The sequence below is a fragment of the Streptomyces sp. NBC_01264 genome (genome assembly GCF_026340675.1).
Lineage (GTDB): Bacteria > Actinomycetota > Actinomycetes > Streptomycetales > Streptomycetaceae > Streptomyces.
In genome coordinates, this window is sequence record NZ_JAPEOX010000001.1 from 4,553,281 (window position 1) to 4,780,675 (window position 227,395).

The window sequence follows — 227,395 nt, forward strand, 5'->3', positions numbered from 1 at the left end:
CGCCCTCGCCGGGACCGCGCTCCAGGGCATCACCCGCAACCCGATCGCCGACCCCGGCATCCTCGGCATCAGCCAGGGAGCCGGGGTCGCGGTCGTCTGCGCCATCGCCTTCGCGGGGGTGCACACGCTCAGCGGCTACGTCTGGTTCGCCTTCGCGGGCGCCGCCGTCGCCTCGGTGGCCGTGTACGCCGTCGCCTCCGGCGGGCGCGGCGGGGCGACCCCCGTCAAACTGGCGCTGGCCGGGGCCGCGATCAACGCCCTGCTGGTGTCGGTCACCATGGGCGTCCTCACGACGAAGGCCTCGGCGCTGGACGAGTTCCGCTTCTGGCAGGTCGGCTCGATCGCCGGCCGCGACGCCTCCGTCGTCCACCAGATCTGGCCGTTCCTCCTCATCGGCGCCGTCCTGGTGGTGTCGGTGGCCCGCGGCCTGGACGCGCTCGCGCTGGGCGAGGACCTCGCGAAGGGACTCGGGCAGAACGTCGCGGCCGTACGGATCGTCGGCGGCCTCGGCGCCACCGTCCTCACCGGCGCCGGGGTCGCGGCGGCCGGGCCGATCGCCTTCGTCGGACTGGCCGTACCCCACCTCGCACGGGCCGCGGTCGGCAGCGACCACCGCTGGGTGCTGCCGATGGCGGCCCTGATCGGCCCGGTGATGCTGCTCGTCGCGGACGTGCTCGGGCGGATCGTGGTGCCGCCCGGCGAGGTCCCGGCCGGGGTGATGACCGCGCTGATCGGGGTCCCGTTCCTGGTCGCGCTGATCCGCCGGAAGGCGGCGGTGGCATGACCCCCGGTACCCGGGTCCGCCCGGCCGGCTATGCCCTGGTCCGCCCCCGTTCCGGCCGCGGCTCCTTCCTCCTGCACCGCCGGGCGGCGGTCACGGCGCTCTGCCTGGCCGTACTCCTGGCGGCGGTGTGCGTCGCGTACCTCTCCCTCGGCGAGTCCTTCGTGGCCCCCGGCGAGGTGGTCAAGGTCCTGCTCGGGCAGCCCTCCCCCGACGACCTGATCGTCGGCACCCTGCGGCTGCCCCGGATGACTGTGGGCCTGCTCGTCGGCCTGGCCTTCGGGGTGGCCGGCGCGCTGATCCAGACCGTCGCCCGCAACCCGCTCGCCTCCCCCGACATCATCGGCATCAGCCAGGGCGCGAGCGCCGTCACGGTGGCGGCGCTGACCTTCGGCGTCACCTCGTGCACGGTCCTGCCGTACCTCTCGGTCCTCGGCGGGATGACCGCCGCCGCCCTCGTGTACGTCTTCGCCTGGCGCGGCGGCCTGCACGCCACCCGCTTCGTCCTCATCGGCATCGGCTTCGCGATCGCCCTGCGCTCGGTGACCACCCTCCTGATGACCAAGGGCGACTACCTGGTCGCGCAGCAGGCGCAGATCTGGATGACGGGCTCCCTCAACGGCCGTGGCTGGGACGTGGCGACCCCTCTCTCCTGGGTCCTGCTCGCCCTCCTCCCCGGCGTCCTGTGGGCGGCCCGCGCGCAGCGCACGGTCTCCCTCGACGACGACACGGCCACCGCGCTGGGCATCCGGCTGGGCCGGGTCCGCCTCGGCCTCGTCGCCCTCGGCGTGATCCTCGCCTCCGTGGCGACGGGCGCGGCCGGCCCGGTGGACTTCGTGGCCCTGCTGGCCCCGCAGATCGCCCGCCGGATGACCCGTACCGCCCAGATCCCCCTGCTCTGCTCCGCCCTGACGGGTGCGGTGATCGTCGTCCTGGGCGACCTGCTCGCCCGCAAGCTCCTGTCCCCGACCGAACTCCCGGTGGGCGTGCTGACGGCCGCCGTAGGAGCCCCGTACCTGATCTGGCTGATCATGCGCAGCCGTAGTGGAGGCAAGCCGTGAGCCGTCTGTCCGCGCGGGAACTGACCCTCGCGTACGAGGACCGGGTCGTCGTGGAGGACCTGGACCTTGCCGTCCCGGACGGCAAGGTCACGGTGATCGTCGGCCCGAACGCCTGCGGCAAGTCGACGACGCTACGGGCCCTGGGCCGGCTGCTCCGTCCCCGGTCGGGCTCGGTGGTCCTGGACGGCGAGGCCCTGTCCTCCCTCCCCACCCGGCGGATCGCCCGGGCCGTCGGGCTCCTCCCGCAGTCCCCCTCCGCCCCGGAGGCGATCACGGTCGCGGACCTGGTGGCGCGGGGACGGCAGCCGCACCAGCACTGGTGGCAGCAGTGGTCGGAGGCGGACGAGCGGGCGGTCGTCGACGCGATGGCCAGGACCTCGGTGGCGGACCTGGCGGACCGGCCGGTGGACGCGCTGTCGGGCGGGCAGCGGCAGCGGGTCTGGATCGCGATGGCTCTCGCCCAGGACACGGACATCCTGCTCCTGGACGAGCCGACGACCTTCCTGGACATCGCCCACCAGGTGGAGGTGCTGGACCTGGTCCGGCGCCTGAACCACGAACGGGGCCGCACGGTCGTCGCCGTCCTCCACGACCTCAACCAGGCCGCGCGGTACGCGGACCACCTGGTGGCGATGAAATCGGGCCGGGTGGTCGCGGAGGGCCCACCGGCGCTGGTCGTCACGGCCGACCTGGTCCGCGAGGTCTTCGGCCTCGACTCGATCGTCATCCCGGACCCGGTGACGGGCTCCCCCCTGATCGTCCCGACATCACCGTGGACGGCGCCGGTGCCTTCCGTCTGAGGGCTCCGCCGGCCGCCCGGCGACGGGGTCAGCGGCGGCGGGAGCGCCAGGCGAGGTACAGCGCCGAGGACAGCGCCGCGGCTCGCGCCAGCCAGGGCAGGAGGTCATGGAAGGTGCCGCTCAGGGCCTCGTCCGCCAGGGGAGCGCCCCAGCGGCCGTTCAGGCGGCCCCACAGCCACAGCACCGCCCCCGCGAAGACCACCCCGGGCAGCCCGAAGACCACCCACTTCCGCTCCGCGGGACCCAGCACGCGCGAGGCGTACGCGAGCAGCCAGCCCGCGGCGAGCAGCAGCCAGTACCCGGAGACGGCTCCCGCGACCAGCGCCACCGCCGCGAGCAGCAGGAAGGCGTACGGCTTCTGCCGCGGCGCGGCCACCGGCGCGGCAGGGGCCGCCTTCTCCTCCTTCGCCCGGCGCCGCCGCTCGCGCAGGAAGCCCATGAGGGTGGGGCGGCCCTCGGCAGCGGCGCCCTTGGAATCGTCGGGATCGGGATCGGGATCGAGATCGGGATCGGGATCGGGATCCGTGACCGGCCTCTTCAGGAGCTCCGGGATCTCGATCCCGCCCGCGAAGCCCTCCACCGTCGATCCGGGCCCGACCGTCCACCAGTCGGGCTCCCGCTCGCCCGCGCCCAGTTCGTCGCGCCCCGCGAGATGCGGCGGCGCAGCTCCCCGCTGGACCGGCACCGCCGGAGCGGCGGGAGCGGAGGGACCAGCGGCAGCGGCGGGAGCGGCCAGCCGCGTGTCCAGGACCTCCTCCGGCGTCCCGATCCGATCCAGGATGCGCCGTACCGCCGCCGTCGTCTCCGGTTCGTACTTCGCCCGGCTCCGGTCGATCTCGTCCCGCAGCCCCGCCACCAGCCGCATCCGGTCCCCGGACGACAGCTGCCTGCGCTGCGCCAAGTCCCCGACCCGGCTCAGATATTCGTAGACCAGATGGTCGCTCTCGATCCCCACGCCCCGGCTCCTCCCGTGCCACCTCAGGCGAAGGTAGCGCGTGCGCCCGTGGAGCGGCCGGGGGCGCAGCGGATACCGTTGGCCGGATGGGGACCGGCCGACTGACCGGCCGACGCGACCAGGAGGCGACGACCGTGCCTGACCCGAGCACCGCGGGAAGCGCTCCGCGCTCCCTCGCCGAAGCGCTGCGCGCCCGTGACGACCTCGGGCTCGGCGCCCTGCTGCGCGCCCGGCCGGACCTGCTGAGCCCGGTGCCCGGGGACGTGACGCAGCTCGCCACGCGGGCCGGGACGCGGGCTTCGGTGGTGCGCGCGCTGGACCGCCTGGACCGGTTCGCCCTGCAGACGGCCGAGGCGCTCGCGGTGGGCCCGGAGCCCTGCCCGTACGCGGTACTGGAGTCCCTGCTCAGCGGTGACACCGGCACCACCTCGGGCGCCGACAACGGGGCCCGCGCCGAACTCCCCCGGGCCCTGGCCACCCTGCGCGAGCAGGCCCTGGTCTGGGGCGACGACGAACGGCTGCGCCTGGTCCGCACCGCCCGCGAACTGCTCGCCCCCTCCGCCACCCGCCCCTCCCCGACCGGGCTCGGCCCCACCGTCGCCGAGGCCACCGCCGGCATGTCGCCGACCCGGATCCAGGAGATCGTGGCGGCCGTCGGGCTGCCCGCGACGCACGACCCGGTGTCGGCGGTGACCGCGCTGACGGGCCTGTTCACCGACCCGGTACGGATGTCGGCGCTGCTCGACGAGGCTCCGGCCGAGGCCCACCAGGTGCTGGGCCGGCTCGTGTGGGGTCCGCCGTACGGGGAAGTGACGCCCCATCCGACGCCTCCGGTGCGCTGGCTGCGCGACCGGGGCCTGCTGCTTCCGGCCACGGCGCGCACGGTGCTGCTGCCGCGCGAGGTGGCCCTGTACCTGCGCGGCGGGCTCGCGCACCGGGCGACGGAGCCGCTGCCCCCGGAGGTCCCCGCGCACCGCGAGCACCGTCCACAGCTTGTGGACGCGAACGCGGCCGGCCAGGCACTGGCGGCGCTGTCGACGGTCGAGGAGCTGGTGAAGTCCTGGGAGCACGCCGGTCCGGCCGTGCTGCGCGCGGGCGGACTCTCCGTACGCGATCTGAAGCGGGCGGCGGCGTCCCTCGACACCGACGAGCCGTCGGCGGCGTTCTGGATCGAACTGTCCTACGCGGCCGGCCTGCTGGCCAGTGACGGCGAGGCCGACGAGCGGTACGCCCCGACCCCCGCCTTCGACGGCTGGCTCGAACTGCCGCCCGCCGAGCGCTGGTCGGTGCTGGCCGCGGCCTGGCTGACCGCCACCCGGACCCCGGGCCTGGTCGGCGAGCAGGACGCGAAGGGCCGTACGCTCTCCGCGCTCGGCGCCGAACTGGACCGCTCCGCCGCCCCCGAGGTGCGCCGCCGCATCCTGGGCCTGCTCGCCGCGCTCCCCGAGGGCGGCTCCCCCGACCCGGCCACGCTCCTCGCCCGCCTGGAGTGGGAGCGGCCGGTGCGCGGGACGAGCGAACTGCGCGCCCGCCTCGCACGCTGGACGCTGACCGAGGCGGAGGTCCTTGGGGTCACCGGCCGGGGCGCGCTCGCCGCGCCCGGCCGGGCCCTGCTGGAGGGGCGCGACCCGGCGCCACTGCTCGCGCCGCTGCTGCCCGAGCCCGTGGACCACGTACTGCTCCAGGCGGATCTGACGGCGGTGGCTCCGGGGCCGCTGCGGCGGGCGCTCGCGGAGGTGCTGGCCGTGCTGGCGGAGGTGGAGTCCAAGGGCGGGGCCACCGTGTACCGCTTCACGCCCGGCTCGGTCCGCCGCGCCCTGGACGCCGGACACACCGCCGTCGACCTGCAGTCCTTCCTCACCGAGCACAGCCGCACCCCGGTGCCGCAGCCGTTGTCGTACCTCATCGACGACGTGGCCCGGCGGCACGGACACCTCCGGGTCGGCGCGGCCTCCTCGTACGTGCGCTGCGACGACGACGGCATGCTGAACGAGATCCTCGCCGACAAGCGCTCCGCGGGCCTCGGGCTGCGCCGCCTCGCGCCGACCGTACTGGCCGCGCAGGCCGAACCGACCTCGCTGCTCGACGGGTTGCGGGCCATGGGGTACGCCCCGGCCGCGGAATCCCGTACGGGTGACGTCCTGGTCTCCCGCGCCGACGCCCACCGCACCCCGGCGCGCGCCCTGCCCGTACCGGTCCCGGACGGGCCGCCGGTACCGGACTCGACGCTTCTGGGGGCGGCCGTACGGGCCATCCGCGCGGGCGACCTGGCGGCGACGGCGGTCCGCAAGGAGCCGGCGGGGGCGGCCGGGTCCGCGGCGGGAGGCTCAGCCGCCCCGGGCGAACTCCCGCGCACCAGCGCGGCGGAGACCCTGGCGACCGTGCAGGCGGCGGCGCTGACCGGGTCGGCGGTGTGGATCGGCTACGTCAACGCCGACGGTGCGGCGAGCCAGCGGGTCATCGCCCCGGTGCGCGTGGAGGGCGGGTTCGTCACCGGCTACGACCACACGGCGGACGAGGTACGGACCTTCGCGCTGCACCGGATCACGGGGGTCGCGGAGCTGGAGGAGGACCAGATCTAGAGATCCGGGCCGTCCGCGTCGGCCCGGAGTCCGCGTCGGCCCGGAGTCCGCATCGGCCCGGAGTCCGGATCGGCCCGGTCTCCGCGTCGCGCGGCGAAATCCCCTGGCCCGGGCGGTGCTCGGGCCCGCACCCTGGGGTCATGTCCGAAGTCACCGCCCACCCCGTCCCCCGCCACCGGATCCGCGCCGCGCACACGGCCGACACCCTCACCGTGTACCAGGCGTACCACCCCCGGATCGGGGTGCCCGCCGCCCGCGAAGGCCGCTTCCCGCCCGCCTGGAAGCGGGAGCGGATGACCTGGGTCAAGCCGTCGTTCCTGTGGATGATGTACCGCTGCGGCTGGGCCACCAAGGCCGACCAGGAGACGGTCCTGGCCGTCGAGATCACCCGCGCCGGCTTCGACCGGGCCCTGAGCGGCGCCTGCCTGTCGCACTACGTCCCCGGCGTGCACGCCGACCGCGAGGCCTGGACCCGGGCCCTGCGCACGGCTCCCGCCCGCGTGCAGTGGGACCCGGAGCGCGACCTGCACCTGAACCCGCTGCCGTACCGCTCGCTCCAACTCGGCCTGTCCGGACCGATGTCACGCGCCTACGCCGACGAGTGGACCGTCTCCATCCGCGATGTCACCCCGCTGGCCCGGGAGATCCACGCCCTGCTCCGCTCCGGCGAACCGGAGGCGGCGCGGGCCCTGCTCCCGGTGGAGTCCCCCTATCCGGCGGGGCCGCTGGAGCACTTGGGCGCGTAGGGGGGCGCAGGGGGCACAGGTGCGCTATCTTGAACATGTTCAGTTGAACGCGTTCAAGACCGAGGGGGGCGTCATGGGGGAATCCCAGAAGGTGGCCGGCCGGCAGTGGGCCTGGGGCGTGGCGGGGGTCGCGGCGGCGGGAGCCGCGGCGGTCCTGGGGATCGCCATGTCCCAGCTCCTGGGCGGGTTCTTCTTCACCACCGCGATCGTGACCGCCGCGCCGCTCCTGATGCGCGGGGGCCCGAAGGCGTTCGCGCGGACCTGCCTCCTCATCGGGTCGGGCCTGATCGCCTGGTCGGTGATCGGCGCCCTCATCGGCATGTTCTTCTTCCTCCCGGCCGCCGTGCTGCTGCTGATCGCGGCCTTCGTGGACCCCCAGAACCGCCCGGGCACCAGGTTCTCAGTGGCGGCGCCCCTGATGGCCGCCGCATCCTTCGCCCTGATCGCCCTCCCCCTCTTCTTCCCGTCGGCCCACGATTCGGAGGCGAACGAGCCGCCCCCGCACTTCTCCGCGAAGCTGGACGGCGAGAACGACCGGGACCGCAGCCAGGAGGTGGACGGCTACAAGGAACGGTTGCGGCCGTTCGGGGCGACCCAGGTGGAGGTGGGCGAGTACGCCGGGGAGCTCAAGCTCCACGTGGGCATGCCCAAGCACTTCCCCGAGGAAGGGGGCCGGGAGGCGCTCAAAGCGGAGATCTCCCGAATCCCGGGCGTGAGCGCGGTCCGCTTCTGCACCTTCCACACCTGCGACGACTGACGATCGGGGGATCGGGGGATCGGTGGACCGGGGTGACCGGGGCGACCGGGGCGACCGGGCGATCACCTGGGCGCGTAGTCGATCCGGTCCGCCGGGAAGGGCCAGGCCTCGGCGAGCCAGCGCGTGACGGTCCCGTACACCGCCTTGTCGTACGCGGCCCGGTCCCCGCGCACCCAGGAAGTCACGTGCACGCGCTCCGGGTCCACCTTCCCGGGGTAGATGTAGAGGCAGCCGATGACCTCCCCCTCCCCGTCCCGCTCGCCGTCCAGCACGCTGTACGTGAACCCCCGCCGTTCGGCGAAGTCGCGTGCGTGGCGCACCAGGTCGGCGAGGTTCGCCTCCGCGCTCATGCCCTCCTCCGGAGGCCAGTCCCCCAGGAAGCCGGGCGTCGCGCGCACGTGATCGATGCTTCCGCTCCAGGCGGCGAGGTCGCCCTCGTTGTGCTCGGGCCCGAGGGGCTCCAGCCGGAAGCCCTCCCCCACGAGCCGGACGGGCACCTCGAACACCTCGGCCGGCGGTACGAAGCTCTGCGGTTCAGTAGTCACACCGCGACCCTACGAGGCTCCTTCCCCGGCGCCCACCGGATAAAGGGCGGCCGCCAGCCCGAGCAACTCGTCGACGGACCACTGGTCGTAGACGTGCTCCCCGTACTTGGCGGCCAGCACCCGGCCGTCCGGCCCGATCAGCAGGTCGGCGGGCAGCCCGAGCCGTCCGTTCGGCTGGCGGCGGGCCGGAAGCCGCTCCCGGCCCCGCGCCACCTCGGCGGCCGAGCGGGCGATCCCCCACAGCACCGGCCCCCAGGCGCGGGGGTCCAGCAGGGAGCGCGGGGAGGACTCGACGCCGAACTCCCGGTACAGCAGCTGCCGCGGATCGGCGATCACGGCGAAGGGGAAGTCGGCGGTGTGCGGGCGAAGTTCCTCCGCGGAGGAGTGGAAGAGCACGACCTCCCGGATGCCGGCGGCCTCGATCTCCGCGTGCCGCCGGACGACGGAGCGCAGGTGGAGGTGGCAGACGGGACAGCCGGCGAAGCGCCGGAACTGCAGGTGGACGAGGCGCTCCGGGTCCGGCAGGGGGACGGGCCCTCCGGTGACGGACGTGACGGGTGTGGCGGATGTGACGGGCACGGCGGACGCGACGGGCGTGACGGGCGTGACGGGCGTGACGGGCGTGAGCAGGCGTGCGGGTACCACTGAACCGGGTTCGAGCATGGGAAACCCTCCCTCGAGAGGCGTAGGCGTATGCCGTACGCCTACCCCCCCAGCGTAGGCGTATGCCGTACGCTGTCAACCGTCATGCCGCGCCCCCGCTCGCACACCCCGGACCAACTGGCCGCCGCCGCCCTCGCCGTCATCGACCGCGATGGGCTCCCCGGCCTCTCCATGCGCGCCGTCGCCACCGAGCTCGGCATCAGCCCCATGGCCCTGTACCGCTACGTCCCGGGCCGCGAGGAACTCGAAGCGCTCGTCGTGGAACTCGTCCTCAGCGGCGTCGACACCACCCCGCCGCCCCCGGGCCCCTGGCAGGGCCGGGTCACGGACCTGGCCCGGCGCCTGCGCGCCACCCTGTGCGCCCACCCGGCGACCCTGCCGCTCTCCCTGACGCACCGGCACCGCTCGCCGAGCGGGCTGCGCTGGTCGGAAACCGTGCTCGGCGTCCTCACCGAGGCCGGCATCGAGGCCGAGGAACGGGTGATCGCGCTGCGCGCCCTCATCTCGTACGTGATCGGCGCCACGCAGCTGGAACACCTCGGTCCGCTGGCCGGACCCGGAACCACCGCCATCGCGGCTCTCCCCGCGCAGGAGTTCCCGTACATGTCGGCCACCGCGCGCGACGCACGCTCGGTCACCCCGGACCGGGAGTTCGAGGGCGGCCTGAAGCTGCTCCTGCGCGGCCTGTCATGATCCGCCGGTGACCCACGAAGCCGCTGCTCCCGCCGGCCCCGCCGCTCCCGCCGCCCCCGCCCGGTACGTCCTGTTCGACGTCGACGGCACCCTCGTCGACGCCGTCGCCAACCAGCGCCGGGTGTGGGCCACCTGGGCGGCCCGCCACGAGCTGGACCCGGACGCGGTGTACGCCGTGGCCCTGCGGACCCGCCCGATGGAGACCTTCGCGGCCGTCGCCCCGGACCTGGACCCGCACGCGTGCCTGGCCGCGCTGCACGAGCTGGAGGACGAGGACGTCCGCTCCGGCACCTACGCCGCCTTCGACGGCGTGGCCGAGCTGCTGACCGCCCTGCCCCCGGGGAGCTGGGGCCTGGTCACCTCGAACTACGCACACCGGGTGCGCGGCCGCTTCGACCGCACCGGCCTGCCCGTGCCGCCGGTGCTCGTGGACGCCGCCGCCGTCGCGGAGGGCAAGCCCTCACCGGTCCCGTACCTGCGGGGCGCGGCCCTCCTGGGCGCCGACTCCGCCCGCTGCCTGGTCGTCGAGGACGCTCCCTCGGGCGTCCGGTCGGGCCTCGCGGCCGGCATGACGGTCTGGACGGTCAACACCCCCGAAGCCCACTCCGGGGCCCACCGCCACTTCCCGACGCTCCGCGAGGCCGCCCCCGCCATCCTCGCCTTCGCCACCGGGGGAGCCTGACCGCGCGCACCCCGGCAACGCCGCCGCACCGGCCGGCGGAGCTGCGCACAGCTCAGAACCACCCGGCCCGCGGAGCGATACGGCAGACTGGAGGTTTGGCCGCCCGCGTCCGGGCGGTCCTCCCACGCCGAAAGGGACGTGCGTGAACGGGCCCCTCATCGTCCATGCGATCAAGCTCGATGCACATACTTAGCACGCCAGGGGTTACAGCGGAAAGCCCCGCCCGGCAGTCATGCTCGCCGTCGCCGGACGAGGCCGCTCGTGAGCGCTACTCGACGCGCGTGACCAGGGCCACGTCCTCGTACTTCCTCGCGAACGTGGGATGACCCGTGCGGCCCGTGTGGGACATGCACGCCACGTCCACGGCGGCCACGTCGGCGGACGGAAGGGCAGACCATCCACAGTCAGCGGCAAGGCACTGCGCCGAGACCGTGACTTCGCCCTCCGGATGGCTCACGATCCGATGCGGGACGAACCGCAGCACCGTACTCATCGGCCACCACCGCACGGCACATCGGCCCACACGGTCTTGCCTACGTCACGCCGGTCCACTCCCCAGGCAGTGGACAACGACGCCACGAGCCGCATTCCATGACCGCCCTCCCCCTCGCTGGCCGGCTGCGCGCAGGGCTGACGATCTCCACGAGCATCTGACACAGCCACACGCACCACCTCGGGCATACAAATGAGCTGCACTTCGAACTGCCGCCCCCTGACGTTTCCGTGCCGGACTGCGTTGGACGCCAGTTCCGCAACGACCAAGGCGACGGCATCAATTTCTTCGTCTCGCTCAAGGCGCCCCGAGTCGAACAGTTCGACGGTCGCGAAGTGTCTGGCCAGCCGGGCCCCTTTCGCGGTAGCGGTGAACCGCCGGACGAAGGTGGGTAGCCCGGTCGAGTCCGCCTCCTGCTGCGTGGTCACGGTCATACCGCCTCCCCTTCACGGTCGTCGTGTTGGCGACGCTAGAAGTCCGCCCGTCCGAGGTGCCACGAACTTGCATAAGCTTGCACACCAATTCGCTTGTCTTGATGTGGCATTGACGTCCAAGGCGCAGTTCAGAGAAGGTCGTGCAAGCCCGAGCAAGCACCTAGACCAGGGAGCCCGCCATGGCCGTAGAGTTCGTCGGAATCGACCCGAACACCGACCGGGACCACTGCCCCACCGTGTGGGCCGACACCGACGCCCAGGAGATCCTGTTGCAGGGCTGGAAGCCGAGCCAGGACACTCAGGCGGAATGCGAGGCGAGCAGCCCCGCGAACGGCCCGGTGCCCGAGACCGAAGCCATCGTCAGGATTCCCGCCCGGATGATTCCGCTGATCAGGGAGGCGTGCGATGCCGTCGAGCGTGCCCAGCTTCGCTGAGCTCCTTGGCCGGTGCCGCCGGTCCGCCGTCCACCTGGAACTGCGTGATTCCTACGCTCCGACCGATCGGTTCGCGGCATGGCAGCGCGGCGAACGGATCGAGTGGGACGACCGGGCCTCCTGGTGGCACCCGTACGACCAGTTGATCTCGGACACCGTGGCCCGGGGCGTGGCGATCCGCAGAGTGCGCGTCGTCTCCGAGCCCGTTTCGGAGTACATCCGGTGGGAGCACTACGTCACCCACGCCAACGTCACGGCAGGTGAGCAAGTCCGGTGGCTCCCCCGGCGCCGAGCCACGGACATCCCCCTCCCGGGGAACGACTTCTGGCTCTTCGACGGGACGTTGCTCCGAGTGCACCACTTCTCCGGTGACGGTGTCGTGGTGGAGGACGAGATCACCGACGACCCGAAGACCATGAAGCTGTGCTCCAGCGCCTTCCAGGAGGTCTGGGAGCGCGCCGTCCCGCATCACCTGTACGAGATCTGACGAAGGCCGGCTCCTTGCCCCCACACCCCTCTTCCAGCGTCCAGAAGGCCCGCGAGAACTTGGCGGGCCGTCTGCGCGACATCCGGAAGGACGCGGGGATCAGCGGGCGGGAGCTGGCCGTCAGGTGCGCTTGGTCCGAGTCGAAGTCATCACGCATCGAGAACGCCAAGACGCCTCCCTCGGACGCGGACATCAAGGCCTGGTGCCGGGCCTGTGACGCCAGCGATCAGACACCCGACCTGATCGCGGCAAACCGGCAGTCGGCAGACGCACACGTCCAATGGAGACGCCTCCAACGGACCGGCCTCCGCCGCCTCCAGGAATCCGCAGGAGACCTGTACCAGCAGACCCGCGTGTTCCGCGTTTATGTCTCCGACGTGATCCCGGGGTTCCTCCAGACGCCCGGGTATGCCGCCGCGCTGCTCGCCTCCATCGCGACCTTCCGGGGAACCCCGGACGATGTGACCGAGGCAGTGGCGGCACGGATGAGGCGCAATGCGGTACTCAGCAGCGGGGCGCACCAGTTCTCGTTCGTCCTGGAGGAGTCGGTGTTGCGGTACCGGCAGTGCAGTGCCGAAACCATGGCGGCGCAGCTCGGCCACCTGCTCGGTGTCATGGACCTTCCGAATGTCGCCGTCGGCATCGTGCCCTTCTCGGAGCGCCGGACCGTGTGGCCCATGCCGACGTTCACGATCTTCGACGGGGTCAGAGTGCACGCGGACACCCTTGACGCGGCCTCCACCCTCACCCAGCCCAGCCAGGTCGAGCTGTACACCCGAGCATTCGAAGGGCTTTCGCAGGGAGCCGTCCGGGGAGCTCCGGCCCGTTCCCTGGTGGCGACAGCTCTGGCGTCCCTGGGCTAACGGCCACATCAGCGCCGGAGTCATTCGCCGACTGAGATCCGAGCGACTCTGGAACCCGTACCTGGAACGGCCTGCCATCACGTTGCGGTCCCGTATCCACCCACCAAGAGGGCACTCCCCACCCCTTAACTGGGTCGTTCTCACCCCGCCGCACAAGCATTCCCGCAGGTCAGCGACCCATGGGGGCAGGGAAACGGGCTTGCACCCAGCGTGCGCGTTCCGAGCTTGAGCCGGGATCGCCGACCCACGTTCCGCCCGAACTTTGCTCGCGCCCTCCCTCCCGGCCGGACATGCGAGAGACCGCCTACCAGCGAGGGCAGACGGTCTCTCGGAACGGAGCGGACTACTCGGCGTCAGACAGCGCCCGGTACAGCGTCGCGCGGGACACCTTGAGCGCCTTCGCAATGGCCGTGACGCTCTCGCCCTGAGCCTTACGAGCCTTAGCCGCAGCGAGCTTGTCAGCGTCCATCACCGCCGGACGGCCCCCCACGCGCCCCTGAGCCCTGGCAGCGTCCAGACCCGCACGCGTCCGGTCCTTGATCAAGCTGCGTTCGAACTCCGCCATGGCGCCCACCACCTGAAGCATGAGCCGCCCGTCAGGGGTGTTCGGGTCGATCGACGCCAGCGCACCCGTCAGCACCTTGAAGCCAACTCCACGGGCAGCGAGAGCATCCACCATGTTCACCAGGTCGATCAGCGAGCGAGCGAACCGGTCCAGCTTCCACACGCACAGGATGTCCCCGGGGCGCACGTAGTCGAGAACGGCGGCAAGCTCCGGGCGGTCGGTGTTCTTCCCGCTCGCCTTGTCCGTGAAGACCCGCGTGCAACCGGCTGCCGCAAGCGCGTCGTGCTGGAGCTGAGCTTCCTGGTCGTCCGTGCTGACCCGCGCATATCCGATGAGGTGTCCCGTGTTCGTATTCATGACCACATCGTCTCAGAACTCGTCTCACAACACCATGGGTTTCAGGTAGGTTTTGAGACGGGTTTTGAACGTCATTCGGAGCCCCCAGGGGCGTCGGCGCGACCGTCTCACAAACCATCGTTTGATGGACGGGCCATCGGCGGTCACACACGGCAACCCCCGCGCAAACGAAGGCAGTCGCGAGAGCGTGACCGCTCCCTTCGGGCGCGCATCCACCGAAACACGTAGATGAGCCATGCAAGCATTTTTTCTCGCTGCCGATCAGCCGGTCCACCCTTGGGGGCACCCCCCTGCCCCTCCTGTCGCCCTGCCAGAACAGTCAGGTACATCAAAGGTTGAGACGTACCGTCAATCAACGGTCATACTGCCGCAATGGACAGGCGTGAGCGCTGGTTCAACGAAGGTGCCCCCAAGCTGCGTGATGCGCTTGCCGCCCTGGCAATCGAGAGCAAGCTGCCCGAGGGTGACTTCTACATGTGCCCATGCTGTTTGGTCGCCTACCCGAAGGAAGCCCTGGCAGTCGAAATACTGACTGAAGAGCATGTACCTCGCCGCCTGGGCGGATCGGGGATCGTGTTGACCTGCAAGCCATGCAATAACTCCGCCGGCCACCACTTCGATATCCATGCTCTCACCCGGCATCGCTTGCACGGATTCATCAGCGGCGTGCAGGTAGGGCGCCCTCTTCCCGCAACCATGTACTCAGATGGAGCACCTTTGCGCGGAGAGGTCACTCGCGTAGGTGAATCACTGTTCATTCAAGGCATTACCAAGCAGAACCACCCGGACGCCGTTAAGGCCTATGAGGACGCACTAGCCACAACCGGTGGAAGCACAAGGATTCAACTGCGAGAGAAATTCACCCCCCATCTCGCAGATATCTCTTGGGTACGATCCGCATACTTGGCAGCGTTTGCCGCCCTAGGCTTTCGCTACATAATGCAATCCACCCTTGACCCGATTCGAGCACAGCTCGCAACTCCAGCCTCCAAGTCCCTCCCCAAGCTTGTTGCCATACACCCAGAGACGACACCCGGCACCCGCCAGATCCTTGTAGTTGAGAAGCCCGCAGGGCTGGAGTCAGTACTAGTACGCATGGATCAATACTCGATACTAATCCCGGACCCTTTTGGCACCAATTCATGTGACGATTTGTCTGCTAATTTGACGCGACTCGCAGGAGACGACGGGAAATTCCGGCTGACCTGCCGAGGAAAGGTACTCGATTGGCCCAAGAAGGCCAGATATTTGCTCGACTAATGGAGCTACACCTCGGCAAATTTGAGCCTACTTACCCGGACGGACTCAGGATAGCCCGCCAGGGACATTGCGCAACGAGCGCTGCGGAGACCACTCGTCCATTAGTTGATCCTTCTTGGACGAGTTGCACAGCACGCAGACCACACGCATATTGGCCACCTGCGACAGGCCACCCCGCGATATCGGCCTCACGTGGTCAATCACCCCACCCTCAGGCAGCGGAGCCGCGCAGTGGAAGCACCCCGCACCCCCGTGAGCAGCACGCACCTTGCGCTGGAGCGTCACCCGACGAGCCACCGTGCGCTGCACGTTCTGGCATGACCGGCACACCCCGTCACGGAACTTGAGGACCACCGGCGTGCCACAGCGCCGACAGGGGACCGGATCAGGCTTGGTCCGGGCGCGCTTACGGATGTACTCAGCTGCCCGACTACACGCATCCGAGCAGTACAGCCGGGCGGGACCCCGAGACACACCCACCAGGTGCGAGCACTTCGGCCCCCGACACGGCCTGCGCCCCTCCAGCTCCCTTCGCGCCTCCGCCTCCTTCTTGCGGTCAGCACGTCGCGACTCCTCCACTTCCTCGGCACACCACTCGCAATACCGCGCCCACGCCTCACGGCCGTGCGGCTGATCGCAGCGATAGCACCGTGGAGGGCCCACAGCAGCGCGCACCGCTTCACGGGCCCTGCGAGCGGCCGTCTGCAACCGTGCCGACTCCACACACAGCGGCGCGCCGCACGTGGCACGGGCGTCACGGGGGCGCTCCCCAAGACACTCCGAACACGTCGCGCGCGTCTCCTCCAGCGCAGACACAACCCCACCCCTAGTCATTTTTGTTGATCATGAAAGCCCACGGACATCCCTCCGCAGGCCAGCAACCGCAAGGGGTAGAGCCCACAGCGGAACCGACAGCAAAGAAGCAAAGGAGGCGCACATGAACCACACCCCGGCAACGTCAGTTCGTCATCCCCCCGACGAAAACGCCACCGAATCCGGACGCCCGACTGTATGCACGCGGGCTGACGCCCTCCACCGGATTCCCTGGAACGCCACGGGACCCCAGGAACGCCGAACGGCCCGCCCCCAGGTTTCCCCAGCGACGAGCCGTGAACGGCGCCCAGGCGGGTCTAGAACAGCTCCAGGTCCCGCGCCACGGCCTGTTGGATGACAGCCTCAACGTCCTTGCCATCGGCGTCCGCACGGCGGATCTCGCCGTCCTCACCGAAGTGGACCGCCAGGCGGGACGTGTCGAGCCTCGGGCCGCCCTTACGAGACATGCCGACTTCGACGTAGGCGCCGGCGTTCAGCAGCAGGTCACGCTTGCCCGCCGTGTCCGCGTCCTTCCACAGTTCGCCGTGCGTACGGCCCGTCGGGATCTCCTCAACGCCCGCAGGCTTGGCGGTGCGTTGCTTCTCGTTGAGCGACGCCAACCGCTCTTCCAGCTTGGCGTACTGCACCGCGTACCGTGCCGATCCTTCCTCGCCCTTGAAGAGGCCACGGTCGTAGCGGTCCTTCTCCAGCTCTTCCAGCGCTTCGCGCGCCTGCCTGATCTGCGGGCGGAAGTCCTCCCCGGCGTGCTCCACCATGCGCACCACGGGGAACGCACCGAACGCCGCGAGGAACCTGTCCGTGACGTACTGCTCCATGCCCTCACCGGCGATGCTCACGCCGTAGCAGCCGTTCTCCACACCGGACTGCCGTGCCTTCAACCGGCCGATGCACCGGTACCGGGTCCGCCCCTTCGCGATGTACGTATACATGCGGTTCTGGCACACCGCGCAGTAGACGATCCCGCGCAGCAGCGACGTGCCTTCCCTCCGCCGGTCACCGGGGTTCGCCCGCCGGCTCAACTCGTCCTGCAACGCCTGCCAGGTGTCCATGTCCAGGATCGGCGTGCGGTTGACCAGCGGAAGGCCGTCCGTCATGAGGATCGGCTTGCCGTCCTCGATCACCTGCCCCAGCAACTGCGGGTTGGTCAGCAGACTGCGCAGTGAGGACGTGTACCACTGCTTCGAGTCGCTGCGCTTTCCCGTGGTCTGGCGGGACGAGTGGCCGGGCGACGGCTTGTCCGACGCGGTGAGGTCCGATGCGATCTTCAGGAGTGAGTCCTTGTTGAGCACACGTTCCACGATCCCGTGAATCGTCTCGGCTTCCTCAGGGTTGATCTCCAGGACCTTCCCCGCCCCGTCGGGGTTCGGGACCACCCGGTAGCCGTACGGCACTCTGCCGCCCGTGTAGCGCCCTTCCCGGCGCAGGTGCTCATGGGCGCTGGAGACGCGCATGCCTATGGTGTCCGACTCCAGTTCCGCGAAGACCGCGATCACCTTCGCCATGGCACGCCCCATGGACGACGTGAGGTCCAGCGGTTCGCTCGCCGACGCCAGGGCCACGCTCGCACTCTGCGTGATCTTCATGATCTCGGCGAAGTCCACGGTGGACCGGGCCAGTCGGTCGATCTTGAAGAACACGATCACGTCGAACTCAGCGAGACGGGAAAGGACCCGTTGCAGCCCCGGGCGGTCCAGCCCACGGGAATATCCGGACACGTCGATGTCTTCTTCTACTGCAACGACGTTCCAGCCTCTGGCCTGGCACAACGCCTCGCAGGCAGCCCGCTGACGCTCGGGCGATGTAGACTCTTCAGTTTCGCGTGAAAGTCGTACGTAGATGGCAGCGCGCATTCCCGGCGCACTTGCCGAGACGCCCTTAGAGCGTCTGGCACGGGGCAAAGCCCGAGCCATGGCGGGTGTGCTGTCTGTCACGGGATGATCCTAACCTCGGAGGTATGCGTGTCCTGCCTGATCGTCCAGAGCGACAAGACCCTCCTCCTGGAGATCGACCACGAGCTCTCCGCGGCCGCGCGGCGCGCCATCGCGCCCTTCGCCGAGCTGGAGCGCGCTCCCGAGCACATCCACACGTACCGGATCACGCCGCTGGGGCTGTGGAACGCGCGGGCCGCCGGGCACGACGCCGAGCAGGTCGTGGACGCGCTCGTGGAGTTCTCCCGCTACCCCGTCCCGCACGCGCTGCTCGTCGACGTCGCCGAGACCATGGCCCGCTACGGCCGGCTGACCCTCTCCAAGCACCCCGTCCACGGACTGGTCCTGACCAGCACCGACCGGCCGGTGCTGGAGGAGATCCTGCGGTCGAAGCGGATCGCCCCGCTGGTCGGCGCGCGCCTCGACGCCGACACCGTGGCCGTGCACCCCTCCGAGCGCGGGCAGATCAAGCAGACCCTGCTCAAGCTGGGCTGGCCCGCCGAGGACCTCGCCGGGTACGTGGACGGCGAAGCGCACCCGATCGAGCTGGACGAGACCGGCTGGGCACTGCGCCCCTACCAGCAGCAGGCCGTCGAGGGCTTCTGGCACGGCGGCTCCGGCGTGGTCGTGCTGCCCTGCGGCGCCGGGAAGACGCTGGTCGGCGCCGGTGCGATGGCCAAGGCCAAGGCGACCACGCTGATCCTGGTCACGAACACCGTCTCCGCCCGCCAGTGGAAGAGCGAGCTGATCAAGCGGACCTCGCTGACGGAGGAGGAGATCGGCGAGTACTCCGGCACGCGCAAGGAGATCCGGCCCGTCACGATCGCCACGTACCAGGTCCTGACGACGAAGCGGAAGGGCATCTACCCGCACCTGGAGCTCTTCGACTCCCGGGACTGGGGCCTGATCCTCTACGACGAGGTGCACCTGCTGCCGGCCCCGGTGTTCAAGTTCACCGCCGACCTCCAGGCGCGCCGCCGCCTCGGCCTGACCGCGACGCTGGTGCGCGAGGACGGCCGCGAGTCGGACGTGTTCTCGCTGATCGGGCCCAAGCGGTTCGACGCCCCGTGGAAGGAGATCGAGGCGCAGGGCTACATCGCCCCGGCCGACTGCGTCGAGGTCCGCGTGAACCTCACCGACTCGGAGCGCCTCGCCTACGCGACCGCCGAGACGGAGGAGAAGTACCGCTTCTGCGCGACCACCGCCACCAAGCGGAAGGTCACCGAGGCGCTGGTGCGCAAGCACGCGGGTGAGCAGACGCTGGTCATCGGGCAGTACATCGACCAGCTCGACGAGCTCGGCGAGCACCTCGACGCGCCCGTCATCAAGGGCGAGACCTCCAACGCGCAGCGCGAGAAGCTCTTCAACGCCTTCCGCGAGGGCGAGATCAGCGTGCTGGTCGTCTCGAAGGTCGCGAACTTCTCCATCGACCTGCCCGAGGCCACGGTCGCCATCCAGGTGTCCGGCACCTTCGGCTCCCGCCAGGAGGAGGCACAGCGCCTGGGCCGCGTCCTGCGCCCGAAGGCGGACGGCCACGAGGCGCGCTTCTACTCGGTCGTGGCGCGCGACACCATCGACCAGGACTTCGCCGCGCACCGCCAGCGCTTCCTGGCCGAACAGGGCTACGCCTACCGGATCATGGACGCGGACGAGCTGCTGGCCGACGGCTGACGGGCGGCGCGGCCGGCTGCCGCTCGTGGTGCTGCGGGTCTTCGACGGCGCGGACAGCCTGCTGCCGGACGCGTGAGCGCCGGCGCAGGGCGGCGGCGAGCAGGGCCGTGAGCAGCGGGACCGTCCAGACCCACAGGTGGGGCCGGTCCAGCAGGAGCGAGCGGCCGCCCGTGGGCGGGTGCCGGGACCAGAACTCGGCGGAGGCACCCGGAAGGACCAGCCGGCCGAGCAGGCCGGCGCCCGCGAAGGCGCCCAGCGCGGTCAGCCCGGCCCTGACCTGGCCGGTCAGCAGGAGGTACGGGATCAGCAGCGCCGGGGTCAGGGTGATCCCGGCGGCCGCGCCCAGCGCGAAGCCCCTGCCGAGGGCGCCGCGCGGCCGGTGCAGGTCCCACAGGACGAGGCAGGCCGCCGCCAGGGCGATCTGGCCGGACAGCGGGGTCTGGAACAGCGGCTCCAGCCACAGCCCGGCCACGGTGGCGGCCAGCACGGCGCCCGGCCGGGCCCGCAGCCCCGCCAGCCGGCACGACAGCAGGACCAGCAGGGCGAACAGCCCGGCGCTGCCCCACACCAGGACGGCCTTCAGTACGCCGGTCGGCAGCCAGGCGGCCGGGGCGAAGAGGATGGCCGCGAAGGGCGGATACGCGGCGGGCGGGCTCCACTCGGCGGCGGAGAGCCCAGGGGCGAGGGCTTCGGCCACCGGGATGCGCAGGGCGACGCAGAGCACGCCGAGCACGAGGAGCAGGCCCGCGAGCACCTCTCCGGCGCGGGGCGACGCAGAGCGACTGGGCTCGGAACTCCGGATCACGGCGCGACCCTAGTGGATCAACGCCCCGGGACCCGCGCGAAGCCGTCGGGCCGACCGCGGGCGGCCGGGCCTCAGCGGCGTATGACGCCCGCGTCCTCGGCGTATTCACCGAGGACGACGACGCTCACGGCGGTCGCCGCGAAGACCTTGGCGGCGCGCAGGACGCTGCCGGCGCTGTGGCGGGGGCGGCGGGAGTCGGAGGTGGCGGTGGCGCCGCGAGGGCGGCGACCCTGGACCGGAGTGAAGGTTGCGGTGCTCATGTATCCATGGTCCGCTTTCGACCGGCTCGTCACATCGCCCTGAGGGCTGAACCTCCAGGTCCCCGGCATCCTCCTCCCGGCCCATGCCTCCCCCTACGGGCTCTGCCCGAAGGAGGACACGGACCGAACACCCCCCGTACGGGGTCACCGCCCCGAAGGACTTTCGACCCCCTTCAATCCATTCGCGCAGCGCCCTCGCGAGGACTAGAATCTCCGCTCTTGCCGCCTCCCGCCGCGCCATCGGGAGCGCCGCCCGCCGCTCGGAAACCGGCGGGCCCGTCCGCCCGCATCACGCAGGTCCTCAGCAGATGGAGGCAGTTCCGTGCCCGCGCACGCCCACGTCACAGACCCCGACGCCGCATCAGCATCCGGCGAGGCCGCCACCGACCCCCTGGGCCGCGAGCGCGCCCACCTCGCCGCCTCCCGGTCCGCACTCCGCGCGATGCGCGAGGACGTCGAGAACCTCGACATCCGCGACGTCACCGCGAACTGGGTCAACGCGATCGTCCTCCAGGCCCAGATCGACGACCGGATCAAGGCGCTGGCCGACCTCGCCCACACCCCGCTCTTCTTCGGCCGCCTCAACTACCTGCATGCGCCCGGCGCGGAGCTCGCCGAGGGCGCGGAGGGCGAGCAGTTCTACATCGGCCGCCGCCACGTCCACGACGCCGGCGGCGATCCGATGGTGATCGACTGGCGCGCACCGGTCTCCCAGCCCTTCTACCGCGCCTCCAAGAACGACCCGCAGGACATCGGGCTGCGCCGCCGCTTCGGTTACACGGGCGGCGAGCTGACGGCGTACGAGGACGAGCACCTCTCCGACCCCGCCGAGGCGGCGGCCGTCAGCAAGCTGCTCCAGCAGGAGATCGAGCGCCCGCGCGTCGGCCCCATGCGCGACATCGTGGCGACGATCCAGCCCGAGCAGGACGAGATCGTCCGCTCCGGCCTGTCGGGCTCCGTCTGCGTGCAGGGCGGCCCCGGCACCGGCAAGACGGCCGTCGGCCTGCACCGTGTCGCGTACCTCCTCTACGCGCACCGCGACCGCCTCGCCCGTACCGGCACCCTGGTCATCGGGCCGAACCGTTCCTTCCTGCACTACATCGAGCAGGTCCTGCCCGCCCTCGGCGAGCTCGAGGTGAAGCAGGCCACGGTCGAGGATCTGGTCACCCGCGCGGACCTGGAGGTACGCGGAGCGGACGCCGCCGAAACCGCCGTGGTCAAGGGCGACGCCCGGATGGCGGAGGTACTGCGCCGCGCGGTCCACTCGCACGTGTCGGAGCCCGTCGAACCCCTGATGGTGGTCCGCGGATCGCGCCGCTGGCGGGTGCCCGCGTACGAGATCGCCGAGATCGTCGCCGAACTCCAGAACCGCGACATCCGCTACGGCGCCGCCCGCGACGCCCTCCCGCAGCGGATCGCACACGCGGTCCTCGTCCGCATGGAGCAGGCGGGCGAGGCGCCGGACGACCGGGTCCAGGACGCGGTGGCGCGCAATCCCGCCGTGAAGGCCGTGGTCAAGGCGGTGTGGCCGCTGGTGGAACCGGCGAAGCTGGTACTGCGCCTCCTCTCCGACGCGGAATTCCTCGCGGAGCACGCGGACGGAATCCTCTCTCCGCACGAGCAGTCGCTGCTCCTCTGGGCGAAGCCGGCGCGCAGCGTGAAATCGGTGAAGTGGTCCGCGGCGGACCTGGTCCTCATCGACGAGACGACCGACCTGGTGGAGCGCACGCACTCGCTCGGCCATGTCGTCATCGACGAGGCGCAGGACCTGTCCCCGATGCAGTACCGGGCGGTGGGCCGGCGCTGCACGACCGGCTCCGCGACGGTGCTCGGGGACCTCGCGCAGGGCACGACCCCGTGGGCGACGCGCAGCTGGGACGAGGCGCTGGGGCACCTGGGCAAGCCGGGCGCGGTGCTGGAGGAACTGACGGCGGGCTTCCGCGTGCCGCGCGAGGTGATCGCCTACGCCTCGCGGCTGCTGCCGACGATCTCACCGGGCCTGTCACCGGTCTCCTCGGTCCGCGAGACCCCGGGCTCGCTGATCGTCTCGGAGGTTCCCTCCGACCTCCCGGCGGCGGTGATCGCGGCCTGCCGGGCCTCTCTCGTGCACGAGGGGTCGATCGGGCTGATCGCGGCGGACGCGCGGATCCCGGAGCTGGCGGAGGCCCTGCTCGCGGCGGGCCTGCCCTACCTCTCGCCGGGCCAGGAGACGACTGCGGAGTCCCGCCTGACGCTGGTGCCGGCGTCCCTCGCGAAGGGTCTGGAGTACGACTACGTGGTCCTCCACGAGCCGGCGGAGGTCGTCGCGGGCGAACCCGACGAACGCACGGGCCTGCGCCGCCTCTACGTCTGCCTGACCCGAGCCGTCTCTGGCCTCACGGTCCTCCACACAAGCCCTCTCCCGCAGCCCCTGACCACCACCGCCCCCTGACGCCAGCCGCTGCGCGGGGCACGGCCGGCTCGGCCCTGCGGGGCGAAGCCCCCGCTGCGCCCCTTGCCGCTGCGCGGGGCGCGGCTGGGTCGGCCCTGCGGGGCTTGTCCCCTACCCGCCCTTCCACCGTTCCCCGGGCCAGCCCGGACCCGGTCCTCAAACGCCGGACGGCTGAAAAACCCAAACCCCGGCCGGGACTGAACTGTCCCCCGGGCAGGGTCGGGGGCTGCGGGGCCAGGGCCGGGGACGGGGGCGGGGTGGGGTGTCGGCCGGGACGTAAAGCGTGATTTGTGGCGCACAAGAAAGCCACAACTGTCGAACGTCGGGGACAGGGCGCCTAAATCATGCAGTCCAGGCCGACACCCCACCCCGCCCCCGGCACCGGCCCCCCAACGCAGCCAACCCGCCGCGCAGGTAACCCCCCAGCCCCGCCACCGCAGGGGCCCCGCCGCGGGCTAGCTCAGGGACGTCCGCCAGGACGTCACCGCCGCCGCGGACACCGGCCGGTCCCACCCGGAGGGCCTCGCCGCGCTGCCGATGTGGAAGGCGTCGATGCCCGCCTCGCGCAGCACCGGGAGGTGGGCGAGCGTAAGCCCGCCGCCGACCAGGATCCGCGGCTCGTACCCGGCGGTGCCGGACTTCGCCGCCTCCTCCAGCAGCGTCGGCAGGCCCTCGTCGACCCCGCCCGCCGCCCCCGCGGTCAGGTAGGTGTCGAGCCCGGGCAGATCCGAGACCGCCTTGCGGAGCTGGTCCCGGTCCGCCGCGCGGTCGATCGCGCGGTGGAAGGTCCACCCGCAGCCGCCGAGTTCCGCCACGACCGCCTCCACGGCGGTCAGGTCGGGACTGCCGTCGGGGTTCAGGAAGCCCAGCACGAACTCCTCCGCCCCCTCCGCACGCAGCGCCCGCGCCTCCTCCACCAGGCGTTCCACGTCCTGCGCGGAGCCCGCCGAGAAGCCGTCGGCCTTCCGGAGCATCACGCGCAGCCGGATGTCGACCGCCGCCCGGATCGCCGCGAAGGTCTCGCGCGGCGGGGTGAGCCCGTCGGCGGCCATGTCGGTGACCAGTTCGAGTCGGTCCGCCCCACCGGCCTGGGCCGCGACCGCGTCCTCCACGTCGAGGGCGATCACCTCCAGGAGCGCACGGTTGCTCATGTAATCCCATCCTTCGTCCCGCATTGGAAAATAGGTCTAGTCCAATATCCAGGGTACGGGCCTCCGCCCACCCTCCACCAGCACAATCACGCCACCACCACAATGTGCGCATGACATCCGCCATGACTTCCGACACGCAGCGCGAGCAGGACCTCCGCGCGCGCTGGCACGCCACCACCGCCGCCGCCGGAGCCGCCCCCGACCGCGACCCCGCCCCCTACGCCGACCGCCTCCTCACCGCCTGGGCGGAGCCGCAGCGCAGGTACCACACCACCGCGCACCTGGCCGACGTACTCGCACGCATCGACGTACTGGCGGCGGAGGCGGAAGGAGCGGACGAGGAAGCAACCGACCGCCCCTCCGTGGACCTCGCCGCCTGGTTCCACGACGCCGTCTACCGCCCCGACCGCTCCGAGAACGAGGAGCGCAGCGCCGCCCTCGCCGAGCGGGCCCTGCCCGAGCTCGGCATCGACGGGGCCCGCACCGCCGAGGTGGCCCGCCTCGTCCGGCTCACGATCACCCACGACCCCGCCCCCGGCGACGCCAACGGCGAGCTGCTCTGCGACGCCGACCTGGGCGTCCTCGCGGGCACGCCGCACGAGTACGCCGCCTACGCGGCCGCCGTGCGCGCCGAGTACGGCTTCGTCCCCGACGAGGCCTTCCGCGAGGGCCGCGCCGCCGTACTGCGCCAGCTGCTGGAGCTGCCCCGCCTCTTCCGCACCGCGTACGGGGCCGCGCACTGGGAGGCCCCGGCCCGCGCCAACCTGGCCGCCGAGCTCGCGGAACTGAGCTCGCGGAACTGAGTTCGCAGAACTGAGCTCACGGAACGAGTTCACGTACCTGACACGATTCGCGGGAATGTGAGCCCCTTCGCTCCGGTTGTTGTAGTTCATGCCCGCAGCCTCAGCCGAACGCACCCGTATGCCCGTCGCCGTCTACATCCTCGGCCTCTCCGTCTTCGCACTCGGCACCAGCGAGTTCATGCTCTCCGGGCTGCTGCCACCCATCGCCGAGGACATGGGCGTCACCATCCCCCAGGCGGGCCTGCTCATATCCGCCTTCGCGATCGGCATGGTCGTCGGTGCGCCGCTGCTCGCCGTCGCCACGCTGCGGCTGCCCCGGCGCACCACGCTGCTCTCGCTGATCAGCCTCTTCGGCCTCGGGCAGGTCGCGGGCGCGCTGGCCCCCTCCTACGAGCTGCTCTTCGCCTCCCGCATCGTCTCCGCGCTCGCCTGCGCCGGCTTCTGGGCGGTCGGCGCCGCCGTGGCCATCGCCATGGTCGAGCAGCACCAGCGGGCCCGCGCGATGGCCGTCATGATCGGCGGCCTCTCCATCGCCAACGTCCTCGGCGTCCCGGCCGGCGCGTTCCTCGGTGAGCACCTCGGCTGGCGCTCCGCGTTCTGGGCGGTGGGCGCGGCCTCCGCCGTCGCGCTGGTCGGCATCCTCGCGCTGATCCCCCGGATCCCGCTGCCCGCCGAGAAGCCGACGCTCGCGCGCGAGCTGCGCATCTACCGCGACCGGCAGGTGTGGCTGTCGATCGGCGTCACCGCGCTCGCCGCGGGCGGCGTCTTCTGCGCCTTCAGCTACCTGTCCCCGCTGCTCACGGACGTGGCCGGGCTCGACTCGCAGTGGGTCCCCTGGATCCTCGGCCTCTTCGGCATCGGCGCGCTGGTGGGCACCGTGCTGGGCGGGCGGATCGCCGACGCGCACCTGTTCGGGGTGATGCTGTGGGGCATCACCGCCTCCACCGTCTTCCTGGCGGTGCTGGCCCTGCTGGCCTCCACGGCGGCGGCCGCGATCGCCCTCTCCTTCCTGATCGGCTTCTCGGCGTTCTTCACCGCGCCGGCGCTCAACGCCCGCATGTTCAACGTCGCGGGCGCCGCCCCCACCCTGGCCGGCGCGACCACCACGGCCGCGTTCAACCTGGGCAACACCGGCGGCCCCTGGCTCGGCGGCACCGTCATCGACGCCGGGTACGGCTACTCCGCCACCGCCTGGGCGGGCGGCGCGATGACCGTCACCGCGATCGCCCTGGGCCTCGCAGCCCTCCGCCTGGACCGGCGTACGGGGTCCCGCGCGGCCCGCCCGACGCGCGTGGTGGCCACCTCGACCCCGTCCCCGGTTCCGACCCCGTCGGACGTGACCGAGAAGGTCTGACGGCCGCCGCTCAGCGGCAGAGCGCGAAGAGGTCGTCCTCGAAGGTCGGGAACTCCGCCCGCGCCTCGGCGAGGATCTCGCGGGCGGGCCTGTGCGGGGTCGCCGCGTGCCGCAGGGCGAGCTCGGACAGGGCGGCGTCCGGGCGGGCTTCCCGGTCCGGGTACAGGGCCGCTTCGAGCGGCCCGAGGCCGTCCGCCAGCACCCACAGGAAGTCGGACAGGTTCCCGGCCACCACACCGACCTCGCCCTCGGAGCCCATGAACACCACGGGCTGCCCGGCGAGCGGCAACCCCGGCCGGACGCACCAGAGCGCGGCGAGACCGCCGGTCCCGTCCTGGCCGAAGACCCGGTAGTCGAAGGCGACCCGGGACACGTCGGCCAGGGCGGGCGGGAAGCGGCGGTCGCCGATGATCGTCTCTGTCACCGCCGCAGGCTACCCAGCGCCACTGACAGCGCTCCCGGCCGACCCGCTACGCCGCCGGCCGCCCCTTGGGCCGGCGCAGCCCGGCGGCCGTGATCCTGCGGACCAGCTCCTTGCTGCCGATCTCCACCGCGCCTGCGGCCACCGCGTCCGCGTAGCGCTGCTCCGGGACGTCGTAGTGGTCGCGTTCGAAGGCCTTGGGCGGGCAGCCGATCGACTCCGCGAAGGCGTGCAGTTCCTCGAACGAGGCGTCGCTGACCAGGTGCGACCACATGCGGCCGTGCCCCGGCCAGTCGGGCGGGTCGATGTACACCGTCACCGGCGGCTCATTCGCCGAAGCCAGGGCCGCTGCCGGGGCCGCCGAGGACCGGTCCGAGGCCGCCCACCGGCGCCACCCGCACGCCGGCCTCCGAGCACACCCACATCGGGTCCGGGCCGAGCTCGGGCTCCACGTCCAGCGCGTGCGGCTCGCCGTGGTTGCAGACCGGGCACAGCGGCCAGCGCCCGTGCTTCTCCAGCAGCGCGTCCTTCACGTCCTGGGCGACGAGTCCGGCGAGGTAGTCGACGCCCTCCGGCCACTGCTCCACCCACCACCGGCGGTGCGTGACCGCGTCCTCGACGAGGGAGACGACATAGGCCTCGGCGACATCGCCCGCGACGAGATCGGCGAGTACCAGGGCGCGTGCGGCGTGCAGCGCCTGCTCAAGAGGGGGTGGGGGGGTCGCGTGGTCCATGGACACATTGTGGACCCGGACCGGCCCGGTGGCGAAGGTCCTCTTTCTTCGGTGACTTGTGGTGCCTTGACGTTCCCACCCCTCTGAAAATAAGTTTCAAGGGTGAGCGAGAACGTGAAAGAAACCTTCAGCGGCGGGGCGGGCGCAAGCGCACCCGCCCCCGTCCCCGCCCCCGCCGCCCTGCGGGCCCGCGTCCGCAGTCTCGGCCCCTCGATGACCCGCTCCATGCAGGCCGTCGCCGAGACCGTCGCCGAGGACCCCGCCGGATGCGCCGCGCTCACCGTCACCGACCTCGCCGCCCGCACCGGCACCAGTGAGGCCACCGTCGTCCGCACCGCCCGCCTCCTCGGCTACGCCGGCTACCGCGACCTGCGCCTCGCGCTCGCCGCGCTCGCCGCCCAGCAGGAATCCGGCGCGGCCCCCGCCGTCACCGTGGACATAGCCGTCGACGACTCCCTCGCCGACGTGGTCGCCAAACTGGCCCAGGAGGAGGCGCAGACCCTCGCCGACACCGCCGCCGGACTCGACGTCGCCGCCCTCGGCTCGGCCGTCGCCGCCCTCGCGGCCGCCCGCCGCATCGAGATCTACGGCGTCGGCGCCTCCGGCCTCGTCGCCCAGGACCTCGCGCAGAAGCTGTCGCGCATCGGCCTGATCGCCCACGCCCACAACGACCCGCACCTGGCCGTCACCACCGCCGTGCTGCTGCGCCCCGGCGACGTCGCCGTCGCCGTCACGCACTCCGGCGGCACCGGCGACGTCATCGAGCCGCTGCGGACCGCCTTCGAGCGCGGGGCCACCACCATCGCGCTCACGGCCCGCGCGGGCTCCCCCGTCGTCCACTACGCCGACCTCGTGCTGGCCACCTCCGCCGCCCGCGAGACCCAGCTGCGCCCGGCGGCCATGTCGAGCCGGACCAGCCAGCTCCTCGTCGTCGACTGCCTGTTCGTGGGCGTCGCCCAGCAGACCTACGAGACCGCGGCACCCGCGCTCGCGGCCTCGTACGAGGCGCTCGCGCCCCGCCACCACACCCCCGTACCCACCACCCAGCGGGGCAGCACCGCCCGCTAGCCGCAGCAGCCAGTAGCAAGCAGCCAGTACCTCAGGAGCCGAAGCCCATGACCGCGTACGCCGAACTCCGCGCCCAGCTCGCCACCTTGACCACCGAGGCCTTCCGCCCCGAACTGGCCGAGATCGACCGGCTGCCCACCCTGGAGATCGCCCGCCTGATGAACGCCGAGGACGCCACCGTCCCGGCCGCCGTCGCCGGCGAGCTGGAGACGATCGCCGCCGCCATCGACGGGATCGCCGAGCGGATGGCCCGCGGCGGGCGCCTGATCTACGCGGGCGCCGGTACCGCCGGGCGGATGGGCGTACTGGACGCCAGCGAGTGCCCGCCCACCTTCAACACCGACCCCTCCGAGGTCGTCGGCCTGATCGCGGGCGGCCCCTCCGCCATGGTCAAGGCCGTCGAAGGCGCCGAGGACTCCAGGGAACTGGCCGCCGAGGACCTGACCGCGCTGGCCCTGACCGCCGACGACACCGTCATCGGGATCTCCGCCTCCGGCCGCACCCCGTACGCGATCGGCGCCGTCGAGTTCGCCCGGGAGCGCGGCGCGCTCACCGTCGGCCTGTCCTGCAACGCCGGCTCCGCGCTCGCCGCGGCCGCCGACCACGGCATCGAGGTCGTCGTCGGCCCCGAACTCCTCACCGGCTCCACCCGCTTGAAGGCCGGCACCGCGCAGAAGCTCGTACTCAACCTCATCTCGACCCTCACGATGATCCGGCTCGGCAAGACGTACGGAAACCTGATGGTCGACATGCGCTCCTCCAACGAGAAGCTGCGCGCCCGCGCCCGCCGCATCGTCTCGCTGGCCACCGGCGCCCCCGACGCCGAGATCGAGGCCGCGCTCACCGCGTCCGACGGCGAGGTCAAGCAGGCCATCCTCGTCATCCTCGGCGGGGTCGACGGCTCCACGGCCGGCGAACTGCTCACCGCCTCCAAGGGGCACCTCCGGGACGCCCTCGCGCAGACCCCCACCCGCTAGCCCCCCGCCCGCCAGCTCCCCCGCTGACCCCCAACCAGCAAGGCGAACACCAACATGTCCACTGACAAGAACCGCGCCACAGCCGCCGCGATCCTTCCTCTGGTCGGCGGTCCGGACAACGTCGTATCCATCGCGCACTGCATGACCCGCCTGCGGATCACCCTGCGCGACCGCTCCCTGGTCCAGGACGAGGCCCTCAAGGCCCTCCCCGCCGTGATGGGCGTCGTCGAGGACGACACGTACCAGATCGTGCTGGGACCGGGCACCGTCGCCCGCGTCACCCCCGAGTTCGAGGCCCTGGTCGCGGAGGGCCGCTCGGCCGCGCCGGCGGCCGACGCCCCGGCCCCCGCCGGCACCGGTCACACCGCCGACGAACTCGCGGCCCAGGGCGCGGCCATCAAGAACGCCCAGAAGGCGAAGAACTCCACCCCCTTCAAACTGTTCCTGCGCCGCATCGCGAACATCTTCGTCCCGCTGATCCCCGCCCTGATCGGCTGCGGCATCATCGCCGGACTGAACGGGTTCCTCACCAACATGGGCTGGGTGCCGGCCGTGGTCCCGGCGCTCGCCGCGATGGCGAGCGGGTTCATGTCCCTGATCGCGGTCTTCGTCGGCTACAACACGGCCAAGGAGTTCGGCGGCACCGCCATCCTCGGCGGTGCGGTCGCCGCGATCATCGTCTTCCCCGGCGTCGCGAAGATCGACGCCTTCGGCCAGCAGCTCTCCCCAGGCCAGGGCGGCGTACTCGGCGCACTGGCGGCCGCGCTGCTCGCCGTCCAGGTGGAGAAGTGGTGCCGCAAGTGGGTCCCGGAGGCGCTGGACGTCCTGGTCACCCCCACCCTGACCGTCCTGATCACCGGCCTCGTCACCATCTTCGGCCTGATGTTCGTCGCCGGTGAGGTCTCCTCCGCCATCGGCACCTTCGCCACCTGGCTGCTCGCCACCGGCGGCGCCTTCGCGGGCCTGGTCCTCGGCGGACTCTTCCTCCCGCTGGTCATGCTGGGCCTGCACCAGGCCCTGATCCCCATCCACACCACCCTGATCGAGCAGACGGGCTATACGGTCCTGCTCCCCATCCTCGCCATGGCGGGCGCGGGCCAGGTCGGCGCGGCCATCGCCGTCTACTACAAGCTCCCCCGCAACCGCTCGATCCGCGCCACCATCAAGTCCGCCCTCCCGGCCGGCTTCCTGGGCGTGGGCGAACCCCTCATCTACGGCGTCTCCCTCCCCCTGGGCCGCCCCTTCGTCACCGCCTGCATCGGCGGCGCCGCGGGCGGAGCCTTCGTGGGCCTCTTCAACCAGCTCGGCACCGCCTTCGGCTCCACCGCGATCGGCCCCTCGGGCTGGGCCCTCTTCCCCCTCCTCGACGGCAAGTCGGGCATGGGGATGACCATCGCGATCTACGCGGGCGGCCTGGCCGTCGGCTACCTCGTGGGCTTCGCCGCCACCTACTTCTTCGGCTTCACCCGGCAGATGCTGACCGAGTTCAACTCGGACCCGGACACGCGGACGGCCCCCGAGGCCGCACCGGCGGCGCCCGCCGGGCCCGTGGCGGACGCGGCGCCCGTCCCCGTGGGCCGCTGAGGACCGGCCTCCACGTACGAAGGCTCCCGGCCGGTGTGGTCCACCGGCCGGGAGCCTTCATTCAGTGCTCGACGCCGCTGCCCGTCAGGCGCAGTTGGACGGTGCCGGGCGGCCCGCGAAGCGGTCCGCGATCCAGCTCAGGTACTCCGGCTCCGCGACGTTGGGGATCGTCTGGTGCGTCGCCCCCTGGTACTTCGTGTACTCGACCGGCTTGCCGAAGCGGCAGGCCCGCTTCACGTACTCGTCGGTGGAGTACGGGTTGATGACCGTGTCGGCCGTGCCCTGCATCACCAGGATCGGCGCCACCGAGGTCACGTAGCCCGGGGTGTTCTCGTGGAAGCGCTCGTGCCAGACCTCCGGCACCACCGTCAGCGGCTGGAACAGCGTGTCCAGCTGCCCCGCGTTGCCCACGTTCTCCTGGATCACGTCGGCGAGGTGCTCGATGCACATCACCCCGTCACCGCGCAGCGCCTCCAGCCCGGCCGGCTTCAGCACGTCCTCGGCCTTCAGCGAGGGGTAGGCCGCGAGGAAGCCCCGGTAGACGTTGACGCGCAGCGCCGCGTTGTGGGAGGGCGCGGTCGGGGACGTCGGGCCGGACCGCACCAGGCCGCGGAAGTCCGGGCCCAGGTTGGCGGCCGGCGCCAGCGCCGCGATGCCGACCAGGTCGGTCTCCGGGGTGTACGCCTTGTAGTTCTGGGCGATGAACGCCGCCGCGCCGCCACCCTGCGACCAGCCCAGGACGGCCGCCTTGCTGTTCGCGTGGGCGTCGCGGATCTGGCGGGCCGCGCGGACCGAGTCCAGGACGTTGTTCGTCTCCGTGACGGCGACCGTGTACTGGTGCACGCCCGGGGTGCCGAGACCCTGGTAGTCCGTACCGACCACGACGTCGCCCGAATCGAGGAACTGCGTCAGCGCCGGCACGCCGACGTCGATGCCCCACGGGCTGTCGTAGGTGTAGTAGCCGACGAGGTCGGTCGCCGGGTTCGGCACCGCGGAGGGCGCGCACTGGCGCGGGCCGCCCACGGTCCCGTGCGCCCAGGCCACCACGTTGCGTCCGCTGCGCGGCGCGGGGGCGTCGGGCCAGGCCACGATGCCCGAGACGGCGACGCGGGTGCCGGTCTGCAGGGTTGAGAGGTACAGGATCCGGCAGGCGCGGGCACCGTCGGGGGCGTCGACGCGGCGGGCCCAGATCAGGTCACCGTGCTCCCCCTCGGGCAGCGGCGACGGCGGGTCGTAGAACTTCTCGCCCTCCGGCCCGACCGGAACGCCCGGCGCGCACAGCCCCTTGCCGCCCTTGCCGCCGTCCGGGTTCGTGGCCCCGGTAGCGGTCCCGGTCGCGGTCGCGGTCGTCCCGCCGCCCAGCGCGAGGATCGCGGCCACACCGGCCGCGGCGATCGCGGAAAGCCGTCGTCTCATCTCATCGTCCATTTCGTTCGGTCACTCGGTACCGGGACGTGAGACTAGGAAGAAAGGGACGAAATGTCGCTTACCGTGATGAAGTGTTCGCCGGTTGTTACGGCCGCCGGGGTGCTCGCCCCCCAATGGCCGCACCGGCCCGGCGATCACCGGATCGGATGATCACCTGATGATGACCCGATGACCGACTCGACACCGCCCGCGACGCCGCCCGCGATCCCACCCGTGGTCCCACCCGTGATCCCGCCCGTGGTCCCGCCCGGCCGGCTGGCCTCCCTCGCCCAGCCCTCGTACGACCTCCTCTGCGGGCTGCGCCTGCGCCCCTGGGAGCCCTACGACACCCCCGCGCTCGTGGCCGCGTACGCCGATCCGGACATCCGGCACTGGAACCGCCCGGACCTCCTCACCGAGGAGCAGGCCGTCACCCGCATCGCCCGCTGGCGCGAGCGCTGGCACGCCGAACGCGCGGCGGTCTGGGCCCTGGCGCCTGCGGACGGCGGCTGCGCCGTCGGCCTGATCGGCCTCGCCGACATCGACCTGCGCGGCGGCAGCGGGGAGTTCATGTACTGGCTCCTCCCCGCCGGCCGCGGCGCCGGGGCCACCACCGAAGGCCTGACCGTCCTGACCCGCTGGGCCTTCGGGGAACTCGGCCTGCACCGCTTGCGCATCACCCACTCCACGGCCAACCCGGCCTCCTGCCAGGTCGCCCTGAAATCCGGCTACCCCCTGGAGGGCACCATGCGCGGCGCCCTCCTCCACGCGGACGGCTGGCACGACGAACACCTCCACGCCCGCCTGAGCACGGACTGACGCACGAACCATCACCTCATCGTGCGAACCGGCACGCAAAAGCCTCCCCAACCCCTGCATATGCCGAGAGCCTATGCGCATGTACGTCTACGCCGAACACGGCGGTAGCATCAGAAGTAGCATGAGTGGCATGAGTGATGCCACCCAGAAGTACTCCATCTCGATGCCCCGCGACATCGCCGAGGCCGCTCGCGCCCGCAGCGGCCCCTCCGGCCTCTCCGCCTACGTCACCGCCGCCGTGGCCCGCCAGATCGAACGGGACAACCTGGCAGAGCTCATCGCCGTGGCGGAGGCGGAGCACGGACCGATCACCGCGGAGGAGATCGACGCGACCCGGGAAGAATTCCGCCGCACCCACGGAGGGCAGTCCGAAAGCGACACCGAGCAGAAGGACGTGGCATGACGCCGAAGCCGACCAAGCCCGGGGGCACCCTCGTGCTGGACAGCGAGGGACTCGCAAAGGCCGTGCTGCGGGACCGCACGATCACCCGCTGGCTCGCCCTCGCCCTCGCGGACGACATGCGCGTCATCACCAGCACCGCCACCCTCGTCGAGGTGATCCACCCGAAGATCAACATGCCGGCCCTCATGTGGGCGCTCTCCCGGGTGGTGGTCGAACCCGTCACGGAGGAGATCGCCCACGCCGCCACCACCCTGCTCCACGAGGCCGGCCTGCACGGGCACAAGTACGCCATCGACGCGATGCTGGCCGCCACCGCACTCGCGGCGCCGGGCCCGGTCACCGTCCTCACCTCCGACCCCGAGGACCTCACCGCGCTCTGCGGCACGCGCCTCGCTGCCGTGAAGGTCTAGAGGGCTCCGGCAGCCGGGCTCACGGCGTCTCGGACGCGCCCGGGGGCCGGTACCGGATCCGTTCGGCCTTGCGCAGGGCGGCCAGCGTGTCGTCGACGCTCAGGAGGACGGTCGTCTCGAACGAGCTGAGCGCGCCGCCCCCGCTGATCGCCAGGGCCACCGCCGCCATGGACACGTCGTCCGGGGCCTCCCAGAGGTTGTAGCCGTCGTGCGTGCCGAAGGCGTACCAGAAGCCGTGCAGCTTCCCGCCGACGGACTCGATGTACGACCTGGCCGCCTGTGAGCGGTCCTCGGGGTGGGCCGTCAGCCTCGCCCAGGTCTCCGGTGTGTAGCTGAACCTCGACAGGTACAGCGGCATCGCGTCCACCTTCTTTCGTCGCGTCGACGATGACCACGCCGGGCCGAAGGGGCGGACCGGATCGCCGCCGTTCCCCCGAACGGCCGGGGACGGCCACCGCCACGGCCCAACGCGGCTCAGGCCACCGGCGCCGGGGTGTGGACCCCGGTGGCGCCCGCCGTGAGGGCCCGATGGGCGGCGGCCAGGCGGCGGACGGCCTCCGTGAGGCGGGGGGCCGGGAGCGTGTACGGCAGGCGGACGTGGCGCTCGAACGCACCGCCGACCCCGAACCGCGGACCCGCCGCGATCGTCACCCCGTGGTCCGGCGCGATCGCCGCCAGCCGCGAGGCGACCGGCTCCGGGAACCGCGCCCACAGCGTCACACCGCCGGCCGCCCGCGGCGCGTGGACCTCCGGCAGATGCTCGGCCAGCGCCCCCAGCAAGGCGTCCTGCTGCGCCCGCAGTTGGTGCAGCGCCTCGGGGCGCCGCGTCTGACCGCCGTTCAGGAGCACGGCCGTGGCCAGCTGTTCCACCACCGGGGTACCGAGATCCGTCGCCGGGCGGGCCCGCGCGACGCGCTCCAGCAGCGCGGGGACGGCGCGGATCCAGCCGATGCGCAGGCCGCCCCAGATGCTCTTGGACACCGAGCCGATGCTGATGGCGGCGGGGTGCGTCGCGGCGAAGGGCTCCGCCTCCCGGCCCCCGTCCCCGTCCAGCCCCAGGTCGGCCAGGGTCTCGTCGATGATCGTGGGGCAGGCCGGCCGCAGGCTCCGGCGTACGTCCGCGGGCATGTACATCCCCGTCGGGTTGTGGAAATCCGGGATCAGGTACGCCACTTGCGCGGACCGCGCCGCCGCGAGGAGCTGCGGCACGTCCCAGCCCGACGGCCCCACCGCCACCGGCAGGAGCCGGGCGCGCGCCTCGGCGAACGAGCGGATCGCGTGCGGATAGGTGGGGTGGTCGATCACCACCTTGTCGCGCGGCGACAGCAGCGTGCGCGCCAGCAGGCCGATCGCGTGCTGCGCACCGCTGGTGATCATGACGTGATCGGGCGAGGTGGGCAGCCCCCTGCGCCCGTACCAGCCCGCGACCGCCTCGCGCAGCTCCGCGGTGCCGTACCGGTCGTACCCGTGCCGCTCGAAGTGGAGCGGCAGCCACTCCAGGGCCGCCGCGAAAGCGGCGTGCAGGACCTCCGGGGGCGCGGGCGGCGCGGCGAAGGAGAGGTCGACGGCCTCCGCCTCCGCGTCCGTACCGGCCCTGCGCCGCTCGGCGGGCGCCTCCTCGTGCGGGAGCCGTACGGTCGCCCTCGCACGCTCCCGCGTCTCCAGGTAGCCGTGGTCCACCAGCGTGCGGTACGCGGCTCCGACCGTGGCCCTGCTCGTACCGAGCGCGGTGGCCAGGTCCCGTTCGCCCGGCAGCGCCGCCCCCAGGCAGAGCCGCCCGTCCAGGATCAGCAGCCGCAGCCGGTCGGAGAGCCGCTGGTGCGCCGGCCCGGGCCCCTCCTGCCAGGTCCCGACCATGCGCCCGACGGCGTGCGCGCTGATCTTCATCCGGCCAGCGTATGCGATCTGGCTATGGAATCGGGGTCCAGATCTCCCTGAGGCTGGCCCCATGCCCCAGCCCCGGCCCGCTCCCACCGCCACCCACCCGCCCCGCATGAACGCCCTCACCCAGCTCCGGGCGGGCCGCACCGCCCGCCGCGTCCCCCAACTCCTGCTCGGCCTGGCGGGCTACGGGGCCGCCGTCATGATGCTCGTCGAGTCCGGCCTCGGCACGGCGAGCTGGAGCGTGCTCACCGACGGCGCGGCGAAGAGCCTCGGCATCTCCTTCGGCTGGGCCACCAACCTGATCTCGCTCCTGGTGCTCCTCGCCTGGATCCCGCTGCGCGAGCTCCCCGGACTCGGCACCGTCCTCAACGTCGCGATCGTGGGCTTCGCCGCCGACGCGACCGCCGCCGTACTCCCCACCCCCGAGGGGACGCCCGCCGCGCTCGCGTACCTGACCCTCGGCCTGGTCGCCCTCGGCTTCTTCGACGCGCTCTACCTCGGCGCGCAGTACGGCTCGGGCCCGCGCGACGGCATCATGACCGGACTGGTCCGGATCACCCGGCTGCCCGTCGCGACCGTGCGCACCGGCATCGAGGTGTCCGTGGCCGGCCTCGGCTGGCTGCTCGGCGGCACCCTCGGCCTCGGCACCGTGCTCGTCGCCCTGGGCACGGGCCCGCTGGTCGGCTGGTTCCTGCCGCGACTGACGGTCCGCCTCGGCGATCCCTCAGGGGTGGGCCCGCTCGTGCAGGACGGCGGCCAGCCGTAGCGCGGTGTCCAGGTTGCAGCGCCCCAGATCGACCAGCGGCAGCCCGTACGACCCGGCCGCCGACACCCCGTCCACGCCGAGCGAGGGGAACACGACCCCCACGTCCGTCAGCGCGGCCTTCAACTGCCCGACGGCCTCCTCGACCGCCAGCATCCGTTCCCTCGGCGTGAGCACCATTTGCAATGTCACCTTTCGCTCTGAGTAGTCGAGTTCAGCACTCAGAGTGGCGACGGGCTGGCTAGCCTTCAAGGGCCAGACTCCAACACCCGCACCTGTTGTCAGGGGAGTTGCCGTGCCCGATTCCGGAGACGTCGACCCGTTCTCCTCACCCCGCACCATGCTCGGCTCCGAACTGCGCGTCGCCCGCAAAAGGGCCGGCCTCAGCCAGGACAAACTCGGCGAGCCCCTCTTCGTCAGCGGCTCCTTCATCGGCCAACTCGAAGCGGGTACGCGGCGGATGACACCGGAGCTCGCCCGGGAGATAGACAAGACCCTCGGCACGGGCGACTTCTTCACCCGCAATTGCGAGGCCGTCACGAAGTTCAAGTACCCCGACCACTTCACGGAGGCCGCCGAGGCCGAGGGCCTCGCGAAGGCCATCCGGGAGTACGCGCCCCTGCTGATCCCGGGCCTGCTCCAGAAGGAGGCGTACGCCCGAGCCGTCTTCCGCGCCTACCAGCCGACGGCGACGGAGGCGGCCATCGACGAACTCGTCGATGCCAGGCTGGCCCGTGCAGCCCTGCTTGCAGAGCCAACAACCCCGTTGTTGTGGTGCGTGCTCGACGAGGCGGTACTGCGTCGAGTCGTCGGCAGCCGGTCCGTGATGGTCGAGGCGCTGCGGCATCTCGCGGACCTGATCCGGTCCCACCGGATCATCCTTCAGGTGCTGCCATTCAGCGCGGGTGCGCACGCAGCCTTGGAGGGGTCCCTCAAGCTGATGGCCTTCTCAGATGCTCCCCCACTCGCGTACGTCCAAGGCATCGAAACAGGGCTGTTGTTGGACGATCCGGCCGACGTCGCACGGCATTCACTGACCTACGATCTACTGACGGCCAACGCGCTCTCACCAGACAAGTCGCTGGCCTTGATCGAGTCCGTGGCGGAGGATTACTCACATGACGAGCAGGCCTGAGTACGACATCTCGACTGCCACGTGGCACAAGTCCAGCTACAGCGGCGGAAGCGGCGGCGACTGCCTGGAAATGGCCACCTGGCGCAAGTCCACCTACAGCGACGGCACGGGCGGCGACTGCCTCGAAGTCGCCGACGGTCACCCCGACCTCGTCCCCGTCCGTGACTCCAAGGTCCCCGACGGCCCCCACCTCACCTTCGGCGCCCCCGCCTGGTCCGCCTTCGTCGCCGGCCTCGGCTAGGAGCCGTCCGGTCCACGCCCTTTCCGGAAGGACGTCCCGAGGCGGCCCTTACCGATCACACTGTTGTCATGCCCGAGACATCATGGCCGGACTCCCGCCGGATAGGCCCGTACCTCCTGCTGAAACGACTGGGCGGCGGGGGCATGGGGGACGTGTACCTGGGGCGCTCGCGGGGCGGGCGGCTGGTCGCCGTCAAGGTCGTACGGCCGCATCTGGCAAACGCTCCGGAGTTCCGGCGCCGGTTCGCCGTCGAGGTGGCGGCAGCGCGGCAGGTCGGCGGCTTCTACACGGCGATGGTGGTCGATGCCGATGTGACGACCGACGTGCCGTGGCTGGCGACGGCGTACGTGCCCGGACCGTCCTTACAAGAGGCGGTGGACACCCACGGGCCGTTGCCGGCCGGAGCGGTGACCGCGCTCGGCGCCGGACTCGCCGAGGGGCTCACCGCGATCCACTCCCACGGCCTGATCCACCGCGACCTCAAGCCCGGAAACGTCATCCTCGCCGAGGACGGCCCCCGCATCATCGACTTCGGCATCGCCCGCGCCCTGGACGCCGCCACCCGCCTCACCGCGCACGGGGTGATCGGCACCCCCGCCTTCATGTCGCCGGAACAGGCCACCGACGGAGAAGTCGGCCCACCGTCCGATGTGTTCGGCCTGGCCGGCCTCCTGGTGCACGCCGTCACCGGACGCACCCCGTTCGGAGGCGTCGGAACGTTCTCGGTCCTGCACCGCATCGTTCACGAGGAACCCGACCTGACCGGCGTCCCGCCCGAGCTCGCCCGCCTGCTCCTGCCGTGCCTCCACAAAGACCCGGCGCAACGACCCGCGGCCGCAAAGCTGTTGGAGTGGTTCGCGGCGGCGGCGGAGTCGTACGCGCCCACCGCGCGCCAGAACCCCGACCAGATCGCCACGATGATCGTGGAACGGGGTGCGCTGGCCGCGACCTGGGTCATGGAAGAGCCGGGCGGAGGCCCGGTCCCGGCGGACGAGCGCCTGCGCGGGGCGCTGCTGGGGGAGATCGCCGACGCGATGGGCACCCTGTACGCGAGGAGAGCGAGCGCGGACCGGACCGTTCCGGTGGTTCTGCCGTCACTGCCCGGGGAAATGGCGGGGGCGGACCGGGTGACGGTGACCCGCTGGCACAAACGGCCCGGAGAGACGGTCGCGAGGGGAGAGACGCTCTTCTCGGTGACCGACGGGCGGCTGCGCGCGGTGGTCGTCTCCCCGGCAGCGGGCGAACTCCGGGAGGCCGGCCCGGCGGCCGGAGAGACCGTACGGGTCGGCGACCTGGTGGGGGTGGTGAGACGACCGAAGGCTGCCAGGCCCGCCGCCAAGAGCGCGAAGGCACCGGCGAAGCCCAAGCCAAGGGTGGGACCGATGCCGACCTCCATGCCCGGGCTGGGAATGCCCCCGAGGCCGGCCTTGAGGTTTGAGCCGACGCCGACCCCGAAGCCGAAGAACAACAACGCGTTGTCGTACCTCGGCGTCGGGGCCGTTCTCCTCTTCCTGTTCCTCTACTTCCTCTACTCGACGGTCTACTCGCAGGACATCTTCGAGGCCGAGGTGGGCGACTGCGTCCGTATCGAGGGCGGCGGAAAGGGCAGTGCGTACGTGGAACCCTGCGAATACCAACTCCCGTGGGGCACCGAGTACAAGGTCATGTCGGTCAACGGGAGCAGCTGCCTTGGCGGCCCGGTGCGGTCCTGGACAACCGACGACAAGAAGAAGTCGATCACGCTGTGCCTCCAGGAGCTCAACAGCTTGACCGGCGAGCCCCTCACCTGATCTGCCGCTGTCGGGGCGCTCGGCGAACCGGCCCCGCGCACGCGGATCGACCCCCTCACCGGACAGTGGCCTCATCCCGTTCCACCGGCGGAGCCATCCGCGCGAAGTGGCGGGCCGTCGGGACCATCGCGGCCGCCGCCGGTACGAGGAAGCACGCGGCCGCGCAGACTCCGAGGACCGGTGTGACGCCGAAGGCGTCGATGGCCGGGGCGATCAGGGCGAGGCCGAGGAGACGCGGGCCAGCCGGTCCGGGGCGGTACTGGAGCGCGCGCAGGCCGTCGTCGCCACCGGCATGACCCTGAGCAACGGCACCTTCGACACCATCCTGGAGCGCTGCCGGTCCCGGGGCGTCCCGCTGGTCGTCTACGCGCAGACCGGCAGCGCCGTGGCCCGCGCCTTCCTCGGCTCCGGGGTGACCGCCCTGTCCGCGGAGCCCTTCCCCTTCTCCCAGTTCAGCGCCGAGGAGACGGTCCTGTACCGCTACCGGACGGCGGGCGGCGCGTGATTCCCCGTGCCGCCGCAGCCACCACCACCCCCGGCACCATCACCGGCACCGGGCAGGCCCCCTGCCACCACGGCGAGATCCTCCAGGGCGTCTTCCTCGACGCCGCCGGGCGCCGGTGCGCCGGACTGGTCACGCTCCCCATGGCGGGCCCCGGCAGCAGCGCCGCCTTCGTCCGCCGTCCCGGCGCGGGTCCCGGGGCGCTGACCGTCGTACCCGCCGACCGCACGAAGGCGGCGCGGGCCGCGGCCCTCACGGCCGCGGAGTGCGCGCGGCGGACCGGTCAGCCGCCCTGCGGCGGGGAGTTGAGGCTCAGCGGCGAGATACCGGTGGGCCTGGGCATGGGCAGCTCCAGCAGCGACGTGATCGCAGCCGTGCGCGCGGTCGCGGACTCGTACGGACTGCGGCTCGACCCCCCGACGGTCGCCGCGCTCGCCGTACGCGCCGAGCACGCCTGCGATCCGCTGATGCTGGGCGGCCGCCCGGTGCTGTTCGCCCAGCGGGAGGGCCGGGTCCTGGAGGTGCTCGGCCCGGCCCTGCCGCCGCTGGTCGTGGTGGGCTGCGCCCTCGGCGGGGGCGCCCCCGTCGACACCCTGTCCCTGCCGGCGGCCGACGTCGGCCGGAGCGACGTACGGGCCTACGAGCGGCTGCGCGCCCTGCTGCGCCGGGCCGTGGCCACCGGCAGCGCGGAGCTGCTCGGCGCGGTCGCCACCGCCAGCGCCCGGCGCGGCCAACGGGTGCTCGGCCACCCGGAGTTCGACGCGCTGACCGCCCTCGCCCGCCGGGTCGGGGCGGTCGGCGTGCAGATCGCGCACAGCGGCGCGGTGGCGGGCGTGCTCTTCGACCCGACCGCCCCGGGGCTGCGCCGCCGCGTCCGCGGCTGCCTGCACGCCCTGGACGCCCACGGCATCCCCGCCACCCGCACCTTCACGACCGGCACCACCCCTGCGCATGCCAAGGAGATCCCCCACCATGGACCAGCACATCGCGGAGTCGATCGGCCGGCCGGACCTGGTACGCCTCGACGACCGGCTCGTCTGCCTGCGCTTTGAAACGATGAAGGTGGTCTCCGCCCTCGCGGCGGTGCGCCACCTGCTCGACACCGGAGTCGTGCGCCGCGGGGACACCCTGCTGGACAGCTCCAGCGGGATCTACGCGTACGCCCTGGCCCTGACCTGTCACCGCTACGGCCTGCGCTGCCACATCGTCGGCTCGGCCACGGTGGACCACACGCTGCGCACCCAACTGGCCGTCCTCGGGGCGACGCTGGAGCAGATGGAGCCGTGCAGCGACCTCGAACTCGACCAGAAGCGGCGCGTCGAGCGGATCCACGAGATCCTCGCCGAACACCCCGAGTACCACTGGATGCGCCAGTACCACGACGAGGTCCACTACCTCGGCTACCGCGCGATCGCCGACCGGATCCGCGAGGCCACCGGCACGGCGGACGGGCTCACCGTCGTCGGCGGGGTCGGCTCGGGCGCCTCCACCGGCGCCCTCACCCGCTACCTCCGCGAGGACGCCGCCGACGCTTCGGATGTCGAACTCGTCGGCGTCCAGCCGTACGGCAGCGTCACCTTCGGCTCCGAACACGTCACCGACACCGAGATGATCATCGCCGGGATCGGCAGCTCCATCCTCTTCGGGAACGTCGCCCACGCGCTGTACGACACCCTGCACTGGGTCTCCTTCGACGCCGCCCTCGCCGGCAGCGTCGACCTGCTGCGCCGGCACGCGGTCTTCGCCGGTCTGTCGACCGGCGCCGCGTACCTCGCCGCACGCCACGAACGCGAGCGCTCACCCCACCGCACGGTCCTCTTCATCGCCCCCGACACCGGCCACCGCTACGTGGACACCGTCTACGCGAGGCACCGCGAGGCCGCCCCGATCGCGGACCTCGCCCCGCGCGAGGTGACGGACCGGAGCGAGCTGGCCCTGCCGTGGTCGCGGATGCGCTGGAACCGGGCGGCGGTGTGAGCGGCGGCGTGAGTGTCGGCGTGTGTGTCGGTGCACGAACGAGCAGTGAAGGGGCGGCGGTTCGGGCAGAGAAGCGCCTTCCCCCGTGCCGTACCGGACGCCGTCGATATGTACTGAACGGCGAGTCCGCCGCAGCCGGCCGCCCCTCTCCCGCGTCACGCTCCGGGCCGGCGCCCCCGCGAACCCTCTGGAGAGCCCGTGACAACGAGTGAGCGCATCGTCATCGACCCGTTCGGCGCCGACATTCCCGGTGAGGCCGCTCGGCTTCGAGCCATGGGCCCCATCGTCCCCGTGGAACTGCCCGGTGGTCTCCCCGCGTGGGCACCCACGGGACACGACACCCTCAAGGATCTGATCCTCGACCCGAACGTCAGCAGGGACGCCCGGCCCACCGGCGCACCGAGGCGCTGCGCTCCCGGGTCGAAGCGATCTCCGGCACGCTGCTCGACCGGCTCGCGGCCCGCGAGGAGGAAGTGGTCGACCTGATCGAGGGGCTCGCGTATCCGCTGCCCCTGCGGGTGATCTGCGAATTGGCGGGCGTTCCGGACGTGTTGCTGGACGCGGTCCGCCGTCTCATGAACGCCGTCGTGTCCACACCGGAGACACCGGAACACGGCGAGCTCATCCAGCAGCAGGTCCTGGAGGTTTCGGCCGCCCTGATCGCCTACCGGGAGGAACACCCGGGCGAGGACCTGACCAGTGACATGATCCGGGCCGAGGAAGCGGGGGACGGCTCCACCAGCGACGAGATGAGCAAAACACTGCTGCTCGTCATCGGCGCGGGATTCGAGACGACGGTCAACCTGATCGGCAACGCCGTCGTGGCCCTGCTGCGCGACCCCCGGCAACTCGCCGCGGTCCGGGCGGGCGCCGTCGGCTGGGACGATGTGATCGAGGAGACGCTGCGCGTCCACCCGCCCCTGGCCGCGGTGCCGCTGCGCTTCGCGGTGAAGGATCTTCAGGTCGGCGGCGTCACCGTCCCGGCCGGCGACGCCATCATCACGACGTACGGCGCCGCCGGGTGGGACCCCGACCGCCACGGTCCGGACGCGCACGCGTTCGACGCGGCGCGCGACGGCGAGGAGCACATGGCCTTCGGGATCGGCGTTCACCGCTGCATCGGCGCCCCGCTGGCGCGGATGGAGGCCCGGACCGTGCTCCCCGCCCTGTTCGAGCGCTTCCCCGACATGAGCCTCGCCGCGGACCCCGACGAGCTGCGCCAGGTGGACTCCTTCATCGCGCTCGGCTGGCGGGAGATACCGGTACGACTGCACGGCCGCGGCTGAGCGGGCACGCGGCCCTCCGAGAGGGCGGGCCAAGAGGACCCGCCCGTCAGCCGCCCGTCAGCTGCCCGTCAGCCGCCCGTCAGCCGCTCAGAGGCCGTTGGTGAACAGCAGCCGGTTCGGGGAGGACTTGCTGACGCTGCTCAGGACGTCCTTCGTGGACTCGTTGTCCAGGTATTCGGCGATGTCCTGCGGGGTCGCGTTCGGGTTCGCCTGCTTGTAGAGGACGGCCACGCCCGCGACGTGCGGCGCGGCCATGGACGTGCCGTTCAGGGCCACGCTGCCGCCGCCCAGCTTCGCGGAGACGACCGCCTCTCCGGGCGCGTACAGGCTCACGCAGCTGCCCCAGTTGGAGAAGCTGGTCTCCTCGTCCCACTGGTTGCTCGCCGCGACCGTGACCACCTTCCCCGCCGACGCGGGCGAGACGCCGCAGGCGTCCTTCGCGGAGTTGCCCGCCGCGATGACCGGCAGGACGCCCGCGTCCGTTACGGCGTCGGCCGCCGTGTTCACGGCCTCGGACTTGTCGCCGCCCAGGGAGGCGTTGAGGACGGCGGGCTGCTTGGCGTTCTTGGCCACCCAGTCCAGGCCGGCGATGATCCCGGAGTAGTCGCCCGTGCCCTCGCAGTTGAGGACCCGGACGCTGACCAGGGAGGCCTTGCGCGCCACCCCGTACGTCTTGCCGGCGACCGTGCCCGCGACGTGCGTGCCGTGGCCGTTGCAGTCCAGGCCGTCGCGGCCGTCCTTGATGGCGTCGAAGCCGAAGGTGGCCCGGCCGCCGAACTCCTCGTGCGTGTAGTCGATGCCCGTGTCGAGGATGTAGGCGGTCACCCCCGCGCCGTTGCCCTGGGTGGTGAAGGTGTTGTCGAGCGGCAGTTCCTTCTGGTCGATCCGGTCCAGGCCCCAGGAGGCGGACGGCCCGCGCAGGGCGGTGGCCGTCGCCGGCACCCCCGAGGGGGCCGAGACCTTCGCGTCCGTCTCCACCGACTTCACGCCCAGGGCGACGCGGGCGAGCTCCAGCTGGAGCTTGGTCATGGGGACGGCGAAGCCGCTCATGGCCTTGGTGTAGAGGAACTTCGGCTTGAGGCTCAGCCGCTCCGCCACCTTGGCCGGGTCGTAGCCCGGCTCCAGCGTCACGATGTACTGGCCGGGGATGGCGTTGGCCGAGATGGTCAGCGGCACCGGGGTGGGCTCGGGCGCGGCGTCCGCGGACGCGGAACCGACTGCCACGGGGGTGACGGCGAGCAGGGCGGCGGTGGCGGCGCGGGCGAGCAGGCGCATGGACATCGAGGGAACTCCCGAAGGGTGGAGGGGCATGCGGAAGCCGCCTCCGTTCGACGGGAACACCGATGCGGCACCCGTCCCGGAGTGCGACCCTCCCCTTCATCGGCGGCCCCGCCGCGGGTCTTGACCGGACCGGACCGGCCGTCCGGCCGCGCCACGGGCCCGTGCAGCCCGCCGCGGGCTGATTCTCGTACCGACTGAAGAAAGGATTCCGTCCACTGTTCTCCCGGCCCTCCCGGCCCTCCCGGCCCTCCCGGCCCTCCCGGCCTGCGCGGCCGGCCTCGCGCCGGTGCGGCGCCGACCGGCAGGTTCACCCGTACGGAAGGCACCGCGCGCGCATCCGGGGAGGGGCGCATCCGCGATCTCTCCCTTCACCCCCGCGCGCGACCGCCGCGCCGCCCGGGGTCGTTGACCGCGCCGGCCGTACGTGGTGGCCTCGCCGTCATGCGTACCCGTACGAGCTGGACCCTGCCGACGACCCTCGCCGCCCTCGCCCTGGCGGCCTCGGCCGCCCTGCCCGCGCACGCCGCCATCCCCGCCCCCGCCCCCGGCCCGGCGGCTCCCGCGTCCCGTACGGCCCCGGCCGAGTGGCCGACGTACATCGTCACCGTGCACCGCGGCCTGGACCCGGCCGCCGTCGCGGACGCCTACGGGATCACCCCGGTCCACGTCTACCGCCACGCCCTGAACGGCTTCAGCGCCCGCCTCTCCCCCGACCAGGTCGAGTCGCTGCGCTCGACGGCGGTCGTGACCTCGGTCGAACAGGACGGCCCGGTCGCGGTCTCCGGCCCGGCGTTCTAGCCGTGGATCAGTCAGCCCTGGATCAGTGCGGGAAGCTCCCCGTGTCCAGCGTCAGCGCGAAGGGCTCGGGGAGCCGCAGCTCGTCGCCGAAGGGGACGCGGGCGGCGTGCTTGTAGGCGCCGCTGTGCGGTGCGGTGAACAGGGTGGCCGTGGGGCCGTGCTCGTCGAAGCGGTCGACGAGGAGGTAGACCGGGACGGGGGCGTGGGCGTAGGCCCAGAGCTTCTTCTTCCGGTCGTCCTCGGCGTTGCTCTGGGAGGTGATCTCCACGACGAGCAGCGCCTCGGCCGCGTCGACGGGGTCGGAGACCTCGGCTGCCACGTCGTCGACCAGGGCGGCGGGGACCACCACCAAGTCCGGCATGTAGAGCTTGCCCAGCGCGGCAATGTGGATGCCGAGCGTCTGGTAGACACCCCACTCGGGCGGCACGACCCCGTACAGGGCGCGCTGCACCCTTTCGGCGATTCCGTTGCGGTGGCGGTGGGGCGGTGGCACCAAGGCGATCTGTCCTCCGTCGATCTCGGCGCGCCAGCCCTCCGGCACGTCCAGATCACGCCAGCTCTGCAGCAGGTACTCCCACGTGCGGCCGTCGGCGTTCCGGTCGGGCTCGACCATGGCTGCGGTCATCGCGGGTCTCCTCTCCTGTGGCATATGCCAGCGAGCGTAGACAGACGGGTTCACGGCGTGTGGCCGCTTCGTTCAGCGTCCCACGATCGGGTGGCGCACGCCGTAACCTCCGCGCACGGGCAACCCGCTACACCCGTTCCGGCGCCTGCGCCGACGGGACCACCGTGCGGACCGGGTCCCAGCACTGGACGCCCTTCAGGTCCGGCATGCGGTCCCGGGTGAAGACCGGCTCCAGGCCCGCCCGGCGCTGGGCGAGGTAGTCGTCCAGGAGGCGGAAGGCGATGCCCGACAGCGGGATGATCGCGGCGAGGTTGATCAGCGCCATGAGGCCCATGAACACGTCCGCCAGGTTCCAGACCACCGACACCGAGCCGAGCGAGCCCAGGACGACCGCCGACAGGACCAGCGCCCGGTACCCCGGCAGGACCCACCGCTTGCGGGTGATGAACTGGATGTTGGTCTCGCCGTAGTAGTAGTTCCCGATCATGCTGCTGAAGGCGAGCATGAAGACCACCACGGTCAGCAGGTGTCCGGCCCACCCGCCCAGCGTGTCGCTGAGCGCCGTCTGCGTCAGGTCCGCGCCCTGGCGGCCCGACAGCTCCGGGTTGGTGACCAGGACGATGAAGGCCGTCATCGTGCACACGAGCAGCGTGTCGAAGAAGACGCCGAGGGACTGTACGAGGCCCTGCTTGACCGGGTGCGAGACCTCGGCGGCGGCGCCCGCGTTCGGGGCGGAGCCCAGGCCCGCCTCGTTGGAGAACATGCCGCGCCGGATGCCCTGCTGGATCGCCGCACCGATGCCGCCGGCCGCCAGCTCGCGGAAGCCGAAGGCGCCGCCGACGATGTCGGCGATGACCCGGGGGAACTCGGTGATGTTGAGGAGGACCACCGCCGCGCCGAGGAGGAGGTACACGATCGCCATCACCGGGACCAGGACGGTGGTGATGGACGAGATCCGCTTGACCCCGCCGAAGACGGCCAGGCCCAGCAGGGCGGCCAGCAGCACGCCGAGGGAGGGGCCGAACCAGTTCGACCCGTCCGCGTCGGCGAGGGAGCCTGAGGCGACGGCGGTGATGGTGTTGGCCTGCACGGCGTTGAAGACGAAGCCGAAGGTGAGAGTGATCGTCACGGCGAAGAGCACCCCGAGCCAGCGTTTACCGAGCGCCCGCTGCATGTAGTACGCGGGACCGCCCCGGTAGGCGCCTCCTGCGTTGCGCACCTTGTAGAGCTGGGCGAGGGCCGATTCCACGAAGGCGGAGGCCGCGCCGATCAGCGCCATCATCCACATCCAGAAGACGGCGCCCGCGCCGCCCAGGGTGATCGCGGCGGCGACACCGGCGATGTTGCCCGTACCGACGCGCGCGGCGGCCGAGATCGTGAAGGCGCCGAAGGACGAGACCTGCTTGCGGCCGTCGGCGCGCGGCGGGGTCTTCTCCTTCACCACCCGGAACATCTCGGGAAGCAGGCGCAGCTGCACACCCCGGGAGCGGACCGTGAAGTACAGGCCCGCACCGACCACCAGCGGAATCAGCAGGTAGGTCCAGAGATGATCGTTGACGTTGACGATCACCGAATCCAGAGTGTCCATGATGCGAAGTCTCCCCGGGGCGGAAGGCCCACCGACAGGGACCTACGTCCGCCGCCGAAGGGTCCGAAGACCCTCGCCGCGCGCCCTTCGCCCCCTTCTCGCCGGGAGGACAACCGGCATCCGGCATCCGGCATCCGGCAACCAGCCCCCCGGGCTGCTACCGCCACAGCCCGTGCCGCTCCGCCCAGTCCGCCACCGCCGCCGCGACCAGCAGCGGGTGGTCCTCGGGGGTGTGATGCCCGGCGGGCACGTCGTCGTGCCGGGCGAGTTCCAGGCCCGCGATGTTCGCCGCGCACCACTCGACGGTCTCCGGTCCCGTCATCGCCCCGGGCCACGGAGCGAAGGTCAGCAGCAGCTTGGGCGTCGCGGGGCTCGCCGCGAGCCACTCCCCGTACGCCGCCACACGCGCCACCACCTCGGCGGGTTCCCCGCCCAGCGGCATCGACCGGGCCCACTGGAGCAGCGGGCGCCGGCTCTCCCGCGTCGGGTACGGGGCCCGGTACACGTCCAGGTCGCGCGGGTCCATCGGGCGGACGCCGCTGCCGGCCAGCCCCTCGACGAACCCGTTCGCGTCGAGGAGCATGGCCTCCCCCACCCCCGGGGTCTTGATCGCCCGGAACAGCTCGCGGCCGCCCTCCGGGAACTCCTCCCAGCTCATGGGCTTGACGATGGTCTCGGTGAAGGCGATCCCGCGCACCCGCCCCGGAAGCCGCGCGGCCCGGTCGAAGGCGAGCGCGCCACCCCAGTCGTGCCCGACCAGCACCGCCTGCTCCAGCCCGAGCGCGTCGAACCAGGCGTCGAGGTAGCGTGCGTGATCAGCGAAGGTGTAGTCGAGGGCGGGCTTGCCCGATTCCCCCATCCCGACCAGATCCGGCGCGAGCAGCCGGGCCGGACCGCTGCCGAGAGCGGACAGGACCCCCCGCCAGAGGTAGGAGGAGGTCGGGTTCCCGTGCAGCAACACCACCGGCACACCAGCCGGGTCACCGGCCTCCCGATAGTGGACCGTCGAGTCGAGTACGGGCTGTACGGGCATGGGTACGGGTCCTCCGGGGGGGCTAACGGGGCAGGCGGGCCGACCGGGGTCAGGCCGGCAGGCCGAGCAGGCCACTGGGGCAGGTCCGGGCCGTCAGCGGAAGGCCGGTGCCATGCGGGTCGCCCAGGTGGTGAAGGGGTGCGGGGGGCGGCCGAGGATTTGCTCGACGGCCGGGCTGACGGCCCGTTCGGCGGCGATCGGAGTGCCCAGGATCGACAGGGTGCCCTCCACCGCCGGCTCCGGCATGAAGGTCAGCATCTGGGCCCGGGCCTCCTCGGGGCTCTGTTCCACGAACCGCACCGGCTCGCCGATCGCCCCGGCGATCGCCGCGGCCCGCTCGCGCGGGGTGACGAGGGCCGGGCCGGTCAGCTCGTACGTGCGGCCCGCGTGCCCGGAGCCGCGCAGGACGGCCGCGGCGACCTCGGCCACGTCGGCCGGGTCGACCGTCGGCAGGCCGACGTCCCCGAAGGGCGCGGCCGCCGTGCGGTGCGTACGGATCGACTCGGCCCAGGCGAAGGCGTTCGAGTCGAGCCCGCCCGAGCGCAGGACCGTCCACTCCAGTCCCGACCGGCGGACGGCCTCCTCGAAGGCGGCCGGGTGCGCGTACTGCTCGGGCCGGGTCCCGACCCCCTGCGAGGACAGCAGCACGACCCTGCGTACGCCGGCCTCCGCGGCCAGATCGAGGACCGCCCGCGGATCCTCGCCCGCGACGAGCAGGAACAGGGCCCCGCCCGTCGCCCCGGCGAGGGCGGGCCGCAGGCTCTGCGGTTCGGCGAGGTCGGCCCGGTGGTGGCGGACGCCCTCGGGCAGGGCTGCCTCCGGCGCCCGGCGGGAGACGGCGGTGGCCCGCTCCCCCGCCCCCTCCGCCGCGAGGATCCGTACCAGTTCGCTGCCGACGTTTCCGGTCGCACCCGTGATGACGAACATGAAAGGCTCCCGCCCGAGAAGTGAAGTGAGTTAGTTGACTGACTTACTCGCGAGCCCGACCATAGCCCCTCGCGCGGCGCCCGTCTACACTTAGTCAGGTGACTTACTCAGATGCTGCTGCCGCCGAAACGGCCCCGGAACCCCCTGCGGACCGCCCGAAGGCCAAGCCGGGCGGCAAGCGCGGAGGCAAGCGCGAACGCCTCGCCGCGGCCGCGGCCCAGGTCCTGCACGAACAGGGCATGGAGAAGACGACGATCGCCGACATCGCGCGCGCGGCCGACGTCCCGCTCGGCAACGTCTACTACTACTTCAAGACCAAGGACCAGCTCGTCGAAGCGGCCATCGACGCCCACGCGCAGCACCTGGCCGGCCTGATCACCGCCCTGGACGCGCTCCCCACCCCCCAGGACCGGCTGAAGGCCCTCATCTCCGGCTGGGTCGAACAGCGCGACCTCACCGCCCGCTACGGCTGCCCCACCGGCTCGCTCGCCTCCGAGCTCGACAAGCGCGACGACGGCCTCGACCAGACGCTCGCCAAGGTCATGCGGGTGCTGCTGGACTGGGCGGAGCGGCAGTTCCTCGCGATGGGGCGCGCGGCGGACGCCCGTGAGCTCGCGGTCGCCCTGATCGCCTCGTACCAGGGCATCTCCCTGCTCACGAACACCTTCCGCGATCCGCAGCTGATGGCTTCGGAGGGGCGGCGGCTGGAACGCTGGATCGACTCGCTGGCCTGAGCGGGCGGTGCGGCTGCGCGGGCGAAGTCCCCCTTACCGCTGCGCGGGGCCGGGCCGCGGCTGCGACGCCTCTGCCGCTGCGCGGAGCTTGTCCCCTACCCGCCCTTCCACCGTTCCCCGGGCCAGCCCGGACCCGCGCCTCAAACGCCGGCGGGGCTGGGAGGGCCCCGGGCTGCGCCCGGACCCCCTGGGGCTCCGCCCCAGACCCCGGTCCTCAAACGCCGGACGGCTGGAAAACCAAACCCCGGCCGGAGCTGAAGTGTCCCCAGGCCGGGACTGAGCTGTCCCCCGGCCGGGGTCGGGGGCTGCGGGGCCAGGGCCGGGGACGGGGGCGGGGTGGGGTGTTGGCCGGGACGTAAAGCGTGATTTGTGGCGCACAAAGAAGCCACAACTATCGAACGTCGGGGACAAGGCGCCTAAATCATGCAGTCCAGGCCAACACCCCACCCCGCCCCCGGCACCGGCCCCCCACCGCAGCCAACCCGCCGCACCGGCCAACCCCAGCCCCGCCGGCGTTTGAGGCGCAGGGGTCCGGGGACTGGTCCCCGGCAACGGCGCCGCCGCACCAAGACAGCCGCGGCGGCTCAGCCCACCCCTCGCGCCGCCGCGATGAAGGCCCGGATGAGATCCGGGGACTTAACCCCCCGCTCGCTCTCCACACCGCTGGAGACGTCCACACCCCAGGCACCGGTGACCGCAACGGCCTCCCCCACGTTGCCCGGGGTCAGCCCGCCCGCCAGCAGCCAGCGGCCCTCGGGGGCCGTGAACTCCGCCGAGCCCCAGTTCCACGGCTTGCCGGAGCCGGGGTCCGGGGCGTCGAGGAGCAGCAGGTCCTCCCCGTACTCCCCGCAGCGCGACACGGGCCGCGCCGTCGCCCGCAGCAGGGTGCGTCCCTCCGCGCGCAGCGCCGCGAAGTCCTCCGGGCCCTCCTCGCCGTGCAGCTGCACGCCCCGTACGCCGCTCTCCTCGGCGAAGCGCCGCACCTCGGCGACGGACTGCCCCCGGAACACCCCCACGGTGAGCACCCCGTCGGGCACGTGCCCGATGAGCTCCCGCGCCGTCCCGGCGTCGACCGTACGCGGGCTGCCGGGCGCGAACACGAACCCGACGGCGTCGGCCCCGGCGGCCACGGCCACCTCGACGTCCCGGGCGGTCTTCAGACCGCAGATCTTCACAAAGGGATCGCTCATGTCGCCAGTCAACCAAAGGCCCCCGATCGGTGGTGATCCGTCTCGGCACCCGGGCGCGACCGCCCACGCGCCGCTAGCCTGGAACCAGGCTCACGCCCAGTACACGGCACGCCACGCCACGCGGAGGACGACGGTGACGATCATGATCGACCGGGCCACACCCATAGAGGCGACGTATCCACCGTCATTCGAGACTCTCCTGCACACGGTCGCGGAGATGGACACACCAGTCGGCTTCAAGGCCGAGCTCATCCGGGGGAAGATCGTCGTGTCGCCGTTCTCCACGCTGCGCTACCTGCGCAGCATGCGTGCGCTTCGTGAGCAGCTCAAGGCCCATGCTCCCGAGGGGTACATCACCGAGACCTCGCCCATCCTCTTCCGGTTCCCCGCCGCAGAGCGAGCCTACGGACCCGACCTGTTCGTCGCAGACGAGGCTGCCTTCGACGAGGAGGGCCGTCACGCGGACAGTGCGGCCCTGTCCCTGGTCGCCGAGTTCACTTCCGTATCCACCACGGACGCGGACTGGAACGAAAAGCTGGAAGTGTACGGCCGGCTGGTCCCCGTGTATCTGGTCGTCGACATGCAGGAGAAGGAGATCACCTGCTTCTCGGACCCCTCGCCGCACGGTTACCGCTTCCGTAAGACGGTGTCTTTCGGCAAGGACCTGCACGTGCCCGAGCCCTTCGACTGCACCGTCGACACCTCCACGTTCTGAAACGCCCGAGGGCGACCCCCCCTCCGTCAGGAGAGGATGCCGCCCTCGGTACGTACTACGTGGTGCGAACAGCCGATCTACCTACGGGCCGGAGCCCGGGGGTGGATCAGAAGTCCATGTCGCCGCCCGGCATGCCGCCACCGGCAGCCGCGCCGGCCTTCTCGGGCTTGTCGGCGATGACGGCCTCGGTGGTGAGGAAGAGGGCCGCGATGGACGCCGCGTTCTGCAGGGCGGAGCGGGTGACCTTCGCCGGGTCGATGATGCCCTCGGCGATCATGTCGACGTACTCGCCGGTCGCGGCGTTCAGGCCCCAACCGATCTGCAGGTTGCGGACCTTCTCCACGACGACGCCACCCTCGAGACCACCGTTGACGGCGATCTGCTTGAGCGGGGCCTCCAGCGCGAGCTTGACGGCGTTGGCGCCGGTCGCCTCGTCGCCGGTGAGCTCCAGCTTGTCGAAGACCGAGGAGGCCTGCAGCAGGGCCACGCCGCCACCGGCGACGATGCCCTCTTCGACGGCCGCCTTCGCGTTGCGAACGGCGTCCTCGATGCGGTGCTTGCGCTCCTTGAGCTCGACCTCGGTCGCGGCGCCGGCCTTGATGACCGCGACACCGCCGGCGAGCTTCGCCAGGCGCTCCTGCAGCTTCTCGCGGTCGTAGTCCGAGTCGGAGTTCTCGATCTCGGCGCGGATCTGGTTGACGCGGCCCTGGACCTGGTCGCTGTCACCGGAGCCGTCGACGATGGTCGTCTCGTCCTTGGTGATGACGACCTTGCGGGCGCGGCCGAGCAGGTCGAGACCGGCGTTCTCGAGCTTGAGGCCGACCTCCTCGGAGATGACCGTGCCGCCCGTGAGGATGGCGATGTCGCCGAGCATGGCCTTGCGACGGTCACCGAAGCCCGGGGCCTTGACGGCGACGGACTTGAAGGTGCCGCGGATCTTGTTGACGACGAGGGTGGAGAGCGCCTCGCCCTCGACGTCCTCGGCGATGATCAGCAGCGGCTTGCCGGACTGCATGACCTTCTCCAGGAGCGGCAGCAGGTCCTTGACCGAGCCGATCTTGGAGTTGACGATCAGGATGTACGGGTCGTCGAGGGACGACTCCATGCGCTCCATATCGGTGGCGAAGTACGCCGAGATGTAGCCCTTGTCGAAGCGCATGCCCTCGGTGAGCTCGAGCTCCAGGCCGAAGGTCTGCGACTCCTCGACCGTGATGACGCCTTCCTTGCCGACCTTGTCCATGGCCTCGGCGATGAGCTCGCCGATCTGGGTGTCGGCGGCGGAGATGGAGGCCGTCGAAGCGATCTGCTCCTTGGTCTCGACATCCTTGGCCTGCGCCAGCAGGGCGGCGGAGACGGCCTCGACGGCCTTCTCGATACCGCGCTTGAGGGCCATCGGGTTCGCACCGGCGGCCACGTTGCGCAGGCCCTCGCGGACGAGCGCCTGGGCGAGAACGGTGGCGGTGGTCGTACCGTCGCCGGCGACGTCGTCCGTCTTCTTGGCGACTTCCTTGACCAGCTCGGCGCCGATCTTCTCGTACGGGTCCTCGAGCTCGATCTCCTTGGCGATGGAGACACCATCGTTGGTGATCGTGGGGGCGCCCCACTTCTTCTCAAGGACGACGTTGCGACCCTTGGGGCCAAGGGTGACCTTGACGGCGTCGGCGAGCTGGTTCATCCCACGCTCGAGGCCGCGGCGGGCCTCCTCGTCGAACGCAATGATCTTGGCCATCTGAAGTGGTCCTCCCGGACAGCGGTGGATTGCTCCCGGACCGCGCCCGCGCCCGCGACGGACGGCCTGCGTGCCCGGCGGTTCCTGCCCACCGGACCCTGCGGGCCTCACCGACCCGGTCCTCGAATATCAGCACTCTCACCCGGAGAGTGCTAACGCCAATGATTAGCACTCGACCCCCCCGAGTGCAAGCGGCTTCGGGCAACCCGGGATGAACACCCGGACGCCGCAAGGGCCCGGGAGCCGCCACGCACGAGGGGCCCCCATCCCGTGTCCAGGATGTGGGCCCCTCGTACATATGCCGTTGTGCCGTTGTGCCGTCGTGCGCGGCCGCTGTGCGTGACCGCGTACGTGTCGGTGGTCGATCGCGGTCGGACTAGCCGGCGGCGAGCTTGACCATATCCGCCTGCGGACCCTTCTGGCCCTGCGAGATCTCGAACTCGACCCGCTGACCCTCTTCAAGGGTGCGGTACCCGTCCATCTGGATGGCGCTGTAGTGGACGAACACATCCGCACCACCGTCGACCGCGATGAAGCCGTAGCCCTTCTCCGCGTTGAACCACTTGACGGTGCCCTGAGCCATGCCTAACTCCCCTATTACTGGCCCTTGCGCGGGACCGCACTTCGCGATCCCGGGTCAGAACTTGCGCCGGAACGCCTCGACCGGGGCTGAATGTATCCGCACGGCTGCTGTCTGCAACAGGTCATTCCGACGAGAATTCTGGACACGGCAAAAGATTGAAATAGGGTGAAAACCCGGAATATTCCTGGGCAACTCGGGCCGGACAAACCACACCAAGGGCCCATAGCGCACTTGCATGTTGACTCAATGTCAACCCTCCCGCGGCCCGCTCATATGCGGCGGGCAAGAACAGCGGAGGGGACTTCCCCAACTCTACCGCGCCCAACCCAGCAGAATTGCCCCCTCCGTTTGGTAACGGAGGGGGCAATTCAGTTACTGCGAGGTCTTACGAAGGCCGCACGACGGCCGTACGAGGGCTGCCGGAAGGTTCAGCAGCCGCCCGCGACGGCGGGGATGATCGAGATGCCGGCGCCGTCCGGGGTGGACGTCTGCAGTCCGCCCTCGAAGCGCACGTCGTCGTCGTTGACGTAGACGTTGACGAAGCGGCGCAGCTTGCCCTGGTCGTCCAGGACGCGCGCGGCGATGCCGGGGTGGTTGGCCTCCAGCGACTGGATGACCTCTTCGAGGGTCGCGCCCTCGGCGGCGACCTCGGCCTGGCCGCCGGTGTAGGTGCGCAGGATGGTGGGGATGCGGACGTTGACGCTCATGGCGCTACTGCCTTTCCGGTGTGCAGGGAGAAAGAGATCAGGCCAGGTTGGCGGCGCGGAACGCGTCCAGGCTGGGGCGGATGGTGGCGGTCTGGCCACCACCTTCGGCCACCGCCTCCAGGGTCTTGAGGCCGTCACCGGTGTTCAGGATCACGGTGGTCAGCGTGGGGTCGAGCTGCCCGTTCTCGACGAGCTTCTTCGTCACTCCGACGGTCACGCCGCCCGCGGTCTCGGCGAAGATGCCCTCGGTCTGGGCGAGGAGCTTGATGGCCTCGACGACCTGCTCGTCGTTGACGTCCTCGACGAACCCGCCGGTGCGGCGCGCGATGTCCAGGACGTACGGGCCGTCCGCCGGGTTGCCGATGGCCAGCGACTTGGCGATGGTGTTCGGCTTCTGCGGGCGCACCACCTCGTGACCGGCCTTGAAGGCGGTCGAGACGGGCGAGCAGCCCTCGGCCTGGGCACCGAAGATCTTGTACGGCTTGTCCTCGACGAGGCCGAGCTTGATCAGCTCCTGCAGACCCTTGTCGATCTTCGTGAGCTGCGAGCCGGACGCGATCGGGATGACGATCTGGTCGGGCAGCTGCCAGCCGAGCTGCTCGCAGATCTCGTATGCCAGGGTCTTGGAGCCCTCGCCGTAGTACGGGCGCAGGTTGACGTTGACGAAGCCCCAGCCCTCGCCCAGCGGGTCGCCGATGAGCTCGGAGCAGAAGCGGTTGACGTCGTCGTAGTTGCCCTCGATGCCGACCAGGTCGCCACCGTAGACACCGGCCATGACGACCTTGCCCTGCTCCAGGTCGTGCGGGATGAACACGCAGGAGCGGAAGCCGGCACGGGCGGCCGCGGCGCCGACGGCGCCGGCCAGGTTGCCGGTGGAGGAGCAGGACAGGGTGGTGAAGCCGAAGGCGCGGGCGGCCTCGACGGCGATGGCCACGACGCGGTCCTTGAAGGAGTGCGTCGGGTTGCCGGAGTCGTCCTTGACGTACAGCTTGCCGGTGACGCCGAGCTCCTTGGCCAGGTTGGCCGCGTCCACGAGCTTGGTGAAGCCGGGGTTCAGGCTCGGCTTGGAGGCCACGTCCGCCGGGACGGGCAGCAGCGGCGCGTAGCGCCAGATGTTGTTCGGGCCGGCCTCGATGGCGGCGCGCAGGGCTTCCGGGTCACCGAGGGGCAGCTCGTAGGCGACTTCGAGCGGTCCGAAGCACTCGGCGCAGGCGAAGATCGGGCCGAGCTCGAAGCGGGTACCGCACTCACGACAGGAAAGGCCGGTGGCGGGACCGAGATCGACAGAGGTGCTCGAAACAGTGGTTTCGGCAGAGGTTGCGACAGACTGTGCAGCCATGATGGCGAGGCCCTTTCTCCTCATCTTCCCCATGGCGCACTTCGCCATGAGACGGAATTGGCACCTTCCCTAGCCGGGGACCTCGCTGCGGCGCTGGAATGCGCGATCGCGAGACCGACTGGAGGGTTGCCGGGGCTTCAACGGGCCGTGTCCCTCTGCCCCTCTGGATGAGCGGTATGGCACCGGCACACGCGCTCTATGGCGCGCCGGTGCGTTTGTACGCGGGCCCCCCGGCATGCGGTGGGCCATCGCGTTGTTCAAGACTGTAACCGAAGGTCCGGGGGGTTGAGACAGCCGTCCGAACCGCGAGATGGATCACAATTCGGTCCAAACCAGTGAACGATCAGTGAAGAACCAGGGAGTGCTGAAGGTGCTGGAAGAGGTGGAGCGCTGGTTGGCAGACCGCTCCTGGTCCGCCGCCGACCGACCGCTCGGCCAGCTGCTTTCCGCCAAGCGGGCAGCGGGGAACACGGTGAGCGTGGTGTTGCCGGCGCTGAACGAGGAGGCGACGGTCGGCGCGATCGTCGAGGTGATCCGGCGCGATCTGATCGAGGGCCTGCCGGTGCCGCTGGTGGACGAGCTCGTCGTGATCGACTCGGGCTCCACGGACCGCACTGCGGAGGTCGCCGCCAAGGCCGGGGCCCGGGTGGTGCACCGCGACGAGGTCCTCCCGCGGATCCCGGCGCTCCCCGGCAAGGGCGAGGTGCTGTGGCGCTCGCTGCTGGCCACCACCGGGGACATCGTCTGCTTCGTGGACGCCGACCTGCGCGATTTCTCGGCCGCCTTCGTCTCGGGGATCGTCGGCCCGCTGCTGACCGATCCGGACGTGCGGTTCGTCAAGGCGATGTACGACCGCCCCCTGGGCCAGGAGTTTGAGGGCCTCTCCTCCGCCAAGGCCCACGGCCAGGGCGGCCGGGTCACGGAGCTGGTGGCCCGTCCCCTGCTCAACCTGCACTGGCCGCAGCTGGCCGGCTTCGTCCAGCCGCTGGGCGGCGAGTACGCCGTACGCCGCGAGCTGCTGGAGCGGCTGCCGTTCCCCGTGGGCTACGGGGTCGAGCTGGGGCTGCTGGTGGACGCGCTGCACACGGCCGGGCTGGACGCACTGGCCCAGGTGGACGTGGGCGTCCGGCTGCACCGCCACCAGGACGGCCAGGCCCTGGGCCGGATGGCCGCGGCGATCTACCGCACGGCGCAGGTCCGGCTCTCGCGCGGACACCTCGTACGCCCCGAGCTGACGCAGTTCGAGCGCGGCCCGGAGGGGTTCGTACCGCACACCTACGCGGTGGACACCGAGGAGCGGCCTCCGATGCGGGACATCGAGGAGTACGCGCGCCGTCGCGTGGCGTAACGTCCGATCCATCCCCTATCGGGCTAATTTCCCCCTCATGGGGTTCATACGTTTCAGACATGCCAGAACTGCCAGACATGTATCCAGACATGTCTGGGGATCCGCCCTCGCGGTGGCCGGCGGCGCGGCGCTGCTGCTCGGCTCGCTGAGCGGACCGGCCGCCGCGGAGGTGGTCTCCCCCTTCGAGAAGGCTACGACGAGGCGCTCTACGGGGACTTCGTCACGGTCGGCAACACGGTGATGGGGTGCCCCCAGGCACCGCCCGCCGAGGCCGCCGAGTGCGCCGAGTGCGCCGAGTGCGCCGAGGTCCAGCGCGGCGGGGGCACGAAGAACAACAACGACTTCGTCGCCCGCCCGGTGGACGCGGCCGGACTGGGGACCCCCACGGGCACCTCCGGCAGTGCCCGGCTCACCGTGCCCCCGGGCGCGCAGGTGGCGTACGCGCGGCTCTTCTGGGGCGGCAACAACGGCACCTACAAGCTCGGCTCGAACCTCATCAAGCGCTGCGACGTCTCCGGCGGGGACGCGGTCCCCGGTCCCGGCGAGCCGCTGACCACCCGCCCGGTCATCAAGGTCGGCTCGGCCGCCGCCCGCCCGGCGACCCTGTCGAACATGGTCGAGGACCCGCCGCGGACGGGCGGCCCGCACTACTACACGGGCGAGTCCGACGTCACCGCCGCCTTCGCGGACGTGGCCATCGGCTCCCCGGTGACCGTCGCCGTGGGCAACGTCTGGGCCCCGCGCGGGCGAGGCTGCGTGGCCGGCTGGTCCCTGACGGTCGTGTACGCGTACCCCGGACCGAACGAGCACGCGCCCGAACGGCGCAACGTCTACGTCTACGGCGGCCACGCGCTCCAGCGCTCGGCCGACCCCGACACCACGGTCCGTGTCAAGGGCTTCTACCGCACCGGCGACGGCCCGGTCCGGGCGAGCGCGACGGCGTACGAGGGCGACCGGAGCACCAAGGGCGACCAGTTCCGGGTGAACGGCGCGAACATCGCCGACCCCGCCAACGGGGCGACCGACAACTTCTTCACCAGCTCGGCCGACGGCTCGCTGGAGCCGAAGCACGCCAACAACCTGAGCATCGACGCGAAGTCCTTCGACGTCCCGGCGACGGCGCTGCCGCCCGGGGCCACCGCCGCCGACCTGACGTTCCGCACGCGCGGGGACACGTACGTCATCTCGCAGTTCGCGCTGGCCGTGCCGGTGCCGGACCTGGAGGTGAGGAAGACCGCCTCGCCCGCGAAGGCGGTCGCGCCCGGTGACACGGTGACCTACACGATCACCGCGAAGAACATCAGCAGCCTGGACTACCCGGACGCGAAGCTGACGGACGACCTCACCGAGCTGCTGGACGACGCCGCCTTCGACGGGGTGGTGACGGCGGACCTCGGCTCGGCCGCGTACACGGCGCCGAAGCTGACCTGGACGGGCGACGTCCCGAAGGGGAAGACCGCGACGATCACCTACGAGGTGAAGGTCAACGACCCGCTGACCGGCGACGGCAAGCTGACGAACCACGTGGTCGCGCAGAGCGGCCGCACCAACTGCGAGGACGACTCGAAGGACCCGGCCTGCGCACCGGCCCCGCCGGTGATCACACCCCCGGACCCGTCACCGTCACCGTCACCGTCGACCTCGCCGTCGCCGTCGCCCTCGACCAGCCCGTCACCGTCGCCGAGCACGTCGCCGTCCCCATCCACCTCACCCACCACACCCACATCCCCCACCACTCAGCAGCCGCGACCGCTGCCGGAGAACCCGGTGGACCCGGGGGCGGGCTCTACGGTCTCCCCGGGCGGGAACCTGGCCACCACCGGCTCCGACGGGCGGCAGCTGTGGCTGATGGGCACGGCGGCCGCCACGCTCACGGCACTCGGCGGTGTGGTCTTCCTCTCGGTACGGCGGACGCGCAGGCGCTGACGTTTGACCGGAGGCGAGGCGGGCTAGGTTCGCCGCATGGCTTCCCAGGTGCTCGTCGCCGCGAATCGCGGCCCTCTCTCCTACGCCCTCGCCGCGGACGGCACGCTCAGTGCCCGCCGCGGCGGGGGCGGACTCGTCTCCGGCCTCTCCGCCGCCCTCGCGGAGCAGCCGGACGCGCTGTGGATCTGCGCGGCGCTGTCGGACGCGGACCGGGAGGCGGTCCGGCGGGGGGTCTCCGAGCCGGGCGTACGGATGCTGCCGATCGACCCGGAGATCTACGACGGCGCGTACAACGGCATCGCGAACTCGGTGCTGTGGTTCCTCCACCACCACCTGTACGAGATCCCGCGCGAGCCGGTCTTCGACGCGGAGTTCCGGCGGCGCTGGGCGTCGTACGTCACGTACAACGAGGCCTTCGCGGCGGCCCTCGCGGAGGAGGCGGCCGAGGGGGCGGCGGTCCTGATCCAGGACTACCACCTGGCCCTGGCCCCCGGAATGCTCCGGGAGCTCCGCCCGGACCTGCGGATCGGGCACTTCACGCACACTCCGTGGGCCTCGCGGGAGTTCCTGCTGATGCTCCCGGAGGACATCCGGAGCCAGTTGGTGTGGGGGATGCTCGGGGCGGACCGGCTGGGGTTCCACACGGGGGAGTGGGCCGACAACTTCATCACCGGCGCGCACCTCGACGACGCGACCGGCATCGCGGAGCCCTTCTGGCCCCGGGACGGGCAGTCCGGGGTGTGGCACCGCAAGGCGCCCGCGGGCAACGGCGGGAAATACGGGGAGAAGCGCTTCGCCTCGGTGACCCCGTACCCCCTCGGCGTGGACGGGGACGAGCTGCGCGCGCTCGCGCACCGGCCGGAGGTGGACGACAAGCTGGCGGCGCTGCGGGCGGAGGTCGGCGATCTGAAGACGATCGTGCGGGTGGACCGGACGGAGCTGTCGAAGAACATCCTGCGGGGGCTGCTGGCGTACCGGGAGCTGCTGATCACGCACCCCGAGTGGCGGGAGCGGGTCGTCCACCTGGCCTCCGCCTACCCCTCCCGGCAGGACCTGACCGTCTACCGGGAGTACACCGAGTCGGTGCGGGAGCTGGCGGCCTCGATCAACGAGGAGTTCGGCACGGACGGCTGGCAGCCGGTGCTGGTCTCCGTCGAGGACGACTTCGCGCGGTCCCTGGCGGCGTACCGGCTGGCCGACGTGGCGCTGGTCAATCCCGTGCGGGACGGCATGAACCTCGTCGCGAAGGAGATCCCGGTGGTCTCGGAGGCGGGGTGCGTGCTGGTGCTGTCCACCGGGGCGGGGGCGTACGAGGAGCTGGGCGCGGATGCGCTGACGGTGAACCCGTACGACGTGACGGCCACGGCGGATGCCTTGCACGCGGCCCTCTCCATGCCGGCGGCGGAGCGCGCGGACCGCACGAAGCGCCTCGCGGTGGCGGCCACGGCCCTCCCCCCGGCCCAGTGGCTCACGTCCCAGCTGGACGCGCTCCGCGCGCCCGCTCCTCCTTCTTAACGCGCCCCTCGCACCGCTGCGCGGGCTTCGCACCGCTGCGCCAGCCTCCGGCCGGCGGTGGCCGGGCGGGGCTGCCGCCAGCGCCGACCCGCCACCGCCGGACGGAGTCCGGCGCAGCGGTGCGGGCGGTGCGTCAAGAAGTTGCGGGCTAGGCCGCCAGCGCCGCCGCCAGGGCTGCGAGGAAGGTGACGACCTGGGACGGGCCGGACAGGGTCAGGTCCGCGCGGGCGGCGAGTTCCGGGACCTCCGCCGAGCCGCTGCACAGCAGCAGGCCCGGCATCCCCCCGGCCCGCAGCTTCTCCACCGCGGAGTACGCCGCGAGGTCACCCAGGTCGTCCCCGGCGTAGAGCACGGCCTGCGCCCCCACCTCCGCGAGGTACTCCGTGAGCGCGACGCCCTTGTCCATCCCCGGCGGCCGCAGCTCCAGTACGGCCCGCCCCCGCTCGACCATCAGGCCGTGCCGGGCCGCCAGCCCCGCCAGGGGCTCGCGCAGGGCCGCGAAGGCCGCCTCCGGGTCCGCGGCGCGCCGGGTGTGGACGGCCAGTGCCTGGCCCTTCTCCTCGATCCACGTCCCGCGCCACGCACCGATCGCGTCCAGGAACCCGGGCAGCTCCGCCCGGACCGCCGCCACCCCCGGATGCTCGGCCGGAGCGTGCACGATGCCGCTCACGGCGTCCCAGCGCTCGGCTCCGTAGTGGCCGAGTACGACGAGGTGTTCCAGGCCGGGTACCCCGGCGAAGCCCCCGTAGCGGACGGCGACCCCGGCGGGCCGGCCGGTGACGACCGCGATGGAGCCGACCTCGGGGGCGAGGGCGGCGAGCGCGGGGACGGCTCCGGGGTGGGCCCGGGCCTGGTCGGGGTCGGGGACGATGTCGGCGAGGGTGCCGTCGAAGTCGAGGGCGACCACGGAGCGGCGCGGTGCGCGGAGCAGGGCTTCGAGTCCCTCGCGTCCGGCGGTGGTGACGGGCATCGGCAGATCGTGCGGATGGCTCCCCATACGCACGACCCTAACGGCCCTGCCGGGCCACGGCTACGGCGCGGGGCAGCACACCCCGGCCGCCACTACCGCCGCGCCCGCTGGGCCTCCCGGATGCGCCGCAGGCGGTTCACGGTGCCGGGTGCGTGCCGCAGCGCCCTGGGATCGTCCATCAGCGCGTTGAGCAGCTGGTAATACCGGACCGGGGGCATCCCCAGTCCTTCCCTTATGGCCCGCTCCTTGGCGCCGGGGCCGGGCCAGGTGCGGGCCTCGTAGGCCAGTACGGCCGCTTCGTCGGGGCTCAGCCCGCCGGGCGGCCTCTCGTCCGCGTCCGTCATACGGCCAGGTTAACTCCGGCCTCCGACAGCCCCCGCCCGGCAGGGACGAGCAGCGCGGATCAGCGCGGCTCGGCCTTGCGTCCGGCCTCCGCGATGTCCGCGAGGACCTTCCCGGGCTGCCCGCCCGGCTGCACGGCCTTGCCGATGTTCTTCTTGACGTCCTCGCTCACGGTCGCCCAGGACTTCTTGCCGACCGGGTAGAGCCGCGCGTTGGGCAGGGCGCGCAGGAAGGTCTTCAGCTCCGCCGAGGAGGACCCCGTGGAGGCTTCCATCGCCCGGGAACCGCTGGTGGTCACCGGGAGCAGGTCGTACTTCTCGGTGAAGGTCGTCACGTTGTTCGCCTCGTACAGGAAGTCCAGGAACTTCCCGGACTGCATCTGGTGGCCGGTCTTGAAGGCCATCACCCAGTCGGCGACGCCCATGGTGGGGTGGCTGACCCCGTCGGCGGTCGGCATGGCGACCATGCCGTACTTCACGCCCTTGGCGGCGGCCTGCTTGAGCAGCGTCGGGTGACCGTTGAGCATGCCGACCTCGCCGCGCGAGAAGGAGTCGAAGGCGGCCTGGCGGTTCAGCTTGCCCGGTTCGACGGGGCCGGTCAGGCCCCCGCCGACGAGCTCGTCGCGCAGGAACTCCAGGGTCTTGACGTTGTTCGGGGAGTCGATCGCGTACTGCTCGTCGTTGTCGGCGTAGCCTCCGCCGCCCGAGAGCAGCCACTGCATCGTCTCGGCCTGCGCCTCCTCGCGGCCCAGGGGCACCGCGATGGGCGTGGGGACGCCGTCCGCCTTGAGCTTCTTGGCGGCGGCCTCCAGGTCGGCCCAGCTCTTGGGGCGCCAGGGGGTCTTGCCGTCCTTGGGGATGATGCCGGCGTCGGCGAAGAGCTTCTCGTTGTAGAACATCAGCCGGGTGCTGGCCACGAAGGGCAGGCCGTACTGGTTGCGCCTGACCTTGCCCGCGTCGGCGAGCGGTGCGAGGAAGTCGGCCTCGGTGTTCACGGAGAGCAGCTCGTCGGCGGAGTACAGCTTGCCCTCGGCGGCGTAGTCGGCGTAGGCGCCGATCTGGGCTATGTCGGGGGCCTCGCCGGCCTTGACCATCTCGGCGACCTTGGCGTCCACGTCCTCCCAGGAGTAGACGTCGACCTGGACCTTGATGCCGGGGTTCCTCTTCTCGAAGGCCGCGGCGAGGTCCTTCCAGTAGGGCTTGGAGGAGTTTTCCGGTTTGTCCCCGTAATCGGCCGCCACGACCTTCAGGGTGACCTCGTTGTCCCCGGTGAGGCCCGACACGGCGCCGCAGCCGGTCAGCGTCACCGTGGTCAGGCACAGTGCGAGACCGGACGCGGCGAGGTTCAGCTTTCTGGCCTGGACAGTTCGGGCCTTCACAGTTCTCGTTCCACCCCAGGTTGTTCCGTACGATTCGCGTAAAGGTCTACACCACTTTTGAGCCTGGTCAACATCCGGCCCCAAACGTGCACACGGCCTGCACGCGCACGCGCGTACGGACGTCGCTCACCGACGAAGGTCCTGAATTTGTATGGCCACTCAACAATCCCTCTCAGTGGACTAGACCTTTGCCCTCCGATCACGCGAGACTGTCACCCGTGAAACCCGTGAAACACGTCATCGCCCTCGATGTGGGCGGCACTGGGATGAAGGCCGCCCTCGTCGCCGCCGACGGCACCCTGCTCCACGAAGCGCGCCGCGCCACCGGCCGCGAGCGGGGCGCCGAAGCCGTCGTCGAGACGATCCAGGACTTCGCCGCCGAGCTCCTCGACCTCGGCCGGGAGCGCTTCGCCGCGACCGCCTCCGCGGCCGGCGTGGCCGTCCCCGGCATCGTCGACGCCGAGAACGGGATCGCCGTCTACGCGGCGAACCTGGGCTGGCGCGACGTCCCGATGCGCGAACTGCTCGGCAGACGCCTCGGCGGCATCCCGGTCGCCCTCGGCCACGACGTCCGCACGGGCGGACTCGCCGAGGGACGCATCGGCGCGGGCCGCGGCGCCGACCGCTTCCTGTTCGTCCCCCTCGGCACCGGCATCGCCGGAGCCATCGGCATCGCCGGCCGCATCGAGGCCGGCGCGCACGGGTACGCGGGCGAGATCGGCCACATCGTGGTCCGCCCCGGCGGCACCGCCTGCGGCTGCGGCCAGCGCGGCTGCCTGGAGACCCTCGCCTCCGCCTCCGCCGTCAGCCGCGCCTGGGCGGCCGCCTCCGGCGACGCCGAGGCAGACGCCGCGGACTGCGCCAAGGCCGTCGAATCCGGCGACGAGCGCGCCCGGGAGGTCTGGCTCGCCGCGATCGGCGCCCTGGCCGACGGGCTGGTCACCGCGATCACCCTGCTGGACCCGCGCACGCTGATCATCGGTGGCGGACTGGCCGAGGCCGGGGAAACCTTGTTCACACCACTACGGACGGCCGTCGAGGAACGCGTGACGTTCCAGCGGCTGCCCCACATCGTTCCGGCGGCCCTAGGGGACACCGCCGGATGCCTGGGTGCAGGGCTGCTCGCCTGGGATCTACTCGCCACGGAGGTACCTGCCTGATGTCCGGAAGCGCACATGTGGGCCGCAGCACCGTTCTCTCCGGCGCCGACGTGGTGCTGCCCACGGGCATCGTCAAGGGCGGGCGCCTCATCGTCGACGGCGAGCGCATCGCCGGCGCCACGGACGAGAACGCGGCCGTCGTCGACCTCACCGGGTGCCTGATTGTCCCCGGCTTCGTCGACACGCACAACCACGGCGGAGGCGGCGCCTCCTTCACCTCCGGCACCGCCGAGGAGGTCCTCAAGGGCGTACGGACCCACCGCGAGCACGGCACCACCACCCTGGTCGCCTCCACCGTCACCGACGACCTCGACGTGCTCGCCCGCCGCGCCGGACTGCTCGCCGAGCTGACCCAGCAGGGCGACATCGCGGGCATCCACTTCGAGGGCCCGTTCATCAACCCCTGCCGCAAGGGCGCGCACAAGGAAGACCTGCTGCGCGACCCCGACCCGGCCGAGGTCCGCAAGCTGATCGACGCCGCGCAGGGCTCCGCCCGCATGTTCACCCTCGCCACCGAGCTCCCCGGCGGCCTGGACTCCGTACGGCTGCTCGCCGAGCACGGGGTCGTCGCGGCGATCGGCCACACGGACTCCACGTACGACCAGACCTGCGCGGCCATCGACGCCGGCGCGACCGTGGCCACCCACCTCTACAACGCGATGCCCGGCCTGGAGCACCGCGCCCCCGGCCCCATCGCGGCCCTGCTGGAGGACGAGCGGGTCACCGTCGAGCTGATCAACGACGGCACCCACCTGCACCCGGCCATGCTGGAGCTGGCCTTCCACCACGCGGGCGCGAACCGGGTGGCGCTGATCACCGACGCGATGGACGCGGCCGGCTTCGGCGACGGGATCTACCACCTCGGCCCGCTGGAGGTCGAGGTCAAGGAGGGCGTCGCCCGCCTCGTCGAGGGAGGCTCCATCGCGGGCTCCACCCTCACCCTGGACATCGCCTTCAAGCGGTCGGTCACCCTCGACAAGCTCCCCGTCGAGTCCGTGGTCCAGGCGATCTCCGCCAACCCGGCCAAGCTGATCGGCGTCTACGACCAGGTCGGCTCGCTGGAGCCCGGGAAGTACGCGGACCTCGTCGTCCTCGACTCCGCCTTCGACGTCCGGGGCGTCATGCGGCGCGGCGAATGGATCGTGAACCCGCTCGCGGGCAACTGAGACGAGCCGGGAAGCGGTCGGCCCGGGGTACTGGGCCGACCGCTCCTTCATTTGGCATGCTGTGGCACCGCCAGAGGCGGCACACACCACGACCCGGGGCCCGCCATGATCCTGACCGTGACGCTCAACACCGCGCTCGACGTCACCTACCGCGTACCGCGGCTGCTCGCGCACGCCTCCCACCGCGTCACCGAGGTCACCGAACGCCCCGGCGGCAAAGGCCTCAACGTGGCCCGCGTGCTCGCCGCGATCGGCCACGAGGTCACCGCGACCGGCTTCGCCGGCGGCCCGACGGGAGCCCTCGTACGCGAGCTGCTCGCCGGCTCCCCCGGCGTCCGCGACGAGCTGGTCCCCTGCGCGGGCACCACCCGGCGCACCCTGGCCGTCGTCGACGAGGCCTCCGGGGACACCACGCAGTTCAACGAACCGGGCCCGCTGATCACCGCCGCCGAGTGGTCCGGGTTCCTCTCCCGCTACGAGGCCCTGCTGACGGGCGGCGCCCGCGCGGTGGCCCTGTGCGGCAGCCTGCCCCCGGGCGTCCCCGTGGGGGCCTACGCCACCCTCGTACGGGCGGCCCGGACGGCCGGCGTGCCCGTCCTCCTCGACACCAGCGGCGAAGCCCTGCGCCGCGGGGTCGCCGCCCGGCCCGACGTGATCAAACCGAACGCCGCCGAGCTCGCCGAGCTGACCGGGTCCCGCGACCCGCTCCCCGCCACCCGGGACGCCCGCCGGCGCGGGGCCCACGCGGTGGTGACCTCGCTCGGCCCGGCCGGACTCCTCGCCGCCACCTCCCGCGGCACCTGGCGGGCGGCCCCGCCCCGCACCCTGGCGGGCAACCCCACGGGCGCCGGCGACTCCGCGGTGGCGGGCCTCCTCTCGGCCCTGGTGGAGGGCGCGGACTGGCCGGCCCGCCTGACCCGCGCGGTCGCCCTCTCGGCGGCCACGGTCGCGGCCCCGACGGCGGGAGACTTCGACCCCCGCACCTACGAGGAGGTACGGGGGTCGGTGAAGGTCACGGAGGGCTAGGCCTGCTCCTCGGTGCTGATCAGCCCTTTTCGAGCCACAACTGGTCGATGTTGACCTGGCACTTGTTGCCGGCCTCGCACGACAGCTTGACCGTGTTGGTGCCCTCCTTGAGGGTCACCTGGCCCCAGGTCCTCTGCCAGCCCTTCTCCCAGTCGCCCTGGGGAGACTTCGCGAAGTTCTTCATGTTCAGTGGCGAGGTGTTCGGCTTGCCGTTCACCGTGAGGGTGGCGTTGGCGTCCTCGCCCGGGATGCCGTAGCGCACGTAGAGGCGGTACGTGCCCCCCTTGGGCAGGTCCAGCGTCCAGGTGACCGCCGCGCCCGGCTGGTTGAAGTTGCCGACGTACTGGCCGCTGGCGCTCTCCGCGCCCGGCACCGCGTTCGACAGGCCCGCATTGCCGCTGATGACCATGCCCGGACCGCCCGCGTCGCCCTTGGGCAGCGGGGCGTCCGCCGGGGCGGAGTTGCTCGGCTGGCCCGAGGGGGTGCTCTGGGCGGGTGCCGACGGGCTCTGGCCCGTGTTCGCCGTGTTGTTCTTGCCCTTGTCGGCGTCGTCGTCCTTGCCGAAGATCACCGCCGCGCCGATGCCGATCGCCACCGCGGCGACCACCGCGACGGCCGCGATGAGCATGCCCCTGCGGCTGGACCCGCCGCCGCCGTGACCGCCGCCGGAGCCCGGCAGCGGAACGGACTGGGTGTACTGCGGGGGCTGCTGCTGCGGCGGAACGCCGTAGCCGCCCGCCTGGAGCGCTTCGGGGGCCTGGTACTGGGCCTGGTAGGCCTGCTGCTGCGGGGGACCCTGCTGATAGGGAACGGGACCGCGCTGGCCGCCGTAGGGCCGGTCGCCGACCGTGCGGACCTGGTTGTACGAGGTCCGGGGCACGCCCGGCTGAGCGCCGCCCGCCGGTCCCGGGTAGCCGTAGCCGCCGCCCTGCCCGGGCGGGGTGGCCCCCGCGGCCTGGCCGTCCTCGTAGAGGTAGCCGAACGGGTCGTCATCCTCGGGCTGGTTCGCCCCGTTGTTCGGGCCGTGGTTCGCGGGCGTCGTCATCGCAGGTCACTCCTTTCGACCCCGGGGAGCCTACCCCGAACAGGTGCGCCCACGGGCGGCCCGAGAGCTTACCCGGCCCGGCGGTGCGCCTTCGAACGGGAGCGCTTCTCGATGTACATGCGCTGGTCGGCGGAGCGCAGCACCTCGTCGGCCGACATGCCGCAGCTCGCCCAGCCGATGCCGAAACTGGCTCCCACGCGCACCGCGCGGCCGTCCACCCGGATCGGCGGGATGATCGCGTTGCGCAGCCGCACGGCGAGATCGGCGGCGTCGGCGGCGCCCAGCCCGTCGGCGAGGACGACGAACTCGTCACCACCCAGCCGGGCCACGGTGTCCCCGTCCCGGACCCCGGTCGTCAGCCGCCGGGCGACCTCGATCAGGACCGCGTCACCGGTGTGGTGCCCGAACCGGTCGTTGATCGACTTGAACCCGTCGAGGTCGCAGAAGAGGACCGCGAGCCCCTTCGTACCGTCGTCGATGTCGGTCGCCGGGGCGACCGTGTGCACGTGGTGGTCGTACGGACCCCCCGCGGCCGAGCCGCCGCCCATGCCCCCGGGTCCGCCCATGCCGCCGGGGAACTCGAAGGGCTCGGGATATCCGTCGGGCCGGAACCCGTGCTCGCCCGGTGCCCCCTCCACCGAGGGCCGGGTCTCGAAGGCCGCGTCCAGCGCCTCCACGGCGGTGGCGCGCACCGACTGCGGGCGGCGGCAGAGCCGGGCCCCGAGCCGGGAGCGCAGCTCGGCGCTGTTGGGCAGGCCGGTCAGCGAGTCGTGGCTGGCGCGGTGGGCGAGCTGCAGCTCGTGCCGCTTGCGCTCCTCGATGTCCTCGACGTGCGTGAGCAGGAAGCGCGGCCCGTCGGCGGCGTCGGCGACGACGGAGTTGCGCAGCGAGACCCAGACGTACGTACCGTCGCGTCGCCCCAGCCTGAGCTCGGCGCGGCCGCCCTCGGCGGAGGTGCGCAGCAGGGTGCCGATGTCCTCGGGGTGCACGAGGTCGGAGAAGGAGTACCGGCGCAGCACGGAGGCGGGCCGGCCCAGCAGCCGGCACAGCGCGTCGTTGGTGCGCAGCAGGCGGCCGTGCTGGTCGCCGCCCATCTCGGCGATGGCCATGCCGCTCGGCGCGTACTCGAAGGCCTGGCGGAACGACTCTTCACTGGCGCGCAGGGCCTGCTGTTCGCGCTCCAACCGCACCAGGGCCCGCTGCATGTTCGCGCGGAGCCGGGCGTTGCTGATGGCAATCGCGGCCTGGAAGGCGTACATCTGGAGCGCTTCGCGGCCCCAGGCGCCGGGCCGGCGGCCGTTGCGCGGGCGGTCGACGGAGACCACGCCGAGGAGTTCGCCGCCGGAGGCGTACATGGGTGCGTAGAGCCGGTCCTCGGGGTGCCACTCGTCCTCGAACCGCGGGTCGGGGCCCTCCGTGTGCCACTGCGGTACGTCGTCCTCGACGAGGACCCAGCCCTCGGTGTGCGGGATGAAGCGCAGGCCGTCCCAGTTCTCGCCCATCGTCAGACGGCGTTCCCAGGAGGCGCGCGAGCCGACGCGGCCGGTGATCAGGGCTTCGGCGGCGGGGTCCCCCGCGAAGGCGGCGACGACCAGATCACCGTCGGGGCGAACGAGGTTGACACAGGCGAGTTCGTAACCGAGACCCAGGACGATGCCGTCCACGACGGTCTGCAGGGTGTCCGCCAGGCTCCGGGCCGTATTGAGCTCGGCCACCACCCGGTGCAGCTGCCGCAGGGTCGCAAGACGGACGTACGGCTCCGACTCGGTCTCCATTGCTCGCTCTCCCCGAGACCTCGACAGCAACTCCAGGTTTGCATCGGCGCTTCGTTGCGGTGTCCCGTCCACTGAATCACAGTGAGCTGTGCGGCAGGTACACAGGGTCAACAAATCTTGCCCTCTGTGACTCAAGTCACATGAGATGAATAAGGGTGACCTCCGCACCGTGTCCACTCGGGTCCGTCCCGGCGAGTTCACCCACCCTATTCCCGGAAGCAAACGATACGCCCGGCCCCGGGGAGGCCTAGGTCGACGGGCCGGGGAGCGGCTCCGCCCTGCGCCCGATGCGCCGCGCGAGGGGTGACAGTAGCGTCCCGACCGTGCCCCCAACGACCCCCGTGACACCACTTTCCGTACCCGCACCCCATGCTGTGGGGGTGAGCAACGACGAGTTCCGGGCCGCGATGTCCCGTCTGACCGCGGGCGTGTGCCTGATCACCGCGCAGGAACCCCCGCTGTCGGCCGGCAGCCGCGGCGAGGACGTCGGCATGACGGCGACCGCCTTCATGTCCGTGTCCCTGGAACCGCCCCTGGTCCTCGTCAGCGTGCGCGAGGGCTCCCGGATGGACGACCTGCTGGCCGAGCAGCCGCTGTGGGCGGTGTCGGTGCTCGCCGACCACCAGGTCCAGATCGCCGGCCGCTTCTCCATGAAGAACCGCATCAGCGACCGGCTGCTCTTCGCGGACCTCCCCTACACCCGCGGCGCGATCTCCGGCGCCCCGCTGCTGTCGGGGGCGCTGGCCACCCTGGAGTGCCGTACGGAGAACCGCGTCGAGGCGGGCGACCACACCCTGGTCATCGGCCACGTCCTCACCGCCGCCCAGCCCGCGCCGGACTCCCCGCCCCTGACGTACTTCCGGGGGCGCTACCGGCACCTGACGCCCTGAGCCCGGGGACGGGGACGGGGACGGAGCCACGCATACCCCGCCCGCTACCAGTCCCGCGCGTTCCGTCCCCGCTTGGTCTCGCCGCGGGCCTTCTTCTCGCGCAGCCGCCGCTCGTTGATCCCCCGGGGGATCTTCGTCGCCCGGCGCGCCTTCGGCGGCGGCGCCGTGGCCTCGGCCAGCAGCGCGGCCAGCCGGACCAGCGCCATCTCGCGGTTGCGGAACTGCGAGCGGTGCTCGGAGGCCCGTACCGTCACCACCCCGTCGACCAGCCGGGACGCGAGACGCTCCAGCGCCCGCTCCTTCCACACGTCGGGCAGCGACTTCGTCGCCGCGACGTCGAAGAGGAGCTCCACGCGCGAGTCCGAGGTGTTCACGTGCTGGCCGCCCGGCCCCGAGGACCGCGAAAAGCGCCAGGCGAGCTCGCCCTCGGGGAGCACGACCGAACCGCGGATGACATAGGGACCAGGCATGCCCCCTATGATCCGTGCCCGCCGGACCCCCGTCACCCGCATTTCCGCCCGCATCGCGGACAATTCTCCGAATGCGGAACCTGGCGCCCCTCTCCCCGCGTTATGAAGGGCAGCGGTAACTTGGGCACCCTCACGGTCGATACGACAAGTGAGACCAAGTGAGACTAGGAAGGGACACCAGTCACCATGGCAGTAAGCCTCTCCAAGGGCGGAAACGTCTCGCTCAGCAAGGAGGCCCCGGGCCTCGCGGCCGTCACGGTCGGCCTCGGCTGGGACACCCGCACGACCACCGGTGTCGACTTCGACCTGGACGCCTCGGCCATCGCGGTCAACGCGCAGGGCAAGGTCGTCTCCGACGGCCACTTCGTCTTCTTCAACAACAAGTCCACCCCGGACCAGACCATCGTGCACACCGGTGACAACCGGACCGGCGAGGGCGCGGGCGACGACGAGGCCATCAACGTCAACCTCGCGGGCCTGCCCGCCGACGTGGACAAGATCGTCTTCCCGGTCTCCATCTACGACGCCGAGACCCGCAGCCAGAACTTCGGCCAGGTCCGCAACGCGTACATCCGCGTCGTGAACCAGGCCGGCGGCGTCGAGATCGCCCGCTACGACCTCTCCGAGGACGCGGCGACCGAGACCGCCATGGTCTTCGGCGAGCTCTACCGCAACGGCGCCGAGTGGAAGTTCCGCGCCGTGGGCCAGGGTTACGCCTCCGGCCTGACCGGCATCGCCCAGGACTTCGGCGTCAACGTCTGACCCTGAGCACCCGCGTCCCAGGACGCGACTCAGCTGAAGCCCCCTCCCGGCCGTCCGGGGAGGGGGCTTCGCTACCGTTCGGTACGTGATCCTCCTGCCGCTCGCCCCCGTCGAGGACGGCGCCCTACCGGGCCCGGTCCTCACCGAAATCGCCACGCTCTACGCGACCAACCACGCGTTCTTCGAGCTCAGCGGAGATTTCCCCGACCCCGGCCGCATCACGGTCGAGCAGGTCGCCGCCGCCCTCGCCGACGAACTCGCCCACGAGGGCGCCGAGGTCCTCCTCGCCCGCTCCGCCGGACGCCTCGTAGGCCTGGCCGCCACCCTCGCACACCACCCGGACCCCGCGTCCGAGGATCCCGACCCGTGGATCGGCCTGCTGCTCATCGACGCCACCGCGCAGCGCGAGGGGTACGGCCGCGCCGTGGCCACCATGGTCGAGGACCGCTTCCGCGACGCCGGACGGTCGGGCGTACGGATCGCCGTGCTCGACGCCAACGAGAAGGCCCTCGCCTTCTGGCAGTCCCAGGGCTACGTCACCCTGCGCCAGGGAGCCGCCGACCGCGAGATGGGCCGCCCCTGCACCGTCCTGCGCAAGGCGCTGTAGCGGGGCTACGGGGCCTTCGTGGACGCTTTCGCGGGCGCCTTCGGGCGGTCCTTCCCGTACAGCCACACGTCCCAGACCTCCGACAGATCACGGCCCGTGCTCTCCTCCGCGTAGGCGGTGAAATCGGCCGTGCTCGCGTTCCCGTGCCGGTGGTCGGCGGCCCAGCCGCGTACGAGGGCGAAGAACTTCTCGTCGCCGACCTCCTGCCGGACCCGTTGCAGGACCATCGCCCCGCGCCCGTACACCGGGGACCCGGAGATCTCCTTCGGGCTCCGCGGGGCGGCCGGCGGGAAGGCCCCCCAGTCCGAGTCCGCCGCGCCGTCGACGCTCGTGTCCCCCGCGACGTAGGCGTCGAAGTGCTCCTGCGCGCTCGGACCGCCGTGGTCCTCGGACCACAGCCACTCGGCGTAGGTCGCGAACCCCTCGTTGAGCCACATGTCCTTCCAGGACTTCGGCGACACCGAGTCCCCGAACCACTGGTGCGCCAGCTCGTGCAGCACCAGTTCCTCGCTGCCGGGCGCCCCCGGGAACACCGGCCGGGTCTGCGTCTCCAGCGCGTAGCCGAGGCTGTGCGCGGGCAGCACGATCGCGCCCGTCGCGGAGAAGGGGTACGGGCCGAACCGCCGGCTGCCCCACTCCACCATCTCGGGCAGCCGCGCCAGCGCGGCCGCGCTCGCCGCCGCCTCCCCCGGCGCGACCGCCGTGTACACCGGGATCCCGGAGGCGGTCCGCCCGGTCGTCACCTCGAACTTCCCGACGGCCACGGTCGCCAGGTAGCTCGCCATCGGCTCCGCGGAGTGCCAGGCGAACACGGTCCGCCCCTCGTCCTCCCGCGTACGGGAACGCAGCTCGCCGTTGGACACGGCCTCGTACCCGCGGGGGACGGTCACCGTGATGTCGTACGTGGCCTTGTCGCTCGGGTGGTGGTTGCCCGGGAACCAGGCCATCGACCCGACGGGTTCGCCGACCGCGACCGCGCCCTCGCCGCCCGGGGTGACGATCCACCCCTCCTTGGACCCGTCCGGGTCGGTGACGGCCTTGGGCCGGCCGGAGTAGTCGACCTCCGTACGGAAGACCTCCCCCCGCTCCAGATCCTCGGCGGGGCGCACCGTCAGCTCGTTGCCGCTGCGGTTGAAGCGGGCCCCGACGCCCTGCACGCTCACCCCCTCCACCTCCAGCCCGCTGAGATCGAGGTTGAAGGAGCTGAGCCCCTGCTCGGCACGGGCGGTGATGACGGCGGTGGCGTGCAACTGCCCGTCGGCCGGGTCGTAATCGAGGTCCAGGGAGTAGTGCTCGACCTGGTAACCGCCGTTGCCGGCCTTGGGGAAGAACGGGTCGCGCACCCCCGACGCACCCGGCCGCCCCTGCACGGTCTCCCCCGTACAGCCCGAGGTGAGGGCGAGTACGGCGGCGACGGCGGGGGCGGCCAGGCGGGAGAGAACGCGGTGATCCACGCGTTCGAGCCTACGTCCCGCGACGCGCTGCCCGACGCTCCTCCTGCTCGGCGCCGCTACTTGTTGAGGGCGTCCACGCCGGCCTTGGCGAACTTCTCGTCCAGGTCACCGCTCGGGGCGCCGGCCACGCCGACACCCGCGACGGGGGCGCCATCGGCCTGGACGGGGGTGCCGCCGCCGAGGAAGAGGGTGCCGGGGATGTCCTTCAGGTTCGGGGTCTGCGCGAGGCGGCCGGCGAGCACCGAGGTCGGGGCGTTCCAGGACACGGCGGTGAACGCCTTGCGCTGCGCCGACTCGTAGGACTGCGGGCCCGCGCCGTCGCCGCGCAGCGTGACGATGGTGTTGCCGTTGCGGTCGACGACGGCGACGGTCACCTTCTGGTTCTCCTGCTCGGCGGCGTCCAGCGCGGCCTGGGCGGCGCGGGTGGCGGCGTCGATGGTGAGGTGCGTGGAGGTGGTGAGGTTCTTCTTGTCGCCGTCCTTCTTCGCGACGGCGACGGGGGCGGCGGCCGGAGCGGAGGCCGGGGCGGCGTTGGCGCTGACCGCGCCGAGGGCTCCCGCGCCGAGGGCGACGGCGACGGCGGTACCGGTGAGAACGCGGGTGCGGGTCTTCATGTCTGCTGCTCCTGTGAACGTCGGCACGGCGGGCTGTCCTGCCGTTGCTCCAACCCTCCCCCGGCCACCCCCACCACCCCGTCCCCGTACCGGCTCCGAACCCGCCCCCCACCGGCTGATGCGGGGGTCAACCGATCGGTCGATGCGGCCACCCCCCACGGGGCGCTTACCTGGCCCTTCGTGTTTCCAGCCGCCCGGGGTCTCTTCCAGCCGGCCCGGGGTCTCTTCCAGCCGTCCGGCGTTTGAGGACCGGGGTCCGGGGCGGAGCCCCGAGGGGTCCGGGCGCAGCCCGGTACCCCTTCCCAGCCCGTCCGGCGCTTGAGGACCGGGTCAGGGCGGAGCCCTGGGAACGGTGGAAGGGCGGGTAGGGGACACGCCCCGCGCAGCGGCACCCACCCGCACCACACCACGACCCGGCACCATGGAACGACCGCACCACCCCAGGAGCACCCCGTGACCAGCGCGCCCCCACCGACCCCATCGGCCCCGCCGACCCCGGTGACCACCCCACCCCAAAAAGACACCCGCGCCCTGGCCACGGTCATGCACACCGCCTTCTTCCTCCTCCTCGGCGCCTCCGTGGCCCGCTTCCTCCTCCGCCACCCCGACGAACCCCGCACCCCGTGGATCATCGCCCTCAGCATCACCCTGGCCCTGCTCTACGTACTCGGCCCCGCCCTCGGCGCCGCCCCCACCCTGCGCCGCCTCCTCTGGCTCGGCGTGGTCGTCACCGTCTGGGTGGTCCTCGTCGTCCTCGCGCCGAGCTTCGCCTGGTGCGCCGTACCGCTCTTCTACACGGCCCTGCGCACCCTCCCGCCCCGCGCGGCCGTCGTCCTCGTGGCCCTGCTCACCGTGTTCGTCGTCGCGGCCCAGCTCCGCCTCGCCCAGACCTCCGACCCGGGCGAGCCCTTCGACCCCAACCTCCTCCTCGCCCCGCCCGCCGTCGCCGCCCTCGCCACCGCCGTCTTCGTCCACATGGAGCGGCAGGCGGCAGCCCAGCGGACCCTGATCGACGACCTGATCCGCACCCGCCGGGAACTGGCCGCCACCGAACGCCGCGCCGGCACCCTCGCCGAACGCCAGCGCCTCTCGATGGAGATCCACGACACCCTGGCGCAGCACCTGTCCAGCCAGCAGATGCTCCTCCAAGCGGCCGACCGCACCTGGGACACCCATCCGGGCACCGCCCGCGCGCACGTCCGTACCGCCACCGACATCACCGCACGCGGCCTCGCCGAGGCCCGCCGCCTGGTCCACGACCTCGCGCCGGCCGAACTCGCCGGCGGCGCCGGCCTCCCGGACGCCCTGCGCGCGCTGGACGCGGGCCCCGAGATCGAGGTCCGCTTCCACCTGGAGGGTGCACCGGTCCCCCTCCCCGCCCGCGCGGAGCAGGCGCTGCTGCGCATCGCTCAGGGTGCGCTGGCGAACGTACGGGAGCACTCGGGGGCCCGTACCGCGGCCCTCACGCTGAGCTTCCTGGGCGACCAGGTCGTCCTGGACGTCGCCGACGACGGCCACGGCTTCTCCCCGACCCGCTCCACCGCGGGGGAACGCGGCCACGGCCTCCCCGCGATGCGCGCCCGCGTCCGCCAGCTCGGCGGCGCCCTGACCATCGAATCCACCGCGGGCGAGGGCACTGTCCTCTCGGCGTCGATCCCCCTGGAGTCCACCCCATGACCACGATCCTGCTCTGCGACGACCACGTCGTGGTCCGTGCCGGCCTGCTGGCCCTGCTCGGCAGCGAACCGGACATCGAGGTGCTCGGCGAGGCGGGCAGCGGCGAGGAGGCGGTCGCGCTCGCGGCCAAACTCCGCCCCGACGTGGTCCTGATGGACCTCCAGCTCGGCGAGGGCATCGACGGCGTGGAGGCCACCCGCCGCATCACCGCCACCCCGAACCCCCCGCACGTCCTGGTCCTGACCACGTACGACACCGACGCGGACATCACCCGGGCCATCGGCGCGGGCGCCACGGGCTACCTCCTGAAGGCGGAACGCCCCGAGGAGCTGTTCGCCGCGATCCACTCCGCCGCCCAGGGCCGCACCACGCTCTCCGCCCCCGTCGCCAGCCGCGTGATGGCCCACATGCGCGGCGGCAACCGGCCCACCCTGACCGACCGCGAGCTCGACATCCTCGGCCAGCTCGCCCGCGGCCTCGGCAACCGCGACATCGCCCGCGCCCTCTTCATCAGCGAGGCCACGGTCAAGACCCACCTGGGCCGCATCTACGACAAGCTCGGCGTCGACACCCGCGCGGGCGCGGTCTCGGTGGCCAAGGAGCAGCGCCTCCTCCCCTGACGGTTTCGTCGCCCCTGCACGGATCACATCGTCCATCCGTACGAGATCGCGCTCGTACGCCGCGCCGATCCCCCGCGGGCGGCGACACGACAGGCTCGTCAGTGCCCGGACCGCCCCGAGCAGGCCCGGGCGCCATCAGCCGTGTCGAGAGGAACCCGCCATGCCGACCACCGATTTCGCCCCGGAACGCCGCCGCATGCTCACGATGCTGGGCACCGGCGCCGCCGTAGCCGGGCTCGGCGCCCTCGCTACCGCGACGCCCGCCGCCGCGACGTCCGCCGCCGCGTCCGATGAGCTCTCGACCGCCGCCTCCTACGGCTCCGGCCCGGCCGGCTCCGCGGAGGACGAGCTGGCGATCAACCGCCTGCTGGAGACCTACCTCTTCGCCGTGGACACCAAGGACAAGACGCTCTTCCGGACCCTCTTCACCGAAGACGCCACCCTCACCGTCATGGCCCACCCCGACGGCACCGCCGGCATCGTCAAGTCCGGCATCGAGGCGGTCGTCGCCAACCTCGACGGCGCGGCGGCCTGGGGCTACTCCACCCACGTCACGGCCAACGCCTCCCTCCGCGTCACCGGCCGGTACACCGCGACCGGCGACAGCCACGCCACCGCCCAGCTCGTGTACCCGGCCACCGCCACCGCCCCGGAGACCGTCGTCGTACGCGGCATCCGCTACCGCGACGAGTACGTGAGGTCCGCGGGCGTCTGGAAGATCCGCAAGCGCGTCTTCTCCCCGCTCTGGCAGTACAACGGCACCGCGGTCCAGATCGCGTACCCGAACTGACCCGGCCCGTACCGGGGTTCACCCCAGTCCGATGAGCCCCCGGTCGACGGCCGCACGCACGGCCGCCGTACGGTTCTCCACCCCGAGCTTCTCGTAGACGTGCACGAGGTGCGTCTTGACCGTCGTCCCGCTGATGAACAGGGCCGAGCCGATCTCCCGGTTGGAGCGGCCCGTCGCGATCAGCTCCAGGATCTCGGTCTCCCGGGCCGTCAGCGCCGCACTCGGCGCCCGGTAGCGGCTCATCAGCCGCGAGACCACCGAGGGCGACAGCGCCGACTCCCCCGCCGCGACCGTCCGCAGCGCCTGGAACAGCAGGTCGGGCGGGGACCCCTTCAGCAGGTACCCCGCCACACCCGCCTCCACGGCCCGTACGACGTACGCGTCGGACTCGTAGCTGCTGAGCACGACCACCCGGGGCGGCGCGGGCAGCCGCCCGATCCGCCGCGTGGTCTCCACCCCGCACATCCCCGAGCCCATCCGGATGTCCATCAGCACCAGCTCGGGACCCAGCTCGCGCACCATCCGCAGCGCGGCGCCCCCGTCCGCGGCCTCACCGCACACCTCGAACTCGGGACACCCGCCGAGCAGCGCCCGCAGCCCCGCCCGGACGACGGGATGATCGTCCACCAGCAGGATCCGCACCGGAGTCACGCGGACCCCGCCCCCGGTCTCAAGCCCTGCCCGGGAGCGGACACAGGCGCCGGCATCGGCACCGGCTTCGGCACCGGCACCGGCACCGGCACCGGCAGGGAGACCGACACCACCGTCCCTCCCCCACCCGGACCGCTCTCCACCGTCGCCGTACCCCCCAGGTACGCGATGCGGCGGCGCAGCAGTCGCAGCCCGTCCCCACCCGGGCGCGCGGCCGCGGCGCCGGCCGGATCGAAGCCGACGCCGTCGTCCCACACGTCGAGCGCGAGTACGTACGGCTGATAGGTCAGCGTCACCACGACGACGGAGGCCCGCGCGTGCCGGCGTACGTTGGCCAGGGCGCCCTGGGCCGCCCGCAGCACCGCGGCCTCGACCCGGCCCGGCACCGGCCGGGGTTCCCCCTCCAGCCGGAACCGGGCCCCCTCCGTCCCCGCGCACAGCTCGCACAGGGCATCGGCCAGGGTCCCCCGCTCCAGCTCCGCCGGAGCCAGGTCGTGGATGATGCGCCGGGCCTCGGCGAGGTTCTCGCGCGCCGCGGCGGCGGCCTGCCGGACCAGCTGGCGGGCCCGGACCGGCTCCCGGGTCCACGCCCGGTCGGCCGCGTCGAGCATCAGGTACATGCTGGTCAGCCCCTGCGCCACGGTGTCGTGCAACTCGGCCGCGAGCCGGTGGCGCTCCCGCAGCACCCCGGCCACCACGGCCTCCGCCTGCCCCCCGGCTCCCCCCACGCCCGTCCCCTCTCGCCACGACCTCCCGGACGCGCCGAGCCTAATCCGGCGCACCCGACACCCCCGGGGGGCATCAGGAACTCTGATCCTCGAACCCGCACCCCCACGGGACCGCCGCGCGGGGCACCCGCCGCCCCACCCATGACACCATCGGGTACGTGCTCGACATCGGCTACTCCCTCTCCCGGCGCTTCCCCGACCCCCCGCAGACCGACTACCGCTCGGCGGACGTCCGCTCACTGCGCCACGACCTGTTCTGCGGGGACGTCTACCTCGCCGACACCACCGCGGACCGGGAAGTGTCCACAGCCTGGGGATGGGTGCCCGTACTGGACTTCGCCTGGGCGCTGTGCGACATCGTCGAGCAGCTCGACCAGGACCCGCGCGGCAGCCGCGCGGCCAACCGGCAGTACGCCGAGATCGACTTCACCGAGTCCTCGGACCGCATGCTCTTCGAGCGCCGCTTCGGATGGGTGGACGTCGAGGCCGACTGGATGCCGTCGGAGGAGGCCCCCCTCACCTTCAGCCACCGCCTGCTGCGCCGCGAAGCCCGGGACTTCCTCCACGACGTGATCGCGGACCTCGTCGACATGCACGACGGCCTGGGCGACAACCCGGTCATCTGGACCCTCCAGTCCCGCTTCCCCCGCGTCCCGGCCTGACCCCCGCCGCTCCGCCGGCGGCGGCAAGCCCGCGCCCGCACGTCACGACCGCCCCCGCGCCGCCGGCGGGCGACAGGCCGACGAAGTCGCCCTCCCAGCCCCTGACCCAACCCCCGCAACACCTGGGAGCGGGCGCCGACCGGCCCCCCAAGACGCCTCTCCGCAGCCCGGCCCGACCCGCAGCGCTGCCCAAGGCCGACGGGTCGGCGAAGTCGCCCTCCCAGGCCCTGACCCAACCGGAGCGGGCGCCGACCGGCCGCCCCGGACGCCCTCTCCGCAGCCCGGCCCGACCCGCAGCGCTGTCCGGGGCCGACCGGTCGCTAAGGTCGCACCCCTCGGGCCCGAACGGCCCGGAGTCCAGTGAGGCAGCGCCGACCATGACCGACCACCACGACGGCCAGGACCCCGCGGCCGAGGCCCGCGTACGGCTCGACCGGGCGCTGGCCCACCTGGCCGTCGCCTTCCGCGGGTTGGCCGCCCCGGCCGACGAGAAGCAGTGCGACTGCCACTGGGGCAGCCCCGAAGAGCTCGCCCTGCTGAAGCTCCCCGGCACGGGCCCCGGCACGGATATAGACCCCGACCTCGTGCACCGCACCTGGAGCGCCCCCGACTGGAACGACCACGGCGCCGTGCTGCGCCGCATCCTGCCGCAGTTCGCCCGCGAGCTGACCGGCGGCCTCGGCGCCTACGCGTGGGACGTCGGCCGTGTCGGCGACTCCTTCCACCGCGCCGAGTGGCAGCAGTGGCCCGCGCCGCAGAGCGCGGCCGTGGGGGAGTTCCTGCACGCCTGGTGGGCCCACACCCTCCTCACCCCGGACCCCGCCTTCCCCGCACGCGAAGTCCTCCAGATGTGCACCGAAGCCTCCGGCAGCATCGGCCCCTGGCTCGCGGACTGGGAGACCCTCCACCACCCGGTCGCCGACCAGCACCTCGCCGATACGGTCGACCACTGGGAACGGGACCTGCTCTGCTACGCCCTCCCCTGGTACACGCGGTCCTTCTGGCCGGACGAGGAGGAAGCCGTACGCGCCGAACTGACCGACTGGCTCGCGACCCGGGCGCCCGCACGCCTACGCGCCCACGGCGCCCCCGAAGTGGTCCTCCACACCGTGCGGCTGCTCAGCCTCGCCGACACCGACCGCTGGAACGACCCGCACTGGCCGTACGGCCCCGCCTGACGGCGCCTGCCAGACGGCGCCCGCCTGACGGCCTACGGGACCACCCTCAGCCCCAGCTGCGCAGCCATCGCCGGAGCTAGCTCGAACAGCTGCCCCGCACTGATCACCGCCCCGGCCAGCGCGTCCACCCCCCGCGCGATCTCCAGCGCCCGCGCCCCCCGCAGGTCCACGTCCGTCATCCGCGCCCCCGTGAAGTCCACCGCCCGCACCTCGCAGTCCCGGAACTCCACCCGCTCCAGCACCGCGCCCCCGAAGTCCGGCTCCACCAGCACGCAGCCCTCGAAGACCACGTCCCTGAGCAGCGCCGTGCGCAGGTTCAGGTAGTCGATCTTGCCGCCGCGTACGAGCACCCGCTCCAGCACCGCCCCGTGCAGCTGCACCCCGCCCAGCCGGGCGTCCAGCAGTTCCACGTCGCGCAGCGAGGCGTCCGACAGGTCCGTCCCCACCCCCCGGACGCCGTCCAGCACCGAGTCCAGGATCCGCACCTTCGCCAGCCCGGTCCGGTCCAGCACGCAGCGCCGTAGCGCGCAGTCCATGAACCGGGCCCCCCGCCCGTCCCCGTCCGCCAGGTCCACCTCGACGAACTCCAGCCCGTCGTAGTCCCCGTCCGGCTCCAGCTCCACGTCCTCCCACCCGCTGAGCTCGGGCAACCGCACCTCCGGCCGCCGCGCCGCCTTCACCGTCTGCTGCTGCCCGTTTCGCGCCATCCCCCCATCCTGACCGACCCCACCGACAAACCCTTGACCTCAACCGCACTTGAGGTCGGACGCTGTCCCCATGACCACCACCACAGCCACCGCCCCGGCCCACACCCCGACCGCCCCCGGCGAGATGCGCGCCGTCCGCCTCCACGCCTTCGGCCCCGCCGAGAACCTCACCCTCGAGTCCGTCCTCCGCCCCGTCCCCGCCCCCGGCCAGGTCCGCATCGCCGTCGCCGCCGCCGGCGTCCACCTCCTGGACACCGCCCTGCGCCGCGGCGTCCAGGGCCCGCCCGCGCCCCTGCCCGAACTGCCGACCGTCCCCGGCCGCGAGGTCGCCGGCACCGTCGACGCGCTCGGCCCCGGCACGGACCCCGCATGGCTCGGGCAGCCCGTCGTCGTCCACCTCGGCTTCGCCCCCGGCGGCTACGCCGAGTACGCCGTCGCCGACGCCGCCCGACTGCACCCCGTCCCGGCCGGCCTCGACCCCGCCACCGCCGTCGCCATGATCGGCACCGGCCGCACCACGCTGGGCATCCTCCAGTTCGCCGAGCTCGGCCCCGGCTCCGTCGCCCTGGTCCCGGCCGCCGCGGGCGGCATCGGCACCCTGCTGGTCCAGTACGCCCAGCACGCCGGAGCCACCGTCGTCGCCCTCGCCGGCGGCCCCGCCAAAACCGCCCGGGCCACCGCCAACGGCGCCGACCTCGCCCTCGACTACACCGCCCCGGACTGGGCCGACACCTTCCGCGCCCACCACCCCGACGGCGCCACCGTCCTCTTCGACTCCGTCGGCGGCGCCGTCGCCCGCACTGCCCTCGGCCTGCTCCGCGCAGGCGCCCAGCACCTCGTCTTCGGCTGGTCCGGCGGCCCCCTCGCCCTCACCGACACCGAGCAGGCCGCCCTGGACGCCCGCGGCATCACCACGCAGAACGTCCTCGGCCCCGCCATGCTCCGGCGGGCCGGCGGCGAAGACCCCCTGCGCCTCCTCGAAACCCGCGCCCTCGCCGAAGCCGCCACCGGCCGCCTGCGGCCCGCCCTCCAGCGCTACCCCCTCGCCGAAGCCGCCGCGGCCCACCGCGACCTGGAAACCCGCGCCACCACCGGCAAGGTCGTCCTGGAACCCTGAGGACCGGCCCCGCCCCCGGCTACTCGCCCCCGAGCTCCGCCAGCGCCCCGTCGGTCAGCCGGTACACCGACCACTCGTCCTGCGGCCGCGCACCCAGGGCCTCGTAGAAGGCGATCGTCGGCTCGTTCCACTTCAGGACCGACCACTCCAGCCGCTCGTACCCGCGCTCCACGCAGATCCGCGCCAACTCCCGCAGCAGCGCCTTCCCGTGGCCGCCACCGCGCACGCCCGGGCGGACGTACAGGTCCTCCAGGTAGATCCCGTGCACCCCGCGCCACGTCGAGAAGCTGAGGAACCACAGCGAGAACCCGACCGCCTCGCCCTCCTCCGTCACCGCCAGGTGCGCGAACGCCGCCGGCCGCTCCCCGAACAGCGCCTCCCGCAACTGCTCCTCGGTGGCGCGTGCCTCGTGCGGCACCTTCTCGTACTCCGCGAGCTCGCGGATCATGGCGTGGATGACGGGTACGTCGCTGAGGACGGCGCTACGGATCATGCCTGCACCCTACGAGTCACCGCGCCGGCCGCCCTTCCCTGCCCCACCCCGCCCCAGCAGCGACTCCGCGATCCCCAGCTGCACCCCCGCCGGCCGGTCCCCGTCCTCCACGTCCCACAGGCAGTTCTGCAGCACCCGACCCAGCGTCCACGCCCGCGCCCGTTCCCGGTCCGCCCCCACCGCCTCCGCGAGCGACTCGAAGCGCCACCGCACCTCGCCGGCACGGAAGTTGTTGACCAGCGCCGGCAGCAGCTCGAACCCCGGATCACCGGCCAGCGGCTTCGGATCGATGGCCAGCCACGGCTCGCGGCCGCCCGCCAGGACGTTGTCGTAGTGCAGGTCCCAGTGCAGCAGCCGGTCCCCCGGCTCCCCCGCCACCTCCGCGAGCGCCGCCGCGCAGTCCGCGACGAGCCCCCGCTCCCGGCCCTCCCCCAGCCGGGCCAGCGCCCCCGGCACCGCCTCCAGCATCGCCGTCGTCACGTCCCCCAGCCGCCGCACCCCGGCCGGCGCCGGGACCGCCGTCAGCCGGGCCAGCAACCCTCCGACCACCTCCACCGCCCGCCCGGAGTCCCGTACGGCCAGGGCCGACAGCGGCCTGCCCTCGTCCAGGCGCTCCAGCAGCAGCACGCCGGTCTCCGCGTCGTCCGCCAGCAGCCGTACGCAGCCCTCCCCGGCCCACGCGCGCAGCGCGAGCGCCTCCCCCGCGTTCTCCTCGTCCAGCGCCGGCAGCTTCAGCGCCGCCGCCGTCCCGTCGGCCCGCACCACCGGCAGCACCAGGGCCGTCACCCCGTACATCCCGGGCCCGGTCACCCGTAGCTCCCACCGCTCCAGGAAAGCGGCCACCCGCCCGGGCAACGCGTCGACGAACTCCCGCCCGGCCGCACCGTTGTCCCGCACCTGCGCCCGCGCGAACGGCCCGGGAACCCCGCCGAACCCACCACCGCCCGGACTTCCCGAGCCGCCCGAACCACCTGCCGCACCCGCCGCACCCGCCGTCGCACCGTCCACGGCCCCGACCCTAGACCCGGCGATCCCCCGGAAGGCCGAAGGGCACCCCCAACAGAGGGAGTTGGCCCACAGTCAGGCATGATCCGATTCGAGCTAAAGTAGTCGCTTCCAGCCAACACACCTTCCCTGGGGGATCCTTGCGCCTCAAGAGCAGCCTCGTCGCCAGCGCCGCGGCTCTGGCCACCGTCATCACTCCACTCGTCGCCACCCCCGCCGCCGCGGCACCCCTCACCACCTCGGACTGGGTTTCGGCGCCGCCGTACTACGGCTCGATGAGCATCGGCTGGCGGGTCAGCCCCTTGCGCCTCGACCCGATCAAGATCGTCGCCGAGGACCACCTGACCGACGGCTACACCATCGGTATCCGCCTCGTCACCTGGGGCGAGGCCGGCAAGAGGACCTGGACGATGCGGACCGTACCCGCCGGCCAGACCCACGCCGAGTGGACCACGTACCTGGATGCCGGCTGGATCGAACAGGCCATGTTCCAGGTCTGCAAGATCAACGCCCGCGGCGTCATCGCGTCCTGCGAGGAGTCGCGCATCATGCACAACCCGATCAACGACGATTCCGTCTAGGACACACGACGAGGGGGTGTCACCCGCCTGCGGGTGACACCCCCTTCCGCATGCCTCCGGGCCGCGGGACGCCTAGGCCTAGGCCCCGATCCCGACACCCTTCAACGTCTCCGTGAACGCCCCCGCGTCGAACAGCGATCCGTCCTTCGACCCGACCGGCTTCCCCTCCACCAGCACCATCGGCGTCGCCTGCGCGCCCGTCGCCTCGAAGCCCCGCTCCGCCTCGGCGACCCACTCCTTGTACTTCTGCTCCTTCACCGCCGCGTCGAAGCCCGCCCCGCGCAGCCCCGGCACCGCGTACGCGATCCTCAGCAGCAGCTCGTCCGTGAACTTCCCCTTCGGCTGACTCGCGAAGACCGCCGCGTGGTACTCCGCGAACTTCCCCGAATCCGCCGACGCACGCAGCGCGTTGACCGCCCTGACCGAACCGCTCGCCCCGTCCCGGTCCAGGAAGGAGGCCAACAGGTACTCGATCTTCACCTGCCCGGCCACCGCCGACTTCAGCAGCGACTCCCCGCCGGCCTCCTCGAACCGCGCACAGTGACCGCACTTGGGATCCACCAGCACCTGCGCGGTACGCGGCGCGTCCGGCTTCCCCACCACGATCCTCGCCCCGTCCACCACCGCGGGCAGCCCCGCGAGCTGCGCGGCGATCGGACTGGTCCGCACCGGCACCTCGGAGGCGGCCACGGGCTTCCCCTCACCCGACCCGGACCCGCATCCGACGACCGCCCCGCCCAACAGGGACACGGCCGCGACCGCCGCGACCAGCCGCCCCGCCCTCACCACCCGCGCCATACGAACCCGTACCTCTCACATAAAAACCTGACAAAATCCCCGCCCCACCCTAAGAAGGATCCACACCGCCCACATCAGCCATCCGGCCACCCCTCGGCCCCCGAAACCCGACAGCACGCCCCTGGACACCCCTCCACCACCCCGTGTAGCAACTCCCCCATGACGATCAACGGCGGCATTTCCTTCTGGTACGCGACGGACGACACCGCCCCCGCCCACCCACCGCGCGCCCCGCTCACCGGCAACACCACGGCCGACGTCGTCATCGTCGGCGGCGGCTACACCGGCCTGTGGACCGCGTACTACCTCAAGACCGCCGCCCCCGACCTGCGCGTCACCGTCCTGGAGCAGAAGTTCTGCGGCTACGGGGCCTCCGGCCGCAACGGCGGCTGGCTCTACAACGGCATCGCCGGCCGCGACCGCTACGCCGCCCTCCACGGCCACCAGGCCGCCCAGCGCCTCCAGCAGGCCATGAACGAGACCGTCACCGAGGTCATCGACACCGCCGCCAAGGAAGGCATCGACGCCGACATCCACCGCGGCGGAGTCCTCGAAGTGGCCCGCACCCCCGCCCAGCTCTCCCGCCTCAAGGCCTTCCACACCGCCGAACTCGCCTTCGGCGAAACCGACCGCGAGCTCTACGACGCCACCGACACCCGCGCCCGCATCAACGTCGCGGACGCCGTGGGCTCCTCCTGGACCCCGCACGGAGCCCGCATCCACCCCCTGAAGCTGGTCAAGGGCCTGGCCGCCGCCTGCGAACGCCTCGGCGTCGTCATCCACGAGTCCACCCCCGTCACGGAGATCGCCCCGCGCCGGGCCCTCACCCCCTACGGCACGGTCCGCGCCCCGTACGTCCTGCGCTGCACGGAGGGCTTCACCGCCGCCCTCAAGGGCCAGAAGCGCTCCTGGCTCCCGATGAACTCCTCGATGATCGCCACGGCCCCCCTCCCCCCGGAGACCTGGTCCCAGCTCGGCTGGTCCGACGCCTCCACCCTCGGCGACATGGCCCACGCCTACATGTACGCCCAGCGCACGGCCGACGACCGCATCGCCATCGGCGGCCGCGGCGTCCCCTACCGCTTCGGCTCCCGCACCGACAACGACGGCCGCACCCAGCCCGCGACGATCACGTCCCTCACGAACCTCCTGGAGTCCTTCTTCCCGACCCTCACCGGCGTGGAGATCACCCACGCGTGGTCGGGCGTCCTGGGCGTCCCCCGCGACTGGTGCGCCACGGTCACCCTCGACACGACCACGGGCCTCGGCTGGGCCGGCGGCTACGTGGGCTCCGGCGTGGCCACGGCCAACCTCGCGGCCCGCACCCTGCGCGACCTGGTCCTGAACGACAGGACGGACCTCACGACCCTCCCCTGGGTCAACCACCGGGTCCGCCGCTGGGAACCGGAACCCTTCCGCTGGCTCGGCGTCCAGGCCCTCTACGCCGCCTACCGCGAGGCGGACCGCCGGGAATCCACCACCCACACCCCCACGACCACCCCCCTGGCGCGCCTGGCGGACCGTATCTCGGGCCGCGGCTGAGGGCACACAAAAAAGGCCCCGGGCGATCACCCGGGGCCTTCCGCTGCCGTACGAATTCCCTTGGCCGGTCCTGCTCCGACCTGGAACGGGGCCCCCTGTCGGATTCGAACCGACGACCTACGCATTACAAGTGCGTTGCTCTGGCCGGACTGAGCTAAGGAGGCGTGGCGGCTCCGTGCGCGGCACGGAATCGCCTTCACTCTACACATCGCCCCGACCGCTCAGCGAAGAACTTTCCGGCGGCCGGGGCCCTCGTCGGCAGCCCGCCTCACGCCCCCGGATACCCCGCCCGTGCCACCCGCGGGGCCACCGCCGCCAGGGGGAGACCCGGGTTCAGGGCGTCCACGACCTCCTGGGTGAGCGGGCGCAGCTCCCACACGTGGCGGACCGCTTCCAGGGGGAGGTCCGTCTCGTAGTAGTCCTCGGCGAAGTCGCGGTAGGCCTCCGGGGTGCCCGCCACGAGCAGCTCGAAGAGGTAGTCCGCGCCGTCCGGGTCGGACCTGCCCTCCGGGAAGTCGACCTTGCCCGCGCGCCACTGCGTGTCGCCGCTCTCGCGCCAGAAGACGGCGGTCGCGTTGAGCACGCCGTCCTCGCAGAACGCCGGCTCGGTCAGGTACGGCCGGAAGGCCTCGGGTATGCCGTCGGTCAGGCCCGGCCACAGCGTGATCCCGTCGTCGCCCCACGGGCTCATCGCCGACTCGTGGTCGAAGCCGCATCCGAAGACCCCGTCGGCCGTGAAGACGATCGCGTAGTCGTCGCCCGAGCCGTTGTCCATCAGTGCCGCCTCCTCGCCCGGGCCCCACTGCGGGTCGTAGGAGAAGTAGCCGTCGTCCTCTTCGCCGCTGATCACCAGTTCCAGCGCCGCCATCGCCCGGCAGCGGTCGCGCAGCGTCGCGATGTCGGGCAGCGCGCGGGTCACGTCGTAGATGGTCATGGGCGCGATCCAAGCAGCCCCCTCTGACAGTCGCCCGCGGCCTTGGGGGAAGTCTTCGCGTCCAGGTGCTGACAGGAGGCGTCCCGGCGGGTAGCGTCGGGCGGAGTCCAGTCCACTGGACTAGACCTTCCACTCGGATCGTCCGGCACGTTCCTGCCGGTAGAAGGGATTCATCACCATGGCTTCTGTCACTTTCGACAAGGCGACCCGTCTGTACCCCGGCGGCGACAAGCCCGCCGTCGACCAGCTGGAGCTGGAGATCGCGGACGGCGAGTTCCTCGTCCTCGTCGGCCCCTCCGGCTGCGGCAAGTCCACCTCGCTGCGCATGCTCGCCGGCCTGGAGGACGTCAACGGCGGTGCCATCCGCATCGGTGACCGCGACGTCACGCACCTGCCGCCCAAGGACCGGGACATCGCGATGGTGTTCCAGAACTACGCGCTCTACCCGCACATGTCCGTCGCCGACAACATGGGCTTCGCGCTCAAGATCGCCGGCGAGGACAAGGCCACCATCCGCAAGAAGGTGGAGGACGCGGCGAAGATGCTGGACCTGACCCAGTACCTCGACCGCAAGCCGAAGGCGCTCTCCGGCGGTCAGCGCCAGCGCGTCGCGATGGGCCGCGCGATCGTGCGCAAGCCGCAGGTGTTCCTCATGGACGAGCCGCTGTCGAACCTCGACGCCAAGCTCCGCGTGTCCACCCGTACGCAGATCGCGGCCCTCCAGCGCGACTTGGGCATCACCACCGTCTACGTCACGCACGACCAGGTCGAGGCCATGACGATGGGCGACCGGGTGGCCGTGCTGAAGGACGGTCTGCTGCAGCAGGTCGACACCCCGCGCAACATGTACGACCGCCCGGCGAACCTCTTCGTCGCCGGCTTCATCGGTTCGCCGGCGATGAACCTCGTCGAGGTCCCGATCACCGACGGCGGTGTGAAGTTCGGCGACAGCGTGGTCCCGGTGTCGCGCGAGGCGCTGTCCGCCGCCGCCGACGCGGGCGACCGCACGGTGACCGTGGGCGTGCGTCCGGAGCACTTCGACATCGGTGAGACGGGCGGCCTGGAAATCACCGTGAACGTCGTCGAGGAGCTGGGCGCCGACGGGTACGTCTACGGTTCGACCTCGCACTCCGAGGGTTCGCAGGACATCGTGGTGCGCGTGAACGGCCGCCAGGTGCCCGAGAAGGGCTCCACGCTGCACGTGGTGCCGCGCGGCAACGAGATCCACGTCTTCTCGACCTCCTCGGGTGCCCGCCTCTCCGGCTGACCCCGACCCGTACGCGCACAGCCGCCGAAGGGGCGTCCCGTCAAGGGGCGCCCCTTCGCCGCGAGTTCCGGTGCCGGTGCCGCTGCGAGTCCGGCAGATCGGGCCATTCGGCCCCAAGCGTCAACCCTTAATTCGAAAAGCCACGTCGAACCATCCCCCGACCGGGTGACTAAATGTCGCCATATCTTCACCGAGCGCTACTCTCGCCCTCGTGACCCACACTGCCCGCCGTATCGGCCGATCCCTCGCCCTGGTCCTGCCCGTCGTCCTGGTCCTGTCCGGGACCCTCGCGGTCACCATGGTCCCCTGGGCGGACAACACCCCCTCCCAGATCCTGACCGCGTCCGCCGAGGACGTCTCCGTCCCCGCGAAGCCGCGCGCAGCCCAGGACGTGCTGCGCGAAAAGCTGTTGAGCGAGATCCAGCAGGGCGAGCAGCCGGGTGACGTCCTCACCCACCTCCAGCAGGAGGTCGACCGGCGGCCGTCCCTCGCCGAGCACTGCGTGGGGATCGCGCGCGCCCTCGGGCGGGCCGCGGTGGACGCCTACGGGCCCACTAAGGCCCAGTCGTTCGCGCGGCCGGTGTGCGACACCGCGTACGCGTCCGGCGTCGCCTCCATGGGCTGACGGCCGCCGCCGCACGCCCTTGCGCACCCGGACACCACGAACATGACCGATTCCGAGCGTTCCGAGAGCTCCGAGCGTTCCGACCGACCCCACGCGGCCGCGTTCCCGGCCTCCCCGACCCAGGCGGTTGTCCTGGCGGGGGGCCAGGGTTCGCGGCTGCGGCCGTACACGGACGACCGTCCCAAACCGATGGTGGAGATCCCCGGCACGGGGATGCCGATCATCGGGCACCAGCTCGCGTGGCTCGCCTCGGAGGGGGTGACGGACGCGGTGGTCTCCTGCGGGCACCTCGCCGAGGTGCTCCAGAAGTGGCTGGCCGAGGCGCCGTTGCCGCTCCGCGTGACCACCGTCGTGGAGGAGGAGCCGCTGGGCCGGGGCGGCGGTCTGAAGTACGCCGCCCGGCACCTCCCGCATCCCGACCGGGCCTGGTACGCGACCAACGGCGACGTGTGGACCCGTTTCTCGCTGCGCGAGATGGCCGCTTTCCACGCCGAGCGCGGTGCCACGGCCACGCTCGCGCTGGCCCGGCCGCGCATTCCGTGGGGGGTGGTGGAGATCAACGAGTACGGGCACGTACTGGACTTCATCGAGGCCCCGCAGTCCCCGTACCCGGTCAATGCCGGCGTGTACGTCTTCGGACCCGAATTCGCGGCCCTGCTGCCGGATTTGGGGGACCACGAGCGTACGACGTTCCCCCGGCTGGCCCGTGAGCGGCGCCTCGCGGGCTTCCCGCTGCCCCAGGGGGCCTACTGGCGGGCGATCGACACGGCGAAGGACCTCACCGAGGCGGCGCGGGAGTTGGCCGCGCAGAACGCCACGTAGCGGCTCCACGGCCCCATGCGCGCAGAAGGGCCCGGCACGCTCTCGCGTGCCGGGCCCTTCTCCTTCGTATCGCCCGCGGGGTGCGCCCGTCAGCCGCCGAGCAGTCCGCCCAGCAGGTCGGGCTGCTTCGGCGCGGTGCTGCCCGCGCCTCCTCCGGTGGAGCCGCCGCCGCGCGTTCCCGTGGAACTGGCCGGGGGCTTCTGCGGGGTGGACTGGCGGGGGGTGCTGCGCGGGGCCTTGCTGCCGCTGGTGGCGCCGCGGGTCGCGCTGGGCGAGCCGGAGCCCGCCGTCGGGGAGCTCGAACCGGTGGCTCCGCGCCCGGTCTTGGCGGCCGGGGAGGAGGCACCGGCCGAGGGCTTCGCGGCCTGCTTCGGGGCGGTGGAACGGGTGGGCGGCTGCTGCTTGGAGGTGCTCGGCAGGGGCCGCCCGGGCAGGTAGTTGCTCGGGGCCTCGCCCGGTCCGGGCACGGTGACCACGGTGGTGGAGCGGACGGCCCCGCCGAGGAGCGAGCCGACGAGCAGGGTGAGCCCGCAGATGACGCCGGCCATGACGGCCCCGCGGCGCAGGACCCGGCGGCGCAGCCGCCAGACCTCGGAGCGGGGGCCCAGGGTGCGCCAGGCCTCGCTCGCGAGGCGGCCGTCCAGGGAGTAGACCGGGGCGCCCGCGATGATCAGCGGGCTCCAGGCGGCGAGGTAGATGATGTCGGGGGCGTCGTAGGCGGGGACGGTCTTCCAGCTCACCGTCATCAGCAGCGCGGCGGACAGCAGCGCGCCGAAGCAGGCGGCGAACCGCTGCCACAGGCCGAAGACCGTGAGCACGCCGACGATGACCTGGAGGAAGGCCACGCTGAGGCCGGCGCCGACGGGGTGGGCCAGCGCGAAGTCGCGCAGCGGTTCGGCGAGGGCCCAGGGCTGGAGGGTGTGCAGCCAGGTGACCATGGAGCCGCGTTCGCCGCCGTCGAAGTAGACGGGGTCGCACAGCTTGCCCATGCCGGCGTAGATGGAGATGAAGCCGAGGAAGACGCGCAGCGGGAGCAGCACGACGCCGAGGTTCATGCGGCGGCCCGGGTAGTACGAAGCCTGCGCGCGGGCGTCGCCCTGGGCCCGGCGGGAGTCCACGGATCCGGTGCCCTCGGAGTGGGCGCCGTCGTAGGCCTCGTGGGGGTGGCTGAGTCCGCCCAGCACGGGCTGCATCCGGGTGTCCGCGTCCTCGGAGTAGGCGTCGTACGTGCGCTGTCCGATGACGGTCGGGGTGGCGAGGGTGTCGTCCGCGAGGTCGTGGGCGAGGTCGACGCGCGGGATGGTCTGGGTGGCCCCGCCGTCGTACTCGTCGTGGGCGCGCCCGTGGTCGCGTACGGCCTGGAGCAGGCCGCCCATGGCGGCGCTGGCGGCGGCGTCGCCAGGGGCGGACTTGCCGCTCCAGACGACGGGGCGGCGGCGGGCGGCGCCGGCTCCGGCGGCCGCGAGGGCTCCGCCGAGTACCGGGGCGAGCCCTGGGGCGCCCGAGGGCCTGGGACGCGCGCTGGGGCTCGGTGCGAGCCGCACGCGGAAGCTGGCGTGGTTGACGATGACCTGTGCGGGGTCGCACGGCACCTTGACCATGCTCAGCGCGGGCTGGTCGTCGAACCCTGGCGTTCTGGTGTCCACACTCATCTAACCGAGTGATGAGTGTTTAGGACACTGCCTTGACATCAGGGATGTGTCCGAGACCCGTCAAATCAAGCCACCCCGCCCGTAAGGGGCGGGGTGGCACGCTCACGTGTCACGTCCTGTGAGCCAAGTGGATCAAGCGGCGGCCTCGGTGGTGCTCAGGCGCGGCCGCGGGTGGCGCGGCGGCGGGAGGCCTCGTAGAGGACGACGCCCGCGGCGACACCGGCGTTGAGCGACTCGGCGCCGCCCGGCATCGGGATGCGCACGAGGTAGTCGCAGTTCTCGCCGACGAGCCGGCCGAGGCCCTTGCCCTCGGAGCCGACGACGATGACGACGGGGCCGCCGAGCGCCTCGAGCTCGTGGACCTCGTGGGTGCCTTCGGCGGCGAGGCCGACGACGGTGATGCCGGCCTTCTTGTAGTCCTGGATGGCGCGGGTCAGGTTGGTGACCCGGGAGACCGGGGTACGGGCGGCGGTGCCGGCCGAGGACTTCCAGGCACCGGCGGTCATGCCGGCGGCGCGGCGCTCGGGGATGACCACGCCGTGGCCGCCGAAGGCGGAGACGGAGCGGACGATCGCGCCGAGGTTGCGCGGGTCGGTGACGCCGTCGAGGGCCACGATGAGGGGGTCCTCGTGGTTCTCGTACGCGGCGGCCGTGAGGTCGTCCGGGTGCGCGTACTCGTACGGCGGGACCTGCAGGACCAGGCCCTGGTGGTTGAGCCCGTTGGTGAGGCGGTCGAGCTCGGGGCGCGGGGCTTCCATCAGGTTGATGTTGCCGCGCTCGGCCGCGAGCTGGAGGGCCTCGCGGACGCGCTCGTCGTTGTCGATGAACTGCTGGACGTACAGGGTGACGGCGGGGACGCCGTCGCGCAGCGCCTCGAAGACCGGGTTGCGGCCGACGACCATCTCGCTGGTGCCCTTGGGGCCGCCGCGGCGGGGGGCCGGGCGGCGCTTGGCGGCCTGGCGGGCCATGGCTCCCGCGATGCGGTTGGCCTTGTGCTTCTTGCGGTCCTCGGCCTTGGGCGTGGGGCCCTTGCCTTCGAGGGCCTTGCGCCGCTGGCCACCGCTGCCGACCGTCGCGCCCTTCTTGTTGGACGTGCGGCGGTTCCTGCGCTGGCTGTTCCCGGCCATGACCTCTACCTGATTTCGTTGGTGCTGCGATATGTACGTATGAAGAGTGTGCCGCCCGGATCGCCGGACGGCCCAATCCGAGTGCGCCGGTCGGACTGCTCCGTAGGGCCTCTCGGCGTCACGCGCCTAGCGCGGGCCGAGCGTCCATCGGGGTCCGGTGGGGCTGTCCTCGATGACCAGGCCCGACTGCTGGAGCTGGTCGCGGATGGCGTCGGCGGTGGCCCAGTCCTTGCGGGCCCGCGCCGATTCGCGCTGCTCCAGGACCAGGCGCACGAGGGTGTCCACGGCTCCGTGGAGGTCCTCCCCGCGGTCCGTCTCGCCGGCCCAGTGCGGGTCGAGGGGGTCGAGTCCGAGGACGCCGAGCATGGCCCGTACCTCCGACAGGCGCGCGATGGCCGCGTCCTTGTCGTCGGCGGCGAGCGCGCTGTTGCCCTGGCGGACGGTGGTGTGGATGATCGCGAGCGCCTGCGGGACGCCCAGGTCGTCGTCCATGGCCTCGGCGAAGGCGGGCGGGACCTCGGCGGCGGGCTCGACGGAGCCGCCGGCCTTCTCGATGACGCGCTGGATGAAGCCTTCGATGCGAGCGAAGCCGGATTCGGCCTCGCGCAGGGACTCCACGCTGTACTCGATCATCGAGCGGTAGTGCGGGGTGCCGAGGTAGTAGCGCAGGACGATCGGGCGCCAGACCTTGAGCATCTCGGAGACGAGGACGGAGTTGCCGAGCGACTTGGACATCTTCTCGCCGGAGAGGGTGACCCAGGCGTTGTGCATCCAGTACTTCGCGAACTCGTCGCCGTAGGCCTTGGCCTGGGCGATCTCGTTCTCGTGGTGCGGGAAGATCAGGTCGAGCCCGCCGCCGTGGATGTCGAAGGCGCTGCCGAGGTACTTGTGCGCCATCGCGGAGCACTCCAGGTGCCAGCCGGGACGGCCGCGGCCCCACGGGGTCTCCCAGTCGGGCTCGCCCGGCTTGGTCGCCTTCCACATGGCGAAGTCGCGCGGGTCGCGCTTGCCGGAGACGCCCTCGTCGGGCTGGCGCAGGTCGTCGATGTTCTGGTTCGACAGCTCCAGGTACCCGGGGAAGGAGCGCACGTCGAAGTAGACGCTGCCGTCGGCCTCGTACGCGTGGCCGCGCTCGATGAGCCCGCGCATCATCTCGATCATCTCGGGTACGTGGCCGGTGGCGCGCGGCTCGTACGTGGGCGGGAGGCAGCCCAGCGCGTCGTAGCCGTCGTTGAAGGCGCGCTCGTTCTCGTAGCCGATGGACCACCAGGGGCGGCCCTGCTCGCCGGACTTCCCGATGATCTTGTCGTCGATGTCGGTGACGTTGCGGATGAAGGTGACGTCGAGACCGCGGTAGGTGAACCAGCGGCGCGCGATGTCGAAGTTCAGGTACGAGCGGACGTGCCCGATGTGCGGAGCCGCCTGCACGGTGGCGCCACAGAGGTAGATCGAGACGCAGCCCGGGACGAGCGGGGTGAAGTCACGGATCTGCCGGGCGCTGGTGTCGTACAGGCGAATAGTCACGGCATCCAGGGTAGTGCGCCTGTAGCAGTGCCCCGCGACCCTTTCGGTACGCGGGGCCCGCTTTGTTGGCGCGGAGGTGTGGGAGGGGTGTGTCCGTACGGGGTACTAGGCCCGGTTCGTCCGGTGGACGAGGGCCGTGGCGATGGCGGCGAGGCCTTCGGCGCGGCCGGTGAGGCCGAGTCCGTCGGTGGTGGTGCCGGAGACGGAGACGGGGGCGCCCACCGCCGCGGCGAGCGCCTTCTGTGCCTCTTCGCGCCGCTTGCCGATCTTCGGGCGTACGCCGATCACCTGGATGGCGATGTTGCCGATCTCGAAGCCCTCGGCGCGGACGATCCGGGCGGCTTCCGCCAGAAGGGTGACGCCGGCGGCGCCGGACCACTCGGGGCGGGAGGTGCCGAAGTGCGCGCCGAGGTCGCCGACGCCGGCGGCGGAGAACAGGGCGTCGCACGCGGCGTGCGCGGCGACGTCCCCGTCGGAGTGCCCGGCGAGGCCGTCCTCGCCCTCCCAGAGCAGGCCGGCGCACCACAGTTCGCGGCCGGTCTCGAAGGCGTGCACGTCGGTGCCGATGCCGATCTGCGGCAGCAGGAACGGTGCGGTGGAGCCGGCGTCGGTGTCGGCGCCGGTCTGATCGGGCTGGTCTGCGGAGCTAGTACGCATCGGTGGCCCTCCGGCGGGCGAGTACGGCCTCGGCGAGGACCAGGTCGAGCGGGCGGGTGACCTTGAAGGCCTCTTCGTGGCCGGGGATCACCACGACCGTGACGCCGAGCTGCTCCACCATGCCGGCGTCGTCCGTGGCGCCCTCACCGTCGACGGCCGTCTTTTCGTGGGCGAGGCGGAGCGTGGCCAGGTCGAAGCCCTGCGGGGTCTGTACGGCGCGCAGCCGGGCCCGTACGGGGGTGGCGACGACCGGCTCGGGCTCGCCGGGCCGGCCGGGCTCGACCTCCTTGACGGTGTCGGCCAGCGGCAGCGCGGGAACGACGGCGGGTGCGCCGTCGCGGACCGCCTCGACGACGGTGTCGACGGTGTCGACGGGGACCAGGGGGCGGGCCGCGTCGTGGATGAGGACGGCCGTGATGTCGGCCGGGAGCGCGTCCAGGCCGGCGCGTACGGATTCCTGCCGGGTCTCCCCGCCGGGGACGACCAGGATCTCCGTGCGCTCGGGCAGGGCGTGCTCGTCGATCATCCGGCGCACCTCGGCGGTGGCGGCGGCGTCGGGGGGTGCCACGACGACGACGAGGGCGACCGCGCGGGAGCGCGCCATGGCGCGTACGGCGTGGATGAGCATGGGGGTGCCGCCCAGGGTCCGCAGGGCCTTGGGGGCGCCGGGACCGAGACGGACCCCGCGGCCGGCGGCCGGGATCACCGCGGCGGTGCGGTGGGGGCGCGATTCGTCAGACATCAGTAGCTCCGAGCCAGGTTTGTGACTTCGGCCGACATGGGTATGGCCTGAAGGGTGCCGGGTGCGACGCCCTCGCCCCTTCCGTGACGACCGGTCGAGTCGGCTGCCCGGACCCGGCACGCCAGTGGTGTCCAGGCCCCTTGGTGTTCGGGGCATGGACGCAGACATGCCGCAGCGCCCGGCAACAAGTCTCCTTGTCATCGGGCACCGCGGCACAACTGTGTACGACAAAGCGTACGAATGATCGCGTCAGGACGCGAGCACTTCGTCGAGGAGGGCCTCGGCCTTGTCCTCGTTGGTGTTCTCGGCGAGCGCGAGCTCGCTCACCAGAATCTGACGCGCCTTCGCGAGCATGCGCTTCTCCCCTGCGGAGAGCCCACGCTCACGCTCACGACGCCACAGGTCACGCACAACTTCGGCGACCTTGATGACATCGCCAGAAGCGAGCTTTTCCAGATTTGCCTTGTAGCGCCGGGACCAGTTCGTCGGCTCTTCTGCGTACGGTGCGCGGAGCACCTCGAAGACCCGGTCAAGCCCGTCCTGGCCGACTACGTCGCGAACGCCTACGAACTCCGCATTGTCCGCAGGGACGCGAACGGTCAGGTCACCCTGGGCGACCTTGAGCACCAAGTAGGTCTTGTCCACGCCTTTGATCTGGCGAGTTTCGATGGCCTCGATCAGCGCGGCCCCGTGATGGGGATAGACCACGGTGTCGCCAACCTTGAACGTCATGTGACAGGTACCCCTTCCGTGGCTATCCAGGGTAACACGAGAATCGACCGTTATGAATGGCGTTTTCGCAGGTCAGGGCCCATCTCAGGGCTTGACAACAGCGACAGGAACGTGCTGCGGGAGGCCTTCGGGAGGGGGTATTCGCAGGTCGGAGGCGCTGTGCGGACCAGGCGAAACGGCTACGTTACACCTGCCCGGGACCCCCGACGATGTGACCTACGTCCCGTTTTGACGGTTTCGGAGGCAGGAAACCGAACTACTCCGTTCGACTGGCGGCCACCCGTACGGGTCCGTTCCGGCCCAATCCCGGAATTGATCACCGGGCGGTGTTCGATGAAATCCGGAAATTGATCACCGGAGCCCCGCCCGCCTTTGCGGGCGGGCCTTTTGCGAATGAAAGATCACCCGGCCCCGGCGGCGCGGTGACGGGAGCGGCGGGTGCGGGCGCGGGACCCCGCTCAGGGCCCGGCCCCACACTGCGGAGGGTCGGGTGCGGGGGCGGGGTGGCGGCTCGGTAACCTAAGCGCGCTGACACATCCTTAGAGCGGCTTTACTTCGCCGCTCCGAGGCGTCCACCCTTCCGTTCCGTACGTCCAAGGAGTTGCCTCCCCCGTGAGCCGCAGCCTTCGACGCGGCGCCCTCGCCGCCACCGCCGCCGCCTTCTCGCTCGTCTCGCTGGGCGCCTGCGCCGCCGGCCACGACGCGCCGACTCTCCAGGTCAAGCCGGACAACGCCGCCGTGACCAAGGGCGACATCAAGGTCCAGAACGCTCTGGTGATCACCCAGGAGAAGGACAAGAAGGGCCCGGCCGCGGTCTCCGCGACGGTGTTCAACACCGGCACCAAGGAGCAGACGCTCGACGCCATCACCCTTCCGGGTGGCAAGGGCACCGTGACGCTGAAGCCCGCGGGCAGCGGCGCCAAGGTGGTCATCCCCGCCGGCGGCTCCGTCCTGCTGGGCGGCAAGGGCAACGCCTCCGCCGTGATCGCGGGCGGCGACTCCGTCATGGACGGCAACGTCCAGAAGATCGTCTTCCAGACGAGCACCACGGGCGACGTCGAGCTGGACGCCTTCGTCGTGCCGGCCACCGGCATGTACGAGGCCTACGGCCCGACCGCCGCGGCGGCCGTCCCGGGCGCCACCCCGTCGGGCAGCCCGTCCGGCAGCCCCTCGGGCAGCCCCTCCGGCTCCCCCTCGGGCTCGCCGTCCGGTTCCCCGTCGGGCTCGCCCGCGGGCAGCCCGTCCGGATCCCCCTCCGGGTCCGCCTCCACCGGTCACTGAGGCGCGAAGCACCGTGCTCAACGGGAACGGCCCCCGTCCGCTCGATGCGGACGGGGGCCGTTCCCGTGTTCCGGGCCGGTCTTGCGGGCCGGTTTACGGCTCGAACTTGTAGCCGAGGCCTCGGACCGTGACCAGGTAGCGCGGGGCGCCCGGGTCGGGCTCGATCTTGGCGCGCAGGCGCTTGACGTGGACGTCGAGGGTCTTGGTGTCGCCGACGTAGTCGGCGCCCCAGACCCGGTCGATGAGCTGCATGCGGGTCAGTACGCGGCCCGCGTTGCGCAGCAGCATCTCCAGCAGGTCGAACTCCTTGAGCGGGAGGTCCACCTTGGCTCCGGCGACGGTGACCACGTGGCGGTCGACGTCCATCCGGACGGGGCCCGCTTCCAGGGCGGCCGGGGTGACCTCTTCCGGCTCGCCGCGGCGGCGCAGGACCGCGCGGATGCGGGCGACCAGCTCCCGCGAGGAGAAGGGCTTCGTGACGTAGTCGTCGGCTCCTATCTCCAGCCCGACGACCTTGTCGATCTCGCTGTCCTTGGCGGTCACCATGATCACGGGGACGTTGGAGCGGCCGCGCAGCTGCCGGCAGACCTCCGTGCCGGGCAGGCCGGGGAGCATCAGGTCGAGGAGGACGAGGTCGGCGCCGTTGCGCTCGAACTCGTCGAGCCCGTCGGGCCCGGTCGCGGCGATCGCGACCTCGAAGCCCTCCTTGCGGAGCATGTAGGACAGGGCGTCGCTGAAGGATTCCTCATCCTCGACGACGAGCACTCGGGTCACGGAAGGACCTCCGGGGCAGAAATGGCTGGTGCGGTGTGAGGTTCGAGCTGGGGCTGGGCGGGTGCGGAGGCCGTCGCCGGGGCCGGCGCGGCCGCTTCGGGGAGTCGCAGGGTGAACGTGGACCCCTGGCCCTCCGAGCTCCATACCGACACCTCCCCGCCGTGCGAAGCCGCTACGTGCTTCACGATCGCAAGGCCCAGGCCGGTTCCTCCCGTGGCGCGGGAGCGGGCCGGGTCCACACGGTAGAAGCGTTCGAAGATGCGCTCGCGGTCCTTTTCCGGGATGCCGATGCCCTGGTCGGTCACGGCTATCTCGATCAAGTCTCCACCCGTCGCGGTGACCCGGCGCGCGGCGATGCCGACGCGGGTGCGGGCGGGGCTGTAGTTGACGGCGTTCTCGACCAGGTTTCCGAGGGCGGCCGCGAGCTGCCCCCGGTTGCCCCATACCCGCAGGTCGGCGGTGCCGCCGGCGGCCATGGTGATCTGTTTCGCGGTGGCCGTGTGGCGGCAGCGGTCGATGGCCTCGGCCACGAGCGTGTCCACACGGACGGGCTCCGCGTCCTCCAGGGGGTCGTCGTTCTGTACCCGGGAGAGGTCTATGAGTTCTTGTACGAGGTTGATCAGGCGGGTCGCCTCGATCTGCATGCGGCCGGCGAAGCGGTGTACGGCCTCAGGGTCGTCCGAGGCGTCCATGACCGCCTCGGAGAGCAGGGAGATCGCTCCGACGGGGGTCTTGAGCTCGTGCGACACGTTCGCGACGAAGTCGCGGCGTACGGCCTCGATGCGGCGGGCCTCGGTGAGGTCCTCCACGAGGAGGAGCACGAGGCGGGAGCCGAGCGGGGCGACGCGCGCCGAGACGGCGAGCGCCTCGCCGCGGCCGGTGCCGCGCCGGGGCAGGTCGAGCTCGACCTGGCGTATCTCCCCGTCGCGGCGGGTGTCGCGGGCCATGTGGAGCATGGGCTCCACGGCGAGCTTGCCGCCGCGGACCAGGCCGAGGGCATATGCCGCCGAGCTGGCCTTGACCACCGCGTCCCCCTCGTCGAGCACGACGGCGGAGGAACGGAGTACGGAGAGGACGGTGTCCACTCCGGGTGGGAGCACCGCGTTGATGTCGGGGCGCATGGAGCTCCGGGTGGGGCGGGCTTGGTCGCGCTCGCTCCAGCGGAACGCCAGCATCGCGATCACACCGGTGCAAAGACCGGCGATCGCTGCAGCTGCGGCGACCGCCGCGTTCACGTCCATGACTCCAGGTTAAGCAGGTGGGGAGACACTTCCACAGCCGTTCGGGTGGCACCTCGAACAGTCGTCGCCCAGAGTTCACCCTGACGACCGTGCTGATTCACTTGTGATGCCGGAGTCGGTCGCGTTCGGGGTTCACCGTGGCAACGTGGGGCCGATGGCCGCACCGGCCCGCCCCGGGCAGCAGTACGGCAGCAGTAGTAGGTCGAGAGAGGGACACGAGACATGCGTGACGCGTACCACGAGGAACTGGACTCGATCGGTGAAGGCCTGGTCGAGATGGCCCGGCTGGTCGGCTCCGCCATCGGGCGGGCCACGACCTCCATGCTCGACGCCGACCTGAAGCTCGCCGAGAGCGTCATCGCCGCCGACCAGAAGGTCGACGACCTCCAGCACGACCTGGAGGCCCGTGCCATCGCGCTGCTCGCGCGCCAGCAGCCGGTCGCCACCGACCTGCGCATCGTCGTCACCTCGCTGCGCATGAGCGCCGACCTGGAGCGCTCCGGCGACCTGGCCCAGCACGTGGCCAAGCTCGCCCGGCTGCGCTTCCCGGACACGGCCGTCCCGCGCGACCTGCACGCGACGATCCTGGAGATGGGACAGCTCGCGCAGCGGCTGATGGCGAAGGCGGCCGAGGTCATCATCACGAAGGACGTCGACCTGGCGCTCCAGCTGGAGCAGGACGACGACGAGATGGACCAGCTGCACCGCACGCTGTTCCAGCACCTGATGGACGACCGCTGGAAGCACGGCATCGAGACGGCGGTCGACGTGACCCTGCTGGGCCGCTACTACGAGCGCTTCGCGGACCACGCGGTGTCGGTCGCCAAGCGCGTCGTCTACCTGGTGACGGGCGAGCACGCGGACGAGCTCCAGGCACCCACGCAGGTCGAGGGCGTCTGACCCGGAGGGCCGCCGGGGCCTGATCGGCGGGCGGGGGCCGGATCGGCACCGGGCGCTGGATCAACAACGAGCCCCCAATGCGCCGTTGACGCGGGGGCCCGGCTGGGCATGAATGAGGGCGAAGGCACAACGCCTACGAGGAGGATCCATGCCCGATTCCCCCGTCCCCATCACCCCGGAGCAGGAAGCGCAGCCCCCGGAGGGCCTGCGCCTGAGCTTGCCCCTGCTCGCTGCCTGCGGCTGCGGCTCGGGCTGCGGCTGCGGCTGCCAGTCCGGCGCCCCCTGCCAGTGCGGCGGCTGAGGCCGCCCGCCGGCCTTCCGTACGCGAAGGGCCCCGTCCGACACACCGTCGGCCGGGGCCCTTCGCACCGCTCCCACCGAGGAGGAGACGTCCGTGCGCATCGGCGAACCCAGCCAGGAGCAGTTGCGGCGCACCTTCGAGAGCGTCCTGACGAACGTGCTGTCGGGGCGCGGAGTACGCACCGAGACGGGGCTCGACTCCCCGACGGAGAACGCCCTGTGGGCGATCCGCTACGCCTTCCCCGAAGCCCCGGACGCCCTCGTGGCCGCGGCGTACCGCGCCTTCGCGGGCCAGCTCGACGGCAGCAACGCGGCCGCCTGGCAGGCGGAGATGGACCGCAGGATCACCGAACGCGGCTCGCGCCCCTGCCCGCCGGTCCCTCCGGCGGACCGGGGCCCCCTCCCCCGGCCGGGGCCTTAGCGGGCCCGGCCCGGGTCGGTGTCACCGCTTCAGCGCCCGGTAGCGCTTGAGGAGCGCGGTGATCTTCGCGTGGTCGGCCGCGCCGTTGAGCTCGGTGAGGAGGTCGTCCGGGCACAGCTCGCAGTGGTCGCCCCACCAGTGGCGCCCCTTGTCGTCCCAGATCCGGTACCCACCCGGCACGCCCCTGGCGACGTAACGCCGCAGGCTCACGCCCGTACTCCCATGTCTCCCCCTGGTGTCCCCCGCCGGTCCGGGTCCCGCGGCACCCGGGATTCTCCCCGGTTCCCCGTCCCGCGCACGACCGGGATTCCGCCGAAGCACACCCGAAGGCACCCCGGAAGCTCCCGAGCCCGCGGGCTACCGCCGCCCGCGGCGTCGCCCGGTGTACCTCGCGTCCCGGCGAGCGCCGATGGCGGTGGTGGCCGCACCGGAGAGGGCCGTGATCATCGCGGCTGCGGCGACGACCCATTCGTGGTTCCCTCCCCCGCCCGCGGAGGATGTCACCACCGTCTGCCCGACCCCCGAGGGGGTCTCGGTCACCGTGACCATGACCACGACCGTCGCCGTCACCGTCGGGCTGCCGGCCTCGGTAGGCGACTCGGTTGGCGACTCGGTTGGCGACTCGGTTGGCGACTCGGTTGGCGGCTCGCTCGCCGGTGGCCGCATGCTGGTCTCCGGCGGCTCCGATGCCGTGGCCGTTGCCGAAGGGGACACCCCCGGCTCGACCGCGCGCCCGGCCGTGGACGTGGACAGGTGGCCGAAGGTCATCGCGGCGAGAACGCAGAAGCCCACGAGCATCAGGACGACACCGACCCAGACGAGCCGGGACCGTCTCGCCGGGCGACGCCCGCGTTCCGGGTCACCCGAGGCGGGGCGGTCGCGCTCGTCGTCGTCGGCACTCACCCCTTCAGCCTGCGCCACTCCGAAGGGGACGTGCGCGTCGTGCCACAGTGGGCCCGGAGCTCGGAGCCCGGAGCAGACGAATGCCCCCGATCCGCGCCGTGTGCGCAGTTCAGGGGCATGATCGCTTTACCTACTTCTTCTTGCCCTGGTTCTTGACTGCCTCGATGGCGGCCGCGGCGGCGTCCGGGTCGAGGTAGGTGCCGCCCGGGTTGAGGGGCTTGAAGTCGGCGTCGAGCTCGTAGGAGAGCGGGATGCCGGTCGGGATGTTCAGGCCCGCGATGTCCTCGTCGGAGATCCCGTCGAGGTGCTTGACCAGCGCGCGCAGGGAGTTGCCGTGCGCGGCGACCAGGACGGTGTGGCCGTCCAGCAGGTCCGGGACGATCGAGTCGTACCAGTACGGGAGCATGCGGACGACGACGTCCTTGAGGCACTCGGTGCGCGGGCGCAGCTCCGGCGGGATGGAGGCGTAGCGCGGGTCCCCGGACTGCGAGAACTCCGTACCGTCCTCGAGCGCCGGCGGCGGGGTGTCGTACGAGCGGCGCCACAGCATGAACTGCTCCTCGCCGAACTCGGCGAGGGTCTGGGCCTTGTCCTTGCCCTGGAGGGCGCCGTAGTGGCGCTCGTTCAGGCGCCAGGAGCGGTGGACCGGGATCCAGTGGCGGTCGGCGGCCTCCAGCGCGAGCTGGGAGGTGCGGATCGCACGCTTCTGGAGGGACGTGTGAACCACGTCGGGGAGAAGTCCGGCGTCCTTCAGGAGTTCGCCACCGCGGACTGCCTCCTTCTCGCCCTTCTCGTTGAGATTGACGTCCACCCAGCCGGTGAACAGGTTCTTCGCGTTCCATTCGCTCTCGCCGTGGCGGAGGAGGATCAGCTTGTACGGTGCGTCGGCCATGCGTACGAGCCTAATGGACGCACCCCTGCGCCCGCGCGCGGTGTGTACGGCATGTGGGGACGGTCCCCGATTGACGGCAGCCGTCAATCCAGTGGCTCTGGAAGGCCACGATCCGTAGGGTCCGAATGAGCAGAGGGACGCTTACATCTCGGGGGATTCCATATGTCCGTTGCCAGTCTGAGGCGGGCCGCCCGCGAGAGCGTGGCGGGACTGCCCCGGGAGTTCTGGTGGCTCTGGACGAGCACGCTGGTCAACAGGCTCGGGGCCTTCGTCGCCACATTCATGACCTTGTACCTGACCCTGGAGCGGGGCTATTCGGCCTCCTTCGTGGGACTTGTGGTGGCCCTGCACGGGCTCGGCGGTGTGGTGTCCTCGCTCGTCGCGGGCGTGCTCACGGACCGGCTGGGCCGGCGGCCCACGCTGATGGTGGCGCAGGCGTCGACCGCGTTCTCGGTGGCGCTGCTCGGGTTCATGGAGCACCCGGCGGCGATCGCCGCGGTGGCGCTGCTGGTCGGCATGACGTCCAACGCCTCGCGGCCTGCGGTGCAGGCGATGATGGCGGACATCGTCCGCCCGGAGGACCGGGTACGGGCCTTCGCGCTGAACTACTGGGCCATCAACCTCGGCTTCGCCGTCAGCTCGACCGCGGCGGGCTTCATCGCGGAGTACAGCTACCTGGCCGGGTTCCTCGGCGAGGCGGCCCTGACGCTGGTCTGCGCGGTGCTCGTCTACCTCAAGCTGCCGGAGTCCCGGCCGGAGCGGACGGCGGCGGAGAAGGCGTCCGCCGAGCCGGAGACCGGCCTGGGGACGGTGCTGCGGGACGGACGGTTCATGGGTGTGGTCGGGCTGTCGTTCCTGATCTCGCTGATCTTCATGCAGGGCTCCTTCGGGCTGCCGCTGGCGATGGGCGAGGCCGGGTTCTCCACCGCCGACTACGGGCTGGTCATCGCGGTGAACGGCGTGCTGATCGTGGTGCTGCAGATCCCGGTCACCCGGTTCATCGAGCACCGCGATCCGCAGAAGCTGCTGGTCATCTCGGCACTGCTGGCCGGGTACGGGTTCGGGCTGACGGCCTTCGGCGGCTCGGTGTGGAGCCTGGCGCTGACCGTCTGCGTGTGGACGCTGGCCGAGATCGTCAACTCCCCGACCCAGATGGGCCTGGTCGCGCGGCTCTCCTCGACGCACGGACGCGGCCGCTACCAGGGCATGTACACCCTGTCGTGGGCGGTGGCCTCGCTGATCGCCCCGCTGATGGCCGGCTTCGCGATCGAGCACTTCGGCGCGGCCTGGCTGTGGGGCTCGACGGCGGTCCTGGGGACCATGGCCGCGGGGGGCTACTGGCTGCTGATGAGGGGGCTCCCGCAGGGCGAAGCGGGCCCGGTGGGGGCCACGGTGGAGGCCAACGTGAACGCGGTCGTGGAGGTCGTCGTGGAGGTCGCCGCACCAGCGAGGGCGGCGGATCCGTTGGCTCCTGTGGCTCCTGTGGCTCCGGCCGCCTGACCCGGCTACTCCGCCTGGGCCGCCGCCGCCCCCGACGGCTGCGTCAGGTTCTTGAAGGCGTCCAGGTTGCGCGTGGACTCGCCCCGCGAGACCCGCCACTCGTACTCCCGCCGGATCGCGCTCGCGAAACCGAGCTCCAGCAGGGTGTTGAAGGCCCCGTCCGCCGCCTCCAGGACCGTGCCGAGCAGCCGGTCGAGGTCGTCGGGGGTGATCACCGACAGGGGGAGGCGGGCCGTCAGGTAGACGTCGCCGAGCGCGTCGACCGCGTAGGCCAGGCCGTAGAGCTTGAGGTTGCGCTCCAGCAGCCACCGGTGGACGCCGGCCTCGTTCTCGTCCGGGTGGCGGATCACGAAGGCGTTGACCGACAGGGAGTGCTTCCCGGCCTTGAGCGAGCAGGTGGTGCTCAGCTTGCGGGTGCCGGGGAGCTGGACCACGTACGAGCCCGGCGCGGGGTTCTCCCAGCTCAGTTCCGCGCCGGTCAGCGTCGCTTCGATGATCGCCGCGATGTCGGCGCTGTCGGGAAGTTCAGCGTCAGCCATGGTGGGAGCGTACGTGACGGCGGTGATCGTGCATCGCCCCCGTGTACACGTCGGCCGTGCCGCTCGCGGCGGTGTCCCAGCCGAAGAACTGCGCGTGCCGCGCGGCCGCCGCGCCCATCCGGTCCGCGAGGCCCGGCTCGTCCACGAAGCGCCGTAGCTCGCGGGCGTAGTCCACCGGGTCGTGGCCGGGTACGAGGATGCCCGTCACCCCGTCGTTGACGGCGACGGGCAGCCCGCCGACGGCCGCGGCCAGCACCGGCGTTCCGGTGGCCTGCGCCTCTATGGCGACCAGCCCGAAGGACTCGTTGTACGAGGGCATGACCAGGACGGACGCCGCCCTGAACCAGTCGGCGAGCGCGTCCTGCGCCACCGGCGGGTGGAAGTGCACGAGGTCCGCGATGCCGAGCTTCGCGGCGAGCTTCTGCAGCCCCTCGGGCTTGGCGAGCCCGCTGCCGCTCGGCCCGCCGACGACGGGCACGAAGAGGCGGGCGCGCAGCGCCGGCTCCCGGTCCACGAGCTCGGCGACGGCCCGCAGCAGGATGTCGGGGGCCTTGAGCGGCTGGATGCGGCCCGCGAAGAGCGGGATGACGGCGTCCTGCGGCAGCCCGAGGCGGGCGCGGGCGGCGGCGCGGCCGTCGCCGACGGTGAAGCGCTCCAGGTTCACACCGGGGTGGACGACGGCGACCTTGCCGGGGTCGGCCGCGTAGTGGCGGACGAGCTCGTCGGCTTCCTCGGCGGTGTTCGCGATGAGCCGGTCGGCGGCGTCGACGATCTGGGTCTCGCCGATGACGCGGGCGGCGGGCTCGGGGGTGTCGCCCTCGGCGAGCGCCGCGTTCTTGACCTTGGCCATGGTGTGCATCGCGTGCACGAGCGGGACGCCCCAGCGCTCGGCGGCGAGCCAGCCGACGTGGCCCGAGAGCCAGTAGTGGGAGTGGACCAGGTCGTAGTAGCCCGGGCGGTGGCGGGCCCAGGCCTGCATGACGCCGTGGGTGAAGGCGCACAGCTGGGCCGGCAGCTCCTCCTTGGCGAGGCCCTCGTACGGGCCCGCGTCCACGTGCCGTACGAGGACTCCGGGCGCGAGCTCGACCACGGGCGGCAGGCCACCGGTGGTGGCCCGGGTGAAGATCTCGACCTCGATGTTGATCGCGGCGAGGCGCCGGGCCAGCTCGACGATGTACACGTTCATCCCGCCGGCGTCACCGGTGCCGGGCTGGTGCAGCGGCGAGGTGTGCACGCTGAGCATGGCGACGCGGCGCGGCTTGCGGTGGCCCCCGACGGCGGCGGGCAGGCGCAGGCGCGGCGGCTCGTGCCGGGTGCCGGACCGGGCCGCGGCGAACCGGCCGCCGATGCTGCCGCCGATGCGGGACACGTACTGGCTCAAGGGAGCAGTTCCTCTCGCTCGGACGGCATGACGTGGAGAGCGCTGTCGCGCTCTTCTAGGAGTGCAACCCGGACGGCCGTCCCCCGCATTCCGGGACGGACGGTTTTCCTGCCCCCGCACCGGATTTTTATCGCGCGGGAACCCTCCGCTTACTCTCTGCACATGGCCTCCCGTTCCACCCCTCCCCCGCGGCGCCCCGTCGGCACGGTGACCCGCGGGACGACGAACCCGAACCGCCTGCGCCGCATGGACCGCTGGATCGCGGCCACGCACGGGGCGGCGCTGCGCCGCGCGGACGACCCGGTCGCGGTGGACCTCGGCTACGGGGCCGCGCCCTGGACCGCGGTGGAGCTGCTGGCCCGGCTGCGGGAGGCGGCTCCGCGGGTGCGGGTGGTCGGGATCGAGATCGAACCGGCCCGGGTGGCGGGTGCGAAGCCGTACGAGCGGGAGGGCCTGAGCTTTCGGCACGGCGGCTTCGAGGTGCCGCTGGAGGGCGGGGTCCGGCCGGCGCTGATCCGGGCCGCGAACGTACTGCGCCAGTACGACGAGGAGCAGGTCGAGGCGGTGTGGGAGCGGCTCCGTGCCCGGCTCGATCCCGACGGGCTGCTGGTGGAGGGGACCTGCGACGAGATCGGCCGGCGGCACGTGTGGGTCGCGCTGGGGCCCGAAGGGCCGCGCACGGTGACCTTCGCGACCCGGCTGGGCTCCCTGGAGCGCCCCTCGGACCTGGCGGAACGGCTGCCGAAGGCGCTGATCCACCGCAACGTGCCGGGCGAGCCGGTGCACGCGTTCCTACGGGACTTCGACCGGGCGTGGGCGGCGGCGGCCCCGTACGCCTCGTACGGGGCGCGGCAGCGCTGGATCCGGACGGCGCGGGCGCTGGCCGGGGACTGGCCGCTGGCGGACGGGCCGGTGCGGTGGCGTCAGGGGGAACTGACGGTGCGGTGGGAAGCGTTGAGGCCTTCGGGATGACGCGGGGCGCCGGGGCCGGAGGGGCTGTTGGGGCTGCGGGTGCGATCGGGACGCATCGGATGGATATCCACAAGGGTGTTGGAATTCACCGACACATGGCACCATCCCGAAGGCAATCACAAGTTACTGACGATTAGTCAATCCGGTGTCTGGGGGGACCATGAGGAAACGACGACGCGGTTCGATCGCCCTCACCTTGCTCTGCGCGATGGCGCTGCTGTCCGCGCCCGGCGCGCTCGCCGGCACCGCGTTCGCGGCGCCCGAGCCCCCGGCGGGCAAGTCCCTGGAGCAGGTCCGCACGGAGATAGAGGGTCTCTACCGCGAGGCCGGCACCGCCACGGACGCCTTCAACCTCGCGGAGAGCGAGGCCAAGACGCAGTCCGACAAGATCGTGGAGATCGCCAACCTGGTCCTCGCCGGCCAGGACCGCATCACCGCCCTGAAGAGCCGCGCGGGCGCGGCGGCCCGCGCCCAGTACCGCTCGGGCGGCCTGCCGCCGGGCATGCGGCTGGCCCTGAGCAACGACCCGACGCAGTTCCTGGACGGCAGCGACCGGCTGCGCCAGGGCGAGAAGGCCACCTCGGACCTGCTCTCCGACCTGAACCGGACGCAGACCGACCTGGAGCAGTACGCGAGGGACGCGAGCGCGCACTGGGAGACCCTGGAGGCCAACCGGGTCAAGCAGGAGGCCGCGAAGAAGCAGGTCGAGGACAAGATCAAGGCGGCGGAGGAACTCGAGAGCAAGCTGGAGGCCGAGCAGAAGGCCCGGCTGCTGGAGCTCGAGGCGGAGGCGCAGCGCAAGGCGCAGAGCGACTGGCTGTCCACGGGCGCGATGACCGGCTCCTCGGGCGCCGCGGCCACCGACGCGGGCAAGCGCGCCGTGCAGTTCGCGGCCGCCCAGATGGGGAAGCCGTACGTGTGGGGCGCCGAGGGACCCGGTTCGTACGACTGCTCCGGGCTGACCTCGCAGGCCTGGCTCGCGGCGGGCAAGCGGATCCCGCGGACCTCGCAGGAGCAGCTGCGGCTGCCGAAGGTCGCGGTCAAGGACATGCGGCCGGGCGACCTGATCATCTACTTCGACGACGCGAGCCACGTCGGGATGTACGTCGGGGACGGCGCGATGATCCACGCCCCCCGCCCCGGCCGCAACGTCACCATGGCGGGCGCGGGCTCCATGCCGATCAAGGCCGTGGTCCGGCCGGACGCGTAACGGCGGCGCGCTGACCGGGGCCGGGCACTGACGGTGGTCGGCCGCGGCCGGCCACGCTCTGTGACCACCCGTCCCTGTGGGGTGGTCACCCCGGCGGAAAGACGTCTCGGTGGGCGGGACGCCGTGCCCCCGTTCCGTGACCTTGGTCATGAGTCGACGCGGACTTTCCCACCCGATAGCGGCATATGCCGGAGCCCCGCACCGGACCCGCCATTCCGCTTCCCTCGTCCCGCGGCTAGGGTCGCCGGACGAGCGACCCCCCGAGGGGGCGGGAAGGAACCGGAGAATGCCCGTACCCGTACCGCGGCAGAGGGACATCCCGGCCACCGAGAGCGGCCCGGGCGGCGCGTCATCGCTCACCCTGCTGGTGATCGAGGACGACCCCGCCGGCGGCCTCACCGTCCCCGAGATCCTCGACGCCGACGGCCACCGCATCCGGCTGCGCAGCGCCCGCAACCTCACGGAGGCGGCCCGGCTGCTCACCCCCGACGTGAACTGCGTCCTGCTCGACCTCGCACTCCCGCACGGCGGCGCGGGCTCCGGCGACGCCGCCGATCCGTTCGGCCCGCTGCGCCAGGTGCTCCGCATCGCCCCGCGGCACGCCGTCCTCGTGCTGACCTCCGAGGAGGACGCGGACCGCGCCGCCGAGGCCGTACGCGTGGGGGCCCAGGACTTCCTGTTCCGCGACGAGCTCGACGGGCGGCTGCTCAGCCGGGCCATCCGCTACGCGGTGGAGAGAAAACGGGCGGACATCGCCCAGTACAAGCTTGCAGAATCGAAACTGCGGGCCCAGGAGAACGCCCGGCTGGAACGCGGGCTGCTCCCGCACCCGCTCCTGGAGGGTTCCGACCTCCGGTTCGCCGCCCGCTACCGCCCCGGCCGCAGCCGCGCCCTCCTCGGCGGGGACTTCTACGACACCGTCCGCACCCCCGACGGCACCGTCCACGCGATGATCGGCGACGTCTGCGGCCACGGCCCGGACGAGGCCGCCCTCGGCGTCGAACTGCGCATCGCCTGGCGGGCGCTGACCCTGGCCGGCCTGTGCGGCGACGACCTGCTCGCCACCCTCCAGGAGGTCCTCGAAGTCGAGCGCCCCTGCGAGGAGATCTTCGCGACGCTCTGCACGGTGGACATCGCCCCGGACGGCCGACGCGCGGGCCTGTGCCTCGCGGGCCATCCGGCGCCACTGATCTCCCGGCCGGGCCGCCCCGCGCGACTGCTCCCGTACGAGAACAGCGGCCCGGCGCTCGGCCTGCTGCCCCGGGCCCGCTGGCCGCGCCGCCAGGTGGAGCTGGGCGGCACGTGGAGCCTGATGCTCTACACCGACGGCCTGATCGAGGGCCGGATCGGGCAGGGCAAGGAGCGGCTGGGGCAGGACGGCATGGTCGAGATGATCAACCGCCACCTGGACGGCGGGCTGAGCGGCGAAGGCCTGCTCGAAGCCTCCGTGACCGAAGCCCGCCGCCTCAACGGCGGGGAGCTGACGGACGACGTCGCCGTCGTCCTGCTCTCCCGCGCCGAGGGCTGACGGGTCCGGACCGCGGCCCGCTCAGGGCTTACGGCCGCCTAGGCCCTACCGTCCGCCGTTGTAGGGCCCGTACGGCCCGTCGCTGCTACTGCCGCCCCGCCGGCCGCCACCGCCGCCCGAGACCTGTTTCAGGGCGGGCCGCACGTCGACGAAGAACACGATGCTGGCGACCAGCCCGGCGATCTGCAGGAAGAGCATCCCGAGGAACAGGTCCACGACCACGGTGATGCCGAGGATGACCAGCCAGAAGGTCTTGGTCTGCTTGCTCGCCGCCCGGTACGCGTCCTCGCGCGCCATGAGCGCCAGCACGAAGGCCGCCACGGCGAGCCCGAGCATGGCCCACGTGAGCAGCAGGAGCACTCCGTTGAACCCGTCCATCAACATCGCCTGACCGCCTTCTCGCATCGTGCCCGCCGGATGCTACCTGCCTCCACGCTACCGGCAGAGCCCCTTTCCCAAACCACGACGGACCGGACCCCCCGCGGGTGCCCGGTCCGTCGCGCCGTACTCAGCTCTGGTCGGCCGACTCGGCGGCGGCCTTCTTGGCCGTGGCCTTGCGGGCCGGGGCCTTCTTCGGCGCGGGCTCCGCGACGGGCTCCTGCGCCACCGGCTCGGCGGCTTCCGGCTCCACGACGACGGCGATGTCGACGATCTCCTCGGAGACCTCGCCGCGCCACGCCCGTACGGTCTGCTCACCGTGCTCGGCGACCTTGTCGTAGGCCTCCTTGGCCTTGACCGCGTACTCGGCGGCCACGCCGACCCCGCGCAGCGCCAGGTCCTGGGCGGTCTCCCCGATCTTCTTGGCGTCGATCGCGCCGAGCACCTCGGCGACCGTGGCGGTGACCGCCTCCTGCGCCTCCTTGGCCTTCCCCTTGGCCTTCTCCTGCACGGCCTTCGGGTCGGTGTTCTTCACGGCCTCGATGCGCGCGGGGGCCTCGGCGCGCAGCTGCTCGATCAGCCCGGGCACCTTCTTGGCCTGCTGCACGGCGAGGTCGGCGGTGCCGGCGGCGAAGTAGAGGGGGGTCGGGTCGGTGAGGGTCTTCTTCAGGTCATCGGCGATGGCCATGTGGTGGTCCTCCCGGATCACGGTCTCGGTTCGTGCTCAGTGCGGTTCGTGCTCAGTGCAGGTCTTGCTCAGTGCGGTTCGTGCTCGGTGCGGCGCGTACTCAGCCCGTACGGCGCGTCTCGGCATCGCCGTCGGCGGCGGCTTCGGCCTCCGCGGCGTTCTCTTTGCGGAAGGACGCGTAGATCTGGAGCAGCACCTGCTTCTGCTGCTCGCTGATCGACGGATCGGCGAGGATCGCGGCCCTCGTCTCCACGGCGTCCCGGTCCCGCTCGTCCAGGATTCCGGCCTGCACGTACAGCGTCTCGGCGGAGATCCGCAGCGCCTTGGCCAGCTGCTGCAGGATGTCCGCGCTCGGCTTGCGCAGCCCGCGCTCGATCTGACTGAGGTACGGATTCGACACCCCCGCCGCATCGGCCAGCTGCCGCAGTGAAAGCTGCGCCTGCCGCCGTTGCTCGCGCAGGTATTCGCCGAGATTCCCGACGTTGAGCGATGCCATGCCCCGATCCTGCCGCACCGTGCTAACTATTGCAAGCAGCTTGCTTGCAACAGCTCCCACGCTCAGTCGTCGAAGTGGAGCCCGGGGCGGGTCCAGAGGGTGAGGTCGCTGCTGGTGGCGACCGCCAGGGTGAGGCCGGAGGGGGAGAAGCCGGCGGCGCGGAGTTCCGAGTAGTCGGAGTGGAAGACGTGCCACCACGTCCCTTCCGCCGGCCCCTTGTGCATTCCGCCGTCGGCGGAGAGCACCACGCGGTCGTGGGGCCACTCCGGGCTGACGACGTCCAGGGTCCAGCCGTCCGGTGTGGTGCTGTGCAGGCCGCCGCCGAAGAGCCCCGCGATGGGGACCCGGGCGCCCTCGACCGGGCCGAGCCCGGGGCAGGTGAGGTCCGGCGCGGCGTCGGGGGTGCTGGTGTCGGGGTCGGGGTCCCGGTCGTGGGCGATCTTCTCGCCGGTGACCGCGTCGATGAGCCCGTGACCGTCGCCGGACACGACCATGACGAGGTCGTGCCCGGTGTCGGGATGGACGGCGAAGCCGATGCCGAGCAGGCCCCCGATCGGAGTCCTGCGGTCCAGCACCGGCCGCCACGGATCCGGGGCCGGCATGACGGGGGCGGCGGTGTAGCGCTCGCGCAGGCCCTGCTGGTGCTCCGTGATCAATCCGGCTCCTCGTTCCTCTCCGCGATGCGCGATGCGCGATGCGCGATGCGCGATGCGCGATGCGCGATGCGCGATGCGCGATGCGCGATGCGCGATGCAGGCTAAGGCGCCTTCGCGATGATCACCGTCGCGTAGTACTCCTCGGAGGTCACTGCGCGCACCGACAGCCCCGCCGCCGTCAGGGCCGAGGCGGTGACCGGGGCCTGGCGGGCGCTCGTCTCGATCAGCAGGCTGCCGCCCGGCGCGAGCCAGGGCGGGGCGCCGGCGGCCACCCGGCGGTGTACGTCCAGGCCGTCCGGTCCGCCGTCCAGGGAGACGGGCGGCTCGTGGTCGCGGGCCTCCGCCGGCAGCAGGCCGATCTCCCCGGTCGGGACGTACGGGGCGTTGACCACCAGCACGTCCACCCGGCCCAGGATCCCCGCGGGCAGGGCCGCGTAGAGGTCGCCCTCCCACACCCGGCCGCCGTAAGGGGCCACGTTGCGCCGGGCGTAGGCGAGCGCGGCGGGGTCGATGTCCGCCGCGTGCAACTCGGCGCCCGGCACCTGCGCGGCCACGGCGGCGCCCAGCGCGCCCACCCCGCAGCACAGGTCCACGACCACCGCGCCGGGCCGGGCCGCCTCCACCGCCTCCTGCGCGAGGAACTCGCTGCGCCGGCGCGGCACGAACGCCCCCTCGCCGACGGCCATCCGCAGCCCGCAGAACTCCGCCCAGCCGACGACGTGTTCCAGCGGTTCGCCCGCCACCCGCCGGGCCAGCAGCCCCTCCAGGTGCCCCGCGTCCTCGGCGGCGGCCGTCAGCAGCTCCGCCTCCTCCTCCGCGAAGACGCAGCCGGCCGCCCGCAGGGTCTCCACCAGTGTTGCCACGTACCTCAGTCCTCGTACTTCCCGTTCCAGGTTCCGTTTCGGCCGCTCAGAAGATGTCCGGGCACCACGGCCGGCGCGCCGTACGGAACACCACGTCCGCGAGCGCGACCGCCCCGGGGCGCTCCTCCGTGATCTCGCCGAGCGCCGCCAGGCGCACCGCCGACTCGTCGCCCAGGTACAGCGACCCCAGTGTGCCCACGTCCAGCCGCAGGTCGGCCGGCTCCTCCGTGCGTACGCACTCCCCCGCGCCCGCGTCCAGCCGGTAACGCCCGCCCGCCGGACCGGTCTTGTCGACCACCTCCAGGACGAGGACCCCGGGCACGGCGTACGTCCGCGCGCCGAGGGCCCGTACGACGTCCAGCAACCGCACCCACAACCAGTCCGCCGAGGTCAGCATCCGGGCGGCGCGCACATCGGGCAGCAGCCGCGCGACCAGGTCGTCGGGGGCGCGGTAGCCGGTGCGGACCTTCATCACCCAGTCGACGGAGCACAGGAAACGCCACAGCGCCCGCTCCGCTTCCGGGCTGACGGCGAGCAACCGCATGACCTTCAGGGTGTTCAGCGGAACCTTCGCGTCCGTCCAGTTGTCGTCGGTGACGTACCGGACCAGCCCGGCCACCTCGCCCTGCGCGGTGCGGTACACCGCGTGGAAGGACGGCGTGTACGGGCTGTGCGACAACGTCTCCGCGCCCGTGTTCACCTGCCACCAGCGGGCGTCGCGGCTCACCGCGCCGGGCGTGGCCGCCCGCACCCGCTCGTGCAGGGCCGGGCCCAGCTCCCGCACCTCGGCCTCGTCGACGAGGTCGATCCTCCCGCCGTCCCCGGGCAGCGGCTGCCGCGGGTCGAGTCCGGTGCGCGGTACGTCGATCTCCCACTCCGAGACAGAGGTGGCGGGCCCGTACCCGTACCGCCCGTAGATCGGGTACTCGGCGGAGATCAGCGTCGACAGCACGTCACCGCGCGCGTGCGCGGCGGACAGGTCGGCGGCCATCATCCGGGTCAGCAGGCCCTGCCTGCGGTGCGTGGGCGCCACGGTCACGTTCGTGACGGCGCTGGACGGGACGAACGCCCCGCCGGGCACGGTCAGTTCCTGCGGGAAGGAGCGGAAGGTCGCCACGCACCGGCCGGTGTCCGCGTCGAACCCGCCCTGCGTCCGGGCGAAGTCGAAGACCTCGGTCAGCTGGGCGATGTCCGCGGCCGTGGGGGGCACCGCGTTCAGGAACCCGACCTGATTGGTACGCAGCCACTCGGGAAGTTCGGATACGGCGATCGGCCGGACATCAGCGCTCATAGCCACCCACGCTAATCGGCCCGGCCCGCCCCCGTCGCGCGGATTTCCCGGGGGCGTCCCCCGGGCCGACCGGCCCGCTCAGGCCAGCAGGTCGTCCACCTGCGCCTCGCCCTCCCGGTAGCGCCGGGTGATCTCCGCGCTGCAGTCGTCGGCCGTGCGCTGGAGCTGTTGGCGGCGCCGCGAGACCTGCTGCTCGTAGCGCACCAACCGGCCCATGCCCTCGTGGAGTTCCTCGTCCGTGCGCGCTCCCAGGTCCGACAGCTCCACGTCGGAGAGCATCTCGGCCGCCAGCAGCCGGTACTCCTCCCCGTGCGGGGTGCCGAGCGTGACGTGCCGGGCGGAGGCGCTGCGGCTGGAGGGGGCGTCCGCGAGGATCTCCGAGAGCCGGTCCACCACCGGCGCCTCGGGGTCCGTACGCCGCGCGAGCTCGGCGCGCAGGATGTCGATGCGGCCCTGGAGCAGCCGGCGTACGTAGCTCAGGTCGGCCTCGTCGCGCTGCGCGTCCCGGCGCAGCCCGCGCAGCTCCGGCAGTCCGAGCGCGGTCGTCGCCGTCGGCGGGGCGTCCGAGGCCCCGGTCCGCTGCGCGGGCGGGCGCGGCGCCGCGGCCACCGGGGTCTCGGCGGACACCGCGGGAGCGGTGGTCGCTCCGGATCCCACGGGTCCGACGGGCGCAGGAGCAGGTGCAGGTGCAGGTGCGGAGGTACCAGAAGTATTCATGCGTTCGTGTCCGTCCCCTCGACCGGTGCTGAGGGCACCGCCTGCGTGCATCGTGCCACTCCGCACGGTGCCGACGCAGTCCCACTCCACCCGATCGGCCCCGGACGGGTGCACGCCTGGTACACAGGTGGTATGCGAGCAGTGGTGCAGAGGGTGGACGGCGCGAGCGTCGTGGTGGCCGGCGAGACCGTCGGGGAGATCGTCGGGGAGGGGCTGTGCGTCCTGGTGGGGGTGACCCATGACGACACCCCGGAGAAGGCGGAGCTGCTGGCGCGCAAGCTCTGGTCGGTGCGGATCCTGGAGGCCGAGAAGTCCTGCAGCGACGTGAACGCGCCGCTGCTGGTGATCTCCCAGTTCACCCTCTACGGAGACGCCCGCAAGGGCCGCCGCCCCACGTGGAACGCGGCCGCGGGCGGCGCCTTCGCCGAGCCGCTCGTGGACGAAGTCGTGGCGCAACTGCGGGCGCTGGGTGCGACGGTGGAGACGGGCCGGTTCGGCGCGGACATGCGGGTCTCGCTGACCAACCACGGCCCGTTCACCATCGTCATCGACATCTAGAGCGCAGCCGTTTACGGCGCCACGGCACTACGGCGCCACGACGACCTCCTGGGCGGCGGCCGTCCCGCCCACCAGGAGCGGGGCGTCCAGCGGGACGTTCCGCTTGACCAGCGCGAGGGCGATCGGGCCCAGCTCGTGGTGGCGGACCGAGGTGGTCACGAAGCCCAGCTGGCGGCCCTCCTCCCCGTCCGCGGCGAGCCGTACGGGCGCGCCGTGCGCGGGGAGCAGCACCTCGGAGCCGTCCAGGTGCAGGAAGACCAGCCGGCGCGGCGGCTTCCCCAGGTTGTGGACGCGGGCCACCGTCTCCTGGCCGCGGTAGCAGCCCTTCTGCAGGTGCACGGCCGTGCCGATCCAGCCGAGCTCGTGCGGGATGGTGCGGTGGTCGGTCTCCAGGCCGAGCCGCGGCCGGTGCGCCTCGACGCGCAGGGCCTCGTACGCGAGCAGCCCGGCGGCCGGGCCGTAGGAGGCGGCGAAGGCCTCCAGGTCGGCGCGGGGCAGGAACACGTCGCGGCCGTACGGGGTCTCGCGTACGGCGAGTTCCTTGGCGACCTCGGCGATGGAGCCGGCCGGCAGGTGCACGACGGCGAACTCGGCGGTCCGGTCCGCGACTTCCACGCGGTAGAAGAAGATCATCGACTCCAGGTAGGCGATCAGCGCCTCCTGGGTGCCGGGCTCGACGTGCATCCACATCGTCTCGCCGTCGTCGACGAGGTAGAGCGCGTGCTCGATGTGGCCGTTCGCGGAGAGGATCAGCGCCTCGGTGGCCTCGCCGGCCGGGAGCGCGGTGACGTGCTGAGTGATCAGCAGGTGCAGCCAGCTCAGCCGGTCCGGGCCGGTGACGGTGACCACCCCGCGGTGGGAGAGGTCCACGAAGCCGCGGCCGTCGGCGAGTGCGCGCTGTTCTCCGTAGAGCTCGCCGTAGTGGGCGGCGACGCCCTCGTCGCGGCCTTCGGCCTGTACGGCGCCGGGGAGATGGAGCAAGGGGCTGCTGGTCATGCCACCAGCCTACGACCCCGCTCCGGGGTGTCCTAGGGCGCGCCCGGGCACCTGCTGACTAGCGCTGCTTGGCCGCGCAGTTCTTGCAGCGGCCGAAGATCGCGAAGTGCTTCATGTCGGTCTCGAAGCCGAAGGTGTCGCGGAGCTTGGCGGTGAAGTCGGCGGCGATGTCCAGGTCCGCCTCGATGACCTCGGTGCAGTCGCGGCAGACCAGGTGGATGTGGTGGTGCCGGTCGGCGAGGTGGTAGGTGGGGGCCCCGTGCCCGAGGTGGGCGTGGGAGACCAGCTTCAGCTCCTCCAGGAGCTCCAGCGTGCGGTAGACCGTGGAGATGTTGACCCCGGAGGCCGTCTTGCGCACCTCTACGAGGATCTCGTCCGGGGTGGCGTGCTCCAGGGCGTCGACCGCTTCCAGCACGAGCTGGCGCTGCGGGGTCAGGCGGTATCCGCGCTGGCGCAGGTCGCTCTTCCAGTCACCGCCTTCGGCGGCGGCGAGGCTCTCGGTGCTTTCAGTGCTGTCGGTGGTCACCACCCGGCCAGTGTAGGCCTCGGGCCCGCGGGAGGGGAGCGGGGAGGCCGTGCGGGAAGCGGGCGCAGGCCGGGCGGGGGCCTGGCGGGAAGGGCCCGGGCGCGCGGGAGCCCCCGGCGGCCTGGGCGGCCGGGGGCTCCCGCGCATGCTTGCGTACGGACTCGCGCGGTCCAGCTCGCGGTCTAGCGGAAGAAGGCGATGCCGTCGTCCGGCATGTCCGGAAGGTTGCGCGCCATCTCCGCGACCTCCTCCGGCGTGACGACCTTCTTCAGCTGGGCCGACATGTAGGGGCGCAGCTCGACCTCGGGGGTGGCCTTCTCGCCGACCCACATCAGGTCGCTCTTCACGTAGCCGTAGAGCCGCTTGCCGCCGCTGTACGGGCCGGAGGCCGCGGTACGGGCCACCGCGTCGGTGACCACGTCGATCTGCGGCTTCTTGTCGGCGAGCTCGCCGTACCAGACCTCGACGACGCCCTGGTCGCGGACCATGACGATCTCGACCTTGCGGTCCTTGTCGATGCGCCAGTAGCCCGACTCGGACTCCAGCGGCCGCACCTTGTTGCCCTCGGCGTCGAGCACCCAGGTGTGGGAGGTGTACTCCAGGAAGTCCCGGCCGTCGTGGCTGAAGACGACTTCCTGGCCGAAGTTGCACTTCTCCTCACCGGGGAAGTCGAAGACGCCCGCTCCCTCCCAGTTACCGAGGAGGAAGGCGAGGGGGACGAGACCCGGGTTCAGGTCGGACGGGATCTGGATCATGAATGGCTGCTCAGCTCAGGCGATCTGTGGGAGGGGTTCCGGTATCCGGGCGGTCCGGGCGGTCGGCGGTAGATCCGAGGGGATCAGCGCTGGCCCTGGTACAGCTTCTTCACGGCCAGTCCGGAGAAGGCGAGGACGCCGACGCAGACCAGGATCAGCAGGGAGGTGAAGACTGCCTCAAGCACGGGGTGCTCCTCGGTGTTCTCAATGGTTTCAAGGTGGCGTTACGGGGCCGGTCCCCAAGCCTACTGGTCTGGGGACCGGGGCACCGTGTGAGGTAGCCCGTACGACGCGCCCCCGCCGGCCGCGCGCTAGTCGAGCAGCTGGTGCTGGAGGATCACCGTCTGGTGGAAGGGCACGGCCGCGACCCCGCCCTTGCGGGACTGGAGGATCACGGCCACCACGTCACCGGAGCGGACGCAGCCGACCTTGGCCTGCACGTCACCGAACGGGGCGGGCTCGGCGTAGAGCATGACCTCGGCCCCCAGGCCGGGCCAGGACTGCCGCCGGTTCCTCGCCTCCGCCCAGGACTGGTCCGGGGCGACGTTGGTCGCGTTCAGGTGCATGCCGTCGCCGCACTCCTCGAAGGAGTCCGCGAAACCGGAGGAGTGGTACCGCAGCAGGTAGACGCGCGTGAGCGTGCCGTCCGGAGTGGTCCAGCCGCGGCCGACGATCTGCCGCAGGCCGTCGTTGGCGAACTGCGCCTTCATCTCCGCGTGCTCGGAGGCGTCGTACTCCGTCAGGAAGGAGTCCGGGGTCACCACCTCGTCCTTCTCCAGCTTCAGCGTGGAGTCGGGCGTGGAACCGGTGGGCGGCGGCAGGAGCAACTGGGTGAGGCCGGCGTAGTGGATGCCGTCCTCGTTGTCCTTGGCGAACGGCAGCGCCGCGCCCGCCGGCAGCGTCGGCTTGACCAGGGCCGGGTAGACCCAGCGGCCGTCGGCCTTGGTGGACAGGCCCGGGATGTCGGTGCGCTCGGCCTGGGTGACCTGGTACGCGACGCCCGTGCCGACGGCGCCGAAGACGAGTACGGCGGCGGTCCAGCGCAGCGCGGCGAACAGCTTGCGGCGGTCCTTGGGCGCGGCGGGGACCTCGGGGGCGGCGGACTCGGCGGCGCCCGGGGCCTCCGGGTCGGCGGTGACCTCCGGTGTGGCGGTGACCTCCGGCGCGGCGGACTCGGGCGCGGCGGACTCAGGCGCCGCGGAAGTCTCCGGGGCCGCCGCGGCGGCCACGGGCTCGTCCCCGGGGGCCACCGTCACGGCCCCGGTGGTGTTCTGCTCGGTCACGCGGACTCCCCGGGGGTCTTCAGGTGGCTCATCTGGTTCTTGAAGAACGCGACGGCGTCGGTGGTGGAGAAGGGCTTGGCCCCGTAGGCGCGGAAGGTGACGACCACATCGCCCTCGACGGCCGTGCAGTCCATCGAGTCGATCGTCTCCTTGCCCTCCGCCCCCATCGCCATCAGCGAGCACTTGGCGTCCGGGAATCCGTCCACCTTCGGCGCCGGGCGCTCGTCGCCGGTGAGCTCGAGGAGCTTCTTGACGAACTCGGCGTGGTTGCCCACGGCCTTCGGGTCGGCCTGCATGATGCGGACCTCCGCGACCCACCCGCCCTTGCGCTCGAACTTGGTGTAGCTGCGCCCTGCCAGGCCCTTGAGCTTCAGCCCGGCCAGCAGCTCGTCGCGCTTCTTGCGCTCGGTGGTGGACAGGCCGTTGCGGGACTCCTTGAAGCCGTCGACCGCCTTCTGCCCGGAGACGTAGAAGTCCTTGCCGTACGCCCCCAGGTCGGGGCCGAGGGTGAAGCCGGCCGGGATCGGCAGCAGCTTGCCGGTGAGCTCGTTCGCCGGGACGTTGCCGGGCTCGACGGTCTTCCCCATTTGCTCGCCCACGGGGACCCAGTAGGCGGTGGGGGCTTCCCGGTCCGCGTCCGCGATCGCGGAGGACGCGGCGGCGCCACCGCCTACCAGCACGGCGACGGCGACGCCGGCTCCGAACAGGGCGGCCACCCTGCGGTTGATCCGGCGCGCGGTCTTGGCGGGCGGTACAGGGAGCACCTCGGCCTCGGGTACCTCTACGGCTACGCCTTCGGCCTCGGGCGCGGCTACGACCTCTGCCGGGGTCACGTCGTTCTGCGTCGGCTCGGTCACAGTCGCTCCAGCTGTCGCTTGGCAAGCTCCATGACGTCGCCTGCCGCGATCTTGCCCCGGTTGTTCGTGTAGTAGATCTCGAGGACGACGTCGCCGCGGCGGGCGTACGCCCGCGCGGCGAGCATCGGCAGGTAGCCCGGCTTCTCGAAGGCCTTCGAGAACACCCAGACGTGCCCGAGATCCGAGGGAAGTCCGTCGATGGGCATGCCGTCGTTGCCGGCGTACTCCTTCGTGTTCGTGTACGCGGACTGCTCGCGCTGGTAATCCTCCGCGGCACTGCGGTCGTTGAACTGCAGCAGCCTCACGTCGACGAACGTCGTGTCGTCCTGCGACCACCCCACCGAGGCGGCCCGGCGGAACCCCGTGGCGGCGAAGTCGCTCAGGGCACGGTCGGGGTACTTGAAGTCCAGCGAGAGGACATCGGCGGAGACGTAGCCCGAGCCGCCCTTCTTCGCCCCGCCCGGTGCCTCGATGAGCAGCTTCGCGAGGTCGTCGTCCGTCTTGTGCCAGCGGTTGGCGTTGATCGTCTTGCTCGTGGTGGCGTCACCGGGCGCGAGTGCCTTCGGCGCCACCAGGTCCGCCTGCGCCAGCGGGACCAGCGGCGTCGGTTCGCGGTGGTACTGGACCGCGTAACCGGTGACCGTGCCCGCCAGGACGCCGAGCACGACGGCGCCCGCGATCAGGAGGACCGTACGGCCGCCGCGACGACGGCGGGGAGTGGCCGAGACTGCGTTCGCAACGGCTGCCTCTGCAACGCCCGCAGTGCCCGGTTCCGGGCTGCTCTCGGCCTCTTTCCGCTGGTCAGGGATGGTCTGTTCGTGTTCCAAAAGAAGTCCCCCCACAGGACTGGAGTCGCGGATCGACTGCCCGCGTCCACAGAGAACACCCTCACGTGGGGAGATACCGCGATCATCCTTATTACATTTTTATCTCAACAGGTTTCAATCCTCATGACGCCGCTTTCCATCCAGTTCGTCCCACCACTCGTCGGACTTCGCGTCACCCGAGGGGTCGTCCCACCACCGGTCGTCCGGACCGCGCCGGTTCGCGACCATCGCGGCGACCGGCGGGATGATCATGGCGACCACGCACATCGCCACGGCGGCCGGGACCGACCACAGGCGCACGAAGGACCAGGCGGAGACGAAGAGGAACAGGCATCCGCCCATGAGCAGGAAATAGGCGCGCCGGCGCCGGGCGTACATGCCTCCAGCGTAGAGCCGCCCCGCCCTCCCGGGGAGGCCCGGGAGGGCCCGGAACGGCCCGGAACGGAACGACACGAAGGGCCGCACCCCGATCCGATGGCGTCCAACCCCCGGGGGTGCGGCCCTTCGGCCGGTCATACGTTCACACAGGTGCGGTGCTCAGACCGCGATCGCCACGTCCGTGACGCCGCCGGACTCGACGACGACCACGGCGCGGTCCGCCTGGGCGCCGGGCACGAGGGCGCGCAGCGTCCAGGAGCCCTCGGCCGCGTAGAAGCGGAACTGGCCGGTGGCCGAGGTCGGGACCTCGGCGGTGAACTCGCCGGTCGAGTCCAGCAGGCGGACGTAACCGCTGATGGGCTCGCCGTCCTTGGTGACCTGGCCCTGGATGGCCGTCTCACCGGGCTTCAGCGTGGCGAGGTCGGGCCCGCCGATCTGTGCTCCACACATGTTCTCTGTCCTGTCCTAGAGAGGTACGACTAGGGGGCGTCGCGGTGCCCGTTGTACTTGCGGCCCGGAACTACTTGTTGGCGCCGAGCTCGATCGGCACGCCGACCAGCGAGCCGTACTCGGTCCACGAGCCGTCGTAGTTCTTGACGTTCTCCTGGCCCAGGAGCTCGTGCAGCACGAACCAGGTGAGCGCGGAGCGCTCACCGATGCGGCAGTAGGCGATGGTGTCCTTCGCCAGGTCGACCTGCTCGGCCTGGTAGAGGGCCGTCAGTTCCTCGTCGGACTTGAAGGTGCCGTCGTCGTTGGCGTTCTTCGACCACGGGATGTTGCGGGCGCTCGGGATGTGGCCCGGACGCTGCGACTGCTCCTGCGGGAGGTGCGCCGGCGCGAGCAGCTTGCCCGAGAACTCGTCGGGGGAGCGGACGTCGACCAGGTTCTTGGTGCCGATCGCGGCGACCGCGTCGTCACGGAAGGCGCGGATCGAGGTGTCCTGGGCCTTGGCCTTGTACTCGGTGGCCGGGCGGCTCGGGACCTCGGTGCCGTCGACCAGGTCGCGGGAGTCGAGCTCCCACTTCTTGCGGCCGCCGTCGAGCAGGCGGACGTCCTGGTGGCCGTAGAGCTTGAAGTACCAGTAGGCGTAGGACGCGAACCAGTTGTTGTTGCCGCCGTAGAGGACGACGGTGTCGTCGTTGGAGATGCCCTTGGCGGAGAGGAGCTTCTCGAAGCCCTCCTGGTCCACGAAGTCGCGGCGGACCGGGTCCTGGAGGTCGCTCTTCCAGTCGATCCGGACGGCGTTGGTGATGTGGTTCTTGTCGTACGCGGACGTGTCCTCGTCGACCTCGACGATGACGACGTTCGCGTCGTTCAGGTGGGCCTCGACCCAGTCGGCGTCTACGAGGACGTCGCTGCGGCTCATGGTGTTCTCCTCCGGGGCAGTGTGCGGCGGGGTGGTGCTGGTGGTGCGGGGTACGTGTGTCCGGGTGCTCCCCCAGCTACCGCTGGGAGGTGCCCCCGACGGATCCTGTTGCGGGGAGGCTTCAGGAGGGCGGGAGGCAGAGGTGGTCACACGGGAAAACGGAAGGCTGTCGTCCGGTCTATGGAGCGGGATGCGCTCACACGTCACATGGATCGACAGAGCATGGCGGCGACGCGACACAGGTCTACTGCCCGCCGCTTCGTGAGATCCGCCTGCTGTTGCTTCATAGCCATGGATCGTAGGGACGAATCGGCCACCCTGTCACCGCCGTGTCATATTTCGAGACAGGATCGTCCGCATGGTGGGATGACAGCCCCGCCGAACCGTCCGGCGCGGGGCGCGCGGGGCCCCGTACGGCCTTCCCATCTGCGGATCGGACCCACTCGTCTCACTATCCGGCCAATGCCAGATTCGTGCCGCCCAGAGTGAGCACCACACCGGCCTGGTCCGAGGTGAGCGTCGTCAGCCGGACCCCCGACGGCAGACCCTCGTCGATCCGCCGGTCGAAGTCGGTCTTCCGGCGGACCACGGCCTCGATCCCGGGGAGGCCCTCGCCCGGCACCTCGTCGGCGCGGACCCGGACGGTCTTGCCGCCCTTGCCCCCGCCGGCGTCGACCAGGGAGACCGTCGACACCACGCTGCGGCTGAGGGTGCGGCCGAGGAACTCCACGCTCGCGGTGACCTTCAGCTTGCCGGGCGCCCCGCCGTAGGCCACCGTCACCCCGGGCTGCGCGGCCGCGGTCAGGGCGGCGTACGTGACGAGGGCCGAGCCCTGGGCGGACCGGGCGGTACCACCGCTGTAGTCGCCGTTCAGCTCCACGCTGCGGAAGGCGACCCGCAGCCGGGACAGGTGCGTCGTGCGGCCGTCCGCGGTCGCCACGTCGGCGCCGGCCACCTTCAGGTCGACCTGGTCGAGGTCGTGGGAGAGCGCCTGGGTCAGGAAGGGGAACCCGTGGATGTCCACCTCCACCCCGGACAGGCCCTGGCGGGCCTGGATCCGCTCGGCCATCCGGTCCTCGGCATAGCCGGCCGCCCAGCGGTCCAGTCCGACCAACAGGCCACCGAGGACCACTCCGATGATCACAACAACACGCAGGACACGCACGCGCCCACCCCCCAGACGATTGGTACGACGGCCCAGTGGACCATGTCCGGCCGTGAGGGCGCTGTGAGATGACGTGGCGTGAGGTGACGTGGCGTGAGGTGACGACGACGCCCGCCACCGGGCGAGCGGGGCGGGCGTCGTCGAGAGGTGCCTGGAGGGGGTGCGGGGCCTCGGCCCGCTCAGCCCACCACCCTGCCGATCAGGTAGACCGCCGGGGCCGCCGCCGCCAGCGGCAGCGCGACACCGGCCGTCATGTGGACGAACTTCGACGGGTAGTCGTACGCCGCCACGCGCAGCCCGATCAGCGCGCACACCCCGGCCGCGAGGCCGATCAGCGCGCCGCCCGCGCCGACGGACGTCAGCCCGCCCACGGCGATGCCCGCACCGGTCGCGGCGGCCAGCGAGACGCCGACCGAGGGTGCGGTGGGCAGCGGGAGCGCCCGGGCGAAGACGGCCACCGCCACGGCGGCGGCGCCCACGCTCGTGGCGGCGGAGTCGGCGGCGAGGTAGCCGGCGCAGACGATGGCCAGCGCGGCCGAGGCCACCGATGCCATCAGCCCGTACATCCGCTCGTCCGGCTCGGCGTGGCTGCGCAGCTGGAGCACCAGTGTCAGCAGCACCCAGGCGCCGAGGGTGCCGACGATCGCGCCGGGGCCGTACGGCTCCTCCACCGCGAGCACGGCCGCATCGGCGACGACCGCCCCGGCGAAGGCCAGGGCGATGCCCTGACGGGCCGGCCACATGCCGTTGAGGCGGAACCAGCCCGCCGCGGTGAGCGCCTGGAGGGCGATCAGCGGCGCGAGCAGCGCGTACTCGCTCAGCGCGGCGGCGGCCGCGAGGACCAGCCCGAGGGCGGCCGTCAGTATGGCCGCCTGCGGGCCGGGGTCGATGATCGGCGAGCGGCCTTCGGCGCGGGCCTGGGCCGGGTCCACGGCGCGCAGCGTGTTGCCGGCGAGGGTGGGCGGCGACCAGGCGGGCTCCTCCTCGGACTCCCCGTCGGCCACCGGGGGCGCGGCGGGAGCCCCGCCCGCGGCCTCGGCCGGCTGCTGCGGGAGGTACGGGGCCTGGGGCTGGGCCTGGGCCTCCGGCTGGAAGGGGGCGGACGGGTCCGGGTAGGCCGGATCCCCCCACGCCTGCTGCGCCTGCCCTTCCTCGCGGAACCACTGGTCCGGGGCCGGGGCCTGGGGGTAGGCCGGCGCCGCGTACGGGTCCGCGTAGGGATCCGGGTACGCCTGCTGCTGCCCCCACTCCTGACCGGGGACGGGCGCCTGGACCTGCGGCTGGCCCTGCGGCTCCTCGCGGAACCAGCCCTCGGGGGCGACCGGGTACTGCGCCGGTACGCCGTCCAGCGGGGCCACGACCGGCTGGTACGAGGTGTCCCACGTCGGGGACTGCCAGGTCTGGGTCCCGTACGGATCGGGCTGCTCCTGCTGCTGCCGCTGCTGCTCTTGCTGCTGCTCTTGCTGCTGCTGTTGCTGCTGCTGTTGCAGGTGCTGTCGCAGCTGCCGCTGCTGTTCCTCGGGCGTGCTCGGTGTAGTCATCGGGGTCCGCTCACCCGCCCGCGAACGGCGGGAGCACCTCGACGGTGCCCCCCTCGGTCAGCTCGACGGAATCGTGCGGGCGCTTGCCCACGGGTTCTTCGTTCACGAGGAAGGAGCAGCGCAGCAGGACCCGGGTCAGCTCCCCGGGGTGGCGTTCCCGCACGGCGTCGAGCGCCTCGGCCAGTGTCCGCGCCGAGTACGGCTCCTCCGCCGTCTTGGCCGCGGCCTTCGCCGCCGCCCAGTAGCGGATGGTTCCGGTTGCCACTGCACGCTCCTCTCGTCGGCGCTCTGCCGTCGGCCTCCATCATGACCCCTCCCGCCGTCGATCCCGGCGTGCCTCCGCGCGCCCCGCGTGCGCCCGAGCGGCCCGCACCGGGTCCACCGATCCGGTGAAACCGGCGCATATGCAGGTCCCGGGGGTGGTGGGAACCACAGAAGTGGAACGCGTAGAAGCCTCGGCCCCGCCGGGGCGGGTGGGCTATTCTGCTGCCGAGAGGATCCGGGCAACGTAGCCCCCGGGTCCTTTTGTGCTTTCAGCACGTTGAACGGACCGAGAACAGTGGTGTCCATCCGGGCCTCAGGGCGCGGGGACCGGGCGGACACCGGCAAGACGTACGAAGCAGTGCCGCGAAAGTCCTCGACGGGACCGAGGAGGAACCGACGTGATGGACCAGCGAACCGTCGTGCAAGTGCAGGTGCGGGCAGAGGTACAGGCGCACGCACCTGCGCACGCACACCAGCAGTACTTCCGCCCGACCCGGGCAGGTGGTCGGGCATGAGCTCACTCCTGCTCCTGACCAATGCCCTGCAGCCCTCGACCGAGGTCCTGCCGGCCCTCGGCCTGCTGCTCCACAGCGTCCGGGTGGCTCCCGCCGAGGGCCCCGCCCTCGTGGACACCCCGGGCGCCGACGTGATCCTCGTCGACGGCCGCCGCGACCTGCCCCAGGTGCGGTCGCTGTGCCAGCTGCTCCGCTCCACGGGGCCCGGCTGTCCGCTGATCCTGGTCGTCACCGAGGGCGGCCTCGCGGCCGTCACCGCCGACTGGGGCATCGACGACGTCCTCCTCGACACCGCCGGACCGGCCGAGGTCGAGGCGCGGCTGCGCCTCGCCACCGGCCGCCAGCAGCTCGGCTCGGACGACTCCCCGATGGAGATCCGCAACGGCGACCTGTCGGTCGACGAGGCGACGTACTCCGCGAAGCTGAAGGGCCGGGTCCTGGACCTGACCTTCAAGGAGTTCGAACTCCTCAAGTACCTCGCCCAGCACCCGGGCCGGGTATTCACCCGTGCGCAGCTCCTCCAGGAGGTGTGGGGCTACGACTACTTCGGCGGCACCCGCACCGTCGACGTGCACGTACGGCGTCTGCGCGCGAAACTCGGGCCCGAGCACGAGTCGCTGATCGGTACCGTCCGCAACGTCGGGTACCGCTTCGTCACCCCGGAGAAGGTGGAACGGGCGGCGGCGGAAGCGGCCGCGCAGGCGGCCACGAAGGCGGCGGCCGAGGCCTCCGCGCGGGCCGCGGCGGCGCTCACCCGGATGGACTAGGGGGCCGGTGGAAAAGCTGTGGGAATGACCTACCTCCGGACGCCCTGCCCAGAGGTAGGTCACCCCGCGTAGACTTCCGCGCGTGGCCAAGGTGACGCGGGATGACGTGGCACGACTTGCGGGTACCTCTACCGCCGTCGTGAGCTACGTCATCAACAACGGACCCAGGCCGGTTGCCCCGGCCACGCGCGAGCGTGTCCTCGCCGCGATCAAGGATCTGGGCTACCGCCCCGACCGGGTCGCCCAGGCGATGGCCTCACGGCGCACCGACCTCATAGGCATGATCGTTCCCGATGCCCGTCAGCCGTTCTTCGCGGAGATGGCGCACGCGGTCGAGCAGGCCGCGGCCGAGCGCGGGAAGATGGTGCTCGTCGGGAACTCCGACTACCGCACCGAGCGCGAGGTCCACTACCTGCGGGCCTTCCTCGGGATGCGGGTCTCCGGACTGATCCTGGTCAGCCAGGGCATGAGCGAGCAGGCCGCCAGCGAGATCGAGGCCTGGGACGCCCGGGTCGTCCTCCTCCACGAGCGCCCCGAGGCCATCGACGACGTCGCCGTCGTCACGGACGACATCGGCGGCGCGCAGCTCGCCACCCGCCACCTCCTGGAGCACGGGCACGAGTACGTCGCCTGCATCGGCGGAATCGAGAACACCCCGTCGGTGGGCGACCCGGTGGCCGACCACGTCGAGGGCTGGCGCCGGGCCATGCAGGAGTCCGGCCGCTCGACCGAGGGCCGGATCATCGAAGCCCCGTACAACCGCTACGACGCGTACAAGGTCGCCCTGGAGGTCCTGGCCCGGCCCGACCGGCCGACGGCGATCTTCTGCGCCACGGACGACCAGGCGATCGGCGTGCTGCGGGCCGCGCGGGAGCTGCGCATCGACGTGCCCGAGCAGCTCGCGGTCGCCGGCTTCGACGACGTGAAGGAGGCGGCGCTCACGGACCCGCCGCTGACCACGGTCGCCTCGGACCGCCCGGCGATGGCCCGCGCGGCGGTGGATCTCGTCCTGGACGACGCCCTGCGGGTGGCGGGCTCGCGGCGCGAACGCCTGAAGCAGTTCCCTTCGGCCCTGGTCATCCGCCGCTCCTGCGGCTGCCGCTGACCGCCCCCTCTTGACGCGCCGCTCGCGCGGCTGCGCCGGACTCCGTCCGGCGGTGGCCGGGCGGGGATGGGGCCACCGCCGTCCCGGTGTGAGGGCCGGTGGGCGGGTGGGTTGGCCCTGCGGGGCTGGGGTCCCCTACCCGCCCTTCCACCGTTCCCCGGGCTCTGCCCGGACCCGTTCCCGGGGGCCAGCCCCCGGACCCCCGCGCCTCAAACGCCGGCGAGGCTGAAGTGGCCCACCGGTGCGCGCGGGTACGAGCCGACATCAGCCAAAATCCAGCCCCGCCGGCGTTTGAGGCGCGGGGTCTGGGGCGGAGCCCCAGGGGGTCCGGGCGCAGCCCGGGGAACGGGCGAAGGGCGGGTAGGGGACTTCGCCCCGCAGGGCCCACCCAGCCGCACCCGCCCACCCGGCCCAACCCGGCCTTATATCGGGCATACACGGTTCTGTCGGGCTTCTCAGCCTGGACTCAGGAAGCTCTCATCATCGGCGGACAGAGTCATAGTCATGACCGAGAACCTCCGCCGCGAAGGCGAGTACCCCCAGGAAAACCGCCCCCAGCAGCCCGCCCCCTGGGGTGAGGACTGGCAGCACGGTCGTGATCGGCTCGCGCAGGACGCCTCGTACCCGCCGCCCCCGTCCTACCCCCCGGCGGCCGCCCCCGGCTGGCACGAGGCCCACGCCGCCCCGGTCATCCAGGGCGAGACCGTCCCCCAGCACAGCGGCGGCGGCGCCGGCGACGGCGGCTGGGCCACCTGGGGTGAGGCCGCCCCGGCGGCCCCCGCGCCGCAGGGGCACGGCCACGCCCGGGCCAAGCGTCCGGTCGCCCTCCTCGCCGCCGTGGCCCTCGCGGCCGCCGTCGTCGGCGGCGGAACGGCCGCCGCGGTCCAGCAGATGCTGAACAAGAGCAACGGCACCGGCAGCGGCGTCAACGGCAGCACCATCTCCCAGTCGAGCAACGGCACCGTCTCCGGCGTAGCCGAGAACGTCAGCCCCTCCGTCGTCCGCATCGACACCCGCACCGGCTCCGGCCAGGGCACCGGATCCGGCATCGTGATCACCGCCGACGGCGAGATCGTCACCAACAACCACGTGGTCGACGGCGCGAGCCAGATCCAGGTGACGATGAGCGACGGCAAGAAGTACAGCGCGAAGATCGTCGGCACGGACCCGGACAAGGACCTCGCCCTCATCAAGCTGGAAGGCGCGAGCGGCCTCAAGCCCGCGAACCTCGGCAACTCCGACAACACCAAGATCGGCGACGAGGTCGTCGCCATCGGCTCCCCCGACGGCCTCACCGGCACGGTCACCAGCGGCATCGTCTCCGCGCTCGACCGCGAGGTGAAGGTCCCGAAGTCGGAGCAGCAGCAGTCCCCCCAGAACGGCTACCCGTTCTCCTACGGCGGCCAGCAGTTCAACGGGAACACCGGCACGGACACCACCTCGTACAAGGCCATCCAGACCGACGCCTCCCTCAACCCGGGCAACTCCGGCGGCGCCCTGGTCAACATGAACGGCGAGATCGTGGGCATGCCCTCCGCGATCTACTCCCCCTCCAGCGGCAGCGGCTCCGCCGGCAGCGTCGGCCTCGGCTTCGCCATCCCCGTCAACACCATCAAGGCCGACCTCCCCTCGCTCCGCAAGGGCGGCCCCGGCGGCAACGGCAGCAACAACAGCGGCAACAACGCCGCCAACGGTTTCGGGACCTCCTTCTAGCCCGACTTCCAGCCCGCCCGTGCGAGCCTGGTAGGAGACCGACCACCACCTGGGGGGACCCCGTATGAGCGCCGAAGGCGACCAGCAGCGCATCCTCGTCGTCGACGACGAACCGGCCGTACGCGAGGCCCTGCGCCGCAGCCTGGCCTTCGAGGGGTACGGCACGCAGACCGCCGTCGACGGACTCGACGCCCTCGACCAGGCGGACTCGTACCACCCCGACCTGATCATCCTGGACATCCAGATGCCGCGGATGGACGGCCTGACCGCCGCCCGCCGCCTGCGTGCCGCCGGCAGCACCACGCCGGTCCTGATGCTGACCGCCCGCGACACGGTCGGCGACCGCGTCACCGGCCTCGACGCGGGCGCCGACGACTACCTGGTCAAGCCGTTCGAGCTGGACGAGCTCTTCGCCCGCGTCCGCGCCCTGCTGCGCCGCAGCTCCTACGCCGCCCCCTCCGCCGGGGACGGCGGATCCGCCGACGCCGACGCGCTGACCTTCGGCGACCTGCGCATGGACCTCGCCACCCGCGAGGTCACCCGCGGCGGGCGCCCGGTGGAGCTGACCCGTACCGAGTTCACCCTGCTGGAGATGTTCCTCGCGCACCCGCGCCAGGTCCTGACCCGCGAGCAGATCCTCAAGACCGTATGGGGCTTCGACTTCGAGCCCAGCTCCAACTCCCTGGACGTGTACGTGATGTACCTGCGCCGCAAGACCGAGGCCGGGGGCGAGCCCCGCCTGGTCCACACCGTACGAGGGGTGGGCTACGTCCTGCGCGCGGGCGAGAGCGGGCCGGAGTGAGCCCCGCCGCCAGATTCCGCGGACTCCCGCTCCGCTCCCGGCTCGCCCTGCTGGTCACCGTCGCGGTGGCGCTCGCCGTCGCGGCGGTCGCCTGCGTGAGCTGGTTCATGGTCCGCACGCAGCTGAACGACCAGCTGAACAGCTCCTTGCGCTCCACCAACGCCCGGGCCCAGGCGAGCCAGACGCTGAACCAGATCAGGTGCCAGGACAAGGTTCCCGGACCCTTCGAGAACAACCTGAGCGCGCAGGTGCAGATCGTGCTCCCGACGGGCGACCGCTGCTGGGTGGACGGGAAGGACACCCTCCCGGTCACCGACTACGACCTCGACGTGGCCAAGCGGCTGCGCGGAGCGACCCTGTACGACGGCAGGACCACGGACGGCACGCCCGTCCGCGTCTACACGCAGCCGGTGGAGCTGTCCGCCGGCCCGAACGTGCAGAACGCCGCGATCTCGGTGGCCAAGCCCCTCTCGGACGTCACCGAGCCCCTGTCCACCCTGGCCTGGGTCCTGCTCTTCGTCTCCGGCGTCGGCATCCTCGGCGCGGGCGTCGCCGGCCTCTGGGTGGCCCGTACGGGGCTGCGCCCGGTCGACGAACTGACCGGCGCCGTCGAGCACATCGCCCGCACCGAGGACCTGACCGTACGGATCCCCGACGAGGGCGACGACGAGATCGCCCGGCTGTCGCGGTCCTTCAACTCCATGACGGCCGCGCTCGCCTCCTCCCAGGAACGCCAGGCCCAGCTGATCGCTGACGCCGGGCACGAGCTGCGCACCCCGCTCACCTCGCTGCGCACCAACATCGAGCTGCTGGCGCGCAGCGAGGAGACCGGCCGGGCCATCCCGCCCGAGGACCGCAAGGAGCTGCTGGCCTCGGTGAAGGCGCAGATGACGGAACTGGCTTCGCTGATCGGCGACTTGCAGGAGCTGTCCCGCCCGGACGCGACCACCCCCGGCCCGCTCGGCGTGGTGGCCCTGCACGAGATCGCGGGCACGGCCCTGTCCCGGGCCCGACTGCGCGGTCCGGAGCTGGAGTTCGACTCGGACCTGGCGCCCTGGTACGTACGCGGGGAGGCTGCGGCCCTGGAGCGGGCGGTGGTCAACGTCCTGGACAACGCGGTGAAGTTCAGCCCGCCGGGCAGCACCGTCACCGTGTCGCTGCGCGCGGGCGAGCTGACCGTACGGGACCGCGGCCCCGGCATCCCGGCCGACGACCTCCCGCACGTCTTCGAGCGCTTCTGGCGCTCCCCGTCCGCCCGGGCCCTGCCCGGAAGCGGCCTCGGCCTGTCCATCGTGGCCCGTACGGTGCAGCGCGCGGGCGGCACGGCCGCCCTGCGCGCCCCGGCGGACGGCGGCCCGGGGACGGAGGCGGTCCTCAGCATCCCGGGCGCCCCCACTCCGCCGCCCGCGCAGGCGTCAGTTGTGCCGGATCAGTGAGGCGACCAGGCCGGAGCGGGTGTTGGGGAAGTCCATCGGGACGATCCCGAGCCCGGTCCGGCCGGCCAGCTCGGAGCCGTCGACGAAGGCGTGCACCTGCGGGCCCAGGCGGTCGGAGTTCCAGCGGGGCGGCAGGGCCGCGGCCGTGCTGGTGTAGTTCATGAAGAACCGGCCGGGCTGCTGGACGGCCTTGCGGAAGTGGTTCTCGATCTTGCCCCGCTTGGCGAAGGGCTCGGCCATGTAGTCGTCCTGGATGTCGAAGACGTTGCCGTCGCCGTAGCGCAGCCCGCCGGGCAGGCCGCCGTTGTCGGGGAACAGCAGCACCTTGCCGCGGACCTGGCCGAGGGTGGGCAGCGAGTCCGCGATCTTGAAGAGCGGGCTCCAGCCGCGGTTGTTCAGGTAGTCGTCGAAGACGGCGCGGAAGGTGGCGTCGCTGTCTTCCGAATACTCCTGCTTGAGCCGCATCAGCACGGTCTCGGTGGGGTGCGCGGCGAGGAAGTTCCAGCAGGCGGCGAGGACGTCGCCGAACATCAGGTTCTGGTAGTACGCGCCGTGGTGGATCGCGAACGATCCGCCGGTCACCCGGCAGCGGACGTCGAGGAAGCGGATCCCGGAGTCGAGCTGCTGCGCGATCGAGGTGTTCTGGCAGGCGACGTAGAGCCCGCCCCTGGTGGCGCCCGAGTCGTGGGTGCCGGGGATGGTCATCCGCTGGAGGGCGGTGGAGTCGCCGAGCCCGCTCATCCAGTCCTGGGTGGAGAGTGCGCTCGCCGCCTTGCCCGACGCGCCCGCCGCGGCGGCCGGTGCCGCACCGAGCCCGGCGACGACGCCCGTGGCGCCCAGGACCGCCGCCCCCGCCAGGAAGCTGCGCCGGCGCAGCCCCGTGGGCGCGACCGTCCCCGCGACCGTTGCCGTGTCCGCGCCCGCATCCGTGACTACGCCCGTCTCCGTGCCCGTGCCCACGCCCATGTCCGCCCCTTTGCCGACCCAGTGGTGGCCCGGATTATGGCGTGCGGAGCCATGCATTACTACCCACGGGTAGCGTCAGCTTTCGAGCAACTCCGCCATCAGGCGCAGGCCTTGGGCGAGGGACCGGCCGTCCGGAGCGTGCTCCGGGTCGGTCAGGCACTGCACCATGACCCCGGTCAGCAGCGCGATGTGCACCGATCCGAGGCTCCGTACGTCCTCCTCCGCGACCTCCTCGACGGGGACCCCGCGCAACTGCGCGGCCACCATGCGCCGGTTGCGGCGCTGCCCCTCGGCCAGGATCTCGAGGAGCTCCGGTGAGGACTGCGCGTGCACGAAGGCCTCGACGGAGGCGGCCCAGAGCCAGCGCGTCTCGCCGAAGTCCCGGATCTTGCGGTCCCAGGTGTCGGCGTAACGCTCCCGCGCGGTGTCACCCTCCCCGGTGAGCCGGCCCGCCCCCGCGGCCCACTCGTCCATGGCCGCGAACAGCGCCTGGTTGAGCAGCACCTCGCGGGTGCCGAAGTGGTAGCCGATCGCGGCCATGCTCACCTGCGCCGCCGAGGCGATGTCGCGCACGGTCGTCCGGAGGTAGCCCTTCTCCTCCAGGCAGCGCCTGGCTCCGGCCAGCAGGTCCTCGCGATTTCCCATGCCCGGATCGTATCCGCGCCCCAGATTTGGGCAAGCGCGCTACACAGCCGTATTGCGCACTTGCCCAAGTCCTGACAGGCTGAACTCACGCCCACCGACCAGCACACACGGGGAGAGCAACGCCATGCACCACGAGCCGAAGCGCCACGAGCTGAAGATCGACGACCGCGCCCTGTCCTACCTGGACTTCGGCGGGCCCGGCCGCCCGCTGCTCGCCCTGCACGGCGGGCTCTCCGAGGCCGCCCACTTCACCGCCCTCGCCGCCGACCTCGGCGAGCAGTGGCGGGTCATCGCCCCCGACCAGCGCGGGCACGGCGACTCCGGCCTCGCCTCCGAGTACAGCCGCGCGGGGTACGCCGCCGACGCCGCCGCCCTGCTGGAACACCTCGCTCCGGGCGGCCCCGTACCCGTCCTCGGCTTCTCCCTCGGCGGGGTCAACGCCTACCACCTGGCCGCCGCCCGGCCCGACCTGGTCGCCGCCCTGATCAACGTCGACGCCCCGGTGGAGAGCCCACGCCAGGACGCCCTGTCCTTCTGGGACTTCCTGCACGACCTCCCGTACGCCGCACCCACCCGCGAGGAACTCCTCGCCGCCCTCGGCCCGCTCGCCGAGGGGACCGGGCCCTTCCTGCGCCCGCTTGCGGACGACACCGGCTGGCGGCTGCCGTTCGACCCCGCGGCCACCCTGGCCACCCTCGCAGGGGACGACAGCTCGCGCTGGGACGTCTGGCTCGCGAGCACCTGCCCGGCGCTGCTCGTCCACGGGCTGCGCAGCGACGTGATCTCCCGGGAGCTGGCCGACGCGATGGTCGCCCGGCGTCCCGGGACCTCGTACGCCGGCCTGGACACCGAGCACTTCGTGCCCTTCCAGGACCCGAAGGGCTTCGCCAAGGCCGTCGGCGCCTTCCTGGACACCCTGTAGAGGACACCCGACAACGCCGAAGGGGGCGGCGGGCCGATGGCCCGCCGCCCCCTTCAGAGGCAGGTGCTGCTACTTGATGACCGTGATCCGGTCCGCCACCGGCGGGGCCAGCGGCGCGGCCGCCGAGGAGTGCCCGCTCAGGTAGGCGTTGAAGACGTCCAGGTCGGACGCGCCGACCAGCTTGTTCTTGTGCTCCTTCAGGACGGTGAAACCGTCACCGCCGCCCGCGAGGAACTCGTTCATCGCGACGCGGTAGGTCTTGGCCGGGTCGAGCGCCGCACCGTTCAGCTTCACCGAGTCCACGACGATGCGGTCCGCGCCCGCCTTCGTGGTGTCCAGGGTGTAGGAGAAGCCCTTGGAGATCTGCAGGATCTTCGGGTTCGGCCCGTTGACCGCACCGCTGACCTGCTGCTGAAGCATGGTGATCAGCTGGGCGCCGGTCAGGTCCACCACGTTCATCATGTTCGTGAACGGCTGGACCGTGTACGACTCGCCGTACGTCACCACCCCGTCGCCCTCGGCGCCGGCGGCCTTGTAGGCCAGGTCCGCGCGGATGCCGCCCGGGTTCATGACGGCGAGCTGGGCGCCGCCCTTGGCCGCCGGGGCCAGGGCCTCCAGCTGCGCGTCGGCGATCACGTCACCGAGCGGCTTCTCGAACTCCGCCGAGCCGCGGCCCGCGATGTCGCCCGAGATGTAGCCCATCGGACGGTTCGCGATCGGGGCGGCCAGCGCGTTCCAGCGCTGGATGAGCGCGGTCAGGTCCGGGGCCTTGGGCTGGTCCCGGTCGACGACCTTCTGGACCACCAGCGGCGAGGCGATCGGCGTACGGACGATGTCCTTGGTCGCGCGATCGTACTTCAGCGTGGTGTCCGTGAACAGCCGGCCGTACGAGGCGGCCGAGGTGACCGTGCGCGGATTGCCCGCCGGGTCGGGGATGTTGCACGCGTACGCCTGGTGCGTGTGACCGGTCACCAGGGCGTCGACCTTCGGCGAGACGTTCTTCGCGATGTCGACGATGGCCCCGGAGATGCCGGCGCCGGCACCGGGCACGTTGCAGTCGTAGTTGTACGCGCCGCTCGCGGGCAGGCCGCCCTCGTGGATCAGCGCCACGATCGACTTCACGCCCTGCTTGTTCAGCTCGTCGGCGTACTTGTTGATCGTCTCGACCTCGTCGCCGAACTTGAGGCCCTTGACCCCGTCGGCGGTCACGACGTCCGGCGTGCCCTCCAGGGTGACGCCGATGAAGCCGATCTTCACGTCCCCCTTCTTCCAGATGAAGGTGGGGTTCATCATCGGACGCTTGGTCTTCTCGTCGACCACGTTCGCGGCGAGGTACTTGAAGTCGGCGCCGCCGAACTCCTTGCCGTACTCGAAGCAGCCCTCGACCGGGTGGCAGCCGCCGTACTGCATGCGGCGCAGCTCGGTCTTGCCCTCGTCGAACTCGTGGTTCCCGACGCTGCTCACGTCCAGGTCGAGGTCGTTGAGCGCCTCGATGGCCGGCTCGTCGTGGAAGAGGCCCGACACCATCGGGCTGGCGCCGATCATGTCGCCGGCCGCGGCGGTGACGGAGTACTTGTGGCCCTTGCGGGCCTCGCGCAGGCCGGTGGCGAGGTACTCGACACCGCCCGCCGGTATGGCCTTGGTGGTGCCGTCGGCCTGACGCTCGGTCACGGTGCCCGAGGAGCCCTGCGGGGGCTCCAGCGTGCCGTGGAGGTCGTTGAACGACAGCATCTGCACGTCGACGGTACGGCCGTGGTCGTGGCCGTAACCGTCACCACTCGCAGCTCCGGCCGGAAGGGCGGCGGCGATCATCGCACCGCCGGCCGTGGCCACGGCGAGGGCGGTGAGGGCCAACCGGCGGTTTCGGCGGTGCCGTTGTGGCGTCGCTGACATTTGGTCCCCTTTGCGGACAGCGATACATCTTGGGAGGTCTGCCGCAGCCTAGAGTCAACGCGCGTAGCGCGACAGGGGGTACCTGGTATCGAGCTGGTTACACGCAGACGACGAGGACCCGTCCGGGCCGCACCCCACCCGGCCCCACCGGGGTCGTAGGCTCGGTTCCATGACTGACGACGCAGCAGTGGTCCTGGAGCCGGGACGGCAGATCCAGACCCTCGACGAACTGACGGACGAACAGGCCGACGCCGTTCTCGCCCTGATCGAGGACGCGGCCCGCACCGACGGCACCACCGCCGTGTCCGAGCAGGGCCGGCTCCAGCTGCGCGGCGGAGCCAGGGAGGGGATCCGTCACTTCCTCCTCACCGCCGACGGACGGCTCGCCGGATACGGGCAACTGGAGGACACCGACCCGGTGGAGGCCCCCGCCGCCGAGCTCGTGGTCCACCCCGCGCTGCGCGGGCGCGGGCACGGGCGGACGCTGGGCACCGCCCTGCTGGCCGCCTCGGGCAAGCGGATCCGGGTGTGGGCGCACGGCGGCAAGTCAGCGGCCCGGCACCTCGCGCAGGTGCTCGGCCTGACCCTGTTCCGCGAACTGCGCCAGCTCCGCCGCCCGCTCGGCGTGTCCACCGACACGGACACGGCCCCCCTGCCGGAGGCCGTCCTGCCCGCCGGCGTGACCGTACGCACCTTCGTGCCCGGCTCCGACGACGCCGCCTGGCTGGCCCTCAACGCGGCGGCCTTCGCCCACCACCCCGAGCAGGGCTCGCTCACGCAGCGGGACCTGAACGACCGCATCGCGCAGCCCTGGTTCGACGCCGCGGGCTTCTTCCTCGCGGAGCGGGACGGCGAACTGATCGGCTTCCACTGGACGAAGGTGCACGCCGAGCAGCAGCTCGGCGAGGTCTACGTCCTCGGAGTGCGCCCCGGCGCGCAGGGCGGCGGCCTCGGCAAGGCCCTCACGGCGATCGGGCTGCGCCACCTGGCCGGGGCGGGCCTGCCCACGGCGATGCTCTACGTGGACGCCGACAACCCGGCGGCCCTGGCCGTGTACGAAGGCCTCGGCTTCTCCACCCACGAGGTGGACCTGATGTACCGCACGGAGAGCTGACCGGCACCCTGCCGCCCCGCCCCCGCCCCGCCCCCGGCCGGAGGCGGGGGGGGGCGGCCGGGGCACTTCTACTTGGCGCCCAGCTCGCAGGCGCTCTCCGCGGTCCCCTTGGTCACCCCGGCCCCCTCGGTCAGACCGGACACGCATTCGTCCTGGGCACCGCCCAGCGCGATGAGGCAGGACCCGCGGACGGACGCCGGGGCTCCACCGCCTTTCAGCTCCCGCTCGACCTGGTTGATGCAGGCCGAGACATCCGCGGGGGCCGCGTGAACGGCCGGAGCCGCCAGGGACGCGCCACCGAGGACGAGGGTCAGACCGGCGAGGACACCGGCGATACGGGTCGACGTACGCAGGGGACGTACCTGCTCTCCGGGATCGCCGCGGCCCGGAACCTGGACGTACCGGACCACGCGGCCGCGGGAACGGCACCGAGCGCGGGCGGCCGACGTGACGGCCGCGGGCCCCGCACCGGACCGGACCGGACTCGGCAGGGCGTTCCCTCCCTCCTCCGACGCTAGACCAGCCCCGTACCGCACGCACCCGCTGATCCGGCCGGCGCGGCCGGCGCGGCCGGCGCGGCCGGCGCGGCCGGCGGCACGGGGCGCAGCCCGGGGCGCGGGGCGCGGCCGCGGCTCCCCGCGCCCCCGGTCGGCATCAGCCGACCCCCGCCCGGACCCTGGAAGCCATACGCCATTAACCGGGCATTAATGCGCGGTCGCGAAGCTGACGGCATGCAGCCCCGACTCCGACTGACGGCCGACCCGTCCGACGCGCCTGTCCTTCCGCGAACGCGGAAGAATGGAGTCATGAGCCACAAGCCCAGCGCAGCCCCCTCCGAGGTCCCCACCCAGCAGCCGCCGAACAAGTTCGCGTCCCCCTCCGCGCCATCGGCCGCCGACGTCTCCGCGGCCACCGCCGCGCGCGCCGCCACGCCCGAGGCGGTGGCCGCGCGCGCGGCCACCGGCGCCCACGCCCGCCTGGGGTCCATAGCCGCCCACCGCCCGCACGTCGATCTGGAACCGGATCTCGACGCGGACCTGGACGCCTACGACGAGAAGGACACCGGCGAGCTGCCCGCGGGCCGCTTCCTCGACCGGGAGCGCAGCTGGCTCGCCTTCAACGAGCGCGTCCTGGAGCTCGCCGAGGACCCCGCGACGCCCCTGCTGGAGCGCGCGAACTTCCTGGCGATCTTCGCGAGCAACCTCGACGAGTTCTTCATGGTCCGCGTCGCCGGCCTCAAGCGCCGCATCGCGACCGGCGTCGCCACCCGTTCGGCCTCAGGCCTGCAGCCCCGTGAGGTGCTGGACCAGATCTGGACCCGCTCGCGCGAGCTCATGGCCCGCCACGCCGCCTGTTTCCAGCAGGACATCTCCCCCCAGCTCGCCGAGGAGGGCGTCCACCTCATCCGGTGGCCCGACCTCACGGAGAAGGAGCAGGCGCGCCTCTTCACCCTGTTCCGCAACCAGATCTTCCCGGTGCTCACCCCGCTGGCCGTGGACCCCGCGCACCCGTTCCCGTACATCTCCGGGCTCTCCCTGAACCTGGCCGTGGTCGTACGCAATCCCGTCAGCGGCCACCGCCACTTCGCCCGCGTCAAGGTCCCGCCGCTCCTGTCCCGCTTCCTGGAGGCCTCCCCGCAGCGCTACGTCCCGCTGGAGGACGTGATCGCCGCGCACCTGGAGGAGCTGTTCCCCGGCATGGAGGTGCTCGCGCACCACATGTTCCGCGTGACCCGCAACGAGGACCTCGAAGTGGAGGAGGACGACGCGGAGAACCTCCTCCAGGCCCTGGAGAAGGAGCTCATGCGGCGCCGCTTCGGCCCGCCGGTGCGCCTGGAGGTCGAGGAGTCCATCGACCCCGGGGTCCTGGACCTGCTCGTGCAGGAGCTGAAGGTCAACCCGTCCGAGGTGTACCCGCTCCCCGGTCCCCTCGACCTCACGGCCCTCTTCGGGATCGCCTCCCTGGACCGCCCGGAGCTGAAGTTCAAGAAGTTCGTCGCCGGCACGCACCGCGACCTCGCCGAGGTCGAGTCCGCGTCCGCGCCCGACATCTTCGCCGCGCTGCGCGAACGCGACGTGCTCCTGCACCACCCGTACGACTCCTTCTCCACCTCCGTGCAGGCCTTCCTGGAGCAGGCGGCCGCCGACCCGGACGTCCTCGCGATCAAGCAGACGCTGTACCGGACCTCCGGCGACTCCCCGATCGTGGACGCCCTGATCGACGCCGCCGAAGCCGGCAAGCAGGTCCTCGTACTCGTCGAGATCAAGGCCCGCTTCGACGAGCAGGCCAACATCAAGTGGGCCCGCAAGCTGGAGGAATCCGGCTGCCACGTGGTCTACGGCCTCGTCGGCCTCAAGACCCACTGCAAGCTGTCGCTCGTCGTCCGCCAGGAGGGCGACACGCTGCGCCGCTACTCCCACGTCGGCACCGGCAACTACCACCCCAAGACGGCACGGCTCTACGAGGACCTCGGCCTGCTCACCGCCGACCCGCAGGTCGGCGCCGACCTCTCCGACCTCTTCAACCGGCTGTCCGGCTACTCGCGCCGCGAGACCTACCGCCGGCTGCTGGTGGCCCCGCGCTCGCTGCGCGACGGCCTGATCGCCCGGATCGACAAGGAGGCGGCGCACCACAAGGCGGGCCGCCCCGCGTACGTCCGCCTCAAGATGAACTCGATCGTCGACGAGGCACTGATCGACTCCCTCTACCGGGCCTCGCAGGCGGGCGTGCCCATCGACATCTGGGTCCGCGGCATCTGCGCGATCCGCCCCGGTGTCCCCGGGCTCTCGGACAACATCCGGGTCCGCTCGATCCTCGGCCGCTTCCTGGAGCACTCCCGGGTCTTCGCCTTCGGCAACGGCGGCGAACCCGAGGTGTACATAGGCAGCGCCGACATGATGCACCGCAACCTCGACCGCCGTATCGAGGCACTGGTCCGGGTCGCCGACCCGGCCCACCGCGCGGCACTGGACCGGCTGCTGGAAACCGGTATGTCCGACGCCACCACCTCCTGGCACCTGGGCCCGGACGGCGAATGGACCCGGCACAGCACCGACAGCGAGGGCCAGCCGCTGCGGCACGTTCAGGAGATGCTCATTGACGCCCGGAGGCGCCGGCGTGGCTCAGCCAAACCATGACCTGACCGCGACGACGGCAGGCACCGTGCTCGGTACGTACCTGCGCGCGCAGGCCACCGCGTTCCTGCGGGGCCTGCGCCTGCACGAGGAGGGCGCGGCGAACGGGGGCGCCGACAGCAGCGAGGCGGCGCGCAGCCTGCGGGGGGCTGCGCGCCGGATCTCCTGCTCCCTGTCCACGTTCAGGGCGGTGGCGGATTCCTCCTGGGCTGATTCGCTGCGCACCGAGCTGGTCTGGCTCTCGACGACACTGGCCGACGAGCACGCGTACGCGGCCCGGCTGCTCCGGCTGATGGACGCCCTCCAGCGGCTGTCGGGAAGCCCCGAGGTACCGGCCCCCCGGGGCACCGCGGGCGCGCTGACCGTGGGCTCGGCCCGCGCGGGCGCCCTGCTGGAGCGCCAGCTCACCCTGGCCCGGACCCGGGCGCACTCCGCGACCCTGCAGGCGCTGGGTTCCTCCCGGTTCCACGCGGTCGCGGACGCGGTGGCGGTCCTGGCCTCCGAGGTCCCGCTGGACCCCGTGGCGGCCCGCGGCCGGGTGGACGACGTCCTGGTACCCCTGGCCGAGGTGGCTCATTCCCGCCTGTCCACCGCGGTGCACTCCCTCCCGGCCCCCTCGCCCTCGCACCCGTACGACGCGGACCACGACAGCGCCTGGAACGAGGTACGCCGCCTGCTGCGCGTCCACCGCTACGCCCAGGAGGCCCTGGGCGGCGACGTGGCCCGGCTGACGGTCGCGGGCGAGGCCCTGACCCGCCACCGCGACGCCGCGGAAGCGGCCACCGCCTCGGCCACGGCGGCCCGCACCCCCCGCATCGCCCCGGCGACGGCGTACGCCCTGGGCGTCCTGCACGCGGACCAGCGCCACGAGGTCGAAGCCTCCCGCGCCACCTTCCAGCACCTGTGGCAACCGGCCGATTCCAGCCACGCCGGGGTGTGACGGCGCCGGTCCGGGGGCAATGGCACCGGCGCGCCCCGCTGCGGTCACGCAACGGTAACGGCGGGGTAACGGGAGATGACGCCGGATGCCGAAACCGGCCGGACGCACCACCCCGTCCGCCACGGTTCACCATCCGTTCACTTACCCCGGTCGGCCACTTCACCTGATCTGCCTAACTTCGGAGATGCAGGGAGCGAGTCACCGCGAAGGCGGACGATTCCTCCGAGCAACCGACGTAGTCCTCTTCGCACGCCGCCCCGATACAGAAAGCGGCCGGCGGCTTCTGGAAGGAAACACCCGAAAGTGAAGCTTCAGCGCAAGAACATGCTTCGTGCCTCTGCCCTCGGGGCGCTCGTCGTGTCCGGCGCCCTGGTCCTCACGGCGTGCGGCTCGGACGACAACACCAAGAACGACACCGGCGCCTCGGGCAAGCCGACCGTCGCCGCGGGTGACATCAAGTGCGACGACGCCAAGGGCAAGCTCCTCGCCTCGGGCTCCTCCGCGCAGAAGAACGCGATCGACCTCTGGGTGAAGGCGTACATGGCCGCCTGCCCCGGCGTCGAGGTGAACTACAAGTCCTCCTCCTCCGGTGAGGGCATCGTCGCCTTCAACCAGGGCACCGTCGGCTTCGCCGGTTCGGACTCCGCGCTGAAGCCCGAGGCCGTCGAAGAGTCGAAGAAGATCTGCACCGGCGGCCAGGGCATCGACCTGCCGATGGTCGGCGGCCCCATCGCCATCGGCTTCAACGTCGCCGGCGTGGACAAGCTGACGCTGGACGCCCCCACGATCGCCAGCATCTTCAACGACAAGATCAAGAAGTGGGACGACGAGGCGATCAAGAAGCTGAACCCCGGCGTCACGCTTCCCGCCACCCCCATCCAGCACTTCCACCGCTCCGAGGACTCGGGCACCACCGAGAACCTCGGCAAGTACCTCAAGGCCGCCGCTCCCGAGGCCTGGACGTACGAAGCCGCGAAGAAGTGGCCGGCCCCGGGTGGCCTCGGCGCCTCCGGCTCCTCCGGTGTCGCCTCGCAGGTCAAGGCCGTTGACGGCGCGATCGGCTACTTCGAGCTCTCCTACGCCTCCGCGCAGAGCATCAAGACGGTCGACCTGAACACGGGCGCCGCCGCTCCGGTCAAGGCCTCCTCCGAGACCGCCTCCAAGGCCATCGCCGCCGCCAAGATCTCCGGCACCGGCGACGACCTGGCGCTCAAGCTCGACTACGCCACCAAGGCCGAGGGTGCTTACCCGATCGTCCTGGTGACCTACGAGGTCGTCTGCGACAAGGGCAACAAGGCCGAGACGCTCCCGACCGTGAAGTCCTTCCTGAACTACACCGCTTCGGACGCCGGCCAGAAGGTCCTCTCCGAGAACGGCTACGCGCCGATCCCGGCCGAGATCAACGCCAAGGTCCGCGAAGTCATCGCGAAGCTCTCCTAATACAGACCCCCGGGACCACCGGTCCGCTCCCCCCGTCCGGGGGGCGGACCGGCCCGGGGACCCTCCCCTCCACCCAGGGGATCCGGTGCACCGCCGCCAGGGGGCCTGCCCCCCATCCAGACCGGAAAGATCATGGCTTCCACCACACCCACCCAGATAGACACGGCTCCGCCTGTCTCCAAGAGCACGAGGTCCACCGGCCGCGCCGGTGACAAGATCTTCGCCGGCCTCTCCAAGGGCTCCGGCATCCTGCTCCTGGTGATCATGGCGTCGATCGCCATCTTCCTCACCTACCGTGCCTCGATCGCACTGTCGAAGAACGAGGGCAACTTCCTCACCACCTTCGACTGGAACGCGTCGGCCAACCCTCCCGTCTTCGGCATCGCCGTCCTGCTCTTCGGCACCGTCGTCAGCTCGATCATCGCGATGGCCATCGCGGTTCCGATCGCCGTCGGCATCGCCCTCTTCATCTCGCACTACGCGCCGCGCAAGCTGGCCGCCCCCCTCGCCTACGTGGTCGACCTGCTGGCCGCCGTGCCGTCGATCATCTACGGCATCTGGGGCGCCCTCTTCCTCGTCCCGCAGCTCGCCGGCCTGAACCTCTGGCTCGACGAGTACATGGGCTGGACCTACGTCTTCGACAAGACCCAGGTCGGCGTCGCGCGCTCGCTCTTCACCGTCGGCATCCTGCTCGCGATCATGATCCTGCCGATCGTGACCAGCGTCAGCCGCGAGGTCTTCCTGCAGGTCCCGCGCATGAACGAGGAGGCCGCACTGGCCCTCGGCGCGACCCGCTGGGAAGTCATCCGGATGTCGGTCCTGCCCTTCGGCCGCTCCGGAGTCATCTCCGCCTCGATGCTCGGCCTCGGCCGCGCGCTCGGCGAGACGATGGCCGTCGCGACCGTCCTCTCCCCGAGCTTCCTGATCTCCGGCCACATCCTGGACCCGGGCGGCGGCACGTTCGCGCAGAACATCGCCGCGAAGTTCGACGAGGCCAACGAGTTCGGCCGCGACGCCCTGATCGCCTCCGGTCTCGTGCTCTTCCTGCTCACCCTGCTGGTCAACGGCGCAGCCCGGCTGATCATCGCCCGTCGCAAGGACTTCTCGGGGGCGAACGCCTGATGAGCCACGCACTCCAGGACCAGCGCCCCTCCCGGGCCGCCAAGTCCGCCGCTCCCAGCAGCCTGACGCAGGGCCACCTGCCCCGCTGGGCCCCGGCCGGCATCGCCGTCCTCTCGGTCGCCCTCGGCTCAGGCCTCGGCGCAGCCTTCGGCCTCCACAGCAAGATCCAGTGGGGTCTGCTGGCAGCCGTCCTCTTCGTGGTCATCACGTACACGGCCAGCTCGATCGTCGAGAACCGCCGCCAGGCCAAGGACCGGGTCGCGACCTCCGTGGTCTGGGTCTGCTTCGTCCTCGCCCTCATCCCGCTGCTCTCGCTGCTGTGGACGACCATCAGCCGCGGCATGAAGGTCGTCGACGGGGACTTCATCAGCCACTCGATGAACGGCGTGACCAGCTTCGAGCCCGGCGGCGGCGTCTACCACGCCCTGCTCGGCACCATCGAGCAGGTCGCCCTGGCCACCGCGATCTCGGCCCCCATCGGCCTGCTGACCGCCGTCTACCTGGTCGAGTACGGCAAGGGCTCGCTCGCCAGGGCCGTCACCTTCTTCGTCGACGTCATGACCGGCATCCCCTCCATCGTCGCGGGCCTGTTCATCCTGACGACGTGGACCCTGACGCTCGACATGGGCCCCTCCGGCTTCGCCGGATCCCTGGCCCTGTCGATCCTGATGATGCCCGTCGTGGTCCGCTCCACCGAGGAGATGCTCAAGCTCGTCCCCAACGAGCTGCGCGAGGCCGCGCTCGCCCTCGGTGTGCCGAAGTGGCGCGTGATCCTCAAGGTCGTGATCCCCACGGCCATCGGCGGCATCGCCACCGGCGTGATGCTGGCCGTGGCCCGCATCGCGGGTGAGACCGCCCCGATCATGCTGCTGGTCTTCGGTACCCAGCTGATCAACAACAACCCCTTCGAAGGCGCACAGTCCTCGCTCCCCCTGTACATCTGGGAGCAGTACAAGGTCGGCAGTGAAGCCTCCTACGACCGGGCCTGGGGCGCAGCCCTCGTCCTGATCGCCTTCGTCATGATCCTCAATCTGGTGGCTCGCGGCATCGCCCGCTGGAAGGCCCCCAAGACCGGTCGCTGACGCGACCACTGAAAGCGAAGTGACCACCATGGCGAAGCGAATCGACGTCAGCGGACTGTCCGCCTTCTACGGCACCCACAAGGCCATCGACGACATCTCGATGACCGTGGAGCCCCGCTCCGTGACGGCCTTCATCGGCCCCTCCGGCTGCGGCAAGTCCACCTTCCTGCGCACCCTGAACCGCATGCACGAGGTCACCCCCGGTGGCCGCGTCGAGGGCAAAGTGCTGCTGGACGACGAGAACCTGTACGGCCCCGGCGTGGACCCGGTCGCGGTCCGCCGCACGGTCGGCATGGTCTTCCAGCGCCCGAACCCCTTCCCCACCATGTCGATCTTCGACAACGTGGCGGCGGGCCTGCGCCTCAACGGCTCCTTCAGGAAGTCCGAACTCTCGGACATCGTGGAGAAGTCCCTCCAGGGCGCCAACCTCTGGAACGAGGTCAAGGACCGCCTGAACAAGCCCGGCTCCGGCCTCTCCGGCGGCCAGCAGCAGCGCCTGTGCATCGCCCGCGCCATCGCGGTCGAGCCCCAGGTCCTCCTGATGGACGAGCCCTGCTCGGCCCTCGACCCGATCTCCACCCTCGCCATCGAGGACCTGATCGGCGAGCTCAAGGAGCGCTTCACGATCGTCATCGTGACGCACAACATGCAGCAGGCGGCGCGCGTCTCCGACCGCACGGCCTTCTTCAACCTCTCCGCGGTCGGCCAGCCCGGCAAGCTGATCGAGATCGACGACACGGACCGGATCTTCTCGAACCCGTCCGTGCAGGCGACCGAGGACTACATCTCGGGCCGCTTCGGCTAAACCGGGATGTTCGCAAGCGTCCTGCGGTGCTGCATGGCGGTGCCACCGCAAGGCGAAAGAAAGAAAAAGGGCCGGTTCCCCCTGGGTGGGGGGAACCGGCCCGCTTCTTTTCCCCGGCCCGGCACACCCACCCCGCCGCACGACCCGGATCACACCAACCCTGTCCCCCGCTCGTCGGCCATACGCACGCCAGCAACAAGTTGCGTACCGGATACGGCCCTTGGGGCCGCACCCGGACACCGGGGGGATCCTTTCGGCTACGCGGACCTGGCCGGCCTGCGCTTCGACAAGCAGCAGCTGATCAGCCGCGCCACCCCCGGCATCCCTGGCGAGCCGGCCGCCTCCGAGGTCGGCTGGGGCCGGGCATCCGCCCACGGCGACCTGAACGCCGACGGCTACGAGGACCTGGCGGTCATCACCAGCGGGCAGATCCTGTCACCGTCGCCGACACCGACCAGGACGGGGACGCCGACATCCTCATCGGCGCCCGCGACGAGACGGGCACGGACCCCGAGGCCACGCTCCGGTCCGGCGCCGTCACCATCCTGCGCGGCAGCCCGACCGGCGACCTCGGCGGCCCCACCGGCTCCGCCAGCTTCGGAATCCACCTCGTCGGCTGACCCGAGCCGCCCGCCCCACACACCAGTGCGCCCCGCCGGATCAGCCGATCCGGCGGGGCGCACTGTGTTCACGTACGACACGTACGACGCGTACGACGCGTGCGGTCACACGAAGGCGAGGTTGACCACCCAGAAGCTGAGCGCCGCGACCAGCGCCGCGGCCGGCATCGTGATGAACCAGCCCAGGATGATGTTCTTGGCGACGCCCCAGCGGACCGCGTTCACCCGCTTGGTCGCGCCCACACCCATGATCGCCGAGGTGATCACGTGGGTGGTGGAGATCGGCGCGTGGAAGAGGAACGCCGAGCCGAACATGATCGAGGCACCGGTGGTCTCCGCCGCGAAGCCCTGCGGCGGGTCCAGCTCGATGATCTTGCGGCCGAGGGTGCGCATGATGCGCCAGCCGCCCGCGTACGTACCCAGCGAGAGCATCACGGCGCACGCGATCTTGACCCAGACCGGGATCTCGTCGCCGGCACTGTTCACGTCGGCGATGACCAGGGCCATCATCACGATGCCCATGGTCTTCTGCGCGTCCTGCAGACCGTGGCCGAGGGCCATGCCGGCCGCCGACACCGTCTGCGCGATGCGGAAACCGCGCTTGGCCTTGTGCGGGTTGGCCCGGCGGAACATCCACAGGATGGCGACCATCACCAGGTAACCGACCACGAGGCCGACCACCGGCGAGACGAACATCGGGATGACGACCTTGTCGACCACTCCCGACCAGAGCACCTCCGTACCGCCCGCCAGCGCCGCGCCCACCATGCCGCCGAACAGCGCGTGCGAGGAGGACGAGGGCAGGCCGAAGTACCAGGTGATCAGGTTCCACACGATCGCGCCGACGAGCGCCGCGAAGAGGATCCACATGCCCCGGTTGCCGTGGGGCGTCTCGATCAGGCCCTCGCTCACCGTCTTGGCGACCCCGCTGCCGAGGAAGGCACCGGCGAGGTTCATGACCGCGGCCATCGCCAGCGCGGCGCGCGGGGTCAGCGCACGGGTCGAGACCGAGGTCGCGATCGCGTTCGCGGAGTCGTGAAAACCATTCGTATACGTAAAGCCGAGCGCGACACCGATGGTCACGATCAGAGCGAAGGTGTCCACGAGGTTCAGGACTCCTTGACCGCGATGGTCTCCACCGTGTTCGCGACGTGCTCGAACGCGTCGGCCGCCTCTTCGAGCACGTCGACGATCTGCTTGAGCTTCAGCACTTCGATGGCGTCGTACTTGCCGTTGAAGAGCTGGGCGAGCAGCTTGCGGTGGATCTGGTCGGCCTGGTTCTCCAGGCGGTTGACCTCGATCCAGTACTCGGTCAGGTTCTCCATCGTGCGCAGGTGGGGCATGGCCTCGGCGGTCAGCTCGGCCGCGCGCGCCAGTACCTCGATCTGCTGCTCGACACCCTTGGGAAGCTCCTCCACGTTGTAGAGGACGACCAGGTCGACCGCCTCCTCCATGAAGTCCATGATGTCGTCGAGGCAGGACGCCAGGTTGTAGATGTCCTCGCGGTCGAACGGCGTAATGAAGGAGGAGTTGAGCTGGTGGAAGATCGCGTGGGTCGCGTCGTCTCCCGCGTGCTCCGCTGCCCGCATCCGCTCCGCGATCTCGACCCGGGCGGAGGAGTCCGCTCCGAGCAGTTCCATGAGGAGCTTCGAGCCCGTGACGATGTTGTCCGCGGATGCGGCGAACATGTCGTAGAAGCTCGTCTCCCTGGGGGTCAGACGAAATCGCACGTGAGGTCCTCGGGGTGCATTGGATTCGGTCAGGCTGATGCTAGGCGCATCCCCCGGCCACGGCTAACCGGCAGTTCCCCAGTGTCCTCCATCAGGCAGAGTGAGGACGACGGGCCCCTGCCCCTGCGGCCGGGGGCCGGTACCCTATACCCATGAGGGGTATAGGTCCCCCATTCCGGACCACGGGAGGACGCATGACTGCCATCCAGGCGGAGGGCTCCGGAGCCACCACCGACACGGACGCGGAAGCGGAAGCGGTGACGGACGCGGTGACGGACGTGCCCGGTACGGACCCGGGCGCCGGCGCGGTGCACGGCTACCACCACCAGAAGGACGAGCACCTCAAGCGCCTGCGCCGGATCGAGGGCCAGATCCGGGGACTCCAGCGCCTCGTCGACGAGGACGTCTACTGCATCGACATACTCACCCAGGTCTCGGCGAGCACGAAGGCGCTCCAGTCCTTCGCGCTCCAGCTCCTGGAGGAGCACCTGCGGCACTGCGTCGCCGACGCGGCCCTCAAGGGCGGGGGAGAGATCGACGCCAAGGTCGAGGAAGCGACGAAGGCGATCGCCCGGCTGCTGCGCACCTGACCGGTACGCGGGAGGGACGGACCCGGGGGACAGGGGTCAGCCGGACCACACGGCCATCAGCACCTCGTCGATCCGGTCCTGGCTGAGCCTCTCCTCGGCCACGGCGGACGCCGCGATGATCAACTCTCCGCACAGCTCGATCTCGGCGAGAGCCACGAGGTCCTGCACCGTCGAACCGCCTGCGGGAGTCACGCGTGTCACCTCAATCTGCCGTCGTCCGGTCGCCGGCGCTCGGCTTCTCAGCGTAGGGAGCGCGCGGCGCGGCGCGCATGACACGGATGGACCATTTCCGGCTACCCGCCCATGGCCCGATCGCGCCGCCCCCGGGGGCTCCGGCCGGCTAATCGGCGATCTTCCCGGCGTAAATGTCCCCTTCGGCCGGCAATACGACGGTGACCGGGGTCCCGAAGCCGTAGAGCAGGGTGGTGGAGGACACATCGATCACGCCATCGTTGACGTAGGTGAAGCGGTGGCGGACCTTCCGCAGCAGTCCCTCGGAGTCCAGGTAGGCGTCGAACGGCACCGCGTCCTTGCCGAACCCTTTCGCCGCGGCCTCCAGCGCCCCCTTCACCGCCGGTGAGGCCTGCGCCGCGGCCCGCGCGATGTCGGTCGTACCCCGGTAGTGCCGCACCTTGGTCCCGGCCACCTCGGTCTCGCCCACGTACGTCACCTCCTGCGCCCCGCGCAGCAGCTCCGCGGCGGCCATCGGGTCGGTGGCCCCGCCGGTGACGAGGTTCCCGTCGGCCAGGGCCGTCGTGTCGACGCGGACCCACTTGTCGTCGGGGACGCCCGCGCCCCGGTTCTTCATGTAGAGCGCGCCGGGCACCAGCAGCTCGGTGATCGGCCGGTGCTCCGCCTTGCCCTTGGCGTCGTCGGGGAGCATGACCAGCAGCTGCCCCATCCGGTTCTTGAAGTCGACCCCGCCCTCGCCCCGGATCGTGACCCGGGTGCCGCCCGTGGCCATCTCCATGGCCGTACGGGCCTGCGCGCTCCCGGTCCTGGCGAGCGCGTCGGCGGCTGCGCGGACCGTCGCCACCGGGTCGCCCGGGGCCCGGCCCTCGCCCGGGGCCCGGGCGTCGTCGCCCGCGACGGCGTCGCCGCCGCACCCGCTCAACGCCGCCACCGTCAGGGCCAGGCCGACCGCGGCCGCAGCCCGACCCGCGCGCCCTCGCCTGTGCTGGTGCACCACCATCGCCTGCCAACCCCCAACGCGTGACCGCTCTATGCCCGAGGCCCCACCCGCTCCGCTTAACGAGGTCCCGGGCCTCCCGTCACGGCCGCGCCCGCGACGCCCCGGGCCGGTGCCCCGCCCGCTCCGGGCCCGGTACCGTGGTGGAGTGGAACCGCACACCGAAGCGACTCTCGTCCCTCCGCTTGCCTCAGTGCCGCTGCCCCGCGACCCCGGCGCCGACCCGGCGCCGCCACCATCCACCGATCACTCCACGAGCACCTCCGAGCGGGGCGCCTTCAGCCTGGCCGCCTGTACGTGCGGCTGGCGCGGCCCGGCCCGCCGCTCCCGCGACCTGGCCCGCAAGGACGCCAGGGGCCACGCCCCGGAGTAGCCCTCCCTGGTGTAGCCCTATCCGGAGTGGCCCTACCCGGAGTGGCCCGCCCCTCCCGCGATCGCCCGATCGGACGGCCCGGCTGGCCGACGCGCCCGGGAGCGGTTGCCCTTGACTCATGCCCGGACCCGCGCCCCGACTCGCCGCCCTCCTCTGGGCCCTGCTGATCGCGTTCGCCCCGGCCACCCCGGCCCGGGCCAGCCCCGTGGGCACGGCCGACGGGCCCGGCGACGTCGCCCTGGCCATCGGCGTCACCACCGCCGCGGCCACCGCCACCGGCCTGTGGCTGCGCTCCCGCTACCGGCGCTCCGACGCGGACACGGACGCCACGGACCACGGCGGCGATCCGTGACCCCGCCCCCGCGTCCCCGCCCGGCCGCGGTCCGCGTCTGTTTCGGGGCCGCGGCGCTGTGCCTGCTGGCGGCCGTGGTGCTGAGCGTCTGGGACTCGTACGGCATCGGCTGACGCCGCGGACACCGTCCGGATCACCGGCCCCGGCCCCGGCACCACGTCAGGCGGCGAGGTCGCTCTCCTGCTCGCGCGCCGACGGCCCGGCCGCCGCGAGGTCCACCGGGCGGGCCACCACGCGCTCGCGCGCCCGGACCAGTACGCCGAGGCGCGGGGACCGGGCCACGGCCCGTACCACCGGGGTCAGCAGCGCCATCGCGAGCGGCGCGAGCAGCAGCACCACCGCCGTGCCGAGAGCGAGCCCGCCGATGACGTCGGTCGGGTAGTGCAAGCCCATGTAGATCCGCGTGAACCCCTCCGCCAGAGCCAGCCCGATCCCGATGGAGCCGATCCTGCGGTGGGCGACGAACAGGCCGACGCCGAGCGCCATCGCGAGCGTCGCGTGGTCGCTGACGAACGAGAAGGCGCTGTGGCCGAGCCCGGCGCCGGGCTCCAGCACCTCGACTCCGCCGTGCTGCGCGGCCGGCCGCGGCCGGCCCACGAACTCCCGCAGCGGAATGTTGAGGAGCAGCGCGGCCGAGGCGGCCAGCGGGGCCCACACGAGTGCGGTGAAGGTCTCGACGGCGGCGGTCTCGTCCTGCCGGCGCGCTCCGCGCCAGCACCACAGCACCAGGAGCACGAGGGCCAGCAGGATCCCGTACTCGCCGAGTACCGCGACCGTCCGGTCCAGCCAGCCGGGGGCCTGCCGCGCCAGTCCGTTGATCTCGTACAGCAGGCTTACATCCACGTTCGGCCCACCGGTTGTGAGTCCAGCCATGGTGATGCGGCCCCTTGCCCTTGCCTTGGTACCCGTACGGCCGCACGCCTGTGTGCGGCCCTTCGCCCCCCGGTGATCAATCCGGCGCTTCCACTCGTCCTGCCCCCAGTGACCATGGAACGCCCGTTCTGGCGGCTACGTTCCGCTCTCCACCGAATGATCACCCCAACGTTATCGAAGAGTGACTCATCGTTGCAGCTCAGGGCCTTGGCTTCACGCTGCGTTGCCGACGGCCTCGCGCCGGGGCAGGGCCTCCGCCCCGTCCTTCGTCACCCGCGTCGCGCCGAAGTAGTCGGGCGTGTCGATCTTGTCGAAGCGGATCACGGCCCCGGTGAACGGGGCGTTGATCATGTACCCGCCGCCTACATAGAGCCCGACGTGCCGGATCTCCCGGGAGTTCGTCAGATCGTCGGAGAAGAACACCAGGTCCCCCGGCAGGAGTTCCGCGCGCGAGGGGTGCGGACCGGCGTTGTACTGGTCGTTCGCCACGCGCGGCAGATCGACCCCCACCGACTCGTACGCGGCCTTGGTCAGCCCCGAGCAGTCGAACCGCCCGCCCTGCTCGGGCGTACCGTTGCCGCCCCACAGGTACGGGGTCCCCAACTGCTTCTGCGCGAAGTAGATCGCCCCGGCGGCCTGCTGCGAGGGCGCGACCCGTCCGACGGGGGCCTCGAAGCTCTTGGCCAGGGTCGTGATCGTCTTCACGTACCCCTGGGTCTCGCGGTACGGCGGGACGCCCCCGTACTGCTTCACCGCGCCGGGACCCGCGTTGTAGGCGGCCAGCATGTTCTTCACCGCGTCCCCGGGCACCTTGGACACGTACCGCGCCAGCGCGCAGTCGTAGGAAGCGGCCGACGGGATCGCGTCGTTCGGGTCCCAGATGTCACGGTCCCCGTCGCCGTCCCCGTCGATGCCCTGCGTCGCCCACGTGCCCGGGATGAACTGCGCGATGCCCCGCGCGTCGGCCGGGCTCACCGCGCCCGGGTTCCAGCCGCTCTCCGAGTAGAGCTGGGCGGCCAGCAGGGCCGGGGTGAGCGTCGGGCAGAGGTTGCCCCACTTCTGCACGAGGGACTGGTACTTCCCCGGCACGGCACCCTTCGCGAGCCCGGAGGCCCGCCCGCCGGCGCCGGTCGCGATGCCCGCGGCCGCCGAGTACGTACCGATCACGAGCAGGGCGAGAAAGCACAGGCATGCCCCGAAGCTGATTCCACCGACCACCCAGAGTCTGCGCACCCGCCAACCTTCCCCCATCGAACGGCTTTTCCCGGCGTTCCCGCCACCTCGTGTCGAATCATCCCGCCGGGGAAGCGGTACAGGAACCGCCGCACCCGGGGCACTTGGAGCACACACCCCGGCGGACGGGTGAACTCATATGACGATACGAAGTACTTCGGCCCCCCTCCCCTACCCCCTCGGGGCCACGAAGAGGCTCTGCGCGCTCCGCCCGATCGGTCCCTTCTCGTCGTGCAGCCGCGCGTCCGCCAGCCCGATGCCCGCCGCGTCCACGCTCGTACGGGCCTCCACGCACACCCATTCACCGGCCGGATGGCGGTGCAGGTGCACCGTGAGGTCACCGTTGACGAAGAGGTACCGGCCGAAGTCCACGACGGCGCTGATGCCGTTGCCGGAGTCCGCCGCGACCAGGACCCGGTCCAGGGGCCGGGGCTCCTCCCCGGCGACGAGCGGCACCTTCATCCGCATCCAGCAGGCCCCGGGACCGAGCTCGACGAACGCTCCCCGCGTGAACCGGGTCTCCATCGCCGAGTGGTAGCCCTTCTCCCACGGCACCGGGAAGAACGGCGCCGGCCCCACCTCCCCGGGCGGCGGCAGTTCCGGCGCGGGCACGACGGAGGGTACGGAGTCCTCCGCCACCCGGATCCGCAGCGCCCGCGCCAGCATCACGGGCGCGGCCCCGGCGGGCGCGAGCGCGGCCTCGACCACCTCGGTGCCCCGGCCGGCCCGCAGCACACTGGTCGTCAGCTCCAACGGGCCGATCGGCACCGGGCGCAGGATCTCGTACGTGATCCGGGCGATCCGCATGTCGGCGCGCCCGCCGGGCCGTTCCTCGATAGCCCGCCCGAGCAGCGCGGCCGGCGGGCCGGCGTGCTGCGAGCCGGGATCCCACGGGCCGCGCGTATAACCGCTCGCCAGGAACCTCCCGGCGTCGATCCGCTCGTAGAACCCGTCCACATCGCTGACACCACTCTCGGCACCCATGGCGAACACGCTACCGACCGGTAATGCGCGATCGCCAGCCCCATCGCCCCCGGGCCACTGCCCCGGTACCGACCGGCCCCTCCGGCCGGCCCGCCCCACCGGCCCGCGGAGCTCCATCGCTCAGCGGGCGAAGCCCAGGCCCACCCCGAGCCCCACCAGGACCGAGCCGATGGCCCGGTTCAGCGCCTTCTGCGCCTTCAGCATCCGGTCGCGCAGACGGGAGTTGGAGAAGAACAGCGCGACCGCCCCGAACCAGCCCAGGTGCGCCGCCGACATGAACAGCCCGTACCCGGCCTGCTGCCACACCGGGGTCCCCGGCCCGACCACCTGCGTGAAGGTGGACACGACGAACAGCGTGGTCTTCGGGTTGAGCACGTTGGTCAGGAAACCGCTCCGAAGCGCCCCGAACGGCGTCAGCCCGCCCTTCTCCTCCAGGTCCACGGCCACCTCGGTCCGCGCCCGGAAGGTCCGGATCCCGATCCACACCAGGTACGCGGCGCCCGCGAGCTTGATCACCGTGAACAGTTCGGCGGAGGAGGCGATCAGCAGACCGACCCCGAGCATCGTGTAGGAGACGTGGACCAGCACCCCGGCCGCGACCCCGGCGGCCGCGAACAGTCCGGTGGGCCGCCCGTAGAGGTAGCTGTTGCGCACGACCATGGCGAAATCCGCGCCGGGACTGATGACGGCGAGAAAGGTGATGACGGCTACTGCGATCACTTCGGTCATACGGCGATGCTCCCCGGACCCGCCCACGACGATCAAGGGCTTTCGGCTTCCCCGGCACCCGCCCCGGCCACCCGGCGACCACCCAACTCCCCCACGGGGAGACAATGGGGACGTGCCCACGCCTCAGCCCGCCGGCCCTGCCGACCCCACCGGCCCTGCCGACCCCGCCCGCACCGGCGCCGCCGCCCCGCTCCCCCTCCTGCGAGCGGACTGCGCCAACTGCTTCGCCCTCTGCTGCGTCGCCCTGCCCTTCTCCAAATCCACCGACTTCGCCATGACCAAGCCCGCCGGCACCCCCTGCAAGAACCTCCGCCAGGACTTCGGCTGCGGCATCCACACCGGACTGCGCGACAAGGGCTTCCAGGGCTGCACCGTCTTCGACTGCTTCGGCGCCGGCCAGCAGGTCTCGCAGGTCACCTTCGGCGGCCGGGACTGGCGCACCCACCCCGCCACCGCGGCCACGATGTTCACGGTCTTCCCGGCCATGCGGAACCTGCACGAGCTCCTCTTCCACCTCACCGAGGCCCTCACCCTCACCGAGGCCCTCACCGTCCCCGCCGCACGCCCCCTCCACACACAGCTGCACACCGCCCTGGCCGACACCACCCGGTGGACCGGGGCCGGCCCGGAGACCCTCGCGGAATTCGACATCACCCCGCTGCGCCAGAAAGCGAACGCCCTCCTCCTCGAAACCAGCGAGCTCGTACGGGCCAAGGTGCCGGGCCGCAAGAAGAACCACCGCGGCGCCGACCTGATGGGCGCCCGCCTCCCCGGCGCGAACCTGCGCGGCGCCAACCTCCGCGGCGCCTACCTGATCGCCGCCGACCTCAAGGGCGCCGACCTGCGCACGGCCGACCTGATCGGCGCGGACTTCCGCGACACCGACCTGCGCGACGCGGACCTCACGGACGCCCTCTTCCTCACGCAGCCCCAGCTGAACGCGGCCCGGGGCAACCCCGCGACCCGCATTCCGCCCTCCCTCACCCGCCCCGCGCACTGGACGGACCGCCCCGGCGACTGACGACGGGCGCACACCGGACCCACGCGCGCCCCCGGCGCCCCCACACGCCCCTCCACTGGTGTCACCATCCGCAGCACACCCCCTACGGTGAGCCACACAACCGGAAGAAGATCGTCCGCCCACCCGCCGGCACCGCCGCCGACCGCGACGACGACTGTCCCCCTGGAGGCTCCCCCACCATGCGACGACCGACCACGCCCCCCGGCCCCCTCCGCTCCCTCGGCACCCTCGCGGCCGCCACCCTCCTCGCCCTCTCCGTCGGCGGCTCCGCGCACGCGTCCTCGGGCGAAGTGGTCATCAACGGCAGCCCGGTCCACGACCCGTCCGGCTGCATCCTGCACAACGGCCCCGCCGCGGTCACGAACCACACCGACAGCCCCGTCTTCATCACCAGCGGCCGCTGGTGCACCGGGGCGGTCATCGGCGTCATCCACTCCGGCGAGACCCGCTTCGCCCCGTTCGCCTCGAACATCTACGTCCCGTAGCCCGGGCACCCTGCCGGTGCCGCACCCGACTCGCACCCCGGGCGCGACACCGGCGGGAAGGCCGGGAACGCCCTACCGCGCCCACCCCCATTGCGCCAAACGGCGCGGCCCTGCCCGGACCACCACCGCACCGAGACGACAATCATTGCCCGCGGTCACCCCTCGTGATACACAGAGTGACCATACGTTCTTTCCCCCACACGCCGCCCGACCCCAGGTCAGGACACACGGACGACACCCGGGGCGACAGATCGGGTAAAGAGAGCAGTCAAGTCGACATCCGACGGCGGTTTCATCAGGGAAGATAGGGCGTGACCCCTGCCGTCCGGGCACGGGCTACCGGAACTACCCATACAGGGGCGGTGAGTTACATGATCCTGGCAGCCGAAAAGGGCGACATCACCACCATCATCGGCGGAATCGCCCCGAACTGGGGGCCGTTCGGCAGTCTCGGCAACGAGGCGAAGGTCATGATCGAGGTGGTCATGGCCGTGGCGATCCTGCTCTGCCTCGGCATCGCCATCTGGGGCGCCGCCAAGCAGCGCATCGGCGCGACCGCACTGCGCGACACCTTCAGCGCGGAACAGGGCAAGGGCCTCATCGTGGCCGGCCTGACGGGCGTCTTCATCATCGGCTCACTGGGCACCCTCTTCACGATCGTCTACGGAATGGCCGTCTAGCCCGAGCTCTGATGAGGACTCACCACGCCGCGCCTGCGCGGATACCAGCGCTACCGTCGTACGACGCGGAGGGGGCGAACACCGAATGAGCACCGACGACCAATACGGTGGCGGCGAGGTCGGCGGCACCGGCCAGACCCGTACCCGGTTCCCGGAGCCCTCGGACCCCTACGCCCCACCCCGCCGCACCCCCCGAGGCCTGATCACCGTCGTCGGCGTAGTGGTCCTCCTCATCGCAGCCATCGCCTTCGCCAACCAGTCCAACACCCCCGAAAACCCACCGACGACGGACAAGCCCCCCACCGCCACCAACCCGACGGCGCCCACAGGCGTCCCCCCGGTGGACGACAAGTCGTCCGGAGTCCCTTCCGGCTTCCCGCAGGATCAGCAGGGCGCCCAGTCCGCCGCGTCCAACTACGCCGTAGTCCTGGGCTCTGACGGCATGTTCAACCCTGCCCGCAGACGCGTCATTGTCGATGCCGTCTCGGACGACAGCACCAAAACCAAGCTCCAGAGCGGGTTCGACGCCGACTACTCACCCGGCCTGCTCTCCCAGATCGGGCTTACCAAAGACGGCTTCGCACCCACGGGTTCCACGTTCGTCAGCCGGACCGTACCGGCCGGCACCAAGATCAAGAGCTTCTCCAACGGGAACGCCTCGGTCGAAGTCTGGTGCATCGGCATGTTCGGACTGACCGGTGAAAAGTCCACCCGCCCCGTGACCAGCGGCTGGTTCACCATCTCCCTGACGCTGAAGTGGAACGGGTCCGACTGGAAGGTCCTCGAAACCGCCCAGAGGGACGGCCCCACCCCGGTCACCGGCGACGATCCGGTGTCCGCCTCCGACGAGATCGGCCGCGCCGTCACCGAATTCGGAGGCTTCACCTATGCCCGGTAGCCGCAAGCTGTCGCTCCGCGGCATCGGTGCCACCGCAGCAGCCGTTCAGGCCGCCCTCCTCCTCTTCGCCGCCCGAGCCACGGCCGCGCCGACACCGCTGCCATCACCGCCACCGGCGCCACTGCCCAGCCCGAGCAACCCCTGTGGCTTGATCGCGGGGCCGGCCCGGGAGTACTGCGAACGCGGCAGCTCGGCCGGGACAGGACCCGGCGCGGGCCTGGCGCCCAGCAACCCGGCCGACGCCCTCAACCCCCTCGCCTCCCTGGCAAAGGGCTGCGCCGACGCCGCAGCCTGGATCGTCGGCGAACTCAGCAAAGCGGTAAACGGCACCGCCAACGTCGACTTCACCAACGGCGCCTTCCTCAAGCAGTACGCCATCGTCTTCGCCGCCTCCACCATCCTCACGCTCATCCTCTGGCTCTTCGCCGTCGCCAAACGAGCCATCCGCGGAGTCCCCTTCACCACCGCCATGTCCGAAGCCATCGGCTTCCTCTGGCTCACCGTCCTCGCCTCCGCCTTCACCCCCCTCATCCTCTACACCGTCGTCTCCGCCACCGACGGCGTCACCGAGGTCATCGCCTCCGCGACCGGCGGCCAGACCGACGTCTTCTTCGGCTCCTTCGCCGAGGCCCTCAAAAAGGGCGACGACATCGGCGGCGGCCCGATCATGCTGATCGTGGTCGCCCTCGTCACCGTGCTCGCCGCCGGCATCCTCTGCCTGGAACTGGTCATCCGCGCCGCGCTCCTCTACGTCGGCGCCCTGCTCGGCACCGTCGTCTACGCCGGCCTCGTCGACCGCAACCTCTGGGGCCACGTCCGCCGCTGGGCGGGCATCATGATCGCGGTCATCCTCGTCAAACCAGTGATCGTCATCGTCCTGGGACTCGCCGGAGCCCTCGCCGGAGAGAAGGGCCCGAACGCCTTCTCCGCCGTCGTCTCCGGCCTCGCGATCATCCTCCTGGCGATCTTCGCCTCCGCGATGATCTACCGCTTCGTCCCCGGCTTCGGCGACGAGATCGCCTCCGCCCGCACCAACCGCAGCAAGGCCACCGACGGCGCCCAGGCGGCCGCCGTCATCAGCTCCCCGGCCTCCCTCGTCTCCCAGGGCATCAAAACCCACAGCAGCCGAGGCGGCGGCGGAGGCGGCAACAGCGGCGGCGGCGCCCACCGCGCCGGCGGCGACAACCAGATCTCCGGAGGCATGGCCGCACACAGCAGCCGCGGCTCCGGCGGCGGGAACAGCGGCGGCCCCGCCGCCACACCCCCGCCCCGTACGGGCTCCAGCACGAGGAACACAGGAGGTGACGGGCGGTGACGACCCAGTCCCACCAGCTCCACCCGGTCACGCCCCGCCGCACGTATCTCATCGGCCGCGCCCGGCCGAACGCGATCGTCGGCAAGAACCGCGAGACCGGAGAGATCGCCCTGATCATCGCCGGCGCGTTCCTCGGCATGATGAGCGGACTGCTCGTCCCCGCCCTCACCCTGCGCATCATCTCCCTCGCCGGCTTCCCCATGCTCGCCCTCGCCGCCGTCTACGTCCCCTACCGCGGCCGCACCTTCTACCGCTGGTTCGAGATCAACCGCAGCTTCAAGCGCACCCTGCGCCGCGGCACGACGTTCCGCTCCGGCGCCATGGAAGCCGGCATCCGCGCCGGCGACGGCCGCGAGGTCGAGGTCGGCCCGCCCCCCGGCATCGGCCGCATCAACTGGCTCGCCGCCCCCTTCGGCCCCGACGAGATCGCCGTCCTGCTCCACGCGGACCGCAGAACCGTCACCGCCGCCATCGAGATCGAGGGCCCCGGAGTGGGCCTGCGCGACAGCGAGGACCAAGAAGCCCTCGTCGACCGCTTCGGCACCCTCCTCAAGCACGTGGCCAACGGCGACGGCTTCGTCACCCGCCTCCAGATGCTCGTACGCACCCTGCCCGCCGACCCGGAGGCCCACGACAAGGACGTCGCCGCCCGAGGCAACACCAACGCCCCGGTCTGGCTGCGCGATTCGTACGACCAGCTCCAGTCGATGGTGTCGACCTCCTCCGAGCAGCACCGCGCGTACCTCGTCGCCTGCATCCACTTCACCCGCGAACTCGCCGCCGAGGCCCACACCATCGCCCGCGCCGCGGCCCCCAAGAAGGGCCGCAGGGTCGACCGCGACGCGGGCCTCGCCATCGTCATGGCCCGCGAGCTCACCGACATCTGCGCCCGCCTCGCCGAGGCCGACATCCGCGTCCGCCAGCCGCTGGGCCAGGGCCGCCTCGCCTCCCTCGTGCACTCCATGTACGACCCGGACCACCCCATCGACCACATCCAGGCCATGACCAAGCGCAACGCCTGGCCCGCCGAACTGGACGCCGTCGAACCGACCTACCTCCAGGCCAAGACCCGCGAGTCCTCCACGCGAGCCCCCTGGTGCCACGCCACGGCCTGGGTGAAGGAATGGCCGATGACCCCGGTCGGCGTAAACTTCCTCGCCCCGCTCCTGGTCCACACCCCCGACGTCATCCGCACCGTCGCGGTCACCATGGACCTGGAACCCACCGAGATCGCCATCGAGCGCATGCTCACGGAGAAGACGAACGACGAGGCCGACGCCAGCCGCGCCGCCAAGATGAACCGCACCGTCGACCCCCGCGACATCGCCGCGCACGGCCGGCTCGACCAGCGCGGCGAAGACCTCGCGAGCGGCGCCGCCGGAGTCAACCTGGTCGGCTACATCACCGTCTCCTCCCGCTCCCCCGAAGCCCTCGCCCGCGACAAGCGCACCATCCGCGCCTCGGCGGGCAAGTCCTACCTGAAGCTCGAATGGTGCGACCGCGAGCACCACCGCGCCTTCGTCAACACCCTGCCGTTCGCCACCGGCATCCGACGCTAGCTGGAGGGAATGGCCGCCCATGCGAGATCCCATGTCCGCCCTGACGGACGCCTTCACCAGCTTCCTGTTCGGCAAGGTGGAAACCACCCGCCTCCCCGTCCGCACCTCCACGGGCCAGGCACAGGCGGTCTACCTCCCCACCGCAGCCCCCGGTCTCGGCGACTCCGGCGTCATCATCGGCCGTGAGGTCTACAGCGGCAAGGGGTACATCTACGACCCCTTCCAGCTGTACGGCCAACAACTCCCGGCCCCCCACTGGCTGGTCCTGGGCGAATCCGGCAACGGCAAGTCCGCCCTGGAGAAGACCTACGTCCTACGCCAACTCCGCTTCCGGGACCGCCAGGTCGTCGTCCTGGACGCCCAGGGCGAGGACGGCGTCGGCGAGTGGAACCTCATCGCCCAGCAGCTGGGAATAACCCCCATCCGCCTGGACCCCATCGCCGCGAACGACGACGGGATCCGCCTCAACCCCCTCGACCCCGCGATCACCGCGACGGGTCAGCTCGCGCTGCTCCGCACCATCATCGAAGTAGCCATGGGCCACGGCCTGGACGAACGCTCCGGCTTCGCCCTGAAGGTCGCGCACGCGTACGTCGTGGAAACGATCACGGACCGCCAACCGGTCCTCATGGACATCGTGGAACAACTGCGCCACCCGGAACCCGAATCGGCGCTCTCCATGAACGTGGCCATAGACGACGTCCGCGCCTGGGGCCTGGACGTCGCGCTCGTCATCGACCGGCTGGTCGACGGCGACCTCCGCGGCATGTTCGACGGCCCGACCACGGTCGGCATCGACCTCGACGCCCCGCTCATCGTCTTCGACCTCTCCCACATCGACCGCAACTCCATCGCCATGCCGATCCTGATGGCGATCGTCGGCGTATGGCTGGAACACACCTGGATCCGCCCGGACCGCAAGAAGCGCATCTTCCTGGTCGAAGAGGCCTGGCACATCATCAACAGCCCCTTCGTGGCCCAGCTCTTCCAGCGCCTCCTGAAGTTCGGCCGGCGCCTCGGCCTGTCCTTCGTAGCGGTCGTACACCACCTCTCGGACGTCGTGGACGGGGCAGCGGCCCGCGAGGCGGCGGCGATCCTCAAGATGGCCTCGACCCGCACGATCTACGCCCAGAAGGCGGACGAGGCCCGGGCCACGGGCCGCGTCCTGGGCCTCCCCCGCTGGGCGGTGGAGATCATCCCCACCCTCACTCCGGGCATCGCCGTCTGGGACGTGAACGGCAACGTCCAGGTCGTCAAACACCTGATCACCGAAGCCGAACGCCCCCTGGTCTTCACCGACCGCGCCATGACGGAATCCTCGGTCCAGCACCGCCTGCCCGACGATCTCCTGGCAGCCGAACTGGAAACAGAAGAACGAGCCCTCCTGATGGAACGCCACCGCAACGCCGGCGGCTCGGCCACCACGGTGGCCTGACATGCCCGACCGCACGGACCACCCGGCCCCCCGCCCCCAGGGCGGCATCCCGGACGGCCTCCTCGTGGGCCTCCTGGCCTTCCTCCTCGGCCTGGCCGTCCTCACCTGGACGGCCACCGGCCTGGCGGCCCTCTTCACGAAGGGCGCCTGGCCGAGCAAGGTCACCTTCACCCGCACCCCGACCGCGGTCCGCTCACTGATAGCTCAACCCCACGACATCCCGGCCGCCTGGCCGGACACACCCCCCGAGGCCCTCTCCAACTGGGGCCTCTTCTGGGGCCTGTTCATCAGCCAGCTCCTGGTCCTCCTGGTCCTGACCATCTTCACGCTGGGCGTAGTGGCCCGCACCAGATCCCGCCACCGCCTGAAGACCGAACAGAACCGGCAAGGCCCGCCCCCCTCAGCGCCCCCGATCTCACAGCCGTACGCAGCCCCGCCGGCGTCGCAGCCAAATCCAGCCCCGCCGACCTCCTCAACCCCGCCGGCCTCTTCAGCCCCTCCGGCGTTTGAGGAGCGGGGGCCCGGGGGCAGAGCCCCCGGCAACGGCGCCGCACCCACGGACGAGGCGTACCGCTACGGCTTCGGCTACGCCCCAAGCCCGGCACAGCCGCACACCCCGCCCCAGACCCGCGGCCTCGCCTACGCCCCACCCCAGGCCCGAACCACGGCCGCGACAGCGGCCATCGCGGCAGCAACCGGCGCCATCCTCGTGATCACGTCCTCCCCGGCCCTCTGGGCGGACACGAAGGACGCCCGCTCCAAGCTGGGCCCCGTCCTCCTCTACGACCCCTCCCACCTCTGCGACACCCCGGCCCGCATCCACTGGAGCCCCACAGAAGGCTGCGCGGACCGCACCACCGCCGCCGCCCGCGCCATCGCGCTCCTCGCCCCGGTCCGCCCCCAGGCCCGTATGGACTCCGCTCTCGCGGACACCGCGGAAACGCTCCTGCGAAGCTGGCTCCAGGCCGCGGCCCTGGACAACCGCCCCTTCAAGCAACTGCACCGCTGGGCCCAGGGCACCAACGCCCAGGAACCGGTCCGCATCCTGCGCACCCACCCCCAGGCTGCCACGGCCGCCCCCGGCGCGGCCGGCGAGCTGGAGAGCGCGCTCACCGCCCACCCCGAGCGCCGCGAACAGGCCCAACACCTCACGGCCCGCGCCCTGACGGCCCTTTCCTCGATCCACATCCGGGAATCCTGCACCCCGAACCGAACCGATTCCCTCGCCCTCGCATCGTTCGTCTCCGAAGGGGGCACCCTCTACGTGGTGGGCGAACCCCTGGAAGACCCCAGGGCCCACCCGGGTGCGATGCCGCTGCTGACCGCACTCGCCTCCAGCGTGGTCGAGCACGGCCGCCGCATGGCCGCACGGTCATCCGACGGTCGGCTCGACCCACCACTGACCCTGGTCCTCGAGGACGTCGCCGCCGTGGCCCCGATCCCCCAACTGCCTCAGCTGCTCCAGGACACGACGCTCCCGCTCCTCGCCCTGTGCCGCAGCCGCGAGCAGGCCCGCTCCCGCTGGCCGGAAGCAGACCTCCCCGTAGCCGCCCGCTAAACGGGCCGCGGGAACACGTACTCCAACTCCTTCGCGGACGGATCGGTCGGCATCGGCACGACCTTCCCGCTGGGCACGAACCCGAACCGCCGGTAGAACGCCGCGGCCCGCCCGTTCTCCTCGTGCACGAAGAGCCGTACGCGCGCCAGCACCGGCTCCTCCAACGCCCAGGACCACTCCAGCGCGGCATCGAACAGGGCCTCGGTCAGCCCCGTCCCCCGCTGCTCGGGCCGGACGAACACGCCCACCAGGTGCCCCTGGGTCTGCTCGATCTCCCCGTCGAAGAGGTCGGCCGTGCCGGCTTCCTCGATGAGCACGGTCACCGTCCCGACCCATTCCCCGCCGGCCCCCTCGGCGACGAACTGCCGGACACGTCCGCCCAGCGCGGCCCCGCCCGCCCTGTCCTGCCAGAACCCGTCGCTGAGTCCCTCCACCTCCTCAAGCGACTGCAGGAAGGCCACCGGCGCAACCGGATCCCGCAGCGCCGCGATCCGCAGCTCCTTCACCTTTGCCCAGTCCTCGGCCCGTACTCCCCGTATCACGTACCCGTTCATACCCCGGGATCCTAACCAGCCGGCCATCCCGGCCTCACCCGCATTATTCACATCACCCCGTAAACGCAGAAAAGCCCCGCACCGAACCCTGAAGGGCTGGTGCGGGGCTTTCCCACAATGATTGTTCGGCGGCGTCCTACTCTCCCACAGGGTCCCCCCTGCAGTACCATCGGCGCTGAAAGGCTTAGCTTCCGGGTTCGGAATGTAAACCGGGCGTTTCCCTAACGCTATGACCACCGAAACACTATGAAGTTAACCAACCGGATATGCTGTCACATTGACAACGTAGTTCGTTACTTCAGAACTAACACAGTGGACGCGAGCAACTGAGGACAAGCCCTCGGCCTATTAGTACCAGTCAGCTCCACCCGTTACCGGGCTTCCACATCTGGCCTATCAACCCAGTCGTCTACTGGGAGCCTTACCCTCTCAAGGAGGTGGGAATACTCATCTTGAAGCAGGCTTCCCGCTTAGATGCTTTCAGCGGTTATCCCTCCCGAACGTAGCCAACCAGCCATGCCCTTGGCAGGACAACTGGCACACCAGAGGTTCGTCCGTCCCGGTCCTCTCGTACTAGGGACAGCCCTTCTCAATATTCCTACGCGCACAGCGGATAGGGACCGAACTGTCTCACGACGTTCTAAACCCAGCTCGCGTACCGCTTTAATGGGCGAACAGCCCAACCCTTGGGACCGACTCCAGCCCCAGGATGCGACGAGCCGACATCGAGGTGCCAAACCATCCCGTCGATATGGACTCTTGGGGAAGATCAGCCTGTTATCCCCGGGGTACCTTTTATCCGTTGAGCGACGGCGCTTCCACAAGCCACCGCCGGATCACTAGTCCCGACTTTCGTCCCTGCTCGACCCGTCGGTCTCACAGTCAAGCTCCCTTGTGCACTTACACTCAACACCTGATTGCCAACCAGGCTGAGGGAACCTTTGGGCGCCTCCGTTACTTTTTGGGAGGCAACCGCCCCAGTTAAACTACCCATCAGACACTGTCCCTGATCCGGATCACGGACCGAGGTTAGACATCCAGCACGACCAGAGTGGTATTTCAACGACGACTCCACAACCACTGGCGTGGCCGCTTCAAAGTCTCCCACCTATCCTACACAAGCCGAACCGAACACCAATATCAAACTATAGTAAAGGTCCCGGGGTCTTTCCGTCCTGCTGCGCGAAACGAGCATCTTTACTCGTAGTGCAATTTCACCGGGCCTATGGTTGAGACAGTCGAGAAGTCGTTACGCCATTCGTGCAGGTCGGAACTTACCCGACAAGGAATTTCGCTACCTTAGGATGGTTATAGTTACCACCGCCGTTTACTGGCGCTTAAGTTCTCAGCTTCGCCACACCGAAATGTGACTAACCGGTCCCCTTAACGTTCCAGCACCGGGCAGGCGTCAGTCCGTATACATCGCCTTACGGCTTCGCACGGACCTGTGTTTTTAGTAAACAGTCGCTTCTCGCTGGTCTCTGCGGCCACCCCCAGCTCACGGAGTAAATCCGATCACCAGGACTGGCCCCCCTTCTCCCGAAGTTACGGGGGCATTTTGCCGAGTTCCTTAACCATAGTTCACCCGAACGCCTCGGTATTCTCTACCTGACCACCTGAGTCGGTTTAGGGTACGGGCCGCCATGAAACTCGCTAGAGGCTTTTCTCGACAGCATAGGATCATCCACTTCACCACAATCGGCTCGGCATCAGGTCTCAGCCTTATATGAGGGACGGATTTGCCTACCCCTCGGCCTACACCCTTACCCCGGGACTACCACCGCCCGGGCTGGACTACCTTCCTGCGTCACCCCATCGCTTACCTACTACAAGTCTGGTTCGCCGGCTCCACCACTTTCCTTTCCCCGAAGGGTCCGGAACGGCTTCACGGGCTTAGCATCGCCTGATTCGATATTGGGCGTTTCAAAGCGGGTACCGGAATATCAACCGGTTGTCCATCGACTACGCCTGTCGGCCTCGCCTTAGGTCCCGACTTACCCTGGGCAGATCAGCTTGACCCAGGAACCCTTAGTCAATCGGCGCACACGTTTCTCACGTGTGTATCGCTACTCATGCCTGCATTCTCACTCGTGAACCGTCCACAACTAGCTTCCGCTGCTGCTTCACCCGGCACACGACGCTCCCCTACCCATCACAGCGGGCGTTGGCCCTATTGCTGCAATGACACGACTTCGGCGGTACGCTTGAGCCCCGCTACATTGTCGGCGCGGAATCACTTGACCAGTGAGCTATTACGCACTCTTTCAAGGGTGGCTGCTTCTAAGCCAACCTCCTGGTTGTCTCTGCGACTCCACATCCTTTCCCACTTAGCGTACGCTTAGGGGCCTTAGTCGATGCTCTGGGCTGTTTCCCTCTCGACCATGGAGCTTATCCCCCACAGTCTCACTGCCACGCTCTCACTTACCGGCATTCGGAGTTTGGCTAAGGTCAGTAACCCGGTAGGGCCCATCGCCTATCCAGTGCTCTACCTCCGGCAAGAAACACGTGACGCTGCACCTAAATGCATTTCGGGGAGAACCAGCTATCACGGAGTTTGATTGGCCTTTCACCCCTAACCACAGGTCATCCCCCAGGTTTTCAACCCTGGTGGGTTCGGTCCTCCACGAAGTCTTACCTCCGCTTCAACCTGCCCATGGCTAGATCACTCCGCTTCGGGTCTAGAGCGTGCAACTCAATCGCCCTATTCGGACTCGCTTTCGCTACGGCTTCCCCACACGGGTTAACCTCGCTACACACCGCTAACTCGCAGGCTCATTCTTCAAAAGGCACGCAGTCACGACTGTATGTGCAAGCACATACAGCGACGCTCCCACGGCTTGTAGGCACACGGTTTCAGGTACTATTTCACTCCGCTCCCGCGGTACTTTTCACCATTCCCTCACGGTACTATCCGCTATCGGTCACCAGGGAATATTTAGGCTTAGCGGGTGGTCCCGCCAGATTCACACGGGATTTCTCGGGCCCCGTGCTACTTGGGAGATTCTTAAGCAAGCCGCTGATGTTTCGTCTACGGGGGTCTTACCCTCTACGCCGGACCTTTCGCATGTCCTTCGACTACATCAACGGTTTCTGACTCGCCGACCGGCCGGCAGACCGATCAAAAGAATTCCCACAACCCCGCATGCGCAACCCCTGCCGGGTATCACACGCATACGGTTTGGCCTCATCCGGTTTCGCTCGCCACTACTCCCGGAATCACGGTTGTTTTCTCTTCCTGCGGGTACTGAGATGTTTCACTTCCCCGCGTTCCCTCCACACTGCCTATGTGTTCAGCAGTGGGTGACAGCCCATGACGACTGCCGGGTTTCCCCATTCGGACACCCCCGGATCAAAGCTCAGTTGGCAGCTCCCCGGGGCCTATCGCGGCCTCTCACGTCCTTCATCGGTTCCTGGTGCCAAGGCATCCACCGTGCGCCCTTAAAAACTTGGCCTACAGATGCTCGCGTCCACTGTGTAGTTCTCAAGCAACGACCAGTCACCCATCACCCTCACCCAAAAGGCGAAGTTCACTGGGGCCGGCATCACGAAGATAAGACCTTACGGCCGTACCCTCAGATACCCAACAACGTGCCAAGCACGATCCCCCGTCAGTGAGTCACTTTCCACGCCGAAGCAGTACTTGTGATCCATCCAGGAAACCGTGCCAACTAATCAACGTTCCACCCTGAGCTGACCGTGCAGAACGTTTGTCTGCAATCGGTACTGTGCTCCTTAGAAAGGAGGTGATCCAGCCGCACCTTCCGGTACGGCTACCTTGTTACGACTTCGTCCCAATCGCCAGTCCCACCTTCGACAGCTCCCTCCCTTACGGGTTGGGCCACCGGCTTCGGGTGTTACCGACTTTCGTGACGTGACGGGCGGTGTGTACAAGGCCCGGGAACGTATTCACCGCAGCAATGCTGATCTGCGATTACTAGCAACTCCGACTTCATGGGGTCGAGTTGCAGACCCCAATCCGAACTGAGACCGGCTTTTTGAGATTCGCTCCACCTCACGGTATCGCAGCTCATTGTACCGGCCATTGTAGCACGTGTGCAGCCCAAGACATAAGGGGCATGATGACTTGACGTCGTCCCCACCTTCCTCCGAGTTGACCCCGGCGGTCTCCTGTGAGTCCCCATCACCCCGAAGGGCATGCTGGCAACACAGGACAAGGGTTGCGCTCGTTGCGGGACTTAACCCAACATCTCACGACACGAGCTGACGACAGCCATGCACCACCTGTATACCGACCACAAGGGGGGCACTATCTCTAATGCTTTCCGGTATATGTCAAGACTTGGTAAGGTTCTTCGCGTTGCGTCGAATTAAGCCACATGCTCCGCTGCTTGTGCGGGCCCCCGTCAATTCCTTTGAGTTTTAGCCTTGCGGCCGTACTCCCCAGGCGGGGAACTTAATGCGTTAGCTGCGGCACCGACGACGTGGAATGTCGCCAACACCTAGTTCCCAACGTTTACGGCGTGGACTACCAGGGTATCTAATCCTGTTCGCTCCCCACGCTTTCGCTCCTCAGCGTCAGTAATGGCCCAGAGATCCGCCTTCGCCACCGGTGTTCCTCCTGATATCTGCGCATTTCACCGCTACACCAGGAATTCCGATCTCCCCTACCACACTCTAGCTAGCCCGTATCGAATGCAGACCCGAGGTTAAGCCTCGGGCTTTCACATCCGACGTGACAAGCCGCCTACGAGCTCTTTACGCCCAATAATTCCGGACAACGCTTGCGCCCTACGTATTACCGCGGCTGCTGGCACGTAGTTAGCCGGCGCTTCTTCTGCAGGTACCGTCACTTTCGCTTCTTCCCTGCTGAAAGAGGTTTACAACCCGAAGGCCGTCATCCCTCACGCGGCGTCGCTGCATCAGGCTTTCGCCCATTGTGCAATATTCCCCACTGCTGCCTCCCGTAGGAGTCTGGGCCGTGTCTCAGTCCCAGTGTGGCCGGTCGCCCTCTCAGGCCGGCTACCCGTCGTCGCCTTGGTGGGCCATTACCCCACCAACAAGCTGATAGGCCGCGGGCTCATCCTTCACCGCCGGAGCTTTTAACCCCCGCCCATGCAGGCAGGAGTGTTATCCGGTATTAGACCCCGTTTCCAGGGCTTGTCCCAGAGTGAAGGGCAGATTGCCCACGTGTTACTCACCCGTTCGCCACTAATCCACCCCGAAGGGCTTCATCGTTCGACTTGCATGTGTTAAGCACGCCGCCAGCGTTCGTCCTGAGCCAGGATCAAACTCTCCATGAATGTTTACCCGTAATCGGGTGCACACGCACTTAGAGCGGGACAGTCATGTCGGAATAAGACCGACCGTCCACTGCGTCCTCGCTGTGTAATTGCCTGCAAGTGTCAGGGCCGAAGCCGCGACCTCACAGGTCTTTTTCAAAGGAACCTCATCCACCGAAATGGACGGGGTATCAACTTTTTGGCGTTGATTTTTGGCACGCTGTTGAGTTCTCAAGGAACGGACGCTTCCTTTGTACTCACCCTCTCGGGCTTTCCTCCGGGCGTTTCGCTCGTTCTTGTGTCTCCGACTCTATCAGACTCTTTCGTGTCTGATTCCCAGTCAGCGGGATTCGCTTTCCAGTTCTTCGCTTTCGCGTTTCCCTTTCCGGCGAGACCGACTCTATCAGAAGTTTTCCACCGAATTTCCCGGCTTCAGATTCCTGGATGAGGAGTCGAGGGTGCCCACTCTGAATTGCTTCTTTGGGGGCCGGCTGCCGAACTTGTCCAGTTCCAGGCAACTGTTTGACTCTACATGACGCCCCCTGCACCGTCAAAATCGGCGCGACACGATGGCCCCCAAGGTGTAGGGGCTCCGCACCCACCAGCACCATCCAGGCCACCTCGACCAGGAGCTATCCCGGTTCGCACGGCACTGAGGGCGGAGGACAAAGACCAGGCCGGAGGGCTGAAGCGGTCCGAGCACGCATTCGGGCACGGGGCTTCCCCCAGCAGGCGGCGTTCTACGCATGCGGCCGCGACTCGCAAGCCACACAGCTCCGGCGCTCGCTCAGCGGAACTCGTGAACTACCTCGATCACACCGACGATGTGAGCGTTGAGTTCGTCCAAGTCCTCAGCGGGCACCCACAGCTCGAGGATCGTCCGCCCACCGGCCTGCTGGACGGGGTACCGGCTCAAGAACTCCGACTCCACCTCGAACCGGGTGACGAATCCGACGCCACTGTGCTTGACGTTCCAGTCCCTGGCGATCTTGATCGCGTAGTCCTCGTTGAGAACCGGGTAGAAGATCGGCTGCTCAGGGAGCCGCGGGGGCCAAGCCCGCCAGTCGAGCTCGCGGACCAGGTCCAGCTCCTCGGGGCCGGTGGGGCGCCAGAGGGTCGTCGTTGCTTGCTGGCTGGTCATGTGAATCGCTCTCTGCACGGGAGGCCCACCATCGGCCTGGCTGGTCTGTCCCGGACGGTACCCACGGAAGCAACACGACGGCCACGGAGTTTCTCCACCAGCCCATGCCCCGCAACCAGCTGGCACGGACACCTGACTCCCTGAACAGCGAGCTCCGCAAAGCAGACGGCCACAACGCAACGCCGAGCGCGCGCCCTACCCACGCGCAGTCCACCTGCTCCGCCGGCAGGAAGTGCTCGCTGCTGCGAGCCGAGCTCGCCCCTTCGAGGGGACGGCCACGACGGCTGGCTGGCCCGACTCCTGCCAGACGTGGGCATCGGCGCCTAGTTGTCCGGTACTGAACCTGAACCGGCGCTCGCGACGGCTAGGGCGTGTTTTTAGAGTTGCTGGTGTGCTGGGTGAGCCGTCCGGGAAGGTCGCGGCGGCCATCCAGATGGTGTGGTCGCGGGCGATCTGGTCGATGCCGCTCTCGGTGGCGACGTCGTGTTCGCGACGGGTGGTGTCGCGGCGGACGACCTCGTAGCCACCCTCGTCCAGTACCTCGACCGAATCGCGACGAGTGCGCCTTGTCGCCCCCGCACCCGCAATGGACGAGCCCGTAGCCGGCCCAGGCCGTGATCGTCGGGCTCGTCCTGTTCGCCACCCGGCAGATCATGGAGTCGACATTCACCTCCCAGGTGATCAGACCGGCGGCGTCCGCCCGGGCCTGCAACCCGGTCAACACCGACGACCAGACAGCATCACGCTGCCACCACCGGCGGAAGGGCCCATAAACCGTCTGCTACAGCCCGTACTCGGCTGGCAGATCCCGCCACGGGACGCCGGTCCGCACCCGCCAGCGGATCCCGTCGATCAACACCACGACCGGCAACAACGGCCCCACAGCAACGCCCACTGGTCATCTTCAGTGCAGGGCTGGCGTGCCCGGCTTCGCGTGCAGGTTCCTGGACCCCCGGCGGTCGACTTCTTCGGCGGCGCCGCCGGTGCCCGACCACCACAGCCAGACCGGCTTGTTCCGTCCGCCGCTGGGGAGTTTCTCCCCGGTCAACCGGATCACCGTGCTTCGCCGGGCGCCCGCCCCCGCGGCGGGCAGATCCACCAAGAGGTGCGCGATCCGGGGCACGTCGCAGCCGGCATCGAGGACGACGAGGACATGCGGCTACCCCCGCCACCATCGGCCAGCCGCAGTAGGGCGTCCGATGACCTCGCGGGCCCGGGCAACGGTGACGGCGGCGTCCGTACTGTGCGGTGGGGTTCGGGGAGGGACACCGCGAGGTGTTCTCGCCGGCCATGGACGCATGGTGGAACACCGGCAGGAGCGAAGTGCCGTGCCCGACGTGCGGGCGAGTGGTGCCCCTGGCAGCGTGGGAATGGGCCGGCGACGGGCTTGCCTTCGCGTACCTAGGGTTCGAGTTCTGGAACGGGCCCGCGCTGCTTCCGGAGTTCGTCATGGAGCTGGGCCAGGTACTCGGGCGCCGGACCCGGTTCGTGCGAGGACGGATCTAAGCGCTGTCCCGTAAATGATCTCCGAGTCGCCTCGGGTGCGGTTGGCCGTGGTGCGGGCTGCCCGCCTATCCGGCGAGGGCGAGGTTGTGCATGCAGGCGATGCCGAGCACCGCTTGGTGCAGGGCCTGCTGTGGGACTCCCACGCACATCAGTCGTTGCGGCTTCCGGGCCGGGGCCGGCCGACCACGACAATCAGCACGATGTCGTTCGCGCACCTCTTGCGGGACTGGGGCGCAAGAATCCGACCGAGACGGTCGATGGGTAGGCGCCGTCCGCGATGACCGTCGTCCTGGATGCTGCCGTCGGCAGGTCCGACTCGCGTCGGACACGGGCATCGGCCTTGTTCCCCGAAGACGGGCGGGGGCTCGCGACGACCAGGCAGCTGTCCGCGTCGGGGACCGGCCGGGAACATACCCAACAGCGGAGGGAGCTGGCGCATCGTGAGGTTCGTCCGGTAGTGCGCCGCCACCAGCAGGACCCGGCCGGCAACGGGAGCCACCGATGGCCAACCCCTACACCCTGGCCCTGAAGGCCGCCTGCCGCTTCTGACCCACACGTGCGCTCAGTACAGATCGGTCCTGTAGGAATCCTCGGGATCGGTTCGGCATACGTAGATCCTCAACTCGCCGCCCCCGGACACGACCACACCGATGGCTTCCCCGCTGGACACGGTCAGCAGCAGATCCATCGGCGCGTAGCAGTTCGCGCAGGTGAAGCAGTCCCCGCAGGCGCACTCGTCCCCGTCGGGTGTCCTCCACCGGGGTCCGCCGCCCACCTTCCAGACACCGGGTCGGCTGGGCGGCGCCCGTGCGGGCTCCACGGCTTCCTCGGTCTCGATCAGACAGGGCCGGGGCACGAGCCACGACTCGGAACGGACGGGTGCCACAGGGGTGAACTGCCCACGCCCCTCGGTCTCCGCGACCCGCCGCCACTCCATGTGCAGCAGGGGCCCCCGCTCGGGCTGCCCCGCCATGGGCGGCCCGACGTGCTCATTGGGGCACCACAACACCTGGAACAGATCCATGTCCCCGTACCACCAGCCACCCGGCACGTCCCGCCGGTACAGCTGCACCACAGGCACCAGCGCGCACGCGTTCCGCCCCGACCGGTCCCGTTCGTCCGGCATCAAGCACCTCGGCCACGGATCGCCCGCCGGCCAAAGCAACGGCCCCCCGATAGAACTGTCACCGGGCCCCGGGCTGCCGGGTACGGGAGTGAGCAACGTGACCGGCGTCGGATCAGCTATCTCCATGCCCGGAGCCTAAACGCAGAAAAGCCCCGCACCAGTTTCCTGGTGCGGGGCTTTCCCACAATGATTGTTCGGCGGCGTCCTACTCTCCCACAGGGTCCCCCCTGCAGTACCATCGGCGCTGAAAGGCTTAGCTTCCGGGTTCGGAATGTAAACCGGGCGTTTCCCTAACGCTATGACCACCGAAACACTATGAAGTTAACCAACCGGACATGAACACAGTTCGTTACTTCAGAACTAACACAGTGGACGCGAGCAACTGAGGACAAGCCCTCGGCCTATTAGTACCAGTCAGCTCCACCCGTTACCGGGCTTCCACATCTGGCCTATCAACCCAGTCGTCTACTGGGAGCCTTACCCTCTCAAGGAGGTGGGAATACTCATCTTGAAGCAGGCTTCCCGCTTAGATGCTTTCAGCGGTTATCCCTCCCGAACGTAGCCAACCAGCCATGCCCTTGGCAGGACAACTGGCACACCAGAGGTTCGTCCGTCCCGGTCCTCTCGTACTAGGGACAGCCCTTCTCAATATTCCTACGCGCACAGCGGATAGGGACCGAACTGTCTCACGACGTTCTAAACCCAGCTCGCGTACCGCTTTAATGGGCGAACAGCCCAACCCTTGGGACCGACTCCAGCCCCAGGATGCGACGAGCCGACATCGAGGTGCCAAACCATCCCGTCGATATGGACTCTTGGGGAAGATCAGCCTGTTATCCCCGGGGTACCTTTTATCCGTTGAGCGACGGCGCTTCCACAAGCCACCGCCGGATCACTAGTCCCGACTTTCGTCCCTGCTCGACCCGTCGGTCTCACAGTCAAGCTCCCTTGTGCACTTACACTCAACACCTGATTGCCAACCAGGCTGAGGGAACCTTTGGGCGCCTCCGTTACTTTTTGGGAGGCAACCGCCCCAGTTAAACTACCCATCAGACACTGTCCCTGATCCGGATCACGGACCGAGGTTAGACATCCAGCACGACCAGAGTGGTATTTCAACGACGACTCCACAACCACTGGCGTGGCCGCTTCAAAGTCTCCCACCTATCCTACACAAGCCGAACCGAACACCAATATCAAACTATAGTAAAGGTCCCGGGGTCTTTCCGTCCTGCTGCGCGAAACGAGCATCTTTACTCGTAGTGCAATTTCACCGGGCCTATGGTTGAGACAGTCGAGAAGTCGTTACGCCATTCGTGCAGGTCGGAACTTACCCGACAAGGAATTTCGCTACCTTAGGATGGTTATAGTTACCACCGCCGTTTACTGGCGCTTAAGTTCTCAGCTTCGCCACACCGAAATGTGACTAACCGGTCCCCTTAACGTTCCAGCACCGGGCAGGCGTCAGTCCGTATACATCGCCTTACGGCTTCGCACGGACCTGTGTTTTTAGTAAACAGTCGCTTCTCGCTGGTCTCTGCGGCCACCCCCAGCTCACGGAGTAAATCCGATCACCAGGACTGGCCCCCCTTCTCCCGAAGTTACGGGGGCATTTTGCCGAGTTCCTTAACCATAGTTCACCCGAACGCCTCGGTATTCTCTACCTGACCACCTGAGTCGGTTTAGGGTACGGGCCGCCATGAAACTCGCTAGAGGCTTTTCTCGACAGCATAGGATCATCCACTTCACCACAATCGGCTCGGCATCAGGTCTCAGCCTTATATGAGGGACGGATTTGCCTACCCCTCGGCCTACACCCTTACCCCGGGACTACCACCGCCCGGGCTGGACTACCTTCCTGCGTCACCCCATCGCTTACCTACTACAAGTCTGGTTCGCCGGCTCCACCACTTTCCTTTCCCCGAAGGGTCCGGAACGGCTTCACGGGCTTAGCATCGCCTGATTCGATATTGGGCGTTTCAAAGCGGGTACCGGAATATCAACCGGTTGTCCATCGACTACGCCTGTCGGCCTCGCCTTAGGTCCCGACTTACCCTGGGCAGATCAGCTTGACCCAGGAACCCTTAGTCAATCGGCGCACACGTTTCTCACGTGTGTATCGCTACTCATGCCTGCATTCTCACTCGTGAACCGTCCACAACTAGCTTCCGCTGCTGCTTCACCCGGCACACGACGCTCCCCTACCCATCACAGCGGGCGTTGGCCCTATTGCTGCAATGACACGACTTCGGCGGTACGCTTGAGCCCCGCTACATTGTCGGCGCGGAATCACTTGACCAGTGAGCTATTACGCACTCTTTCAAGGGTGGCTGCTTCTAAGCCAACCTCCTGGTTGTCTCTGCGACTCCACATCCTTTCCCACTTAGCGTACGCTTAGGGGCCTTAGTCGATGCTCTGGGCTGTTTCCCTCTCGACCATGGAGCTTATCCCCCACAGTCTCACTGCCACGCTCTCACTTACCGGCATTCGGAGTTTGGCTAAGGTCAGTAACCCGGTAGGGCCCATCGCCTATCCAGTGCTCTACCTCCGGCAAGAAACACGTGACGCTGCACCTAAATGCATTTCGGGGAGAACCAGCTATCACGGAGTTTGATTGGCCTTTCACCCCTAACCACAGGTCATCCCCCAGGTTTTCAACCCTGGTGGGTTCGGTCCTCCACGAAGTCTTACCTCCGCTTCAACCTGCCCATGGCTAGATCACTCCGCTTCGGGTCTAGAGCGTGCAACTCAATCGCCCTATTCGGACTCGCTTTCGCTACGGCTTCCCCACACGGGTTAACCTCGCTACACACCGCTAACTCGCAGGCTCATTCTTCAAAAGGCACGCAGTCACGACTGTATGTGCAAGCACATACAGCGACGCTCCCACGGCTTGTAGGCACACGGTTTCAGGTACTATTTCACTCCGCTCCCGCGGTACTTTTCACCATTCCCTCACGGTACTATCCGCTATCGGTCACCAGGGAATATTTAGGCTTAGCGGGTGGTCCCGCCAGATTCACACGGGATTTCTCGGGCCCCGTGCTACTTGGGAGATTCTTAAGCAAGCCGCTGATGTTTCGTCTACGGGGGTCTTACCCTCTACGCCGGACCTTTCGCATGTCCTTCGACTACATCAACGGTTTCTGACTCGCCGACCGGCCGGCAGACCGATCAAAAGAATTCCCACAACCCCGCATGCGCAACCCCTGCCGGGTATCACACGCATACGGTTTGGCCTCATCCGGTTTCGCTCGCCACTACTCCCGGAATCACGGTTGTTTTCTCTTCCTGCGGGTACTGAGATGTTTCACTTCCCCGCGTTCCCTCCACACTGCCTATGTGTTCAGCAGTGGGTGACAGCCCATGACGACTGCCGGGTTTCCCCATTCGGACACCCCCGGATCAAAGCTCAGTTGGCAGCTCCCCGGGGCCTATCGCGGCCTCTCACGTCCTTCATCGGTTCCTGGTGCCAAGGCATCCACCGTGCGCCCTTAAAAACTTGGCCTACAGATGCTCGCGTCCACTGTGTAGTTCTCAAGCAACGACCAGTCACCCATCACCCTCACCCAAAAGGCGAAGTTCACTGGGGCCGGCATCACGAAGATAAGACCTTACGGCCGTACCCTCAGATACCCAACAACGTGCCAAGCACGATCCCCCGTCAGTGAGTCACTTTCCACGCCGAAGCAGTACTTGTGATCCATCCAGGAAACCGTGCCAACTAATCAACGTTCCACCCTGAGCTGACCGTGCAGAACGTTTGTCTGCAATCGGTACTGTGCTCCTTAGAAAGGAGGTGATCCAGCCGCACCTTCCGGTACGGCTACCTTGTTACGACTTCGTCCCAATCGCCAGTCCCACCTTCGACAGCTCCCTCCCTTACGGGTTGGGCCACCGGCTTCGGGTGTTACCGACTTTCGTGACGTGACGGGCGGTGTGTACAAGGCCCGGGAACGTATTCACCGCAGCAATGCTGATCTGCGATTACTAGCAACTCCGACTTCATGGGGTCGAGTTGCAGACCCCAATCCGAACTGAGACCGGCTTTTTGAGATTCGCTCCACCTCACGGTATCGCAGCTCATTGTACCGGCCATTGTAGCACGTGTGCAGCCCAAGACATAAGGGGCATGATGACTTGACGTCGTCCCCACCTTCCTCCGAGTTGACCCCGGCGGTCTCCTGTGAGTCCCCATCACCCCGAAGGGCATGCTGGCAACACAGGACAAGGGTTGCGCTCGTTGCGGGACTTAACCCAACATCTCACGACACGAGCTGACGACAGCCATGCACCACCTGTATACCGACCACAAGGGGGGCACTATCTCTAATGCTTTCCGGTATATGTCAAGCCTTGGTAAGGTTCTTCGCGTTGCGTCGAATTAAGCCACATGCTCCGCTGCTTGTGCGGGCCCCCGTCAATTCCTTTGAGTTTTAGCCTTGCGGCCGTACTCCCCAGGCGGGGAACTTAATGCGTTAGCTGCGGCACCGACGACGTGGAATGTCGCCAACACCTAGTTCCCAACGTTTACGGCGTGGACTACCAGGGTATCTAATCCTGTTCGCTCCCCACGCTTTCGCTCCTCAGCGTCAGTAATGGCCCAGAGATCCGCCTTCGCCACCGGTGTTCCTCCTGATATCTGCGCATTTCACCGCTACACCAGGAATTCCGATCTCCCCTACCACACTCTAGCTAGCCCGTATCGAATGCAGACCCGAGGTTAAGCCTCGGGCTTTCACATCCGACGTGACAAGCCGCCTACGAGCTCTTTACGCCCAATAATTCCGGACAACGCTTGCGCCCTACGTATTACCGCGGCTGCTGGCACGTAGTTAGCCGGCGCTTCTTCTGCAGGTACCGTCACTTTCGCTTCTTCCCTGCTGAAAGAGGTTTACAACCCGAAGGCCGTCATCCCTCACGCGGCGTCGCTGCATCAGGCTTTCGCCCATTGTGCAATATTCCCCACTGCTGCCTCCCGTAGGAGTCTGGGCCGTGTCTCAGTCCCAGTGTGGCCGGTCGCCCTCTCAGGCCGGCTACCCGTCGTCGCCTTGGTGGGCCATTACCCCACCAACAAGCTGATAGGCCGCGGGCTCATCCTTCACCGCCGGAGCTTTTAACCCCCGCCCATGCAGGCAGGAGTGTTATCCGGTATTAGACCCCGTTTCCAGGGCTTGTCCCAGAGTGAAGGGCAGATTGCCCACGTGTTACTCACCCGTTCGCCACTAATCCACCCCGAAGGGCTTCATCGTTCGACTTGCATGTGTTAAGCACGCCGCCAGCGTTCGTCCTGAGCCAGGATCAAACTCTCCATGAATGTTTACCCGTAATCGGGTGCACACGCACTTAGAGCGGGACAGTCATGTCGGAATAAGACCGACCGTCCACTGCGTCCTCGCTGTGTAATTGCCTGCAAGTGTCAGGGCCGAAGCCGCGACCTCACAGGTCTTTTTCAAAGGAACCTCATCCACCGAAATGGACGGGGTATCAACTTTTTGGCGTTGATTTTTGGCACGCTGTTGAGTTCTCAAGGAACGGACGCTTCCTTTGTACTCACCCTCTCGGGCTTTCCTCCGGGCGTTTCCTTCGTTCTTGTGTCTCCGACTCTATCAGACTCTTTCGGGCCTGACTCCCAGTCAGCGGGTTTTGTCTTCCGGGCTGTTGGGCCCTTCCGACTCCCGAACTCTAGTGGATTTCCCAGGCGATTCATAATCGACCTTCAGAAATGAATTCGGGCATGCCGAATGCGTTCCCAGTGGGAGATCTTGCTGAGTTGGGTGCCGCAACGAGGCGGCGGGATTTGTTGTCTTCGGAACCTTTCGGCTCAGGGACAACTCGAAGAACCTTACGGATCCGCGGGGCCCGTGTCAACCTCAGGATCGGGGCCGGGTCGTTGGGCGGTCAGTGCGGGGACTGGAGGTCCTCTACGCGCTCCAGGAGGCGGGTGAGCATGTCACCCAGTACGCCCCGCTCCGCCGTGGAGAGGTCCTGGAGGAGGTCCTCCTCGAAGACCGTCGCCGCGCGCATCGCGTCCAGCCACTTGCTGCGACCTTCGGCGGTGAGCTCCACGATCACGCGGACGCGGTTGTTCTCGTCCCGCTCGCGCGTGACCAGCCCTTCCGCCGTCATGCGGTCGATCCGGTGGGTCATCGCCGCCGGCGTGAGGCCCAGCTGCTTCGCGAGCTCGCTCGGGCCCATCCGGTACGGGGCTCCGGAGAGGACGAGGGCCTTGAGGACCTCCCACTCCGCGTTGCTGATGCCCAGGGCCGCCGTCTGGCGGCCGTACGCGACGTTCATGCGGCGGTTCAGGCGGCTGAGGGCCGAGACGACCTTCTCGACCTGGGGGTCGAGGTCCTGGAACTCGCGCTGATAGACGGCGATCTGTTCGTCGAGGCTCGGCTCGTGGACGGGCGTAGTGCCGTCGGGGGTGTCACCCATGGTTCGAAGTATGGCACGGGGCCGTTGGCGTCTAACTCCTTCGGTGTGTAGTGTTAAGGATCAAACTTTAGGTATGAAGTCTTCAAGCTTCAGCAATCAAGGTGGTGAGAAGTGACCAAGGTGATGGGCGCTGCGATGCGGAGGATCCAGGCCGGGAACGCGTTGACCGCGTTCGGTATCGGATTCACGGTTCCGTTCCTCTACGTCTACGCGGCGAAGGTGCGAGAACTGGACCCCATGTGGGCGACGGGTACGTTCATGGCGTTCGCCCTCGGTGCGCTTCTCGCGCTGCCCTTCACCGGGCGGGTGATCGACCGGCGCGGTCCGGTCCCCGTCGTCATCGGTGCGGCCCTCGTGGCCTCGCTCGGTGCGCTGTCGCTCGGCCTCTCCACCGGCGTGGTCGCGATCCTGCTCTCCGCGCTCGCGCTGGGTGCCGGTCAGGCGGTCATGCAGCCGGCGCTGGCCACGATGATCGTGCGGTGCTCCACCCCCTCCACCCGGACCCGTGCCTTCGCGCTGCAGTTCTTCATGCAGAACCTCGGTCTGGGCATCGGCGGTCTGATCGGCGGGCTCATCGTCGACGAGACCCGGCCCGGCAGCTTCACCCTGCTCTTCGGCATCGAGGCCGTGATGTTCCTGGTGCTGGCCGGGGTCATCGCCACCGTGCGGATGCCGCAGGCGCCGACCATCAGCAACGCGCTGGCCAAGGCCGCCGCGCAGTCGGGTGGTGGCTGGAAGCGGCTGATGGAGCACAAGGCGATGGTGCAGTTCTGCGTCCTCGGCTTCGTCCTGTTCTTCGCCTGTTACGGGCAGTTCGAGTCGGGTCTCGCCGCCTTCGGCACCGAGGCCGCCGGGATCTCCCCGTCCACGCTCGGGTTCGCCCTCGCCGCCAACACCGGGGCGATCGTGCTCGCCCAGTTCGTTGTCCTCCGGCTGGTCGAGAACCACCGCCGGTCCCGGGTGATCGCGCTGGTCGGCCTGCTGTGGACCGTCGCGTGGATCATCGCCGCCTTCTCCGGGCTGGGACACGGCAGTGCCGTCATGGCAGGCGCCGCGTTCGTGACCACGTACGCCCTCTTCGGCATCGGTGAGGCGATGCTGTCGCCGACGCTGGCGCCACTGGTGGCCGATCTGGCTCCCGAGGGGTCCGTGGGCCAGTACAACTCGGCCTTCGCGCTGGTCAAGCAGATGGCCCTGGCGCTCGGGCCGCTCGGTGTGCCGCTGGCCGCCGGGGTGCCGATGCTCTACATCGGGGTCTTCGTCCTGGTGTCGCTCGGCATCGCCGGGCTGGCGCTGCGGCTCGGCAAGCACCTGACGCCGGTGCAGGACAACCCGTCCCTGGCCGGGAGCACGGTCGTGGCCGGGTCGGGGGAGCAGGTCAAGGCCTCCGGGCCCGTGGCCGCGCAGGTCTAGCGGGTATCGCGGGTAAGAGGTACGGCTGATGTGAGGAAGCCCCGGTCCTGGGACCGGGGCTTCTTCGTGTCCGGCTACTTGTCCTTGTCCGGGAGGGCGAACTCGCACCAGACGGCCTTGCCGCCGCCCGGAGTGCGGCGCGAGCCCCAGGCCGAGGCGATGGTGGCGACGATGGAGATGCCGCGGCCGGTCTCGTCGGCCGGTTCGGCGCGGCGGCGGCGCGGGAGGTGGTCGTCCCCGTCGGTGACTTCGATGATCAGCCGGCGGTCGGTGCGGCGCAGGCGCAGGCGCATGGGCGGGGTGCCGTGCTGGAGGGAGTTCGCGACGAGCTCGCTGGCGGCGAGGACGCCGAGGTCGCACAGCTCGACCGGGAAGCGCCAGGAGGCGAGGACGCCCTGGGCGAAGGCGCGGGCGCGCGGGGCGGCCTCGATGCCGCCGAGGAGTTCGAGGGCCGCGTTGTGGAAGAGCTCGGCGTCCGCGCCGGTGCGGGCGGGCTGCTGGAGGACCATCACGGCGACGTCGTCGTCGTGGTCGGCGTCGACGCCGAGGGCGCGCATCAGGCGGTCGCAGATCACGGCGGGGGTGCCCTGGGCGCCGGAGAGGGCGCGCTCCAGGGCGGCGACGCCCTCGTCGATGTCCTCGCCGCGGCGCTCGACCAGGCCGTCGGTGTAGAGGACGGCGGTGGAGCCGGGGCCGAGCGCGATGGTGCCCGAGGTGTGGAGCCAGCCGCCGGTGCCGAGCGGCGGGCCGGTGGGGTCGGCCGCGCGGCGGACGGTGCCGTCCTCGTCGCGGACGAGGATCGGGAGGTGGCCGGCGGAGGCGTACGCGAGGAGGCCCTCGTTGGGGTCGTGGACGGCGTAGACGCAGGTGGCGATCTGGCTGGCGTCGATCTCGGCCGCCAGTCCGTCGAGGAGCTGCAGGACCTCGTGGGGCGGCAGGTCGAGGCGTGCGTACGCGCGGACGGCCGTGCGGAGCTGGCCCATGACGGCGGCGGCGCGGACGCCCCGGCCCATGACGTCGCCGATGACCAGGGCCGTGCGGCCGGCGCCGAGGGTGATGACGTCGTACCAATCGCCGCCGACGGCGGCTTCGGTGCCGCCGGGCTGGTAGGTGGCGGCGACGCGCAGGTCGTCGGGCTGCTCCAGTTCCTGCGGGAGGAGGGAGCGCTGGAGGGTGACGGCGGCCTCGCGCTGGCGGCGCTCGCTGGCGCGCAGCCGCTCGACGGCCTCGGCGTGGTCGGTGACGTCGGCGAGGTGGATCAGGACGCCGGTGCCGGTGCCTTCCGCTTCGCTGTCGGGGCCGGTGCCCGCGCTCGTCTTGGGGAACTCGATCGGGGTGCACGTGACCGTGTACGAGCTGGTGCCGCCGGGCGCGGTGCGGTTCTTGGCCGTACGGGGCTTGCCGCTGCGCTGGACCTGGTCGAGGAGCGGGAGCAGGCCGAGGTCCCCGAGTTCGGGGAGGGCCACGTGCGCGGGCGCGCCGGGGGCGCGGGCGCCGAAGCCCGAGGTGTAGGCGTCGTTGACGTAGGCGACGCGGTGCTCGGGACCGTGCACGAGGGCGACGAGGGCCGGGAGGCGGTCGAGGACCTCGCGTACGGAGAGCTCTTCGAGGGACGGTGCGGGGGTTCCCGTACCGGTCGCGGCTGCTGCGGCGGAGCCGGTGCCGGGGGCGGAACCGGTGCCGCGGACCGTGGGGTCGGCGGGGCAGCCGTCCGGGCCGGTCACGGAAAGGCCGGCGGCGCCGCGGGCGGCCGGGACCGAGCCCTCGCCCCTTTTGGCCTGGGCGGCGGCGTGTTCGGACCGGGCGGCGGCGCGACGCTGCGTTCCGGGAAACCGGGCGCTCCAGCGCGTGAAGTTCACTGCTTTCAAGCCTCGTGGTGTCGCTCGTGGTCGCTGTGTCACTCGGTGGCGATCGGGTGGCACTCGGATGTCACGCTGATGTCACTCTGTGCAGGTGTGAGCCCACCTATGGTCACACGTCCAGTGTGGCCGACGGGACTGACAGCATCAGCCTTCGTTCTTCTTCGGAGGGTCCTTGGGGCCTCCGCCCGCCGCGAGTTCGAATTCTGCTCTGGGGTGTTCGAGGGATCCCAGCGAGACGATCTCACGCGTGAAGAGGCCGGAGAGCGTCCACTCGGCGAGCACGCGCGTCTTGCGGTTCAGGGTCGGGACGCGGCTGAGGTGGTAGGCGCGGTGCATGAGCCAGGCCGGGTAGCCCTTGAGCTTGCGGCCGTAGATGTGGGCGACGCCCTTGTGGAGTCCGAGGGAGGCCACGGAACCCGCGTACTTGTGGGCGTACTCGGTGAGGAGTCCGCCCCGCAGCGACGATACGAGGTTGTCGGCGAGCACCTTGGCCTGGCGGACGGCGTGCTGGGCGTTCGGGGCGCAGGGGACGCCCTTCTCCGCGGCGGTGATGTCGGGGACGGAGGCCGCGTCCCCGGCGGCCCAGGCGTGCTCGACGCCTTCGACGGTGAGGAAGGAGGTGCAGGCGAGGCGGCCGCGCTCGGTCTTGGGCAGGTCGCTGGCGGCGAGGATCGGGTGCGGTTTGACGCCGGCGGTCCAGACGACGGTGCGGGTGGGGAAGCGGGCTCCGTCGCTGAGGACCGCGATCCGGTTCTCGCAGGACTCGAGGCGGGTCTCCAGGCGCAGGTCGATGCCGCGGCGGCGCAGTTCGCGGATCGTGTACGTGCCCATCTCGGGGCCGACCTCGGGGAGGATCCGGTCGCTGGCCTCGACCAGCACCCACTTCATGTCCTCGGGCTTGATGTTGTGGTAGTAGCGGGCGGCGAAGCGGGCCATGTCCTCCAGCTCGCCGAGCGCCTCGACGCCGGCGTAGCCGCCGCCGACGAAGACGAAGGTGAGGGCGGCGTCGCGCAGGGCGGGATCGCGGGTGGAGGAGGCGATGTCCATCTGCTCGATGACGTGATTGCGCAGGCCGATGGCCTCTTCGACGGTCTTGAATCCGATGGCGTATTCGGCGAGTCCCGGAATGGGGAGCGTGCGGGAGACGGAGCCGGGGGCGAGGACCAGTTCGTCGTACTCGATCTCGACGGGGCCCCCGCCCTCCTCGTCGGTGGCGAGGGTGGTGACGGTCGCGGTCCGGGCGGCGTGGTCGATGTGCCGGGCCTCGCCGATGACGATGCGGCATTTCGGCAGGACACGGCGCAGTGGGACCACGACGTGACGCGGAGAAATGGAGCCGGCGGCCGCTTCGGGGAGGAAGGGCTGGTACGTCATGTAGGGCTCGGGGGTGACCACCGTGACCTCGGCCTCGTCGGCTCTCAGCTTTCGCTGGAGCCGGAGTGCCGTGTACATGCCTACGTAGCCGCCGCCGACGATGAGGATCCGCGTACGGGACGGGGTACCGGGGGCCGTGCCCCGGGAGTTAGCAGCCTTCACCGTCCCATGACGCAACGTGGCCGGGAGTTTGTCCACAGGCCCGACAAATTGTGTGACCGGAGGGGACGGCGGGGCGAGGTTGTCGGGGGGTGCGGATGGAAGGGTAGGTGTGCAGGTCAGACGGTACGGAATGCGTGCTTCCGGGGGCTTCGAACGGAAAATTGAGAGTGAATGCTCCGATCGGGCGGCGGTCCGTCCGGGGCTGCCTCTTCTGAATTGACTCTGGCTCAACTATGTTCGTAACTCGTCGAGGAGTAGGACCAGGGCCCTCATGACCGTGGCCCCTCTCGACACGAAGGCGGGGAGTGTCTCCGGGGGGAGACAAATGATTACCGGGGGATATACATGCACATTTCCGATTTCCATGCTTCTGCCACCGCTCTGTCCTCGGCCGCTTCCGCGACCGACAGTCACGGGCGCCTGATGGCCGGCGGCGCCACCACACACGGCGTGGGTCGCTCCACGCCGCTGCGCGTCGACGCACAGCGCAATCTCGAACACGTACTTCGCGCGGCGCGCGAGGTCTTCGGTGAGCTCGGCTACGGGGCTCCGATGGAGGACGTCGCACGCCGCGCACGGGTCGGCGTCGGCACCGTGTACCGACGGTTCCCCAGCAAGGACGTCCTGGTCCGGCGGATAGCCGAGGAGGAGACCTCGCGCCTGACCGAGCAGGCCCGTACGGCTCTCGGCCAAGAGGAGGAGCCGTGGCAGGCGCTGTCGCGCTTCCTGCGCACCTCCGTGGCCTCGGGCGCCGGCCGGCTGCTGCCTCCGCAGGTGCTGCGGGTCGGCGAGGACGGGGCTGACGGGGCGGTCGAGGAGGCCGCGCGGGTTCCGCACCAGCGTCAGGTCGTCGCGGCCGGCGGGGCGCCCGATCTGCGGGTCGTCGCCGCGCGGACCGGGCTGGACGACGAGCCCTCCGAGGACGCGGGCGCGGGCGAGCTGCTCGAGGTCGTCGGCCGCCTCGTCGACCGGGCCCGGGAGGCCGGTGCGCTGCGCGCCGATGTCACGGTGGCCGATGTACTGCTGGTGATCGCGACGGCCGCGCCCGCGCTGCCGGACGCGGCGCAGCAGGCGGCGGCTTCGGCGCGGCTGCTCGACATCCTGCTCGAAGGGCTGCGGTCCCGGACGGCGTAGGTCGGGGCGCCCGGGACGTGTGTTCGCGGACCGGGTGGCTCGGCGGGCCGGTGGGCTCGGCCGGTGGGCTCTGCGGGCGGTGGGCTCTGCGGGCGGTGGAGGGCTTGGTCTGGTGGTGGGCGTCAACCGGCTCCTTCCCGGGGGCTCTCGCTCGAACGGGTGAGGCTCCGTACGGCGATTCGTCGGGGCTTGCCCGGATGAGTGGAAGGTGTGGAGACCGGTTCGGCGCGCACCCGCCGTGTGCCACGCTGGATCGGTGTACCGGTTGAGTGTGTCGTGCGAAGGCCTCCGCGATGAGCGTTGACGGGCGGGAAGAGCCACACGGTGGCGCCGGCGGCGAGGTCGGTGCGGGCAGCCTGCCCGCACGGCAGGTCCCGGCCCAGCGCGAACCGAGTGGCCGGCACGCTGCCGGGCCGAGCGGCGAACTTCCGCCTTCCGACGGGGACTTGATCGCCCGGATGCGCGGGGGCGACGACGGGGCCTACGAGGAACTGTTCCGGCGCCACTCCGGTGCCGTGCGCCGCTATGCCCGTACCTGCTGCCGTGACGGGCACACCGCCGACGATCTGACGGCCGAGGTCTTCGCGCGGACCCTCCAGGCCGTACGGGGCGGGGCGGGTCCGGACCAGTCCGTGCGCGCCTACCTGCTGACCACCGTGCGCCGGGTCGCCGCCGCCTGGGCGAAGACGGCCAAGCGGGAGCATCTGGTCGAGGACTTCGCACTGTTCGCGGAGCAGGCCTCCGGGTCCGGCGACGGCGGGGTCGGGCTGCCCGTTCGCGCGGGGGACGACACCCTTGAACTCGGCGCCGATGTGCGGGCCATGCACGAGGCCGAGCAGACCCTCGCGATGCAGGCCTTCCGGAGCCTGCCCGAGCGGTGGCAGGCCGTGCTCTGGCACACCACCGTCGAGGAGGAGTCGCCGAGCTCCATCGCCCCGCTCTTCGGGCTGAGCGCGAACGCCACCGCGGTGCTGGCGAGCCGGGCCCGCGAGGGCCTCAAGCAGGCGTACCTCCAGGCCCATGTGAGCACCGCGCTGAGCTCCGGCGGGGACTGCGCCCGGTACGCCGACCGGCTGGGGGCGTACGCCCGTGGCGGCTTGCGGATGCGGGCCGAGCGGGGGCTGCGCAAGCACCTCGAGGAGTGCGCCCGGTGCCGGCTCGCCGCGGGTGAGCTCAAGGACGTCAACGCGGGCATTCCCGCGCTGCTGCCGGTCGCCGTCATCGGATGGTTCGCCGCCGGGTACGCGGCCAAGGCGGCAGGAGTGGTGGCCGGCGGCGCCGTCGCCGCGGGTGGTGCCGGGGCCGCTGCCGCGGCTGTGGGCGCCGGCGGGTCGACGGCCGGGGCGGGTGCAGGGGCCGCCGGAGCTGGGGCTGCCGGGGCCGCTGGTGGGGCTGCGGGTGGGGGCGGGGCCGGTGGGGCCGGCGGAGCCGCGGTTTCCGAGGGGCTGGGGCTGCCGGCCAAGGCGGCCATCGCCGCCGGGGTCGTGGTGGCCGCGGCCGCCGGTGTGGTGTTCGCGCTGGCCGGTGACGACACCGCTCCGGCCGTGCGCGCGAACCCGACGCCGGCCGTGGCCGTGCCGGTGCCGCGGAGTCCCGCCCCCGCCGCGCCGGAGCCCGGCCCGTCGCGGGCGGAGCCGCCGGCGGCACGGGGATCCGTACCGCCCCCGAAGAAGCAGACGCCCCCGCCGCCGGTGGCCGTGGCGCCGGCCGTGCCGACGCCCTCGCGGAGCCCGGAGCGGTCCTCGCCCGCTCCGAGTCCGAGCCGGGCCCCGACGCCGAAGCCGAAGCCCACGCCGAGTCCGGCGCCTCCCCCCAAGCCGACGCCTCCGAAGCCGCCGCCGCAGGCCCCTCAGGGATTCCGGCTCTCCTCACTGGGGCAGTCCGCCTTCGGGAACCACGACGGCCACGAGATCGAGACCTGGCACAGCAGTTGGGTGTGGCAGCGCTGGGCGCCGATGATCGGCGGACAGCGCTATACGCACGGGATCACCGTCAATTCCCGTTCCTCCGTGGAGATCACCCTCAACCGGAGTTGTGCCGTCTTCTCGGCACGGGCCGGTGTGGACGGCATGTCACTGCTCACGGACGGCACGGTCCGCTTCTCCGTGTACGCGGACGGGCGGCGGCTGTGGCAGTCCCGCGCGCTGGGGTACGAGGACCCGGCGGCGCATGTCTCCGTCTCCCTCACGGGGCACAAGACGCTGCGCCTGGTCGTGGAACACGCGGGGGGCGGCCGCCTGCCGACGCTGGCGACCTGGGCCGACTCCGTCATCAGCTGCCGCTGAGGGGCGAAGTCGGCCACCTCGCGTCGGCGCGGCCGGCTCCGTTGGGAGTGGTGCACGTCCATGCCGGTGGCTCCGGCCGGGGCCGCCGTCCCGGGGACCGGGCACGGTCGCCGCTCACGGCGGCGGTGTGATGGCCTCGGCGGGGCGGGGGTCCAGGCGGCCTGACCGAGGCGCCGGACGGCGGTCGGTGGAGGGCCTCCGGGGCGGCGAGGCGGGGACGGGCAGCCCTGCGGGAGCGGGCGGGCTCAGGCCCGGGGCGCCGAGACTGGGGCCAAGCCCCGGACCAGGCCCCGGACCAGGCCCCGGACCAGGACCCAGACCAGGACCCAGACCAGGACCGAGGCCGAGGCCCGGCCCGAGCCCGGCCGGTGTCAGACCGAAGCTGGACCAAGGCCAGGCACGAAGGCGTGCCGGAGTCCGGGATCTGGGTCTACGACCCGCCATGGACGGGACCGTGGCAGAACCGGGAGCAGCGGTCGGGTGTGAGGCCGGGGCCCGAGGCCGGCGCCAGCACCGAAGCCGGGCCGCTGGCAGAGCCGGACTTGGGCCGGAGCTGGGACCAAGGCCGGGCTGAGAAGTCGAAGCGGAGCAGGAGCCGGAGCGGGCCGGGGTCTGGGCCTGGGTCGGCGTCGGAGTCGGCGTCGGGGCGGCAGCGGCGTCAGCGTCACCGCCGGGGCAGCAGCGGCATCAGGGTCACCGCCGGGGCAGCAGCGGCATCAGGACAGGGCTGGGGCAGCAGCGGCATCAGGACAGGGCTGGGCGGCGGAGGGGGACGCCTGTGGGGACGGCTCTGCGGCGGGGGGTGGAGGTGCCCGTCCAACAGGTGCCGCGGCGGGCCAGGAGGCGGGTCAGCCACAGTTCCATCGAGACGAGTTCGGCGAGGCCGTCGAGCGGGACCGGGCGGCCGTCCGCCGCGTCCAGGAGTGCCTGGCGGACGACCCGGGCTTCGATCAGGCCCGCGTCCGCCAGGAGCGGGGACGTGAAGAGGGTCAGCAGGTGCGGGAGGGCCGCGCGCAGTCCCAGGCGGGTCGCCGATTCGTTCGGGGCGTGGGCCGTCGCGCCCCACCCCGCGGGGAGGTCGCGGACCCCGGCCGAGGACAGGACCCCGCGCAGGACCGCCGCCCGGGCGCCGGGCTGCACGCGCAGGGATTCGGGCAGGGCCCGGGCGGCCCGTACGACCTGGTTGTCCAGGAACGGGGCGTGCAGCCGCTGGCTGCGGACCTCCACGGCCTGCTCGAAGACCCGGTGGTCGGCGGCGTGCCGGGCCAGGACGGCGCGGGCCCGGGCCTCGCCGGGGCGCAGGGAGAGGGGCGGGCGGCCCGCGGCGGCGGAGAGGCGGATCGATACCTCGGCCAGTGCCTCGCCCGTCAGCCAGGCCGCCGCCGGGCCGGGCCGGGACCAGGTCAGGGCCGCCAGCGAGGCGTCCACCGCGGAGGAGGGGCCCGCGGCCGGGATTCCGTCGCGCAGGCGGGCCGCCGCCGCCTCCATGCCGGCGCGGTACGGCGTACGGGCCAGGCGGCGGGCCGCCGCGTACACGGTGAGGGGGACCAGGAAGGGGACGAGGAGGGAGTCGCCCTCGGAGGGGGAGGAGCGGGCCAGGGCCAGGGTGGGGCGCAGCAGGTGGCGGCGGCGCCGGTCGAGCAGGAGGTCGGCGAGCCGGGCGGGGTGGGCGTCGAGGACCTGACGGGCTCCGTGTCCGGTGAAGTGGTCCGCCGAGCCGGACGCGAGGCGGCGCCGCTCGCGGGCGGCGAAGACGAGGGAGGGGCCGGGTTCGTCGGTCAGCGGGCCGTCGAGGTCCGCGTAGGGGAGGGCCTCCTCGGCGGCGGCCACGACCACGTGGTGCAGGCGGGGGTCGGAGGCGATGGCGTGGGCGCGTTCCAGTTCGGGTTCGCGGCCCTGGGGAGTGGCCAGGTCGTTGAAGGTGACGGCGAGGAGGCGTTCCCCGGTGCGTCCGAGCAGGGCTCCGGGTGCGCCCGGGAGGCCGGCCGCGAGCAGGGCGAGGGTCGCGGAGGCGCTGCCTCCGGAGAGGTCCGCGCCGACTCCGGGGACGGGGGCGGGGGCGCCGCGCGCGGCCCGCCGGTCGGCCGGGCCCATTCCGGGGACGGGCCCGGGGTCGTAGGGCAGCGTCTCGGGAGCATGCCGCGGAGCCGTGAGCCGGGCGCGCACCGCGTCGACCAAAGCTTCCCGTACGCCCTCCACCGCGAGCTCGGGGTCGGCGGTGGGGGCGGCCACCGCGAGGGAGGCCACCGGCTCGTACCCGGTGATCTCCCGCGAGCCCTCGCGCAGGATCAGCGCGTGCCCGGGCGGGATCCGGCGTACGCCGACGTACGGTGTGCCGTCGCCCAGCGCCTCCGGGCTGTCGGGGCAGGCCAGCAGGGCGGCGAGATGGCCGATGTCGAGCTGCGCCTCGATCAGGTCGGCGAGCGGGAGGGCGGCGGTGGCGTACGCGGTCCCGCTCGCCCAGGGCGTGTAGAAGACGGGCCGGGCGCCGGCCAGGTCGCCGACGACCGTGATGCGGCGGCCGGCCTGGACGACGGCGGTGTAGCTGCCGGGCCACTGCGTGAGGTGGCGCAGCGCGCCGCCGCGGGCGGCGTAGAGCGCGCGGCGCAGTTCCTCGTCGGTGGCGCCGCAGCAGCCGAGGACCGCGAGGCGGGTGAAGGGGTCCGCGGGGTCGGCGGTGAGGGTGCGGATCTCGTCCGGGCGCCAGTCGCCGACGGCCCACAGGGGGTCGGGATCGCCCCAGAGGAGCTGGGCGCCGACGGGGACCACGGTGCGGTCCGCGTGGGCGGCGCCCGGTTCGTCGGGGTGACCCGCGTCGGCGAGGCCGCCGCGGAGCGGGCCGTCGCCCCACGCGTCCGGGCCGGAGCCGTACCCGGCGCCGTTCCCGGAGGCGTAGCCGTGGCCCGAGCCGTATGCGCCCTGGTCGGAGGCGTGCGCAGCGCCGTGCCCCGCGACCCGTCCGGCCGTGCCGAAGCTCGCGGCGATACTGCTCCAACCCACCAACCAGCGCACCGCCGCCTCCCCAGCCCGTGGGCATCCGACCGGGGTGCGACCCGCGCGGCCGGCGCTCTGGGCGCGGGCCGGAGGGACCCCGGGTGGCTCGGGGTCCATGCTGCCACGAGACAGGCGTGCGGGAGTGGGTATGGGGGCGCACGTATAAACGAACACGCCCCGGCCATGCGGTATTTGGCGTTCCGTTCCGACCGCCCCATAGGTCGCTTTCGGCCATTCTTCGGCCGTACTGAGAGCCCTGCGCGGAGCCCGGCGCGCGGCCTCGCGGGTCCACCGCACGGCCTGCCGGGCGGAGCGCGGTCCGGGGGGCGGGATCCACCCCCCGGACCGTTCCGCCACCCGCGGGGATTGAGGCAGCGGCATCCCCCGGCCCGCCCGGTCCACGCGGCGGGCCGACCCACGCACCGCACATCGAATCGCCGGGCCCCCGCAGCGGCCAGAGCGCACGGGCGGGCGCACGGCCACACGGGTGGAGCACGCGCTGACACGTGCGCCCCGGCGCCGGGCCCCCGCCCGACTGTGCATACGGACAACAATCCCGCCATACGGAACAGGGGGCCTTAACGCTTGGGAGGCGGGGAACTACGCTGGGTTTACGAAATGCCGGGCGCCTATGCCCCGGCGGCGTTGGCGATGTATGCGTTCCGCGTGTGACGAGGGGTGGCGCATGTCCAGGGAGCTCCGCGAGCCCAATGAGAAGCTCGGCGCCGTCCTCGCCCTCGCGGGCATCAGCAACGCAGGGCTGGCCCGGCGGGTCAACGACCTCGGCGCGCAGCGCGGTCTGACCCTCCGCTACGACAAGACCTCGGTGGCCCGGTGGGTGTCGAAGGGGATGGTGCCGCAGGGCGCCGCCCCGCACCTGATCGCGGCGGCCATCGGCGCGAAGCTCGGCCGGCCCGTGCCGCTGCACGAGATCGGCCTCGCGGACGCGGATCCGGCGCCCGAGGTGGGGCTGGCCTTCCCGCGCGACGTCGGCGCCGCCGTGCGCTCGGCCACCGACCTCTACCGGCTCGACCTCGCCGGCCGCCGCGGGGGTGGCGGGATCTGGCAGTCGCTCGCCGGGTCCTTCTCCGTGTCGGCGTACGCGACGCCGGCCTCGCGGTGGCTGATATCCCCCGCCGACAGCTCGGTGGCGCGCGAACCGGTGGCACGCGAAGCGGTCCCGGGCGCGGCCCCGCCGGAAGGCCTTCCGGCGCCGCCCGGCGCCCATGTCGGGGGTGTGCCCGCCCAGCCTTCGCGCGAAACGCCAGGGGCTTCGCGCACAACGTCTGCGCATGGGTCTGGGGCTGGACCGGCTGCGTCTGGTTCTGGGGCTGGACCGTCTGGTTCTGGGGCTGGGGCCGCGCGCGATGCGTCACCGCCGGCCGCCGTGCCCGACGCCGGGGGCCCGCAGCGCGTGGGCCACAGCGATGTGACCAAGCTGCGCGAGGCCGCCGAGGACGCCCGCCGCTGGGACTCCAAGTACGGGGGCGGCGACTGGCGTTCCTCAATGGTGCCCGAGTGCCTGCGGGTGGACGCGGCGCCGCTGCTGCTCGGCTCCTACACCGACGAAGTGGGCCGCGCGCTCTTCGGCGCCACCGCCGAACTGACCCGGCTGGCCGGCTGGATGGCCTTCGACACGGGGCAGCAGGAAGCGGCCCAGCGCTACTACATCCAGGCGCTGCGCCTGGCCCGCGCCGCGGCCGACGTACCGCTCGGCGGGTACGTGCTGGCGTCGATGTCCCTGCAGGCCACCTACCGGGACTTCCCCGACGAGGGCGTGGACCTCGCGCAGGCCGCCGTCGAGCGCAACCGGGGTCTGGCCACCGCGCGGACGATGAGCTTCTTCCGCCTGGTCGAGGCCCGGGCGCACGCGAAGGCGGGCGATTCGGCGGCCGCCGGGGCCGCGCTGAGGGCCTCCGAAGGCTGGCTGGAACGGGCCCGGGACGGCGACGCCGACCCGACCTGGCTGGGCTTCTACTCGTACGACCGCTTCGCCGCGGACGCCGCCGAGTGCTACAGCGACCTCAAACTCCCGCGCCAGGTAAGGCGTTTCACGGAGCAGGCACTGTCCCGGCCGACGGAGGAGTACGTACGATCACACGGGCTGCGGCTCGTCGTGAGCGCGGTGGCCGAGCTGGAGTCCGGCAACCTCGACGCGGCGTGCGCGGCGGGGACACGGGCGGTGGAGGTCGCCGGGCGGATCTCGTCGGCCCGCACGACGGAGTACGTACGGGACCTCCTGCACCGGCTGGAACCGTACGGGCACGAACCGCGCGTCGCCGAACTGCGCGAGCGGGCCAGGCCTCTGCTGGTAACCCCGGCATAGGCCCCGCGTGGCCCCGTTGTCAGTGGCGGGGTGCACTATGCAGGGGTGGGAGGTGTCAGTGTGGGCGGCGGCGTGGGCGGCATGAGCAGACCGGGCAGGCTGGACTGCGATGTGCTGGTGATCGGCGGCGGGATCGTCGGCTTGTCGACGGCGCATGCCCTCGCGGGGCTCGCTCCGGGGACCCGGGTGGCCGTCCTGGAGAAGGAGGACGGCCCGGCCCGACACCAGACGGGCCGCAACAGCGGTGTGATCCACAGCGGGATCTACTACAAGCCGGGCTCGCTCAAGGCGCGGTTCGCGGTGCGCGGTGCGGCCGAGATGGTCAAGTTCTGCGCGGAGCACGGCATCCCGCACGAGGTGACGGGCAAGCTCATCGTCGCCACCGGGCGCGACGAGCTGCCGCGGCTGCACGCGCTCGTGCAGCGGGGCCGGGAGAACGGCATCCCGGTGCGGGAGCTGGGGCCGACGCAGATCTCGGAGTACGAGCCCGAAGTGCGCGGGCTCGCGGCGATCCACGTGGGGACCACCGGGATCGTGGACTACGGGCGGGTCGCGCAGCAGCTCGCGGAGTCCTCGGGGGCGGAGATCGTCTACGGCGGCGCGGTGGATCTGATCTCGCGGCGGGCGTCGGGCGTGGCGGTGCGGACGAGCGACGGGCTCGTCGTGCGCGCGCGGGTGCTCGTGAACTGCGCGGGGCTGCAGTGCGACCGGATCGCGCGGCTGGCCGGCGACGACCCGGGGATGCGGATCGTGCCGTTCCGGGGCGAGTACTACGACCTGGCCCGGCCCGAGCTGGTGCGCGGGTTGGTCTATCCGGTGCCGGACCCGGCGTTCCCCTTCCTCGGCGTCCACCTGACCCGGGGCATCGGGGGCGGGGTCCACGTCGGACCGAACGCGGTGCCGGCGCTGGCGCGCGAGGGGTACGGCTGGGGCGTGATCCGGCCGCGCGACCTCGCGGACGAGCTGGCCTGGCCGGGATCCTGGCGGATGGCGGCGCGGCACTGGCGGTACGGAGCCGGTGAGGTGCGGCGGTCGCTGTCGAAGGCGGCGTTCGTCGAGGCGGTACGGAGACTGCTGCCGGCGGTGCGCGCGGAGGATCTGGTGCCCGCGGCGGCCGGGGTGCGGGCGCAGGCCGTACTGCGGGACGGCGGGCTGGTGGACGACTTCCTGATCCGGGAGGGGGAGCGGACGGTGCATGTGCTGAATGCGCCTTCGCCTGCGGCTACCGCTTCGCTGCCGATCGGGCGGGAGATCGCGGGGCGGGCGCTCAAGTCTCTGCGCAGCGTGTAGCCCTGCGGGGCTTCGGTTTGGCCCCGACCGGCCGGCGCCCGGATCGCCGCTGCGCGGGGCTGTCGGCTGCGCCGGAGCGTGCCTGCGGGTGTGCCGCTGCGCGGGGCGGAGTTCCCCTACCCGCCCTTCCACCGTTCCCAGGGCTCTGCCCTGACCCGGAAAGATCCTGGGGCTCCGCCCCAGACCCCGGTCCTCAAACGCCGGACGGCTGGAAAGCCCGGACCCCGGTCCTCGAACGCCGGACGGCTGGAAGAGCAGAGCCCGGCAACGGCACGCGGAACGGCCGCGTCGGCGGGGCCCGCGTAGAATCCGGGGATTGTGTCTGAGTCTCTGAGTCCCCAGAATCCCGCCGCCGAGCCCGCGCCGGAGGCGACGTCCGCCTACGTGCCTCCGAAGTGGCGCACCGAGCCCCGGTTCCCCGACGGGCCCGCGCCCGACCCGGCGGGATCGCATCACGAGCGGCGGATCCGGAGCTTCCAGCCCCGCCGCAGCCGGGTGACCACCGGGCAGGGCGAAGCCCTGAAGCGGCTCTGGCGTACCTGGGGGCTCGACATCGACGGGCATGACGTCATCGATCTCAAGGAGATGTTCGACGGGCTCCCCGTCGTACTGGAGATCGGCTTCGGCATGGGCGAGGCCACCGCGCAGATGGCCGCCGCCGACCCGGGGACCGGGATCCTGGCCGCCGACGTGCACACCCCCGGGCAGGGGAATCTGCTCGCCCTCGCCGAACGGGGCGGGATGACCAATGTCCGCGTCGCGAACGGCGACGCCATCATCCTGCTCCGCGAGATGCTGCCCCCGGACTCCCTCGCCGGGCTCCGCGTGTACTTCCCGGACCCCTGGCCCAAGGCCCGCCACCACAAGCGGCGCCTGATCCAGCCCGAGTTCCTCGCGCTGGCCGCCACCCGCATGGCGCCCGGGGCGATCCTGCACTGCGCGACCGACTGGGAGCCGTACGCCGAGCAGATGCTCGAAGTGCTGACGGCCCAGCCGGAGTTCGAGAACACGCAGGCCGACGGCGGTTACGCGCCCCGGCCCGACTTCCGGCCGCTCACCCGCTTCGAGGGTCAGGGCCTGGACAAGGGGCACGTCGTACACGATCTGCTGTTCCGGCGTACCGGTAACGCCTAGAACCGGAGACATCACTCCGCGTGTCGGGTCCGCTCGGTAGAGTCATCATGTGCCCCGAGCGACCCGGCCGTTGCAGCTGCCGCACCGCGTGCCGCGTACCGCGGGCGCGGTGCGCACGTACGTACTCGTCGTGCTGCTCGGCGCCTGCGGCATCGCGATCCTGGAGCTCGTACGCGAACAGACCGGTACGCCCGGCTTCTTCGTCGGCCTGGGCCTGGCCCTGCTGCCGGTCGCTCCGCTGCTCGCCGCGTTCCGCTGGGTGGGGCGGGCCGCGCCGCATCCGTGGGCGCAGTTGTCGTTCTGCTTCGGCTGGGGGGCGTGCGCCGCGGCGCTGATCGCCATACTGGCCAACAGTTTCGCGACCCAGTGGATAGCCGCGGCCACCGCCGATCCCTCGGACGCCGACCAGCTCGGCTCGGTGGCGATCGCCCCGGTGGTGGAGGAGAGCGCCAAGGCGGCCGCCCTGCTGCTGGTGTTCCTGTTCAGGAGACGCCAGTTCAGCGGCCCTTCCGACGGTTTCGTGATGGCCGGTTTCACCGCCACCGGCTTCGCGTTCACCGAGAACATCCTCTACCTCGGCAACGCCTTCGACGAGGACGTCGAGAACGGCACCGGGGTGCTGGACTCCGTCACGGCGGCGACGTTCTTCGTCCGTGGCGTCATGTCCCCCTTCGCGCATCCGCTGTTCACCGTGGCCACCGGTCTCGGCTTCGGCGCCGCCGCGCTCGCCGTGCGCCGTACGCGCCGGATCGGCCTGCCGCTGCTCGGCCTCGCCGCGGCCATGGGGCTGCACGCGCTGTGGAACAGCTCCTCGGACCTGGGCGAGTCCGGGTTCTACGTGGTCTACGGGTGTGTGATGGTCCCGGTGTTCGGGCTGCTGTCCTGGCTGGCCGTGTGGATACGGCGCCGCCGACTGCGGGCCGTCGCCGGGGAACTCGCCGCGTACGCGGACGCCGGCTGGCTGAACCCGGCCGAGGTCCCCGCACTGGCCTCGATGCCCGCACGCTCCCTGGCCCGCGCGCTGGCCCGGAGCACCGGGGGCCGGCCGGCGGGGCGCGCGGTCGCCCTGTACGAGGCTGATGCCGCGGCCCTGGCGCTGCTACGTCACCGGGCGCGCACCGGCGGCCCGGCCCGTGAGCCCGACTTCGCCTGGCGGGAGCGGGAGTTGCTGCGCCGACTCTGGCTGCGCCGCGCGACGGCGGGCCCGGCGCTGTCCCGGGCCGCGGTACTGGAGGACCTGCTCCCGCCCTGGTTCGACCCCTTGGGCCCGCTCGACGGGCCTTCGGCCGTGGGCCGCGTACGGGGAGGCCTCGCACCGGGCCCGATTCCGCAGGGCCGCCTACCCCGCCAAGTGCCGGCGCCTAGACGTTCAGGCCCCGTGCCCTCAGCCATGACAACGGGTCCACCGTGACGCCGCCCTGGCGGACTTCGAGGTGGAGGTGGGGGCCGGTGACGTTGCCGGTCGCGCCGACGCGGCCGATGGTGTCGCCGCCGGCGACGGAGCCGCCGGTCACCGACATCGAGGACAGGTGGCAGTACCAGATCTCGGTGCCGTCGGGCAGTTCCAGCACGATGCGGTAGCCGTACGCCCCTGACCAGCCGGCCGAGGTGATCTTGCCGGAGCCGACCGCCTTGACGGGGGTGCCGGTGGGGGCGGCGAAGTCGAGGCCGGTGTGGTGGCCGGAGGACCACATCGAGCCGGAGTCGCCGTAGTGCGAGGTGAGCGTGTAGGCCGAGGTGGGCAGGAAGAAGGAGCCGGCCGACCGGGCGGCGCTCTCCGCCTTGGCCTTGGCCTCCGCGGCCTCCTTGGCCGCCTTCGCCTGGCGCGCTTCCTCGGCCGCGGCCTTCTCGGCCGCCTCCTTCGCCGCCTTCTCCGCGGCTTCCTTGGCCGCCTGGGCGTCGCGCGCCTGCTGGGCCGCCGCCTCCTGCGCCACGCGTTCGGCTTCTTCCCGCTCCTGGGCCGCCGCGGCCTCGTGCTGGGACTCGGCCTGCTGGAGGATCCGGCTGCGCAGCAGCTCGCCCGCGTCGGAGCGGCGGTCGGCCTGCTGCGGGATGATCCCCGACCGGGCCGGCTCCGCGGCGGTGGTGGCGGAGTCCCCGGGGGACCGGTCCGCGCCGCCCAGGGCCTCCGGGAGGTCGGGCAGGGCCGGCAGGGATATGGCGACCTGGGGCCGGTCCTGCGCGGTGGCGATGCCTCCCGCGCCGACCGCGGCGATCACGCCGACGCCGAGGACGGTGGAGGAACGGGCCAGTCCTCCGCGCTGCTTCAGCACGCGGTGCTTGCCGCGCGGCGGCCGGGCCGAGTCCTCGGTGGGGTTCCACTCGCCCCAGGCTCCGGCGGTGGGCTGCTCCTGGATGTCGATGCCTTCAGGGGCAGGCGAGTTGGAGGCCACCGGGGCACACTCCTCATGGGCGAGCACGCGCACGGTGCCGTCTCTTGCGACGGCTGGGACGACCGCTCTGCGTTATCGAACGGTAATAGAGAAAGGGGAGTGATTCCAAGCAGTTGCGATTGATCGTTCACGACAATCAGCCACCGCTCGTACAACATTGGCCAGGACTTCTCGCCCCACTCAGGGATCAACTCGGGCAAAAATCAGCCCCACCCCCAACCCCTTGCGCCACATCTTCACATTGACGGTCCATCAGCTTCCTTGCCGAGCGCGCCGATCCGGTTACGCTGCGTCCCCTTTCAGGCGGTGTCCCCCCTTCGGGACCACCGGCACCGTCCGCCGCCGGCTCGGCTGCCCCGCGCCCGGTCTGGCCACCGCCAGCAGGGCCATGTCGTCCGTCGCCGCGCCGCCCGTGTGGCGGCGGACATCGGTGCCGAGCGCGCTCAGCAACTCGTCGGGCCCGGGGAAGACCCGCCCGCGCAGCCGGGCCGCCGGATCGTAGAAGGCGCCGTCCCCGTCCCGGGCCTCGGTCAGCCCGTCCGTGTACAGGAGCAGCGTCGCCCCCTCCGGGAAGGGCCACTCCTGCACCCGGTCCGGCCAGCCGCCCAACTCCCCCATGCCCAGCGGCAGCGCCGGCTCGGCGGGGGCCAGGGCGGCGAGGCCGCCGTTCGCGTACAGCAGCAGCGGTTCGGGGTGGCCGCGGTTGACGAGCCGCAGCAGGCCCGCGCCCGCCGGGATCTCGCCGAGCACGCACGTGGTGAACCCCTCCACCGCGTCCAGGCTGTCGCGCCGGTTCCCCTCCCGGGCCAGCGCCCGCTCCAGACGCTGTGCGACCCCCTCCAGGGTCGGCTCGCTCTCGGCCGCCTCCCGGAACGCCCCGAGCACCACGGCCACGGCCTCAACGGCCCCCAGCCCCTTCCCCCGTACGTCGCCCACCGCGAGGCGCACCCCGTACGGGGTGTCCTGGACGGCGTAGAGGTCGCCGCCGATGAACGCGTCGGCCTGCGCGGCCTCGTACGAGGCGGAGACCTGGAGGCCCGCGATCCGCTCGGCGGGCGTCGGCAGTACGGCGCGCTGGGCGGCCTCGGCGATCCCGCGCGCGGAGGCGAGCTGCTCCGTACCGCGCCGCACCACGATGTTGATCAGCGTGGCCAGCCCGGAGACGGTTACGACGGTGACCAGCTCGGTCATCGCCTCCACCTTGAAGGTGGTGCCGTTGTAGAGGTGCAGCACGATCACGGCGAGGGTGGCGAGGATGCCGGTGAGGACGGTGGCCCGGAGGCTGAACAGCGGGGCCGCGATGAGCGGGGCGGCGGAGAAGAAGGGCGAGCCGGTGAAGCTCGGCGGGGTCAGCACGTCGAAGAGGAAGCCGAGGACGATCAGGGTGCCCGGGAGCATCTTGACGGTCCGCCGGACCACGACGCTGCCGGCGACCGCGCCGAAGACGCGCTCGCCCCTGCCCTCCCGGCCCAGCCCCGCCACGCTGCTCTCCTGCCGCCCGGTCCCGCTTCCGCCCCCCAAGGCTGGCGGCAGGAGGGCCCGTACGGCGACCCGGGCGGGACCGTACGAGTGACGGGGACGCGCACCGCGGAAACGACGAAGACCCGGCCCCCCAAAGGGGACCGGGTCTTCGTACTGAGTAGCGGGGGCAGGATTTGAACCTACGACCTCTGGGTTATGAGCCCAGCGAGCTACCGAGCTGCTCCACCCCGCGTCGGTAAACACAACTCTACGCCATCCGGGGGGAGCCCCCCGCCAATTACCGCCGACGCCACCCTGGAACAGCACATAACCGCAGGTCAGAGCCGTAAAACCGACCGGCCGGCAGCCTTCGGCCCGCTCCGGCCCGGCCCCCTCGGCACCCCGCGGCTCCGCCCCCAGGCCCCCCTGACTCCCCCTCAGGACGCGAAAACGCCCCACCCGGCGGACCGGGTGGGGCGTTGTGAGCAGTAGGCCATGTCGGACTCGAACCGACAACCAACGGATTAAAAGTCCGCTGCTCTGCCAATTGAGCTAATGGCCCTCGTCGTGCTCACCCCAGAGCATAGCGGCAGAGCGCCGGACAACCGATCGTAAATCGGCTCCCGGGCCAACGGGTCGCCGTGGAGCGGTCCGGGAGCCGCACCCGCGAGGCCGTCTCCGCCGCAACGGACAGGGCCCCTGCGACGGCTGTCGCAGGGGCCCTGTCAGGCAATCAGTTCAGCGGCTGGTTTCAGCCGTTGCGCTTCCAGCGGGGCTTGTCGTCGCGGCGGTCGGTGCCACCGGAGCGGAAGCCACCGGTCGAACCGGAGCCGGAGGGGCGGTTGTCGTCGCGGCGGCCGTACGGGCGGTCGCCACCGGCGGCCGGACGGTCGCCACCGGAGCGGAAGCCGCCCGAGGGACGGTCGTCGCGGCGGAAGCCACCACCGGTCGGACGGTCGCCACCGGAGCGGAAGCCACCACCGGTCGGACGGTCGCCACCGGAGCGGAAGCCGCCACGGTCGCCACCGCGGTCGTCACGGTTGAAGCCACCCGAGGGACGGTCGTCACGACGGAAGCCACCACCGGTCGGACGGTCGCCGCCCGAGCGGAAGCCGCCACGGTCGCCACCGCGGTCGTCACGGTTGAAGCCACCCGAGGGACGGTCGTCACGACGGAAGCCACCACCGGACGGACGGTCGCCGCCCGAGCGGAAGCCGCCACGGTCGCCACCGCGGTCGTCACGGTTGAAGCCACCCGAGGGACGGTCGTCACGACGGAAGCCACCACCGGACGGACGGTCGCCGCCCGAGCGGAAGCCGCCGCCGGACGGACGGTCGCCACCGGAGCGGAAGCCGCCGGTCGGACGGTCGCCACCGGAGCGGAAGCCGCCACGGTCGCCACCGCGGTCACCGCGGTCGTCACGGCGGAAGCCGCCACGGTCGCCACCGCGGTCACCACGGTCGTCGCGACGGTTGTCACGGCGCTCGTAGTTGCCACGGTCGTCACGGCTCTGGAACGCGGGGCGCTCCTCGGCGACCGGCTCGGCCACGGCTGCCGCGACCTCGGCCTCGGCGGCCTCGACCACCTCGGCCACAGCGGCCTCCGGGTCCTCGCCGCGCTCACGGGCGGAGCGGGCGACCAGGCGGTCGGCCTCCTCGCGGAGCTCGACGGCGCGGCGGGAGAGGCGCTCCAGCTGCTTGGTGAGGTCGGCGACCTCGCGCTCGGCCTGCTTCGCGGCGTTGTTCGCGGAGTCGGCCTGGACCTGGGTCAGCGAACGGGCACCGGTGATCTCGGCGACCTCGGGGTCGAACGCGCCGACGCCCTGGACGATGTGGCGCGAGGCGTCGACGCCCGCGTCCTCCATCAGGCGGAAGATCTGGCGGCGCTGGTGCGGGAGCGCCAGCGACACGACGACACCGGACTTGCCGGCGCGGGCGGTACGGCCCGAGCGGTGCAGGTAGTCCTTGTGGTCGCCGGCCGGGTCCACGTTCAGGACCAGGTCGATGCCGTCGACGTGGATGCCGCGGGCGGCGACGTCGGTGGCGACGAGCGCGTTGACGTAGCCGTCCTTGAAGTCCGCGAGGACGCGGGTACGGGCACCCTGCGTCATGCCGCCGTGCAGCGCGTCGGCCTTCACGCCGGACTCGATGAGCTGCTCGGCGATGCGGTCGGCGCCCAGCTGGGTGCGGACGAAGATGATGGTGCGGCCCTTGCGGGCGGCGATGGCGGCCGTGACCGGCGCCTTGTCCTTCGGCTTCACGACGAGGACGTGGTGCGTCATGGTCGTGACGTTGCCCTGCGCGCTGTCGACCTCGTGCGTGACGGGGTTGGTCAGGTAGCGCTTGACCAGGGTGCCGATCTCGTTCTCCATGGTGGCGGAGAAGAGCATGCGCTGGCCGCCGCCGGGGATCTGGTCGAGCAGCTCGGTGACCTCGGGCAGGAAGCCCAGGTCCGCCATCTGGTCGGCCTCGTCGAGGACCGCGACCTGGACGTTCGCCAGGGAGCAGGCGCCGCGGTTGATGATGTCGCGCAGGCGGCCCGGGGTGGCGACGAGGACGTCGACACCGCGCTCCAGAGCGAAGATCTGGTTGCTCATGGAGGTACCGCCGCAGACGACCTTCATCTTGAGGCCGAGCACGTCGCCGTAGGGCTGGAGAGCGTCCGCGACCTGCATCGCGAGCTCACGCGTCGGCGTCAGGATGATCGCGCGGGGCTTCTTCTTCTCGGTGTGACCGCCGGCCAGCGAGGCCAGGGTCGGCAGACCGAAGGAGAGGGTCTTGCCGGAGCCGGTGCGGCCACGGCCGAGGATGTCCTTGCCGGCCAGGGCGTCCGGGATGGTCGCGGCCTGGATCGGGAAGGGCGCGGTGACGCCGTTCTGGGCGAGCTTGCGCACGATGCCGTCCGGCAGACCGAGGTCGCCGAAGGTCAGGGTGGGCTCGGCGTCGTCGTCGGACGCGGCGTCGTCGTCGTTGAAGTCTTCGGTGGAGTCCTCGAAGGAGTCGCTGGACTCGTCGGACTCGTGGTTCGTCACGTCGGCCTCGAGGGCCTCGATGATCTCGTCGGTGACGACGGCCTCAAGGGCCTCGGTGACCGCGAGGGTCTCGGCGTCGACGATCTCGTTGGAGTCGTTCTCGGGCATGACGGAACGGTCAGAACTGGAAATGGACATGCGAAATGCGAAACCTTCCGGAGTCTCGGCACGCGCCCAAACTCCGTGAATTCGCAAATCGACCGCCTCAATGCGGTCAGCCACGGCTGGGGAGAGTACGCGCCACGCGGCGCTCTTCGGAGTCGGCGCCGGGCAATGGGATCAAACGATCTATAACCATACGCACCCTCCCCCGGGTCTGGCAAGTCACTCCCCCGAAGAAGGCGCTGACCTGCGGAAACACCATCCGCCCGCCGGAGCTCGGCGGGCGGATCGGGCCGGGTCCGAGCCGGGAAAGGGGCTAGGGCTGGGTGCCCGGATCGGGCGACTGCTCCGGCTTCGGGGACTCCGGACCCGGTGTGGGTTCCGTCACTGGCGGCGGGGAGGCCGGCGGTTCGGAGGCCTGCGGCTCCGGGCTCGGGGAGGCGGGCTGGCCGCCGCCGGAGGCGCCGCCCGCACCCGATCCCGACCCGGAGCCGCCCGGCGGGGGCTGCTGGGGCCCCTGGCCGCCCGCTCCGCCCCCCGGACCGGCCGACGGCGAGGGGGCCCCGGGCGGACCGGCGGGCGCGCCCGGGCTGGGGGAGGCCCCGGCCGCGCCGGAGGTGGTCCCGGGCCCTCCGGCCTTGCCGTCGTGGTTGCCCGTACCGGCCTTCGAGCCGTGGCCGGCGCCCTGGGTCCCGGCGCTCTTGCCGGACGAGGAGCCGCCGCCGGACTTGCCGCCCTGGAAGCCCGTCGACGCGGAGGGCCCGGGCTTGGCGGCGTCCTCCCCGACGCTCATGCAGCCCGCGGTCGCCGCCACCGCGAGGGCGGCGACCGCGAGGCGGAGCGAGCGGGAGGGACGCAGGGAGCGGAGGGAAGCGGACAACTGGCGCACGGGGCACCTCCGGAACGCTGGCAAGGGTCCCGCGGTGAGCGGGTCAGTGTGCCCAACTACCTCCGCCCCGTAAGGGACACGCCCAAGCGCGCCCCAAACGGGCCCCGGGGGACGCCGGTGGCACGCCGTCAGGCGAACAGTTGTCCCGCCACCTGGTGGCCGAGCGTGACCCCGCCCAGCCCGACCAGCACCGAGGCCGTCACGTTCGCCGCGGCCAGGAACTTCCAGCCCCGCTCCGCGAGGCGCAGCGTCTCGTAGGAGAACGTCGAATAGGTGCTCAGCGCCCCGCACAGCCCCGTACCGAGCAGCAGGTTCAGCCGCGAGGAGGCGGCCCCGTCCAGCACCGCCCCGGTCAGCGCCCCCAGCACCAGGGAGGCGGCCGCGTTCACCACGAAGGTCCCCCAGGGGAAGACCGAGTCGTGGCGCGCCTGCACCGCGCGGTCGGTCAGGTACCGCAGGGGCGCCCCGACGGCCGCGCCCACCATGACGATCAGCCAGTTCATCCGCGCCGCACCCCTCGCCCCGCCGCTCGCCCGGCCCCTCGCCGCGGCACGTCGCCGACCGCGCGCCGGGTGATCACGGCCGCCACCCACACCGCGCCCAGCGCCCCGGCCACCGTGAGCCCGGCGTACGCCAGCGCGGTACCGGCCTCACCGGCATCGAGCAGCCGCGCGAAGTCCACGGCGTAGGTGGAGAAGGTGGTGAACCCGCCGAGGACCCCGACCCCGAGGAAGGGCCGTACGAGGGGACGCGCCGAGCGGCCGCCCTCGCTGATCAGCACCATGAGGACGCCGATGAGCGCGCAGCCCGCCACGTTGATCCAGAAGGTCCCCCACGGAAAGGCCCCGGGCGCGGCCGGCCACAGCAGCCCCACCCCGTACCGCGCGGCGGCGCCCACCGCGCCGCCGGCCGCCACGGCCGCGAGCACCCGGCGCTGCGGTTCGGCGCGCTGCGCCGGCACGTGCAGGTCGACGTCCGGGTCGATGGCCTCCGCCCCGTCGACCGGCCGGGTCATCCGCACTCCGCTTCGCGTGTCGCCACTGCTGCCACTGTTGCCACCGCGCCATTCTCGCCCGGCGGGTCCCGGCCCGCCGGGAACGAGCCGCCGCAATCGGACCGCGGCACGGGAGAATGGCCTCGTGCTGGAGATGACGCGTGACGCGTTCGAAGAGCTGGTGGCCGAGGCGCTGGACACGATCCCCGAGGAGCTGACCCGGGTCATGGACAACGTGGCCGTCTTCGTGGAGGACGAGCCGGCCCCCGACGACCCGGAACTGCTCGGCCTCTACGAGGGAACCCCGCTCACGGAGCGCGGCGAGTGGTACGCCGGGGTCCTGCCGGACCGGATCTCGATCTACATGGGGCCGACGCTGCGGATGTGCGCGAGCACGGACGAGGTGGTCCACGAGGTCGCGGTGACGGTGGTCCACGAGATCGCCCACCACTTCGGCATCGACGACGAGCGGCTCCACGAACTCGGCTGGGGCTGATCTCCCGGAACGCCCTGGAACGCGCCCGCGAGCCCGTCCGGGAACACGTCCGGACGCACCCCGGGACGCGTCCGGGAAACCGTTTTGGCGATCGCCGCCGGGATCCCATATGCTTCTCACGTCCCCGACGCGCTGGAAAGTGCCCGGCGGGCCTTTAGCCCTCATCGTCTAGTGGCCCAGGACGCCGCCCTTTCAAGGCGGTAGCACGGGTTCGAATCCCGTTGGGGGTACGCAATACCGTGTGCGAGACTTGTTCTCGCACATTGCAAGGACCTGTGGAGCAGTTGGTTAGCTCGCCACCCTGTCAAGGTGGAGGTCGCGGGTTCAAGTCCCGTCAGGTTCGCTGAAGCCGGAAACGGTTTCGTGGCTGGGTAGCTCAGTTGGTACGAGCGATCGCCTGAAAAGCGATAGGTCGCCGGTTCGACCCCGGCCCCAGCCACCAGAGAACAAGAAGGCCCCGTCCATCGGACGAGGCCTTCTTCGTCATTCCCCGCCGGCCCGCGCCGCCCGGGTCCGCCGCCGCCACTGCGCCAGGCCCACGCCCGCGGCCGCCACGGCCACCAGCCCGAGCAGCGCCCAGTCCGGAACCGCCTCCGCCACGACCTGCACCCGCTGTTCCACCGCGAAGGAGTCGTCCACGTCCAGCAGCCCCGGCAGGGCGCTCGCCCCGTCGTAGGCCAGGAACAGCGTGCCGAGCAGGACGAAGAACAGGCCCGAGGCGAGCGAGGTCGTGTGCAATTCGAAGCGGCCTACCGAGAAGGGCCGGCCGCGCAGCCAGCGCCGGCGGCCGAGGTCGAAGCGCTCCCAGAGCAGTGCGAGCACGAACAGCGGCACGGCCATGCCCAGGGCGTACACCGCCAGCAGCAGGCCTCCGTAGACCGGGCTGCCGCTGACCGCCGCCACCGTCAGGACGCTGCCGAGGATGGGCCCGGCGCAGAAGCCGGCCAGCCCGTAGACCGCGCCCAGCGCGTACACCGACAGGGCGGTGGTCGGCCGGATCCTCCCCGACAGCTCCGAGATCCGCCGCGAGGCGAAGCCGAGGCCGAGGATCTGGGCGATGCCCAGACCGATGATCAGCCAGCCGCCGAACAGCACGAGGGCCTCGCGGTTGCCGTGGAAGAACCGGCCGGCGTACGAACCGGCCGCCCCCAGCGGTACGAGGGTGCTCGCGAGGCCCGCGTAGAAGATCCCGGTGCGCGCCAGCAGCCGGGACGCGGAGTCGATGGAGTAAGCGAAGAAGGCGGGCAGGAGCAGCGCGCTGCACGGGCTGAGCAGCGCGAGGAGGCCGCCGAGCAGGGCGGCCAGGTATCCGACGTCGGTCACTTCGCGGCCGCCTGCGCCTTGGCCTTGGCGATGGCGGCCTCGAAGGCCGCCGGGGGCTGGGCGCCCGCGATGGGCTGCCCGTTGATCAGGAAGGACGGGGTGGAGGTGACCCCGATCCGGTACCCCTCCTCCTGGTCCTTCGCCAGAGCGGCGGCGGCCTGCTCGCCGGCCATGTCCTTCGCGAAGCGCTCCAGGTCCGGGACCCCGGCCTCGCGCGCCAGCTCGGTCAGCCGCTCGGCGCCGAAGCCCTTCTCCTTGGCGCCCTCGGCGTACGCGGCGGCGTGGAACTGCGCGAAGCGGTCCTGCTGCCCCGCCGCCCAGGCGGCCTTGGCGGCGGCCTCGGAGTCGGCTCCGAAGATCGGGAAGTTGCGCCACTCGATGCGCAGGGTGCCGTCCTCCACGTACTTCTTCACGAGCGCGGGCTCGGTGTCGCGGGCGAACTTTCCGCAGTAGCCGCACTTGAAGTCGGAGTACTCGATCAGGACGACGGGCGCGTCGGCCCGCCCGGCGGCGAGCTTGTCGCCGGAGTCGCGGCGGGCCAGGGCCTTGAGCTGCGCGGCGGGGTCCGTGCCGGAGCCCTCCGGGGAGGAAGCCGCGGAGGACGGGGCGGCGGTGGCGGCGGTGCCGTGATCGGGCTTGGTGGCCTGCCAGGAGACGAGGCCGAGCGTGACGGCGGCGAGGGCGACCCCGGCGGAGATCAGCAGGGGCTTGCGGGAGGAAGAAGAGGACGAAGGGGGACGGGACGCGGACAAACGGGTGCTCCAGAGAGGTGCGGGACGGGGCGGGCGGACCGGGGGGCCGGGGCGGCCGGTCCTCCTAGACCCGCATCACGGACAGCTCCAGCAGCGACGGCGCCGACTGACCGGGTCGGCGTACGAGGACCCACACGGGTATCGCCTGCGACGGGACCGCCGGCTCGGGCCCGGGCCGCGCGGGCGGCGCCTGGGCCTGGGCCTGGTCGCCCCCGGCCCGCGCCGGCAGGGCGGGTACGCCGTCCCGCCCCGGGCCCCCCGGGGCGCAGGCGGGCCCGGCCGGCCCGCCGGGGCCGAAGGCGACCGGCTCCGAAGCCGGGGCCGGAGCCGGGGCCGGGGCCGGGGCCGGGGCCGGGGCCGGAGCCACGGCCGGGGCCAGGGCCGGAGCCGGAGCCACGGCCGGACCCGGAGCCGGAGCCGGGGCCGGAGCCGGGGCCGGAGCCGGGGCCGGAGCCAAGGCCGGGGCCGGAGCCACGGCCGGGGCCAGGGCCGGAGCCGGAGCCACGGCCGGACCCGGAGCCGGAGCCACGACGACGGCCGCGGCGGCCTGGACGGCCGGGGCCCGCTGGGTCGCCGGGGCGGTCGCCGCGTGCAGGGTCCCCGCCAGTAGGGCCCAGCCCAGCAGCACCGCGCACACGCAGCGGAGACGGCGGCTGCGGGACATCGTGGGCGGCCTCTCGCCGGGACGTCACGGGGACGTCGCTGGGAACACGTCGGGGGGACACAGCGGGGTAACACTCGGGGGACTCGTCCCGAAATGGTACGGGTCGGCCCCACAAATGCGTTCGCCACCCGGTACCTACGGGTGAGATCCTCGACCAGGTATGTCTACTTCCTTCGCCGCCCTGCAGACGCTTCTCGGTGAGATCTCCCTCCGTGACGCGCACCGCCTCGGCCGCCGCCTCGAAGGCGCGCGCCGCATCCGCAAGCCCGAGGCCAAGCAGGCCGTACTCGACGAGATCCGCGCGGAGGCCGAAAAGGCCGCCGTGCGACTGGCCGGGCGCGCCTCGCGGAAGCCCGAGGTCACGTATCCCGAGAACCTGCCCGTCAGCCAGAAGAAGGACGAGATCGCCGAGGCGATACGCGACCACCAGGTCGTGATCGTCGCGGGCGAGACCGGCTCCGGCAAGACCACGCAGATCCCCAAGATCTGCATGGAGCTGGGGCGCGGGGTCCGGGGCATGATCGGGCACACCCAGCCCCGCCGGATCGCGGCCCGCACGGTCGCGGAGCGCATCGCGGAGGAGCTGAAGTCCGAGATCGGCCAGACCGTCGGCTGGAAGGTCCGGTTCACCGACCAGGTGGACCAGGACGCGACCTTCGTGAAGCTGATGACGGACGGCATCCTGCTCGCCGAGATCCAGACGGACCGCGAGCTGCGCGCGTACGACACGATCATCATCGACGAGGCCCACGAGCGGTCGCTGAACATCGACTTCCTGCTCGGCTACCTCGCCACGCTCCTGCCCAAGCGCCCCGACCTCAAGGTGATCATCACCTCGGCGACCATCGACCCGGAGCGCTTCTCCCGGCACTTCGGCGAGGCCCCGATCGTCGAGGTCAGCGGGCGGACGTATCCGGTGGAGGTGCGGTACCGCCCGCTCCTGGAGGACGACTCCGAGGACAGCGACCGCGACCAGATCACCGCGATCTGCGAGGCCGTGGACGAACTCCAGGCGGAGGGGCCGGGCGACATCCTGGTCTTCCTCTCCGGCGAGCGCGAGATCCGCGACACGGCGGACGCGCTGGAGAAGCGCAAGCTCCGCCTGACCGAGGTGCTCCCCCTCTACGCGCGCCTGTCGCACGCCGAGCAGCACCGGGTCTTCCAGCAGCACACCGGTCGGCGGATCGTGCTGGCGACCAACGTCGCCGAGACCTCCCTCACCGTGCCCGGCATCAAGTACGTAATCGACCCGGGCAGTGCCCGCATCTCCCGCTACAGCCACCGCACCAAGGTCCAGCGGCTGCCCATCGAGCGGATCTCGCAGGCCAGCGCCAACCAGCGCAAGGGCCGCTGCGGCCGTACCTCGGACGGCATCTGCATCCGGCTGTACTCGGAGGACGACTTCCTGACCCGTCCGGAGTTCACGGACGCCGAGATCCTGCGCACCAACCTCGCCTCCGTCATCCTCCAGATGACCGCGGCCGGCCTCGGCGAGATCGAGAAGTTCCCCTTCATCGATCCGCCGGACCACCGCAACATCCGCGACGGCGTGCAGCTCCTCCAGGAGCTGGGCGCGCTCGAGCAGGACGAGAAGTCCGCCCAAGGGGGCAAGAAGGGGCAGCGGCTCACGCCGATGGGCCGCCAGCTCTCCCAGCTGCCCGTGGACCCGCGCCTCGCCCGCATGGTGGTGGAGGCGGACAAGAACAACTGCGTCCGCGAGGTCATGGTCATCGCGGCGGCCCTGTCCATCCAGGACCCGCGCGAGCGGCCCTCGGACAAGCAGACGCAGGCGGACCAGAACCACGCCCGGTTCAAGGACGAGACGAGCGACTTCCTCTCGTTCCTGAACATGTGGCGCTACGTCCGGGAGCAGCAGAAGGAGCGCGGCTCGTCCTCCTTCCGCCGGATGTGCAAGCAGGAGTACCTGAACTTCCTGCGGATCCGCGAATGGCAGGACATCTATTCGCAGCTGCGTACGGTCGCCAAGTCCATGGGCATCCACGTCAACGAGGCCGACGCCCCCGAGACGAGCGTGCACATCTCGCTGCTGGCCGGCCTGCTGTCGCACATCGGGCTCAAGGACACCGACAAGAACGAGTACCTCGGCGCCCGGTCCGCCAAGTTCGCGATCTTCCCGGGTTCCTCGCTGTTCAAGAAGCAGCCCAAGTTCCTGATGTCCGCCGAGCTGGTGGAGACCTCGCGGCTGTGGGCCCGGGTGAACGCCAAGGTCGAGCCGGAGTGGGTGGAGCCGCTCGCCCAGCACCTGATCAAGCGCACGTACAGCGAGCCGCACTGGGAGAAGGACCAGGCGGCGGTGATGGCCTTCGAGAAGGTCACGCTGTACGGCGTGCCGATCGTCGCGCAGCGGAAGATCAACTACGGCAAGATCGACGCCGAGGTCTCGCGCGACCTGTTCATTCGCAACGCCCTGGTCGAGGGCGACTGGCGGACCCACCACAAGTTCTACGCCGACAACCGCAAGCTCCTCACCGAGGTGGAGGAGCTGGAGAACCGGGCCCGGCGCCGGGACATCGTGGTCGACGACGAGACGCTCTTCGACTTCTACGACCAGCGGATCCCCGAACATGTGGTCTCGGGCGCCCACTTCGACTCGTGGTGGAAGCACAAGAAGCGCGACGAGCCCGAACTGCTCGACTTCGAGCGCGAGATGCTCCTGACGGAGAAGGCGGCCGGGGTCACCAAGGCCGACTATCCGGACTCCTGGATGCAGGGCCGGCTGAAGTTCCGGGTGACCTACCAGTTCGAGCCGGGCGCGGACGCGGACGGCGTGACCGTCCACATCCCGCTCCAGGTGCTGAACCAAGTCACCGACGAGGGCTTCGACTGGCAGATCCCGGGTCTGCGCGAGGAAGTGGTCACGGAGCTGATCCGGTCCCTGCCGAAGCCGATCCGTCGGCACTACGTGCCCGCGCCGAACTACGCGACCCGCTTCCTGGCGACCTCTCACCCCCTCCAGGAGCCCCTGCACGTGACGCTGGCCCGGGAGCTCCAGCGGATGGTCGGGGTCCCGGTCAGCGCCGAGGACTTCGACCTGACCCGCATCCCGGACCACCTGAAGATCACTTTCCGGATCGTCGACGAGCGCCGCAAGAACCTCGCCGAGGCCAAGGACCTGGAGGCCTTGCGGCTCCAGCTCAAGCCGAAGGCCCGCCAGGCCCTCTCGCAGGCCGCCGCGGCCAGCGCCGAGCGCGAGGGCGGGGAGTCGGTGGAGAAGACCGGGCTGACGGACTGGACGATCGGGACGCTGACCAAGGTCTTCGAGACCCGCCGGGCCGGCCAGCCCGTGAAGGCGTACCCGGCGCTCGTGGACGCCGGTACGAGCGTCTCCGTACGCCTCTTCGACACCGAGGCCGAGCAGCAGCAGGCGATGCGGCTCGGGACCCGGCGGCTGATCCTGCTCAACATCACGGTGAACCCGGCGAAGTTCGCCTCGGACCACCTGAGCAACCAGCAGAAGCTGGCGCTGTCGCGCAATCCGCACGGCTCCATCCAGGCGCTGTTCGACGACTGCGCGACCGCGGCGGCCGACCACCTGATCGGGCGGCACGGCGGCCCGGCGTGGGACGAGGCGGGCTTCCGCAAGCTCTACGAGGCCGTGCGGACCGACCTGGTGGACACGACCGTACGGACGATCACGCAGGTGCAGCAGGTGCTGGCGGCCTGGCAGGCCTGCGAACGGCGCCTGAAGACCACGGCCAGCCTCGCCCTGGTGGCCAACGTCCAGGACGTCAAGACGCAGCTCGCGGCCCTCATGCCGGCCGGCTTCGTCACGCTGACCGGACTGCGGCGGCTGCCGGACCTGATGCGCTACCTGGTGGCCATCGACCGGCGGCTCCAGCAGATGCCCACGGGCGTCCAGCGCGACACCACGCGCATGGAGAAGGTCCACGAGATGCGGGACGAGTACCTGTGGCTCCTGGAGCAGTTGCCGAAGGGCAGGCCCGTCCCGGCGGAGGTCACCGAGATCCGCTGGATGATCGAGGAACTGCGGGTCAGCTACTTCGCGCACGCCCTCGGAACGGCCTATCCGATCTCCGACAAACGCATCGTGAAGGCGGTGGATGCGGCGGCCCCGGGACCCGCTCGGTGATCGAGTTCGACTACACCCCCTGAGCTGCGGTACAGTCTGATTCGCAGCCGCCCAGCGGCCGCAAATCAAGGACCTGTGGAGCAGTTGGTTAGCTCGCCACCCTGTCAAGGTGGAGGTCGCGGGTTCAAGTCCCGTCAGGTTCGCAAGATCAGTAGGGCCCACATCCTCAGGATGTGGGCCCTACTGCGTTTCCCCGGCCCGACGGCGCCGGAGTGCCGGCCGGAGGGCCACCAGCCCGCCTCACGGCCCCGATTGGGCTCATCCGCCCAGAACCCTCACCAGCCCCTCCACGGCTCGCTGGAGGGCGCCTGGAGCCCCCGCGGGGGCCGGCGGGGAAGCTCGGACCGCCTCGCCTCGCCCCCGCCGCGCCGCCACCTCGCCGTGGGCCCCGGGACCCCTCCGGCCCCACCGCCCCGCCGCCCCGCCGCGGCGGCAAAACCGCCCGTCCGGATGATGCGCTCTGCACGACACATCCCTTTACGGGGTGCATTGGCTGATCCACAAGAGTGATCATCTGTGACGGGAGTCACCCCATGTGTTTTTGAGACGCACGCTTTTATGGCGCCCCTACGCCCGCTCGATTTTATATGTGCAATTGCACCTACCCCGGCCGGCTCCGCACATCAGCTCGATAATCCCCTGACCGGGGCATAAAAAAGATCGCGCTGGACCCGGCGGAGTCCAGCGCGATCGAACGACTGATGAACCTGTTGGGGCAGGTCCGGCCGTTTGAAGCTATGTGGGGCTCATCGGATTGGGGGACCCGATATAGACCCGGCAATAAGTGGTGCTGCGGAACCTCAGGCCTCGCTGCGCTGCTGCGGAATTCCCGCAAGCAGTGCGCGGACCTCAGCCTCGCGGTAACGGCGGTGTCCACCCAGGGTGCGGATGGACGTGAGCTTGCCAGCCTTGGCCCAACGGGTGACCGTCTTCGGGTCCACGCGGAACATCGTGGCAACCTCAGCCGGGGTCAGCAGCGGCTCGGCATCAGGGGTGCGAGCGGTCATGAGCGGCCTCCTCGGGAGAACCGAACCATCTCGGTTCTTTCCTCTAAATTCTGCACCTTGGCCCACGTTGCCCGAAATGGACATACGTGGGCCGAGTCGGTTATAGGACGAACGGCTTGTCCTCGGCACTACAACTACACCATCCGTCCAGCCTCGACGGCCAAACCGATGGAATTGCCCTCCGAGGTGTTCATCAGCGGCGGAAGCCGATGGACCGTCCCATAACGGACAGTCACCCCACTGTGACGATCAGTCACAGAGCGATCGGGAGTCGTCAGACCCCCCGTAGAGTGCAATACCGAGCATTCCGCCCTTAGTTGGACGGAAGGAACCCTCCCCGGACTCCTTGTCCTATTTTGGCACGAGGGTAGGGGAAGGGCGCAAGGGTGTAGAAAGTGCGGTCCGTCACGCTTGGGCCAATGGCCCGTATCGGGACGAAGGTCCCGGAACAAAGACCCAAAAGAGGGCATCACGGCCTTGAGCTGGCCGTTCTCTTCCGTGCTCGGCCGATCGGCGGATGGACAAGCGCGCCCGGAGTCGCTACTCGGGTCACGCGGGTCACCCGGCCCTCAATTGGCGAAGAGTCTCTCCCGGACCGCACGCCACCGCTCCGCCAGGGCCCCGTACGTCCGGGCCGCCCCGTCCCGGTCCCCGGCGCGCAGCGCCGCGAGCCCCGCCGCCAGGTCCGCGGCCGAGCGGTCGGCATCGAGCCGGTCCGCCGGCAGGGCGTGCACCAGCCCCCCGTAGTCCAGCTCCACCATCGAGCGGGGGTGGAACTCCTCCAGCCAGCTCCCGACCTCCACCAGCCCCTCGGCGAGCATCTCGTACCCCTCCGCCTCCCGCAGGGTCCGCAGCCCCCGCGCGAGCCGGCGCCGGGCCTGCACCATCGGCGTCCGGTAGCGCAGCCCCTCGCCCGGCACGTGCTCCCGCTCCTCGTCGGACACCAGCACGAACCAGCGCAGGGGCACCTGCCACACCCCCGTACGGATCCACGGCCGCGCGTCGGGATTGCGCCCGCGCCAGGCCTCGTACTCCTCGGCCGCGCGGCGGCGGGCGGCCGCGGGCAGGGCGGCGTCGAGCACCGGGAGCGGGAACTCGGCCACCAGCTCCTCCAGCGCGAGCCAGCCGCGCAGCCTCGTCCGCCAGGGGCAGACCAGCAGGACCCCGCCGACCTCGGCGGTGAAGGCGTCCGCGCTCTCGTGCGCCGGGACACCGACCACGGGCACCCGCACCAGATCCACCAGCGACCGGCGCAGTTCGTCCTGGGCGGTCGGGGTGGCCCCGCGCCGGGCGTAGTCGGCCCAGTGGGTGCGCTCGGGCTCCGGGAAGGCCGTCAGCGGCTCGTAGACGCGCAGGTAGGAGGCGTAGGGGACGACGGGGGCCGAGCGGGCGGACGGCAGCCGGGGATCGGGGGATTCGCTCACGCTCTCGTACTCCCCCACCCCGCCCGGCGCTACTCCGACGGACGGCTCCCCGCCCCGTTCCGACCCGTGAGTGTCCCGATCTACGGACCTGGAGGAGCGCGGGGCTCCGGAGGTCTTACGCTGCTCCCAGCACGCCCTCCCCCACCCGCAGGGCGGGCGTCTTTCCCGCCGCATCTCTTCCATGGGAGTCACCACAGTGACCGAAATGACCGACGGCGTCCTGCACACCCTGTTCCGCAGCGAACAGGGCGGCCACGAGCAAGTCGTGCTGTGCCAGGACCGAGCCTCCGGCCTGAAGGCCGTCATCGCGATCCACTCCACCGCCCTGGGCCCCGCCCTCGGCGGTACGCGGTTCCACGCGTACGCCTCGGACGAGGAGGCCGTCCTCGACGCGCTGAACCTCTCGCGCGGCATGTCGTACAAGAACGCGCTCGCCGGGCTCGACCTGGGCGGCGGCAAGGCCGTGATCATCGGTGACCCGGACGTACTGAAGTCCGAGGAACTGCTGCTGGCCTACGGCCGGTTCGTGGAGTCCCTCGGCGGCCGCTACGTGACCGCCTGCGACGTCGGCACCTACGTGGCCGACATGGACGTCGTGGCCCGCGAGACCCGCTGGGCGACCGGCCGCTCCCCCGAGAACGGCGGCGCCGGCGACTCCTCGGTCCTCACCGCCTTCGGCGTCTTCCAGGGCATGCGCGCCAGCGCCCAGCACCTGTGGGGCGACCCGACCCTGCGCGGCCGCAAGGTCGCCGTCGCGGGCGTCGGCAAGGTCGGACACCACCTGGTGGAGCACCTGCTGGAGGACGCCGCCGAGGTCGTCATCACGGACGTGCGCGCCGAGTCGGTGCAGAGGATCCTCGACAAGCACCCGGGCAAGGTGACCGCCGTCGCCGACACCGAGGCGCTGATCCGCGTGGAGGGCCTGGACATCTACGCCCCCTGCGCGCTCGGCGGGGCCCTGAACGACGCCTCCGTGCCGGTCCTGACCGCGAAGGTGGTGTGCGGTGCCGCGAACAACCAGCTCGCGCACCCGGGCGTGGAGAAGGACCTCGCGGACCGCGGGATCCTCTACGCGCCGGACTACGTGGTCAACGCGGGCGGGGTCATCCAGGTCGCCGACGAGCTGCGCGGATTCGACTTCGACCGCTGCAAGGCCAAGGCCACGAAGATCTTCGACACCACGCTGGAGATCTTCGCACGTGCGAAGGCTGACGGGATTCCGCCGGCCGCGGCGGCCGACCGCATCGCCGAGCAGCGGATGGCGGACGCCCGCAGCGCGGCACGCGCGGTCTGACCCTCCCGATCCTCACGGGGCCCTTGTGGGGCTTCTGGGCGGCCCGTCGGGGCGCAGCGAGACGGAACTCACTGCGCTTCGGCGGGTCGCTCGTCAGGAAACGGCTAAAATCGCAGCTGACCAGCGAGGACGGGGCGCCTTGCTGGTACTGCACCGGGGCGCGTCATGCGGGCGGCGTACCGTATGGCCGCGGAAGCAGGTACCGTTAAACCCCTACGGACGGTCTCTCCACGGAGAGCCCGCTCCGAACCATGAACGCGTGTCAGACTCTGGGGCCGTCGAGCCCCGTCACCGAGGGGGTCGAGCCATGGGGCGCGGCCGGGCAAAGGCCAAGCAGACGAAGGTCGCCCGCCAGCTGAAGTACAGCAGCGGCGGGACTGACTTGTCGCGTCTGGCCAATGAGCTGGGCGCATCGCACACGGAACCGCTGCCTGTCAGCGAGCCGGTCGTCGATGACGAGCTTGATGATGATGACGAGGACGACCCGTACGCCAAGTACGCGGAGCGCTACAACAGCGATGACGACGACGAGGACGAAGAGTCCGGTCCGTCCGTCTACCGTCGCGGTGCTTGACGCGCCCGTCGGCGTCGAACTCGCGGTGCGCTGAGTGCGCTGATCCTTAAGCGCGGCACACAGCTTCACATGTGCGGAAACCCGGTCCAGGGCATTGCCCCGGGCCGGGTTTCCGTGCTGTTCGCGCAGGTGGGAGCCGGTGGTGGCCGGCTCCCCCGAGCCCGTCAGACCGCGTAGTCGCCGGTCATCGTCGCACCCTCGGTGTGGTCGCCGCGGTCCAGGATCTCGCCCGCGACCCAGGCCTCGACACCCCGGTCGGACAGGGCGGTCAGGGCCACGTCCACCGACTCCTGCGGGACCACGGCCATCATGCCGACGCCCATGTTCAGGGTCTTCTCCAGCTCCAGGCGCTCCACCTGCCCGGCCTTGCCGACCAGGTCGAAGATCGCGCCCGGGGTCCAGGTCGAGCGGTCGACCGTGGCGTGCAGGTGGTCCGGGATCACCCGGGCGAGGTTGGCCGCGAGGCCGCCGCCGGTGATGTGGGAGTACGCGTGCACGTCGGCCGCGTTCGTGAGGGCCATGCAGTCCAGCGAGTAGATCTTGGTGGGCTCCAGCAGCTCCTCGCCGAGGGTCCGGCCGAGCTCCTCGACGTGGCCCTCGAGGGACATTCCGGCCCTGTCGAAGAGGACATGGCGGACCAGCGAGTACCCGTTCGAGTGAAGACCGGAGGACGCCATCGCGATGACGGCGTCGCCCGTACGGATGCGGTCCGCGCCCAGCAGGCGGTCGTACTCGACGACGCCGGTGCCCGCGCCCGCGACGTCGAAGTCGTCCGGACCCAGCAGACCGGGGTGCTCGGCCGTCTCGCCGCCCACCAGGGCGCAGCCGGCCAGGACGCAGCCCTCGGCGATGCCCTTGACGATGGCCGCGACACGCTCGGGATGCACCTTGCCGACGCAGATGTAGTCGGTCATGAAGAGCGGCTCGGCGCCGCAGACGACGATGTCGTCCATGACCATCGCCACGAGGTCGTGGCCGATGGTGTCGTACACGCCCATGCGGCGGGCGATGTCCACCTTGGTGCCGACCCCGTCGGTGGCCGAGGCGAGCAGGGGGCGCTCGTAGCGCTTGAGGGCGGAGGCGTCGAAGAGGCCGGCGAAACCGCCGAGGCCGCCCAGGACCTCGGGGCGCTGCGTCTTCTTCACCCACTCCTTCATCAGCTCGACGGCGCGGTCTCCCGCGTCGATGTCCACGCCCGCGGCTGCGTAGCTGGCACCGGTGGTCTTCTCTGTCATGACAGGAGAGAGCTTTCGTGTCGTTGCTGCGTGTGGTGCGAGGCCCTGGAAAAGCCTGAAAGGAAGGCCCCGCGCAGGTTGAGCAGGAGGTGGGGGAAGGAGGGGCCCGGTCCGCGGGCTCGGGCGAGCCCGCGGACCGTCGGCCTCGGGCCCTACGGGCGCCGGAGGGCGTCGGCGGCGTCCGTGCCGCCGGCCAGCTCCGATTCGAGGAGCTGCTTGCCCAGGAGCTGCGGGTCGGGCAGCGCCATGGGGTACTCGCCGTCGAAGCAGGCACGGCAGAGGTTGGGCTTCTGGATGGTCGTCGCCTCGATCATCGAGTCGAGCGAGATGTACGAGAGCGAGTCCGCGCCCATCGACGTGGCGATCTCGTCGACCGTCATGCCGTTGGCGATCAGCTCGGCCCGGGTGGCGAAGTCGATGCCGAAGAAGCACGGCCACTTCACCGGCGGCGAGGAGATCCGGATGTGGACCTCCGCCGCGCCGGCCTCGCGGAGCATCTTGACCAGCGCGCGCTGGGTGTTGCCGCGGACGATCGAGTCGTCCACGACCACCAGGCGCTTGCCCCGGATGACTTCCTTGAGGGGGTTGAGCTTGAGGCGGATGCCCAGCTGGCGGATCGTCTGCGAGGGCTGGATGAAGGTCCGGCCCACGTAGGCGTTCTTGACCAGGCCGACGCCGTACGGGATCCCGCTGGCCTCGGCGTAGCCGACGGCGGCGGGCGTGCCCGATTCCGGTGTCGATATCACCAGGTCGGCCTCGGCAGGGGCTTCCTTGGCCAGGCGCCGGCCCATCTCGACACGCGAGAGGTAGACGTTCCGGCCGGCGATGTCGGTGTCCGGGCGCGCCAGGTAGACGTACTCGAAGACACAGCCCTTGGGCTTTGCTTCCGCGAAGCGAGAGGTCCGCAGACCGTTCTCGTCGATCGCGATGAGCTCGCCCGGCTCGACCTCGCGGACGAAGCTGGCGCCGCAGATGTCCAGGGCGGCGGTCTCGCTCGCCACCACCCAGCCGCGCTCCAGGCGGCCGAGGACCAGCGGGCGGATGCCCTGCGGGTCACGGGCGGTGTAGAGCGTTCCCTCGTCCATAAAGACGAGCGAGAAGGCGCCCTTCACCTTCGGGAGGACCTTGGTGGCCGACTCCTCGATGGTCAGGGGCTTGCCGTCGTCGTCCGTCTGGCCGGCCAGCAGGGCGGTGACCAGGTCGGTGTCGTTGGTGGCCGCCACCTGGGTGGCACGGCCGTCCTGACGGGGGAGGTCGGCGACCATTTCGGCGAGCTCGGCGGTGTTCACCAAGTTGCCGTTGTGACCCAGGGCAATGGAGCCGTGGGCGGTCGCACGGAAGGTCGGCTGAGCGTTCTCCCAGACGGAGGCGCCAGTGGTCGAGTAGCGGGCGTGACCGACCGCGATATGACCCTGGAGCGAGCCGAGAGAGGTTTCGTCGAAGACTTGGGAAACGAGGCCCATGTCCTTGAAGACGAGGATCTGGGAACCGTTGCTCACAGCGATACCCGCGGACTCTTGTCCACGGTGCTGCAGTGCATACAGTCCGAAGTAGGTGAGCTTGGCGACCTCTTCACCCGGAGCCCAGACACCGAAGACGCCGCAAGCGTCCTGGGGGCCCTTTTCGCCGGGGAGCAGGTCGTGGTTGAGTCGTCCATCACCACGAGGCACGCCCCCGAGTGTAGGCGAGATCGACCACTGGTCCGAATTGGGGACGCCCGGGAAATGTCACAGCACGCAGGGTGACGGGACCTGTTCGGAAGCCGGTCGTCTCAATATCCGGATTGCCCTGGTTGACAGTCGCCTGTCGTTTCGTACAAGCTCCGGGCCATGCAGCCTCTCGGTGACCGCACCGTCACCCTCGTCGCGCGCCGACACGTGGACCTCGTCCGTGTCGCCAGCGCCATCTGTCGCTGTTCTGCGTAGCTCGCGCGCTTTTCCTTTTCCTTTTTCTCCTTTCCCCGCCGCTTTCCGCTCGAGTCCGCTCCGCCGTGCCCTGCGCCGTCCCGCGCCGCCCGGAGCCGGCCCGCGCCGGAAGGCCTGCGGGCCCTGCTCTGGAGTACCCGTGACCTCGTACGAATCCAACCTGTCCCGGCGCGCCTTCGGCGGCGCGGTCGGCGCGACCGCGGCCGCCGCGGCGGTGGGGGTGGGCGTCGCCGCCCCGGCCCAGGCGGCTCCCGTGGCGGAAGCACAGCACGCGAGCCCGCAGGAGCGGGAGTTCCGGGCCGAGCGGGGACGCCGCTCCCGGCGCCCGAACTTCCTGTTCATCCTGGGGGACGACCTCGGCTGGGCCGACCTGTCCTCCTACGGCTCCCCGCACATCAAGACCCCGAACCTGGACCGGCTCGCCCGCCAGGGCGTCCGCTTCACCGACGCCTACTCGGGCTCGGCGACCTGCTCCCCGACGCGCTTCAGCCTGTACACCGGCCGCTACCCGGGCCGCGCCAAGGGCGGGCTCGCCGAGCCCATCGCCGACAAGACGGCGGGCCTGGAGCCGACCCACCCCACGCTGGCCTCGCTGCTGCGCGGCTCCGGGTACGCGACCGCGCTCATAGGCAAGTGGCACTGCGGCTCCCTGCCCGACTACAGCCCGACCAAGTCGGGCTGGGACGAGTTCTTCGGGAACTTCAGCGGAGCGCTGGAGTACTACTCCAAGCTGTCCGGCGACGGCAGTTACGACCTCTACGAGGGCGACGCCGAGTACAAGGACCTGCGCTACTACACGCGGATCCTGACCGAGCGGGCCAGCGAGTACGTCTCCCGCGACCACGGCGACAAGCCGTGGCTGCTGAACCTCAACTTCACCACCCCGCACTGGCCGTGGATCGCCGACGGGGACACCGAGGCGAGCTCCGAGGTCACCCGCCGGATCAAGGCCGGCGACCGGCGGGCCCTGTGGCACGAGGACGGCGGGTCCATCGAGAAGTACAAGCGGATGGTGGAGGACCTCGACCGCTCCATCGGCGAGGTGCTGAAGGCGCTGAAGCGCTCCGGGCAGGAGGAGGACACCCTGGTCTTCTTCTCCAGCGACAACGGCGGCGAGCGCTTCTCCCACAACTGGCCGCTCTCCGGCAACAAGGCCTCCCTCCAGGAGGGCGGCATCCGCGTCCCGAACATCGTGCGCTGGCCCGCACGGCTCGACGGCGGCCAGGTCAGCCACGTGCCGGTCTTCACCCCGGACTGGACGGCCACCCTGCTGGAACTGGCCGGCGCCCGCGCGAACCCGGCGTACCCGCTGGACGGGGTCAGCCTGGCCGGATACCTGCTGCGCGGCGAGAAGGTCGCCGAGCGCGACCTCTTCTGGCGGGTGCGCGGGGAGCGGGCGCTGCGCCGCGGCGACTGGAAGTACTACCGCGGCAAGGCGGGCCGCGACCAGCTCTTCAACCTCGCCGGGGACATCCGCGAGCAGGCCGACAAGGCGGCGCTGGAGCCGGCCCGGCTGGCCGAACTGCGGGCGGCCTGGGAGAAGACGGACGCGGGGCTGCTGCCGTACCCGGGCTGATCATCCGTACCGTCACCCGTCCCCTCACCCGTCCCCGGGGGCGGTGACGTGGTCCACAGCCTGTGGAAGGCTGTGGATCATGACGGACCCGATACCTGAACCCAGTGAGTACGTACGCCGGTTGCCGATCGGCGAACAGATCCCCTTCTCCTCCGAGGGCATCCCGATGTGGGACACCTTCCCGTTCGGGGGCGAGCTGCGGGTCAGGCCGCTGGAGGAGCCCGTCCTGCCCGAGCCGCCCCGCAACGGGGAGGCCGGGCCGGAAGGGTGCGAGGGCTGCGAGCCGGCGGACTCCGACTTCCTGTGGACGGACGAGCACTGGCGGCTGAAGGGCCTGCACGGCTCGCTGCCGGCCATCCTCATGCTGATGCCGCGCGGCCATCACGATCTGCTGGACCTGCCGGCCGAGCGGGCCGCCGAGCTGGGCGGAATGGCGCAGCGGATCGAGCGGGCCATCCGCAGGCTCGGAGGGATCGGCCGCGTGCACGTCAGCAAGGTCGGCGACGGCGGCCCACCTGCACCTCTTCCTGATGGCCCGCCCCCAGGGGATGCTGCAGCTGCGCGGCTCCTGCCTGCCGCTGTGGGACGACGTGCTGCCGAGGCTCCCCGACGAGGTGTGGGCCGAGTCCGCGCGTCGGATCGCCGCGGCGATGGCGAAGGACGGCGGGACCGCGCACGTCTGAGGCCGGGGCCCTCGACGGCCGGGATCACTCGACGGCCGAGGCGGCCTTCGCGGTGAGGCCGGTGCCCGGGCCGGTCGCGGTGAGGGTGAGGGTGTCGCCCTGGATCTTCCAGACGAGCGGGCTGCCGCCGAACAGCTCGGTGAGGGCCCGCTCGACCTCTCCGGAGGCGCCCTCGCAGGCCATCCGGGTGCTGGTGAGGGGGCCGACGGTGATGCGGTTCCCCTCGACGGCGGCCGACGCGTTGAAGCGGTTGCAGCCGAGGTTGCCGCTGATGTTCCCGTCCGCGGCCACGGTGAAGCGGGCCCGGCCCTCGGCGCCGGCCGGGACCGAGGAGGCGCTCTCGCCCTTGACGAGGGAGTCGACGGTCCACTGCGTGGCGACGAGCGGGGCGTTGGGGGCCGGGGGCTTCGAGTTCAGGGCGATCGTGTTCCCGTCCGGGGCCTTCAAGGTGATCGTCTCCCCGCTCCGTTCCACGGTGAGCTCGCCGCGGAACAGCTTGCGGTAGGCCGTCTCGAACGGCAGGTCGGCGCAGGCCAGCTCGGTCGTCGCGCCCGGGGTCACGGTCATGGTGGACGGCGAGTCGAAGACCACCGCGGAGGTGAAGCCGTTGCAGCCGTAGTTGCCGGTGGCCACGGCCTCGTCGCCCTTGCCGCGCTCCACGCTCAGCCGGGCGGCGGAGGCGGGGGCCGGCAGCTTCTTTCCGTCGACGGTCAGGCTCTCGACCGACCAGGAGCCGGAGAACACGACGAGGGGGCGCGTCCCCTGCGCGCCACCGCCGTCACCACAGGCGGTGGCGGTGGCGGACAGCGCGAGTACGGCGACCAGGGCGGCGGGGAGGAGCGGCAGCGTACGCATGCCGGTGGGACGCGGCCGGCCGCGAACCGGTTCCCGGATCAGCCCATCAGGGGGAGCAGCCCCGAGAGGTCGGCGCGCTCGCCGCTGGCCCTGACCTGGGCCCCGTCCAGCGCCTCGGCCCAGCTCGTACGGCCGGTGGCGAGCCGGATCCAGGTCAGCGGGTCGGTCTCCACCACGTTCGGCGGGGTGCCGCGGGAGTGCCGGGGCCCCTCGACGCACTGCACCACCGCGAACGGCGGGACCCGGAACTCCACCGCCCCGCCCGGTGCCTTCAGCGCGAGGGCGTCGGAGAGCAGCCGGGTGCATGCGGCCAGGGCCTGGCGGTCCACGGGGATGTCCAGTCCGGTGGCGCGGCGCAGGTCGTCGGTGTGGACGACGAGCTCGACGGTGCGGGTGACCAGGAAGTCGGCGAGGGTCATCGCCCCGATCCACAGGTCCAGTACGCGGCTGCCCGGATTCGCGTCGAGCGCCTCGGCCAGGCGGATGCCGGCCCGGTCGTGGAGCTCGACGAGCGGGGCGCCCTCCAGCGTCTCCTTGGCCGCTTCCGCGATCTTCCCCGCGAGCGAGGCCGTCGCGAACGGCCACTCGGCGGCGGACAGTTCGGGGACGGCGGCGGGCGGCCGGGTGAGGGCGCCGGCCAGCGAGTCGGCGATCCAGGCGATGTGCGCGGCCAGTTCGGCGACGGACCAGTGCCCGACCCCGCTGGGCCGGGCGAGCTGATCGGCGTCCAACTCCCGTACTGCGTCGCGTACATGACCGAACTGCGCGAGGACGGCCGTGCGGATCTTGGCCTGGTCGTACGTACGCGGCTTCTTCTTGGCGGGCGGCATGGGCCGACCCTACGCGGCCCTGGCCGGGGGCGGGCCGCCACGTGGCCGACACCGGGCCGGGCCGCGCCGCATGCCGTCAGATCTTCGGGGCCTCCGGCAGGCTGGTCTCGCAGCCCGCTCTCGCCGCCGCCCGCAGGGCCGCCTCGCGGGTCAGCTCGGGCAGGAACCCCGGCTTGCCCCGGGTGGCGGCGTCGGTCTCGATCCTGGCGGTCACCTGGAAGGAGAGCACTCCGGCGGACCGTGCCGGGCCGGCGCACCGCGCGATGACCGTGACGCTGCGGGCGTCCCACTCGAACCGGCTCGCACCGGGTTCCGCGTCCTTGGAGGCCGTCACGACGAGGGACAGGTACTCCTGCGGGCGCTCCTGGCCCTCGAAGGTCACCTCACGCCACAGCGAGCACTGGTTCTTTCCCGGGGTACTGGCTGTGATCCTGCGCCCGAGCCCTCCGGCCCGCATCACCGCATCGGGGTCGACCAGTCCCTGACAGGCCTCGGCGATCTCCGCCCGGCTCCGCGCGGGGGCCCCGTACCAGTCGTAGACGTACCAGCCACCCAGCCCCACGGCCACCAGCACCACCGGCAGCGCCACCCCGGGAAGCCATCGGCCCCGACTCCGCGCCATCTGCGTCCCCTTCCCCGCGGACCCCGCCACCGCCGTCGGCGCGGGCTCCTTGCCGGAACGGACGAGCCCCCGCCCGGAACGGTTCCGGACGGGGGCTGCGCGGTTCGTACGGACCGGCCGCTCAGGCGAGCAGCGCCGGGATCGTCCCCTCGTGGGCGGTACGGAGCTCCGCCAGCGGGAGCGTGAACTCGCCCTGGATCTCGATCTCCTCGCCGTCGACCACACCGATCCGGGCCGCGGGCAGGCCCCGCGCACCGCACATGTCGGTGAAGCGGAGCTCCTCGCTGCGCGGGACGGCCACGATGGCCCGGCCCGCGGACTCGGAGAACAGGAAGGTGAAGGCGTCGAGCGCCTCGGGCACCACGATCCGCGCACCGTTGCCGCCGCGCAGGCAGGACTCGGTGAGCGCCTGGATCACGCCGCCGTCGGACAGGTCGTGTGCGGCGTCGATCATGCCGTCGCGCGAGGCCGAGATGAGGATCTCCGCGAGGAGCTTCTCGCGGCCCAGGTCCACCTTGGGCGGCATGCCGCCGAGGTGCTGGTGGACCACCTCGGACCAGGCCGAGCCGCCGAACTCCTCGGCGGTGTCGCCGAGCAGGTACAGCAGCTGGCCGGCCTCCGCGAACGCCATCGGCGTACGGCGGTTGACGTCGTCGATCACACCGAGCACCGCCACGACCGGGGTCGGGTGGATCGCGATGTCGCCCGTCTGGTTGTAGAGGGAGACGTTGCCGCCGGTCACCGGGGTGCCCAGCTCCAGACAGCCGTCCGCGAGACCACGGGTGGCCTCGGCGAACTGCCACATGACGTCCGGGTCCTCGGGGGAGCCGAAGTTCAGGCAGTCGGAGATCGCGAGGGGCTTGGCGCCGGTCGCGGCCACGTTGCGGTAGGACTCCGCCAGCGCGAGCTGCGCACCCGTGTAGGGGTCGAGCTTGGCGTAGCGGCCGTTGCCGTCCGTGGACATGGCCACGCCGAGGTTGGTCTCCTCGTCGATGCGGACCATGCCGGCGTCCTCGGGCTGCGAGAGCACCGTGTTGCCCTGGACGAAGCGGTCGTACTGGTCGGTGATCCAGGACTTCGAGGCCTGGTTCGGCGACGAGACCAGGGCCAGGACCTGCGCGCGGAGCTCCTCGGAGGTCTGCGGGCGGGGCAGCTTGCCCGCGTCGTCGGCCTGCAGCGCGTCCTGCCAGGAGGGGCGCGCGTACGGGCGGTGGTAGGTCGGGCCCTCGTGCGCGACGGTGCCCGGGGGCACGTCCACGATGAGCTCGCCGTGCCAGAAGATCTCCAGGTGGTCGCCCTCGGTCACCTCACCGATGACGGTGGCGATGACGTCCCACTTCTCGCAGATCTCCATGAAGCGGTCCACGTACTGCGGTTCGACGATCGCGCACATGCGCTCCTGCGACTCGCTCATGAGGATTTCCTCGGGCGAGAGCGTCGCGTCGCGCAGCGGGACGGTGTCGAGGTCCACGCGCATGCCGCCGGTGCCGGCGGAGGCCAGCTCGCTCGTGGCGCAGGAGAGCCCGGCGCCGCCGAGGTCCTGGATGCCCGCGACCAGCTTCTCCTTGAAGATCTCCAG

The 227,395-nt window shown here is 71.2% G+C and carries 211 protein-coding genes, 7 tRNA genes, 6 rRNA genes, 2 pseudogenes and 1 riboswitch (2 of these 227 running past the window's edge); of the genes and pseudogenes, 103 read left to right on the forward strand and 123 right to left on the reverse strand.

The features are described from left to right. The 3 genes in view from OG435_RS21020 to OG435_RS21030 are tightly spaced (each overlapping or abutting the next) and all read left to right on the forward strand, a layout consistent with a single transcriptional unit that may run on beyond the window. Positions 1–784, forward strand: partial view of a FecCD family ABC transporter permease gene (locus OG435_RS21020; RefSeq protein ID WP_266878709.1) — the 3' portion only. The gene continues 278 nt to the left of window position 1, outside the view; only the last 784 of its 1,062 coding nucleotides appear in the window; the start codon falls outside the window, past its left edge; its stop codon occupies positions 782–784. Next, positions 781–1,842 carry a FecCD family ABC transporter permease gene (locus tag OG435_RS21025; protein WP_266878710.1) on the forward strand — a complete coding sequence of 354 codons (1,062 nt, stop codon included), beginning with the start codon at positions 781–783 and terminating at the stop codon, positions 1,840–1,842. Before OG435_RS21020 ends, OG435_RS21025 begins: the two co-directional genes overlap by 4 nt. Next, a complete protein-coding gene (locus OG435_RS21030; protein WP_266878711.1) occupies positions 1,839–2,642 on the forward strand; it encodes an ABC transporter ATP-binding protein in 804 nt (267 codons plus the stop codon). Before OG435_RS21025 ends, OG435_RS21030 begins: the two co-directional genes overlap by 4 nt. A 28-nt stretch (positions 2,643–2,670) precedes the next feature. Here OG435_RS21030 and OG435_RS21035 read toward each other — a convergent pair whose 3' ends face one another. Next, on the reverse strand, positions 2,671–3,597 hold the full coding sequence (locus OG435_RS21035) for a hypothetical protein (protein ID WP_266878712.1): 927 nt from the start codon (positions 3,595–3,597) through the stop codon (positions 2,671–2,673). Positions 3,598–3,683: 86 nt separating this feature from the next. Here OG435_RS21035 and OG435_RS21040 point away from each other — a divergent pair, with 86 nt between their 5' ends. The 3 genes from OG435_RS21040 (at position 3,684) to OG435_RS21050 (ending at position 7,682) form a co-directional block, all read left to right on the forward strand. After that, complete coding sequence (locus OG435_RS21040; RefSeq protein ID WP_266878713.1) at positions 3,684–6,179, forward strand: helicase C-terminal domain-containing protein; 2,496 nt, start codon at positions 3,684–3,686, stop codon at positions 6,177–6,179. A 140-nt stretch (positions 6,180–6,319) separates the two neighbouring features. After that, the gene (locus OG435_RS21045; RefSeq protein ID WP_266878714.1) at positions 6,320–6,925 is read left to right on the forward strand and encodes a DUF4291 domain-containing protein; all 606 of its coding nucleotides are present in this window, start codon (positions 6,320–6,322) and stop codon (positions 6,923–6,925) included. 43 nt (positions 6,926–6,968) lie between these two features. Beyond that, complete coding sequence (locus OG435_RS21050) at positions 6,969–7,682, forward strand: hypothetical protein (RefSeq protein ID WP_266878715.1); 714 nt, start codon at positions 6,969–6,971, stop codon at positions 7,680–7,682. 62 nt (positions 7,683–7,744) lie between these two features. On the opposite strand, the gene OG435_RS21055 is transcribed toward OG435_RS21050, so the two are convergent. Together OG435_RS21055 and OG435_RS21060 are read right to left on the reverse strand one after the other, a co-directional pair. Beyond that, on the reverse strand, positions 7,745–8,227 hold the full coding sequence (locus OG435_RS21055) for an N-acetyltransferase (RefSeq protein WP_266878716.1): 483 nt from the start codon (positions 8,225–8,227) through the stop codon (positions 7,745–7,747). A 9-nt stretch (positions 8,228–8,236) separates the two neighbouring features. Then, positions 8,237–8,890 (reverse strand): peroxiredoxin-like family protein, encoded by a 654-nt coding sequence (locus OG435_RS21060; protein WP_266878717.1) that lies wholly within the window; start codon positions 8,888–8,890, stop codon positions 8,237–8,239. An 84-nt stretch (positions 8,891–8,974) separates the two neighbouring features. Between OG435_RS21060 and OG435_RS21065 the strand changes: the two genes are divergently transcribed. Both OG435_RS21065 and OG435_RS21070 read left to right on the forward strand, forming a co-directional pair. Then, on the forward strand, positions 8,975–9,583 hold the full coding sequence (locus OG435_RS21065; RefSeq protein ID WP_266878718.1) for a TetR/AcrR family transcriptional regulator: 609 nt from the start codon (positions 8,975–8,977) through the stop codon (positions 9,581–9,583). A 7-nt stretch (positions 9,584–9,590) separates the two neighbouring features. Beyond that, on the forward strand, positions 9,591–10,265 hold the full coding sequence (locus OG435_RS21070; protein WP_266878719.1) for an HAD family hydrolase: 675 nt from the start codon (positions 9,591–9,593) through the stop codon (positions 10,263–10,265). A 268-nt stretch (positions 10,266–10,533) separates the two neighbouring features. On the opposite strand, the gene OG435_RS21075 is transcribed toward OG435_RS21070, so the two are convergent. Both OG435_RS21075 and OG435_RS21080 read right to left on the reverse strand, forming a co-directional pair. Beyond that, complete coding sequence (locus tag OG435_RS21075) at positions 10,534–10,758, reverse strand: hypothetical protein (protein WP_266878720.1); 225 nt, start codon at positions 10,756–10,758, stop codon at positions 10,534–10,536. Next, the gene (locus OG435_RS21080) at positions 10,755–11,192 is read right to left on the reverse strand and encodes an ATP-binding protein (RefSeq protein ID WP_266878721.1); all 438 of its coding nucleotides are present in this window, start codon (positions 11,190–11,192) and stop codon (positions 10,755–10,757) included. The genes OG435_RS21075 and OG435_RS21080 overlap by 4 nt, the downstream gene beginning before the upstream one ends. Positions 11,193–11,371: 179 nt before the next feature. Between OG435_RS21080 and OG435_RS21085 the strand changes: the two genes are divergently transcribed. Genes OG435_RS21085 through OG435_RS21095 form a run of 3 tightly spaced genes read left to right on the forward strand, consistent with a single transcriptional unit; the run spans position 11,372 to position 12,976 of the window. Next, on the forward strand, positions 11,372–11,626 hold the full coding sequence (locus OG435_RS21085; RefSeq protein WP_266878722.1) for a hypothetical protein: 255 nt from the start codon (positions 11,372–11,374) through the stop codon (positions 11,624–11,626). Beyond that, complete coding sequence (locus tag OG435_RS21090) at positions 11,598–12,113, forward strand: DUF6879 family protein (protein ID WP_266878723.1); 516 nt, start codon at positions 11,598–11,600, stop codon at positions 12,111–12,113. Before OG435_RS21085 ends, OG435_RS21090 begins: the two co-directional genes overlap by 29 nt. Before the next feature lie 14 nt (positions 12,114–12,127). Further along, on the forward strand, positions 12,128–12,976 hold the full coding sequence (locus OG435_RS21095; RefSeq protein ID WP_266878724.1) for a helix-turn-helix domain-containing protein: 849 nt from the start codon (positions 12,128–12,130) through the stop codon (positions 12,974–12,976). Positions 12,977–13,319: 343 nt separating this feature from the next. Here OG435_RS21095 and OG435_RS21100 read toward each other — a convergent pair whose 3' ends face one another. From OG435_RS21100 to OG435_RS21110, 4 genes are all read right to left on the reverse strand, one after another. Further along, on the reverse strand, positions 13,320–13,898 hold the full coding sequence (locus OG435_RS21100) for a recombinase family protein (RefSeq protein ID WP_266878725.1): 579 nt from the start codon (positions 13,896–13,898) through the stop codon (positions 13,320–13,322). Positions 13,899–14,246: 348 nt separating this feature from the next. Next, positions 14,247–14,525: a hypothetical protein gene (locus tag OG435_RS21105; RefSeq protein ID WP_266878726.1), complete on the reverse strand. Its 279-nt coding sequence runs from the start codon at positions 14,523–14,525 to the stop codon at positions 14,247–14,249. 678 nt (positions 14,526–15,203) lie between these two features. After that, positions 15,204–15,992 (reverse strand): HNH endonuclease, encoded by a 789-nt coding sequence (locus OG435_RS50365; protein ID WP_353962780.1) that lies wholly within the window; start codon positions 15,990–15,992, stop codon positions 15,204–15,206. 296 nt (positions 15,993–16,288) lie between these two features. Continuing rightward, the gene (locus OG435_RS21110; RefSeq protein ID WP_266878727.1) at positions 16,289–17,923 is read right to left on the reverse strand and encodes a recombinase family protein; all 1,635 of its coding nucleotides are present in this window, start codon (positions 17,921–17,923) and stop codon (positions 16,289–16,291) included. Positions 17,924–17,950: 27 nt separating this feature from the next. On the opposite strand from OG435_RS21110, the gene OG435_RS21115 reads away from it, so the two are divergent. After that, on the forward strand, positions 17,951–19,591 hold the full coding sequence (locus tag OG435_RS21115) for a DNA repair helicase XPB (protein ID WP_266878728.1): 1,641 nt from the start codon (positions 17,951–17,953) through the stop codon (positions 19,589–19,591). Here OG435_RS21115 and OG435_RS21120 read toward each other — a convergent pair. Both OG435_RS21120 and OG435_RS21125 read right to left on the reverse strand, forming a co-directional pair. Then, a complete protein-coding gene (locus tag OG435_RS21120; protein ID WP_266878729.1) occupies positions 19,557–20,396 on the reverse strand; it encodes a glycosyltransferase family 87 protein in 840 nt (279 codons plus the stop codon). The genes OG435_RS21115 and OG435_RS21120 overlap by 35 nt on opposite strands. Before the next feature lie 71 nt (positions 20,397–20,467). Continuing rightward, entirely contained in the window at positions 20,468–20,656 is a 189-nt protein-coding gene (locus OG435_RS21125; RefSeq protein WP_266878730.1) for a hypothetical protein, read from the reverse strand. A 322-nt stretch (positions 20,657–20,978) separates the two neighbouring features. On the opposite strand from OG435_RS21125, the gene OG435_RS21130 reads away from it, so the two are divergent. Then, positions 20,979–23,087, forward strand: a complete 2,109-nt coding sequence (locus tag OG435_RS21130) for a HelD family protein (protein WP_430625666.1) — start codon at positions 20,979–20,981, stop codon at positions 23,085–23,087. A gap of 455 nt (positions 23,088–23,542) precedes the next feature. On the opposite strand, the gene OG435_RS21135 is transcribed toward OG435_RS21130, so the two are convergent. Beyond that, complete coding sequence (locus tag OG435_RS21135) at positions 23,543–24,238, reverse strand: copper homeostasis protein CutC (protein ID WP_266878731.1); 696 nt, start codon at positions 24,236–24,238, stop codon at positions 23,543–23,545. Between the two features lie 110 nt (positions 24,239–24,348). Here OG435_RS21135 and OG435_RS21140 point away from each other — a divergent pair, with 110 nt between their 5' ends. Together OG435_RS21140 and OG435_RS21145 are read left to right on the forward strand one after the other, a co-directional pair. Then, positions 24,349–25,041 (forward strand): HD domain-containing protein, encoded by a 693-nt coding sequence (locus OG435_RS21140; protein WP_266878732.1) that lies wholly within the window; start codon positions 24,349–24,351, stop codon positions 25,039–25,041. A gap of 118 nt (positions 25,042–25,159) precedes the next feature. Beyond that, a complete protein-coding gene (locus OG435_RS21145; protein ID WP_266881948.1) occupies positions 25,160–26,395 on the forward strand; it encodes a Cmx/CmrA family chloramphenicol efflux MFS transporter in 1,236 nt (411 codons plus the stop codon). Positions 26,396–26,405: 10 nt separating this feature from the next. Here OG435_RS21145 and OG435_RS21150 read toward each other — a convergent pair whose 3' ends face one another. From OG435_RS21150 to OG435_RS21160, 3 genes are read right to left on the reverse strand one after another with little or no spacing between them, the layout of a single operon-like run. Then, positions 26,406–26,819 (reverse strand): SMI1/KNR4 family protein, encoded by a 414-nt coding sequence (locus tag OG435_RS21150; RefSeq protein ID WP_266878733.1) that lies wholly within the window; start codon positions 26,817–26,819, stop codon positions 26,406–26,408. Positions 26,820–26,865: 46 nt separating this feature from the next. Further along, positions 26,866–27,135 (reverse strand): DUF4031 domain-containing protein, encoded by a 270-nt coding sequence (locus OG435_RS21155; RefSeq protein WP_266878734.1) that lies wholly within the window; start codon positions 27,133–27,135, stop codon positions 26,866–26,868. Positions 27,136–27,142: 7 nt separating this feature from the next. Further along, positions 27,143–27,550: a hypothetical protein gene (locus OG435_RS21160; RefSeq protein ID WP_266878735.1), complete on the reverse strand. Its 408-nt coding sequence runs from the start codon at positions 27,548–27,550 to the stop codon at positions 27,143–27,145. A 102-nt stretch (positions 27,551–27,652) separates the two neighbouring features. Here OG435_RS21160 and OG435_RS21165 point away from each other — a divergent pair, with 102 nt between their 5' ends. The 3 genes from OG435_RS21165 to OG435_RS21175 are packed head-to-tail and all read left to right on the forward strand — an operon-like array spanning position 27,653 to position 31,179. Further along, positions 27,653–28,618: a MurR/RpiR family transcriptional regulator gene (locus OG435_RS21165; protein WP_266878736.1), complete on the forward strand. Its 966-nt coding sequence runs from the start codon at positions 27,653–27,655 to the stop codon at positions 28,616–28,618. Between the two features lie 47 nt (positions 28,619–28,665). After that, the gene (murQ, locus tag OG435_RS21170) at positions 28,666–29,595 is read left to right on the forward strand and encodes an N-acetylmuramic acid 6-phosphate etherase (protein ID WP_266878737.1); all 930 of its coding nucleotides are present in this window, start codon (positions 28,666–28,668) and stop codon (positions 29,593–29,595) included. Positions 29,596–29,649: 54 nt separating this feature from the next. After that, positions 29,650–31,179 carry a PTS transporter subunit EIIC gene (locus OG435_RS21175; protein ID WP_266878738.1) on the forward strand — a complete coding sequence of 510 codons (1,530 nt, stop codon included), beginning with the start codon at positions 29,650–29,652 and terminating at the stop codon, positions 31,177–31,179. An 84-nt stretch (positions 31,180–31,263) separates the two neighbouring features. On the opposite strand, the gene OG435_RS21180 is transcribed toward OG435_RS21175, so the two are convergent. Continuing rightward, a complete protein-coding gene (locus OG435_RS21180; protein WP_266878739.1) occupies positions 31,264–32,595 on the reverse strand; it encodes a lipase family protein in 1,332 nt (443 codons plus the stop codon). Between the two features lie 180 nt (positions 32,596–32,775). Between OG435_RS21180 and OG435_RS21185 the strand changes: the two genes are divergently transcribed. The 3 genes from OG435_RS21185 (at position 32,776) to OG435_RS21195 (ending at position 34,218) form a co-directional block, all read left to right on the forward strand. Next, positions 32,776–33,405, forward strand: a complete 630-nt coding sequence (locus tag OG435_RS21185; protein ID WP_266878740.1) for a GNAT family N-acetyltransferase — start codon at positions 32,776–32,778, stop codon at positions 33,403–33,405. Positions 33,406–33,535: 130 nt separating this feature from the next. Beyond that, a complete protein-coding gene (locus OG435_RS21190) occupies positions 33,536–33,808 on the forward strand; it encodes a CopG family transcriptional regulator (RefSeq protein WP_266878741.1) in 273 nt (90 codons plus the stop codon). Further along, the gene (locus OG435_RS21195; protein WP_266878742.1) at positions 33,805–34,218 is read left to right on the forward strand and encodes a PIN domain-containing protein; all 414 of its coding nucleotides are present in this window, start codon (positions 33,805–33,807) and stop codon (positions 34,216–34,218) included. Before OG435_RS21190 ends, OG435_RS21195 begins: the two co-directional genes overlap by 4 nt. A 19-nt stretch (positions 34,219–34,237) precedes the next feature. Here OG435_RS21195 and OG435_RS21200 read toward each other — a convergent pair whose 3' ends face one another. Together OG435_RS21200 and OG435_RS21205 are read right to left on the reverse strand one after the other, a co-directional pair. Beyond that, positions 34,238–34,576 carry a GYD domain-containing protein gene (locus OG435_RS21200; protein WP_266878743.1) on the reverse strand — a complete coding sequence of 113 codons (339 nt, stop codon included), beginning with the start codon at positions 34,574–34,576 and terminating at the stop codon, positions 34,238–34,240. Between the two features lie 116 nt (positions 34,577–34,692). Continuing rightward, a complete protein-coding gene (locus tag OG435_RS21205; protein ID WP_266878744.1) occupies positions 34,693–36,105 on the reverse strand; it encodes a PLP-dependent aminotransferase family protein in 1,413 nt (470 codons plus the stop codon). Positions 36,106–36,166: 61 nt separating this feature from the next. On the opposite strand from OG435_RS21205, the gene OG435_RS21210 reads away from it, so the two are divergent. Continuing rightward, the gene (locus tag OG435_RS21210; RefSeq protein WP_266878745.1) at positions 36,167–36,868 is read left to right on the forward strand and encodes a YczE/YyaS/YitT family protein; all 702 of its coding nucleotides are present in this window, start codon (positions 36,167–36,169) and stop codon (positions 36,866–36,868) included. On the opposite strand, the gene OG435_RS21215 is transcribed toward OG435_RS21210, so the two are convergent. Next, on the reverse strand, positions 36,827–37,045 hold the full coding sequence (locus tag OG435_RS21215; protein ID WP_266878746.1) for a hypothetical protein: 219 nt from the start codon (positions 37,043–37,045) through the stop codon (positions 36,827–36,829). The two genes, OG435_RS21210 and OG435_RS21215, sit on opposite strands and share 42 nt — an antisense overlap. Before the next feature lie 160 nt (positions 37,046–37,205). Here OG435_RS21215 and OG435_RS21220 point away from each other — a divergent pair, with 160 nt between their 5' ends. The 7 genes and pseudogenes from OG435_RS21220 to OG435_RS21250 all read left to right on the forward strand — a co-directional run bounded on the left by OG435_RS21220 (position 37,206) and on the right by OG435_RS21250 (position 43,796). Further along, positions 37,206–38,000 (forward strand): helix-turn-helix domain-containing protein, encoded by a 795-nt coding sequence (locus tag OG435_RS21220; RefSeq protein ID WP_430625770.1) that lies wholly within the window; start codon positions 37,206–37,208, stop codon positions 37,998–38,000. Then, positions 37,984–38,241 (forward strand): DUF397 domain-containing protein, encoded by a 258-nt coding sequence (locus OG435_RS21225; RefSeq protein ID WP_266878748.1) that lies wholly within the window; start codon positions 37,984–37,986, stop codon positions 38,239–38,241. Before OG435_RS21220 ends, OG435_RS21225 begins: the two co-directional genes overlap by 17 nt. Positions 38,242–38,309: 68 nt before the next feature. Then, positions 38,310–40,031, forward strand: coding sequence for a protein kinase domain-containing protein (locus OG435_RS21230; RefSeq protein WP_266878749.1), 1,722 nt, complete (start codon positions 38,310–38,312; stop codon positions 40,029–40,031). Between the two features lie 256 nt (positions 40,032–40,287). After that, a pseudogene (locus OG435_RS50710) lies at positions 40,288–40,536 on the forward strand (Rossmann-like domain-containing protein); the annotation flags it as partial. Further along, a complete protein-coding gene (locus OG435_RS21240) occupies positions 40,533–41,585 on the forward strand; it encodes a GHMP kinase (RefSeq protein ID WP_266878751.1) in 1,053 nt (350 codons plus the stop codon). The pseudogene OG435_RS50710 and the gene OG435_RS21240, both read left to right, overlap by 4 nt. Next, positions 41,506–42,510: a pyridoxal-phosphate dependent enzyme gene (locus tag OG435_RS21245; RefSeq protein ID WP_266878752.1), complete on the forward strand. Its 1,005-nt coding sequence runs from the start codon at positions 41,506–41,508 to the stop codon at positions 42,508–42,510. Before OG435_RS21240 ends, OG435_RS21245 begins: the two co-directional genes overlap by 80 nt. Before the next feature lie 198 nt (positions 42,511–42,708). Continuing rightward, positions 42,709–43,796, forward strand: a pseudogene (locus OG435_RS21250) (cytochrome P450 family protein). An 87-nt stretch (positions 43,797–43,883) separates the two neighbouring features. Here the strand turns inward: OG435_RS21250 and OG435_RS21255 are convergent. Next, a complete protein-coding gene (locus OG435_RS21255; RefSeq protein ID WP_266881950.1) occupies positions 43,884–45,071 on the reverse strand; it encodes a S8 family peptidase in 1,188 nt (395 codons plus the stop codon). Positions 45,072–45,518: 447 nt separating this feature from the next. Here OG435_RS21255 and OG435_RS21260 point away from each other — a divergent pair, with 447 nt between their 5' ends. Then, positions 45,519–45,875: a protease inhibitor I9 family protein gene (locus tag OG435_RS21260; protein WP_266878753.1), complete on the forward strand. Its 357-nt coding sequence runs from the start codon at positions 45,519–45,521 to the stop codon at positions 45,873–45,875. Positions 45,876–45,897: 22 nt separating this feature from the next. On the opposite strand, the gene OG435_RS21265 is transcribed toward OG435_RS21260, so the two are convergent. From OG435_RS21265 to OG435_RS21280, 4 genes are all read right to left on the reverse strand, one after another. Further along, positions 45,898–46,500 carry a Uma2 family endonuclease gene (locus tag OG435_RS21265; protein WP_266878754.1) on the reverse strand — a complete coding sequence of 201 codons (603 nt, stop codon included), beginning with the start codon at positions 46,498–46,500 and terminating at the stop codon, positions 45,898–45,900. A gap of 127 nt (positions 46,501–46,627) precedes the next feature. Beyond that, the gene (locus OG435_RS21270; protein ID WP_266878755.1) at positions 46,628–48,088 is read right to left on the reverse strand and encodes an alanine/glycine:cation symporter family protein; all 1,461 of its coding nucleotides are present in this window, start codon (positions 48,086–48,088) and stop codon (positions 46,628–46,630) included. Positions 48,089–48,245: 157 nt separating this feature from the next. Then, positions 48,246–49,121, reverse strand: a complete 876-nt coding sequence (locus tag OG435_RS21275; RefSeq protein ID WP_266878756.1) for a haloalkane dehalogenase — start codon at positions 49,119–49,121, stop codon at positions 48,246–48,248. Between the two features lie 93 nt (positions 49,122–49,214). Continuing rightward, positions 49,215–50,048 carry an SDR family oxidoreductase gene (locus OG435_RS21280; RefSeq protein ID WP_266878757.1) on the reverse strand — a complete coding sequence of 278 codons (834 nt, stop codon included), beginning with the start codon at positions 50,046–50,048 and terminating at the stop codon, positions 49,215–49,217. Positions 50,049–50,146: 98 nt separating this feature from the next. On the opposite strand from OG435_RS21280, the gene OG435_RS21285 reads away from it, so the two are divergent. Next, positions 50,147–50,782 (forward strand): TetR/AcrR family transcriptional regulator, encoded by a 636-nt coding sequence (locus tag OG435_RS21285; RefSeq protein ID WP_266878758.1) that lies wholly within the window; start codon positions 50,147–50,149, stop codon positions 50,780–50,782. Positions 50,783–51,366: 584 nt separating this feature from the next. On the opposite strand, the gene OG435_RS21290 is transcribed toward OG435_RS21285, so the two are convergent. After that, positions 51,367–51,972 carry a phosphoribosylanthranilate isomerase gene (locus OG435_RS21290; protein ID WP_266878759.1) on the reverse strand — a complete coding sequence of 202 codons (606 nt, stop codon included), beginning with the start codon at positions 51,970–51,972 and terminating at the stop codon, positions 51,367–51,369. A gap of 217 nt (positions 51,973–52,189) precedes the next feature. Here OG435_RS21290 and OG435_RS21295 point away from each other — a divergent pair, with 217 nt between their 5' ends. Then, the gene (locus OG435_RS21295) at positions 52,190–52,687 is read left to right on the forward strand and encodes a Uma2 family endonuclease (RefSeq protein WP_266878760.1); all 498 of its coding nucleotides are present in this window, start codon (positions 52,190–52,192) and stop codon (positions 52,685–52,687) included. 106 nt (positions 52,688–52,793) lie between these two features. On the opposite strand, the gene groL is transcribed toward OG435_RS21295, so the two are convergent. The 4 genes from groL to thrC form a co-directional block, all read right to left on the reverse strand. Then, complete coding sequence (gene groL / locus OG435_RS21300) at positions 52,794–54,416, reverse strand: chaperonin GroEL (protein ID WP_266878761.1); 1,623 nt, start codon at positions 54,414–54,416, stop codon at positions 52,794–52,796. A 376-nt stretch (positions 54,417–54,792) separates the two neighbouring features. Next, positions 54,793–54,999 carry a cold-shock protein gene (locus tag OG435_RS21305; protein ID WP_008743607.1) on the reverse strand — a complete coding sequence of 69 codons (207 nt, stop codon included), beginning with the start codon at positions 54,997–54,999 and terminating at the stop codon, positions 54,793–54,795. Positions 55,000–55,427: 428 nt separating this feature from the next. Continuing rightward, positions 55,428–55,706, reverse strand: a complete 279-nt coding sequence (locus OG435_RS21310) for a ubiquitin-like small modifier protein 1 (RefSeq protein ID WP_266878762.1) — start codon at positions 55,704–55,706, stop codon at positions 55,428–55,430. A gap of 37 nt (positions 55,707–55,743) precedes the next feature. Further along, a complete protein-coding gene (gene thrC / locus OG435_RS21315) occupies positions 55,744–57,069 on the reverse strand; it encodes a threonine synthase (protein ID WP_430625667.1) in 1,326 nt (441 codons plus the stop codon). After that, a riboswitch (SAM riboswitch) is annotated at positions 57,063–57,219 on the reverse strand. It overlaps the preceding gene by 7 nt. Before the next feature lie 196 nt (positions 57,220–57,415). Here thrC and OG435_RS21320 point away from each other — a divergent pair. From OG435_RS21320 to OG435_RS21330, 3 genes are all read left to right on the forward strand, one after another. Further along, the gene (locus OG435_RS21320; RefSeq protein ID WP_266881952.1) at positions 57,416–58,393 is read left to right on the forward strand and encodes a glucosyl-3-phosphoglycerate synthase; all 978 of its coding nucleotides are present in this window, start codon (positions 57,416–57,418) and stop codon (positions 58,391–58,393) included. Between the two features lie 240 nt (positions 58,394–58,633). Next, entirely contained in the window at positions 58,634–60,319 is a 1,686-nt protein-coding gene (locus tag OG435_RS21325; RefSeq protein ID WP_266878764.1) for a hypothetical protein, read from the forward strand. 36 nt (positions 60,320–60,355) lie between these two features. Next, positions 60,356–61,834 (forward strand): alpha,alpha-trehalose-phosphate synthase (UDP-forming), encoded by a 1,479-nt coding sequence (locus OG435_RS21330; protein WP_266878765.1) that lies wholly within the window; start codon positions 60,356–60,358, stop codon positions 61,832–61,834. A 148-nt stretch (positions 61,835–61,982) separates the two neighbouring features. On the opposite strand, the gene otsB is transcribed toward OG435_RS21330, so the two are convergent. From otsB to OG435_RS21345, 3 genes are all read right to left on the reverse strand, one after another. After that, positions 61,983–62,831, reverse strand: coding sequence for a trehalose-phosphatase (gene otsB / locus OG435_RS21335; protein WP_266878766.1), 849 nt, complete (start codon positions 62,829–62,831; stop codon positions 61,983–61,985). A 65-nt stretch (positions 62,832–62,896) separates the two neighbouring features. After that, a complete protein-coding gene (locus OG435_RS21340) occupies positions 62,897–63,148 on the reverse strand; it encodes a DUF3263 domain-containing protein (protein WP_266878767.1) in 252 nt (83 codons plus the stop codon). Positions 63,149–63,207: 59 nt separating this feature from the next. After that, positions 63,208–64,494 carry an extracellular solute-binding protein gene (locus OG435_RS21345; protein WP_430625771.1) on the reverse strand — a complete coding sequence of 429 codons (1,287 nt, stop codon included), beginning with the start codon at positions 64,492–64,494 and terminating at the stop codon, positions 63,208–63,210. A 257-nt stretch (positions 64,495–64,751) separates the two neighbouring features. On the opposite strand from OG435_RS21345, the gene OG435_RS21350 reads away from it, so the two are divergent. The 3 genes from OG435_RS21350 (at position 64,752) to OG435_RS21360 (ending at position 67,876) form a co-directional block, all read left to right on the forward strand. Then, the gene (locus OG435_RS21350) at positions 64,752–65,684 is read left to right on the forward strand and encodes an ROK family protein (protein ID WP_266881954.1); all 933 of its coding nucleotides are present in this window, start codon (positions 64,752–64,754) and stop codon (positions 65,682–65,684) included. Next, positions 65,684–66,850, forward strand: coding sequence for an N-acetylglucosamine-6-phosphate deacetylase (nagA, locus tag OG435_RS21355; protein WP_266878769.1), 1,167 nt, complete (start codon positions 65,684–65,686; stop codon positions 66,848–66,850). Before OG435_RS21350 ends, nagA begins: the two co-directional genes overlap by 1 nt. A 105-nt stretch (positions 66,851–66,955) precedes the next feature. Then, entirely contained in the window at positions 66,956–67,876 is a 921-nt protein-coding gene (locus tag OG435_RS21360) for a 1-phosphofructokinase family hexose kinase (protein ID WP_266878771.1), read from the forward strand. Positions 67,877–67,895: 19 nt separating this feature from the next. Here OG435_RS21360 and OG435_RS21365 read toward each other — a convergent pair whose 3' ends face one another. Next, complete coding sequence (locus OG435_RS21365; protein WP_266878773.1) at positions 67,896–68,921, reverse strand: CBM35 domain-containing protein; 1,026 nt, start codon at positions 68,919–68,921, stop codon at positions 67,896–67,898. Between the two features lie 68 nt (positions 68,922–68,989). After that, positions 68,990–70,696, reverse strand: coding sequence for a diguanylate cyclase CdgB (gene cdgB, locus OG435_RS21370; RefSeq protein ID WP_266878774.1), 1,707 nt, complete (start codon positions 70,694–70,696; stop codon positions 68,990–68,992). A 287-nt stretch (positions 70,697–70,983) separates the two neighbouring features. On the opposite strand from cdgB, the gene OG435_RS21375 reads away from it, so the two are divergent. After that, complete coding sequence (locus OG435_RS21375; protein WP_430625668.1) at positions 70,984–71,586, forward strand: flavin reductase family protein; 603 nt, start codon at positions 70,984–70,986, stop codon at positions 71,584–71,586. A 44-nt stretch (positions 71,587–71,630) separates the two neighbouring features. Here OG435_RS21375 and arfB read toward each other — a convergent pair whose 3' ends face one another. After that, positions 71,631–72,056 carry an alternative ribosome rescue aminoacyl-tRNA hydrolase ArfB gene (arfB, locus tag OG435_RS21380; RefSeq protein WP_250744548.1) on the reverse strand — a complete coding sequence of 142 codons (426 nt, stop codon included), beginning with the start codon at positions 72,054–72,056 and terminating at the stop codon, positions 71,631–71,633. 186 nt (positions 72,057–72,242) lie between these two features. On the opposite strand from arfB, the gene OG435_RS21385 reads away from it, so the two are divergent. Together OG435_RS21385 and OG435_RS21390 are read left to right on the forward strand one after the other, a co-directional pair. After that, positions 72,243–72,818, forward strand: a complete 576-nt coding sequence (locus OG435_RS21385; protein ID WP_243339523.1) for a TerD family protein — start codon at positions 72,243–72,245, stop codon at positions 72,816–72,818. Between the two features lie 85 nt (positions 72,819–72,903). Further along, positions 72,904–73,425 (forward strand): GNAT family N-acetyltransferase, encoded by a 522-nt coding sequence (locus OG435_RS21390; RefSeq protein ID WP_266878780.1) that lies wholly within the window; start codon positions 72,904–72,906, stop codon positions 73,423–73,425. 5 nt (positions 73,426–73,430) lie between these two features. Here the strand turns inward: OG435_RS21390 and OG435_RS21395 are convergent, their stop codons facing one another. Together OG435_RS21395 and OG435_RS21400 are read right to left on the reverse strand one after the other, a co-directional pair. Next, positions 73,431–74,879 carry a M1 family metallopeptidase gene (locus OG435_RS21395; protein WP_266878782.1) on the reverse strand — a complete coding sequence of 483 codons (1,449 nt, stop codon included), beginning with the start codon at positions 74,877–74,879 and terminating at the stop codon, positions 73,431–73,433. 56 nt (positions 74,880–74,935) lie between these two features. Next, on the reverse strand, positions 74,936–75,493 hold the full coding sequence (locus OG435_RS21400; protein WP_266878784.1) for a GlcG/HbpS family heme-binding protein: 558 nt from the start codon (positions 75,491–75,493) through the stop codon (positions 74,936–74,938). A 543-nt stretch (positions 75,494–76,036) separates the two neighbouring features. On the opposite strand from OG435_RS21400, the gene OG435_RS21405 reads away from it, so the two are divergent. The 3 genes from OG435_RS21405 to OG435_RS21415 all read left to right on the forward strand — a co-directional run bounded on the left by OG435_RS21405 (position 76,037) and on the right by OG435_RS21415 (position 78,580). Further along, on the forward strand, positions 76,037–77,170 hold the full coding sequence (locus OG435_RS21405; protein ID WP_266881958.1) for a sensor histidine kinase: 1,134 nt from the start codon (positions 76,037–76,039) through the stop codon (positions 77,168–77,170). Further along, positions 77,167–77,790 (forward strand): response regulator, encoded by a 624-nt coding sequence (locus OG435_RS21410; protein WP_266878786.1) that lies wholly within the window; start codon positions 77,167–77,169, stop codon positions 77,788–77,790. The genes OG435_RS21405 and OG435_RS21410 overlap by 4 nt, the downstream gene beginning before the upstream one ends. A gap of 160 nt (positions 77,791–77,950) precedes the next feature. Further along, the gene (locus tag OG435_RS21415; protein WP_266878788.1) at positions 77,951–78,580 is read left to right on the forward strand and encodes a nuclear transport factor 2 family protein; all 630 of its coding nucleotides are present in this window, start codon (positions 77,951–77,953) and stop codon (positions 78,578–78,580) included. Positions 78,581–78,598: 18 nt separating this feature from the next. Here the strand turns inward: OG435_RS21415 and OG435_RS21420 are convergent, their stop codons facing one another. Continuing rightward, positions 78,599–79,207, reverse strand: a complete 609-nt coding sequence (locus OG435_RS21420) for a response regulator (protein ID WP_266878790.1) — start codon at positions 79,205–79,207, stop codon at positions 78,599–78,601. A gap of 20 nt (positions 79,208–79,227) precedes the next feature. Continuing rightward, positions 79,228–79,959, reverse strand: coding sequence for a sensor histidine kinase (locus OG435_RS21425; protein WP_266878792.1), 732 nt, complete (start codon positions 79,957–79,959; stop codon positions 79,228–79,230). A gap of 158 nt (positions 79,960–80,117) precedes the next feature. On the opposite strand from OG435_RS21425, the gene OG435_RS21430 reads away from it, so the two are divergent. Continuing rightward, a complete protein-coding gene (locus tag OG435_RS21430; protein ID WP_266878794.1) occupies positions 80,118–80,621 on the forward strand; it encodes a hypothetical protein in 504 nt (167 codons plus the stop codon). 377 nt (positions 80,622–80,998) lie between these two features. Further along, a complete protein-coding gene (locus tag OG435_RS21435; RefSeq protein ID WP_266878796.1) occupies positions 80,999–81,799 on the forward strand; it encodes a hypothetical protein in 801 nt (266 codons plus the stop codon). A 32-nt stretch (positions 81,800–81,831) separates the two neighbouring features. On the opposite strand, the gene OG435_RS21440 is transcribed toward OG435_RS21435, so the two are convergent. After that, positions 81,832–82,506: a pentapeptide repeat-containing protein gene (locus OG435_RS21440; RefSeq protein WP_266878798.1), complete on the reverse strand. Its 675-nt coding sequence runs from the start codon at positions 82,504–82,506 to the stop codon at positions 81,832–81,834. 124 nt (positions 82,507–82,630) lie between these two features. On the opposite strand from OG435_RS21440, the gene OG435_RS21445 reads away from it, so the two are divergent. After that, the gene (locus tag OG435_RS21445; RefSeq protein ID WP_266881960.1) at positions 82,631–83,623 is read left to right on the forward strand and encodes a zinc-binding dehydrogenase; all 993 of its coding nucleotides are present in this window, start codon (positions 82,631–82,633) and stop codon (positions 83,621–83,623) included. 19 nt (positions 83,624–83,642) lie between these two features. Here the strand turns inward: OG435_RS21445 and OG435_RS21450 are convergent, their stop codons facing one another. Continuing rightward, positions 83,643–84,116 (reverse strand): GNAT family N-acetyltransferase, encoded by a 474-nt coding sequence (locus OG435_RS21450; protein WP_266878800.1) that lies wholly within the window; start codon positions 84,114–84,116, stop codon positions 83,643–83,645. A gap of 9 nt (positions 84,117–84,125) precedes the next feature. Further along, positions 84,126–85,013 (reverse strand): aminoglycoside phosphotransferase family protein, encoded by an 888-nt coding sequence (locus OG435_RS21455; protein WP_266881962.1) that lies wholly within the window; start codon positions 85,011–85,013, stop codon positions 84,126–84,128. 248 nt (positions 85,014–85,261) lie between these two features. On the opposite strand from OG435_RS21455, the gene OG435_RS21460 reads away from it, so the two are divergent. Next, positions 85,262–85,702 (forward strand): hypothetical protein, encoded by a 441-nt coding sequence (locus OG435_RS21460; protein ID WP_266878801.1) that lies wholly within the window; start codon positions 85,262–85,264, stop codon positions 85,700–85,702. Between the two features lie 78 nt (positions 85,703–85,780). Here the strand turns inward: OG435_RS21460 and OG435_RS21465 are convergent, their stop codons facing one another. Next, positions 85,781–86,500 (reverse strand): DsbA family protein, encoded by a 720-nt coding sequence (locus OG435_RS21465; RefSeq protein WP_266878803.1) that lies wholly within the window; start codon positions 86,498–86,500, stop codon positions 85,781–85,783. Between the two features lie 159 nt (positions 86,501–86,659). Between OG435_RS21465 and OG435_RS21470 the strand changes: the two genes are divergently transcribed. Continuing rightward, positions 86,660–88,042, forward strand: a complete 1,383-nt coding sequence (locus OG435_RS21470; RefSeq protein ID WP_266878805.1) for an NAD(P)/FAD-dependent oxidoreductase — start codon at positions 86,660–86,662, stop codon at positions 88,040–88,042. Positions 88,043–88,131: 89 nt separating this feature from the next. Here OG435_RS21470 and OG435_RS21475 read toward each other — a convergent pair. Beyond that, positions 88,132–88,206, reverse strand: a tRNA-Thr gene (locus OG435_RS21475). 104 nt (positions 88,207–88,310) lie between these two features. Continuing rightward, a complete protein-coding gene (locus OG435_RS21480; protein WP_266878807.1) occupies positions 88,311–88,976 on the reverse strand; it encodes a hypothetical protein in 666 nt (221 codons plus the stop codon). Positions 88,977–89,154: 178 nt separating this feature from the next. Here OG435_RS21480 and OG435_RS21485 point away from each other — a divergent pair, with 178 nt between their 5' ends. From OG435_RS21485 to OG435_RS21495, 3 genes are all read left to right on the forward strand, one after another. Next, positions 89,155–90,243 (forward strand): ABC transporter ATP-binding protein, encoded by a 1,089-nt coding sequence (locus OG435_RS21485; RefSeq protein ID WP_266878809.1) that lies wholly within the window; start codon positions 89,155–89,157, stop codon positions 90,241–90,243. A 211-nt stretch (positions 90,244–90,454) separates the two neighbouring features. Continuing rightward, positions 90,455–90,868 (forward strand): hypothetical protein, encoded by a 414-nt coding sequence (locus OG435_RS21490; RefSeq protein ID WP_266878811.1) that lies wholly within the window; start codon positions 90,455–90,457, stop codon positions 90,866–90,868. 42 nt (positions 90,869–90,910) lie between these two features. Then, the gene (locus OG435_RS21495) at positions 90,911–91,690 is read left to right on the forward strand and encodes a nucleotidyltransferase family protein (protein WP_266878813.1); all 780 of its coding nucleotides are present in this window, start codon (positions 90,911–90,913) and stop codon (positions 91,688–91,690) included. A gap of 89 nt (positions 91,691–91,779) precedes the next feature. Here OG435_RS21495 and OG435_RS21500 read toward each other — a convergent pair whose 3' ends face one another. The 6 genes from OG435_RS21500 to OG435_RS21525 all read right to left on the reverse strand — a co-directional run bounded on the left by OG435_RS21500 (position 91,780) and on the right by OG435_RS21525 (position 98,124). Then, positions 91,780–93,342, reverse strand: coding sequence for a DoxX family protein (locus tag OG435_RS21500; protein ID WP_266878815.1), 1,563 nt, complete (start codon positions 93,340–93,342; stop codon positions 91,780–91,782). 155 nt (positions 93,343–93,497) lie between these two features. After that, the gene (gene rlmB / locus OG435_RS21505; RefSeq protein ID WP_266878817.1) at positions 93,498–94,469 is read right to left on the reverse strand and encodes a 23S rRNA (guanosine(2251)-2'-O)-methyltransferase RlmB; all 972 of its coding nucleotides are present in this window, start codon (positions 94,467–94,469) and stop codon (positions 93,498–93,500) included. Positions 94,470–94,595: 126 nt separating this feature from the next. After that, a complete protein-coding gene (gene cysS / locus OG435_RS21510) occupies positions 94,596–95,993 on the reverse strand; it encodes a cysteine--tRNA ligase (protein ID WP_266878819.1) in 1,398 nt (465 codons plus the stop codon). A 105-nt stretch (positions 95,994–96,098) separates the two neighbouring features. Beyond that, positions 96,099–96,650, reverse strand: coding sequence for a 2-C-methyl-D-erythritol 2,4-cyclodiphosphate synthase (gene ispF, locus OG435_RS21515; protein WP_266878821.1), 552 nt, complete (start codon positions 96,648–96,650; stop codon positions 96,099–96,101). Beyond that, the gene (gene ispD, locus OG435_RS21520) at positions 96,640–97,392 is read right to left on the reverse strand and encodes a 2-C-methyl-D-erythritol 4-phosphate cytidylyltransferase (RefSeq protein WP_266878823.1); all 753 of its coding nucleotides are present in this window, start codon (positions 97,390–97,392) and stop codon (positions 96,640–96,642) included. Before ispD ends, ispF begins: the two co-directional genes overlap by 11 nt. 249 nt (positions 97,393–97,641) lie before the next feature. Continuing rightward, complete coding sequence (locus tag OG435_RS21525) at positions 97,642–98,124, reverse strand: CarD family transcriptional regulator (RefSeq protein ID WP_003953493.1); 483 nt, start codon at positions 98,122–98,124, stop codon at positions 97,642–97,644. 612 nt (positions 98,125–98,736) lie between these two features. On the opposite strand from OG435_RS21525, the gene OG435_RS21530 reads away from it, so the two are divergent. Beyond that, positions 98,737–99,405 (forward strand): DUF461 domain-containing protein, encoded by a 669-nt coding sequence (locus OG435_RS21530; RefSeq protein WP_266878825.1) that lies wholly within the window; start codon positions 98,737–98,739, stop codon positions 99,403–99,405. 93 nt (positions 99,406–99,498) lie between these two features. On the opposite strand, the gene OG435_RS21535 is transcribed toward OG435_RS21530, so the two are convergent. Then, on the reverse strand, positions 99,499–100,179 hold the full coding sequence (locus OG435_RS21535) for a response regulator transcription factor (RefSeq protein WP_007265514.1): 681 nt from the start codon (positions 100,177–100,179) through the stop codon (positions 99,499–99,501). Further along, on the reverse strand, positions 100,176–101,420 hold the full coding sequence (locus OG435_RS21540) for a sensor histidine kinase (RefSeq protein ID WP_266878827.1): 1,245 nt from the start codon (positions 101,418–101,420) through the stop codon (positions 100,176–100,178). The genes OG435_RS21535 and OG435_RS21540 overlap by 4 nt, the downstream gene beginning before the upstream one ends. A gap of 222 nt (positions 101,421–101,642) precedes the next feature. Between OG435_RS21540 and phoU the strand changes: the two genes are divergently transcribed. From phoU to OG435_RS21555, 3 genes are all read left to right on the forward strand, one after another. Further along, positions 101,643–102,320: a phosphate signaling complex protein PhoU gene (phoU, locus tag OG435_RS21545; RefSeq protein WP_030858619.1), complete on the forward strand. Its 678-nt coding sequence runs from the start codon at positions 101,643–101,645 to the stop codon at positions 102,318–102,320. 148 nt (positions 102,321–102,468) lie between these two features. Beyond that, entirely contained in the window at positions 102,469–102,621 is a 153-nt protein-coding gene (locus OG435_RS21550) for a hypothetical protein (protein ID WP_254386622.1), read from the forward strand. Between the two features lie 93 nt (positions 102,622–102,714). Further along, entirely contained in the window at positions 102,715–103,041 is a 327-nt protein-coding gene (locus OG435_RS21555) for a hypothetical protein (RefSeq protein WP_266878831.1), read from the forward strand. Positions 103,042–103,062: 21 nt separating this feature from the next. Here OG435_RS21555 and OG435_RS21560 read toward each other — a convergent pair whose 3' ends face one another. The 3 genes from OG435_RS21560 to OG435_RS21570 form a co-directional block, all read right to left on the reverse strand. Then, the gene (locus tag OG435_RS21560) at positions 103,063–103,251 is read right to left on the reverse strand and encodes a hypothetical protein (protein WP_266878833.1); all 189 of its coding nucleotides are present in this window, start codon (positions 103,249–103,251) and stop codon (positions 103,063–103,065) included. A 147-nt stretch (positions 103,252–103,398) separates the two neighbouring features. After that, entirely contained in the window at positions 103,399–103,944 is a 546-nt protein-coding gene (locus OG435_RS21565; protein ID WP_266878835.1) for a hypothetical protein, read from the reverse strand. Between the two features lie 130 nt (positions 103,945–104,074). After that, positions 104,075–104,836, reverse strand: a complete 762-nt coding sequence (locus OG435_RS21570) for a phosphoglyceromutase (protein ID WP_250744579.1) — start codon at positions 104,834–104,836, stop codon at positions 104,075–104,077. A 162-nt stretch (positions 104,837–104,998) separates the two neighbouring features. Here OG435_RS21570 and OG435_RS21575 point away from each other — a divergent pair, with 162 nt between their 5' ends. Next, on the forward strand, positions 104,999–106,336 hold the full coding sequence (locus OG435_RS21575) for an MDR family MFS transporter (protein WP_266878838.1): 1,338 nt from the start codon (positions 104,999–105,001) through the stop codon (positions 106,334–106,336). Between the two features lie 5 nt (positions 106,337–106,341). Here OG435_RS21575 and OG435_RS21580 read toward each other — a convergent pair whose 3' ends face one another. Both OG435_RS21580 and mshA read right to left on the reverse strand, forming a co-directional pair. Continuing rightward, complete coding sequence (locus OG435_RS21580) at positions 106,342–106,875, reverse strand: YbjN domain-containing protein (protein ID WP_266878840.1); 534 nt, start codon at positions 106,873–106,875, stop codon at positions 106,342–106,344. After that, the gene (gene mshA / locus OG435_RS21585; protein ID WP_430625669.1) at positions 106,868–108,256 is read right to left on the reverse strand and encodes a D-inositol-3-phosphate glycosyltransferase; all 1,389 of its coding nucleotides are present in this window, start codon (positions 108,254–108,256) and stop codon (positions 106,868–106,870) included. Before mshA ends, OG435_RS21580 begins: the two co-directional genes overlap by 8 nt. Positions 108,257–108,418: 162 nt before the next feature. Here mshA and OG435_RS21590 point away from each other — a divergent pair, with 162 nt between their 5' ends. From OG435_RS21590 to OG435_RS21600, 3 genes are all read left to right on the forward strand, one after another. Further along, complete coding sequence (locus OG435_RS21590; RefSeq protein WP_266878842.1) at positions 108,419–109,228, forward strand: class I SAM-dependent methyltransferase; 810 nt, start codon at positions 108,419–108,421, stop codon at positions 109,226–109,228. 160 nt (positions 109,229–109,388) lie between these two features. Further along, entirely contained in the window at positions 109,389–110,438 is a 1,050-nt protein-coding gene (locus OG435_RS21595; protein WP_266878844.1) for a C40 family peptidase, read from the forward strand. A gap of 286 nt (positions 110,439–110,724) precedes the next feature. Next, complete coding sequence (locus OG435_RS21600) at positions 110,725–111,966, forward strand: PP2C family protein-serine/threonine phosphatase (protein WP_266878846.1); 1,242 nt, start codon at positions 110,725–110,727, stop codon at positions 111,964–111,966. A 45-nt stretch (positions 111,967–112,011) separates the two neighbouring features. On the opposite strand, the gene OG435_RS21605 is transcribed toward OG435_RS21600, so the two are convergent. The 7 genes from OG435_RS21605 to OG435_RS21635 form a co-directional block, all read right to left on the reverse strand. Further along, positions 112,012–112,350: a DUF2516 family protein gene (locus tag OG435_RS21605; RefSeq protein WP_266881966.1), complete on the reverse strand. Its 339-nt coding sequence runs from the start codon at positions 112,348–112,350 to the stop codon at positions 112,012–112,014. A 124-nt stretch (positions 112,351–112,474) separates the two neighbouring features. Then, entirely contained in the window at positions 112,475–113,032 is a 558-nt protein-coding gene (locus OG435_RS21610; RefSeq protein ID WP_266878848.1) for a hypothetical protein, read from the reverse strand. Positions 113,033–113,132: 100 nt separating this feature from the next. Then, positions 113,133–113,528 (reverse strand): helix-turn-helix domain-containing protein, encoded by a 396-nt coding sequence (locus OG435_RS21615; protein WP_266878850.1) that lies wholly within the window; start codon positions 113,526–113,528, stop codon positions 113,133–113,135. 62 nt (positions 113,529–113,590) lie between these two features. Then, the gene (locus OG435_RS21620) at positions 113,591–114,184 is read right to left on the reverse strand and encodes a hypothetical protein (RefSeq protein WP_266878852.1); all 594 of its coding nucleotides are present in this window, start codon (positions 114,182–114,184) and stop codon (positions 113,591–113,593) included. 101 nt (positions 114,185–114,285) lie between these two features. After that, the gene (locus OG435_RS21625; RefSeq protein WP_430625670.1) at positions 114,286–115,047 is read right to left on the reverse strand and encodes a putative protein N(5)-glutamine methyltransferase; all 762 of its coding nucleotides are present in this window, start codon (positions 115,045–115,047) and stop codon (positions 114,286–114,288) included. 46 nt (positions 115,048–115,093) lie between these two features. Then, positions 115,094–116,338, reverse strand: coding sequence for a GNAT family N-acetyltransferase (locus tag OG435_RS21630; protein ID WP_266878854.1), 1,245 nt, complete (start codon positions 116,336–116,338; stop codon positions 115,094–115,096). Between the two features lie 78 nt (positions 116,339–116,416). Beyond that, entirely contained in the window at positions 116,417–117,055 is a 639-nt protein-coding gene (locus OG435_RS21635) for an AmfC protein (RefSeq protein WP_266878856.1), read from the reverse strand. 132 nt (positions 117,056–117,187) lie between these two features. On the opposite strand from OG435_RS21635, the gene dtd reads away from it, so the two are divergent. Continuing rightward, positions 117,188–117,613 carry a D-aminoacyl-tRNA deacylase gene (dtd, locus tag OG435_RS21640; RefSeq protein WP_250744592.1) on the forward strand — a complete coding sequence of 142 codons (426 nt, stop codon included), beginning with the start codon at positions 117,188–117,190 and terminating at the stop codon, positions 117,611–117,613. Between the two features lie 27 nt (positions 117,614–117,640). Here the strand turns inward: dtd and OG435_RS21645 are convergent, their stop codons facing one another. From OG435_RS21645 to OG435_RS21700, 13 genes are all read right to left on the reverse strand, one after another. Beyond that, positions 117,641–118,609 carry a YgfZ/GcvT domain-containing protein gene (locus OG435_RS21645; protein ID WP_266878858.1) on the reverse strand — a complete coding sequence of 323 codons (969 nt, stop codon included), beginning with the start codon at positions 118,607–118,609 and terminating at the stop codon, positions 117,641–117,643. A 58-nt stretch (positions 118,610–118,667) separates the two neighbouring features. Further along, a complete protein-coding gene (locus OG435_RS21650) occupies positions 118,668–119,135 on the reverse strand; it encodes a Fur family transcriptional regulator (protein WP_266881970.1) in 468 nt (155 codons plus the stop codon). A gap of 182 nt (positions 119,136–119,317) precedes the next feature. Further along, positions 119,318–119,890 (reverse strand): FABP family protein, encoded by a 573-nt coding sequence (locus OG435_RS21655; RefSeq protein WP_250744595.1) that lies wholly within the window; start codon positions 119,888–119,890, stop codon positions 119,318–119,320. A 311-nt stretch (positions 119,891–120,201) separates the two neighbouring features. Then, on the reverse strand, positions 120,202–121,173 hold the full coding sequence (locus tag OG435_RS21660; protein WP_266878861.1) for a hypothetical protein: 972 nt from the start codon (positions 121,171–121,173) through the stop codon (positions 120,202–120,204). Then, positions 121,170–122,030: a hypothetical protein gene (locus OG435_RS21665; RefSeq protein WP_266878863.1), complete on the reverse strand. Its 861-nt coding sequence runs from the start codon at positions 122,028–122,030 to the stop codon at positions 121,170–121,172. The genes OG435_RS21660 and OG435_RS21665 overlap by 4 nt, the downstream gene beginning before the upstream one ends. Continuing rightward, a complete protein-coding gene (locus tag OG435_RS21670) occupies positions 122,027–122,857 on the reverse strand; it encodes a hypothetical protein (protein WP_266878865.1) in 831 nt (276 codons plus the stop codon). The genes OG435_RS21665 and OG435_RS21670 overlap by 4 nt, the downstream gene beginning before the upstream one ends. A 114-nt stretch (positions 122,858–122,971) precedes the next feature. Next, a complete protein-coding gene (locus OG435_RS21675; protein WP_266878867.1) occupies positions 122,972–123,235 on the reverse strand; it encodes a DUF3099 domain-containing protein in 264 nt (87 codons plus the stop codon). Between the two features lie 159 nt (positions 123,236–123,394). Continuing rightward, entirely contained in the window at positions 123,395–123,685 is a 291-nt protein-coding gene (locus OG435_RS21680) for a DUF1416 domain-containing protein (RefSeq protein ID WP_112449119.1), read from the reverse strand. 70 nt (positions 123,686–123,755) lie between these two features. Further along, the gene (locus OG435_RS21685; RefSeq protein ID WP_112449118.1) at positions 123,756–124,601 is read right to left on the reverse strand and encodes a sulfurtransferase; all 846 of its coding nucleotides are present in this window, start codon (positions 124,599–124,601) and stop codon (positions 123,756–123,758) included. Between the two features lie 203 nt (positions 124,602–124,804). Beyond that, the gene (locus OG435_RS50370) at positions 124,805–124,894 is read right to left on the reverse strand and encodes an Ms5788A family Cys-rich leader peptide (protein WP_353962781.1); all 90 of its coding nucleotides are present in this window, start codon (positions 124,892–124,894) and stop codon (positions 124,805–124,807) included. 158 nt (positions 124,895–125,052) lie between these two features. Continuing rightward, entirely contained in the window at positions 125,053–125,766 is a 714-nt protein-coding gene (locus tag OG435_RS21690; RefSeq protein ID WP_266878870.1) for an LmeA family phospholipid-binding protein, read from the reverse strand. A 179-nt stretch (positions 125,767–125,945) separates the two neighbouring features. Then, on the reverse strand, positions 125,946–127,307 hold the full coding sequence (locus tag OG435_RS21695; protein WP_266878872.1) for a hypothetical protein: 1,362 nt from the start codon (positions 127,305–127,307) through the stop codon (positions 125,946–125,948). Positions 127,308–127,317: 10 nt separating this feature from the next. After that, positions 127,318–127,572, reverse strand: coding sequence for a MoaD/ThiS family protein (locus OG435_RS21700; RefSeq protein ID WP_112449116.1), 255 nt, complete (start codon positions 127,570–127,572; stop codon positions 127,318–127,320). A 510-nt stretch (positions 127,573–128,082) separates the two neighbouring features. Between OG435_RS21700 and OG435_RS21705 the strand changes: the two genes are divergently transcribed. The 5 genes from OG435_RS21705 (at position 128,083) to OG435_RS21725 (ending at position 133,909) form a co-directional block, all read left to right on the forward strand. After that, positions 128,083–128,853 carry a response regulator transcription factor gene (locus tag OG435_RS21705; protein WP_243339450.1) on the forward strand — a complete coding sequence of 257 codons (771 nt, stop codon included), beginning with the start codon at positions 128,083–128,085 and terminating at the stop codon, positions 128,851–128,853. Positions 128,854–128,935: 82 nt separating this feature from the next. Then, a complete protein-coding gene (locus OG435_RS21710; RefSeq protein ID WP_266878875.1) occupies positions 128,936–129,958 on the forward strand; it encodes a LacI family DNA-binding transcriptional regulator in 1,023 nt (340 codons plus the stop codon). Between the two features lie 504 nt (positions 129,959–130,462). Further along, positions 130,463–131,671 carry a S1C family serine protease gene (locus OG435_RS21715; RefSeq protein WP_266878877.1) on the forward strand — a complete coding sequence of 403 codons (1,209 nt, stop codon included), beginning with the start codon at positions 130,463–130,465 and terminating at the stop codon, positions 131,669–131,671. 64 nt (positions 131,672–131,735) lie between these two features. After that, complete coding sequence (locus OG435_RS21720; RefSeq protein WP_266878880.1) at positions 131,736–132,473, forward strand: response regulator transcription factor; 738 nt, start codon at positions 131,736–131,738, stop codon at positions 132,471–132,473. Then, on the forward strand, positions 132,470–133,909 hold the full coding sequence (locus OG435_RS21725; RefSeq protein WP_266878881.1) for a sensor histidine kinase: 1,440 nt from the start codon (positions 132,470–132,472) through the stop codon (positions 133,907–133,909). Before OG435_RS21720 ends, OG435_RS21725 begins: the two co-directional genes overlap by 4 nt. Here the strand turns inward: OG435_RS21725 and OG435_RS21730 are convergent. After that, positions 133,889–134,875, reverse strand: coding sequence for a phosphatidylinositol-specific phospholipase C (locus OG435_RS21730; RefSeq protein ID WP_266878883.1), 987 nt, complete (start codon positions 134,873–134,875; stop codon positions 133,889–133,891). The two genes, OG435_RS21725 and OG435_RS21730, sit on opposite strands and share 21 nt — an antisense overlap. Before the next feature lie 75 nt (positions 134,876–134,950). Further along, the gene (locus OG435_RS21735) at positions 134,951–135,520 is read right to left on the reverse strand and encodes a TetR/AcrR family transcriptional regulator (RefSeq protein WP_266878885.1); all 570 of its coding nucleotides are present in this window, start codon (positions 135,518–135,520) and stop codon (positions 134,951–134,953) included. A gap of 124 nt (positions 135,521–135,644) precedes the next feature. On the opposite strand from OG435_RS21735, the gene OG435_RS21740 reads away from it, so the two are divergent. Next, on the forward strand, positions 135,645–136,442 hold the full coding sequence (locus tag OG435_RS21740; protein ID WP_266878887.1) for an alpha/beta fold hydrolase: 798 nt from the start codon (positions 135,645–135,647) through the stop codon (positions 136,440–136,442). Positions 136,443–136,511: 69 nt separating this feature from the next. On the opposite strand, the gene OG435_RS21745 is transcribed toward OG435_RS21740, so the two are convergent. Continuing rightward, positions 136,512–138,335: a bifunctional metallophosphatase/5'-nucleotidase gene (locus tag OG435_RS21745; RefSeq protein WP_266878889.1), complete on the reverse strand. Its 1,824-nt coding sequence runs from the start codon at positions 138,333–138,335 to the stop codon at positions 136,512–136,514. Positions 138,336–138,504: 169 nt separating this feature from the next. Between OG435_RS21745 and mshD the strand changes: the two genes are divergently transcribed. Then, positions 138,505–139,449, forward strand: coding sequence for a mycothiol synthase (gene mshD, locus OG435_RS21750; protein WP_266878891.1), 945 nt, complete (start codon positions 138,505–138,507; stop codon positions 139,447–139,449). Between the two features lie 68 nt (positions 139,450–139,517). Here mshD and OG435_RS21755 read toward each other — a convergent pair whose 3' ends face one another. Beyond that, positions 139,518–139,859 (reverse strand): hypothetical protein, encoded by a 342-nt coding sequence (locus tag OG435_RS21755; RefSeq protein ID WP_266878893.1) that lies wholly within the window; start codon positions 139,857–139,859, stop codon positions 139,518–139,520. A 396-nt stretch (positions 139,860–140,255) separates the two neighbouring features. On the opposite strand from OG435_RS21755, the gene OG435_RS21760 reads away from it, so the two are divergent. The 6 genes from OG435_RS21760 to pstB all read left to right on the forward strand — a co-directional run bounded on the left by OG435_RS21760 (position 140,256) and on the right by pstB (position 147,972). Further along, the gene (locus OG435_RS21760; protein WP_266878895.1) at positions 140,256–142,586 is read left to right on the forward strand and encodes an RNA degradosome polyphosphate kinase; all 2,331 of its coding nucleotides are present in this window, start codon (positions 140,256–140,258) and stop codon (positions 142,584–142,586) included. After that, positions 142,567–143,523: a CHAD domain-containing protein gene (locus tag OG435_RS21765; RefSeq protein WP_266878897.1), complete on the forward strand. Its 957-nt coding sequence runs from the start codon at positions 142,567–142,569 to the stop codon at positions 143,521–143,523. The genes OG435_RS21760 and OG435_RS21765 overlap by 20 nt, the downstream gene beginning before the upstream one ends. A gap of 303 nt (positions 143,524–143,826) precedes the next feature. Beyond that, positions 143,827–144,963: a phosphate ABC transporter substrate-binding protein PstS gene (pstS, locus tag OG435_RS21770; RefSeq protein ID WP_266878899.1), complete on the forward strand. Its 1,137-nt coding sequence runs from the start codon at positions 143,827–143,829 to the stop codon at positions 144,961–144,963. A 132-nt stretch (positions 144,964–145,095) separates the two neighbouring features. Further along, entirely contained in the window at positions 145,096–146,085 is a 990-nt protein-coding gene (gene pstC, locus OG435_RS21775; protein WP_266878900.1) for a phosphate ABC transporter permease subunit PstC, read from the forward strand. Further along, entirely contained in the window at positions 146,085–147,167 is a 1,083-nt protein-coding gene (gene pstA, locus OG435_RS21780) for a phosphate ABC transporter permease PstA (protein ID WP_266878902.1), read from the forward strand. Before pstC ends, pstA begins: the two co-directional genes overlap by 1 nt. A gap of 28 nt (positions 147,168–147,195) precedes the next feature. Then, positions 147,196–147,972: a phosphate ABC transporter ATP-binding protein PstB gene (pstB, locus tag OG435_RS21785; RefSeq protein WP_266878904.1), complete on the forward strand. Its 777-nt coding sequence runs from the start codon at positions 147,196–147,198 to the stop codon at positions 147,970–147,972. 725 nt (positions 147,973–148,697) lie between these two features. Here the strand turns inward: pstB and OG435_RS21790 are convergent. Both OG435_RS21790 and OG435_RS21795 read right to left on the reverse strand, forming a co-directional pair. Then, positions 148,698–149,696, reverse strand: a complete 999-nt coding sequence (locus tag OG435_RS21790; RefSeq protein WP_266878906.1) for an inorganic phosphate transporter — start codon at positions 149,694–149,696, stop codon at positions 148,698–148,700. 5 nt (positions 149,697–149,701) lie between these two features. Beyond that, a complete protein-coding gene (locus OG435_RS21795; protein WP_266878908.1) occupies positions 149,702–150,322 on the reverse strand; it encodes a DUF47 domain-containing protein in 621 nt (206 codons plus the stop codon). Between the two features lie 194 nt (positions 150,323–150,516). Between OG435_RS21795 and OG435_RS21800 the strand changes: the two genes are divergently transcribed. Then, a complete protein-coding gene (locus tag OG435_RS21800; RefSeq protein WP_266878910.1) occupies positions 150,517–150,912 on the forward strand; it encodes a metal-sensitive transcriptional regulator in 396 nt (131 codons plus the stop codon). A 36-nt stretch (positions 150,913–150,948) separates the two neighbouring features. Here OG435_RS21800 and OG435_RS21805 read toward each other — a convergent pair whose 3' ends face one another. Further along, on the reverse strand, positions 150,949–151,104 hold the full coding sequence (locus OG435_RS21805; RefSeq protein ID WP_266882319.1) for a hypothetical protein: 156 nt from the start codon (positions 151,102–151,104) through the stop codon (positions 150,949–150,951). Between the two features lie 148 nt (positions 151,105–151,252). Then, entirely contained in the window at positions 151,253–152,104 is an 852-nt protein-coding gene (locus OG435_RS21810) for a hypothetical protein (protein WP_266878912.1), read from the reverse strand. Positions 152,105–152,294: 190 nt separating this feature from the next. Between OG435_RS21810 and OG435_RS21815 the strand changes: the two genes are divergently transcribed. Further along, complete coding sequence (locus OG435_RS21815) at positions 152,295–152,474, forward strand: hypothetical protein (RefSeq protein ID WP_266878914.1); 180 nt, start codon at positions 152,295–152,297, stop codon at positions 152,472–152,474. A gap of 118 nt (positions 152,475–152,592) precedes the next feature. Continuing rightward, positions 152,593–152,826 carry a hypothetical protein gene (locus tag OG435_RS21820; protein WP_266878916.1) on the forward strand — a complete coding sequence of 78 codons (234 nt, stop codon included), beginning with the start codon at positions 152,593–152,595 and terminating at the stop codon, positions 152,824–152,826. 159 nt (positions 152,827–152,985) lie between these two features. Here OG435_RS21820 and OG435_RS21825 read toward each other — a convergent pair whose 3' ends face one another. The 4 genes from OG435_RS21825 to OG435_RS21840 form a co-directional block, all read right to left on the reverse strand. Then, positions 152,986–153,699, reverse strand: a complete 714-nt coding sequence (locus OG435_RS21825) for a phosphatase PAP2 family protein (RefSeq protein ID WP_266878918.1) — start codon at positions 153,697–153,699, stop codon at positions 152,986–152,988. A gap of 213 nt (positions 153,700–153,912) precedes the next feature. Next, positions 153,913–154,932, reverse strand: a complete 1,020-nt coding sequence (locus tag OG435_RS21830; RefSeq protein ID WP_323187862.1) for an NlpC/P60 family protein — start codon at positions 154,930–154,932, stop codon at positions 153,913–153,915. Between the two features lie 171 nt (positions 154,933–155,103). Next, positions 155,104–155,916 carry a thioesterase family protein gene (locus OG435_RS21835; RefSeq protein ID WP_266878922.1) on the reverse strand — a complete coding sequence of 271 codons (813 nt, stop codon included), beginning with the start codon at positions 155,914–155,916 and terminating at the stop codon, positions 155,104–155,106. A 120-nt stretch (positions 155,917–156,036) separates the two neighbouring features. After that, entirely contained in the window at positions 156,037–156,645 is a 609-nt protein-coding gene (locus tag OG435_RS21840) for a LysE family translocator (protein WP_250744626.1), read from the reverse strand. Between the two features lie 199 nt (positions 156,646–156,844). Here OG435_RS21840 and OG435_RS21845 point away from each other — a divergent pair, with 199 nt between their 5' ends. The 8 genes from OG435_RS21845 (at position 156,845) to OG435_RS21880 (ending at position 165,596) form a co-directional block, all read left to right on the forward strand. Beyond that, positions 156,845–157,666 carry a pentapeptide repeat-containing protein gene (locus OG435_RS21845; protein WP_266881972.1) on the forward strand — a complete coding sequence of 274 codons (822 nt, stop codon included), beginning with the start codon at positions 156,845–156,847 and terminating at the stop codon, positions 157,664–157,666. 179 nt (positions 157,667–157,845) lie between these two features. Next, positions 157,846–158,151 (forward strand): hypothetical protein, encoded by a 306-nt coding sequence (locus OG435_RS21850; RefSeq protein ID WP_266878925.1) that lies wholly within the window; start codon positions 157,846–157,848, stop codon positions 158,149–158,151. A gap of 371 nt (positions 158,152–158,522) precedes the next feature. Further along, on the forward strand, positions 158,523–158,831 hold the full coding sequence (locus tag OG435_RS21855) for a hypothetical protein (RefSeq protein ID WP_008742356.1): 309 nt from the start codon (positions 158,523–158,525) through the stop codon (positions 158,829–158,831). An 85-nt stretch (positions 158,832–158,916) separates the two neighbouring features. Then, a complete protein-coding gene (locus OG435_RS21860) occupies positions 158,917–159,729 on the forward strand; it encodes a hypothetical protein (protein WP_266878927.1) in 813 nt (270 codons plus the stop codon). Then, positions 159,719–161,044, forward strand: coding sequence for a hypothetical protein (locus OG435_RS21865; protein ID WP_266878929.1), 1,326 nt, complete (start codon positions 159,719–159,721; stop codon positions 161,042–161,044). Before OG435_RS21860 ends, OG435_RS21865 begins: the two co-directional genes overlap by 11 nt. Continuing rightward, entirely contained in the window at positions 161,041–162,603 is a 1,563-nt protein-coding gene (locus OG435_RS21870) for an SCO6880 family protein (protein ID WP_266878931.1), read from the forward strand. Before OG435_RS21865 ends, OG435_RS21870 begins: the two co-directional genes overlap by 4 nt. Before the next feature lie 19 nt (positions 162,604–162,622). Continuing rightward, entirely contained in the window at positions 162,623–164,038 is a 1,416-nt protein-coding gene (locus tag OG435_RS21875; RefSeq protein ID WP_250744631.1) for an ATP-binding protein, read from the forward strand. 1 nt (position 164,039) lies between these two features. Continuing rightward, positions 164,040–165,596: a type VI secretion protein gene (locus OG435_RS21880; RefSeq protein WP_266878934.1), complete on the forward strand. Its 1,557-nt coding sequence runs from the start codon at positions 164,040–164,042 to the stop codon at positions 165,594–165,596. Here OG435_RS21880 and OG435_RS21885 read toward each other — a convergent pair. The 11 genes from OG435_RS21885 to OG435_RS21935 all read right to left on the reverse strand — a co-directional run bounded on the left by OG435_RS21885 (position 165,593) and on the right by OG435_RS21935 (position 181,601). Beyond that, complete coding sequence (locus tag OG435_RS21885; protein ID WP_266878936.1) at positions 165,593–166,150, reverse strand: GNAT family N-acetyltransferase; 558 nt, start codon at positions 166,148–166,150, stop codon at positions 165,593–165,595. The two genes, OG435_RS21880 and OG435_RS21885, sit on opposite strands and share 4 nt — an antisense overlap. A gap of 123 nt (positions 166,151–166,273) precedes the next feature. Further along, positions 166,274–166,391 (reverse strand): 5S ribosomal RNA (rrf, locus tag OG435_RS21890). An 87-nt stretch (positions 166,392–166,478) separates the two neighbouring features. Further along, positions 166,479–169,602, reverse strand: a 23S ribosomal RNA gene (locus OG435_RS21895). 284 nt (positions 169,603–169,886) lie between these two features. Beyond that, positions 169,887–171,411 (reverse strand): 16S ribosomal RNA (locus tag OG435_RS21900). The 16S, 23S and 5S rRNA genes sit together here, the layout of an rRNA operon. A 766-nt stretch (positions 171,412–172,177) precedes the next feature. Next, positions 172,178–172,531, reverse strand: coding sequence for a hypothetical protein (locus tag OG435_RS21905; RefSeq protein ID WP_266878938.1), 354 nt, complete (start codon positions 172,529–172,531; stop codon positions 172,178–172,180). Positions 172,532–173,435: 904 nt separating this feature from the next. After that, complete coding sequence (locus OG435_RS21910; protein WP_266878940.1) at positions 173,436–173,579, reverse strand: hypothetical protein; 144 nt, start codon at positions 173,577–173,579, stop codon at positions 173,436–173,438. A 1,020-nt stretch (positions 173,580–174,599) separates the two neighbouring features. Continuing rightward, complete coding sequence (locus OG435_RS21915) at positions 174,600–175,163, reverse strand: hypothetical protein (RefSeq protein ID WP_266878942.1); 564 nt, start codon at positions 175,161–175,163, stop codon at positions 174,600–174,602. A 192-nt stretch (positions 175,164–175,355) separates the two neighbouring features. Beyond that, positions 175,356–175,473: ribosomal RNA gene (gene rrf / locus OG435_RS21920) — 5S ribosomal RNA — on the reverse strand. A 74-nt stretch (positions 175,474–175,547) separates the two neighbouring features. Next, positions 175,548–178,671: ribosomal RNA gene (locus tag OG435_RS21925) — 23S ribosomal RNA — on the reverse strand. 284 nt (positions 178,672–178,955) lie between these two features. Then, positions 178,956–180,480 (reverse strand): 16S ribosomal RNA (locus OG435_RS21930). 584 nt (positions 180,481–181,064) lie between these two features. After that, the gene (locus tag OG435_RS21935; RefSeq protein ID WP_266878944.1) at positions 181,065–181,601 is read right to left on the reverse strand and encodes a MarR family winged helix-turn-helix transcriptional regulator; all 537 of its coding nucleotides are present in this window, start codon (positions 181,599–181,601) and stop codon (positions 181,065–181,067) included. Between the two features lie 123 nt (positions 181,602–181,724). Between OG435_RS21935 and OG435_RS21940 the strand changes: the two genes are divergently transcribed. Beyond that, positions 181,725–183,014, forward strand: coding sequence for an MFS transporter (locus OG435_RS21940; RefSeq protein WP_266881974.1), 1,290 nt, complete (start codon positions 181,725–181,727; stop codon positions 183,012–183,014). 74 nt (positions 183,015–183,088) lie between these two features. Here OG435_RS21940 and OG435_RS21945 read toward each other — a convergent pair whose 3' ends face one another. Together OG435_RS21945 and OG435_RS21950 are read right to left on the reverse strand one after the other, a co-directional pair. Beyond that, complete coding sequence (locus OG435_RS21945; RefSeq protein ID WP_266878946.1) at positions 183,089–184,873, reverse strand: ATP-binding SpoIIE family protein phosphatase; 1,785 nt, start codon at positions 184,871–184,873, stop codon at positions 183,089–183,091. 147 nt (positions 184,874–185,020) lie between these two features. Beyond that, positions 185,021–186,412 (reverse strand): NAD(P)/FAD-dependent oxidoreductase, encoded by a 1,392-nt coding sequence (locus OG435_RS21950; protein WP_266878948.1) that lies wholly within the window; start codon positions 186,410–186,412, stop codon positions 185,021–185,023. 345 nt (positions 186,413–186,757) lie between these two features. Between OG435_RS21950 and OG435_RS21955 the strand changes: the two genes are divergently transcribed. Together OG435_RS21955 and OG435_RS21960 are read left to right on the forward strand one after the other, a co-directional pair. Then, the gene (locus OG435_RS21955) at positions 186,758–187,546 is read left to right on the forward strand and encodes a TetR/AcrR family transcriptional regulator (RefSeq protein ID WP_430625671.1); all 789 of its coding nucleotides are present in this window, start codon (positions 186,758–186,760) and stop codon (positions 187,544–187,546) included. A gap of 293 nt (positions 187,547–187,839) precedes the next feature. Further along, positions 187,840–189,831: a sigma-70 family RNA polymerase sigma factor gene (locus OG435_RS21960; RefSeq protein WP_266878950.1), complete on the forward strand. Its 1,992-nt coding sequence runs from the start codon at positions 187,840–187,842 to the stop codon at positions 189,829–189,831. Between the two features lie 744 nt (positions 189,832–190,575). Here OG435_RS21960 and OG435_RS21965 read toward each other — a convergent pair. Beyond that, on the reverse strand, positions 190,576–192,843 hold the full coding sequence (locus tag OG435_RS21965; RefSeq protein WP_266878952.1) for an asparagine synthase-related protein: 2,268 nt from the start codon (positions 192,841–192,843) through the stop codon (positions 190,576–190,578). A 667-nt stretch (positions 192,844–193,510) separates the two neighbouring features. Between OG435_RS21965 and OG435_RS21970 the strand changes: the two genes are divergently transcribed. The 4 genes from OG435_RS21970 (at position 193,511) to OG435_RS21985 (ending at position 198,986) form a co-directional block, all read left to right on the forward strand. Next, positions 193,511–195,151, forward strand: coding sequence for a sporulation protein (locus OG435_RS21970; RefSeq protein WP_266878954.1), 1,641 nt, complete (start codon positions 193,511–193,513; stop codon positions 195,149–195,151). Positions 195,152–195,232: 81 nt separating this feature from the next. Next, entirely contained in the window at positions 195,233–196,441 is a 1,209-nt protein-coding gene (lhgO, locus tag OG435_RS21975; RefSeq protein ID WP_266881978.1) for an L-2-hydroxyglutarate oxidase, read from the forward strand. A 318-nt stretch (positions 196,442–196,759) separates the two neighbouring features. Continuing rightward, the gene (trmB, locus tag OG435_RS21980; protein WP_266878956.1) at positions 196,760–197,575 is read left to right on the forward strand and encodes a tRNA (guanosine(46)-N7)-methyltransferase TrmB; all 816 of its coding nucleotides are present in this window, start codon (positions 196,760–196,762) and stop codon (positions 197,573–197,575) included. A 49-nt stretch (positions 197,576–197,624) separates the two neighbouring features. Continuing rightward, positions 197,625–198,986, forward strand: coding sequence for a PrsW family glutamic-type intramembrane protease (locus OG435_RS21985; RefSeq protein WP_430625672.1), 1,362 nt, complete (start codon positions 197,625–197,627; stop codon positions 198,984–198,986). Here the strand turns inward: OG435_RS21985 and OG435_RS21990 are convergent. From OG435_RS21990 to OG435_RS22025, 8 genes are all read right to left on the reverse strand, one after another. Next, positions 198,937–199,968, reverse strand: coding sequence for a M23 family metallopeptidase (locus tag OG435_RS21990; RefSeq protein ID WP_266878958.1), 1,032 nt, complete (start codon positions 199,966–199,968; stop codon positions 198,937–198,939). The two genes, OG435_RS21985 and OG435_RS21990, sit on opposite strands and share 50 nt — an antisense overlap. 282 nt (positions 199,969–200,250) lie before the next feature. Next, positions 200,251–201,450 carry a PP2C family protein-serine/threonine phosphatase gene (locus tag OG435_RS21995; protein WP_266878960.1) on the reverse strand — a complete coding sequence of 400 codons (1,200 nt, stop codon included), beginning with the start codon at positions 201,448–201,450 and terminating at the stop codon, positions 200,251–200,253. A 158-nt stretch (positions 201,451–201,608) separates the two neighbouring features. Then, positions 201,609–201,682, reverse strand: a tRNA-Met gene (locus OG435_RS22000). 236 nt (positions 201,683–201,918) lie between these two features. Beyond that, positions 201,919–201,991 (reverse strand) — tRNA-Lys (locus OG435_RS22005). A gap of 189 nt (positions 201,992–202,180) precedes the next feature. Next, positions 202,181–204,598: a DEAD/DEAH box helicase gene (locus tag OG435_RS22010; protein WP_266878962.1), complete on the reverse strand. Its 2,418-nt coding sequence runs from the start codon at positions 204,596–204,598 to the stop codon at positions 202,181–202,183. Between the two features lie 280 nt (positions 204,599–204,878). Beyond that, positions 204,879–205,451: a hypothetical protein gene (locus tag OG435_RS22015; RefSeq protein WP_266878964.1), complete on the reverse strand. Its 573-nt coding sequence runs from the start codon at positions 205,449–205,451 to the stop codon at positions 204,879–204,881. Between the two features lie 128 nt (positions 205,452–205,579). Beyond that, positions 205,580–205,954: a fluoride efflux transporter FluC gene (locus OG435_RS22020; protein WP_250751918.1), complete on the reverse strand. Its 375-nt coding sequence runs from the start codon at positions 205,952–205,954 to the stop codon at positions 205,580–205,582. Beyond that, positions 205,951–206,466, reverse strand: a complete 516-nt coding sequence (locus OG435_RS22025; protein WP_266878968.1) for a FluC/FEX family fluoride channel — start codon at positions 206,464–206,466, stop codon at positions 205,951–205,953. The genes OG435_RS22020 and OG435_RS22025 overlap by 4 nt, the downstream gene beginning before the upstream one ends. Before the next feature lie 124 nt (positions 206,467–206,590). On the opposite strand from OG435_RS22025, the gene OG435_RS22030 reads away from it, so the two are divergent. The 4 genes from OG435_RS22030 to OG435_RS22045 all read left to right on the forward strand — a co-directional run bounded on the left by OG435_RS22030 (position 206,591) and on the right by OG435_RS22045 (position 207,383). Next, entirely contained in the window at positions 206,591–206,941 is a 351-nt protein-coding gene (locus OG435_RS22030) for a metallopeptidase family protein (protein WP_266878970.1), read from the forward strand. 157 nt (positions 206,942–207,098) lie between these two features. After that, a tRNA-Glu gene (locus OG435_RS22035) sits at positions 207,099–207,171 on the forward strand. Positions 207,172–207,210: 39 nt separating this feature from the next. Beyond that, a tRNA-Asp gene (locus OG435_RS22040) sits at positions 207,211–207,284 on the forward strand. Between the two features lie 22 nt (positions 207,285–207,306). Further along, a tRNA-Phe gene (locus OG435_RS22045) sits at positions 207,307–207,383 on the forward strand. A gap of 41 nt (positions 207,384–207,424) precedes the next feature. Here OG435_RS22045 and OG435_RS22050 read toward each other — a convergent pair. The 3 genes from OG435_RS22050 to OG435_RS22060 form a co-directional block, all read right to left on the reverse strand. Further along, positions 207,425–208,264 carry a cytochrome c biogenesis CcdA family protein gene (locus OG435_RS22050; RefSeq protein WP_266878972.1) on the reverse strand — a complete coding sequence of 280 codons (840 nt, stop codon included), beginning with the start codon at positions 208,262–208,264 and terminating at the stop codon, positions 207,425–207,427. Further along, on the reverse strand, positions 208,261–209,016 hold the full coding sequence (locus OG435_RS22055) for a DsbA family protein (RefSeq protein WP_266878974.1): 756 nt from the start codon (positions 209,014–209,016) through the stop codon (positions 208,261–208,263). Before OG435_RS22055 ends, OG435_RS22050 begins: the two co-directional genes overlap by 4 nt. Before the next feature lie 64 nt (positions 209,017–209,080). Beyond that, positions 209,081–209,680 (reverse strand): hypothetical protein, encoded by a 600-nt coding sequence (locus OG435_RS22060; protein WP_266878976.1) that lies wholly within the window; start codon positions 209,678–209,680, stop codon positions 209,081–209,083. 160 nt (positions 209,681–209,840) lie between these two features. Between OG435_RS22060 and hrpA the strand changes: the two genes are divergently transcribed. Continuing rightward, positions 209,841–213,791, forward strand: coding sequence for an ATP-dependent RNA helicase HrpA (hrpA, locus tag OG435_RS22065; protein ID WP_266878978.1), 3,951 nt, complete (start codon positions 209,841–209,843; stop codon positions 213,789–213,791). A 69-nt stretch (positions 213,792–213,860) separates the two neighbouring features. Continuing rightward, positions 213,861–213,934, forward strand: a tRNA-Asp gene (locus OG435_RS22070). 657 nt (positions 213,935–214,591) lie between these two features. On the opposite strand, the gene bldC is transcribed toward OG435_RS22070, so the two are convergent. Both bldC and OG435_RS22080 read right to left on the reverse strand, forming a co-directional pair. Beyond that, positions 214,592–214,798 (reverse strand): developmental transcriptional regulator BldC, encoded by a 207-nt coding sequence (gene bldC, locus OG435_RS22075; protein ID WP_003949541.1) that lies wholly within the window; start codon positions 214,796–214,798, stop codon positions 214,592–214,594. 569 nt (positions 214,799–215,367) lie between these two features. Continuing rightward, complete coding sequence (locus OG435_RS22080) at positions 215,368–216,222, reverse strand: hypothetical protein (RefSeq protein ID WP_266878980.1); 855 nt, start codon at positions 216,220–216,222, stop codon at positions 215,368–215,370. Positions 216,223–216,418: 196 nt separating this feature from the next. Between OG435_RS22080 and OG435_RS22085 the strand changes: the two genes are divergently transcribed. Both OG435_RS22085 and OG435_RS22090 read left to right on the forward strand, forming a co-directional pair. Further along, a complete protein-coding gene (locus OG435_RS22085; RefSeq protein WP_266881982.1) occupies positions 216,419–217,516 on the forward strand; it encodes a Leu/Phe/Val dehydrogenase in 1,098 nt (365 codons plus the stop codon). Positions 217,517–217,823: 307 nt separating this feature from the next. Next, a complete protein-coding gene (locus OG435_RS22090) occupies positions 217,824–218,090 on the forward strand; it encodes a DUF3073 domain-containing protein (protein WP_266878982.1) in 267 nt (88 codons plus the stop codon). Positions 218,091–218,254: 164 nt separating this feature from the next. Here the strand turns inward: OG435_RS22090 and purM are convergent, their stop codons facing one another. Further along, positions 218,255–219,325, reverse strand: coding sequence for a phosphoribosylformylglycinamidine cyclo-ligase (gene purM, locus OG435_RS22095; protein WP_266878984.1), 1,071 nt, complete (start codon positions 219,323–219,325; stop codon positions 218,255–218,257). A gap of 152 nt (positions 219,326–219,477) precedes the next feature. After that, positions 219,478–220,995 (reverse strand): amidophosphoribosyltransferase, encoded by a 1,518-nt coding sequence (purF, locus tag OG435_RS22100; protein ID WP_266878986.1) that lies wholly within the window; start codon positions 220,993–220,995, stop codon positions 219,478–219,480. Positions 220,996–221,154: 159 nt separating this feature from the next. Here purF and OG435_RS50150 point away from each other — a divergent pair, with 159 nt between their 5' ends. The 3 genes from OG435_RS50150 to OG435_RS22110 all read left to right on the forward strand — a co-directional run bounded on the left by OG435_RS50150 (position 221,155) and on the right by OG435_RS22110 (position 223,509). Next, a complete protein-coding gene (locus OG435_RS50150; RefSeq protein ID WP_323187867.1) occupies positions 221,155–221,250 on the forward strand; it encodes a putative leader peptide in 96 nt (31 codons plus the stop codon). A gap of 139 nt (positions 221,251–221,389) precedes the next feature. Further along, positions 221,390–222,826, forward strand: a complete 1,437-nt coding sequence (locus tag OG435_RS22105) for a sulfatase-like hydrolase/transferase (protein WP_266878988.1) — start codon at positions 221,390–221,392, stop codon at positions 222,824–222,826. A 530-nt stretch (positions 222,827–223,356) separates the two neighbouring features. Then, a complete protein-coding gene (locus tag OG435_RS22110; protein ID WP_266878990.1) occupies positions 223,357–223,509 on the forward strand; it encodes a hypothetical protein in 153 nt (50 codons plus the stop codon). Positions 223,510–223,533: 24 nt separating this feature from the next. Here OG435_RS22110 and OG435_RS22115 read toward each other — a convergent pair whose 3' ends face one another. From OG435_RS22115 to purL, 4 genes are all read right to left on the reverse strand, one after another. After that, positions 223,534–224,364 carry an META domain-containing protein gene (locus OG435_RS22115; protein ID WP_266878992.1) on the reverse strand — a complete coding sequence of 277 codons (831 nt, stop codon included), beginning with the start codon at positions 224,362–224,364 and terminating at the stop codon, positions 223,534–223,536. Positions 224,365–224,402: 38 nt separating this feature from the next. Beyond that, positions 224,403–225,194 (reverse strand): maleylpyruvate isomerase family mycothiol-dependent enzyme, encoded by a 792-nt coding sequence (locus tag OG435_RS22120; RefSeq protein ID WP_266878994.1) that lies wholly within the window; start codon positions 225,192–225,194, stop codon positions 224,403–224,405. Between the two features lie 76 nt (positions 225,195–225,270). Beyond that, on the reverse strand, positions 225,271–225,816 hold the full coding sequence (locus OG435_RS22125) for a hypothetical protein (protein ID WP_266878996.1): 546 nt from the start codon (positions 225,814–225,816) through the stop codon (positions 225,271–225,273). Between the two features lie 121 nt (positions 225,817–225,937). Further along, positions 225,938–227,395, reverse strand: the 3' portion of a protein-coding gene (gene purL / locus OG435_RS22130) for a phosphoribosylformylglycinamidine synthase subunit PurL (RefSeq protein ID WP_266878998.1). Its footprint extends 792 nt past the window's final position; only the last 1,458 of its 2,250 coding nucleotides appear in the window; its start codon lies off the right edge, out of view; its stop codon occupies positions 225,938–225,940.

Bases quoted from the DNA above. Each gene is read 5' to 3' on its own strand.
- OG435_RS21855 (WP_008742356.1), top strand. From the start codon at position 158,523: ATGATCCTGGCAGCCGAAAAGGGCGACATCACCACCATCATCGGCGGA.
- thrC (WP_430625667.1), bottom strand. From the start codon at position 57,069: ATGAGGAGAAAGGGCCTCGCCATCATGGCTGCACAGTCTGTCGCAACC.
- OG435_RS21190 (WP_266878741.1), top strand. From the start codon at position 33,536: ATGAGTGATGCCACCCAGAAGTACTCCATCTCGATGCCCCGCGACATC.
- OG435_RS21595 (WP_266878844.1), top strand. From the start codon at position 109,389: ATGAGGAAACGACGACGCGGTTCGATCGCCCTCACCTTGCTCTGCGCG.
- OG435_RS21075 (WP_266878720.1), bottom strand. From the start codon at position 10,758: ATGAGTACGGTGCTGCGGTTCGTCCCGCATCGGATCGTGAGCCATCCG.
- OG435_RS21195 (WP_266878742.1), top strand. From the start codon at position 33,805: ATGACGCCGAAGCCGACCAAGCCCGGGGGCACCCTCGTGCTGGACAGC.
- OG435_RS21215 (WP_266878746.1), bottom strand. From the start codon at position 37,045: ATGGTGCTCACGCCGAGGGAACGGATGCTGGCGGTCGAGGAGGCCGTC.
- OG435_RS21305 (WP_008743607.1), bottom strand. From the start codon at position 54,999: ATGGCTCAGGGCACCGTCAAGTGGTTCAACGCGGAGAAGGGCTACGGC.
- OG435_RS21465 (WP_266878803.1), bottom strand. From the start codon at position 86,500: ATGGCGCGGGTGGTGAGGGCGGGGCGGCTGGTCGCGGCGGTCGCGGCC.
- OG435_RS21245 (WP_266878752.1), top strand. From the start codon at position 41,506: ATGGACCAGCACATCGCGGAGTCGATCGGCCGGCCGGACCTGGTACGC.
- OG435_RS21040 (WP_266878713.1), top strand. From the start codon at position 3,684: ATGGGGACCGGCCGACTGACCGGCCGACGCGACCAGGAGGCGACGACC.
- nagA (WP_266878769.1), top strand. From the start codon at position 65,684: ATGTCCGGAAGCGCACATGTGGGCCGCAGCACCGTTCTCTCCGGCGCC.
- OG435_RS21915 (WP_266878942.1), bottom strand. From the start codon at position 175,163: ATGCCGGACGAACGGGACCGGTCGGGGCGGAACGCGTGCGCGCTGGTG.
- OG435_RS50370 (WP_353962781.1), bottom strand. From the start codon at position 124,894: ATGGCTATGAAGCAACAGCAGGCGGATCTCACGAAGCGGCGGGCAGTA.
- OG435_RS21740 (WP_266878887.1), top strand. From the start codon at position 135,645: ATGCACCACGAGCCGAAGCGCCACGAGCTGAAGATCGACGACCGCGCC.
- hrpA (WP_266878978.1), top strand. From the start codon at position 209,841: ATGTCTACTTCCTTCGCCGCCCTGCAGACGCTTCTCGGTGAGATCTCC.
- OG435_RS21600 (WP_266878846.1), top strand. From the start codon at position 110,725: ATGCCCGTACCCGTACCGCGGCAGAGGGACATCCCGGCCACCGAGAGC.
- OG435_RS21310 (WP_266878762.1), bottom strand. From the start codon at position 55,706: ATGAGCGTCAACGTCCGCATCCCCACCATCCTGCGCACCTACACCGGC.
- OG435_RS21100 (WP_266878725.1), bottom strand. From the start codon at position 13,898: ATGAATACGAACACGGGACACCTCATCGGATATGCGCGGGTCAGCACG.
- OG435_RS21450 (WP_266878800.1), bottom strand. From the start codon at position 84,116: ATGATCCGTAGCGCCGTCCTCAGCGACGTACCCGTCATCCACGCCATG.
- rlmB (WP_266878817.1), bottom strand. From the start codon at position 94,469: ATGGCCGGGAACAGCCAGCGCAGGAACCGCCGCACGTCCAACAAGAAG.
- OG435_RS22025 (WP_266878968.1), bottom strand. From the start codon at position 206,466: ATGACCCGGCCGGTCGACGGGGCGGAGGCCATCGACCCGGACGTCGAC.
- OG435_RS22110 (WP_266878990.1), top strand. From the start codon at position 223,357: ATGGCCCGCCCCCAGGGGATGCTGCAGCTGCGCGGCTCCTGCCTGCCG.
- OG435_RS21220 (WP_430625770.1), top strand. From the start codon at position 37,206: ATGCTCGGCTCCGAACTGCGCGTCGCCCGCAAAAGGGCCGGCCTCAGC.
- OG435_RS21375 (WP_430625668.1), top strand. From the start codon at position 70,984: ATGCGCCGCGCGAGGGGTGACAGTAGCGTCCCGACCGTGCCCCCAACG.
- OG435_RS22115 (WP_266878992.1), bottom strand. From the start codon at position 224,364: ATGCGTACGCTGCCGCTCCTCCCCGCCGCCCTGGTCGCCGTACTCGCG.
- ispD (WP_266878823.1), bottom strand. From the start codon at position 97,392: ATGTCTGACGAATCGCGCCCCCACCGCACCGCCGCGGTGATCCCGGCC.
- OG435_RS21745 (WP_266878889.1), bottom strand. From the start codon at position 138,335: ATGTCAGCGACGCCACAACGGCACCGCCGAAACCGCCGGTTGGCCCTC.
- OG435_RS21550 (WP_254386622.1), top strand. From the start codon at position 102,469: ATGCCCGATTCCCCCGTCCCCATCACCCCGGAGCAGGAAGCGCAGCCC.
- OG435_RS21080 (WP_266878721.1), bottom strand. From the start codon at position 11,192: ATGACCGTGACCACGCAGCAGGAGGCGGACTCGACCGGGCTACCCACC.
- OG435_RS21580 (WP_266878840.1), bottom strand. From the start codon at position 106,875: ATGGCTGACGCTGAACTTCCCGACAGCGCCGACATCGCGGCGATCATC.
- OG435_RS21255 (WP_266881950.1), bottom strand. From the start codon at position 45,071: ATGCGCCTGCTCGCCCGCGCCGCCACCGCCGCCCTGCTCGCCGTCACC.
- OG435_RS21880 (WP_266878934.1), top strand. From the start codon at position 164,040: ATGCCCGACCGCACGGACCACCCGGCCCCCCGCCCCCAGGGCGGCATC.
- OG435_RS22120 (WP_266878994.1), bottom strand. From the start codon at position 225,194: ATGCCGCCCGCCAAGAAGAAGCCGCGTACGTACGACCAGGCCAAGATC.
- OG435_RS21025 (WP_266878710.1), top strand. From the start codon at position 781: ATGACCCCCGGTACCCGGGTCCGCCCGGCCGGCTATGCCCTGGTCCGC.
- OG435_RS21125 (WP_266878730.1), bottom strand. From the start codon at position 20,656: ATGAGCACCGCAACCTTCACTCCGGTCCAGGGTCGCCGCCCTCGCGGC.
- OG435_RS21525 (WP_003953493.1), bottom strand. From the start codon at position 98,124: ATGACGTTCAAGGTTGGCGACACCGTGGTCTATCCCCATCACGGGGCC.
- OG435_RS21675 (WP_266878867.1), bottom strand. From the start codon at position 123,235: ATGTACGCCCGGCGCCGGCGCGCCTATTTCCTGCTCATGGGCGGATGC.
- OG435_RS21655 (WP_250744595.1), bottom strand. From the start codon at position 119,890: ATGATCCAGATCCCGTCCGACCTGAACCCGGGTCTCGTCCCCCTCGCC.
- OG435_RS21840 (WP_250744626.1), bottom strand. From the start codon at position 156,645: ATGACCGAAGTGATCGCAGTAGCCGTCATCACCTTTCTCGCCGTCATC.
- OG435_RS21575 (WP_266878838.1), top strand. From the start codon at position 104,999: ATGTCCGTTGCCAGTCTGAGGCGGGCCGCCCGCGAGAGCGTGGCGGGA.
- OG435_RS21645 (WP_266878858.1), bottom strand. From the start codon at position 118,609: ATGACCAGCAGCCCCTTGCTCCATCTCCCCGGCGCCGTACAGGCCGAA.
- OG435_RS21960 (WP_266878950.1), top strand. From the start codon at position 187,840: ATGAGCGTTGACGGGCGGGAAGAGCCACACGGTGGCGCCGGCGGCGAG.
- OG435_RS21810 (WP_266878912.1), bottom strand. From the start codon at position 152,104: ATGGTGGTGCACCAGCACAGGCGAGGGCGCGCGGGTCGGGCTGCGGCC.
- OG435_RS21175 (WP_266878738.1), top strand. From the start codon at position 29,650: ATGTCCACTGACAAGAACCGCGCCACAGCCGCCGCGATCCTTCCTCTG.
- otsB (WP_266878766.1), bottom strand. From the start codon at position 62,831: ATGGGGAGCCATCCGCACGATCTGCCGATGCCCGTCACCACCGCCGGA.
- mshD (WP_266878891.1), top strand. From the start codon at position 138,505: ATGACTGACGACGCAGCAGTGGTCCTGGAGCCGGGACGGCAGATCCAG.
- OG435_RS21735 (WP_266878885.1), bottom strand. From the start codon at position 135,520: ATGGGAAATCGCGAGGACCTGCTGGCCGGAGCCAGGCGCTGCCTGGAG.
- OG435_RS21135 (WP_266878731.1), bottom strand. From the start codon at position 24,238: ATGAGCAACCGTGCGCTCCTGGAGGTGATCGCCCTCGACGTGGAGGAC.
- ispF (WP_266878821.1), bottom strand. From the start codon at position 96,650: ATGCGTACTAGCTCCGCAGACCAGCCCGATCAGACCGGCGCCGACACC.
- OG435_RS21440 (WP_266878798.1), bottom strand. From the start codon at position 82,506: ATGGCGCGAAACGGGCAGCAGCAGACGGTGAAGGCGGCGCGGCGGCCG.
- OG435_RS21260 (WP_266878753.1), top strand. From the start codon at position 45,519: ATGCGTACCCGTACGAGCTGGACCCTGCCGACGACCCTCGCCGCCCTC.
- OG435_RS21635 (WP_266878856.1), bottom strand. From the start codon at position 117,055: ATGAATACTTCTGGTACCTCCGCACCTGCACCTGCACCTGCTCCTGCG.
- OG435_RS21090 (WP_266878723.1), top strand. From the start codon at position 11,598: ATGCCGTCGAGCGTGCCCAGCTTCGCTGAGCTCCTTGGCCGGTGCCGC.
- OG435_RS50150 (WP_323187867.1), top strand. From the start codon at position 221,155: ATGCAGCCTCTCGGTGACCGCACCGTCACCCTCGTCGCGCGCCGACAC.
- OG435_RS21715 (WP_266878877.1), top strand. From the start codon at position 130,463: ATGACCGAGAACCTCCGCCGCGAAGGCGAGTACCCCCAGGAAAACCGC.
- phoU (WP_030858619.1), top strand. From the start codon at position 101,643: ATGCGTGACGCGTACCACGAGGAACTGGACTCGATCGGTGAAGGCCTG.
- OG435_RS21820 (WP_266878916.1), top strand. From the start codon at position 152,593: ATGCCCGGACCCGCGCCCCGACTCGCCGCCCTCCTCTGGGCCCTGCTG.
- OG435_RS22090 (WP_266878982.1), top strand. From the start codon at position 217,824: ATGGGGCGCGGCCGGGCAAAGGCCAAGCAGACGAAGGTCGCCCGCCAG.
- OG435_RS21590 (WP_266878842.1), top strand. From the start codon at position 108,419: ATGGCCTCCCGTTCCACCCCTCCCCCGCGGCGCCCCGTCGGCACGGTG.
- OG435_RS21835 (WP_266878922.1), bottom strand. From the start codon at position 155,916: ATGGGTGCCGAGAGTGGTGTCAGCGATGTGGACGGGTTCTACGAGCGG.
- OG435_RS21955 (WP_430625671.1), top strand. From the start codon at position 186,758: ATGCACATTTCCGATTTCCATGCTTCTGCCACCGCTCTGTCCTCGGCC.
- OG435_RS21085 (WP_266878722.1), top strand. From the start codon at position 11,372: ATGGCCGTAGAGTTCGTCGGAATCGACCCGAACACCGACCGGGACCAC.
- OG435_RS21140 (WP_266878732.1), top strand. From the start codon at position 24,349: ATGACATCCGCCATGACTTCCGACACGCAGCGCGAGCAGGACCTCCGC.
- OG435_RS21270 (WP_266878755.1), bottom strand. From the start codon at position 48,088: ATGGACACTCTGGATTCGGTGATCGTCAACGTCAACGATCATCTCTGG.
- OG435_RS21760 (WP_266878895.1), top strand. From the start codon at position 140,256: ATGAGCCACAAGCCCAGCGCAGCCCCCTCCGAGGTCCCCACCCAGCAG.
- OG435_RS21060 (WP_266878717.1), bottom strand. From the start codon at position 8,890: ATGCTCGAACCCGGTTCAGTGGTACCCGCACGCCTGCTCACGCCCGTC.
- OG435_RS21540 (WP_266878827.1), bottom strand. From the start codon at position 101,420: ATGGACGTGAACGCGGCGGTCGCCGCAGCTGCAGCGATCGCCGGTCTT.
- purM (WP_266878984.1), bottom strand. From the start codon at position 219,325: ATGACAGAGAAGACCACCGGTGCCAGCTACGCAGCCGCGGGCGTGGAC.
- OG435_RS21105 (WP_266878726.1), bottom strand. From the start codon at position 14,525: ATGGATATCGAAGTGGTGGCCGGCGGAGTTATTGCATGGCTTGCAGGT.
- OG435_RS21680 (WP_112449119.1), bottom strand. From the start codon at position 123,685: ATGTGTGGAGCACAGATCGGCGGGCCCGACCTCGCCACGCTGAAGCCC.
- OG435_RS21730 (WP_266878883.1), bottom strand. From the start codon at position 134,875: ATGGGCGTGGGCACGGGCACGGAGACGGGCGTAGTCACGGATGCGGGC.
- OG435_RS21330 (WP_266878765.1), top strand. From the start codon at position 60,356: ATGGCTTCCCAGGTGCTCGTCGCCGCGAATCGCGGCCCTCTCTCCTAC.
- groL (WP_266878761.1), bottom strand. From the start codon at position 54,416: ATGGCCAAGATCATTGCGTTCGACGAGGAGGCCCGCCGCGGCCTCGAG.
- OG435_RS21495 (WP_266878813.1), top strand. From the start codon at position 90,911: ATGACCGATTCCGAGCGTTCCGAGAGCTCCGAGCGTTCCGACCGACCC.
- OG435_RS21225 (WP_266878748.1), top strand. From the start codon at position 37,984: ATGACGAGCAGGCCTGAGTACGACATCTCGACTGCCACGTGGCACAAG.
- OG435_RS21885 (WP_266878936.1), bottom strand. From the start codon at position 166,150: ATGAACGGGTACGTGATACGGGGAGTACGGGCCGAGGACTGGGCAAAG.
- OG435_RS21405 (WP_266881958.1), top strand. From the start codon at position 76,037: ATGCACACCGCCTTCTTCCTCCTCCTCGGCGCCTCCGTGGCCCGCTTC.
- OG435_RS21970 (WP_266878954.1), top strand. From the start codon at position 193,511: ATGTCCAGGGAGCTCCGCGAGCCCAATGAGAAGCTCGGCGCCGTCCTC.
- OG435_RS21400 (WP_266878784.1), bottom strand. From the start codon at position 75,493: ATGAAGACCCGCACCCGCGTTCTCACCGGTACCGCCGTCGCCGTCGCC.
- OG435_RS22060 (WP_266878976.1), bottom strand. From the start codon at position 209,680: ATGTCCCGCAGCCGCCGTCTCCGCTGCGTGTGCGCGGTGCTGCTGGGC.
- OG435_RS21610 (WP_266878848.1), bottom strand. From the start codon at position 113,032: ATGGCCATCGCCGATGACCTGAAGAAGACCCTCACCGACCCGACCCCC.
- OG435_RS21205 (WP_266878744.1), bottom strand. From the start codon at position 36,105: ATGAAGATCAGCGCGCACGCCGTCGGGCGCATGGTCGGGACCTGGCAG.
- OG435_RS22010 (WP_266878962.1), bottom strand. From the start codon at position 204,598: ATGTCCATTTCCAGTTCTGACCGTTCCGTCATGCCCGAGAACGACTCC.
- OG435_RS21860 (WP_266878927.1), top strand. From the start codon at position 158,917: ATGAGCACCGACGACCAATACGGTGGCGGCGAGGTCGGCGGCACCGGC.
- OG435_RS21340 (WP_266878767.1), bottom strand. From the start codon at position 63,148: ATGACGGACGCGGACGAGAGGCCGCCCGGCGGGCTGAGCCCCGACGAA.
- dtd (WP_250744592.1), top strand. From the start codon at position 117,188: ATGCGAGCAGTGGTGCAGAGGGTGGACGGCGCGAGCGTCGTGGTGGCC.
- OG435_RS21485 (WP_266878809.1), top strand. From the start codon at position 89,155: ATGGCTTCTGTCACTTTCGACAAGGCGACCCGTCTGTACCCCGGCGGC.
- OG435_RS21210 (WP_266878745.1), top strand. From the start codon at position 36,167: ATGCCCCAGCCCCGGCCCGCTCCCACCGCCACCCACCCGCCCCGCATG.
- OG435_RS21630 (WP_266878854.1), bottom strand. From the start codon at position 116,338: ATGAGCGCTGATGTCCGGCCGATCGCCGTATCCGAACTTCCCGAGTGG.
- OG435_RS21065 (WP_266878718.1), top strand. From the start codon at position 8,975: ATGCCGCGCCCCCGCTCGCACACCCCGGACCAACTGGCCGCCGCCGCC.
- OG435_RS21410 (WP_266878786.1), top strand. From the start codon at position 77,167: ATGACCACGATCCTGCTCTGCGACGACCACGTCGTGGTCCGTGCCGGC.
- OG435_RS21470 (WP_266878805.1), top strand. From the start codon at position 86,660: ATGACGATCAACGGCGGCATTTCCTTCTGGTACGCGACGGACGACACC.
- OG435_RS21935 (WP_266878944.1), bottom strand. From the start codon at position 181,601: ATGGGTGACACCCCCGACGGCACTACGCCCGTCCACGAGCCGAGCCTC.
- pstC (WP_266878900.1), top strand. From the start codon at position 145,096: ATGGCTTCCACCACACCCACCCAGATAGACACGGCTCCGCCTGTCTCC.
- OG435_RS21800 (WP_266878910.1), top strand. From the start codon at position 150,517: ATGACTGCCATCCAGGCGGAGGGCTCCGGAGCCACCACCGACACGGAC.
- OG435_RS21480 (WP_266878807.1), bottom strand. From the start codon at position 88,976: ATGACCATCTACGACGTGACCCGCGCGCTGCCCGACATCGCGACGCTG.
- OG435_RS21415 (WP_266878788.1), top strand. From the start codon at position 77,951: ATGCCGACCACCGATTTCGCCCCGGAACGCCGCCGCATGCTCACGATG.
- OG435_RS21500 (WP_266878815.1), bottom strand. From the start codon at position 93,342: ATGAGTGTGGACACCAGAACGCCAGGGTTCGACGACCAGCCCGCGCTG.
- OG435_RS21615 (WP_266878850.1), bottom strand. From the start codon at position 113,528: ATGGCATCGCTCAACGTCGGGAATCTCGGCGAATACCTGCGCGAGCAA.
- OG435_RS22125 (WP_266878996.1), bottom strand. From the start codon at position 225,816: ATGGCGCGGAGTCGGGGCCGATGGCTTCCCGGGGTGGCGCTGCCGGTG.
- OG435_RS21570 (WP_250744579.1), bottom strand. From the start codon at position 104,836: ATGGCCGACGCACCGTACAAGCTGATCCTCCTCCGCCACGGCGAGAGC.
- OG435_RS21825 (WP_266878918.1), bottom strand. From the start codon at position 153,699: ATGGCTGGACTCACAACCGGTGGGCCGAACGTGGATGTAAGCCTGCTG.
- arfB (WP_250744548.1), bottom strand. From the start codon at position 72,056: ATGCCTGGTCCCTATGTCATCCGCGGTTCGGTCGTGCTCCCCGAGGGC.
- OG435_RS21275 (WP_266878756.1), bottom strand. From the start codon at position 49,121: ATGCCCGTACAGCCCGTACTCGACTCGACGGTCCACTATCGGGAGGCC.
- OG435_RS21385 (WP_243339523.1), top strand. From the start codon at position 72,243: ATGGCAGTAAGCCTCTCCAAGGGCGGAAACGTCTCGCTCAGCAAGGAG.
- OG435_RS21045 (WP_266878714.1), top strand. From the start codon at position 6,320: ATGTCCGAAGTCACCGCCCACCCCGTCCCCCGCCACCGGATCCGCGCC.
- OG435_RS21940 (WP_266881974.1), top strand. From the start codon at position 181,725: ATGGGCGCTGCGATGCGGAGGATCCAGGCCGGGAACGCGTTGACCGCG.
- OG435_RS21705 (WP_243339450.1), top strand. From the start codon at position 128,083: ATGAGCTCACTCCTGCTCCTGACCAATGCCCTGCAGCCCTCGACCGAG.
- OG435_RS21265 (WP_266878754.1), bottom strand. From the start codon at position 46,500: ATGACCGCAGCCATGGTCGAGCCCGACCGGAACGCCGACGGCCGCACG.
- OG435_RS21180 (WP_266878739.1), bottom strand. From the start codon at position 32,595: ATGAGACGACGGCTTTCCGCGATCGCCGCGGCCGGTGTGGCCGCGATC.
- OG435_RS21325 (WP_266878764.1), top strand. From the start codon at position 58,634: ATGGGGTGCCCCCAGGCACCGCCCGCCGAGGCCGCCGAGTGCGCCGAG.
- OG435_RS21685 (WP_112449118.1), bottom strand. From the start codon at position 124,601: ATGAGCCGCAGCGACGTCCTCGTAGACGCCGACTGGGTCGAGGCCCAC.
- OG435_RS21695 (WP_266878872.1), bottom strand. From the start codon at position 127,307: ATGACTACACCGAGCACGCCCGAGGAACAGCAGCGGCAGCTGCGACAG.
- OG435_RS21720 (WP_266878880.1), top strand. From the start codon at position 131,736: ATGAGCGCCGAAGGCGACCAGCAGCGCATCCTCGTCGTCGACGACGAA.
- pstB (WP_266878904.1), top strand. From the start codon at position 147,196: ATGGCGAAGCGAATCGACGTCAGCGGACTGTCCGCCTTCTACGGCACC.
- OG435_RS21905 (WP_266878938.1), bottom strand. From the start codon at position 172,531: ATGACCAGCCAGCAAGCAACGACGACCCTCTGGCGCCCCACCGGCCCC.
- pstA (WP_266878902.1), top strand. From the start codon at position 146,085: ATGAGCCACGCACTCCAGGACCAGCGCCCCTCCCGGGCCGCCAAGTCC.
- OG435_RS21145 (WP_266881948.1), top strand. From the start codon at position 25,160: ATGCCCGTCGCCGTCTACATCCTCGGCCTCTCCGTCTTCGCACTCGGC.
- OG435_RS21850 (WP_266878925.1), top strand. From the start codon at position 157,846: ATGCGACGACCGACCACGCCCCCCGGCCCCCTCCGCTCCCTCGGCACC.
- murQ (WP_266878737.1), top strand. From the start codon at position 28,666: ATGACCGCGTACGCCGAACTCCGCGCCCAGCTCGCCACCTTGACCACC.
- OG435_RS21185 (WP_266878740.1), top strand. From the start codon at position 32,776: ATGACCGACTCGACACCGCCCGCGACGCCGCCCGCGATCCCACCCGTG.
- OG435_RS21160 (WP_266878735.1), bottom strand. From the start codon at position 27,550: ATGGACCACGCGACCCCCCCACCCCCTCTTGAGCAGGCGCTGCACGCC.
- lhgO (WP_266881978.1), top strand. From the start codon at position 195,233: ATGAGCAGACCGGGCAGGCTGGACTGCGATGTGCTGGTGATCGGCGGC.
- OG435_RS21875 (WP_250744631.1), top strand. From the start codon at position 162,623: ATGCGAGATCCCATGTCCGCCCTGACGGACGCCTTCACCAGCTTCCTG.
- OG435_RS21365 (WP_266878773.1), bottom strand. From the start codon at position 68,921: ATGACGACGCCCGCGAACCACGGCCCGAACAACGGGGCGAACCAGCCC.
- OG435_RS21295 (WP_266878760.1), top strand. From the start codon at position 52,190: ATGGACACACCAGTCGGCTTCAAGGCCGAGCTCATCCGGGGGAAGATC.
- OG435_RS21290 (WP_266878759.1), bottom strand. From the start codon at position 51,972: ATGAGCGATCCCTTTGTGAAGATCTGCGGTCTGAAGACCGCCCGGGAC.
- OG435_RS22020 (WP_250751918.1), bottom strand. From the start codon at position 205,954: ATGAACTGGCTGATCGTCATGGTGGGCGCGGCCGTCGGGGCGCCCCTG.
- bldC (WP_003949541.1), bottom strand. From the start codon at position 214,798: ATGACCGCTCGCACCCCTGATGCCGAGCCGCTGCTGACCCCGGCTGAG.
- OG435_RS21865 (WP_266878929.1), top strand. From the start codon at position 159,719: ATGCCCGGTAGCCGCAAGCTGTCGCTCCGCGGCATCGGTGCCACCGCA.
- OG435_RS21445 (WP_266881960.1), top strand. From the start codon at position 82,631: ATGCGCGCCGTCCGCCTCCACGCCTTCGGCCCCGCCGAGAACCTCACC.
- cdgB (WP_266878774.1), bottom strand. From the start codon at position 70,696: ATGGAGACCGAGTCGGAGCCGTACGTCCGTCTTGCGACCCTGCGGCAG.
- OG435_RS21230 (WP_266878749.1), top strand. From the start codon at position 38,310: ATGCCCGAGACATCATGGCCGGACTCCCGCCGGATAGGCCCGTACCTC.
- OG435_RS21605 (WP_266881966.1), bottom strand. From the start codon at position 112,350: ATGTTGATGGACGGGTTCAACGGAGTGCTCCTGCTGCTCACGTGGGCC.
- OG435_RS21280 (WP_266878757.1), bottom strand. From the start codon at position 50,048: ATGTTCGTCATCACGGGTGCGACCGGAAACGTCGGCAGCGAACTGGTA.
- OG435_RS21435 (WP_266878796.1), top strand. From the start codon at position 80,999: ATGACCGACCACCACGACGGCCAGGACCCCGCGGCCGAGGCCCGCGTA.
- OG435_RS50365 (WP_353962780.1), bottom strand. From the start codon at position 15,992: ATGACTAGGGGTGGGGTTGTGTCTGCGCTGGAGGAGACGCGCGCGACG.
- OG435_RS21200 (WP_266878743.1), bottom strand. From the start codon at position 34,576: ATGCCGCTGTACCTGTCGAGGTTCAGCTACACACCGGAGACCTGGGCG.
- OG435_RS21360 (WP_266878771.1), top strand. From the start codon at position 66,956: ATGATCCTGACCGTGACGCTCAACACCGCGCTCGACGTCACCTACCGC.